Source organism: Chryseobacterium sp. YR221 (genome assembly GCF_900176315.1).
In the GTDB taxonomy this organism is placed as follows: domain Bacteria; phylum Bacteroidota; class Bacteroidia; order Flavobacteriales; family Weeksellaceae; genus Chryseobacterium; species Chryseobacterium rhizosphaerae.
In genome coordinates this window covers 283,762-514,447 of record NZ_FWXM01000002.1, presented here as the reverse complement: position 1 = coordinate 514,447, position 230,686 = coordinate 283,762, and the positions used below count along the sequence as shown (strand labels likewise).

Annotated in this window: 218 protein-coding genes, 2 tRNA genes and 1 other RNA gene (1 of these 221 cut by a window edge); 108 read left to right on the top strand and 113 right to left on the bottom strand. The window is 36.1% G+C overall.

What is annotated here, in order from left to right; all coding sequences use genetic code 11:
* The 8 genes from B8967_RS07335 to thrA form a co-directional block, all read right to left on the bottom strand.
* A protein-coding gene (locus B8967_RS07335) for a TonB-dependent receptor domain-containing protein (RefSeq protein ID WP_084085458.1) crosses the window boundary here: on the bottom strand, positions 1-255 show its beginning. It extends 1,902 nt beyond the left edge of the window; only the first 255 of its 2,157 coding nucleotides appear in the window; the start codon lies at positions 253-255; the stop codon falls past the left edge of the window.
* A gap of 901 nt (positions 256-1,156) precedes the next feature.
* A tRNA-Cys gene (locus tag B8967_RS07330) sits at positions 1,157-1,227 on the bottom strand.
* 58 nt (positions 1,228-1,285) lie between these two features.
* On the bottom strand, positions 1,286-1,795 hold the full coding sequence (locus B8967_RS07325; RefSeq protein WP_084085456.1) for an RDD family protein: 510 nt from the start codon (positions 1,793-1,795) through the stop codon (positions 1,286-1,288).
* Between the two features lie 27 nt (positions 1,796-1,822).
* Positions 1,823-3,187 carry a DUF4403 family protein gene (locus B8967_RS07320; RefSeq protein WP_081989056.1) on the bottom strand — a complete coding sequence of 455 codons (1,365 nt, stop codon included), beginning with the start codon at positions 3,185-3,187 and terminating at the stop codon, positions 1,823-1,825.
* 35 nt (positions 3,188-3,222) lie between these two features.
* Positions 3,223-3,591 (bottom strand): dihydroneopterin aldolase, encoded by a 369-nt coding sequence (folB, locus tag B8967_RS07315; protein WP_047490255.1) that lies wholly within the window; start codon positions 3,589-3,591, stop codon positions 3,223-3,225.
* Between the two features lie 4 nt (positions 3,592-3,595).
* Positions 3,596-4,900 (bottom strand): threonine synthase, encoded by a 1,305-nt coding sequence (gene thrC, locus B8967_RS07310; protein ID WP_084085454.1) that lies wholly within the window; start codon positions 4,898-4,900, stop codon positions 3,596-3,598.
* A 21-nt stretch (positions 4,901-4,921) separates the two neighbouring features.
* Positions 4,922-5,848, bottom strand: coding sequence for a homoserine kinase (locus B8967_RS07305; RefSeq protein WP_084085452.1), 927 nt, complete (start codon positions 5,846-5,848; stop codon positions 4,922-4,924).
* Positions 5,849-5,860: 12 nt separating this feature from the next.
* The gene (gene thrA, locus B8967_RS07300) at positions 5,861-8,311 is read right to left on the bottom strand and encodes a bifunctional aspartate kinase/homoserine dehydrogenase I (RefSeq protein WP_084085450.1); all 2,451 of its coding nucleotides are present in this window, start codon (positions 8,309-8,311) and stop codon (positions 5,861-5,863) included.
* Positions 8,312-8,654: 343 nt separating this feature from the next.
* Between thrA and B8967_RS22295 the strand changes: the two genes are divergently transcribed.
* Together B8967_RS22295 and B8967_RS22425 are read left to right on the top strand one after the other, a co-directional pair.
* Positions 8,655-8,849, top strand: coding sequence for a bacteriocin-like protein (locus tag B8967_RS22295; protein WP_123863365.1), 195 nt, complete (start codon positions 8,655-8,657; stop codon positions 8,847-8,849).
* 63 nt (positions 8,850-8,912) lie between these two features.
* Positions 8,913-9,083, top strand: a complete 171-nt coding sequence (locus B8967_RS22425) for a hypothetical protein (protein ID WP_157969924.1) — start codon at positions 8,913-8,915, stop codon at positions 9,081-9,083.
* A gap of 318 nt (positions 9,084-9,401) precedes the next feature.
* Here the strand turns inward: B8967_RS22425 and nadA are convergent, their stop codons facing one another.
* From nadA to B8967_RS07280, 3 genes are all read right to left on the bottom strand, one after another.
* Entirely contained in the window at positions 9,402-10,421 is a 1,020-nt protein-coding gene (nadA, locus tag B8967_RS07290) for a quinolinate synthase NadA (RefSeq protein ID WP_047490272.1), read from the bottom strand.
* Positions 10,422-10,532: 111 nt separating this feature from the next.
* Positions 10,533-11,099 (bottom strand): guanylate kinase, encoded by a 567-nt coding sequence (gene gmk / locus B8967_RS07285; protein ID WP_047490274.1) that lies wholly within the window; start codon positions 11,097-11,099, stop codon positions 10,533-10,535.
* Positions 11,100-11,172: 73 nt separating this feature from the next.
* Positions 11,173-12,030 (bottom strand): YicC family protein, encoded by an 858-nt coding sequence (locus B8967_RS07280; RefSeq protein WP_047490278.1) that lies wholly within the window; start codon positions 12,028-12,030, stop codon positions 11,173-11,175.
* A 94-nt stretch (positions 12,031-12,124) separates the two neighbouring features.
* Here B8967_RS07280 and miaA point away from each other — a divergent pair, with 94 nt between their 5' ends.
* Positions 12,125-13,042, top strand: a complete 918-nt coding sequence (miaA, locus tag B8967_RS07275; protein ID WP_084085446.1) for a tRNA (adenosine(37)-N6)-dimethylallyltransferase MiaA — start codon at positions 12,125-12,127, stop codon at positions 13,040-13,042.
* A gap of 198 nt (positions 13,043-13,240) precedes the next feature.
* On the opposite strand, the gene B8967_RS07270 is transcribed toward miaA, so the two are convergent.
* The 4 genes from B8967_RS07270 to B8967_RS07255 form a co-directional block, all read right to left on the bottom strand.
* Positions 13,241-14,653: an efflux transporter outer membrane subunit gene (locus B8967_RS07270; RefSeq protein WP_084085444.1), complete on the bottom strand. Its 1,413-nt coding sequence runs from the start codon at positions 14,651-14,653 to the stop codon at positions 13,241-13,243.
* Positions 14,654-14,851: 198 nt separating this feature from the next.
* Positions 14,852-18,034, bottom strand: a complete 3,183-nt coding sequence (locus tag B8967_RS07265; RefSeq protein ID WP_084085442.1) for an efflux RND transporter permease subunit — start codon at positions 18,032-18,034, stop codon at positions 14,852-14,854.
* Positions 18,035-18,073: 39 nt separating this feature from the next.
* A complete protein-coding gene (locus B8967_RS07260; protein WP_047490292.1) occupies positions 18,074-19,234 on the bottom strand; it encodes an efflux RND transporter periplasmic adaptor subunit in 1,161 nt (386 codons plus the stop codon).
* Positions 19,235-19,591: 357 nt separating this feature from the next.
* The gene (locus B8967_RS07255; protein ID WP_047490295.1) at positions 19,592-20,188 is read right to left on the bottom strand and encodes a TetR/AcrR family transcriptional regulator; all 597 of its coding nucleotides are present in this window, start codon (positions 20,186-20,188) and stop codon (positions 19,592-19,594) included.
* Between the two features lie 320 nt (positions 20,189-20,508).
* Between B8967_RS07255 and B8967_RS07250 the strand changes: the two genes are divergently transcribed.
* A complete protein-coding gene (locus B8967_RS07250; RefSeq protein WP_047490298.1) occupies positions 20,509-21,063 on the top strand; it encodes a thioredoxin family protein in 555 nt (184 codons plus the stop codon).
* A 322-nt stretch (positions 21,064-21,385) separates the two neighbouring features.
* Here B8967_RS07250 and B8967_RS07245 read toward each other — a convergent pair whose 3' ends face one another.
* Positions 21,386-22,291, bottom strand: coding sequence for an AraC family transcriptional regulator (locus B8967_RS07245; protein WP_084085440.1), 906 nt, complete (start codon positions 22,289-22,291; stop codon positions 21,386-21,388).
* 123 nt (positions 22,292-22,414) lie between these two features.
* On the opposite strand from B8967_RS07245, the gene B8967_RS07240 reads away from it, so the two are divergent.
* Genes B8967_RS07240 through B8967_RS07230 form a run of 3 tightly spaced genes read left to right on the top strand, consistent with a single transcriptional unit; the run spans position 22,415 to position 27,576 of the window.
* Complete coding sequence (locus B8967_RS07240) at positions 22,415-23,644, top strand: MFS transporter (protein ID WP_084085877.1); 1,230 nt, start codon at positions 22,415-22,417, stop codon at positions 23,642-23,644.
* A gap of 2 nt (positions 23,645-23,646) precedes the next feature.
* Entirely contained in the window at positions 23,647-25,128 is a 1,482-nt protein-coding gene (locus tag B8967_RS07235; RefSeq protein ID WP_084085439.1) for a trehalase family glycosidase, read from the top strand.
* 24 nt (positions 25,129-25,152) lie between these two features.
* Positions 25,153-27,576 (top strand): TonB-dependent receptor, encoded by a 2,424-nt coding sequence (locus B8967_RS07230; RefSeq protein ID WP_084085438.1) that lies wholly within the window; start codon positions 25,153-25,155, stop codon positions 27,574-27,576.
* Between the two features lie 114 nt (positions 27,577-27,690).
* Here B8967_RS07230 and B8967_RS07225 read toward each other — a convergent pair whose 3' ends face one another.
* Complete coding sequence (locus tag B8967_RS07225) at positions 27,691-28,329, bottom strand: MBL fold metallo-hydrolase (protein ID WP_084085437.1); 639 nt, start codon at positions 28,327-28,329, stop codon at positions 27,691-27,693.
* A gap of 70 nt (positions 28,330-28,399) precedes the next feature.
* Here B8967_RS07225 and B8967_RS07220 point away from each other — a divergent pair, with 70 nt between their 5' ends.
* The gene (locus B8967_RS07220; protein WP_047490309.1) at positions 28,400-29,626 is read left to right on the top strand and encodes a type IX secretion system plug protein; all 1,227 of its coding nucleotides are present in this window, start codon (positions 28,400-28,402) and stop codon (positions 29,624-29,626) included.
* 377 nt (positions 29,627-30,003) lie between these two features.
* A complete protein-coding gene (locus B8967_RS07215; RefSeq protein WP_084085436.1) occupies positions 30,004-31,962 on the top strand; it encodes a M4 family metallopeptidase in 1,959 nt (652 codons plus the stop codon).
* An 81-nt stretch (positions 31,963-32,043) separates the two neighbouring features.
* Here the strand turns inward: B8967_RS07215 and hemH are convergent, their stop codons facing one another.
* Genes hemH through B8967_RS07200 form a run of 3 tightly spaced genes read right to left on the bottom strand, consistent with a single transcriptional unit; the run spans position 32,044 to position 34,511 of the window.
* Complete coding sequence (hemH, locus tag B8967_RS07210; RefSeq protein WP_047490311.1) at positions 32,044-33,078, bottom strand: ferrochelatase; 1,035 nt, start codon at positions 33,076-33,078, stop codon at positions 32,044-32,046.
* Positions 33,079-33,093: 15 nt separating this feature from the next.
* Entirely contained in the window at positions 33,094-33,621 is a 528-nt protein-coding gene (locus tag B8967_RS07205; protein WP_084085435.1) for an NADPH-dependent FMN reductase, read from the bottom strand.
* A gap of 11 nt (positions 33,622-33,632) precedes the next feature.
* Entirely contained in the window at positions 33,633-34,511 is an 879-nt protein-coding gene (locus B8967_RS07200; RefSeq protein WP_084085434.1) for a NifU family protein, read from the bottom strand.
* Positions 34,512-34,677: 166 nt separating this feature from the next.
* Between B8967_RS07200 and B8967_RS07195 the strand changes: the two genes are divergently transcribed.
* Positions 34,678-35,214: a gamma carbonic anhydrase family protein gene (locus B8967_RS07195; RefSeq protein WP_047490320.1), complete on the top strand. Its 537-nt coding sequence runs from the start codon at positions 34,678-34,680 to the stop codon at positions 35,212-35,214.
* 185 nt (positions 35,215-35,399) lie between these two features.
* Here the strand turns inward: B8967_RS07195 and B8967_RS07190 are convergent, their stop codons facing one another.
* On the bottom strand, positions 35,400-35,852 hold the full coding sequence (locus B8967_RS07190) for a peptidylprolyl isomerase PrsA family protein (RefSeq protein WP_084085433.1): 453 nt from the start codon (positions 35,850-35,852) through the stop codon (positions 35,400-35,402).
* A gap of 82 nt (positions 35,853-35,934) precedes the next feature.
* Between B8967_RS07190 and B8967_RS07185 the strand changes: the two genes are divergently transcribed.
* Positions 35,935-38,061 (top strand): helix-turn-helix domain-containing protein, encoded by a 2,127-nt coding sequence (locus B8967_RS07185; protein WP_084085432.1) that lies wholly within the window; start codon positions 35,935-35,937, stop codon positions 38,059-38,061.
* Positions 38,062-38,102: 41 nt separating this feature from the next.
* On the opposite strand, the gene B8967_RS07180 is transcribed toward B8967_RS07185, so the two are convergent.
* The 3 genes from B8967_RS07180 to B8967_RS07175 form a co-directional block, all read right to left on the bottom strand.
* The gene (locus B8967_RS07180; protein WP_084085431.1) at positions 38,103-38,951 is read right to left on the bottom strand and encodes a M12 family metallopeptidase; all 849 of its coding nucleotides are present in this window, start codon (positions 38,949-38,951) and stop codon (positions 38,103-38,105) included.
* 238 nt (positions 38,952-39,189) lie between these two features.
* A complete protein-coding gene (locus B8967_RS22420; protein WP_179140038.1) occupies positions 39,190-39,396 on the bottom strand; it encodes a hypothetical protein in 207 nt (68 codons plus the stop codon).
* Complete coding sequence (locus B8967_RS07175) at positions 39,363-39,638, bottom strand: hypothetical protein (protein ID WP_179140037.1); 276 nt, start codon at positions 39,636-39,638, stop codon at positions 39,363-39,365. The genes B8967_RS22420 and B8967_RS07175 overlap by 34 nt, the downstream gene beginning before the upstream one ends.
* A gap of 182 nt (positions 39,639-39,820) precedes the next feature.
* On the opposite strand from B8967_RS07175, the gene B8967_RS07170 reads away from it, so the two are divergent.
* From B8967_RS07170 to B8967_RS07160, 3 genes are all read left to right on the top strand, one after another.
* On the top strand, positions 39,821-40,828 hold the full coding sequence (locus B8967_RS07170; protein WP_084085430.1) for an LLM class flavin-dependent oxidoreductase: 1,008 nt from the start codon (positions 39,821-39,823) through the stop codon (positions 40,826-40,828).
* 64 nt (positions 40,829-40,892) lie between these two features.
* A complete protein-coding gene (gene ribB / locus B8967_RS07165; RefSeq protein ID WP_047490331.1) occupies positions 40,893-42,014 on the top strand; it encodes a 3,4-dihydroxy-2-butanone-4-phosphate synthase in 1,122 nt (373 codons plus the stop codon).
* Positions 42,015-42,111: 97 nt separating this feature from the next.
* Complete coding sequence (locus B8967_RS07160) at positions 42,112-42,693, top strand: Crp/Fnr family transcriptional regulator (RefSeq protein WP_052188648.1); 582 nt, start codon at positions 42,112-42,114, stop codon at positions 42,691-42,693.
* 80 nt (positions 42,694-42,773) lie between these two features.
* On the opposite strand, the gene fmt is transcribed toward B8967_RS07160, so the two are convergent.
* The 6 genes from fmt to folK form a co-directional block, all read right to left on the bottom strand.
* Entirely contained in the window at positions 42,774-43,718 is a 945-nt protein-coding gene (gene fmt, locus B8967_RS07155) for a methionyl-tRNA formyltransferase (RefSeq protein ID WP_047490334.1), read from the bottom strand.
* Positions 43,719-43,824: 106 nt separating this feature from the next.
* Positions 43,825-45,732 (bottom strand): RecQ family ATP-dependent DNA helicase, encoded by a 1,908-nt coding sequence (locus B8967_RS07150; protein WP_084085429.1) that lies wholly within the window; start codon positions 45,730-45,732, stop codon positions 43,825-43,827.
* Between the two features lie 77 nt (positions 45,733-45,809).
* Positions 45,810-47,246, bottom strand: coding sequence for an OmpA family protein (locus tag B8967_RS07145; RefSeq protein ID WP_084085428.1), 1,437 nt, complete (start codon positions 47,244-47,246; stop codon positions 45,810-45,812).
* A 219-nt stretch (positions 47,247-47,465) separates the two neighbouring features.
* Positions 47,466-48,989: an OmpA family protein gene (locus B8967_RS07140; protein WP_084085427.1), complete on the bottom strand. Its 1,524-nt coding sequence runs from the start codon at positions 48,987-48,989 to the stop codon at positions 47,466-47,468.
* A gap of 41 nt (positions 48,990-49,030) precedes the next feature.
* Positions 49,031-50,143 carry a flagellar motor protein MotB gene (locus tag B8967_RS07135; RefSeq protein ID WP_084085425.1) on the bottom strand — a complete coding sequence of 371 codons (1,113 nt, stop codon included), beginning with the start codon at positions 50,141-50,143 and terminating at the stop codon, positions 49,031-49,033.
* 17 nt (positions 50,144-50,160) lie between these two features.
* Positions 50,161-50,577, bottom strand: a complete 417-nt coding sequence (gene folK, locus B8967_RS07130; protein ID WP_084085423.1) for a 2-amino-4-hydroxy-6-hydroxymethyldihydropteridine diphosphokinase — start codon at positions 50,575-50,577, stop codon at positions 50,161-50,163.
* Positions 50,578-50,598: 21 nt separating this feature from the next.
* Between folK and sppA the strand changes: the two genes are divergently transcribed.
* A complete protein-coding gene (sppA, locus tag B8967_RS07125; RefSeq protein ID WP_084085421.1) occupies positions 50,599-52,353 on the top strand; it encodes a signal peptide peptidase SppA in 1,755 nt (584 codons plus the stop codon).
* An 80-nt stretch (positions 52,354-52,433) separates the two neighbouring features.
* Here the strand turns inward: sppA and B8967_RS07120 are convergent, their stop codons facing one another.
* The 6 genes from B8967_RS07120 to rpmB all read right to left on the bottom strand — a co-directional run bounded on the left by B8967_RS07120 (position 52,434) and on the right by rpmB (position 54,897).
* Complete coding sequence (locus B8967_RS07120) at positions 52,434-52,694, bottom strand: GlsB/YeaQ/YmgE family stress response membrane protein (protein ID WP_047490357.1); 261 nt, start codon at positions 52,692-52,694, stop codon at positions 52,434-52,436.
* Positions 52,695-52,766: 72 nt separating this feature from the next.
* The gene (gene ftsY, locus B8967_RS07115; RefSeq protein ID WP_047490360.1) at positions 52,767-53,720 is read right to left on the bottom strand and encodes a signal recognition particle-docking protein FtsY; all 954 of its coding nucleotides are present in this window, start codon (positions 53,718-53,720) and stop codon (positions 52,767-52,769) included.
* A gap of 19 nt (positions 53,721-53,739) precedes the next feature.
* Entirely contained in the window at positions 53,740-54,141 is a 402-nt protein-coding gene (locus B8967_RS07110; protein WP_228406071.1) for a RidA family protein, read from the bottom strand.
* A gap of 152 nt (positions 54,142-54,293) precedes the next feature.
* On the bottom strand, positions 54,294-54,446 hold the full coding sequence (locus B8967_RS07105; protein ID WP_081989060.1) for a DUF4295 family protein: 153 nt from the start codon (positions 54,444-54,446) through the stop codon (positions 54,294-54,296).
* A gap of 19 nt (positions 54,447-54,465) precedes the next feature.
* On the bottom strand, positions 54,466-54,648 hold the full coding sequence (gene rpmG / locus B8967_RS07100) for a 50S ribosomal protein L33 (protein WP_027373683.1): 183 nt from the start codon (positions 54,646-54,648) through the stop codon (positions 54,466-54,468).
* A 6-nt stretch (positions 54,649-54,654) separates the two neighbouring features.
* Positions 54,655-54,897 (bottom strand): 50S ribosomal protein L28, encoded by a 243-nt coding sequence (gene rpmB / locus B8967_RS07095; RefSeq protein WP_002976757.1) that lies wholly within the window; start codon positions 54,895-54,897, stop codon positions 54,655-54,657.
* A 240-nt stretch (positions 54,898-55,137) separates the two neighbouring features.
* Here rpmB and B8967_RS07090 point away from each other — a divergent pair, with 240 nt between their 5' ends.
* Entirely contained in the window at positions 55,138-56,847 is a 1,710-nt protein-coding gene (locus tag B8967_RS07090) for a T9SS type A sorting domain-containing protein (RefSeq protein WP_228406069.1), read from the top strand.
* Between the two features lie 838 nt (positions 56,848-57,685).
* A complete protein-coding gene (locus B8967_RS22290; RefSeq protein WP_123863299.1) occupies positions 57,686-57,922 on the top strand; it encodes a hypothetical protein in 237 nt (78 codons plus the stop codon).
* A gap of 366 nt (positions 57,923-58,288) precedes the next feature.
* On the opposite strand, the gene lnt is transcribed toward B8967_RS22290, so the two are convergent.
* A complete protein-coding gene (gene lnt, locus B8967_RS07080; RefSeq protein WP_084085415.1) occupies positions 58,289-59,923 on the bottom strand; it encodes an apolipoprotein N-acyltransferase in 1,635 nt (544 codons plus the stop codon).
* Positions 59,924-59,978: 55 nt separating this feature from the next.
* Here lnt and B8967_RS07075 point away from each other — a divergent pair, with 55 nt between their 5' ends.
* Positions 59,979-60,392 (top strand): VanZ family protein, encoded by a 414-nt coding sequence (locus tag B8967_RS07075; RefSeq protein WP_084085413.1) that lies wholly within the window; start codon positions 59,979-59,981, stop codon positions 60,390-60,392.
* Here the strand turns inward: B8967_RS07075 and proC are convergent.
* From proC to B8967_RS07055, 4 genes are all read right to left on the bottom strand, one after another.
* Positions 60,382-61,185 carry a pyrroline-5-carboxylate reductase gene (gene proC, locus B8967_RS07070; protein ID WP_084085411.1) on the bottom strand — a complete coding sequence of 268 codons (804 nt, stop codon included), beginning with the start codon at positions 61,183-61,185 and terminating at the stop codon, positions 60,382-60,384. The two genes, B8967_RS07075 and proC, sit on opposite strands and share 11 nt — an antisense overlap.
* 160 nt (positions 61,186-61,345) lie before the next feature.
* Entirely contained in the window at positions 61,346-62,359 is a 1,014-nt protein-coding gene (murB, locus tag B8967_RS07065; RefSeq protein WP_084085409.1) for a UDP-N-acetylmuramate dehydrogenase, read from the bottom strand.
* Positions 62,360-62,362: 3 nt separating this feature from the next.
* Positions 62,363-62,848 (bottom strand): hypothetical protein, encoded by a 486-nt coding sequence (locus tag B8967_RS07060; protein ID WP_228406066.1) that lies wholly within the window; start codon positions 62,846-62,848, stop codon positions 62,363-62,365.
* Between the two features lie 13 nt (positions 62,849-62,861).
* The gene (locus B8967_RS07055) at positions 62,862-64,067 is read right to left on the bottom strand and encodes a pyridoxal phosphate-dependent aminotransferase (protein ID WP_084085405.1); all 1,206 of its coding nucleotides are present in this window, start codon (positions 64,065-64,067) and stop codon (positions 62,862-62,864) included.
* A gap of 225 nt (positions 64,068-64,292) precedes the next feature.
* Between B8967_RS07055 and B8967_RS07050 the strand changes: the two genes are divergently transcribed.
* Both B8967_RS07050 and B8967_RS07045 read left to right on the top strand, forming a co-directional pair.
* Positions 64,293-66,092, top strand: coding sequence for a T9SS type A sorting domain-containing protein (locus B8967_RS07050; protein ID WP_084085403.1), 1,800 nt, complete (start codon positions 64,293-64,295; stop codon positions 66,090-66,092).
* 108 nt (positions 66,093-66,200) lie between these two features.
* Complete coding sequence (locus B8967_RS07045) at positions 66,201-66,656, top strand: DUF1801 domain-containing protein (protein WP_084085401.1); 456 nt, start codon at positions 66,201-66,203, stop codon at positions 66,654-66,656.
* Between the two features lie 119 nt (positions 66,657-66,775).
* Here the strand turns inward: B8967_RS07045 and B8967_RS07040 are convergent, their stop codons facing one another.
* The 5 genes from B8967_RS07040 to B8967_RS07020 form a co-directional block, all read right to left on the bottom strand.
* Positions 66,776-68,044: a TolC family protein gene (locus B8967_RS07040; RefSeq protein WP_084085399.1), complete on the bottom strand. Its 1,269-nt coding sequence runs from the start codon at positions 68,042-68,044 to the stop codon at positions 66,776-66,778.
* Positions 68,034-71,129 (bottom strand): efflux RND transporter permease subunit, encoded by a 3,096-nt coding sequence (locus B8967_RS07035; protein WP_179140036.1) that lies wholly within the window; start codon positions 71,127-71,129, stop codon positions 68,034-68,036. Before B8967_RS07035 ends, B8967_RS07040 begins: the two co-directional genes overlap by 11 nt.
* Before the next feature lie 106 nt (positions 71,130-71,235).
* Positions 71,236-72,339, bottom strand: a complete 1,104-nt coding sequence (locus B8967_RS07030) for an efflux RND transporter periplasmic adaptor subunit (protein ID WP_084085398.1) — start codon at positions 72,337-72,339, stop codon at positions 71,236-71,238.
* A 95-nt stretch (positions 72,340-72,434) separates the two neighbouring features.
* Positions 72,435-75,107 (bottom strand): magnesium-translocating P-type ATPase, encoded by a 2,673-nt coding sequence (gene mgtA, locus B8967_RS07025; RefSeq protein ID WP_084085397.1) that lies wholly within the window; start codon positions 75,105-75,107, stop codon positions 72,435-72,437.
* A 23-nt stretch (positions 75,108-75,130) separates the two neighbouring features.
* Entirely contained in the window at positions 75,131-75,829 is a 699-nt protein-coding gene (locus tag B8967_RS07020) for an MgtC/SapB family protein (RefSeq protein WP_047490397.1), read from the bottom strand.
* 532 nt (positions 75,830-76,361) lie between these two features.
* Between B8967_RS07020 and B8967_RS07015 the strand changes: the two genes are divergently transcribed.
* Positions 76,362-77,207 (top strand): EamA family transporter, encoded by an 846-nt coding sequence (locus tag B8967_RS07015; RefSeq protein WP_047490400.1) that lies wholly within the window; start codon positions 76,362-76,364, stop codon positions 77,205-77,207.
* 19 nt (positions 77,208-77,226) lie between these two features.
* On the opposite strand, the gene B8967_RS07010 is transcribed toward B8967_RS07015, so the two are convergent.
* On the bottom strand, positions 77,227-78,594 hold the full coding sequence (locus B8967_RS07010) for a sensor histidine kinase (RefSeq protein ID WP_084085396.1): 1,368 nt from the start codon (positions 78,592-78,594) through the stop codon (positions 77,227-77,229).
* A 24-nt stretch (positions 78,595-78,618) separates the two neighbouring features.
* Entirely contained in the window at positions 78,619-79,323 is a 705-nt protein-coding gene (locus tag B8967_RS07005) for a response regulator transcription factor (RefSeq protein ID WP_084085395.1), read from the bottom strand.
* 135 nt (positions 79,324-79,458) lie between these two features.
* Here B8967_RS07005 and B8967_RS07000 point away from each other — a divergent pair, with 135 nt between their 5' ends.
* Together B8967_RS07000 and B8967_RS06995 are read left to right on the top strand one after the other, a co-directional pair.
* Entirely contained in the window at positions 79,459-80,085 is a 627-nt protein-coding gene (locus tag B8967_RS07000; protein ID WP_084085874.1) for a YiiX/YebB-like N1pC/P60 family cysteine hydrolase, read from the top strand.
* Between the two features lie 159 nt (positions 80,086-80,244).
* Entirely contained in the window at positions 80,245-80,556 is a 312-nt protein-coding gene (locus tag B8967_RS06995) for an NIL domain-containing protein (protein WP_047490408.1), read from the top strand.
* Positions 80,557-80,790: 234 nt separating this feature from the next.
* Here the strand turns inward: B8967_RS06995 and murA are convergent, their stop codons facing one another.
* Positions 80,791-82,098, bottom strand: coding sequence for a UDP-N-acetylglucosamine 1-carboxyvinyltransferase (gene murA, locus B8967_RS06990; RefSeq protein WP_047490414.1), 1,308 nt, complete (start codon positions 82,096-82,098; stop codon positions 80,791-80,793).
* The gene (locus tag B8967_RS06985) at positions 82,098-82,772 is read right to left on the bottom strand and encodes a DUF4290 domain-containing protein (RefSeq protein WP_084085394.1); all 675 of its coding nucleotides are present in this window, start codon (positions 82,770-82,772) and stop codon (positions 82,098-82,100) included. Before B8967_RS06985 ends, murA begins: the two co-directional genes overlap by 1 nt.
* A 187-nt stretch (positions 82,773-82,959) precedes the next feature.
* On the opposite strand from B8967_RS06985, the gene B8967_RS06980 reads away from it, so the two are divergent.
* The gene (locus tag B8967_RS06980; RefSeq protein ID WP_084085393.1) at positions 82,960-84,399 is read left to right on the top strand and encodes an alpha-amylase; all 1,440 of its coding nucleotides are present in this window, start codon (positions 82,960-82,962) and stop codon (positions 84,397-84,399) included.
* Between the two features lie 180 nt (positions 84,400-84,579).
* On the opposite strand, the gene B8967_RS06975 is transcribed toward B8967_RS06980, so the two are convergent.
* Together B8967_RS06975 and B8967_RS06970 are read right to left on the bottom strand one after the other, a co-directional pair.
* Complete coding sequence (locus tag B8967_RS06975) at positions 84,580-84,990, bottom strand: thiol-disulfide oxidoreductase DCC family protein (RefSeq protein ID WP_047490421.1); 411 nt, start codon at positions 84,988-84,990, stop codon at positions 84,580-84,582.
* A gap of 5 nt (positions 84,991-84,995) precedes the next feature.
* Complete coding sequence (locus tag B8967_RS06970) at positions 84,996-85,463, bottom strand: heme-binding domain-containing protein (RefSeq protein WP_047490423.1); 468 nt, start codon at positions 85,461-85,463, stop codon at positions 84,996-84,998.
* A gap of 478 nt (positions 85,464-85,941) precedes the next feature.
* Here B8967_RS06970 and katG point away from each other — a divergent pair, with 478 nt between their 5' ends.
* Positions 85,942-88,218 carry a catalase/peroxidase HPI gene (gene katG, locus B8967_RS06965; RefSeq protein WP_084085392.1) on the top strand — a complete coding sequence of 759 codons (2,277 nt, stop codon included), beginning with the start codon at positions 85,942-85,944 and terminating at the stop codon, positions 88,216-88,218.
* 626 nt (positions 88,219-88,844) lie between these two features.
* Here katG and B8967_RS06955 read toward each other — a convergent pair.
* Positions 88,845-88,915: transfer RNA gene (locus B8967_RS06955), tRNA-Gln, on the bottom strand.
* Between the two features lie 256 nt (positions 88,916-89,171).
* On the opposite strand from B8967_RS06955, the gene der reads away from it, so the two are divergent.
* Positions 89,172-90,482 (top strand): ribosome biogenesis GTPase Der, encoded by a 1,311-nt coding sequence (der, locus tag B8967_RS06950; RefSeq protein WP_047487968.1) that lies wholly within the window; start codon positions 89,172-89,174, stop codon positions 90,480-90,482.
* Positions 90,483-90,533: 51 nt separating this feature from the next.
* Here the strand turns inward: der and B8967_RS06945 are convergent, their stop codons facing one another.
* Positions 90,534-91,016 carry a GNAT family N-acetyltransferase gene (locus tag B8967_RS06945; protein ID WP_084085390.1) on the bottom strand — a complete coding sequence of 161 codons (483 nt, stop codon included), beginning with the start codon at positions 91,014-91,016 and terminating at the stop codon, positions 90,534-90,536.
* A gap of 80 nt (positions 91,017-91,096) precedes the next feature.
* Complete coding sequence (locus B8967_RS06940) at positions 91,097-95,017, bottom strand: Pls/PosA family non-ribosomal peptide synthetase (RefSeq protein ID WP_084085389.1); 3,921 nt, start codon at positions 95,015-95,017, stop codon at positions 91,097-91,099.
* Between the two features lie 144 nt (positions 95,018-95,161).
* Here B8967_RS06940 and upp point away from each other — a divergent pair, with 144 nt between their 5' ends.
* Positions 95,162-95,812 carry a uracil phosphoribosyltransferase gene (gene upp, locus B8967_RS06935; protein WP_084085388.1) on the top strand — a complete coding sequence of 217 codons (651 nt, stop codon included), beginning with the start codon at positions 95,162-95,164 and terminating at the stop codon, positions 95,810-95,812.
* Between the two features lies 1 nt (position 95,813).
* On the opposite strand, the gene B8967_RS06930 is transcribed toward upp, so the two are convergent.
* The 3 genes from B8967_RS06930 to B8967_RS06920 all read right to left on the bottom strand — a co-directional run bounded on the left by B8967_RS06930 (position 95,814) and on the right by B8967_RS06920 (position 98,834).
* Positions 95,814-96,500: an alpha/beta fold hydrolase gene (locus tag B8967_RS06930; protein ID WP_084085386.1), complete on the bottom strand. Its 687-nt coding sequence runs from the start codon at positions 96,498-96,500 to the stop codon at positions 95,814-95,816.
* A gap of 107 nt (positions 96,501-96,607) precedes the next feature.
* The gene (locus B8967_RS06925; protein ID WP_084085873.1) at positions 96,608-97,261 is read right to left on the bottom strand and encodes a ComF family protein; all 654 of its coding nucleotides are present in this window, start codon (positions 97,259-97,261) and stop codon (positions 96,608-96,610) included.
* 100 nt (positions 97,262-97,361) lie between these two features.
* A complete protein-coding gene (locus tag B8967_RS06920; protein WP_084085384.1) occupies positions 97,362-98,834 on the bottom strand; it encodes a helix-turn-helix domain-containing protein in 1,473 nt (490 codons plus the stop codon).
* 126 nt (positions 98,835-98,960) lie between these two features.
* Between B8967_RS06920 and aceB the strand changes: the two genes are divergently transcribed.
* The 11 genes from aceB to B8967_RS06865 all read left to right on the top strand — a co-directional run bounded on the left by aceB (position 98,961) and on the right by B8967_RS06865 (position 108,806).
* Positions 98,961-100,535 carry a malate synthase A gene (gene aceB / locus B8967_RS06915; RefSeq protein ID WP_084085382.1) on the top strand — a complete coding sequence of 525 codons (1,575 nt, stop codon included), beginning with the start codon at positions 98,961-98,963 and terminating at the stop codon, positions 100,533-100,535.
* Between the two features lie 139 nt (positions 100,536-100,674).
* Positions 100,675-101,955 carry an isocitrate lyase gene (gene aceA, locus B8967_RS06910; RefSeq protein WP_084085380.1) on the top strand — a complete coding sequence of 427 codons (1,281 nt, stop codon included), beginning with the start codon at positions 100,675-100,677 and terminating at the stop codon, positions 101,953-101,955.
* Between the two features lie 132 nt (positions 101,956-102,087).
* Positions 102,088-102,657, top strand: coding sequence for an OmpH/Skp family outer membrane protein (locus B8967_RS06905; protein WP_084085378.1), 570 nt, complete (start codon positions 102,088-102,090; stop codon positions 102,655-102,657).
* Positions 102,658-102,789: 132 nt separating this feature from the next.
* The gene (locus B8967_RS06900; RefSeq protein WP_084085376.1) at positions 102,790-103,173 is read left to right on the top strand and encodes an acyl-CoA thioesterase; all 384 of its coding nucleotides are present in this window, start codon (positions 102,790-102,792) and stop codon (positions 103,171-103,173) included.
* Positions 103,174-103,238: 65 nt separating this feature from the next.
* A complete protein-coding gene (locus B8967_RS06895) occupies positions 103,239-103,661 on the top strand; it encodes an SRPBCC domain-containing protein (protein ID WP_084085374.1) in 423 nt (140 codons plus the stop codon).
* A gap of 1 nt (position 103,662) precedes the next feature.
* A complete protein-coding gene (locus B8967_RS06890; RefSeq protein WP_084085372.1) occupies positions 103,663-104,046 on the top strand; it encodes a hypothetical protein in 384 nt (127 codons plus the stop codon).
* Between the two features lie 92 nt (positions 104,047-104,138).
* Positions 104,139-105,581 (top strand): serine hydrolase, encoded by a 1,443-nt coding sequence (locus tag B8967_RS06885; protein ID WP_084085370.1) that lies wholly within the window; start codon positions 104,139-104,141, stop codon positions 105,579-105,581.
* Positions 105,582-105,651: 70 nt separating this feature from the next.
* On the top strand, positions 105,652-106,095 hold the full coding sequence (locus tag B8967_RS06880; protein ID WP_047488007.1) for a 6-pyruvoyl trahydropterin synthase family protein: 444 nt from the start codon (positions 105,652-105,654) through the stop codon (positions 106,093-106,095).
* Positions 106,096-106,122: 27 nt separating this feature from the next.
* The gene (locus B8967_RS06875) at positions 106,123-106,893 is read left to right on the top strand and encodes a UDP-2,3-diacylglucosamine diphosphatase (protein ID WP_047488010.1); all 771 of its coding nucleotides are present in this window, start codon (positions 106,123-106,125) and stop codon (positions 106,891-106,893) included.
* 199 nt (positions 106,894-107,092) lie between these two features.
* Positions 107,093-108,079, top strand: coding sequence for a LuxE/PaaK family acyltransferase (locus tag B8967_RS06870; RefSeq protein WP_084085872.1), 987 nt, complete (start codon positions 107,093-107,095; stop codon positions 108,077-108,079).
* Between the two features lie 181 nt (positions 108,080-108,260).
* Positions 108,261-108,806: a hypothetical protein gene (locus B8967_RS06865; RefSeq protein WP_084085368.1), complete on the top strand. Its 546-nt coding sequence runs from the start codon at positions 108,261-108,263 to the stop codon at positions 108,804-108,806.
* A gap of 53 nt (positions 108,807-108,859) precedes the next feature.
* Here the strand turns inward: B8967_RS06865 and aqpZ are convergent, their stop codons facing one another.
* On the bottom strand, positions 108,860-109,576 hold the full coding sequence (gene aqpZ / locus B8967_RS06860) for an aquaporin Z (RefSeq protein ID WP_047488488.1): 717 nt from the start codon (positions 109,574-109,576) through the stop codon (positions 108,860-108,862).
* Positions 109,577-109,797: 221 nt separating this feature from the next.
* Between aqpZ and B8967_RS06855 the strand changes: the two genes are divergently transcribed.
* The 17 genes from B8967_RS06855 to B8967_RS06775 all read left to right on the top strand — a co-directional run bounded on the left by B8967_RS06855 (position 109,798) and on the right by B8967_RS06775 (position 129,103).
* Entirely contained in the window at positions 109,798-110,418 is a 621-nt protein-coding gene (locus B8967_RS06855; RefSeq protein WP_047488016.1) for a DUF5715 family protein, read from the top strand.
* Positions 110,419-110,483: 65 nt separating this feature from the next.
* Positions 110,484-111,254: a hypothetical protein gene (locus tag B8967_RS06850; protein ID WP_228406064.1), complete on the top strand. Its 771-nt coding sequence runs from the start codon at positions 110,484-110,486 to the stop codon at positions 111,252-111,254.
* A 13-nt stretch (positions 111,255-111,267) separates the two neighbouring features.
* The gene (locus B8967_RS06845) at positions 111,268-111,891 is read left to right on the top strand and encodes a hypothetical protein (RefSeq protein ID WP_047488021.1); all 624 of its coding nucleotides are present in this window, start codon (positions 111,268-111,270) and stop codon (positions 111,889-111,891) included.
* Between the two features lie 50 nt (positions 111,892-111,941).
* Positions 111,942-112,676, top strand: coding sequence for a sensor histidine kinase (locus B8967_RS06840; RefSeq protein WP_228406062.1), 735 nt, complete (start codon positions 111,942-111,944; stop codon positions 112,674-112,676).
* A complete protein-coding gene (locus B8967_RS06835; RefSeq protein WP_047488024.1) occupies positions 112,642-113,319 on the top strand; it encodes a response regulator transcription factor in 678 nt (225 codons plus the stop codon). The genes B8967_RS06840 and B8967_RS06835 overlap by 35 nt, the downstream gene beginning before the upstream one ends.
* 158 nt (positions 113,320-113,477) lie before the next feature.
* A complete protein-coding gene (locus tag B8967_RS06830; RefSeq protein WP_084085870.1) occupies positions 113,478-114,833 on the top strand; it encodes a phospholipase effector Tle1 domain-containing protein in 1,356 nt (451 codons plus the stop codon).
* A 256-nt stretch (positions 114,834-115,089) separates the two neighbouring features.
* Positions 115,090-115,827, top strand: coding sequence for a hypothetical protein (locus B8967_RS06825; RefSeq protein WP_047488026.1), 738 nt, complete (start codon positions 115,090-115,092; stop codon positions 115,825-115,827).
* Between the two features lie 45 nt (positions 115,828-115,872).
* Positions 115,873-116,514 carry a hypothetical protein gene (locus B8967_RS06820; protein ID WP_084085366.1) on the top strand — a complete coding sequence of 214 codons (642 nt, stop codon included), beginning with the start codon at positions 115,873-115,875 and terminating at the stop codon, positions 116,512-116,514.
* Between the two features lie 6 nt (positions 116,515-116,520).
* Entirely contained in the window at positions 116,521-117,546 is a 1,026-nt protein-coding gene (locus B8967_RS06815) for a hypothetical protein (protein ID WP_084085364.1), read from the top strand.
* A gap of 59 nt (positions 117,547-117,605) precedes the next feature.
* Entirely contained in the window at positions 117,606-117,854 is a 249-nt protein-coding gene (locus tag B8967_RS06810; RefSeq protein WP_047488035.1) for a hypothetical protein, read from the top strand.
* A gap of 213 nt (positions 117,855-118,067) precedes the next feature.
* Positions 118,068-119,993: an ABC-F family ATP-binding cassette domain-containing protein gene (locus B8967_RS06805; RefSeq protein WP_047488038.1), complete on the top strand. Its 1,926-nt coding sequence runs from the start codon at positions 118,068-118,070 to the stop codon at positions 119,991-119,993.
* Positions 119,994-120,140: 147 nt separating this feature from the next.
* Positions 120,141-120,497, top strand: coding sequence for a hypothetical protein (locus B8967_RS06800; protein WP_047488041.1), 357 nt, complete (start codon positions 120,141-120,143; stop codon positions 120,495-120,497).
* Positions 120,498-120,847: 350 nt separating this feature from the next.
* Complete coding sequence (locus B8967_RS06795; protein ID WP_228406060.1) at positions 120,848-123,169, top strand: TonB-dependent receptor; 2,322 nt, start codon at positions 120,848-120,850, stop codon at positions 123,167-123,169.
* 43 nt (positions 123,170-123,212) lie between these two features.
* The gene (locus B8967_RS06790) at positions 123,213-123,803 is read left to right on the top strand and encodes a hypothetical protein (RefSeq protein ID WP_084085360.1); all 591 of its coding nucleotides are present in this window, start codon (positions 123,213-123,215) and stop codon (positions 123,801-123,803) included.
* 162 nt (positions 123,804-123,965) lie between these two features.
* The gene (locus B8967_RS06785) at positions 123,966-125,300 is read left to right on the top strand and encodes a trigger factor (protein WP_047488050.1); all 1,335 of its coding nucleotides are present in this window, start codon (positions 123,966-123,968) and stop codon (positions 125,298-125,300) included.
* Positions 125,301-125,420: 120 nt separating this feature from the next.
* On the top strand, positions 125,421-126,107 hold the full coding sequence (locus B8967_RS06780) for a hypothetical protein (RefSeq protein ID WP_084085358.1): 687 nt from the start codon (positions 125,421-125,423) through the stop codon (positions 126,105-126,107).
* Between the two features lie 137 nt (positions 126,108-126,244).
* Positions 126,245-129,103, top strand: a complete 2,859-nt coding sequence (locus B8967_RS06775) for a M16 family metallopeptidase (protein WP_084085356.1) — start codon at positions 126,245-126,247, stop codon at positions 129,101-129,103.
* 77 nt (positions 129,104-129,180) lie between these two features.
* Here the strand turns inward: B8967_RS06775 and B8967_RS06770 are convergent, their stop codons facing one another.
* Positions 129,181-129,765 carry a DUF3109 family protein gene (locus B8967_RS06770; protein WP_047488059.1) on the bottom strand — a complete coding sequence of 195 codons (585 nt, stop codon included), beginning with the start codon at positions 129,763-129,765 and terminating at the stop codon, positions 129,181-129,183.
* A gap of 6 nt (positions 129,766-129,771) precedes the next feature.
* Complete coding sequence (locus tag B8967_RS06765) at positions 129,772-130,677, bottom strand: DUF6427 family protein (RefSeq protein ID WP_047488062.1); 906 nt, start codon at positions 130,675-130,677, stop codon at positions 129,772-129,774.
* Between the two features lie 42 nt (positions 130,678-130,719).
* On the opposite strand from B8967_RS06765, the gene B8967_RS06760 reads away from it, so the two are divergent.
* The gene (locus B8967_RS06760; protein ID WP_084085354.1) at positions 130,720-130,953 is read left to right on the top strand and encodes a DUF6341 family protein; all 234 of its coding nucleotides are present in this window, start codon (positions 130,720-130,722) and stop codon (positions 130,951-130,953) included.
* Between the two features lie 83 nt (positions 130,954-131,036).
* Here B8967_RS06760 and B8967_RS06755 read toward each other — a convergent pair whose 3' ends face one another.
* Genes B8967_RS06755 through B8967_RS06735 form a run of 5 tightly spaced genes read right to left on the bottom strand, consistent with a single transcriptional unit; the run spans position 131,037 to position 134,152 of the window.
* Positions 131,037-131,474: a universal stress protein gene (locus B8967_RS06755; protein ID WP_047488068.1), complete on the bottom strand. Its 438-nt coding sequence runs from the start codon at positions 131,472-131,474 to the stop codon at positions 131,037-131,039.
* A 60-nt stretch (positions 131,475-131,534) separates the two neighbouring features.
* Positions 131,535-132,140 carry a fumarylacetoacetate hydrolase family protein gene (locus tag B8967_RS06750; RefSeq protein ID WP_084085869.1) on the bottom strand — a complete coding sequence of 202 codons (606 nt, stop codon included), beginning with the start codon at positions 132,138-132,140 and terminating at the stop codon, positions 131,535-131,537.
* 48 nt (positions 132,141-132,188) lie between these two features.
* Positions 132,189-132,611: a putative signal transducing protein gene (locus B8967_RS06745; RefSeq protein ID WP_047488074.1), complete on the bottom strand. Its 423-nt coding sequence runs from the start codon at positions 132,609-132,611 to the stop codon at positions 132,189-132,191.
* Between the two features lie 3 nt (positions 132,612-132,614).
* Positions 132,615-133,379 carry a 3'-5' exonuclease gene (locus tag B8967_RS06740; protein WP_047488077.1) on the bottom strand — a complete coding sequence of 255 codons (765 nt, stop codon included), beginning with the start codon at positions 133,377-133,379 and terminating at the stop codon, positions 132,615-132,617.
* Between the two features lie 59 nt (positions 133,380-133,438).
* Positions 133,439-134,152: a CDP-alcohol phosphatidyltransferase family protein gene (locus B8967_RS06735; protein WP_047488079.1), complete on the bottom strand. Its 714-nt coding sequence runs from the start codon at positions 134,150-134,152 to the stop codon at positions 133,439-133,441.
* A gap of 89 nt (positions 134,153-134,241) precedes the next feature.
* Here B8967_RS06735 and B8967_RS06730 point away from each other — a divergent pair, with 89 nt between their 5' ends.
* From B8967_RS06730 to B8967_RS06665, 14 genes are all read left to right on the top strand, one after another.
* Positions 134,242-136,170 (top strand): LTA synthase family protein, encoded by a 1,929-nt coding sequence (locus B8967_RS06730; protein ID WP_084085352.1) that lies wholly within the window; start codon positions 134,242-134,244, stop codon positions 136,168-136,170.
* A 155-nt stretch (positions 136,171-136,325) separates the two neighbouring features.
* A complete protein-coding gene (locus B8967_RS06725) occupies positions 136,326-136,745 on the top strand; it encodes a DUF2147 domain-containing protein (RefSeq protein ID WP_047488084.1) in 420 nt (139 codons plus the stop codon).
* Positions 136,746-136,846: 101 nt separating this feature from the next.
* Positions 136,847-137,344 (top strand): RNA polymerase sigma factor, encoded by a 498-nt coding sequence (locus B8967_RS06720; RefSeq protein ID WP_084085350.1) that lies wholly within the window; start codon positions 136,847-136,849, stop codon positions 137,342-137,344.
* A gap of 1 nt (position 137,345) precedes the next feature.
* Positions 137,346-137,963, top strand: a complete 618-nt coding sequence (locus B8967_RS06715) for a hypothetical protein (RefSeq protein ID WP_084085348.1) — start codon at positions 137,346-137,348, stop codon at positions 137,961-137,963.
* A 100-nt stretch (positions 137,964-138,063) separates the two neighbouring features.
* On the top strand, positions 138,064-139,044 hold the full coding sequence (locus B8967_RS06710; protein WP_047488092.1) for a pyruvate dehydrogenase complex E1 component subunit beta: 981 nt from the start codon (positions 138,064-138,066) through the stop codon (positions 139,042-139,044).
* Positions 139,045-139,160: 116 nt separating this feature from the next.
* Positions 139,161-141,155, top strand: a complete 1,995-nt coding sequence (locus tag B8967_RS06705) for a KUP/HAK/KT family potassium transporter (protein WP_084085346.1) — start codon at positions 139,161-139,163, stop codon at positions 141,153-141,155.
* A 67-nt stretch (positions 141,156-141,222) separates the two neighbouring features.
* On the top strand, positions 141,223-141,696 hold the full coding sequence (locus B8967_RS06700) for a Fur family transcriptional regulator (RefSeq protein ID WP_047386665.1): 474 nt from the start codon (positions 141,223-141,225) through the stop codon (positions 141,694-141,696).
* 3 nt (positions 141,697-141,699) lie between these two features.
* Positions 141,700-143,442 carry an OstA-like protein gene (locus B8967_RS06695; protein ID WP_047488098.1) on the top strand — a complete coding sequence of 581 codons (1,743 nt, stop codon included), beginning with the start codon at positions 141,700-141,702 and terminating at the stop codon, positions 143,440-143,442.
* 346 nt (positions 143,443-143,788) lie between these two features.
* The gene (locus tag B8967_RS06690) at positions 143,789-144,694 is read left to right on the top strand and encodes a hypothetical protein (RefSeq protein ID WP_143330481.1); all 906 of its coding nucleotides are present in this window, start codon (positions 143,789-143,791) and stop codon (positions 144,692-144,694) included.
* A gap of 1 nt (position 144,695) precedes the next feature.
* A complete protein-coding gene (locus tag B8967_RS06685) occupies positions 144,696-145,523 on the top strand; it encodes a hypothetical protein (RefSeq protein WP_084085342.1) in 828 nt (275 codons plus the stop codon).
* A 1-nt stretch (position 145,524) separates the two neighbouring features.
* A complete protein-coding gene (locus tag B8967_RS06680; protein ID WP_084085340.1) occupies positions 145,525-146,301 on the top strand; it encodes a hypothetical protein in 777 nt (258 codons plus the stop codon).
* Positions 146,302-146,434: 133 nt separating this feature from the next.
* The gene (locus B8967_RS06675) at positions 146,435-147,610 is read left to right on the top strand and encodes an aspartate aminotransferase family protein (RefSeq protein ID WP_047488499.1); all 1,176 of its coding nucleotides are present in this window, start codon (positions 146,435-146,437) and stop codon (positions 147,608-147,610) included.
* A gap of 189 nt (positions 147,611-147,799) precedes the next feature.
* On the top strand, positions 147,800-148,186 hold the full coding sequence (locus B8967_RS06670; RefSeq protein WP_034696870.1) for an START-like domain-containing protein: 387 nt from the start codon (positions 147,800-147,802) through the stop codon (positions 148,184-148,186).
* Positions 148,187-148,264: 78 nt separating this feature from the next.
* Entirely contained in the window at positions 148,265-149,077 is an 813-nt protein-coding gene (locus tag B8967_RS06665; RefSeq protein ID WP_047488107.1) for an aminotransferase class IV, read from the top strand.
* Between the two features lie 79 nt (positions 149,078-149,156).
* On the opposite strand, the gene B8967_RS06660 is transcribed toward B8967_RS06665, so the two are convergent.
* Both B8967_RS06660 and B8967_RS06655 read right to left on the bottom strand, forming a co-directional pair.
* Positions 149,157-149,738: an N-acetylmuramoyl-L-alanine amidase family protein gene (locus B8967_RS06660; protein WP_084085338.1), complete on the bottom strand. Its 582-nt coding sequence runs from the start codon at positions 149,736-149,738 to the stop codon at positions 149,157-149,159.
* Positions 149,739-149,843: 105 nt separating this feature from the next.
* Positions 149,844-150,392, bottom strand: coding sequence for a YqgE/AlgH family protein (locus B8967_RS06655; protein WP_084085336.1), 549 nt, complete (start codon positions 150,390-150,392; stop codon positions 149,844-149,846).
* 24 nt (positions 150,393-150,416) lie between these two features.
* Here B8967_RS06655 and pdxH point away from each other — a divergent pair, with 24 nt between their 5' ends.
* Positions 150,417-151,058, top strand: coding sequence for a pyridoxamine 5'-phosphate oxidase (pdxH, locus tag B8967_RS06650; protein ID WP_047488116.1), 642 nt, complete (start codon positions 150,417-150,419; stop codon positions 151,056-151,058).
* Between the two features lie 236 nt (positions 151,059-151,294).
* Here pdxH and B8967_RS06645 read toward each other — a convergent pair whose 3' ends face one another.
* Positions 151,295-151,585: an HU family DNA-binding protein gene (locus B8967_RS06645; RefSeq protein ID WP_084085334.1), complete on the bottom strand. Its 291-nt coding sequence runs from the start codon at positions 151,583-151,585 to the stop codon at positions 151,295-151,297.
* Between the two features lie 399 nt (positions 151,586-151,984).
* Here B8967_RS06645 and panD point away from each other — a divergent pair, with 399 nt between their 5' ends.
* The 8 genes from panD to B8967_RS06605 all read left to right on the top strand — a co-directional run bounded on the left by panD (position 151,985) and on the right by B8967_RS06605 (position 159,473).
* Positions 151,985-152,335, top strand: a complete 351-nt coding sequence (panD, locus tag B8967_RS06640) for an aspartate 1-decarboxylase (RefSeq protein ID WP_029294648.1) — start codon at positions 151,985-151,987, stop codon at positions 152,333-152,335.
* A 3-nt stretch (positions 152,336-152,338) separates the two neighbouring features.
* Positions 152,339-153,361 carry a lysylphosphatidylglycerol synthase transmembrane domain-containing protein gene (locus tag B8967_RS06635; protein ID WP_084085332.1) on the top strand — a complete coding sequence of 341 codons (1,023 nt, stop codon included), beginning with the start codon at positions 152,339-152,341 and terminating at the stop codon, positions 153,359-153,361.
* Positions 153,362-153,532: 171 nt separating this feature from the next.
* A complete protein-coding gene (locus tag B8967_RS06630; RefSeq protein ID WP_047488127.1) occupies positions 153,533-154,108 on the top strand; it encodes a TerD family protein in 576 nt (191 codons plus the stop codon).
* A 26-nt stretch (positions 154,109-154,134) separates the two neighbouring features.
* Positions 154,135-154,809, top strand: a complete 675-nt coding sequence (locus B8967_RS06625) for a TerD family protein (protein ID WP_047488130.1) — start codon at positions 154,135-154,137, stop codon at positions 154,807-154,809.
* Between the two features lie 88 nt (positions 154,810-154,897).
* Positions 154,898-155,536: a vWA domain-containing protein gene (locus B8967_RS06620; RefSeq protein WP_047488132.1), complete on the top strand. Its 639-nt coding sequence runs from the start codon at positions 154,898-154,900 to the stop codon at positions 155,534-155,536.
* 18 nt (positions 155,537-155,554) lie between these two features.
* The gene (locus B8967_RS06615; RefSeq protein ID WP_084085330.1) at positions 155,555-156,598 is read left to right on the top strand and encodes a TerY-C metal binding domain-containing protein; all 1,044 of its coding nucleotides are present in this window, start codon (positions 155,555-155,557) and stop codon (positions 156,596-156,598) included.
* An 88-nt stretch (positions 156,599-156,686) separates the two neighbouring features.
* A complete protein-coding gene (locus B8967_RS06610; protein WP_084085328.1) occupies positions 156,687-157,955 on the top strand; it encodes a PP2C family serine/threonine-protein phosphatase in 1,269 nt (422 codons plus the stop codon).
* 6 nt (positions 157,956-157,961) lie between these two features.
* Positions 157,962-159,473 (top strand): helix-hairpin-helix domain-containing protein, encoded by a 1,512-nt coding sequence (locus tag B8967_RS06605; protein WP_084085326.1) that lies wholly within the window; start codon positions 157,962-157,964, stop codon positions 159,471-159,473.
* 12 nt (positions 159,474-159,485) lie between these two features.
* On the opposite strand, the gene B8967_RS06600 is transcribed toward B8967_RS06605, so the two are convergent.
* From B8967_RS06600 to B8967_RS06570, 7 genes are all read right to left on the bottom strand, one after another.
* Positions 159,486-159,935 (bottom strand): GNAT family N-acetyltransferase, encoded by a 450-nt coding sequence (locus B8967_RS06600; protein ID WP_084085324.1) that lies wholly within the window; start codon positions 159,933-159,935, stop codon positions 159,486-159,488.
* Positions 159,936-159,958: 23 nt separating this feature from the next.
* A complete protein-coding gene (locus B8967_RS06595) occupies positions 159,959-160,480 on the bottom strand; it encodes a 3'-5' exonuclease (RefSeq protein WP_047488142.1) in 522 nt (173 codons plus the stop codon).
* A gap of 202 nt (positions 160,481-160,682) precedes the next feature.
* Positions 160,683-161,885: a tyrosine--tRNA ligase gene (gene tyrS, locus B8967_RS06590; protein WP_084085322.1), complete on the bottom strand. Its 1,203-nt coding sequence runs from the start codon at positions 161,883-161,885 to the stop codon at positions 160,683-160,685.
* Between the two features lie 337 nt (positions 161,886-162,222).
* Positions 162,223-162,813, bottom strand: coding sequence for an NAD(P)H-dependent oxidoreductase (locus tag B8967_RS06585; protein WP_084085320.1), 591 nt, complete (start codon positions 162,811-162,813; stop codon positions 162,223-162,225).
* Between the two features lie 79 nt (positions 162,814-162,892).
* Positions 162,893-163,717, bottom strand: coding sequence for a helix-turn-helix domain-containing protein (locus tag B8967_RS06580; RefSeq protein ID WP_084085318.1), 825 nt, complete (start codon positions 163,715-163,717; stop codon positions 162,893-162,895).
* Between the two features lie 5 nt (positions 163,718-163,722).
* On the bottom strand, positions 163,723-164,052 hold the full coding sequence (locus tag B8967_RS06575) for a GNAT family N-acetyltransferase (protein ID WP_084085316.1): 330 nt from the start codon (positions 164,050-164,052) through the stop codon (positions 163,723-163,725).
* Entirely contained in the window at positions 164,049-164,681 is a 633-nt protein-coding gene (locus B8967_RS06570; RefSeq protein WP_084085314.1) for a TetR/AcrR family transcriptional regulator, read from the bottom strand. The genes B8967_RS06575 and B8967_RS06570 overlap by 4 nt, the downstream gene beginning before the upstream one ends.
* Positions 164,682-164,774: 93 nt before the next feature.
* Between B8967_RS06570 and B8967_RS22700 the strand changes: the two genes are divergently transcribed.
* The gene (locus B8967_RS22700) at positions 164,775-164,909 is read left to right on the top strand and encodes a hypothetical protein (protein ID WP_262484684.1); all 135 of its coding nucleotides are present in this window, start codon (positions 164,775-164,777) and stop codon (positions 164,907-164,909) included.
* Positions 164,909-165,295, top strand: coding sequence for a hypothetical protein (locus B8967_RS06565; protein WP_084085312.1), 387 nt, complete (start codon positions 164,909-164,911; stop codon positions 165,293-165,295). The genes B8967_RS22700 and B8967_RS06565 overlap by 1 nt, the downstream gene beginning before the upstream one ends.
* A 69-nt stretch (positions 165,296-165,364) precedes the next feature.
* Here the strand turns inward: B8967_RS06565 and B8967_RS06560 are convergent, their stop codons facing one another.
* Positions 165,365-167,740, bottom strand: coding sequence for a TonB-dependent receptor domain-containing protein (locus B8967_RS06560; RefSeq protein ID WP_084085310.1), 2,376 nt, complete (start codon positions 167,738-167,740; stop codon positions 165,365-165,367).
* 135 nt (positions 167,741-167,875) lie between these two features.
* Here B8967_RS06560 and B8967_RS06555 point away from each other — a divergent pair, with 135 nt between their 5' ends.
* Both B8967_RS06555 and B8967_RS06550 read left to right on the top strand, forming a co-directional pair.
* Positions 167,876-168,451, top strand: a complete 576-nt coding sequence (locus B8967_RS06555) for a Crp/Fnr family transcriptional regulator (protein ID WP_084085308.1) — start codon at positions 167,876-167,878, stop codon at positions 168,449-168,451.
* A gap of 59 nt (positions 168,452-168,510) precedes the next feature.
* A complete protein-coding gene (locus B8967_RS06550) occupies positions 168,511-169,530 on the top strand; it encodes an NAD-dependent epimerase/dehydratase family protein (protein WP_084085306.1) in 1,020 nt (339 codons plus the stop codon).
* A gap of 23 nt (positions 169,531-169,553) precedes the next feature.
* Here the strand turns inward: B8967_RS06550 and B8967_RS06545 are convergent, their stop codons facing one another.
* Positions 169,554-170,162 (bottom strand): hypothetical protein, encoded by a 609-nt coding sequence (locus B8967_RS06545; protein WP_084085304.1) that lies wholly within the window; start codon positions 170,160-170,162, stop codon positions 169,554-169,556.
* A 91-nt stretch (positions 170,163-170,253) separates the two neighbouring features.
* On the bottom strand, positions 170,254-170,712 hold the full coding sequence (locus B8967_RS06540; protein ID WP_228406058.1) for a VOC family protein: 459 nt from the start codon (positions 170,710-170,712) through the stop codon (positions 170,254-170,256).
* Between the two features lie 104 nt (positions 170,713-170,816).
* Here B8967_RS06540 and B8967_RS06535 point away from each other — a divergent pair, with 104 nt between their 5' ends.
* Positions 170,817-171,368: a TetR/AcrR family transcriptional regulator gene (locus tag B8967_RS06535; RefSeq protein WP_084085302.1), complete on the top strand. Its 552-nt coding sequence runs from the start codon at positions 170,817-170,819 to the stop codon at positions 171,366-171,368.
* Between the two features lie 38 nt (positions 171,369-171,406).
* Complete coding sequence (locus tag B8967_RS06530; protein ID WP_084085300.1) at positions 171,407-172,819, top strand: MFS transporter; 1,413 nt, start codon at positions 171,407-171,409, stop codon at positions 172,817-172,819.
* A 3-nt stretch (positions 172,820-172,822) separates the two neighbouring features.
* Here the strand turns inward: B8967_RS06530 and B8967_RS06525 are convergent, their stop codons facing one another.
* The 8 genes from B8967_RS06525 to B8967_RS06490 form a co-directional block, all read right to left on the bottom strand.
* A complete protein-coding gene (locus B8967_RS06525) occupies positions 172,823-173,851 on the bottom strand; it encodes a serine hydrolase domain-containing protein (RefSeq protein WP_143330480.1) in 1,029 nt (342 codons plus the stop codon).
* Between the two features lie 181 nt (positions 173,852-174,032).
* On the bottom strand, positions 174,033-174,764 hold the full coding sequence (locus B8967_RS06520) for a class I SAM-dependent methyltransferase (RefSeq protein ID WP_084085298.1): 732 nt from the start codon (positions 174,762-174,764) through the stop codon (positions 174,033-174,035).
* Positions 174,751-175,173 carry a hypothetical protein gene (locus tag B8967_RS06515; RefSeq protein WP_084085296.1) on the bottom strand — a complete coding sequence of 141 codons (423 nt, stop codon included), beginning with the start codon at positions 175,171-175,173 and terminating at the stop codon, positions 174,751-174,753. Before B8967_RS06515 ends, B8967_RS06520 begins: the two co-directional genes overlap by 14 nt.
* Positions 175,174-175,316: 143 nt before the next feature.
* Entirely contained in the window at positions 175,317-175,517 is a 201-nt protein-coding gene (locus B8967_RS06510; protein WP_084085294.1) for a YqaE/Pmp3 family membrane protein, read from the bottom strand.
* Positions 175,518-175,546: 29 nt separating this feature from the next.
* A complete protein-coding gene (locus B8967_RS06505) occupies positions 175,547-175,930 on the bottom strand; it encodes a tetratricopeptide repeat protein (RefSeq protein WP_047488184.1) in 384 nt (127 codons plus the stop codon).
* A 122-nt stretch (positions 175,931-176,052) separates the two neighbouring features.
* Positions 176,053-176,586 carry a hypothetical protein gene (locus B8967_RS06500; RefSeq protein WP_084085292.1) on the bottom strand — a complete coding sequence of 178 codons (534 nt, stop codon included), beginning with the start codon at positions 176,584-176,586 and terminating at the stop codon, positions 176,053-176,055.
* Positions 176,573-177,013 (bottom strand): hypothetical protein, encoded by a 441-nt coding sequence (locus B8967_RS06495; protein ID WP_084085290.1) that lies wholly within the window; start codon positions 177,011-177,013, stop codon positions 176,573-176,575. The genes B8967_RS06500 and B8967_RS06495 overlap by 14 nt, the downstream gene beginning before the upstream one ends.
* A 14-nt stretch (positions 177,014-177,027) precedes the next feature.
* Positions 177,028-179,046: a M3 family metallopeptidase gene (locus B8967_RS06490; RefSeq protein ID WP_084085866.1), complete on the bottom strand. Its 2,019-nt coding sequence runs from the start codon at positions 179,044-179,046 to the stop codon at positions 177,028-177,030.
* 210 nt (positions 179,047-179,256) lie between these two features.
* Here B8967_RS06490 and B8967_RS06485 point away from each other — a divergent pair, with 210 nt between their 5' ends.
* The 6 genes from B8967_RS06485 (at position 179,257) to rimM (ending at position 182,893) form a co-directional block, all read left to right on the top strand.
* The gene (locus tag B8967_RS06485) at positions 179,257-179,787 is read left to right on the top strand and encodes an SRPBCC family protein (RefSeq protein WP_047488191.1); all 531 of its coding nucleotides are present in this window, start codon (positions 179,257-179,259) and stop codon (positions 179,785-179,787) included.
* A 151-nt stretch (positions 179,788-179,938) separates the two neighbouring features.
* Complete coding sequence (locus tag B8967_RS06480; protein ID WP_047488195.1) at positions 179,939-180,388, top strand: hypothetical protein; 450 nt, start codon at positions 179,939-179,941, stop codon at positions 180,386-180,388.
* Positions 180,389-180,430: 42 nt separating this feature from the next.
* Entirely contained in the window at positions 180,431-181,066 is a 636-nt protein-coding gene (locus tag B8967_RS06475; RefSeq protein WP_084085288.1) for a DoxX family membrane protein, read from the top strand.
* Positions 181,067-181,112: 46 nt separating this feature from the next.
* Complete coding sequence (locus B8967_RS06470) at positions 181,113-181,625, top strand: nitroreductase family protein (RefSeq protein WP_084085286.1); 513 nt, start codon at positions 181,113-181,115, stop codon at positions 181,623-181,625.
* A gap of 143 nt (positions 181,626-181,768) precedes the next feature.
* Complete coding sequence (locus tag B8967_RS06465; protein WP_047488204.1) at positions 181,769-182,335, top strand: 30S ribosomal protein S16; 567 nt, start codon at positions 181,769-181,771, stop codon at positions 182,333-182,335.
* 15 nt (positions 182,336-182,350) lie between these two features.
* A complete protein-coding gene (gene rimM / locus B8967_RS06460; protein ID WP_047488208.1) occupies positions 182,351-182,893 on the top strand; it encodes a ribosome maturation factor RimM in 543 nt (180 codons plus the stop codon).
* A 205-nt stretch (positions 182,894-183,098) separates the two neighbouring features.
* On the opposite strand, the gene B8967_RS06455 is transcribed toward rimM, so the two are convergent.
* From B8967_RS06455 to B8967_RS06435, 5 genes are all read right to left on the bottom strand, one after another.
* Positions 183,099-184,013 (bottom strand): helix-turn-helix domain-containing protein, encoded by a 915-nt coding sequence (locus B8967_RS06455; protein ID WP_084085865.1) that lies wholly within the window; start codon positions 184,011-184,013, stop codon positions 183,099-183,101.
* A 131-nt stretch (positions 184,014-184,144) separates the two neighbouring features.
* Positions 184,145-184,984, bottom strand: a complete 840-nt coding sequence (locus B8967_RS06450) for an SDR family NAD(P)-dependent oxidoreductase (protein ID WP_084085284.1) — start codon at positions 184,982-184,984, stop codon at positions 184,145-184,147.
* Positions 184,985-185,252: 268 nt separating this feature from the next.
* Positions 185,253-186,896 (bottom strand): serine hydrolase domain-containing protein, encoded by a 1,644-nt coding sequence (locus B8967_RS06445; protein ID WP_084085282.1) that lies wholly within the window; start codon positions 186,894-186,896, stop codon positions 185,253-185,255.
* A 66-nt stretch (positions 186,897-186,962) separates the two neighbouring features.
* Entirely contained in the window at positions 186,963-187,766 is an 804-nt protein-coding gene (locus tag B8967_RS06440) for a helix-turn-helix domain-containing protein (RefSeq protein WP_047488219.1), read from the bottom strand.
* Position 187,767: 1 nt separating this feature from the next.
* Entirely contained in the window at positions 187,768-188,694 is a 927-nt protein-coding gene (locus B8967_RS06435; RefSeq protein WP_084085280.1) for a helix-turn-helix domain-containing protein, read from the bottom strand.
* Between the two features lie 106 nt (positions 188,695-188,800).
* On the opposite strand from B8967_RS06435, the gene B8967_RS06430 reads away from it, so the two are divergent.
* The 5 genes from B8967_RS06430 (at position 188,801) to rpoN (ending at position 194,682) form a co-directional block, all read left to right on the top strand.
* A complete protein-coding gene (locus B8967_RS06430; RefSeq protein WP_084085278.1) occupies positions 188,801-189,436 on the top strand; it encodes an LA_2272 family surface repeat-containing protein in 636 nt (211 codons plus the stop codon).
* A gap of 21 nt (positions 189,437-189,457) precedes the next feature.
* Positions 189,458-190,117, top strand: coding sequence for an LA_2272 family surface repeat-containing protein (locus tag B8967_RS06425; RefSeq protein ID WP_143330479.1), 660 nt, complete (start codon positions 189,458-189,460; stop codon positions 190,115-190,117).
* Between the two features lie 12 nt (positions 190,118-190,129).
* On the top strand, positions 190,130-190,729 hold the full coding sequence (locus B8967_RS06420) for a CDP-alcohol phosphatidyltransferase family protein (protein WP_084085274.1): 600 nt from the start codon (positions 190,130-190,132) through the stop codon (positions 190,727-190,729).
* An 881-nt stretch (positions 190,730-191,610) separates the two neighbouring features.
* A complete protein-coding gene (gene asnS, locus B8967_RS06415; protein WP_047488235.1) occupies positions 191,611-193,059 on the top strand; it encodes an asparagine--tRNA ligase in 1,449 nt (482 codons plus the stop codon).
* 159 nt (positions 193,060-193,218) lie between these two features.
* Complete coding sequence (gene rpoN / locus B8967_RS06410; RefSeq protein WP_047488238.1) at positions 193,219-194,682, top strand: RNA polymerase factor sigma-54; 1,464 nt, start codon at positions 193,219-193,221, stop codon at positions 194,680-194,682.
* A 67-nt stretch (positions 194,683-194,749) separates the two neighbouring features.
* Here rpoN and B8967_RS06405 read toward each other — a convergent pair whose 3' ends face one another.
* From B8967_RS06405 to B8967_RS06360, 10 genes are all read right to left on the bottom strand, one after another.
* Complete coding sequence (locus B8967_RS06405; protein ID WP_084085272.1) at positions 194,750-195,118, bottom strand: cysteine peptidase family C39 domain-containing protein; 369 nt, start codon at positions 195,116-195,118, stop codon at positions 194,750-194,752.
* Between the two features lie 16 nt (positions 195,119-195,134).
* Positions 195,135-196,370 (bottom strand): DUF6625 family protein, encoded by a 1,236-nt coding sequence (locus B8967_RS06400; RefSeq protein WP_084085270.1) that lies wholly within the window; start codon positions 196,368-196,370, stop codon positions 195,135-195,137.
* A gap of 1 nt (position 196,371) precedes the next feature.
* The gene (locus tag B8967_RS06395; protein WP_084085268.1) at positions 196,372-199,422 is read right to left on the bottom strand and encodes a lantibiotic dehydratase; all 3,051 of its coding nucleotides are present in this window, start codon (positions 199,420-199,422) and stop codon (positions 196,372-196,374) included.
* On the bottom strand, positions 199,419-200,576 hold the full coding sequence (locus tag B8967_RS06390) for a lanthionine synthetase LanC family protein (RefSeq protein ID WP_084085266.1): 1,158 nt from the start codon (positions 200,574-200,576) through the stop codon (positions 199,419-199,421). Before B8967_RS06390 ends, B8967_RS06395 begins: the two co-directional genes overlap by 4 nt.
* Positions 200,569-201,486 carry an LLM class flavin-dependent oxidoreductase gene (locus B8967_RS06385; RefSeq protein ID WP_084085264.1) on the bottom strand — a complete coding sequence of 306 codons (918 nt, stop codon included), beginning with the start codon at positions 201,484-201,486 and terminating at the stop codon, positions 200,569-200,571. The genes B8967_RS06390 and B8967_RS06385 overlap by 8 nt, the downstream gene beginning before the upstream one ends.
* Before the next feature lie 62 nt (positions 201,487-201,548).
* Positions 201,549-201,734, bottom strand: a complete 186-nt coding sequence (locus B8967_RS06380) for a class I lanthipeptide (protein WP_047488251.1) — start codon at positions 201,732-201,734, stop codon at positions 201,549-201,551.
* A gap of 200 nt (positions 201,735-201,934) precedes the next feature.
* Complete coding sequence (locus tag B8967_RS06375) at positions 201,935-202,825, bottom strand: carboxypeptidase-like regulatory domain-containing protein (protein ID WP_084085262.1); 891 nt, start codon at positions 202,823-202,825, stop codon at positions 201,935-201,937.
* Between the two features lie 385 nt (positions 202,826-203,210).
* Positions 203,211-204,836, bottom strand: a complete 1,626-nt coding sequence (locus B8967_RS06370; RefSeq protein WP_084085260.1) for an AMP-binding protein — start codon at positions 204,834-204,836, stop codon at positions 203,211-203,213.
* A gap of 59 nt (positions 204,837-204,895) precedes the next feature.
* Entirely contained in the window at positions 204,896-205,570 is a 675-nt protein-coding gene (locus B8967_RS06365) for an MFS transporter (RefSeq protein WP_047488257.1), read from the bottom strand.
* Positions 205,563-206,054, bottom strand: a complete 492-nt coding sequence (locus tag B8967_RS06360) for an RNA polymerase sigma factor (protein WP_027374652.1) — start codon at positions 206,052-206,054, stop codon at positions 205,563-205,565. The genes B8967_RS06365 and B8967_RS06360 overlap by 8 nt, the downstream gene beginning before the upstream one ends.
* A gap of 138 nt (positions 206,055-206,192) precedes the next feature.
* On the opposite strand from B8967_RS06360, the gene rnpB reads away from it, so the two are divergent.
* Positions 206,193-206,517: RNase P RNA component class A (rnpB, locus tag B8967_RS06355), an RNA gene on the top strand.
* Positions 206,518-206,583: 66 nt separating this feature from the next.
* Here the strand turns inward: rnpB and B8967_RS06350 are convergent.
* The 4 genes from B8967_RS06350 to B8967_RS06335 all read right to left on the bottom strand — a co-directional run bounded on the left by B8967_RS06350 (position 206,584) and on the right by B8967_RS06335 (position 209,181).
* Entirely contained in the window at positions 206,584-207,114 is a 531-nt protein-coding gene (locus tag B8967_RS06350) for a hypothetical protein (protein WP_047488260.1), read from the bottom strand.
* Between the two features lie 57 nt (positions 207,115-207,171).
* On the bottom strand, positions 207,172-207,549 hold the full coding sequence (locus tag B8967_RS06345; protein WP_084085258.1) for a hypothetical protein: 378 nt from the start codon (positions 207,547-207,549) through the stop codon (positions 207,172-207,174).
* Positions 207,550-207,685: 136 nt separating this feature from the next.
* Entirely contained in the window at positions 207,686-208,555 is an 870-nt protein-coding gene (locus B8967_RS06340) for a polyphosphate kinase 2 family protein (RefSeq protein ID WP_047488264.1), read from the bottom strand.
* 161 nt (positions 208,556-208,716) lie between these two features.
* Positions 208,717-209,181: a DUF1573 domain-containing protein gene (locus tag B8967_RS06335; RefSeq protein WP_047488266.1), complete on the bottom strand. Its 465-nt coding sequence runs from the start codon at positions 209,179-209,181 to the stop codon at positions 208,717-208,719.
* 128 nt (positions 209,182-209,309) lie between these two features.
* Here B8967_RS06335 and B8967_RS06330 point away from each other — a divergent pair, with 128 nt between their 5' ends.
* The 6 genes from B8967_RS06330 (at position 209,310) to B8967_RS06305 (ending at position 215,954) form a co-directional block, all read left to right on the top strand.
* Positions 209,310-211,925: a valine--tRNA ligase gene (locus B8967_RS06330; protein ID WP_084085256.1), complete on the top strand. Its 2,616-nt coding sequence runs from the start codon at positions 209,310-209,312 to the stop codon at positions 211,923-211,925.
* Positions 211,926-212,146: 221 nt separating this feature from the next.
* Positions 212,147-212,782 (top strand): DUF4241 domain-containing protein, encoded by a 636-nt coding sequence (locus tag B8967_RS06325; protein WP_084085254.1) that lies wholly within the window; start codon positions 212,147-212,149, stop codon positions 212,780-212,782.
* A gap of 67 nt (positions 212,783-212,849) precedes the next feature.
* Complete coding sequence (locus B8967_RS06320; RefSeq protein WP_047488274.1) at positions 212,850-213,740, top strand: ribokinase; 891 nt, start codon at positions 212,850-212,852, stop codon at positions 213,738-213,740.
* An 89-nt stretch (positions 213,741-213,829) separates the two neighbouring features.
* Positions 213,830-214,675 carry an alpha/beta hydrolase family protein gene (locus B8967_RS06315; RefSeq protein ID WP_047488533.1) on the top strand — a complete coding sequence of 282 codons (846 nt, stop codon included), beginning with the start codon at positions 213,830-213,832 and terminating at the stop codon, positions 214,673-214,675.
* Positions 214,672-215,316 (top strand): HD domain-containing protein, encoded by a 645-nt coding sequence (locus B8967_RS06310; protein ID WP_084085252.1) that lies wholly within the window; start codon positions 214,672-214,674, stop codon positions 215,314-215,316. The genes B8967_RS06315 and B8967_RS06310 overlap by 4 nt, the downstream gene beginning before the upstream one ends.
* A gap of 98 nt (positions 215,317-215,414) precedes the next feature.
* Complete coding sequence (locus B8967_RS06305; protein ID WP_228406056.1) at positions 215,415-215,954, top strand: hypothetical protein; 540 nt, start codon at positions 215,415-215,417, stop codon at positions 215,952-215,954.
* A 50-nt stretch (positions 215,955-216,004) separates the two neighbouring features.
* Here the strand turns inward: B8967_RS06305 and B8967_RS06300 are convergent, their stop codons facing one another.
* The 7 genes from B8967_RS06300 to B8967_RS06270 form a co-directional block, all read right to left on the bottom strand.
* Positions 216,005-216,235 (bottom strand): hypothetical protein, encoded by a 231-nt coding sequence (locus B8967_RS06300; RefSeq protein ID WP_047488290.1) that lies wholly within the window; start codon positions 216,233-216,235, stop codon positions 216,005-216,007.
* A gap of 178 nt (positions 216,236-216,413) precedes the next feature.
* On the bottom strand, positions 216,414-217,304 hold the full coding sequence (locus B8967_RS06295) for a DUF72 domain-containing protein (RefSeq protein ID WP_084085250.1): 891 nt from the start codon (positions 217,302-217,304) through the stop codon (positions 216,414-216,416).
* Positions 217,305-217,405: 101 nt separating this feature from the next.
* The gene (locus B8967_RS06290; RefSeq protein ID WP_084085248.1) at positions 217,406-219,565 is read right to left on the bottom strand and encodes a T9SS type A sorting domain-containing protein; all 2,160 of its coding nucleotides are present in this window, start codon (positions 219,563-219,565) and stop codon (positions 217,406-217,408) included.
* Between the two features lie 222 nt (positions 219,566-219,787).
* Positions 219,788-220,504, bottom strand: a complete 717-nt coding sequence (locus B8967_RS06285; RefSeq protein ID WP_084085246.1) for a hypothetical protein — start codon at positions 220,502-220,504, stop codon at positions 219,788-219,790.
* A 198-nt stretch (positions 220,505-220,702) separates the two neighbouring features.
* On the bottom strand, positions 220,703-222,370 hold the full coding sequence (locus B8967_RS06280; protein ID WP_262484686.1) for a ribonucleoside-diphosphate reductase subunit alpha: 1,668 nt from the start codon (positions 222,368-222,370) through the stop codon (positions 220,703-220,705).
* A gap of 47 nt (positions 222,371-222,417) precedes the next feature.
* Entirely contained in the window at positions 222,418-222,708 is a 291-nt protein-coding gene (locus tag B8967_RS06275) for a hypothetical protein (RefSeq protein WP_084085241.1), read from the bottom strand.
* Positions 222,709-222,811: 103 nt separating this feature from the next.
* Positions 222,812-223,786, bottom strand: a complete 975-nt coding sequence (locus B8967_RS06270) for a ribonucleotide-diphosphate reductase subunit beta (protein ID WP_047488312.1) — start codon at positions 223,784-223,786, stop codon at positions 222,812-222,814.
* A 423-nt stretch (positions 223,787-224,209) separates the two neighbouring features.
* Between B8967_RS06270 and B8967_RS06265 the strand changes: the two genes are divergently transcribed.
* The 5 genes from B8967_RS06265 to B8967_RS06245 all read left to right on the top strand — a co-directional run bounded on the left by B8967_RS06265 (position 224,210) and on the right by B8967_RS06245 (position 230,556).
* Positions 224,210-224,899, top strand: a complete 690-nt coding sequence (locus tag B8967_RS06265; RefSeq protein ID WP_047488314.1) for an ABC transporter ATP-binding protein — start codon at positions 224,210-224,212, stop codon at positions 224,897-224,899.
* A gap of 83 nt (positions 224,900-224,982) precedes the next feature.
* Positions 224,983-226,212, top strand: coding sequence for an ABC transporter permease (locus B8967_RS06260; protein ID WP_047488316.1), 1,230 nt, complete (start codon positions 224,983-224,985; stop codon positions 226,210-226,212).
* Positions 226,213-226,294: 82 nt separating this feature from the next.
* The gene (locus B8967_RS06255) at positions 226,295-227,566 is read left to right on the top strand and encodes an ABC transporter permease (RefSeq protein ID WP_084085238.1); all 1,272 of its coding nucleotides are present in this window, start codon (positions 226,295-226,297) and stop codon (positions 227,564-227,566) included.
* A gap of 124 nt (positions 227,567-227,690) precedes the next feature.
* Positions 227,691-228,896 carry an efflux RND transporter periplasmic adaptor subunit gene (locus B8967_RS06250; protein WP_047488322.1) on the top strand — a complete coding sequence of 402 codons (1,206 nt, stop codon included), beginning with the start codon at positions 227,691-227,693 and terminating at the stop codon, positions 228,894-228,896.
* A 136-nt stretch (positions 228,897-229,032) separates the two neighbouring features.
* Positions 229,033-230,556 carry a glycosyltransferase family 39 protein gene (locus tag B8967_RS06245; RefSeq protein ID WP_084085235.1) on the top strand — a complete coding sequence of 508 codons (1,524 nt, stop codon included), beginning with the start codon at positions 229,033-229,035 and terminating at the stop codon, positions 230,554-230,556.
* The last annotated feature ends 130 nt before the right edge of the window (positions 230,557-230,686 follow it).

The following is a 230,686-nucleotide window of genomic DNA, read 5'->3' as shown; positions in this document are numbered from 1 at the left end:
AATGGTATTTCCCTGAATCGCTACACCGGGCGTTTTCTTTAAAACTTCTACGGCATCAGAGCCGGAAGCTGTTATTGAATTTTCAACATTAAAAACGAGTCTGTCAACTTTTCTTTCTATCAGTTTCTTTTTCATGTTGATCTCAACTTCCTGTATTTGCTTTTCGACTATTTTGTTCACAGAGTCATTTTTCTTCTGTTGAGAAAACATAAAAACCGAAAATATAATACTAAGAGTGGAGATTATTTTTTTCATTGATATTAGTTATTTCTGCAGCTGATATGAGGTTAATAAAAAAATCTCACTGTATTCTTGCTTTAGACAAATATGCTGTAAGCTTGAATGATTATACAAGCGAATGCTTTATAGATTCATGAATTTATCCCTGCTTTTTGATAAATTCAATGATTTTAATTCTTTGTAAATGAATGTTTTATATGATTTTTATCATGTTTTTGAATTTCTGTTTTTGAAAAAAATATCAAGGCGGATTTATATGTTTTTTTTAAAATTTAGCGCCTGATTTACAAAAATTAAGCTCCAATATGGCTGTAAATTTTACATTAGAAGTACGAAAACAGGTGCCGGTTTCCTCCGGAAAGGATGAAAATATACTGATGTGTTTTTTATTGTTAAATGACAATACCTCTGTGAAATGGATTTTTGCTTCGTTATTTTTTTATGGATTTTTATGATGGAATTATTAAATACGTATCATTTTAATAATTCTGTTATTTCTGTTTTTCTATAGCTTTTTTTGAAAACTTGCAGAATAGTGTTGAATATATTTTAGAAAATTCATGTTTTATTTTCGGGTTGATATCTGCAGTGTATTTTCATCTATAAAAAAATAAGTACCACAAAAACTAACATTTCCTAGATAAGTGATGTATTTGGCATATGGCTTGAACTTAAAAAGATAACACCATATTGACCATATACATTATATTGGTTTTGACACCTTTTATTTCCCCGGATCTTCCGGGGATTTTTTATGATGGATTGTAAGAGAAGAATTTTATGGATGTGATAGAATAAGTTTTGCCTGATGCAATTTCTTTGAGATCGTAAAAGATGTGAGGTTTATATATTATCGGGAAAGTATTGAGGAAAATATATAAAAAAACCTCTAAATAAAATTTAGAGGTTTTTGAAGAGGTACCTAGCGGATTCGAACCGCTGTAGATGGTGTTGCAGACCACTGCCTAGCCGCTCGGCCAAAGTACCATTTTTACCATTTTTGAGGTGTGCAAATATAGTAAAATTTCTTTATGAACAAAAGTTTTCAGGCAATTTCTTTCTTTCCAAGATGGTCAATTTCGCTTTTTGCTTGAATTTCAGCCTGATAATTTTTGATGTTAATAACTCTTGTTTCGCTCCATTTATCATGCCAGCCATTTTCACCTAAAAAGGAAAGGGCATCAAAAGGAACAATTCTGGAAATATTCCGAATAAGATAATCATTGAAAGTAGGTTCGGTACCATCAATGCAAATAACTTTACTCCCTGTAATATATTTACCGATGGATCTTCCTTTGGTAAAGTATTCGATAAGGAAGGAGTACATAAAATAGATGACAGAGGTGATCAGAATATCGACAAATCTATTCACTTGTGACATCTTATAAATAATATTGACGAAAAAGTCAATGTTTGCAAGTTGATATAGTAAGGATGAAATAAATCCCAGAGCAAGAAATGCTATAGTGATTACAAGCCTGTCAATAATAAAATTAGCAAATCTTGTCCACTTTTGGGATCTGTTTCTATCTACAATTACTAAATATTTTCTCATGGTTGGTTATTAGTTTTATTTGAAGTTTTAAAATCCGTTGACAAGGAGTTTTAATGCTGCGTTTGTATCAATGACAGCGGTAATTCCGGTACTGTTCAGAAGGATTTTACTGGGTTTAAGATTAAAAACTTTTCCGTTCATTTTTAAACCTTTATAATACTCTTTGTTAAAAGCATCTTCAATACTTTTTCTGGATGCCTCTTCCAATTCCTGAGTGGGAATCCCATATTCTTCCTCAATCATTTTGACAATTTTCCCCTGAAATAATACCGAAGCGGTTTTTTGAAGGATATTGGTTGTTTTCAGTTTAAATTTAGAATCAGATAAAACAATTTTTCTTTTGATCTCATCATACACAGGAATTCCTGAAATGATAGCCGTTCCTTTGATATAACCGTCTGTTTGAGCTTCGAGGATAATCCTGTTGTCAACACCGTAAACTCTGATGTCAGTTACTTTTACTTTGGAATCCCTGATGTCAAACTCTTTATTTAAGAAAGTTTTTCTGGCCATACTGCTGGCTTCTGTAAAAGGGATATTAGCAGTAGTCTGTAAAAGAAATTTATCTGCAACAGTAGGAGAGAAGTTGAAATTCGTTACTGCGGTTACAGGCTGAGAGGCCATTGGCTTATTTCCTGTAAACGTTTCAGAATAAATATCAATTCCAAGAGTGGCATTGATTTGATTTCCATAGAATTTTAAAGGTGTGATATTAACTCCAACCGGGCTTATCTTCAGCCATGTATTATATTCTTCAGAAATATTGAAAGGCTGTAGAAAAGTATTCCAGGCCATTAACGCATACTGTTGAAAGTTCAGCTGAGTAGCCATTTGCTGATCAATGGTTTTACAGAACTTTTCCTGCTGCTCCCTGAGGCTTTTTTCAACAATAGGTGTGATAGGAATTTGTATCCTTCCATAATCCAGGACCGGCTTTGTAACCCATCTGAAGCCATTGGGCTGAGTATTGGTGGTAATGGTCCAGTTATTTTTTAAGCTTACCGTTGTATTAAAAGACATCACCGTTTCAAAGGTTGTATTTTGATACGTATAAACTCCCAATGTTCCAATGCCTTTTTCTGCCCAGACTTTTAATGGAACTTCGATTAATAAGTTTTGGCTGGTTCCTCCTACGAGACGAATCGGCCTGGTCTTCCACACCTTTACTTTAAACTGGTCATTATTATTGTCGGTATAAGAGTCATCCTGATACACAAGATCCTTTACCGAAGCATTGATCATATTACTAAGTTCCGAAAGAGGAATCGTTACCGGCATGGTAATACTGGATTTGATCTTTGGAAAATTGTAACTGGCTAATTGGTTATCAACGCTGGCCTGGCCAAAAGCATTGATACATACTACTAAAAATAATATTTTAATGAATCTCAACGGTTTATCTTTTTTATGAAACGAAAATAAGGATTTTAATTTCCAGATTTGAAGCTTTTTTTAAGCTCAACACTGGCGCCTTTCATCTCTCCCTGCATTGGAGGAGCTGTTTTGGTCACTTTAAGCTTGATGTAGGTAACCTGTGGGAAATTGTTGTGGATGCTGGAAATTATTCTTCCTGCAACATGTTCCAACAGTTTTGATTTGATTTTCATCTCGGCATGAATAATATCATTGATATCTGCATAACTTATGGTGTCATTCAGATCATCGGATTCCGCAGCTTTCCAAAGATCAGTGCGAAGCTCCAGGTTGAGAATATAATAAGTTCCGATAATATTCTCTTCCGGGAGTACACCGTGGTAGGCATATATTTTTACATCTTCAAGATATATTTTACTCATTGTTTCAAATTTTACTAAGCAAAAATCGCTTTAATTCTTCAAAATCTGAACTTATTTCTACAGTTTTTTTCTCCTTTGTCATAAGGTCAGCCAGTGCTTCAGGAATTTCAACTTTTATAGCAGTAGCTTTTTCTACAGCTTCAGGAAATTTTACAGGATGGGCAGTTCCCAGAATAAATCCTTTCTTATCAGGATTTTCTTCCAAAAACTTTTGCAGTGAAACGAACGCAACAGCGCTGTGAGGTTCAAGAAGATAATTGTGTTTTTTATAAACCTCCGCAATAGTCTCTAAGGTCTGCTGATCATCCACAGAATATCCGGAGATCTTATTTTTTAATTTGTCAAATTGATGATCGAAAAGCTCTAAAATCCTTACAAAATTACTGGGATCTCCCACATCCATCGCATTGGATAGAGTAGGCACCGCTTTTTTTTGGATAAAGTTTTGGGTTTTCAGATAATCAGGAACAGTATCATTCTCATTACATGCCGCAATGAAATGTTCAGCTGGAAGCCCCCGGAAATAAGCCAGAAGTCCGGCACAAATATTTCCGAAATTTCCACTGGGAACACAGATTACAGGTTTTTCAGTTTCATATTGGCTCCACTGTTTTAAGGCTAGCAGGTAATAAATCTGTTGAGGAAGCCACCTTGCTACATTGATAGAATTGGCGGATGTCAAAAATAAATGATCATTAATTTCCTGATCTGAAAATGCCTGTTTCACCAAGCCCTGACAATCATCAAAGCTTCCGTTGATTTCCAATGCAGAAATATTTTCCCCAAGGGCTGTGAGTTGCTTTTCCTGAACCGGACTCACCCTGTTTTTGGGATAAAGGATAACGACATTAATTTCCGGAAGTTTATAGAAACCATGGGCAACAGCACCTCCGGTATCTCCTGAAGTAGCAACAAGTACGGTTACTTTTTTTTCCTGGTCTTTTAAGAAATAGGAAAGACAACGGCTCATAAACCGGGCTCCAATATCTTTGAATGCTAAAGTAGGCCCATGAAATAGTTCTAAAATGGATATTTTATCATTGATTTTTTTCAAAGGGATATCAAAACTTACCGTTTCCGAAACAATTTCCCACAATATTTCTGATGGAATTTCATCGCCCACGAAATCTCTCATACATCTGTAGGCAATTTCTTCAGGGGTATATTGATGAAGGTTCTGAATAAAATTCTCCTCAAACTGAGGAATACTTTCCGGGAAAAATAATCCTTTTTCTTTTCCCTGACCTTTGATAGTCGCTGTTCTGAAATCAACTTTTTCCAGACTGTCTTTTAAATTATAATAATTCATCTGTATGATCTTCTCTATTAATTATGCTTCTTCAATTATTTCAATACCCGATGGGTTTATTTTGGATACATACACCAAACTTTCAATCTTCGTGTCATCATAGACAGACTTCATCATCCCGGCAATTTCCTCTGCAGTTTCTTTTTTCTCTACCAGCATAAAAATAGAAGGTCCGGATCCTGAAATTCCACCTCCCAAGGCACCTATTTCTATACTTTTCATTTTAATTTCATCAAACTTTGGAATTAAAATACTCCTGACAGGTTCTATAATGACATCATTAAGACTTCTGCCAATAAGAGAAAAATCATTCTTCTGAATCCCGGCTATTAACCCGGCGATGTTTCCCCATTGCTCAACAGCACTTTTTAAAGAGATATTTTTCTTTAAGATTTGTCGCGAGTCCGATGTTTTTACTTCAACCTGAGGATGTACAGCGGCTACAAAAAGCTCAGGAGTATTCAACGGGATGATGTCGAGAGGATGGGTGGATTTTACCAATGTGATCCCACCGTAAATGCAAGGGGCAATATTGTCTGCGTGACGTACTCCCGAAGCAAGTTCTTCTCCAAACATGGCAAAATGAATCATCTCATCCGCAGATAATATATTTCCTAGTAATGCATTGGCTCCAAAGGCGGCTCCGGCGGCACTTGCCGCACTGGAGCCGAGGCCGCTTCCCGGTTTTATATGTTTACGGATAATGACTTCAAAGCCATGAGAAAGGTTAAAATGTTCCTGAATTTTAAGCAATACAATACCTGCTACATTTTTTGAAGGTTCTTCAGGAAGTCCGAAAAGGTCTTCATGGTGTATCATAATTTCGGGAGAATCCCATATTCTCAGTTCCATTTCGTCATAGGGGGCATGGACGGCCATTCCTAAAATATCAAATCCACAAACCAGATTGGCTACTGTAGCGGGTATTCTTAATCGTATTTTTTTCATAATTTCTGTTTTTTAAATTGAGCGCATAATATCTGCAAAAACACCGCTTGCTGTTACTTCAGCTCCAGCCCCGGCTCCTTTTACCACCAATGGCTGTTCGGAATATCGTAATGTTTTAAAAATGACTATATTATCTTTTCCGTAAAGATGGAATAAATCGCTTTCCGGAGCAACATGCTGTAAACCTACATTTGCTTTTCCATTTTTAAACTCGGCAGTATATTTTAAAATTTTGCCGGCTTTGCGGGACTCATTAAACAAGTTTTTAAAATGGTCTTCATATTCAGTAAGTTTTTTATAAAAATCTTCTACACTTCCCTGCATGCATTCTTCAGGAAGAAAACCGGTGTTTTCAATTTCTTCAAATTGAAGCGGATATCCGGCTTCTCTGGCGAGGATTAAAATCTTGCGGGCTACATCAGTTCCTGAAAGATCCAATCGGGGATCAGGTTCTGTGTATCCTTCTTTCTGAGCCTGTGCAACCACTTCAGAGAAAGTTCTGCTTCCATCGTAATTATTAAATACAAAATTTAATGTTCCGCTGAGTACGGCTTGAATTGAGGTGATTTTGTCTCCACTCTTGATCAGGTCACTGATGGTTCCGATAACCGGAAGCCCGGCTCCCACATTCGTTTCAAAGTAGAAATTACAGCGGTGGTTTCTTGCTGTATTCTTTAATGTTTTATAAGTCTCAAAATCTGATGAAGCTGCTATTTTATTGCAGGCAACAATAGTAATGCTCCTTTTTAGCAGGCTTTCATAGACTTCCGGGATTTTAGAGCTCGCTGTAACATCTACGAAAACAGAATTCCGAAGATTACGGGATATAATTTCCTCTGCGAACTTTTGAGCCGAAGCTTCTTCACCCTGCTCTTTCCATTCCGAATATTCTTCCTGGCTGATTCCCTGATCTGAAAATATCATATGACGGCTATTGGACAGTCCGGCAATTCTTAAATTGATCAGGAAATGTTCTCTCAGATATTGATTTTGATTATAAATCTGCTGTATCAGTTTGGAACCTACATTACCTGTTCCACAGATATACAGGTGGATTTGTTTTATTTCGGATTCAAAGAATTCTTCATGAAGGATATTGACTGTTTTCTTTGCATCAGTTTCTGAGATGACAATACTGATGTTTCTTTCTGAAGATCCCTGTGCAATAGCTCTGATATTGATGCCATTATTTCCTAGGCATCCGAACATTTTAGCACTTACGCCACTTCTACTTTTCATATTTTCTCCTACCAGGGCAATAATAGAAAGCCCGGACTCTATCTTTACCGGAGTAACCCTTTTTAGATTAATATCATCTGCAAAAGAAGAATTAATGGCATTTTCTGCATAAAAAATATCCTTTTCATTAATGGCTATAGTGATAGAATGTTCCGAAGAACCCTGGGTAATAAGAATGATATTAATCTTTTCATGGCTCAAACATTGGAATAGCTTTGCGGAAATTCCCGGAATACCTACCATTCCGCTTCCTTCTAAAGTAAGCAAGGCAATAGCACTCATGTTCGATATTCCTACCGCAATGGGTTTTTCATCATTCTCCGAAGCTGCCAGATGATGGGAAACCAATGTTCCCCGGGCATCAGGGTCAAAAGTATTTTTGATTTTAAGATCGATATTTTTTGCCATGACAGGCTGTATGGAAGGTGGGTATAACACTTTAGCCCCGAAATGGGAGAGTTCCATGGCTTCATGATAGGAGATTTCAGCAATAGGCTTTGCATGGGATGCCAAACGGGGGTCAGCAGTCATCATTCCACTTACATCTGTCCATATCTGAAGTTCTTCTGCCTGAAGGGCTGCAGCTATAATAGATGCCGTGTAATCGGAACCACCGCGTCCCAATGTTGTCATATTATTTTTTTCATCACGGGCAATAAAGCCAGGACAGATAATGATTTGATTTTGATTTTCGTTGAAGTATTTTTTTAGATTGTTTTCTGTACTGTCGAAATATACTTTTGCATTTGTAAAACTGCTGTCTGTTCTGATCAGTTCTGCAGAATTCATCCACAGACAGTCTAATCCTTGAGTCTGAAATCTTGCAGCAATAATATTTGAAGATAAAAACTCTCCATATGAAGCTATTTTATCTTTGATTCTCAGGGTGAATTCACCTAATACAAAAATACTGTTATAGAGATCTTCCAGATCATTAAAATGTTTTTTAACAAAACTTAACCACGAACTTTGGTCTAAAACCGGGATGAGCTCTTTGACCAGGATTAAATGTTTCTCTTCAATGTTTTTGATAAGCTGTAGGTAATTTTCATTTTTTTGAGAGGCATATTCGGCTGCTTTAATCAGATGATCCGTTACACCGTGAAGAGCAGATACTACCACAACAGTTCTACCTTGTAAAGATTCTTTTTTTACAATATTTTCTACCAGCAAGATATTTTGGGAATTGGCGACGGATGTTCCGCCAAATTTTAAAATTTTCATCAATTAATTATTTAAGGTTGGATAAAACGAAATGTTTACTCTTTAAAAAAAGAGTACAGGTACCGGAAATAATATGTGAAAATTTACCCCGTTATGGGGTAGTTGTTGTAGTTGTAAATGTAGAAACAGAAGACATGCCTGAAATAGGTAATTTCAGAGCAGAAATATCAGATATGTTTCTTAATAAGTTCATTTACCAGACAAATGTACAAATTATTTTGAAATGGCAAATTATTTTAAATAATATCTTATTAATTCCTTTTATAGAGAAATATTTGTTAAAAAATTAGATTTAACTGATTAAAAATCTTACTTTTAGCGTATTAACCATAATAAAATAAACATGAGAAACTTAAAAAAAATCAACAGACAAAACTTAAAGTCTGTGAATGGTGGAGGTATAGGTCCTTGTAATGAATTCTGCCCAGATGGACCGTACGGACCTGACCAGCCAAAATCCTGTGGTGATTATCACGGTTTGCCTGAATGCTGCAAAAAGAGAGTTCTGGTAAGCTATGAATGCTTTGATCCCCGTTAAGGCAACATAAGAATAGTACTTTATTTTTATATATCTTTTTTACAATCATTAAATTAAAACAATATGAAAACAATTAAAAAATTATCCAGAGACGAGAAAAAAATGATTAATGGTGGCGCAACACAAATCCAGATTGAAGCATGTGGTGGTGAGCAGTTTGTATGTTTCATGGGAGGAGGTAGATGGGGATGCTGGCTAAAACCCGGAGGAAAATGTTATGCTCCTATGTTGTAAAAAAAAATATGGAAAGCTTAATCTATTAAACGAATATCATATGAAAAAGTTAACAAGGAATACCCTGAAGAATATTAAAGGTGCCGATTCATCTATTTGTGCTGGGTGTCCCACTCAAAATAAGTATGGTCCGGGACCTGAATACAATCAAACTTGTGATAATTATTTTGCCTTACCAGAATATTGCAAAGAGAGGAATTGTGTAAGAGTAAGCATTTATTGTTTTGGAGATTGGTAACTGAGAACTGATTTTAATTATGATCTCCAGATGGACACTAACGAATATAAAAAAAGCACTGTGAAAACAGTGCTTTTTGTTTATTTTATGCTTTTTGAAAGATCAAGCATAGCCTCAATAGGCTTCAGTGCTCTTAACCTTAATTCTTCGTCGATAAGAATTTCCGGAAGTTCATATTTCATACACAAATATAGTTTTTCCATTGTATTGCGCTTCATATAGAAACATTCTGAACAGTTACAGCTTTCATCGAAAACTAGTGCCGGAATTAATTCTTTGTGAGGTGCACGTTTTCTCATTTCATGCAGAATTCCTTCTTCTGTAGCAATAATGAACTTCTGACAGTCATCTTTTTCTACATAATTCAATAAGGCAGAAGTAGAACCAATAAAGTGAGCCAGTTTTAATACGGCTTCTTCACTTTCCGGGTGTGCTATTAATTTGGCATCAGGATTATCTGCTAATTGCTGGGCAATTCTCTCCATTGAGAATGCTTCGTGCACTACACAGCTTCCATCCCAAAGGATCATATCTCTGCCGGTTTTCTTAGATAAATATCTTCCTAAGTTTTTATCCGGAGCAAAAATAATAGGTCTGTCTGTAGGTAATGCTTCAATAACGGTTTCTGCATTTGAACTCGTTACAATGATATCACTTTCAGCTTTTGTCTCTGCATTACAGTTGATGTAAGTTGCAATTAAAGCATTGGGATGCTGCTCACGCATTTTTCTCAATCCTTCTCCGGAACATCCGTCTGCTAAAGAGCATCCCGCCATAGTGTCAGGAAGAACTACTTTTTTAGTTGGGTTCAGGATTTTAGCTGCTTCTGCCATGAAGTGTACTCCACAGAATACAATCATATCAGCATTTGTATCTTTTGCCTGTCTTGCCAGCTGTAAAGAATCTCCAAGGAAATCAGCAATATCCTGAATTTCTCCCGGTTGGTAGTAATGGGCAAGAATAACAGCATTCTTTTCTTCTTTGAGTTTAAGAATGGCTTTTACCAATTCTTCACCCTGAGGAATTGCTATATCTTTTATATCCAGAAATCCTCTTACAGGAATTGCAGATTTAGCTTTTTCTAATGTTTCGGTACTCATATCAACCTCAATTTTTTTCTTTATAGAAGGTAGAGGCTAGAAATTAGAGGTTAGATTTTTAGTCTGTTAAAAGATATTCACATGTTTAAACTAACTTCTAATGTCTAACTTCTAGTTACTTTCTATAAAACTTTTTATTAAACTTTCTATTTCTATTTTAGCTTGGTCAAGATCACTGTTGATGACGATTTTGTCAAAATCCTTTGCATAAGACATTTCTTCTTCTGCCTTTTCTACACGGGTTTTGATGGTTTCAGCATCATCTGTATTTCTTGAAATCAATCTTCGTTCCAATTCTTCAATGGAAGGGGGTTCTATAAAAATGGATAATGCTTTCTCGCCAAAATATTTTTTTAAAGAAATTCCTCCTTTTACATCTACATCAAAAATAACAACTTTTCCCTGATTCCAGATTTTTTCTACTTCAGATTTTAAAGTACCGTAATATTTATCAGTATATACTTCTTCATATTCTACAAAAGCTTCTTCTGCTATTTTCTGTCTGAACTGATCAGGAGTTAAAAAATGATAATCTACTGCATGAACTTCACTTCCTCTCGGTTGTCTTGTTGTACAGGAAATTGAAAACTTCAGCTCCGGAAATGTTTCCAAAGAATGCTTTACCAATGTAGTTTTTCCGCTCCCTGATGGTGCTGAAAATATAATTACTTTATCCATTTAGATTTTTAGAGATTTTTAGATGAGAGACACGAGACCAAAATCTCTTATCTCATGTCTATAGGTCTATCGTCTATAATACGTTTAACGTCTGTTCTTTAATTTTTTCCAAGTCATCTTTCATCATAACCACAAGCTTCTGAATTTGGGCATGATTGGCTTTTGAACCTAATGTATTGATCTCTCTTCCGATTTCCTGAGAAATAAAGCCCAGTTTTTTTCCATTGAAAGATTCGTTGTCCATTACTTCTTTATAATATTTCAAGTGTTGGGTAAGTCTTACTTTTTCTTCTGAAATATCAAGTTTCTCTGTGAAGTATGCCATTTCCTGATAGAAACGTGTTTCATCTACATTTTCAAATTCTTTCAAAGATTTCTGATAACGTTCTTTCACACTAACAATTCTTTCTTCTTCAAATGGAATCACTTCCCCAAGATATTTATCAATATTCTGGATATTTCTGTTTAATTCTTCATGTAAAATGCTTCCTTCAGTTTTTCTGAATTCTTCAAAACGGTCTATGGCTGCACTGACAATTTTCGCCAAAGCTTCCCATTCCCCTTCTGTAAGTTCATCAGGTCTTGAGGTGATGGCATCAGGAAGTCGTACTGCCATTTTAAGGTATTCATAGTCAGGTCCGTCTGATGCAATGGTCTTAAGCTCATTGATGTATGAATCAATTAAATTTTTATTGATTTTTACATCATTGGACTCTTCCAGATTCTCCAGATTAACGTAGCAGTCTACCTTTCCACGGATAATTCTATCGTTAAGAATTTTTCTGATTTCAAATTCTTTTTCTTTATAACGTAAAGGAATCTTGATATTTAAATCAAAGCTCTTGCTGTTCAATGATTTAATATCTATTGTTATTTTTTTTCCTTCAAAAACACCTTCGGCTCTACCGAAGCCAGTCATTGATAAAATCATAGTTTTTTATTGTTCTACAAAGATAAACATTTAAATTAGCACTGTGAAATCTGTAAAGATTACATCTGACCGATAAAATAATGAATGTGAACTGATGAAAAATTTGATTTCTGTAGTAGGACCCACCGGAATTGGTAAAACGAGATTGGCTATTGACCTGGCTCAATATTTCAATACAGAGATTATTTCCTGTGATTCCAGACAGTTTTTTAAAGAAATGAAAATAGGGACAGCTTCTCCTTCTGAAGAGGAACTGGCTGAAGCTCCTCATCATTTTATAGGGAATCTTTCCGTGGAAGAATACTATTCTATCGGGCAATATGAAGAAGACGCTTTGCAAAAACTCAATGAACTTTTTAAAGATCATGACACCGTAATTTTAGTTGGTGGTAGTATGATGTATGAAAAAGCCGTGATTGAAGGCTTGAACGATTTACCGGAAGCTGATAGTGAAAATCAGGAAAAACTTCAGGTCATAATGGATCAGGAAGGCATAGAAAAACTTCAGGCCATTTTAAAAGAGCTGGATCCGGAATATTTTGAGGTGGTAGATATTCACAATCACCGAAGGCTTCTTCGTGCTATTGATGTGATCTGGCAAACCGGGAAAAAATATTCTGAACATATAGCTGTTTCCCAGGACTCCAGAGATTTTAATGTGATTCGTATTGGAATAGAAGCTCCAAGAGAGGAATTATATGACAGAATCAACCGCAGGGTAGATATAATGATGGAGAAAGGTCTGCTGGATGAGGTGAAAGGCTTGGAAAAGTTCAAAGGTCTGACAGCTTTAAATACGGTAGGCTATGCCGAATTATTTAAATACTTTGACGGGGAATGGGATCTTGATTTTGCTGTTTCTGAGATTAAAAAGAACAGCCGAAGGTATGCTAAACGTCAATTAACCTGGTATAGAAAAGCGGATGATATCCATTATGTACAATTAGGCTATTCTCACCAGGACTTTGAAAATCTCCTTCAATGGATTAATGACAGTTTCAGAAATAAATAATTTTACTATAAGCTTTCAAAATTTTGATTTCTATGGAATAACATAGGGTATGTTTAAATTACGAATCCAGTGTGTCATTCCGAAGGAATCAAAATTAATATTTGAGTGTAATTAGTTTTAAATTTCACTTCTTACCACCCCGTAAGCAAAAAAAATGCGGCCCCATAAGAACCGCACTTAACAATATAATTTAATTTACTACTTCCAACCACCACCTAGCGCTCTGTATAAATCTACAATGCTGCTTAATCTCTGTCTTTTAATGGAAGCCAGATTCAGCTCTGCCTGAAGTGAGTTGCCCTGAGCAGTGATTACTTCAAGATAATTGGCTGAACCTCCTCTATAAAGAAGCTGTGCACTTTTAATTCCGTCTTTTAATGTCGTAGACTGTTCCGTTGCTTTTTGTTCCTGAATTTTTAAATTTTCATTAGAAACCAAAGCATCAGAAACTTCACCCACAGCATTCAATACCGATTGACGGAAAGCCAGAACATTTTTCTCTCTTTGAATTTTGGCTACTTCCAGATCTGTTTTCAGCTGTCTTTTCTGGAAAATGGGTTGTGTAATTCCTCCTAAAACAGATCCGAATAATGATGCCGGAATCTGAAACCAATTATCAAATTTGAATGAATTGACCCCTCCGTTTGCTGTAATCTTTAATGCAGGATACATATTGGCTTGTGCAATTCCTACAAAAGCATTGGACTCCAGTAGAACAAGTTCCTGCTGACGAACATCCGGTCTGCGGCTTACCATAGCGGCCGGAAGTCCTGTTGTAATATCCTGTGGTAAAGAGGTATCAACCATTTCAATCGTTCTGTTTACTTTATTAGGAATTTCTCCTACCAGAATACTTAATGCATTTTCCTGAATAGCAATATTCTGTTCCAATTGAGAAATAAGAAGTTCCGTTGCCTGCTTCTGAGCAGCAGACTGTTGTACTCCTAAAGAAGTTGTATCACCACTTTCCCACATTTTCTGTGTAATCAGTAATGTATTGCTGCTTAATTCCAGATTGGATTTTGCAATGGCCAGTTGTTTATCAAGCATTAAGAGATTATAATATCCCTGGGCAATAGCTGCTACAACCTGGGTCTGGATAGCTTTTGAACCTTCATAAGTTTGCAGATACTGCATTCTTGAAACTTCCTGCTGGTTTTTGATTTTCCCCCAAATATCAGCTTCCCAGGAAAGGTTGAATGCTGCATTGTAATCCTCAACATGGCTCTGTCCTAAAAATACATTTAAGCTTTGCCCGTTCATACTGTTTTCGGATGGTTTAGAAATCTGACCGGTCACTCCAAAACCTACATCAGGATATTGCATATATTTTGCCTGTTTCAATTTTTCCTGTGAAGCAGCAACCTGTTTTAATGCAATTTGAAGATCATAATTATTTTTAATTCCTTTTTCAATTAAGCCTTGTAAGATAGGATCACTGAAAAATTCTTTCCATTCCAGGTTGGCAATACTTGCCGTATCAGCTGTTGCTGTATACTGGAATTTTTCCGGAAGCGGAAGGTCCGGCTCCGTGTATGCCAGTTTTGACACACACGAAACAGAGCCTAAAGCCAGCGCAAATGTTAATATAATATTTTTTACTCTTTTCATTGTTTTTGTTTAATAGGCTTTTAATGGATACCAAATGGTAAGAGGTATAGGTCTATTTTCCACAGCTTACTCAGATGACTGTTTTTCATGTAGAAAATATTTGATTTCAAAACTTACATGTGTAAAGTTTATAATTTAAAATCACCAAGTGTAAAACCTTTTGTGACTTCTATACCCCTTAAGATTTGTAAATAATTTTTAATGAGCAGCTGTTAAAGCCTGCTCTTGCTGTAGCTTTTTCTGAAGCCTTTTCTTTTTTCTGCTTGGCATTTTTTCATGCAGATATTGGAAAATCACATACATTACCGGGATAATGAAAATTCCGAAAATAACTCCTGTAAGCATTCCTCCTACAGTACTGTAACCAATAGAGTGATTTCCTTTTGCAGAAGCACCCTGTGTCCACACTAATGGAAGCATACCCACGATAAAGGCAAAAGAGGTCATCAAGATGGGTCTTAAACGTAATCTTGAAGCCTGAAGAGCTGATTCAATCAGTGATTTTCCTGCATTTCTTCTCTGAACAGCAAATTCTACGATCAGGATGGCATTTTTAGCCAAAAGCCCTACAAGCATGATGAGTCCTACCTGTACATAAATATTATTATCAATTCCAGCTAATCCTGTGAAGGCAAATACTCCAAATACTCCCGTAGGAATGGTAAGGATAATGGCAAACGGAAGAATATAACTTTCATATTGTGCTGCCAACAGGAAGTATACAAAGAGAATACTTAAAAGGAAGATAAATACTGTTTGTCCGCCTGTTTTAATCTCTTCACGGGTAATTCCTGTCCATTCATAACCATAGCCTCTAGGAAGGGATTTCTGAGCAACCTCTTCTACCGCTTTAATGGCATCACCGGTACTGTATCCCGGTTTTGGTGTTCCGTTAATCGTTACCGCATTGAAAAGGTTATTTCTTGTTACCGTTTCAGGTCCAAAAGTTCTTTTTAAAGTAACCAATGTCTTAGCAGGAACCATTTCTCCGGATTTATTCTTTACATAAATTCCTTCTAAAGAATTAATGTCCGTACGATAAGGAATATCTGCCTGTGCCATTACTCTGTAGTATTTACCAAACCTGTTAAAGTCTGAAACAAAGCTACTTCCGTAATAAATCTGCATAGTCTGCATCAATTCGGTGATAGACACTCCAAGCTGATTGGCTTTATCTGCATCTACATCAATAGTATACTGTGGGTTTCCGGCAGCATATGTAGTAAATGCAAATGCAATTTCCGGGCGTTTCATCAATTCTCCAATGAATGCCTGTGTGGTGGTTCCCAACTGTTCAAAAGAACTGTTTGTCTTATCCTGAAGCATGAATTCAAAACCGGAAACGTTACCAAAACCTTGTACAGTAGGGAAGTTGAAGAAGAATGCATTGGCATCTTTTACCTGGCTCACCTTTCCTGTCAGTGCTGCAGCAATCTGATCTGGATCTTTCATATCACCACGTTTGTCATAATCCTTAAGTTTAATGAAACCTGCAGAATATGGAGAGGCATTGGCATTACTGATGAAGTTCATTCCGTCTGCTACCCAAAGGTGATTGGTTGCCTTTTCACCGTTAATGATTTTATCGATCTGGGTTGTAGCGTTGTGCGTTCTTTCCAGTGAACTTCCCGGAGGAGTATTTACTGCATATAATACGAATCCCTGGTCTTCTGTCGGAATAAATCCTGAAGGTGCTTTTTTAATCAGGAAAATACTTACCGCTGTAATAAGGACAAGGCCTCCTACTGCTACCCATTTATTTTTAATTAAAAATTTAAGGCTGTAAATATATTTTCTGGTCATATTGTTAAAGCTCACGTTGAATGCATTGAAGAATCTTGCTCCAAAGCCTTTTTTATGACCATGCTCACCATGTTCACCCTGAGGATCATTTAAGAACATGGCACATAAAGCGGGGCTTAATGTTAATGCATTTACTGCAGAAATCAGGATGGCAATTGCCAGAGTGAAGGCAAACTGTCTGTAAAACACCCCTGCCGGTCCCTGCATGAATCCTACGGGAATAAACACAGCACACATTACCAGTGTAATGGAAATAATAGCGCCGGAAATTTCACTCATGGAATTCATGGTAGCTTGCTCCACGGGCATTCCTGTCTGTTCCATTTTAGAATGGACGGCTTCCACTACTACAATGGCGTCATCCACTACAATACCGATGGCTAATACCAACGCAAATAATGTAAGCATATTGATACTGAAACCGAACAATTGCAGGAAGAAAAAGGTTCCGATAATCGCAACCGGTACTGCAATAGCTGGTATAAGTGTAGATCTGAAATCCTGAAGGAAAATATACACCACAATAAATACCAGAATGAAAGCGATCACTAACGTTTCAACAACCTGATGAATAGAAGCATCCAAAAAGTCCTTGGAATTATACATGATAATTGGTTTTACCCCTTTTGGCAGGGTAGTACTCAATACATCAACCTGTTTTTCAATTTCTGTCAGGATCTCATTGGCATTAGAACCTGCAGTTTGTAAAATAGCAAACCCAGCAACCGGTTTTCCGTCTACTCTGTTTGTTGCGGTATAGGTATAAGAACCAAATTCTACTCTTGCAACATCTTTTAATCTCAGGAATGATCCGTCATTATTCGCTTTAATGGCAATACCTTCGTAATCTTCATTTTTGTTCAGCTTTCCTTTATATTTAAGGATATACTCATACGTTTCCTTACTTCCCTGCCCAAGACGACCTGGAGCAGCTTCAAGGTTGTGATCTTTGATTGCTGCAAGAACTTCCTGTGGAGAAAGATTGTTGGCTGCCAGTCTATCTGGTTTCAGCCAGATTCTCATGGAATAATCTCTTGTTCCGAATACCTGGGCCTGTGCTACTCCCGGAATACGTTGTATTTGGGGAATGACGTTGATCTTCAGGTAATTTTGTAAGAAAAGTTCGTCGTATTGTTTCGGATCATCACTGGTAAGTCCCATAAACATTATCATACTGTTTTGAACTTTCTGTGTTGAAATTCCGGCCTGTACTACTTCCTGAGGAAGCTGACTCATTGCTTTTGATACACGGTTCTGTACGTTTACTGCTGCATTATCAGCATCAGCTCCCTGTTTGAAGAAAACGCTCAGTGTCATGGTTCCGTCGTTACTGGAATTGGAGGTCATATAAGTCATGTTCTCAACTCCGTTCACCGCTTCCTCAATTGGGGTTGCTACAGAACGGGCCACTACTTCAGCATTCGCTCCCGGATAAAAAGCCGTTACCTGTACACTTGGAGGTGCAATATCCGGAAAGAGGGCAATCGGTAAATTAAAGAGAGACAAGGCTCCCAATAATAGAAGTATTATGGAGATGACCGTTGAAAGTACCGGTCTTTCTATAAATTGTTTTAACATAAGAAGTTTATTTTTTTAAGTCTTCTGTATTCAGGATATTTATAAAGGTTTTGCTTTTAATAAACTGTCAGAAGAAATAGCTTTTGGTTTGATGGAGGCTCCATCTTTCAGGCTGCCGATTCCGGTGAAGACAATTTTTTCTCCGGGAGAAAGCCCTTCAGAAATAAAATAATACCCCTCTGTTTTTCCGGAGATTTTGATAGGTCTTCCGGTCACTTTCTGGTCTTTTCCCATCACATATACATAGGTTTTATCCTGAATTTCAAAAGTAGATTCCTGTGGAATGACTACGGCATTGGAGATAAATTGTGGCATACGTACTCTTCCGGTGTTTCCTGTTCTTAAAGCTCCGTTAGCATTAGGGAAAACGGCACGTACGCTGATCGCTCCGGTTGTTTTATCAAACTGTCCGTCTACAATACTTAATTTTCCTTTTTGAGGATAGATACTGTTATCCGCAATTACCAGTTCTACCAGAGGCATATTTTTCAGTTTCTCTTCTAAAGTGGCACCGGGATATTTATTTTGAAAAGCAATAAAATCCAGTTCGCTTAAAGAGAAGTAAGCATATATTTCGCTGATATCTGACAATAAAGTCAATGGATTAGGATCTGTTCTGGAGATCAGACTTCCTTTTTTATATGGAATCCTTCCGATATAACCGCTTACCGGTGCGGTAATGGTTGTAAATCCTACATTGATTCTTGCGCTTCCTACTGAAGCTTTAGCCTGTGATGCAGCGGCAACCGCCGCTTCGTAGTTGGCTTTTGCTGTTTTAAGCTGTACATCGGAAACTACTTTTGCAGCAACCAATGGCTGAAGTCTGTCGACTTCTACTTTTGCTTTCTGTATATTAGCATGAGCCACTTGGAGGTTGGCTTGTGCCATATTCATCTGTTCACCATAGCTTCTGGAGTCTATTTTAAATAAAGGCTGTCCGGCTCTTACATAAGATCCCTCTTCTACATAAATTCTATCAAGATATCCATCTACCTGAGATCTGATCTCTACGTTGTTTTTTCCTTCTAAAGCGGTAGGTAGTTCCTGATATGTGGTAGCAGGGGAGGTGATAACGGTATAAACCGGAAGTTCAGGTGCTGGCGGTGCGGCATTAGATCCTTCGGCAGCCTTGGTGCAACTCTGTAAAAGAATTATACTTGAGATAAGTACAATAAACTTTGTTTTTCCAGGTATTTTCATTTTGGGTTTAATTTTTTTAATGAAGTGTTAGATTTAAGTAATATTCCTTGTAATAAATGCTGTTTTTTTTCCTAACAGTGTTAATGATTTGTTCAAAAAAAATTACAGAATTTTTAATGTCCGATAAAGTCGAGTGTTCCCATAATTGAATGTTTTAATGTATATAAAGGTGTGAGGTGTAAGTATGTTAATTTTGCTAACAGTGTTAATGTTTAAAGAAAAAATCATTATTTTTACTCATCGAATGGTATCAAATTTTACATAATAATTTTAGTTTTTAATCAGGTTTAAATGAATTAATTAATTTAACTCAGTGTTAAATTTCCTAACGGTGTTAATTTTTGGTTCAAAAAAAATCTATAAAGATTTAATAAAAGACGAAACTGTTTCGTCTAAAGATGATTTATTCATAGTAGATGGAATATCTGCTGTACGCATCATCATAATGGAAATCATTCCGTGAACTGCTGAAAACAGAGCATGAGACATATGACATGCATTATCCGGATTGGATCCGTTTTTCTTGATAATTTCATAGGTACACTCATAGATCATCTCCTGGAAAGATGAAAATTCTTTTTTCATCTGGCCTTTTCCACAGCACTGCATTCCTAAACCAAACATAAGCTGGTAATATTCTTTATTTTTAAAAGCAAAATTCCAGTAAGCATCTACAATAGCCACAAGTTGGTCTTCCGGACTATCGTGTTTCTTCTGAGCTTTTAATAATTCTATATGTAAATTGTGGAAGCCATCTAAAGAAATTTCAAATAAGATAGCCTCTTTATTTTCAAAGTAATCATATACTACCGGTGCACTATATTCAATAGCGTCTGCTATTTTACGCATGGATAGTGAAGCCCAGCCTTCAGTTTTTGCCAATGTGAAAGCAGCCTGCAAAATATTTGCACGGATGGATTCTTTTTCTCTTTGGCGGCGTTCATGTAGGCCCATGATATTTATTTACTAACAGTGTTAGCAAAACTACAAACTTTTAGACATAACTTCCAAATCTTATTTTGATTTTAACATTTAAGGGATGTTGATAGAAGCAGCTCAAAGCTGTAAGAACGGGAGCTAGAGACCACTTTTTGAATGTAATTTAAAAATCTTATAAAAAAATGGATGAAGTGAAAATCAATACAATTGATGATCATGAGTTTTTAAGAGGTATATAACTTCCGTTCTCTATTAAATAAAAATAAAAATGTCTTATTCGGAACTCAGTTTATTAATAAAAGAAATTTTTATCTTTGTGAACAAAGAAATAAGGTATGAATACTCCCTCAAATATGTTGGCATTAGGAACCAAAGCTCCTTTTTTTGAGCTTCCAAACCCATCAAAAACGAATGAAATACAGTCTTTAGAAGATCTGAAAGGCGAAAAAGGTACATTGGTGATCTTCATGTGTAACCACTGTCCATTTGTTCTTCATGTGATCGATAAGATCAATGAGCTATATGAAGATTATAATGATAAAGGAATTGAATTCATTGCCATTAATGCGAATGATATCGAAAAATATCCGGCTGATTCTCCTGAAAAAATGATTGAATTCCAAATTGAAAGAAATTTTGACTTTCCTTATTTGTTTGATGAAAGCCAGGCAGTAGCGAAAGCTTATGAAGCGGCTTGTACACCGGATTTTTATTTCTTTGATGATAAATTGGACCTTATCTACAGAGGTCAGATGGATGATTCAAGACCTGGAAACAATAAAGATGTAACCGGAGAAGATTTAATTATTGCTTTTGAAAATCTTTTGGCTGGTGAAGCACAGGAAGAAATTCAGAGACCAAGCATGGGATGTAATATTAAATGGAAATAAATAAGTTACTGGTTTTTTAATTGCCGGTTCTTATGTATCATGATATAAAGGCTGTTCTTTTTAAGGACAGCTTTTTTATTTTCTCTCAGATTTCTCAGGGGGTATTGTGCTGCTATTATTTTATTCACAGATGTAGCAGGAGCACAATGATAGTAACTTAAATTGTATCACTCTATAACACAAGCATCTGCTAAATCAGCTCAATTTGCGAGAGTTTTTATGTTTGGATTCCTGCGGAATGACAAAGTACGTGGATAAACTAAGCGCAATATTTATCCTTATGGTTTTCCATAAACTGAAAATTACTTTAATAGCAATATTTTTAAAAACTGACTTTACTTTTAACCTGGTTCTCAACCTTCAAGTCCACATTCACATTATTATGAGAATAGTTTTTAATAAACTCTGAAGGCGTTTTTCCTGTATATTTTTTAAACATCCTGTTGAAATACGTCACATTATTAAATCCACAGCTATAGCTGCATTCCGAAATAGTTTTGTCCTGAGCCATCAAAAGACAGGCTTTATTGATCCTGTACCGGTTTACAAACTCTGTAAAAGTAATCTGAGTTGCTTTTTTAAAGAAATTACAGAAAGCCGGTAAGGTAAGGTTCGCGAGTCTGGCTACTTCTTCAATATTAATTTCTTTATCATAATGATGTTCTACATAGGTGAAAATATTTTCCAGTCGGGTTTTATTCTTAGAAATGATGGTGTAGGGCATAATTTCCTTATTTAAAAGCTCATAGTCTTTACATTTAGAAAGTTCAAAAAGAATATCAAGCAGGATTAAATATCTTTTGTAACCTTCAGATTCAAGCATGAGTTTAAGTTTTGGAAGCATTGCTTTTTTTACTTTATGATGAAAGTGAATGCCATATTTTGAAAGCTCCAGTAAGTTTTTAATAGATCTGGCTTCTACTTCCTGTTGGGGAAATTGGAGAATTTCCTCTTTGAACTGAAGTACAATTTCTTCATGAGGATCAATGGAATTTAAGCCAAATCCGGAATGAGGAATATTGGATCCGATAAGGACGAGATCTCCATGGGTATAATTACTTTTATGATAGCCTACATGGCGGGTTCCATTCCCGGAAATGACACAGACCAGTTCAATTTCGGGATGATAATGGTATTCCCATTTGAATTCCGAAATAGGGGAGTTATTGTGAATGGTCCGGAATGAGCTTTTCTCATTGGGAATAACTCTTTCAAAAGTAACTTTCATTTAATTAATCATATTTAATCATTAAAAATACTAATTATATTAATATTGTTCAAATATTGGTTTACTGTGTTAAATTATTGTTAACACAAATGCTTCTATCTTAGCCGACAAGAAATGATCTGGATGAAAAATTTCAATATAAAGGCGGTATTATTTTTAAATTATTTTGTTTTCGCAATTCTTTTGAATTCTGTGGGAACAGTTATTCTGCAGGTTCAGCAGAATTTTGGGATTTCAAAATCGTCTGCCAGTATTTTGGAAGGATTTAAAGATCTTCCGATTGCCATTTGTTCATTCATTCTGGCTTCATTTCTTCCGAAGATCGGGATCAAAAATTCAATGCTGGCTGCTTTATTTATGGTGAGCTGTATGTGTTTTGTCATGCCTTTTGCCAGTGGTTTTTGGATTTTTAAATTATTGTTTGCTATTGTAGGGGTTTCTTTTGCCCTCATCAAAATATCAGTTTTTACATCTATTGGGCTGGTTACAGAAACAGATAAGGAGCATTCCAGTTTTATGGGATTCCTGGAAGGTTTTTTTATGATTGGAGTACTGGCAGGGAATCTTCTGTTCAGTTTATATATCGATGATCATAATCCCCAATCTACCCATTGGCTCAATGTGTATTGGGTATTGGGAGGACTTTCTACGCTTTCCTTTTTGTTTTTATTCTTTTCAAAACTGAACGAAAAGGAGGTGAAAAGTGAGAAAACAGATCTGCTAGGTGATCTAAAAAACAGTGCAAGTTTATTCAGTTATAAAAAAGTACTGTTCTTTTTACTGTGTGCTTTCCTTTTTGTACTGGTGGAGCAGAGTTTTCAAACATGGACACCTACTTTTTATAAAGAGATCTTAAAGGTGCCTACTTCAATGAGCATTCAGGCGGGAGCTGTTTTGGCCGGGGCTTTTGCTTTGGGAAGGTTTTTATCAGGTTTCTTCTCAAAAAAGTTCAGCTGGATTTATGTTGTTTCATTTTGCGTGATAGGTTTTGCGGTAAGTTTACTTTTGGTATTGCCATTAACTCATCATATTCATATTGGTACGGATACCAATTGGTTGAATGCACCACTTGTTGTCTACCTGTTCCCTTTAATGGGTGGATTGCTGGCTCCTATTTATCCCAGTATTAATTCTGTGATTTTGGCTTCAATACCCAAATACTTACACAGTGCCATGTCCGGACTTATTGTTGTGTTTTCAGCAATTGGAGGAACTATAGGCTCAATTATTACCGGTTTTGTATTTCAGGAATTTAGTGGACAGCAGGCATTTTATCTTTCATTAATTCCACTTTCACTCCTGATCACTTCCGCTATTTTCATGAATAAATTAAAAATAAATCCTAAAAAATAAAAATGAGTAATCAACTTTATATCAACGAAATTCAGACTCTTTTTGATGATGTACAGAAATCTGAGATTTTTGAAGATCAAAAAATGATGACCGATGCGGTTCCATTATTTCCGATCACTGAAATCAATAAAAAGTACGAAGAGGCCAAAAAAACAGAAGGTTTTGTGCTGAAAGATTTTGTGCTGACCCATTTTGATTTTTTAGGGGCAAAAATCTTGGTTCAGAGAGACCATCACCTTCCTATTGAGGAGCATATTGAAAAATTATGGGACGAACTGACCCGTACGGCTTATGAAGAAAAAGGAACCCTTTTGAAATTACCGAAACCTTATATTGTTCCCGGAGGGCGTTTTAATGAGTTTTTCTATTGGGACAGCTATTTTATCATGCTTGGATTACAGGTTTCCGGAAGACTGGAAATGATGGAGAATATTGTGGAAAACTGTGCTTATCTGATCCAGCATGTCGGTTTTGTTCCGAATGCCAGCAGAACTCATTTTTTAAGCCGTTCACAGCCTCCGTATTTTTCGCTGATGCTGGATCTCCTTTTTGAAACTACCGGTAATAATGAAATTTATATACAATATCATACGACTTTAGAAAGGGAATATGCTTTCTGGATGAATGGTGAAGAAGGGCTTGAGAATGGTTCATGCATCAAAAGAGTGGTGAAAACCAAGGATGGTGATATTTTAAACCGTTATTATGATGCGGAAAATACACCACGTCCTGAAAGTTACCTGATAGATATTGAGGATCATGAAAATGCTCCTGAGGATGAATTTTACAGAAATATAAGAAGCGCCTGTGAATCCGGCTGGGATTTTTCCAGCAGATGGTTTGCCGACGGAGAACATATACAGACCATAGAAACGCTGAACCTTGCGCAAGTAGATCTGAATTGCCTGTTATGGCATTTGGAGACCACACTGGCAACATCTTCAGCACTTCAGAATCTAAAGGAAAAGGAAAATTATTTTACTGAAAGAGCAGCAAAGCGAAGACAGATGATCAATAAATACTTCTGGGATGAAAAAGCGAAGACGTATAAGGATTATCATACTAAAAAAAACACAAAAACACCGTCTGAGCATATTGCTGCTCTTTACCCTTTATTTCTGGGATTGGCAGATCAGGAACAGGCTGAAGGAGTAGCCGGAATTATTGCTGAAAAGTTCCTGTATCAGGGAGGATTGGTTACCACAACAAAAAAATCAGGGCAGCAATGGGATTTACCCAATGCATGGGCTCCTTATCAGTGGCTGGGTTTTAAATCTATGAAAAATTATGGGTTTAATGAGCTGGCAGAAAAAATAAAAAATAACTGGTGTTTGAATGTAGAAAGAGTCTACAACAATACCGGAAAACTTATGGAAAAATACAATGCATTAGATACAGAAACAATTGCAGGCGGAGGGGAATACCCCAATCAGGATGGATTCGGTTGGACCAATGGAGTGTATTTAAAATTACAACAAAACTGAAACTAACAACAAAAAAATAGGGCTATGAAAAATAAATCAATCTTTTTAATTGCCGCCACAGCTACATTGTATTTCAATAATGTGTATGCTCAGGAAACACCGCAAGATTCTGCGAAAGTTTCTTCTATCGATCAGATCGTTATTACCGGAAATTCTAATCCAAAGAAAAAAATAGAATCCAGTACTGCGATTTCTACTTTCAGTGCTAAGGAAATTCAAAAACAAAATCCTATCAGTGCTGCTGCTTTGTTGCAAAGAGTTCCCGGGTTTGCGGTAGAAACTTCCGGAGGGGAGGTTGGCAACAACCTTTTTGCTAGAGGAATTCCTTCTGCAGGAGCTTACGAATTTGTACAGGTACAGGAGGATGGTCTTCCGGTTTTTGAAGATGGAGCACTCCAATTTGCCAATGCTGATAATTTTTTTCGTGTAGATAATACAGTAGGCCGCCTGGAGGCTTTAAGAGGAGGATCGGGTTCTATTTATGCCAATAATTCTCCCGGTGGATTAATCAATTTTATTACTAAAGAAGGAACTAACGACTTTAAGGGAACGGCGAAAATTGAAACCAGTACTTATGGATTAATGCGTACCGATCTCAATGTAGGAGGAGCATTGGTAAAAGATCAGTTGTTCTTCAATATAGGAGGTTTCTACAGAACGGATGACGGAATCAGAAAAACGGGTTTCAAAGCCAATAATGGAGGTCAGATCAGAATGAACCTGAAATATGTCTTTGATAAAGGATATGTGAAAGTATATTATAAAAAACTGGACGACAGAAATACATTCTTCCTTCCAATTCCTTTACTTCAGAATGGAAATGATTTAAAAGGATTCCCTGGCTTTGATCCTAATTACGGCACATATAGCTATAGAGCGATCAGTCAGTTGAATATCCCTCAGGCCGGAGGAGGATTTTTTAATAGAAATCTGGAAGATGGTATTCACCCGAAAGTGGATGTAGTAGGGGCTGAATTCAAATATGATCTGGGAAATAATTTCAGTGTTTTAAATAAGACGAGATATACCAATATCAATATGAATTATACAGGGATTTTCCCTGCCGGAAGTCCAAAGACAACTTCTGAGTTTGCAAAGGAGATGGGGATGTCCAGTTATCAGTATTCTCTTGTGAGTAATGGAGCAGTTGTTGATCCTGCGTATGTTCAAAAGTTAGGATTCTGGGCCATTGACAAGCAGATGAATAATTTTGTAAATGACTTACAGCTTAATTATAAATTTGACAAAGGAAATCTAACAGCAGGTTTTTATAAATCTAACTGGAAGTCTCATCAATACTGGAACTGGAGCAATATTTTGGCTACAGCTACAGACCGCCCTCAGCTGCTGAATCTTGTAGACCCTTCACTCAATCCTTCAGATACAGGATATTCTAAAACCTATAATGGGGTTACAGATATGACTTTCCTGCAGAGAGATACCCAGACGCAAGGGAGCTTAAATGATCTGTATTTAAATGTGGATTATAATGTGACAGAAGCACTGAGCCTGAACGGAGGTATCCGTTACAGTCACGATTTTTATAAGGGTAGTTTTGCCAATACGACAACATCCAATTTAAATAACTCAGGATTAACAACAGATGGAACTCATAGCTTTGCAACGACTACGGCTGATGATAACATGAGTGTATTAGGAAATAAATTTACATATTGGAACTACAATATAGATAAGGTGTCTTTCACATTAGCGGCCAACTATAAGATCAACCGAGAAAATGCAGTCTATGCCCGTTTCTCTAACGGTTTCAGATCACCCAATGAGGAAGCTTATTATAATTACTTTTCCAATCCAGCCCCTGATAAACCTTTAAAATCAGTATTAACCAATCAGCTGGAGGTCGGATATAAATATTACTCCCGTACTTTTGATGTGGCGGTAATTCCGTTCTATTCTACATTGAAGAACCTTTCCTTTACAGATATCTTTTCTAGCGGGAAGTCTGAAAACACTTTTGCCAATACAGAAAACTATGGGGTTGAATTAGAAGGGTATGCCCGCTTATTTAATAATATTCTGGAAGTTACATTCAACGGAACTATTCAGAATCCTAAATATAAAAACCTGGAAGCAGGAAGCCTTTTGGAAGGGAATACCGTAAGAAGAATGCCTAAATTTTATTTTAATATTGCTCCTGCAGTCAATATTACAAAATCCTGGAGAGCCTATGTAAGCATGAATTACTATGGAAAAAGATTTCAGGATGAATTAAATGTTCAGACGTTACCTTCTTTCTCAGAATTTGGAGCAGGAATGTCTTACCAGCTAGGGAAAATTCGTTTTGCTGTAGATGGGACCAATGTTTTTAACACTATTGGAATTACAGAAGGAGATCCTAGAGCAGGCTCACCAACAGGTGACGGTATTATCATGGCCCGACCTATTATGGGTGCAGCAGCCAGAGCATCCGTTACTTTAGATTTTTAAACTCTATTTCTTTATAACAAGAAACCGTCAGGATTTTCCTGGCGGTTTCTATTTTTATAAGCTTTCACAGATCGGGCGGATGTTTGCACTCGCTGACCTGGTCTTGTATCCCGTTTATTTAAAAAATGGATTATACTGTTTTTCAAAACCGATTGAGGTAGGATTTCCATGGCCTGAAAATACCTGAGTGTCACTGTCCAGTACGAAAAGTTTCTTGGTGATACCTTCAATCAGCTGTTCATAATTTCCTTTATATAAATCTGTTCTTCCAATGCTTCCTTCAAAAAGTACATCACCTGAAATCATGAACTTCTGATTTTCATTGTGGTAGACTACACTTCCGGGAGAATGCCCAGGAACATGATAGATCTTAAACTTTTCTCCATCAAGATCCAGCTCGTCACCTTCTTTTACATAATTTACCTCTACTTTTACAGGATCTATAGTCATTCCGAATCTTAGTCCGCTGGCCTGAAGCATATCCAGTACCTCCTGGTCTTCCTGATGCATATGGACAGGTACTTTAAATTTGTCAAAAGCCCACTGAAGTCCCAAAACATGATCAATATGAGCATGTGTCAGAAGTATTTTCTGAATATGTAATCCATTTTCCGTGATGAAATTGTCAATAGCCTGAGTTTCCTGTGCACTCATATTACCCGGATCAATAAGCCATGCATTTTTATTTTCGTTGTAGATGATATATGTATTTTCGCTCGCAAAATTGAAAACGAAACCTTGAATCTGAAGCATATCTGAATATTTTTATTTCAAAAATACGATATTATTAAGAAAATGGCTATTTTTCGTTATCTTCGTCATAATGAAAACTTTGCGAATACTTTTACTCTCTTTGGGCGGATTGGTGTATGGACAAAATATCCAGAGTATCCAATTATTCAACCCACAAACGAATGACGAAACTCCTGTCATTAGGTTTAATTCAGATGAAAAACTGGTGCTCACCTTTGATGATCTCACTAATGCCAGTGAAATTTATCGATATACGATTAAACATTACGACAGAAACTGGAATGATGACAATCTGTTTTTTACAGAGTTTGCCACGGGAAGTATGAATGCACTTCTTGATCAGTTTCAATATTCTTTTAATACATTACAGGCTTATACTCATTATAAACTGACTTTTCCCAATGATAAAATTCAAGCGAAAATTTCAGGAAATTTTGAGTTGATTGTGTATAAAGATTCTGCGGATAAACCACTTTTCAAAAGAAGATTTTACCTGGTAGAAGATGCTGCTTCATTAGCTCTTAACATTACAAGAATAGCGGATGCCAAGAAACCTAATATCAATCAAAGGGTAGAGGTAAAAGCAGTGCCGAATGGGGGTGATCTTTCTTCCAATGTTAATTCTATGACCCTGAATGTGATGCAGAATAACAATCCGAATATGACCATTTCGGATTTGAAGGCAAGTAGTGTTTTAGGAAACCAGCTACTTTTTCAGCAGATGAACCTTAGTTTTCCGGGGGATAATGAATTTTATTATTTTGATAATAAAAATATGAATACCCCAGCGGATATGGTTCGTACCGTAGAAGTGAAAGATGGAGTGAACCAAACGTATTTGCACCCGGTTTGGGCTTTTCCTTTAAATTATCAGTATCAACCCGATGTCAACGGAGCATGGTACTACAGAAGAAATGATTTAGGAAGAGAAAGAGATGCCGAAAGAGAAGCAGATTATTCATGGGTATATTTTTATCTGGATTCGGATCCTGTAGATAAAGATATATATATTCTGGGAGGGTTTAACGGGTTCAAACCAAGCAAAGAAAATCAGATGCAGTATGATGCCGCCACTAAACAATATGTGGCTAAAATTTTCCTTAAGCAAGGGTTTTATAATTATGTTCTGGCAACTAAAGAAAGTGATGGATCATTAAATTTTGGTGAAGTCAACGGGAATTTCTGGCAGACAGAAAACTTATATCAGGCATTTTTATATTATGCTCCCTTCGGAAGAAATTATGATGGCCTGATGGGATACGGAGAATTTAGAACTCCAATTGGCAATAAACGCTAACGAATTCTTTACTTTTTAGAGGATAAAAAATATTATTTAGTATATGTAAAACAAAGGCTGTCTTATCTGAGACAGCCTTTGTTTTTTGTGAAGCCTTATGAATAGTGGTTTTTAAGAAAATGAGCGATTTATTTCAGGTGTAAAATATAATGCTCAGCATAATTAAAATTTTAATTCACAAAATTTTGATTTGTATTAATATTATCAATTAAAATCTTTTTTAATAATAAAATTATCTTTAATTAATCATTTTTTTTATAAAATCATAATTGTGTTTTGTTAATTGATTTATAATATCTATTGAATTTTATTCATTGAATTAATCATTTTATTGTGAAAAGTTTATAAATTCGTTTTTCACACTAACAAAAATTATTATGAAGACAAAGTTTATTTTAGTGGCAAGCGTTGCTGCCTGCTCTTTTGTTTTTGGACAAAACACACCATCAAAATTAATTCCGGGTAAAGACGGATTGCATGCAGAATTCATGAGATTCGATAAAAATGCACCCACTTTTCAAGGAAGCCCGGTTTTATTTGATGAAACTTCTCAGAGACTTTCTACCGGACAGGCTCGTAAATTAGGACTTGAAAAAGATGCACTAGGTTTTGAGACTCAAAGATTTCAACAGACCGTTAATGGTATTCCTGTAGAATACGGAATGATGGCTGTACAGACGAAAGGAGGCAAAATTGTAGGGCAGTCCGGAAAATGGATTCTTAAAGTTTCTGAAAAAATTGAGAAGAAAGCAAATATCTCAGAAAATATAGCATTACAGAGTGCGTTGTCATTTGTAGGAGCAGACGCTTATAAATGGCAGAATAAAGAAGAGGAAGATTTTCTTAAAAAAGAATCTAATGATGCCAACGCCAGCTTTGCTCCAAAAGGTGAACTGGTATATTATTCAGATCCTACTGATGAAAAGCTGAATGATTTAGTATTAGCGTATAAATTTGATATCTATTCAGAGAAACCATTGAGCAGACAATATGTTTTTGTAGATGCTAAGAATGGAAAAGTGTTAGGAGTAGATGCCATCATCCATGAAGTAAATGCTCCAGGAACAGCCACTACCGGTTACAGCGGAAATCGGAATATCGTAGCTGACTCTTACAATGGAAGCTACAGATTAAGAGAAACCGGAAGAAATGCAGGGACAGCTGTAGAAACCTATAATTTGAAAAAAGGGACCAACTATTCATCAGCTGTAGATTTTACAGATACTGATAATGTATGGAATAATGTGAATACCAATAAAGATCAGTATGCTACAGATGCCCATTGGGGAGCAGAGATGACTTTAGATTATCTGTATACAAAATTTGGAAGAAAAAGTATTGACAACAATAATTTTGCGATCAAATCCTATGTTCATTATTCAACCAATTATTTCAATGCTTTCTGGGATGGTTCCAGAATGACTTATGGGGATGGAAGTTCCACTACAAATGGAGGTAAGCCATTAACAGCGATTGATGTTTGTGGTCATGAAATCACTCATGGAATGACTTCTAAAACAGCTAATCTTGTGTATCAAAGAGAGCCGGGGGCATTAAATGAAGGGTTCTCCGATATTTTTGGAAATTCTATCGAACGTTGGGCAAGACCTACTCAGGCAAGCTGGACTTTAGGAGAAGATTTCAGCTATGTTATCAGAGATATGGCCAATCCTAATGCTTATAGTCAGCCGGATACTTATAAAGGGAAATACTGGAAAGATGCTACCACTACAGGCTGTGCCGTACCGGGACAAACAACAAACGATTATTGTGGAGTTCATACCAATTCAGGAGTCCTTAATTTCTGGTATTATTTATTAGTAACAGGGGGCACGGGAACTAATGATAATGGATTTGCTTATAATGTTTCAGGAGTAGGATTGGATAAGGCAGGAGCAATTGCCTACAGAACACTGACTACTTATCTTACTTCTGCTTCTACTTATGCCAATGCGAGAACCTATTCTCTTCAGGCAGCCACAGATTTGTATGGAGCAGGAAGCAATGAAGTAACACAGGTTACAAATGCCTGGAATGCTGTAGGTGTTGGAGGAGGTACTTCTGCTGCGGGACTTATTGCTTCTGCATCAAAAGTTTCTCCATATACCATCAGCCCGAATCCTGCTACAGACAGGTTTACGGTAGAATTTGAAGCGAAAGCCGGAAATGGAATCGTAGAATTGGTAAGTTTAACGGGTAAGAGAGAACTTTCTGAAAAAGTGAACCTTACTGACGGAGGAAACAGAATCAATATACAGCTTCCTTCTAATATCCTTCCTGGTGTATACGTTGTAACCGTGAATGGTCAGAATGCAGGAAATTTGATTAAAAAATAATCCTTTAGTTATAATATAGTCAATTAAAAAGGCCACAAGTAAAGTACTTGTGGCCTTTTGTATGTTTTTAGTGAAGTGAGATTACACCAAATAGAAATCATTCAGCTTTTCTTCGCAAAGCGTTTTTACTACTTCAATCCATCGGTCTTCATCATTCAGACATGGAATATAATGGAAGTTTTCGCCTCCGCCATGCAGGAATTGTTCTTTTCCTTCCACAGAAATTTCTTCTAAGGTTTCAAGACAATCCGAAACGAAAGCAGGACAAACTACAGCAAGGTTTTTTACTCCTTTTTTAGGAATAGTCTCCAAGGTTTCATCTGTATAAGGCTCAATCCATTTGTCTTTTCCCAGTCTTGACTGGAAAGAAACAATTGTTTTTTCTTTTGGAAGACCCATTTTAGCAATGACTGCTTCAGTGGTTTTATAACATTGATGTCTATAGCAATACGCGTTGTGCGTGTCTACCTGACTGTTGATACAGTTTGCATCATCAATTTTACAGGTTTTGGACGGATCTGTTTTATAAATATGCCTTTCTGGAACACCGTGATAAGAAAACTGCAGTGCATCAAAGTTTTCCGGAAGTTTTTCTTTAATACTCTCCGCAAGACAGTTAATATAAATATCCCTGTTATAGAAAGGTTGGATATAATTGATCTTTACTTTCGGGAATTTCTTCTTTCTTACCTCTTCTGCCATTTCAATCACTGTTTCCGTTGTACTCATCGCATATTGAGGGTACAGTGGGAAAAGCACGATCTCTGAAATGCCTTGATCCACCAACTTCTGAATACCAGTTTCAATACTTGGCTGGGCATACCGCATTCCGATTTCTACCGGAACATCTACAACTTTCTGAAGTTTCTTCTTAATTTTTTCAGTAATAACGATAAGTGGAGATCCTTCGTCTGTCCAAACTGTTTTATAAGCTTCGGCAGATTTTGCAGGTCTTGTATTTAAAATAATTCCACGGACAAGAAGTGCTCTAAAGATCCAGCGGTAATCAATTACCCTTTCATCCATCAAAAATTCATCAAGATATTCCTTTACGTCGTTTACCGCTGTAGACTTTGGCGATCCAAGATTTACCAGTAAAATTCCTTTTTTATCCAATATTTTTTATTTTAATTATGAAACAGACTTGTTGAAATCTGTTACTAATTCTGAGACTTTGGCAAATGTATTATTTTCAACTAAGCCATCGCTATTTAATTTCCCCTTTATTCCTTTTATCAGCAGCTGATGATCTGCTGCTATTGTTGCTCCGAGAGTTTTTAAAATCATTAATAGTTCTTCGTGACCTTTTTCTCCATTTGCCGAAGCAGTAATGACTGCTGCAGGTTTGTCAGAAAAAACAGTCGTAGAAACACACCATTCCAATAGATTTTTTAGTCTGCCCGGAATACTGAAAATATATTCCGGTGTGCAAAATAAAACGCCCTTTGAGTTTTTGATGTCTTCTCTTACGCTGAGTATTTCTTCCGGCGTATGATGATCTGTTAATGCAGTATCAAAATGAGGAAGAACAGAAAGATCTTCAATCATTTTGAAATCAACATATGGATGTTGCTCCAGCACCTGTTCTATCAGTTTCTGATTACTGGAGTTTTTTGAAGCACTTCCAATAACTACTATGATTTTATTTCCGGGAGGCATTTTTATTTCTGTTATCCGTTCACAGCCTCCACTCTTTCTACCAAATCAGGAACAAATTGTTTTAAAATGTTCTCAATTCCGTTTTTCAAAGTAGCGGTAGAGCTTGGACATCCTGAACAAGCACCCTGTAGAAGCATTTTTGCAGTTTTACTCGCTTCATCATATTCCATTAAAGAAATTTTTCCACCATCATTTTCTACTGCGGGAGCAACATATTCATTCAGGATATCAGAAATCTTCTGCTCATCATCTGTATACTCTCTGTTGATGATTTTTTCAACAGGATTTTCATGTTTCTGAGGTTCTGCTTTTGATATTTCCCCTCCGTTTTGAAGATATTCTGCAATCTGGGCACGAACAGTCATCATTACCTGATGCCATTCTACAGAATGATCTTTAGTAACAGCCACAAAATTGTCAGAAATAAAAACTTCAGTAGCAAAATCAAATTCTTTGAAGATAGCTTCTGCTAAAGGAACTTCAGCGGTTGCATCTCTTGATTTTACTTCCACGAAACCATCCATCAGTAATTTGCTTGACACAAATTTCATCACGTTGGGGTTAGGAGTCATCTCAGAATAAATCTGATACATCTCCTTTTTCTTCTGAAGATAAATTCTTGGGTTTGCCAATAGCTCATCCTCAATCACATTTTTCAGACTTTCAGCTACATGTTCCCATTCTATGGTATCCTGTTTTGCGACAGCTACAAAATTAGCTGTAATAAAAATTCTTTCTACAAAAGGATAATTGAAAAGCTCTTGTGCTAAAGGAATTTCTGAAATATCTGAGTTTCTGTCCAATTCTAAAGATCCCGGGATAAGATTGTAATCTGCTACAAACTTCATCACTTTTGGATTTTCAGTTGGTTCTATAAGTACGGTACGCATTTTTTCGTTAAATTTGAGATACAAAAATACGCATTAGAAGTTAGAAGCTGAAAGTTGAGAGTTAGATTTTTGCTATCGCTTTAATTTAGAAGTTAGATACACTGAATAGAAGTAGGTAAATTATAATTTTCAAGTAAGCTTAATTTTTAAATTTCAAATTAAAACTATGGCACTTATAAAAGAACTTTTAGGGAAAATACCACAGATCGGAGAGAATACTTTTTTAGCAGAAACAGCAACCATCATTGGAGATGTTACCATGGGAAGAGACTGCAGTGTTTGGTATAATGCAGTGATCAGAGGTGATGTACATTATATTAAAATGGGAGATAAAGTAAATGTTCAGGATAATGCAATGCTGCACTGTACTTATCAGAAACATCCTTTGAATATTGGGAACAATGTTTCCATTGGCCACAATGCTATTGTGCATGGATGTACAATCAAAGATAATGTACTGATCGGAATGGGAGCTATTGTAATGGATGACTGCCTGGTGGAAGAGAATTCTATCGTAGGGGCGGGATCTGTAGTGACTCAGGGAACTCATATTAAATCCGGAGAAGTTTGGGGAGGAGTTCCTGCCAAGAAAATTAAGGATATTAATGCCCAATTGCTGGAGGGAGAAGTGAATAGAATTGCTGATAATTATGTGAAATACTCTTCGTGGTATAAGGAAAATGTAAAAGACTACGAATTATAATCGGGGATATCTGTTGCGGGTTTCGGGATGGAAAGAATTTTCTCTTCTGAAACCAAAACTTCATTTATCGTTACATCAATATACAACAAAGCTCCATCAAAAGATGGAGCTTTGTATATCATCCTAGTATAAAAATTCCTTAAAAGAATTTGTAATGATTTGATTATAGAACCTTTGCTTTATTTTTAATTGGCATCCGGGGTGATGAGTCTTATCTTTCCGTTAACACATTTAAGAGAGGTAGGAGGAGTGATCACCACACAATCAGACACAATATTATATTTTTCATTAAAAATTCTGACCTTATCCGTATAGTCTTTGATTCTTGATACGATAGAGGCTTCTATTTTTTTTGGATAAGCAATATACTGCTGAGGTCCGCCACATGATTTTAATCCCATTGGAGCAAATGCCCATTCATTGGCGTCAGTACATTTTTCACCGGAAACTTCAGATTCAATAGATGCTTTTAATTTATCCAATAATGCCTGGTCGTATTTTTGACTGTCCTGATCAGCAGGTCTTTCAGAAATATCTTTCGGAAGATTGGTATTTGCATTCTTTGAGGTATTACATGAAATAAGACTGAATGTAGTACATAATACTAGCGCAGGAATAAGGATAAATTTTTTTTTCATTATAAACATTGTTCTTAGTAAGAATTTTCAAAACTTGTGCCAAGGTAAGAAAATCAAATTCATTTCCGTATTTTTGACAACGATGAACAATCATTTTTTTGACTTATTAGAGCACACGAACCGAAGTGTCTTTCTGACTGGAAAAGCGGGGACAGGAAAGACTACATTTCTTAATGACTTTGTAAAACGGACAAAGAAAAAACATGTTGTGGTGGCACCTACAGGTATTGCCGCAATCAATGCAGGTGGTGTTACCATCCATTCGATGTTTGGATTACCATTGAGAACTTTTCTGCCCACTACGGAAAGGATAGATACCAGTTTGGCTAATAATATAGCTGACCTGATGCCCCATTTTAAATACCGGAAGGATAAACTTAAGCTTTTAAGAGAAGTTGAAATCATTATTATAGATGAGGTTTCTATGTTGAGAGCAGATGTTTTGGATATGATGGATTTCTCTTTACGGTTTATCAGAAGGAATAACCAAAGGTTTGGAGGAGTACAAATGCTGTTTATCGGAGATCTTTATCAGCTTCCGCCGGTAGTGAGGGATGAACATATCCTAAAAATGTATTACAATTCACCATTCTTTTTTGATAGCCATGCTATTAAAGATATTCCTTTGGTTACCATTGAGCTGACGAAAGTGTACAGACAGTCTGATGAAGAATTTTTGGAAATCCTGAATGCTATCCGTGATGGTGATGTGGCGAATATAGATTTTGATTACCTGAATAAAAGATATGATCCTGATTTCAATATTGGGAAAGAATCTTACGTTTACCTTTGTTCTCACAACAAAATGGCTGATGAGATCAATCAGGAGAAATTAGCAGAAATAAAAGTAGATGCTCAAACCTATGAGGCTAAACTTGTAGGAGATTTTAAAGAAAATCAGTTCCCTAATGAACAATTTTTAGAATTGAAAATTGGAGCACAGATTATGTTCATCAGGAATGATATTTCCGGGGAAAAGAGATATTTCAACGGGAAATTGGGGGAAATTATCGGGTTGGATGAAAATGAAATCCGGGTTGTTCTGGATGAAAGTGAGCTTGAAATCACGGTGAAAAGAGAGACATGGGAACAGAAAAAATATTTCCTGGATACCGATAAAACCATTCAGGAAGAGGTATTAGGGAGTTTTGAGCAGTTTCCGATAAAATTGGCCTGGGCAGTTACCATCCACAAAAGCCAGGGACTAACCTTTGATAAGGTAATCATTGATGCAGGAAAAAGTTTTACTGCCGGTCAGGTATATGTAGCACTGTCCCGTTGCAGAACATTGGAAGGAATTGTTTTAAAATCAAAAATTACTCCTGAAGTTATTTTTAAAGACAACAGGATTCTTCATTTCCATACAGATACAGTGGCTAATGATCATATTGAATCTATCCTGAATCAGGAAAAATATGATTACAGTATCAGAAAAGTACTTCGTACAGTAGATTGTTTATGGTTTTTAAAAGAGGTGGAAGACTGGAATAAGCTGTCTGTAGTTACCAAAAATTTAGACCATGTTAAAACCAATCAGCTGTACCTTCAGCTGAAACATGAAAGCGTAAATCTTGGAAAGATCTTTGAGAAATTAGAAAGAGTTATTTTCCAGAAGGTTAATAATTTTATTGAGAAAAAAGAAGAATGGGCTGAAATTGAAAGCAAAACAAAAGGGGCGGTTAATTTTTTCTTTGTGGAAACCAGAGATAAAATTTTTAATCCTTTAAAAGAATTTTATGCTGAGATCAAAGGAGCCAAAGGCCTAAAACAGTATAATGATGAATTCAGAAACTGGTTGGAGGATATTGAGGAATATTTGAACAGCCTGAAAGATATTCACCTTCTTGAAACGAAGCTTTTAGATGAAAAGAATGATAAAGAAATCAATCTGAAAATCGCTAAAGTGCCTTCACAGGTTTTAACTTTCCAGTTATTCGAACAAGGAAAAACTATTGGAGAAATTGCTTTGGAAAGAGGCTTGGTAAAAGAAACCGTAATCGGTCACCTTGCTAAATTTGCAGAACAGGGATTGCTGGATATTTCAAGAGTAATTACTTCCGATAAAATCAAAGCTTTTGAAACAGAGTTTTATAAAAATCCTCAGGAAACTTTGACAGAATGGAAGAATGTATTGCCAAGTAATTTTGAATTTAATGAGATCAGGATTCTGATCAATCACTATAATTATAAAAAGGAAAAGAATTCATAAGAATTCTTTTCCTTTTTTAATTGATATCTTGGTTACAAAAACTAAGGATACATCGCATTGATTGTATTAATGTCTCCGGTTGTAAAACCTGTTCTGTTGTAGGTAAACGTAGTATTGTTGGCCCTCTTAATCGTAGGCTGTCCATTTTTAGAATAGGAATTAGGCCAATACATCATCACTGAATTAATATTGAAAGGGCCTATGTCTGTTCCGGAATTGTACATATTGAAATTATAAGCCTGCCCATCCTGAATATTGTTCCACTGGATACTCACATACTGATCCCTATCTTTACGGGCATGTTCATGATAAAGCCCTACAGTATGCCCCATTTCATGGATCACAGATCCCACAGAAATATATTGATCCAAAGATATAGTTTGTTTTCCTCCCTGATATCCAATATGAGCCCACCCATCTGATCCGGATGAACTTCCGAAAATAAATTCTACATAATTGGTCTGGTTGGTACGCGGAATCCATTGGGTATTGGTTTTGGAATTATATTCATTAACCGCTGTAGTTATTTTATTGGCATTGATAGAACCCATATTACCCGCAACAGTATAATAAATTTTAGCTCCCGGCCATCTTGAGAAACTGGCACCTCCTTTATGAAGAGCATTATCTCCTGCCAACTGTTGGTCGGAAAGTACAATGTCTCCCTGGAAAAAATTCATTCCATTCTTTCTTTCATACGTAATATCTTGCCCTCCCAGTCGTCCGTTTTTAACATTTTCGAGCTGTAAAGCATTGGTCTGGGTCTCTGTAGCCATTTCATCGTTATTTTTACTACAAGATGCTAAAGTAGCAGCGATAATGAAGCTCATAAAGACCGTTCTTTTTGTCAACAGCTTCCGATACAGTAAGTCATTCAATTTTTTGTTCATAAGAATATTTTTAAGTGGTGTTAAAATGTATTTATTTTCTTTTTAAAGTACTAATATAATAATTTATTTCTCTTATGAATGAATTATTTTTATTAAAATATTGATTATTATGATAATTAGTTATTTTTATTGTAGACATTAAAAAAGAGAAAATCTAAACGTTATATCAAAGAAAAAGGATTTGACCGCAGTCAAAACCTTTCTTTATACTTATTACTTGAAACAGCTTCTTTAAAATTCAAATATCTAAAATTAATTTTCTACGGTTGTTATCATAAAAAGTAGCATGATAACTGTTATCCCGGTATTCGGTTTTTGAGTTTTCTATTGTATCGAATCTTCTTTTATCCATGGTGATGAACTCAACGATCTCAAAGTGATTAACATCAATACTATTAAAATCTACTAATTTCAGATATTCATCAACCGAATTTTTATCCAGCATGATTTTTCCTCCACCGAACTGATGCCTATTTTGTCCATTTTTTTAACACCAGAAACCCAGTATTCTTCTCCGGTTTCTATGTCAAAATAATTAGCAACATATTCAGGTCTTTTGAGTTTCTTTAATGCCTTATCATTAAAATAAAGGGGTTGTCCGGATTTTGAAAATTCTACAAAACCAATCCAAGCCGGTCCATAGTGGCCAAAGGACTTGTTTTCGATATACATTATTTTTGTTTTCATGATTGTAAGTTTTCTTGAGCAATTTACTTAATTTATAGCTGTAAGCAAAAGGAATCAAACAGCGTTTCAATTTCAATAGTTTTTGCCTGAACTAGGCGATCAGACTTATCAATTACAAAAAGTAACTAATGCAATTTTTATGTTTTAAATTTGTTTGGTTTTTTAAGCCCCAATTTATAATTATGAAAAATTTTGAAATTTCTGTTTTAGACCTTGCTCCGGTAAAGCAGGGAAAAAGCATTCATGATACGTTTCAGGATAGCTTATCTTTAGCTCGTCATACTGAAAACTTAAACTATACAAGATTCTGGCTTGCCGAGCATCACAATATGGAAAGTATTGCGAGTTCTGCCACCTCAGTTTTAATTGGTTTTATTGCCAATGGAACAAAAAAAATAAGAGTAGGTTCAGGGGGTATTATGCTTCCTAATCACAGTTCTCTGATTATTGCAGAGCAATTCGGAACTTTGGAATCTCTTTTTCCCGGAAGGATTGATCTCGGTGTGGGAAGAGCTCCAGGGACAGATGGATTAACAGCTCAGGCATTGGGAAGAAATCCAGCGATTATTAATGAACAGTTTCCAAGACAGATTTTAGAGCTTCAGCGGTATTTTTCCAAAGAAAATGCTGATGCAATGGTACGGGCCATTCCGGGAGAAGGTCTTGATGTTCCTATTTATATACTAGGATCAAGCACAGACAGTGCATGGCTGGCAGCAGAGCTTGGACTGCCTTATGCATTTGCCGGACATTTTGCTCCTGAGCAAATGAAAATGGCCTTTAAAATATACAGGGAACATTTTCAACCTTCTCAATATTTAGATCAGCCTTATGTAATGGCTTGTGTGAATGGAGTAGCAGCAGAAACTACTGAAGAAGCTCATAAGCTTTCTACCACATTATTCCAGGCATTTATCAATATTGTAAGGAATGACAGAAAGCCTTTTGCGCCGCCGGTAGATGATATGGATGACATCTGGTCACCTATGGAGAAATCTATGGTTTTACAGAAGCTGAGATATACTTTTATAGGAGATCAAACTGAAATTCAGGAAAAAATTAAAGATTTCCAAAACAAATTCAACGTAGATGAGCTGATCATCAATTCTCATATTTATGATCATCAGAAAAGACTGAGATCTTACGAAATCATAAGAGAAGCGATCAAGTCTTTATCTCAAGCACAATAAACCATTGATATTAATTGGCAGATGCTTATTTTTATAAGTATCTTTGCAAAAATAAAAAGTAAAAATGTCCGATATTAAATTAAATACTATTCCAGAGGCTATTGAAGACCTTAAAAATGGTAAAATAATCATAGTAGTAGATGATGAAGATAGAGAAAATGAAGGTGACTTTCTTTGTGCTGCTGAACTGACAACTCCGGAAATTATCAACTTTATGGCCCTTCACGGTAGAGGATTGATCTGTATGCCTCTTCCTGAAAAAAGATGTGATGAGCTTGGATTAGAGGTTATGGTAAGCAGAAGCAGCGATCCTAAGGAAACTGCTTTTACTGTATCTGTTGACCTTTTGGGTAACGGAACTTCTACCGGTATTTCTGCTGGTGACAGAGCTAAAACAATTTTGGCTTTAATGGATGAAAAATCTAAGCCTACAGATTTTATGAGACCCGGACATATTTTCCCGCTTCGTGCAAGAAAAGGAGGGGTTTTAAAAAGAGCAGGACATACTGAAGCTGCTATTGACCTTACCCATCTTTCAGGTTTGAAAGAAGGTGGAGTAATCTGTGAGATTATGAATGAAGATGGTACGATGTCTCGTTTACCGGAACTTCACGCATTCGCCCAAAAGCACGATATGAAAATTGTTTCTATTGAAGATTTAATTCATTATCAGCTTAAAAAAGGAAATCTGGTTGAAAGACTTGAAGAGAAAAAAGTAAAAACGCATTATGGTGATTTCGATTTCTACGCATTCAGAGAGACTTCAAATGACCAGATCCACTTTGCTTTGACAAAAGGAGCATGGACTGTGGATGAGCCTGTTTTAGTAAGAGTACAGTCTTCAGATTCCTATTTTGATGTGCTGACAAGATTAAATAACGGAGAAAAACCTTTATTGGAAAAAGTAACCGGTATGGTAAACGAAGCAGGAAAAGGAGCAATTATTTTCATCAATAACGTTTCAAACTCTGAAAATACATTGAGAAAACTTCAGCAGTTCCTGAATTATCAGGACGGGCAGGAGCAGCATCCTACTTTAGCATATAACTACAGAGATTATGGTATTGGAACACAGATCTTAAAGAATTTAGGAATTAATAAGTTTAAAGTAATCACTCAAAACCCTAATATCAAACCTCAGGTTGGAGGATATGATGTAGAAGTTACTGAGCTGGTTCAGTTATAACAAATAAATGATCAATAGAGGATCGGCTTTGCTGCGAATATATTGATGAATGAAAAAAGGTTTAGGATTTTTCTAAACCTTTTTTTATTTTTAAACCATGACTAAGGCTTTAAAGACACACATCAAAGGTTACGTAGATATTCCAGATGAAAAACTGGAGCAATATTGCAATGCTTTTCATCTTCAGAAAATAAAGAAAAAAGATTTTCTTTTAAGAGAAGGAGATGTTTGTGGATTTGAAGGATTTGTCGTGAATGGGTGTTTTAAAGTTTCCCATACCGACCACAATGGTGCAGAGCAGATACTGTACTTTGGGATTGAGAACTGGTGGCTTTCAGATATAGACAGCTTCATTACCGGTATTCCATCAAAGCTTAATATTCAGGCTATTGAAGACAGTGAAATTCTTCTTATTTCAAAGCAAGATAAAGAAAGGTTTTATCTGGAAATTCCTGAGATTGAAAGATTGATGAGACTGAAGTTTCAACGGTCAATTATTGCATTACAACGTAGAATTATTGATAATCTAAGCAAATCGTCAGATGAACGTTATCTTGATTTTCTGAAGGAATATCCTGAAATAGCGCATCGTCTTACCAATATACAAATTGGAGCCTATTTGGGGGTAACTCCGGAGTTTATAAGCAGAATACGCAGGAAAATTGTAAGTAAGACTTAGTATTAATCACAAAAGGCTTCATCTTTTGTTTGAAATAAGATGAAGCCTTTTGTGATTGAAGTTTTAATATATAGCCAGGCTTATAATGTTATTTCGTCAAAATTTCTGAAGCCGTTCAGAAAGTCTTTTACAGTCATTCTTTTCTTTCCTTCCAACTGAAGTTCCTGTGGAAAATAAACCCCATCCTGGGTATAAATCTTAAATTCATTTTTTGAGATATCTAGAGTTCCGGAAGATTTTCCATGGTCTGAAATTTCAAATTTCCCACTGAATATTTTCAACCCTTTTTCATCTTCTCCAATTTTTAGAGTGGTGAAAGCTGCAGGATAAGGAGACATTCCAAGGATAAACTGATGAACGGTCTTAGAAGGAGCATCCCAATTGATTTTGGTATCTTCTTTAAAGATTTTATATGCGTTTTTTGGATGTTCCACTTGTGGCTGAGGTCTTTCTTTGATGGTGTTTTCAGCCAATCCATCCAGTGTTTTAACCACCAGTTTTGAACCCATTTCCATCAGCCTGTCATGAAGAGCTCCTGCATTCTCGTCAGGTAAAACGTTAAGTTCTTCCTGTAGGAGAATATTCCCTTCATCTATTTTTTCGTTGATAAAGAAAGTAGTGGCTCCTGTTTTTTCTTCTCCGTTAATTACGGCATAATTGATAGGAGCTGCTCCTCTGTAATCAGGTAATAAAGAGGCATGAAGATTAAATGTTCCCATGGCTGGCATTTCAAAAAGAACTTTAGGCATCATTCTAAAAGCGACTACCACAAAAACATCAGCTTCAAGATTTCTAAGCTCTTCTAAAAATTCAGGATTTCTCAGTTTCTCAGGTTGGAAAACAGGAATATTATTTTCCGAAGCATATATTTTTACAGGTGACTGGTGAATTTTCTGCCCACGTCCACTTGCTTTATCTGCAACGGTTACAACACCTACAACCTGATGATGAGATTGATGAATAGCCTCCAAAGAAGTCTTTGCGAATTCCGGAGTTCCTAAAAAAACAACTTTCAATGATTTCATAATACAAAGATAAGTTTTTCGCGGAAAGTTGCAGGTTTGAATGGGATAGAAGGTATGTAGCATATCAAAAAAAATACATCTTTATTCTCATCTCTAAACCTCCAGTCTATTCATGATTCAGTGCATATGTTCTGAAATTAAGCATTTTTACTTTTCCGGAATCCAGCAGATAAATCAGGTTTTCTAAAATGTTTTCTTTAGAATGGTAGCTTAGTTGTACCGAAAGCTCTTCAATAGTTGCTGATCTTTTAGCCAGTAAATTGATAATTTGCTGAGAAATATTTTTTCCGAAAATAGATTGCTTATTCTTTTCACATACAGAACACTGACCACAGTTTTTTGAGTTTTTTTCACCAAAATAGGAGAGGATCAGTTTCATTTTACAGTAGTCTTTATTTTCCACGTAAAACTTCATTTCTTCCCATTTCTGGATTTTGTTTCTCTGAATATGCTCAAAAAGTTTCCAATAGCTATGAGTAATGATTCTTTCGTCACGGGGTTTTAAAAACTTGATGCTGGCAAGCGCACCATCTATATATTCCAGATAGTTTTTCTGCTGAAGCTCTTTCAGGCGTTCTTTGATCAAAGGAATGCTTACTTCAATCTTATTGCTTACCTGCTGTTCACTGAACATTACTTTATGAGTGGTGAGACCCGATATGGTCCGGAAAAGAAGTTCAATGAAATAGGCGTCTTTCTGTGGCAGCTGATCTATTTCATCTGCTTTCATAAAAAGCTCCAGTGAAGAAAGACTTTTGTTGTCATTATAGTAAATGATTTCCTGATTGTGAAGGAAATTAAGAACATTATTAATTTTTGCCTTTGAGAGTCTTGTGAAATTCTGAATTCCGACAATATTCAACTGAAAGGTTTTTTCCGGCTGCTCAAATTCAGCAACCTGGAAAATAGAGTAGAGGTAACTGATAATTTTTAAAAACTCAGCTTTATTGGGAATCTGATTTTTTAAGATCTGATCGAAGTTCAGCAGCTCCTGCTTATTCCAAAGCATAAAAGCGAAACTGTCTTTTCCGTCTCTTCCGGATCTACCTATTTCCTGGTAATAGTTCTCCAGAGAAGCAGCAGGAGAGTAGTGAAGGACAAAACGTACGTTATCTTTGTCAATCCCCATTCCAAAGGCATTGGTAGAAATAAGAACGTGATTGTCGCTTCTGTTCCAGATATTTTGTTTTGTATTTTTCTCTTTTGTTGTTAAACCTGCGTGGAAATAATCTACATTTTTCAACTGGTTTTTCTTGAGAAATTCTGCTAATAATTCTGCTTCCTTTCTGGTCCTTACATAGATGATTCCGGAATCTGTATTGTATTTAAGGATATCAAAAACACGCTGAAATTTATCTCCAACTTCTTCAGTGAAAATTTTAATATTGTCCCTTTTGAAGCTTTTTTGAAATACAGAAGGCTTTCTAAGTTCAAGTTTATTTTTAATTTCTTCCAGCACCTTTGGAGTTGCCGTAGCTGTTAATGCAAGGCAAGGGATTTCAGGATTGTTTTTTCTGAAGTCCTTTATATTTTGATAGCTGGGACGAAAATCTTGTCCCCATTCTGAAATACAGTGGGCTTCATCCACAGCAATGAATGAGAGCTGAATATCCTGGATGTTTTGTAAAAACTGGGTATTGGTAAGTCTTTCCGGAGATACGTACAACAATTTTGTAAGCCCTTCCTTACAGCGGGCATAAATAGCTTCTGCATCATATTCATCCAATTCTGAAGATAGGTACTCTGCTTCAATATTTCGGAATTTAAGTTGATTTACCTGGTCTTTCATTAATGCCAACAGTGGGGAAATAACCAGGCAGGTTCCTTCCTTTAGCAAAGCCGGTAGCTGATAGCATAAAGATTTTCCCGCACCGGTAGGCAGTAAGACCAGTGTATCTTTTTCGTTAATAACAGAATTGATGATTTCTTCCTGAGAATCTCTGAAGTCATTGTAACCCCAGAAATACTTAAGAGTATCATATTTTAGCTTTTGAAAATCTTGCGGAGAAATCATAGGGTAAAAATAAGGAAAGTATTATAACAAAAAAAGCCACGCAATGCGTGACTTTTATATAATACTTAATAAGTTTATTATTTAGCTTCGAAGTATACTCTTCTGTTTGCTCTGTTTTTCCATTCAGGGCATTTTGTAGCTGGTTCACACTCAGGGTATTTAAGGTCTTTTTCACCTTTCCCTACTGCATTAAGTTTACCATTTTGAACTCCGTTTTTAATCAGATAGTTCTTCACATTATTAGCTCTTCTTTGAGATAATTTTTGGTTATAAGCGTCAGTACCTCTTGTATCAGTAGCACCAATTACACTGTAAGAACCATTTGAAGAATTGATATAATTAACAGCATTATTTAATATTGGAGTATTTGATGGTAAAATTCTGTCAGAATTTAAGTCAAACTCAATACCTTCTAATTTAGTTTCTGTTTCTATTACTGGTCCTGTATTAGTTGTAGGACAACCATTGTTTTCCACAGGTCCCGGAACGGTTACACACTTATCGTAAAGGTCAATAACGCCATCTAAATCCGTGTCAAGAGCAACACCTGCACCATCTACTCTCGCTCCTGCAGGAGTGTCAAGTTGTCTGTCCCAGTCGTCGCATACACCATCGTTATCAGCATCTCCTTTTTTACATACTTCAATATCCTGGTTTTTGTTAGCCAGAACGTCAAGTTTGTAATAGATTTCCTGAAGTGGGTCATGCCACATTAAGTGAGATTCATGTTTTCCTAACTTGATGGAAAGTCCTAAAGTAGCGTTGAAGAAATTATCTGAAATCTGCTCAGAACGCTTGTTGATAGCGCTGTATGCATCTCCGCCACCGTCAAATTCATCATCACCGGTAACAACATACATCAATCTACCTTCAAGGTCGATTCTTCTGTTTACTTTAAATTTAAGACCGGCACCAGCCTGCATAAACATAGAACCTAGTTTGAAAGGTTTTACTTCTGTCATTAATCTCTGTCCTTTGCTGTCTTTCTGGTATGCTCTGTAGGCAATAGTACCTACCCCTGCATATCCGTGAAGAGCCCATCTGTATGTAGAATGGTTATCTACTCTTCTTAAAAGGTTAGAGAAGTTAATATCTCCCAAGATAGAGATTGCATCATACTGAGTTCTTGCACCTACAGCCGTAGCATCAGGAGCAGCATCTTTAGTATTGAACCAACCCTGTCTCGTTTCTCCTCTGTCATACTGTAGATTGATACCAAAAGCATGAGTAATGGCTTTATCGATACTTACATAAGCTGAGTATCCGAAAAGGTTTTTACCATTTCCATTCTTAATAGATGTCAAATCTGCTGATTGAAGGAGAGGAACACCCGCACCCACGGAAATTGACCAATCATTGAATCTCTTCGATTGATTAGTAAATGGGGAAACATTGGCAGACCCTGAAGAAAATGTATTAGGATACGTTCCTGTTGAAACTGCCGTTGAGTCTTGTGCATAGTTGGCGCCTGGTATAGCTAGTGCCAATGCAACAATTGCTAAACTTAATTTCATAGTGTTATTTTTTTAAGTTAAGTTATTTTAAATGATTTTATTTATTGAAAACTAATTTTATATTAATTTTTTTCTATATTGCTTAAAAATTACCTAATTATTATTTGCAAATACCAGAGTTTTAGCCCTGAAAATGATATAAAGATAAGTAAAAAAAATCGTAATAGAAAAAAAAACCGAAAAGAAGAATTCTTTTCGGTTTTTACTTGTTATAAAAAATTATTTTTTCTTTTTCTTACCAGTAGCTTTTTTTACTGATTTTTTTACAGGAGCATCTTCATAATCTTTCTTTTGGATAGAATTCCATTCAGAAGCTTCTATGAATTTTACAGTAACTTTTCTGTCTGCTAATCTTTCAGCATCAGAAGCTGATGCAGGAATTGTAGCTTCGGCAGAACCTACTCCTTTCGATTTCAGTACATTTTGACTGATACCTCTGTTTTCAAGAGCACCAACTACTGCAGCAGCTCTTTCTTTGGATAATCTTAGATTATAAGCTGCATTTCCTTTGCTATCCGTGTGACCAGTCAGTAGATAATTACCTCCGTTTTCCTTGATAATTGAAGCGGCAAGATCTAATTTACTGTTAGATTCAGGTCTGATCGTAGCTTTATTGAAATTAAAGTAGATATCTTTAAGTGATTTCTCTACTTCTACTGCGGTTTGATTGTTATCTTTCTTGATAGGACAACCGTTGTTTTCCACAGGTCCCGGAACAGTTACACACTTATCGTAAAGGTCAATAACGCCATCTAAATCTGTGTCAAGAGCAACACCTGCACCATCTACTCTCGCTCCTGCAGGAGTGTCAAGTTGTCTGTCCCAGTCGTCGCATACACCATCGTTATCAGCATCTCCTTTTTTACATACTTCAATATCCTGCTTTTTATTCGCTAGTACATCAAGCTTGTAATAGATTTCCTGAAGTGGGTCATGCCACATTAAGTGAGAATCATGTTTTCCTAACTTGATGGAAAGTCCTAAAGTAGCGTTGAAGAAATTATCTGAAATCTGCTCAGAACGCTTGTTGATAGCGCTGTATGCATCTCCGCCACCGTCAAATTCATCATCACCGGTAACAACATACATCAATCTACCTTCAAGATCAATTCTTCTGTTTACTTTAAATTTAAGACCGGCACCAGCCTGCATAAACATAGAACCTAGTTTGAAAGGTTTAACTTCCGTCATTAATCTCTGTCCTTTGCTGTCTTTCTGATATGCTCTGTAGGCAATAGTACCTATCCCTGCATATCCATGAAGCGCCCATCTGTATGTAGAATGGTTATCTACTCTTCTTAAAAGGTTAGAGAAGTTAACATCTCCCAAGATAGAGATTGCATCATACTGAGTTCTTGCACCTACAGCCGTAGCATCAGGAGCAGCATCTTTAGTATTGAACCAACCTTGTCTTGTTTCTCCTCTGTCATACTGTAGATTAATACCAAAAGCATGAGTAATGGCTTTATCGATACTTACATAAGCTGAGTATCCAAAAAGGTTTTTACCATTTCCATTCTTAATAGACGTCAAATCTGCTGATTGAAGGAGAGGAACACCTGCACCTACTGAAATCGACCAGTCATTAAATCTCTTAGATTGGTTGGTAAATGGGGAAACATTAGCAGAGCCTGAAGAGAATGTATTAGGATACGTTCCATTAGAAACTGCAATGCTGTCTTGCGCATATATAGCAGTGGGGATTGCCAATGCTAATGCAGCAATTGCTAAATTAAATTTCATCGTGTATTATTATTTGATATTTTTTTGATAAATCGCTTACCTTATTTTGTTGGGCATCCGTTGTTTTCTACAGGTCCAGGAACCGTTACGCATTTATCATATAAATCTATAACTCCGTCAAGGTCCATGTCTAGAGCAACTCCAGCACCATCTACTCTTGCTCCTGCAGGAGTATCAAGTTGTCTGTCCCAATCGTCACATACTCCATCATTATCAGCATCTCCTTTTTCACATACCACAAGATCATTTGTAGCGTTTTCTAAAACATTAAGTCTGTAATAACCTTCCTGAAGTGGATCATGCCATGCTAAATGAGAAGCATGTTTTCCTAGTTTGAAAGACACTCCTAAACTAACTGTCCATGCATTATCAGATCTTTTCGGATTAATCATGTTGTATTTTGAATTTTTTGACGCTGGATCATAATCATTGGCATCAGCCCATCCGCCACCGTCAAATTCATCATCACCACTAATGAGGTACATGGTTCTTGCTTCAATATCAATAAGTTTTGAAACATTGTATTTTACCCCTACACCTCCTTGATAGAAGATAGAGTTGATGTCAATATCCTGTTTGATAAATAGAGGAACTCTTTTGGGGCTATTGCTCCATCTGAATTCATCATTGTCATGCAATGAGGTTCTAAATCCTTGAACTCCAAGTCCCAAATATCCATGGAATGCCCATCTGTAAGGAGAATGATTATCAGTTCTTCTTAATAAATTTGAGAAGTTGATATCCCCTAGTAAAGATATTTGATCAAATTGAGTTGTAGCGGTACCTACACCTGCTAACTGACCTGCTGCACCTGGAAGCTGGCCTGTTTGCTTAGTTTCTCCTCTCATATACATTACGCTTAAAGCGAAAGTATGAGAAATTTGCTTATCTACGCTTACGTAAGCATTGTAACCCCAGTTTGTTTTGTCCTTATTGATTGATTTAAGATCCGAGTGGACCATAAATGCAGCACCTCCACCCACAGAAATTGACCAGTCATTGAATCGTCTGGATTTGTTGTCGAATGGTTGTACGTTAGCGGAACCTGAAGAAAAAGTATTAGGGTACTCAGTTGAAGAATTAACTGTAGTACTGTTGTTTTGCGCATAAGCTGCAATTGGCAATGTAGCCAATAATAATAAACCTAATTTCATACAGTATGTTTTATGTTTTAAATAAAATCTTTTAATAATACTCTGGAAAATTCCCTTTCAAAAAGATGTTTTTTATGAGGGATTTCTAATCTTTCTGATATAAAATTTAATTCATTATATGTAATGATATCAATATCTATTATTCTATCAGCATAGCCTCCAGATACTTTTGAATCATTAATTCTTCCCATTTCAACTTCAATATCTTTAATAAAATCAAGCAGTTGAATTGGTGAAAGATGAGTGAATATTATTGCTGCAATATTACAAAAAATATTGGAACTGGCAAATTCTACGGGTTCAGACATTAAAAATTCGCTAATTTGTGAAATGTTATTTCCACCTTCGCTAATTTTCTGTAAGGCAAGCTCTAAATTTTTTTTTTGCTCTCCAAGGTTACTTCCTAGTAACAAAATCACCTTTTGCTGCGACATATTAAAAAAATTGATTGATTTATGAGAAGTTTCTTTAAAAATGTTTTGGCAAATATAGTTGCAATTGTGATACTTTGCGCTTTATTTTTCATCTTTTTCATTATGATGCTTGTGTTCAGTTCTATGGGGAATGATAAGTCTGTGACGGTAAAAAAGAACTCGGTTCTTACGATTAATTTAAAAACACATATCATAGACAGCCCTACTGAAGAGGAAGGTGGATTGTTCGGAATTAGCAACCAGAACAAGAGTGTTCTTCTATATGATGCGTTGGAAGCAATCAATAAAGCAAAAACGGATGATAATATTAAAGGGATCAGTATTGAAGTGGATGATTTAAATGCCGGGCTGACCCAGATTGATGATATCAGGAATGCTATTGAAGATTTTAAGAAAAGTGGAAAGTTTGTGTATGCTTATGGAAACGGGGTTTCACAATCTTCCTATTATCTGGGATCAGTAGCTGATCAGTATTATCTGAATCCTGCGGGTGGTATTGAGCTGAAAGGATTGTCTACAGAAGTTACTTTCTTTAAAGATTTTGCTGATAAGTATGGGATTGGTATTGAAGTAATACGTCATGGTAAATTTAAATCGGCAGTAGAGCCTTTTTTACGGAATGATATTTCTCCGGAGAACAAAGAGCAGCTAAGTACGCTTTTGAATGACCTTTGGAAAAATACATCCAATAAAATGGCTGTTTCAAGAAAAATTGACACTGCTCAGTTTAAAATGGTTGTAGACAGCTTATACGGAATGATTCCTGAATTGGGATTAAAATATAAGCTTGCGGATAAACTTGTTCAAAAGACGGAATATGAAGGTATGATCAAGTCGAAGCTAAGTCTGAAAGACAATGAAAAGCTAAATAAAGTTTCATTGGCTAATTATATAAGCTCTTATGCAGATGATGATAAGTCGGGAGAAAAAGTAGCGGTATTATATGCTTCCGGATCTATTAACAATGGTGATGGATATAATGATATCTATGCTGATAAATATGTAAAATACATTAAAAAACTTCAGGATGATGAGAAGGTGAAGGCGGTTGTTTTGAGAATCAATTCTCCTGGTGGAAGTGCTAATGCGTCGGATGAGATTTTATTTGAACTTCAGCAGCTGAAAAAGAAAAAGCCTTTGATTGTTTCTTTTGGAGACTATGCGGCTTCCGGAGGATATTATGTGGCAATGGCTGCGGATAAAATCTATTCAGAGCCTAATACACTTACCGGTTCAATTGGTGTTTTTGGAGTGATTCCTTATTTTAAAGATATTGCCAATAAAAATGGAATTCGTGCAGACGTTGTCGCTACCAATGCTAACTCTATGTATTATTCCGGGCTGAACGGAGTGACACCTTATGGAGTGAATATGATGACAAGAGGTGTAGAGGGTACCTATAAAAGGTTCGTACATTTTGTAACGCAAAATAGAAAACAGACTTTTGAGCAGATTGATAATGTCGGTGGTGGTAGAGTATGGAGTGGAGTACGTGCTAAGCAGATTGGCCTGGTAGATGATTTGGGAACCCTTAATGATGCCATAAAGTTTGCAGCACAGAAAGCAGGATTGAAATCTTACCATGTAGATTCATTTCCTAAAAGAATGTCTCCTTTCGAACAGATATTTAATGATCTGAATGAAGAAGATGTTTCTGCAAAATTGATTAAAAATAAGATAGGAAAAGCCAATTATGAAATCTTACAACAGATTACTGACAAAAAGCTTCAGGCTGATGTAAAGATGGCAATGCCTTATGAGATTAGAATCGACTAACTAAATTATATTGTAAACAAAATCCCGGATCTGATTTCAGACCCGGGATTTTATTTTTTATAATAAGTATTGGCTAAATATTAGCTTTTCTTTGTGGCCATTCCATAAATCCAGAGAATGATTAAAGCTCCTCCAATAGAAAGGATCCAGCTTCTTGGATTCCAAAATGAGGCAACATCTCCCCAATGTAAAATATAAACTCCTATAGCTCCTCCTAAAAAGGCTCCCAGAATTCCCAGGATAATAGTGATTAGCCATCCTCCACCTTGAGTACCTGGCATGATCATTTTAGCGATAGCTCCTGCAATAAGACCGAATAAAATCCATGTTATTATTCCCATAGTTGTAAATTTTTTATTGTTAATATTTTAAAAATAATTTGTGTACTAATATAAGGGAAAACATGATATAAATCATCTTTTCTTGAAGAATGAGTCTACAAATTCCGTACCATTAAAAAGCTGTAAATCCTGCATTTTTTCACCTACGCCTATATATTTTACAGGAATCTGGAATTGATCTGAGATACCGATAACAACTCCACCTTTAGCTGTTCCGTCTAATTTGGTGACCGCTAATGCATTGACTTCGGTGGCTGCTGTAAATTGTTTCGCCTGTTCAAATGCATTCTGTCCTGTAGAACCGTCAAGAACCAGCAGAATTTCATGAGGAGCATCAGGAATAACCTTTTGCATAACTCTTTTGATCTTGGAAAGCTCATTCATCAGATTTATTTTATTGTGAAGTCTTCCGGCAGTATCTATAATAGCAATATCTGCATTTTGCGCTACAGCGCTTTGTACTGTATCAAATGCTACAGAAGCAGGGTCGGAACCCATCCCTTGTTTTACGATAGGAACACCCACTCTTTCACTCCAGATAGTAAGCTGATCTACAGCTGCCGCTCTGAAGGTATCTGCAGCCCCTAAAACCACCTTTTTACCTTCTGATTTGAATTGGTGGGCAAGCTTTCCGATAGTCGTTGTTTTCCCTACGCCATTTACTCCTACCACCATAATAACATATGGTTTTTTGGAGGCGTCGATATTTCCGGTTCCGGCGTGAGGGTTTTCAAGAAGCAGTCCTGAAATTTCATCACGAAGAATTTTATCTAATTCGTTTACGCTAACATATTTGTCTCTGGCAACACGCTCTTCAATTCTTCCTATAATCTTAATGGTAGTAGAAGCACCTACATCAGATGCAATCAGTATTTCTTCCAGATTATCCAGTACTTCATCATCTACTTTACTTTTACCGACTACGGCTTTCGTCATTTTTTCAAAGAATCCCTGGCTGGATTTTTCCAATCCTTTATCTAAGGTTTCTTTTTCTTCCTTTTTGAAAATATTTTTAAACCAACTCATAGTTTTAGTTTATTCTTATTTATTTTTTAATAACTGCTGTGGCCTCTACTTCTATAAACACATCATTTCTGAACAGACCACTTACTTCTACAAGACTGCTTACCGGAGGATTTTGAAGATTGACATAGGTGTCCCTGATTTTTCTGAAATCCGGTGTTTTAGAAATATCTGTAATAAATATTCCTAGTTTTATAATGTCTTTCGTTGTTCCTCCATATTCTTTCAGAACGTAGTCTATATTTTTGAATATCTGCTGTGTTTGCTCCTCTACATTGTTCCCTATCAGGTTTCCATCCGTATCAAGGGGAACCTGCCCAGACAATAAAACCATTTTAGAAGTTCCACAATCAATACTTACCGCTTGTGACAATCCTTTTATGCTGAAAACTTTTGGAGAACTTTTATATTCTAAGGTATTCATAGTTTTCTGACTGAATGAAAATAGAAAAATTGCTGTGCAAAACAGAACAAGAATCTTTTTCATATTTTATTGATTAATAATCTGGTGAACAAAGATAACAAAAAAACTACCCAAAATCTGAGTAGTTTTTTATATTGTAAATAAAGTCTTGATTATTTTTTCAAATAACCATCAACTTCGTCTGCATTCATTACTTTTTCTTCGAAAACGTAAGCTCCTGATTTAGAAGACTTAGTCATTTTCACCACTTTAGTCATTTTTTTAGACTGACCGCTTTGTAGGGTTGCTACTACTTTCTTTGCCATTGTAAATTATATTTATAAATTACTTGATTTCTTTGTGAAGGGTAGATCTCTTAAGAACAGGATTGTATTTTTTCAATTCCAATCTTTCTGTAGTGTTCTTTTTATTTTTTGTAGAAATGTATCTAGACATTCCTGGCATACCGCTCTCTTTGTGCTCTGTACATTCAAGGATTACTTGAACTCTGTTTCCTTTTTTTGCCATGATGTATTAATTCTTTTTAATCAATCCGTTTCTAGTAGCTCTTTCAATAGCTTCTTCGATTCCAATCTTGTTAATCACTCTCAATCCATGAGCTGATACTTTCAGTGTTACGTGCTTATCTTGCTCCGGAAGGTAAAACTTCTTCTCCAATAAGTTAATTTCAAAACGACGCTTCGTTTTGTTATTAGCGTGAGAAACGTTGTTACCAACCATTGCACGCTTTCCTGTTATTTGGCAAATTCTTGACATATCTCGATGTTCTTATTTGTATAATATTTGAGAGTGCAAAATAACGAAGAATTTTTTAGATAGACAAATCTTTTGGAAAATATTTGTAAATAACTTACTGATTAATAATATTGATTTTAAAATAGCCGAATTGCCGGAATTGGGTGGTAGAGCAGGCCTGATATATTTCATGCAACGTTTCTTTAGAGAAAATAATTTAATAGCCTATCTTTGTTTTTAATTAATCTAAATAAAAATAACATGAAGAGAATTTATATTCTGTTGTCTATGGTGCCGATTTGTTTAGCTGCTCAGAATTTTACTGAAATACAGACGGGGATGAACAATTTTTATTATTCAGCAGCGGATATCGCTGATATTGATAATAACGGGACGATGGATATTGTATTCAATGGAGCTATAGATTCAGACGGAGATGGAACAGCAGATATGACTTATAATGAAGTTTATAAAAATAATGGCTCAGGATTGTCTTCTTATGCCGGGCTTGGCGTAGGGCCTACGCATTTGGGAGATATCAAGTTTATTGATTTTAACAATGACGGACTGCTGGATATTGTCTCTACAGGACTTAGCTATATGGATGTGGTTAATTATAAACAATACAGATTCAGGAATACGGGAACAGGTTTTGTAAAAGAAGAAAACCTCTCGGGAAAAATTTATGGATCTCTAGAAGTTTTTGATTTTAATCACGACGGAAGACAGGATTATGCACTTAATGGAACTCAATACTCCCATGGGGGAGGTTTTAGAAACAGCCTGGATTTTTACCGGAATACAGGAGCTGGTTTTGACATGACTGAAAACTGGGTAGATGGAACTCAGAACGGTAGCTTTAAAATGGTTGATCTTAATAATGATCAGCTTTTAGATCTTGTCATCATTGGATCTGATATTAATGGAGCCCCCATCTCCAGGGTATACATGAATCAGGCCGGAGTTTTGACCTTCGCCCAGGATTTTGAACCTCTGACAAGCGGAAAGATAGACTTTGCAGACTTTAATGCTGATGGTTTCCAGGATATTCTTGTGGCAGGAAAGGATGATAGTGATAACGGATATTTTGCTGTCTTAATGAATGATGGAACGGGTACTCTGACTACTCATCAGCTTAATCTGCCGGATATTTCCGATGCCTCTATAAGCATTGGAGACTTAAACAATGACGGTTATTATGATTTTATAATTGCCGGGAATGATAATGATGCAGCGGTAAAGACCTATCTGTATAATCCAAACACTCAAAACTTTACTGAGGGAGCCACTACGGGAATATATAACCTGGGAGGTCCTGGAGTTGTTCAGCTGTTTGATTTTAATAATGATCACCATCTGGATATTTTGTTGAGCGGATTCGACTGGTCAAATCCTGATATGCCTTCCCTGACGAAGATTTTTAAAAATACATCTACGGAAGCCAATGCAAGGCCTACACCTCCCACGAATCTGAATATGACAAGAAACGGAAATAGGTTTAATTTTGCGTGGAGTGGGGCTACAGATGATAAAACGCCTGTCAATGCTTTACGATATGAAATTAGTGTTGGATCAACGCCGGGAGCAACAGATATTGCCAAATATATAGTGACAACACCATCATGGTTTCTGGAGCTGAATCCTTCTGTTCAGAATGTGTACTGGAGCGTCAAGGCAATAGATGCATCAAAAACCTATTCTAATTCTTCTGCAGAAAACAGCACATTAGGAACGCGTGATACGATGACAAGACAGCAGCTTGTAGTATATCCGAACCCTGCTTCTGAGAAAGTATATATCAAAGGAGAAAAGGTTTCTGAAGCTGAAATGTTTTCAATGGATGGTAAAAAACTGAATATTACTTTGAACAGTGACCAGTCTATTAATGTCTCTCACTTACCAAAAGGAATTTATGTATTAAAACTGAAGATAAAAAACGAAATAACCACCAAGAAACTTACGATTAAGTAATTGAATCATTCTATCTTCTATCAATGAGAAAAGCCAGACGTCCAGCTGGCTTTTCTCTTTTTTTATGCTAAATTCTATATAACCTGTAACATTCATGAGGAAATATAACTCCTTAAAATCATTTATATAGCATTTTTTTTATTGTTAAAACAGTGTTTTGTTATTTAAATTAAGTTACCGTCGGAAAGAACTTCTATTATTTCCTTTCAATAGAACTGATTGTATTTTACAACTGAAGTATTGAAATACAAAAAGAAAGAATAAAGGGAAATAGAATAAAAAATATCTTGGTAAAGGGGCTATTGAATAAAACAGTAGGTAAAATATAAATAATATCCCAAGAAATGCTGCTTGAAATGTAAAGTTTGATTTTAGCTTTTGAAATAATATATAAATTAACAGCAGATTGAAAATTAATAAACTAATACTGTATAAATAGGGGACTGTATTACCTGAAAAGTTATAGTTCCCCGGATAGTAATTCAAAAAATTAATTCCAATTTTTTTTAAACTATTCTCAATAAACAGTTTAGGATGTGATGAAATAAAATTCTTGTTGAGTTGATTGAGGTAGTTATCTATTTGCTTTTCATTTTCATAATTAGCGCGAAGATACTCATCCGTTAATATTATTTTTTTTGACGGATCATAGGGGAAATTACCGCTTGAGAAAACATCATATTTTTCATGATTTCCTTTTGCAAAATTATAACTTAAAGAAGTTGAGTAATGAAAAGTTCCTATTTTTTCATAATTTCTTATACACCAGGGAAGGTATGTGATCAATATGAATGCGAACAGAATCAGGAGGCTGTAGTACTTTAATTTTTTATACAATATGAGTACGATTGTTGAGATAATCATTAAGAATAAAAATTCATACCGAATATATAATCCCAGTATTGATACAATTGAAACCAACACTATATTTTTGAGGGTGATTTTTTTTGATAATTTTAATATTAGAGCAAAGAAAACGCTGAATATAGAAACCGTTAGCGCAAAAGAACTAATTTTTGTACTGCCAAGAAGGATAGGGGGAAAGAAAATAATACATGCAAAAGCAATGAAATAATTATTCTTATTCTTGTCATTTTCTTCGAAATTTTGAACAAGTGATAAAACTGAAAAAAATAGAATAACAGACTGTAAAATACAGGATATCATTATCCATTGAGGGATTTTAAATATACTTTGTATCAAAAGTAAATAGTAAGGATATAGAGGAGGCATATAGCTGGAGGGCTTCCCTAGATAATAATAGTCATGATAAACCGCAAAATCCTGTATAATGACTTTCCACTCAAATATGAGCGTTGCATTTTTACTTAGATAAGATACCATTATACAATAAAATAGAAAAATGATAGAATATCTGTATCTGAATATTTTTTCCTTCATTTGGGCTTATGCTCTAATAGATTCAATCATCCTATAACAACTATCCTTTCTTTGCTCTGTTCTGGAACTTTTTAATCAGAAAATAAAATAGCAGGAAACCTAAGGCAAAGATTGAAAACCTTGAAAGAAGATCTCCGGCTCTTGTATAGAAAGTCATCGTATCATAAAGATTTACCTTAGCAAATAAAGTAGTCTGATCACCATAAAAAGTATCGGCTACAACCTCTCCTTTGGCATCAATATGTGCGGAAATTCCACTATTGGCTGCACGGGCAATTTCTCGTCTTGTTTCAATAGCTCTTAATCTGGCGTAAGATAAAAGTTGTTTGTGTCCTTCTGAAACTCCCCACCAGGAATCATTGGTCATGATCCCTAAGAAATTGGCTCCCTTTTTTACATAATCAGTAACAAATTCACCATAAATGCTTTCATAGCAAATGATAGGAGCTATTTTTCCCTTATTGTAAGGATTTGAAAAAGCAAGCCTTTCTTTATCTGTGCTTAAGGAAGCTACTGTGCCACCCAGATTGAGCATGGCATCTCCCAATAAAGGTTTAAGAACGCTCATATAAGGAAAGATTTCAACTCCCGGAACAAGTTTTCCCTTATGGTAAACCTGTGTTTTCTGATGGGGAGCTAGCTGAATGGCCGTATTGTAACTCGTCACCCAAACTCCGGAATTGATCTGGTAAGCTTCTTTTGGCGCTTGTAACGGATCAAAATAAAAGCGGTGTGAAGAAATTCCCGTAGCAAAAACAGATCCGGGATGTTTTACTAAAAAGTCTTTGATATTGTTTAGCAGTAAACTTTTTTCAAAACCGGTTTCTGAAATTGAACCTCTTCCCGGAATGGCTGTTTCCGGAGCAATGAAATAATCAATTTTTCCTTTTGAATTATTTTCAGCCAGCTTCAGCAGGTCATTTTCAATGGTAAGACTGTCTTTTGAGTATTTTTCCATGTACGGATCAAGATCGGGCTGCAGCATCAGTACATTCACCTGTCCGGATGGTTTTTCATTAAAGCTGTTGTACTTGATTAATGAAATAATCATTGGAACAGCAATTAATGCCGCTACAATTGAAGAGTTTTTAATCAGATCTTTTCTCTTTCTTCCTGCTTCCCAGGTTCTCAGGGTATAGAAAATTAAAACGTTGATCAGTAAGATCCAGAAACTTCCTCCTGTAGCTCCCAGGGTATCATACCATTGGATAAGCTTGGGATATTCAGAAAATACATTTCCTAAATTCAACCATGGCCACGTCAGTTCCCAACCCAGATGGAATTTTTCAAAACTCATCCAGATGGCGATCAAAAATCCTAAGCCCCAATACGTTCCCTGGGCATTTTTGTACCAATGATAACATTGAAAAACCAAAGAATACAAAAGTGAATTGACCAAAACAGGGAATACAACAGCCATCATAGAATGGCTTCCATCCGGATTTTTAGAGCCGTATAACCATCCTGTAGTGACGATATTCCAGATGATAAAACACAGATAGGAAAGTCCGAAAACCATCCAGCTTTTTCTTTTATAGCTGGAGAATTTTGAAATTCCATGTTCCATCATCAGGAGGGGAACAAGGGCGAAAAATATAAAAAAAGGAACTCCATAGGTAGGCCACGAAACCGACAGCAGCATTGCTGAAATAAGTGTAAGTAAAACGTATTTCATTAATTTATTTTAATATACAAATTTAATGTTTTTGAAATGAATATCTTAGCACCTGATGTTAAAGAAAGTATACAAAATTGCAATTATTCCCTATACCTTATTTTTGCTTTACCTGATGTTTTTGGGGATGGGCAGATATCAGTATGAAGATAACCTGATCACCGTAAAACCTATTTTTTCTACGATTAAATTTATTCAGACTGCAGATGGATGGAAAGATATTGTGATTATTGTCTTAGGAAATATTATTATGTTTATTCCTTTTGGTTTTCTGGGTTGGATTTTTCCAAGGTTTAAGGATTTGAAAACATTGTGTATTGCTTTCATTTCAGCTATTGTTATTGTAGAAGCGCTCCAATACTTTACCAGAATGGGAATATTTGAGGTAGATGATATCCTCCTGAATACTTTCGGGGTGTATTTGGGCTGGCAGATCAGAATATTTGTAGAGAAAAAGCTTAGTTGTTGAGCTCTTTAGCCCGCTTTTCAGCATTTAGAATTCCCTGTTTTAAAATGTCTTTAAAGCTGTTTTCTTCAAATGTCTTTAATGCAGCTTCTGTAGTTCCACCTTTGGATGCGACATCTTTTATCAGCTCTTCAAGGCTTTTTTCAGAATTGTTGATTAGGTGGTAAGCCCCCAGCATCGTTTGTTTGACAAAAAGCTTGGAAAGGTTTTCTTCAATGCCCATTTCAATTCCCGCTTTAATCATGGCGTCAATGATATAGTAGAAGTAAGCCGGTCCACTTCCTGATAATGCAGTAACACCATCCAAAAGATCCTCGTTTTCCAGATAGACAGAGCGACCGGTACTGTTGAGCAGTCTTTCAATATTGATTAGCTGGCTGAAAGAAATTCCGTCTGCAGCAGTATAGCCCGTAATTCCCATACCCAAAAGAGTAGGAGAGTTAGGCATAGCTCTTACCACAAGCGGATGATTAAGTGATTTTTGGATTTTATCGATATTGATCCCTGCCATAATGGATAAAACCATCTGGTTTTCCTTTAATGTAAACTGGATATTTTGAGCAACAAGTTGAAAATCCTGAGGTTTCACAGCGATAATAACCAGGTCTGCATCCAGTTCTTTAACCTCGCTGAAAGTTGAAATGATAGACTTGGGAAAGTTCTCAGCTATTTTAGCTACTTTAGATGGATTTCGGATGATCAGATGAAGGTGTTCAGGTTTGATCAGTTCGTACTTCAAAAAAGATTTTGAAAAAGATAGTCCCATATTTCCGGCTCCCAGAATCGCTATTTTCATATTGTGTCTTTATTTTTAGCTAAAATAATGATTTTATGGAAAATGGACGTGAACTACTTCAGGATAAGTTGCTGTTTTATACTCGTACATAAGATGATGCATTGAGAAAACGGTAAAAATTAAAGGCTGTTTCAATATTGAAGCAGCCCTTGTATTTTAATTAAATGATATTCACTTCCCGTTCAAGTTCTATCCCAAACTTCTCTTTCACGGAATTGATAATGTCCGTGGAGAAGTCAAAAATTTCTTTTCCGCTTGCCTTTCCGGTTGCGTTGATGATTACTAATGACTGGAGCTTGTGTGAGGCTACATTCCCAATCTGTTTCCCTTTCCATCCGCATTGTTCGATCAGCCATCCGGCAGGAACCTTTACCATGTCTCCATTAGGGTATCCCTGAATGTTTTCAAACTTTTGCTGTAAAGCTTCAAACTGGGCCAAAGGAATTGTAGGGTTTTTGAAAAAACTTCCGGCATTCCCGATTTCTTTAGGATCCGGCAGTTTGCTTTGTCTGATATTGATTACTGCTTGAGATACATCCTGGATAGTTGGGTTTTCAATGCCTAGATGTTTCAGTTCAGATGTAATCGCTCCGTATTCTGTTTTTACATGATGTTCTTTCCGGGTCAGTTTAAAAGTGACTTCCAGAATAACATATCTGCCTTTTCCTTCCTGCTTAAAAATAGAATCCCTGTATCCGAATCGGCATTGTTCCAGGTTGAATGTTTTAACTTCAAGGTCTTCCAGATCCAATACCTGACAGCTAACAAAAATATCTTTAATTTCCGTTCCATAAGCACCAATGTTCTGCATGGGAGAAGTTCCTACATTTCCTGGAATTAAAGAGAGGTTTTCTAGTCCACCATAATTTTTATGTAAGCAATACATCACGAATTTATGCCAGTTTTCACCAGCTTTGGCCGTGACAAACACTTCATTATCATTGAAGTTTTCTTCGGATATTCCTTTTAAATTAAGCTTAATAGCAAGGCCGTCAAAATCTTTGGTCAGTAAAATATTACTTCCGCCTCCCAAAAAAAGAAGTGGAAGAGACTGAGATGTTGAGTAGCTGAGCGCTGCTTTTAATTCTTCGGTATTGCTGACTTCAGTAAAATATTTAGCGTTGGCGTCAACTCCAAATGTATTGTAAGGCTGTAAGGAAAAATTTTCTTGCATGTTTTATTTGTATTCTTTTGGCAGAATGTGGTCTATATGTTCTTTAAGTTGTTGAAATTGTTTGTAATGTACAGTATCAACATAAGAATTAACATAAATATGTGACTTTTTCGGAGTTCGGATCTGGAAAGTTTCATCTATACCGTCTACAGATTGTTGGCTTGGAGAACTTTTTATATGATCAAGATCCACCATATGGATGGATGAGGTAAGCTGTTTCCAGGTGCTGGCATTGATAGCTGAATGCCATTTTTTGTGATTTTGAGTGGAGGTTGTTCCCTTTTCCACGGTGATAGAATCTTTGGTGACTTTTATAATTCTGTAATAGCCAAGGTTTCCTCCGATATTGGATATACTGATAGATGTAATCTCGTAAGGGTCTTTATGGGCTGTTGGTGCCGATTCCTTTTTGTCACAAGAAAAAAATGCCGACAGCAAAAAGATCGAAAACAGTATTTTCAGATGTATATTTTTTGTTGTCGGCATCATATTATAATATAATTTATAGGCTAAATTCTTCTCTGTACTTTTTTAGAGCTTCTTTAAGGATTTCAGCACTTCTTTTTAAATCTTCTTCTTTAAGAACATAAGCAATTCTTACCTGTTTCTTACCCAGTTCAGGGTTGCTGTAGAATCCACCGGCAGGAGCTACCATAATGGTTTCGTTATTCAATGAATATTTTTCCAGTAACCATTGAGCAAACTTTTCGGTATCATCTACCGGAAGCTCAGCTACACAGTAGAATGCTCCTCTCGGTTTAGGACAGATGACCCCCGGAATAGCATTTAACAGGTCAACCAATACATTTCTTCTGTGGGTGTATTCTTCTCTTACCGCTCTAATATAAGCACCATCGTTCTGATGTGCAGCAGTGGCAGCAATCTGTCCCAAAAGAACAGGACTTAGTCTTGCCTGAGCAAAAAGCATTGCTGCATTACGGATTTTTGAAGAACGGGTAAGCATACATCCGATTCTTACTCCACACATAGAATAACGTTTGGATTCCGAGTCTATTATGATGCAGTTCTCACTCAATTCTGGGAAATCAAGCATTGAAATCTGTTGCTTTCCGTCATATACATATTCTCTGTACACTTCGTCAGAGATGATTACGATATCATATTTTAAGGCAATTTCTGCAAGTTTTTGCAACTCTTCACGGGTATACAGGTATCCTGTTGGGTTACCAGGATTACAGATGACAATAGCTCTTGTTTTTTCTGTGATTTTTTTCTCAAATTCTTCTATCGGAGGCAGGGCAAAACCTGTATCAATAGTAGAAGGAACTGCTACTACATTGACATTAAATGTACTGGTGAAACCATTGTAGTTTGCATAATAAGGTTCAGGAATAATCACCTCATCACCATCGTCACATAATGTAGAAATAGCAAAATTAAGGGCTTCTGATCCACCATTGGTAACAATGAAGTTCTCAGGTGTCAAATCAGCAAAACCTAATGAATGATAATATTCAGTAAGGGCTTTTCTGTATTCTATATTACCTTCAGAAAGGGCATATTCCAATACTTTTAAATCAATATTTTTTAAAGCATTTAAAGCTGTTTCCGGAGTTTCAATATCAGGCTGCCCGATATTAAGATGGTATACTTTTATCCCTTTTTGTTTTGCTTGTAATGCGAAAGGAACTAGTTTTCTTACCGGCGATGGCGGCATGTGCAGTGCTCTGTTTGAAATATTCGGCATTGTTTAAAAAATTTGTATGGCAAAAATAAGATTTAATTTCTCAATAATAAAATTAAGCGGTAAGAAGAAGCATCTCATTATGTTACAATTCTCCATTTTAAAAGCGTATCATATTAATGCCTAAATATTAATATGAGTATTAAATTAATTTTTAATTAAATATTCAATAAAAATATTCTTTTTATATTGATATTTTTCTTAATTTACCGCTCAAATGTGAATAAAATGACAATAAATTTATTTTTGAGAGCACTTCCTGCTATTGCTCTATTTTCGGCATCATTCATGATGGCTCAAAATTTTCAACCTATGCCCGTTCAGTCCGGATATACAGCTGACGTTATCGCCAACGGGATAGGACCTTCTATGGCTTCTACCACAATGGATGTGGATGGAGTTTCCTATAATTTTATCTCCAGGGATTTTCAACTCACTGCGAGCAGCACACCACTTACCTATGGTCTTCCTGCCAATGGGATTATAAACTCAGTAGTGGCTTCAACGCCGGGTTTAAGTTATCAGCTTGGAGATTATTCAGGAAATAATTCTTTAAGAATTAACAGTAATACCGCAGGAGCAAATACCGGGACTCTCGTATTTACCAATCCTGTGGCTGCTTTCAAATTATACATGCTTTCGACCAGTGGAAGTGGCAACTCTACAGTAAATGTGACAGTTAATTTTACAGACAATACGACCCAGGTTTTTACCGGGCAAGGAATCACAGACTGGTATGGAGGAACGAATTTTGCAATTCAGGGGATTGGGAGAATTCTCAGAACTTCAGATGCGCTGGATGCCAATTCTACCAATCCGAGATTATATCAGGCTGTTTTAAATATTGATGCAGCCAACCAGGCCAAACCTATTCAGAGTATTACAATAACCAAAACCAGTAGTGCAGGTGTAGCCAATATTTTTGCTTTCTCGGCAGATGTTTATACTGATTGTGTAGCGCCTACACTATCTGCTACAGGAACGGTTACCTCAAGTTCTGCGGATATTTCATGGACAGTTCCTGCCGGCACACAAGCGGTAAGCCATGATATTTATTACAGTACAAGTCCCACAACTCCTACCAGCGCTACAGTTCCTGTTTATTCGGATGTGACAGGAACCTCTTATACATTGGGAAGTTTAGCTCCAAGTACAACCTATTATTATTGGGTAAGAACAAATTGCAGCACTGCAACGAGTGAAAGTGCGTGGTCATTCTCTAAGTCATTTACTACGCTCTGTGGTGCTTTGGTGCCTCCATATACTAATAATTTCAGCAGCGTTCCGGGGACATGCTGGGCCAATAATATCTCTGGCGGAAGCCCTTCCACAGGACCTACTGCAACTACAGTCTATTGGGATCAGCGTAATTTTTTAAATACATCAGCTAACGGTCCGTCCATCCATATGAATTTGTATTCTACCAATAGAACGGGCTGGCTTAAAACAGTGCCATTCGATCTTTCGGCAGGTGGGTACAGAGTGAAATTTAACTACGGAGTTACAACATATTCCGGAACTGCAACTTCTTTAATGGGAGGCGATGATATTGTACATTTTATGGTTTCCGAAGACAATGGAACAACGTGGACGATATTACAAACCTGGAATACGGCTAACGGTCCTTCCAACACATCGAATGAATACAGTTATAATTTAACGGCCAATACCAATGCCCATACGGTATTTGCATTTTATGGAACTTCCGGAACTGTAAATGAAGGTCTGGATTATAATTTCTATATAGATGACTTTACCGTTGAAAATGCCCAGCTGAGTACTTCGGAAGTGAATAAAGTAACCAAGAAAGCTGAAATTCATCCGAACCCTTTTAAAGATATTCTCTATATATCAGATACAAGAGAAGTGAAATCTGTCACAGTGGTAGATCTCTCAGGAAGAATTGTGAATACCATTGAGGGCCCTGTAAAAGAGCTTAATCTAAGTATGCTGAATACCGGGCTGTATTTTGTTACCCTTTATTTTAAAGATGGGACTCAATCTACTGTAAAGGCAGTGAAGAAATAAGTTTTTTTTATGTAAATAAATTGTATGGCAGTATAGTGATGTACTGCCATTTTTTTATCCTGAGATGAATTTTTTTTATTAATTTGATCCTTTAAAAACGAACTGAAAATGCAAATTTTATCTAAGTCCATTGAAGATTATATTTCAAAGATTCCTGAAGAGAGACAGGAGGCTTTCAAGAAGCTTTTTGATAGTATTCATACAAACTTACCGAAGGGTTTTGAGGATGCCACCAATTATGGAATGATAGGCTGGGTTGTCCCTTTGAAAACTTATCCTGCCGGCTATCATTGTGCAGCCAATACCCCTTTACCTTTCATTAATCTGGCTTCTCAGAAAAATTTTATAGCATTATACCATATGGGGCTGTATTCCAGACCGGAACTTTTGGAATGGTTTGTTTCAGAATATCCCAAATATTCCAAGAGAAAACTGGATATGGGAAAATCATGTGTCCGCTTCAAAAAAGTGGAAGATATTCCTTTTGAATTAATTGCTGAGCTGAGTAAAAAAATGACTCCTGAAGATTGGATCAGTACCTATGAATCTCAATACAAGAAATAAGTAAAAAAACTCCGGAATCATATAGATCTCAGAGCTTTTTTGATAAAGAAAAAAAAGGAATATGGAATTAATCTGTAGTCTCATAGTTTTTTGATGAAAAATGTTCTCAGTTTTATTTTCTAAAATTCAATATCCCAGATTCCGGCTTTCCGCTCAAGTTCAATTAAAGCAGTGGCATTATCTGCAAGAGCCTGGTAATAGTCTTTCCTGATACTGTTGTAGGTTCTCTGGGCATTCAGAACCTCCAGAATAGAACTTTCCCCTCTTTTGTAGCTGTACGTAATCCCTTCCAATATACTTTTGGCCTCTGTAAGCATTCCGTTATGAAATTGTTTTACCTGCTTCTGAGTGGCTGTATATTGCTGATAAGCCTGCATCACATCTGCCCGTATGCTTTGCTCAACTTGCTGGTACTCGACCTCAGCCTGAGAATGGGCCATTTCTGCTATTTTTAATCCTGCATTTCTTTTGTTTGAAAATTTCAAAGGAATGCTAAGTCCTATTTTTACTGCATTTACGGTTGGTGAAGGAGCTATTTCATTGATCGCTTCAGTATGTCGCTCTGCGCCGGCACTGATTCCAAGGTCTATGGCACGGTTGGCTTTTTCAAGGTTGATTTGACTTTGGGTTATCTGTGTATTTTGTCTGGCTGCTAATAAATCTGTTCTTTCATTCAGTGCTTGAAGGATCAGATCATCTACACTGAAATCTCTGTTGAAAGCATTAAAATCTCCGGTAACCTCTCTGCCTGTCATTTTGTGGTCACTGAGAAATACCGATAAATTGGTTAATGCTTGTAGCTCCGCACTTTCAGCCTGAAACACTTCGTTGAGTAAGGAGGCTGCCTCCAATTTACTCTGTTTTGCCGTAACCAGTGATATTGTTCCTAGGCGGTATCGGATGCTGTCGGACTTGGCCAGTTGCAGTATGTTTTTGTATGAGTCCTGTTGTACTCCCAGAAGGGCTTTGGATTTTAAAGCATCGATATACCCTAAACCGGCATCGGCACGGAGGTTTCTGAAAAAATCCTGCAGTTGTATTTTGCTCAGTTCAGATTGATTTCTGGCCAGATTTATTCTGGCTTTTCTTTTACCTCCCAGCTCCAGTGTCCATCCGATAGAAGCTCCGTAAACATACCCCATATTCTCTCTTACCCCATTGTTGGTGGTTTCCATTTCCAATTGGGGATCCGGAAACATACTTGCAGTCTGGATCGATGCTTCGGCCATACCTACGTTATATTTTTGGGCAGCATAGCTGAGATTTTTCTTTCCTACAAGATTCAGGTATTCTTCAAAACGTATAAGTTCTTTTTCCTGTGCCTTTACGATATCTGTCATGCTGAATAACACAGCAAATAATATGATAAAATGAGCTCTAATTTTCATCTGATTCTAAATTTTGTTTTTCGTTGCGGCGTTCAGCCATAAAATAAATAGCAGGCAGAACAAACAGTGTTAAAATAGTAGAGAACATCAATCCGTAAACGATCACTGTAGCCAGAGGCCGCTGTACATCTGAACCGATTCCTGTAGCTAATGATGCTGGAAATAATCCGATTACTGCAACGGTTGCCGTCATCAGTACTGGTCTGAAACGATCTTTTGCTCCCTTGGTGACTGCAAGCTTCAAATCATAGCCTTTTTTACGAAGGTCGTTGATGTGGGAAATCATAATGACCCCGTTCTGAATGGCTACCCCGAATAATGCAATAAATCCGACAGCAGAAGACACATTAAGAGACATTCCGCGTATATTGAGGGCCAGCATTCCACCGAATAATGCCAATGGAACGATAGACATGAGCACCAAAGCCTGTCTGAAATCACCAAATGCACTATACAATAACAGAAACATAATTGCTAATGCCAGCGGAACAATAAATGCCAATCTGGAATAAGCCCTGTTTTGGTTTTCAAACTGACCACCCCATTTGACCTGGTATTTTCCATGATCGTATTGAATGTCTTTTTCAATTTTATCCTGAGCTTTTTTCAGAAAAGAAGAAAGATCGGTACCTCTTAAATTCAGTTTTACGGTGAGATGACGTTTATTCATTTCTCGGGTAATGGTACTTTCACCGGTGCTTAATTTTACTTCTGCTACCTGTGACAGTGGGATTTTGGCCCCCGAAGCTGAGGTAAGCATCAGGTTTCCTATTTTGTCCGGAGTGTCGCGGCTGTCTTCGGTGTAACGACAGGAAATATCATATACTTTATTACCGATAAAAATTTGGGAAATAGCTTTTCCTCCCAATGCAACTTCAATAAGGTCTGCTACATCTGCCACATTGAGACCATACTGAGCAATCTTATCCCTGTCTGCAATAATTTGCAGTTGAGGTAAAGGAGGTTCCTGATCGATGGCAAGGTCAGCAGAACCTGGGATGGTATTCAAAGTAGACATTATATTTTCAGCAATCCTTCTGGTCTCCTTGAATTCTTCTCCGTATACCTTTACAACCAGTTCACTGTGGGCCCCGGAAATTTTATCCATAACCCCGTCAATCATAGGTTGTGAAAAACCTACCGTGAATCCCGGCATATTTTTATAATCTGCGGCCAGCTCTTTAATTAAATCTGCTTTAGTTTTTCCGGAAGGCCATTCGCTGTAAGGCTTTATACCAACAGATACTTCAAAATGAGAAGCGGTCCATGGGTCAGTACCATCATCATTACGGCCTGCCTGAATCATCATATAGGTGACTTCCTGGTGTTTCAGTGTTCGGGCACGCAGGGTATCACTCATTTCTTTTGATTTGGCTAAAGAAATACCGGGAGGCAGCTGTACCTGCAGCCATATAGAGCCTTCATCCAGCTCAGGAAGGAAATCTTTTCCTACGGCATAGGAAAGTATTCCTGCAGATAATAATACAATGCTGACCGGTATAATGACTTTTTTAGGAGTCTGCATGATCTTTTCTATTCTTTTTCCATAGGCAGTACTTATTTTTTCCAACCATTTGTTATGATATATTTTTTGTGGTTTACGGTAGATTACATAGGCTAATCCCGGAATCAGAAGTAATGCTACCGCGAGTGCTCCCAATAAGGCATAACCTACCGTGAACGCCATTGGGGTAAACAGTTTTTTCTCCACTCTTTCAAATGCGAATAACGGGAGATACGCAGTAATGATAATAATGGTGGAAAAGAATATAGGTTTGGCCACTTCAATCACTCTTTGGGTAATTGTTTTTTCTTCCAGGGTTTCTTCTGCATTATCTTCTCTTTTCTTAAGGATAGTTTCCAACATGACGATGGCACCATCTACAATAATCCCAAAATCGATGGCTCCGAGTGAAAGGAGATTGGCAGGGATATTAGTGAAATGCATTAAGATAAATGCAAATAATAAGGAAAGCGGAATGGTAATAGCAACCAATAATGCACCTCTCCAGCTTCCAAGGAATACAATAAGTACAATAATAACCAGCACAATTCCTTCTGTAAGGGTATGGGATACAGTGGTAAGTGTTGTTTTTACCAGGTCTGTTCTATCCAGGAAAGGATGGATTTTTACCCCCGGAGGAAGGGTCTCTTTATTCAATTCCTCAATGGCCTGATGAACACCTTCCAGTACCTGTGACGGATTTTGTCCTCTTAGTAAAAGTACAATTCCTTCTACACTTTCGGAGTAGTTGCGTTTTCTGTCTGTATAGCTTAGAATACCTTTTCTTTCGAGGTTTCCATATTTAAGTGTTCCTACATCATTCAGGAAAACAGGAACTCCATTCTGTGTTTTCACCACAATTTTTCCAAGGTCTGTTAAATCTTTTACCAAACCTATCCCCCGGATAACATAGGCCAGATTTCCCCGGGGTAGCATACTCCCGCCGGCGCTTACATTATTTCTGGAAATAGTTTCGGTAACTTCAGATAGTGAAAGACCATACTGCTCTAGTTTATGAGGATCCAGCTCGATCTGAAACTGGGTAGTAATGCCTCCGAAATTGGTTACATCAGCAATTCCTGAAACCTGTTTAATGCGTGGAATAATTACAAAATTTTGCAAATCCGTAAGTTCCCGCAGACTATGGGTATTACTTTCGATAATATAACGATAGACTTCGCCGATAGGAGAGGTAAGGGGATCCAACCCCGGCTGTGCACCATAGGGAAGCTCCACATCTGTCAGTCTTTCCTGAATTCGCTGTCTGGCCCAGTAATCATCTACACCGTCATCGAATACCATTGTGATAATAGAAAGTCCAAAAGTACTTTTGCTTCGCATGACATGCATTCCCGGAAGTCCGTTCAGAGCCCTTTCTAACGGAATGGTAATTTGCTGTTCTACTTCTTCAGCAGCCAGTCCCGGTACCTGTGTAACCACCTGTGAGCTGACATCGGCAATGTCAGGATAAGCTTCTATGGATAATCTGGTCCAGGAATAATAACCAAAAAAGCCTAGTAAGAGGAAGAGCGCGAGCATCAGCCACCTCTTCTGTATAGAGATTGTAAGTAATTGCTTCATAATTCTTAATTTTTGTACAGTATATAAAGTGTGGCGTATCATGTAATTATGCTGAACAGGATACGGTCTTTACAGGTTTTAGATTGTACATTTTATCACATTCATATTATTTTGCATCCAGCATATAAATTCCGCCCTCAGTCATGATGGTTTCTCCTGGTTTTAATCCTGAAATAATTCTTACTGATTTCTGGTCTGTTTCACCTGTGGCCACTGAACGTCTGGTAAATTGGTTCTTTCCCGTTTTTATCCATACATACTGAGTATTATCCTGCTGCATTAAAGCCGTAACGGGGATCATAACTGTTTTTTCGGGAGTCGTTGAGAAATTAACGGTGGCATACATACCCGGTTTTAACTTTCTGTCCGGATTGTCACATTCTATAAGGACTTTTATACTTCGGGTATTTTCGTCTACTATTTCATTAATGTGGTATACTTTTCCTGTAATATTTCGATCCGGATAAGCACTTATTTTTACAGAGACATGATCTCCGATATTGACAAAACGAATATCTTTTTCTTTAACATCCCCGGAAATCCATACTTTGGAAAGTTCTGCAATAATAACCACAGGATCTGCGTCACCTTTCAGATACTGACCGTTAACAATCTTGTTGGAAATAATTTCTCCACTGATAGGAGCTCTTACAATAAGGGGACTTCCTATACCTCCTCCTTTGCTGTTGTATACCTTCAGGGCAGAGGAGGCATTAGAAAGTGAGGTCTTTTTATTTTTAAAATCTGTTTCCGCTTCATCCAGCTCTTTTTGAATACCGACCCCATGTTTTACCAGATCCTGTTGGCGTCTGTAATTTTTCTCTGCAAGCTGCACATCATTTAAGGCATCTGTATAATCTTTCTGAACTGAAAAATAATCGGAAGAAAGGATTTCAAAAAGCGGGCTTCCCGCAGAAACATTTTGACCAAGCTGGATAAAGGATTTTGTAATTCTTCCGGAAAAAGGACTGGCAATTTCTGCATAATGATTGGGGATTGCCTGGATAGTTCCTGCGGATACTACACCATCACTGTGTTCCTCTTCGGTGACCACTTCTGTTTTAATTGTTTTTAAAACAGGATTGTTTTCAGGAATCATCACATGATCTCCTTTGATTTGAAGATCCTGGCTTTGTGGGGTTTCACTTTTGCGATCTTTACAAGAGGTAATAAAAGCCAAAAGTAGTATTGATAATACGGTATTTTTCATATAAAATGTTTATAACCAATTAATTATTTATTTCTGGTTGAGCTGATGCTATAATGCAATAGTTATATGCAGATTTTTATTTTGCCATACACTTATCATAGCCACTGTCCGAATTTTTTGATGAACCATTGCTTTACGAACTGAGTGAGGATGCAATATCCAGTAAGAATGACAACCAGATAAGGAAAATACCCCATAGGTAAAGGTTGCATTTTCAGATATACAGCTAAGGGAGTAAAAGGAATCAGTATTCCAATCAGCATGATTAAACTTGTTAAAGCGACTACAGGGGCGGTAGCCCAGCTTTGGATAAAGGGGATCTTTTTCGTTCTGATGATATGTACAATCAGGGTTTGTGAAAGCAATCCTTCTACAAACCATCCTGTCTGAAATAAACTCTGATGCTCCGGAGTATTGGCTTTGAAAATAAAGAACATAACAGCAAAAGTCAGATAATCAAAAATGGAACTCAAAGGACCTATATACAGCATAAACTTTTTGATACTGTCGGCTTCCCATTTTTTTGGTTTTTCCAGAAAATCTTTATCCATTGTATCCCAGGGGATGGAAGACTGTGATATATCATAGAGTAAATTCTGGGTTAGAATCTGTAGCGGAAGCATTGGCAAAAACGGAAGTAATGCACTGGCTCCGATCATGCTGAACATGTTTCCAAAGTTACTGCTGGCTGTCATTTTTATATACTTAATGATATTTCCGAACGTTCTTCTGCCGTAGATTACACCACTGCGTAAAACCATTAAATCTTTTTCCAACAGGATGATGTCTGCGCTTTCTTTTGCAATGTCTGCACCGGTATCAACGGAAATACCAACATCAGCTTCCTTAATGGCAGCCGCGTCGTTAATCCCATCTCCCATAAATCCTACGGTATGCCCTTTAGATCTCAGTATTTTTACAATACGCTGCTTTTGTAACGGACTTACTTTTGCAAAAACAGAATAAAGATCCATGTCTTTACTAAGCTCTTCATCGGTTCTGTTGTCTAATTCATCACCAAGCATAATCATGGTAACGGGAATCCCTACGTCATGACATATCTTTTTAGCGACAATATCATTATCCCCGGTTACTACTTTTACTTCCACACCCAGCTTATGTAAAGCTTTGATACTAGGTTCCGCCGATGGCTTTGCCGGATCAAGGAATCCTATAAAACCGGTAAGTGTAAGATGATTTTCGTCGGCAACAGAATAATTCAATGGATGGTTTCCGTCAAATTCTCTGATTGCAACCAGTAAAACCCGTAACCCTTCAGCATTGAGCTTTTCAGACATTCTGATGATTTTCTGCTTCATACATTCATCGAGAGGAACAATATTATCATTCTCAATATGCAAACTGTTGTCTTCTCCCGGATCTAAAGCATATTTGCATAAGGAAAGCATTTCCTCTACAGCACCTTTGCAAATCATCAGGTGTTTACCACTGGAAGTGTTGAGGATAACGGACATTCTTCTTCTTTCAAAATCAAAAGGGATTTCATCCACTTTCAGATACAGTTCATCTGCTTTCATCATGTTGTGAACTTCGGCATGATCCAAAACAGCCTGGTCCAACAGATTTTTGAGCCCGGTCTGATGATAGCTGTTGAGGTAAGCCCATTTCAATACTTCATCATCTTCAAGCCCCTGAACATTGAGATGAGTTTCCAGTACAATCTTGTCCAGGGTAAGTGTTCCTGTTTTATCAGTACAGAGAATATCCATGGCACCAATATTCTGAATGGCATTCAACCGCTTAACGATGACTTTCTTCTTGCTCATATTAACAGCTCCTTTCGCAAGGTTGGCGGTAACAATCATAGGGAGCATCTCCGGGGTAAGTCCCACAGCTACAGCAATGGCAAATAATAAAGCCTGCATCCAGTCTCCTTTTACCAATCCGTTGATAAGAAAAATAATGGGGGTCATCACCAGCATAAACCGGATGAGCAGAAAACTTACTTTATTGACACCTATATCAAAAGCGGTTTCGGATCTTTTGGAAACCAGGCTTCTGCTGATGCTTCCGAAATAGGTGAAAATACCAGTGTTAGCTACCACAACCGTGGCTGACCCACTTACCACGTTAGTTCCCATAAAACAGATATTTTGTAAGGATAATGGGTTTTGATTCTTTGCATCTTTGATGGGAAGAGCATTTTTCTCTACAGGTAATGCTTCCCCGGTAAGAATGGATTCACTGATAAAGAGATCTTTGCTTTTCATAATTCTGCAGTCGGCAGGAACCATATCACCGGCAGAAAGTATGATCATATCACCGGGAACAATTTCACTGATATCTATTTCCTCACTTTCTTTAAACTTTCTTTTGGTAAGGCAGCTGGTTTTTACCATTCTTTTTAAAGCTTCTGCTGCTTTATTGCTGCGGAACTCCTGAATGAATCTTAGGGTGGTGCTGAACAGAAGCATCACTGAAATAATAATGCTGGTGCTGAGGTCCTTTTCATCTGCAGGCACCAGGATAACATCAATGAATAATGAAATCACGGCAATACAGGCAAGGATATAATTGAAAGGATTAAAAAAAGAATGGGCAAACTGCTTCAGCCATGAAGGTGCTTTCTGAGTGGCAATTTCATTTTTACCATATATTTTTAAACGGTCTTTTACGGTGTTTTCGCTAAGCCCTTCTTCTGAAGTTTCCAGCATAGCATAAATCATTTTTTCGTTCTCTGATGCAGCTTCTTTCAATTTTACAAGAGCTGCGGAGTTGAGATTTTTGTTGGAATATTTTTTTAACATGGCTTCAGGGTTGGTGTTAAATGTTATAAATCAGTTTCAGTACCTATAATTTCCCAGCTTACCCTGATGACTTTATCTTCAATAGTAAGTCTGCTGGTTATTTTTTCCATGAAACTGTCCTGTGGAGTAGAAGCGTGAACTTCTGCTGTAATGATGGCATTTTCAGGAACGCCGTTATCATCGCTGGTGAGAGATTTCAGTAATATTTTATCATTCCCGCTTAAAGACTGCATCAGCTGTATCCGGATGTGGTTTTCCACCTCACTTTTACATTTGATACTGATTAAATATTCGGTATAATGATTTCTGCTGCTGATATTGTTGCCAAGCTTTACTCCTAAAGGGCGGAGAATGACATGTGTGAGAATAATAAATCCGCTGGTAATAGCTGCTTCAAAAGGAAGTCCTATAGCGCTGAGGGCTCCTACGGAAGCTGAACACCAGATAGTAGCTGCAGTGTTGAGTCCCCGTACGGTAAGACCGTCTTTCATAATAACACCTCCTCCCAGAAAACCTATACCACTCACAATATAGGAAGCTATTCTGCCTGTAGCATCACCGCCGATTCTGATGGAAAGCAGTACAAAGGCCGCAGAGCCCAGGCATACCAGTGTATTGGTACGGAGGCCTGCACTTTTTTGGCGCCACTGTCTTTCGAAACCAATGCCGGCACCCAGGAGGAATGCTGTGAAAAGACGAAGAGTAAATTCTAGTGTATTCATAATCTTTTTGTTGTATGGCAAACAGCCGATATACAGAAAGATATATTGCTGAATGCCTAGTTATAGTAATAATGGGAAGGATCGGTATCCATAGTGGTTTTTATTTGCTGCAAAGGTATTCCTCCTTTTGGGGAGAAGCCGTTAGAAAAGCTTTAGAATGTTATTAGAAAATGATTAGAGAAAACAGAAGGAAAATAACCTTTGAAAATGAATGTATACATCGGAAAGTGTCAAATGATATTGTGTATAGGATTTAAAAAAAAGACTATGTTCTTACCGTACATCATCATCTGAACCGGATAGGATAGCAGGAAACCTTGAAAGGATTTGGAGAACATAATTAGGAAATATTCATTAACTAAGTCTTAGTAATAAATGAAAACTGTACCCATATTGAACGCTAAAATTTCAATACATTTGCTGGCAAGCTATTTTGCATTCGGAATTTCCCGGTTTATAATGATAAAATAAGAGTTTGCCTAATCCCGGAAAATTCTTTCCAAAGTTGTTTTATAAGTTATAAATTTTAGAAATGAAAAAGTCTAATGTAGCGATACCTGCTACACTTTTAGCAATAATCTGCGTGCAGGGTGGGGCTTCCATTGCCAAGCAGCTTTTTCCTGCCATCGGCGCTATTGGTACCGTTAGTTTAAGGATTGTACTCTCAGCTGTTTTGCTCACCTTGATTAACCGTCCAAAATTTTTACAGTTCACGAAACAAAAATGGAAATATTGTGCTCTGTACGGTATCGGACTGGCGGCGATGAATCTTATTTTTTATATGGCTATTCAGCGAATTCCGCTAGGGCTGGCTGTTACGGTAGAATTTGCCGGACCTTTATTCCTGGCTCTGGCACTGTCGCGTAAGTTACTGGATGTTGTCTGGGCATTATTGGCCTGTGTAGGGATTTTACTTATCGTGCCCTGGCAGAGTAACAATATAGATTTATTGGGGCTTGGACTGGCCTTTCTGGCAGGGATGTTTTGGGCAGGTTATATTGTAATGGGCGGAAAAGTAGCTAAAATAATGGATGGAAAAGATGCTGTTACTACCGGGATGTTATTTGCAAGTCTTGTGATTATTCCTTTTACCATTTGGGATGGCGCGGTTTTCAATCTTACACCAACCCTTTTTATAAAGGGGCTTGGAGTTGCTATCTTATCCAGTGCGCTACCGTTTTCTCTGGAAATGATGGCACTTAAAAAACTTCCGGCCAAAACTTTTAGTATTCTGATGAGTCTGGAGCCTGCATTTGCTGCTTTTTCGGGATTATTATTCCTATCCGAGAGTTTAACCTTTTTACAGTGGATATCCATTGCCTGTGTGATCGCAGCCAGTATAGGAACTACTGTTTTCAGTAAAACTTCAGTGGAGTAGTGTGAAAATCGTTAAATGATTAGGATCCTGGTATTTCAAACTGTATTGTAAAAATGGTCTTATTATGCTCTGATGCTACAGAAATTGTTGCATGATGAAGATGAATGATTTTTTCTGTCAGAAATAGTCCGATACCATATCCTTTTTCCTTTTTTGAGGTTTCACTTCTGTAGAAGGGTTCAAAAATACGCTGTAAATCTTCCCTGGAAATAATGATGCCGGTATTGGTAAAACTGATTGAAAGTGTGTTTTTATGGGCTATCACATCTATTGAACATATATGCTCAGGGGAATATTTACAGGCATTGTCAATAAGATTATTGAAAGCTACCTGCAGCAGATATTCATTTCCCTGTGTGATCAGCTGATGTTCTTCCACCTCATTTTCTATATTCAAAGAAACTTTATACGCCGGATTTTCTCTTGTTATTTTGGTGTAAGATTCCAGAAGTATTTCATCAAGGCGTACTTCAGAAAAGCTGATTTCATTAGGATCATAGCTTGCTTTGGCAAGATCCATTAAACTGTTGGACAGTTTGGCCATATTCCGTGCATCTTCCAACGCATATCGGATGGTCTGCTGGTATTCTTCTTTGGTTTGTTCTTTTTCAGAAGCCAGTTCCAGCTCAGTGATAATCGCGGATAATGGAGTGCGGAGTTCGTGTGAAATATTGGATACAAAATGTTTTTGAGAGTCAAAAGAATTTTCCAGACGCTTCAGCATTCCGTTGAAATTCTGGGCAAGCTCGTTAAGTTCATCTTTTTCTCCGGTCGTTTTTAAGCGCAGCTGTAATTTTCCGGCAGTAATTTTTTTAATTTGATTCACCATTTCACTCAGGGGGCTCAGTGCTTTTTTAGAAAGGAATATGCCGGCCAGGTAAATCAGGATCAGGATGCTGATGAAAGCGATAATACTAATGGTAAGAAGATGAGTGAGATATTCATACCCATACTTATCATAGGAAGCAGCGGTTACAGCGTACGATTTTCCGGAATGATGATAGACCATCCCGATAACCTGTAAGTTGTTTAAAAAGAAGTTGATTTTTTTCTTTTGAAATATCTGCGAGAGCATCGCCGGAGTTTCCTTTACGTAATCAACTTTTGCATCGTCATGATAAATAAGCTGGTGATCAGAATCATAAATAGCGACTTGAACTTCGTTAAGTGTTCTGTTGTTATTTTTGTACAGCTTATGCATTTCCTGTTCCGGGAGTGAGCTTTGGAAAAACAAATCAGCTTTGGCAATAGCCTCGTTTTGCAATTCGCTATAGAAAGATTTTTCTCTGGCTTCTTTGGAAGAATAATAAATAGAAAAGCTGTAAACCCCTAAAAGCATTGCCGTGATTAGGGTAAAAAGGAGTGTAAGCCTGGTTCTTATTTTCATCCGTTTGTTTTTAGTTCACTTCGGTTAATGTATGATGCCCGTTTCGTAATCTTTTTTTAAGATAAATCCCATACCTGCTTTGGTATGAATAAGCTTAATTTCAAAATCTTTATCAATTTTTTTTCTTAGATAATTGATGTATACGTCAATGAAGTTGGTTCCTGTATCGAAATGGGTTTCCCATACTTTTTCCGCAATTTCACCGCGGGAAAGTACCCTTTCAGAGTTTTCCAGCATGAATTTCAAAAGATTAAATTCCTTTGGAGTCAATTTTATGGGAACCTGATCTCTGCTGACTGTTTTTTGTTCCAGATTCATTTCAATGCCTTCATATTTAAGAACAAAAACTTTTTGCTGCCTCTGTTGTGAAAAACGTTTTAGAAGAACTTTAATTCTGGCCACCAGCTCCCGCATTTCAAAAGGCTTGGTTAAGTAATCATCAGCTCCGGCATCAAACCCTTCCAGTTTATCGTCAGTCGTTCCGAGAGCGGTAAGCATTACCACCGGAAGATTGGGTTTTAAAATCTTTATTTCATTACAGAATTCAAGGCCGTTTTTTTTAGGAAGGACAATATCTGTGATGATCAGATCAAAATCTTTTTGTAATGCCAGTTTAAGCCCCGTTATTCCATCATAGGCTGCCGTTACTTCAAACTCAGCTTCCTGAAGTCCCTTGGTAATCAATTTTGAAAGTCTGTCATCGTCTTCAACGAGTAAAATATGTGGCATAAGAATATAGGGAATGTTTGGGTTGATATGAAGAATAGATCAATACTTCCTACAAATGTAATAAATTCTATTTTGTAATTTTGGTGGCGAAACAATATCAGAATGCTAAGATTTAATATATCTTTTTTTAAAAAAATGAACTTTGCAGGAAACCTGTTCTTTTTGATTGTACTGCTTGTTAATTGTAGTGCTTCTCCAATATCAAAGCTTAAAAACGGTGACCTACTTTTTGTAACGGCAAAAGAAACCGGACTTTCCGGAGCAATTAACAATGTGACACAAAAGCAGAAAGCTGCTTCTTTTGATCATATTGGTATTTTAGAAAAAAATGGAAACAGACTGTTTGTATTGCATGCAGCTCCAAAAGGAGGATCACAAAAGCAGGAATTAAAAGAATTTCTTCAGGATCAGAAAGAAGACGGCCAGAAAATCGTCGTATACCGTTTAAAGCCTGAATATCAGAAATCAATTCCATCAGCTGTTGATCAAGCAAATCAAATGCTGGGTAAACCTTATAATTTCAATTATATCCTGGACGAAAACTCCTATTATTGTTCAGATTTTATTGAAAGAGCATTTAGAGAAAACCATATTTTCAAATTGGAACCCATGACGTTCACAGATCCTAAGACAGGAAAAGTAAATGTTTTTTGGGAAGAATTTTATCAAAAGAAAAATCTTAAGGTTCCGGAAGGAGAACCTGGTTGTAACCCCAATGGATTGGCTGGTTCAGATAAGCTGGAAAGAATAAAAGAATTATAAAAAAGAGGTAAAAGAAGCTATAATGGCTTCTTTTTTTTGTTAAAGTTTTAAAAATATTAGTCTACTAATTTGGTAGACTAATATTTTTTTATATTTTTGTCACAGATTTAATGCAGAGTGCAATACAATCTGAAAGTGTTTAACCAAAAATGTTTAGTGATGATTACACCTAATCCTGGCCTGCAGGTTTTGCAAAACAAAATTACCCTGCCTAAAAAAGAATTGATCCTGGAAATAGAGTTAAATGGGAAAATGAAATTCGAACATTTAATGAATACCATTTATAATCAATTGGGCATTTGTCATAGAGTGTTGTCTGCTAATGTGGAATATGTGAACGGATACAGTTTTGGTACAGTACAGTTATATATTAATGTCAATTCAGAAGATTATCAGAACCTAGAGTTCTATCTGAATAAAAATAAACTTTTGAGTACAACGGTAGAGTATCTCTGCCGGAAATATTCTTAAGGGAGATTCATATAGTTTTAATTACTCAAAGTGTCCGGTTTTAATCGGGCACTTTTTTATGTAAAAGCTAAGATTTCCCTTATAATTCCAGGAGATCACAAACCGAAGATCTGATGGGGGAACAGCTGGCAACAATTACTTTTGCCGCAAAATTTTCATCCAGACCCTGAATCCTGTAAACAAAGAAAAGAGCGCTCAGATCACTCTGAACGCTCTATAGTAATAAAAATAATTTTATATTCTTTCGATATCAGCCCCAATAGCTTTTAGTCTTCCATCGATATTTTCATATCCTCTGTCGATTTGCTCGATATTGTGGATAATTGATTTTCCTTCTGCAGAAAGTGCTGCAATTAAAAGTGCATTTCCAGCTCTGATATCCGGAGAAACCATTGTGGTTCCTCTTAACGGAGCTTCCTGGTTCAATCCGATTACGGTGGCTCTGTGTGGATCACATAAAATGATCTGAGCACCCATATCGATTAATTTATCAACAAAGAATAATCTCGATTCAAACATCTTCTGGTGTACCAAAATACTTCCTTTAGCCTGAGTAGCTACTACCAGGATAATAGACAATAAATCCGGAGTAAACCCTGGCCACGGTGCATCTGAAATGGTAAGAATAGAACCGTCGATGAATTTCTGGATCTTATAATGTTCCTGAGCAGGAATATAAATGTCATCACCACTTTGCTCAAGCTGAATTCCCAGTTTTCTGAATGTATTCGGGATAACCCCTAATTGGTTCCAGTTTACATTTTTAATGGTGATTTCAGATTTTGTCATTGCAGCAAGACCTATCCATGATCCGATTTCTACCATATCCGGAAGCATCGTATGCTCAGTTCCTCTCAGATAATCAACTCCTTCAATGGTAAGAAGGTTAGAGCCAATTCCTGAAATATTTGCACCCATTCTGTTCAGCATTTTACACAATTGCTGAAGATAAGGTTCACAAGCAGCATTATAGATTCTTGTTTTTCCTTTTGCCAGTACGGCAGCCATTACGATATTAGCCGTTCCGGTTACGGAAGCTTCTTCCAACAGGATGAATTTTCCTCTAAGTTCAGTAGCTTTTAAAGAATAAAAATATTCTTCTTCATCATAATTAAATTCTGCACCAAGCTCTACTAATCCCTGGAAGTGGGTATCCAATCTTCTTCTCCCGATCTTATCTCCCCCAGGAGTAGGCATATACGCTTCTCCATAACGAGCCAGCATCGGCCCCATAAGCATGATAGAACCACGCAGTTTAGCACCATCTTTTTTGAACTCGTTGGATTTTATATAATCAAAATTTACTTTGTCGGCCTTGAACGTATAATCTCCATGTCCGTTTTTAGTGATTTTTACCCCAAAGTCGCCCAGGATTTCAATTAATCTGTTGACATCATGGATATCCGGGATATTTTTAATAGTAACCTCCTCATCAGTTAACAGAACTGCACATAAAATTTGAAGAGCTTCATTTTTAGCCCCTTGTGGAGTTATTTCACCCTGCAATCTTTTTCCTCCTCGTATTTGAAATGTTCCACTCATTATTTTCTGTTTTTATGATTATTGTTATGTCTTCTTTTGTTAGGTTGGTTCTTATTATTGCTGTTGTTGTTATTACTCCTATTATTGTTACTGTTGCTGTTGTTATTTCGGTTGTTGTTACTGGTGTAATAGATTTTACTTTTTTCAAGAGAATCAATTCCTGTAAGATCCAACCTGTTTTCAGACAGTTCCTTCAAGTGGCGGAAAATAACATCATCCGTCACATGTTCCTTATTATAGACATTATAAGATTTCTTCATATTGTTGGCAATCACTTCGATAAGGGCTTCTTTTTCATCGCCCGCCTCCAGCTCAATTGCTTTTTCGATCAATTGAAGAATACTTTTTCCGTAAAACTTAAAGTCACCTTGAAGTTTTGGATATTCCATCCTTTTAGGTTTTTCTGCCAATTCTTCCATTGTAGGAAACGGATAAGGAGAATCTACATCCAAATCGTAATTTGCCAGAATAAAAAGATGATCCCAAAGTTTATGTTTATAATTTTCTTCGTCACGAAGTTGTGGGTTTCTCTGACCCATAAAATCGATGATTGCCATAGCCATTTCACTTCTTTCCTCTTTGGAAGCAAGTTCTTTGCAGCGCTCAACCAACTGTTGTATAATTCTGCCGTATTCGGGCATATGAAGCTGAGTTTTTTGGGTATTGTATTCCATAGTATGCAAATATATGGATTAAAAGAAAAATTGTTTCGAGAATATTTAAAATTTATGATTTTTTAATGAAAAGTGGAGTTGACCTTTCTTATAATTTATTATTTAAAATTAAAATATTTCACCTGAATAAGAATTTGTATGCAAGGAATTTGTAACTTGGTTAGTAGATTGATAATTAAATATTGCAATGAAAAAAACATATTTTCTTCTTTCTGTATGGGGTTTAGCACTTGTCAGTTCTTGTGAGAACAATGATGATATTGGCAATAAATCTTCACAAGAGCAGGAAGTACACGACAAAATTGTAAATGTCACACATCATGACGGGAGGCCTTTCAGTACGGGAGGAGCATCCGGCTCTTTACAGGGCAAATTTGTAGCAGGTCCCGGTGGGGGAGTTTTGATGCAGGGATTTTATTGGGATGTTCCTGAAGGCGGTAACTGGTGGAATACTGTTAAAGATAAAGTGACAGCATGGTCCAATGCCGGAATTGGAGCAGTATGGCTTCCTCCGGCTTCCAAAGCTCAAAATGGCCCCCTTTCAATGGGATATGATCCTACAGATTATTATGATTTTGGAAATTTTAATCAAAACGGGACTACCGAGACCCGATTTGGATCGAGAACTGAGCTGGAAGCACTAATTACTAAAGCGCACAGCGAAAATATGCAGGTGTTTGCTGATATTGTCATCAATCACAACAGTGGCGGGCAGTCTGAAGCCAATCCTTATACCGGAACGAATACCTGGACCAACTTCTCAGGAGTAGCTTCCGGAAAATTTCAAAGAAGCTATGAAGACTTTTATAAAAATGCATATGGAAATAATGATGAAGGTTCTTTCGGTGGATTTCCAGACCTGTGCCACGCCAATCCTCATGTACAGGACTGGTTATGGGGAAGGGATGATTCTGTAGCAAAATACTATAAGAATGTGATGAAATTTGATGGCTGGAGATTTGATTATGTAAAAGGGTTCGGACCCTGGGTAGTGAATACCTGGAACGCTAAGGTGGGCGGATTTTCGGTTGGTGAACTATGGGATTCTAATGTCAATACACTGGAGTGGTGGGCAAATAATGCAAACAGTTCCGTATTTGATTTTGCTGCTTACTATAAAATGGATGAAGCTTTTGACAATGGGAATCTGAATGTTTTAAATGATGATATGATGTGGAAGAGGAATCCCTATAAAGCAGTCACTTTTGTTGCCAATCATGACACGGATATTATTAACAATAAAATGCCGGCGTACGCTTATATTTTAACTCATGAAGGCTATCCAACCATTTTTTACAGAGATTATGAAGAATGGCTGAACAAAGAAAGGCTGAATAACTTAATTTGGATTCATAATAATAAAGCTACCGGAACAACTTCGATATTATATACTGATAATGATGAATATATTGCAAGACGTAATGGGTATAATGGAAATCCAGGGCTTGTCGTTTATATCAATACTTCGTCAAGCTGGCAGGAAAGATGGATTGAGACCAATTGGGCCAGTCAGCAGATCAAAGATTTTACAGGAAGCTCAAGCTGGTATCCTACAACTCAGGGAGATAAATGGGTGAAGATCCAATGTGCCCCGAATAGTTATTCAATTTGGTCACTGAATCAATAAGTACCAAAAGTGATTAATTTAAAATTAATCTATATATCATACTAGTCATTCTTTAGGAACCTGAATAATGTATTTTACTATTAAATCGATTAGGTTTTTATGGAATGACTTTTTGCTGTTTTGGTAGGAAAAAATGCTTTTCTTGAAGAGAGAAAAATGTATTATTGAGACTCTGCCTGATTAGACCTGAATAAATTTTTTCTTCTGATGCTGATCCGGCAAATAACATTTTTGGTTAGCCAGTTTCATTCTGTTTCTGGAAATCATATTGTAAACCTTATCGCTTAGAAATGCAGGCATTAGTTTTCCAACGGCTGAAAGTTTGTAGATTCCGCCCAGCAGGTCAGCAATTTTAAGTACTGCTCTCGATTTAATCAAATAGTATTGTTCCGGCTTCCAAAGATACATGGTATTGAAATCCTTTGTTTCCAATCCTCTTTCAGATAAAAACTGCTGTCCGAAATCAGATTGCAGTGAAGCAAACATAAATCGGTCTTTCTTATCTCTCTCCAAAATCCATTGTACCCAGAAATTACAGACACCACAGTCTCCGTCAAAAAATACAATATATTTGTTTTTCCAGTCTTTCATGATTTCTATTTATTAAACATGATACTTCTTTCGGTATCCTCTTTTACTTTTTTAAAATATTGAGAAAGTGCTGTACGCTGCTCATCAGTTAGTTTTGCGTTCTGATGTCCCAAATAATAAGACTCCAGAGGCATTTCTTTTTTTTCTATCATTTCTAAACATTCTTCAAGCTTATGAAGCTGTCTTTTAGATTCGTACACTGCAAAGGTAGAAAAATTAAGATGTTTTCTGCCTTCATTGACATGATTTTTTACAACCCATGATGCCGGTGAAATATTGGCATACCATGGATATTTGGTTTCATTGGAATGACAGTCATAACAAGACGTACGTATAATTTTGGCTATATGATCCGGAGTGTTTTTAATTTTAAGAAAATCCATGCCCGGTGTGGGAGCAGGATTGGTCTTGTCAATAGGAAAAAACTGGATCATAATAAATGCCACAAGAATGACAACTAATACTTTTTTCATAGATGTTCATATTTCTTATTAGGATAAAGGTAGTTAAATTATTTTTTAGGCTAAGTAGAGATTGAAATATTTTGCGGAAAGCCGGAGGAAGGAAATGGCAGCACAAACTTTAGATAAGTCATAGACTTTTACTAATTGATACAAAGATCATTGATTCCCCTTTGATAGGGATAAAACTTCTTGCTTTTAACTTTCCTCTGTATTTATTTTTCAGAAAATATTACGTTGATTTATTCTAAATTGAGTAGGGTATTGATGTTTTTTGTCCACATTAATATGAATTTTCACTAACTTAATACCACAATTATGTCTTTAGTTTGGATGCTGTCGGAAATGCTTCTTTATAGTTTTTAACTATCATTGAAATAATTATTAATAGATTGTATTTATTGGGTGAACGTTGTAAGTTTGTCATGTTCTTAACAACAGAACTTTACTTAAACTATAGTAATCAATATAAAAAAATAAATAAACGACAATGGAAAAAGATTCGAATGACATCAGTAAATGCCCGTTTCATAATGGGACTATGAAAAAGAATGTAGCGGGTGGCGGAACCCAAAACCTGGAATGGTGGCCTGATCAGCTTAGAGTTGATATGCTGCGCCAGCATTCATCACTGTCTAATCCTATGGATAAAGACTTTGATTATGCTGAAGCATTTAAAAACCTTGACCTTGAAGCCGTAAAAAGAGATCTTCATGCATTGATGACAGATTCTCAGGACTGGTGGCCGGCTGATTTCGGACACTATGGTCCTTTGTTTATCCGTATGGCATGGCACAGTGCCGGAACCTATCGTGTGGGGGACGGAAGAGGTGGAGCAGGAGCGGGACAACAACGTTTTGCCCCACTGAACAGCTGGCCTGATAATGTTAGTTTAGATAAAGCAAGAAGATTGTTATGGCCGATCAAACAAAAATATGGGAGAAATATTTCCTGGGCAGACCTTTTAATCCTTACCGGTAATATCGCGCTGGAGTCTATGGGATTCAAAACGTTTGGATTTGCTGGTGGCCGTGAAGATGTTTGGGAACCGGATATGGATGTATACTGGGGTTCGGAAAAAACATGGCTGGGTGGAGATGTACGCTATGCTCACGGTTCAGATGGCGTAGTAGAAGGACATGCAGCAGTTCTTCCTACTGATGATAATGCAGACGGTGATATTCATTCCAGAAATCTTGAAAAACCTCTGGCAGCCGTGCAAATGGGATTGATCTATGTAAATCCTGAAGGTCCGGACGGAAACCCTGATCCTATTGCTGCCGCTAAAGATATCCGTGATACTTTTGGACGTATGGCGATGAATGATGAGGAAACTGTAGCCTTGATTGCCGGAGGACATACCTTTGGAAAAACCCACGGAGCCGGTCCTGCAGATCATGTAGGTAAAGAACCTGAAGGCGCAGGAATAGAATTACAGGGATTAGGATGGGAAAGCAGCTACAAATCGGGAAGCGGAAAAGACGCGATCTCCAGTGGTCTTGAAGTAACCTGGACAGAAACTCCGACTGAATGGAGTAATTATTTCTTTAAAAACCTGTTTGAAAATGAATGGGAACTGACGAAAAGTCCTGCCGGAGCTCACCAATGGGTAGCAAAGGATGGTGCTGAAATTATCCCTGATGCATTTGATTCCACTAAAAAGCATAGACCAACAATGCTTACTACAGACCTTTCATTGAGACTGGATCCTGTTTACGAAAAAATTTCAAGACATTTTTATGAAAACCCTGATGCCTTCGCTGATGCCTTTTCAAGAGCATGGTTTAAACTTACCCACAGGGATATGGGACCTCGTGCCCGTTATTTGGGACCGGATGTTCCTCAGGAAGAACTGATCTGGCAGGATCCTATTCCGGCCGTGAATCATGAGCTGGTCAATGCTACAGATATTGAAAATCTTAAAACTAAAATTTTAGATTCCGGATTGAGTGTTTCCGAGCTGGTATCTACAGCCTGGGCTTCCGCATCTACTTTCAGAGGAAGTGATAAACGTGGTGGTGCCAACGGAGCGAGAATAAGACTGGAGCCTCAGAAACATTGGGAAGTAAATAACCCGTCGCAACTACAGAAAGTATTAGGGATTTTGGAAAGAATTCAAAACGAATTCAATGCCCAAAACGGAGGCAAGAAAATTTCACTGGCGGATATCATTGTATTGGCCGGAACAGCAGCTGTAGAAAAAGCTGCGAGAAATGCGGGACATGATGTTAAAGTAACATTTGCTCCCGGTAGAATGGATGCTTCTCAGGAACAAACGGATGTAGAATCTATGGGATACCTGGAACCTATTGCTGACGGATTCCGTAATTACCTGAAAAGAAAATTCTCAGTTTCTACAGAATCTTTATTCATAGATAAAGCACAGTTATTAACGCTTACTGCTCCTGAACTTACTGTTTTGGTAGGAGGAATGCGTGCTTTAGATACGAATTTTGACGGTTCAAAACATGGGGTATTTACTACTCGTCCCGGAGTGCTTACCAATGATTTCTTTGTTAATCTTTTAGATATGGGAACACAATGGAAAGCCATGTCAGAAGATAAAGAACTCTATATAGGAACAGACCGTTCAACAGGTCAGCCAAAATGGACAGCTACCCGTGCTGATCTTGTATTCGGATCTAATTCTGAATTGAGAGCTGTGGCTGAGGTGTATGCAAGTGCTGATGCACAAGGTAAATTTATCAATGATTTTGTAACCGCATGGACAAAAGTGATGAATCTGGATCGATTTGATTTGGATTAAGAGATCATCTCTATCATATAAAAAGACAGCAGTGATGCTGTCTTTTTGTTTTTTAATATACTTGGAGCCTGTTATTTAGGGTCAATACCTTAGTGGGTTAATATTAATTACGCAACATTTTGCAGAAATAGAAGGGACCCATATTAACAAAAGCTGATAAAAGAAAATTATGATGGGAATTACTTTAATAAAAAAGATGTTTTTTACATTTTTATAGCTATTTCTAAAGCGGTCATTATTTTTTAGTACAGCATTATTTTCTATGCTAATAAAATTTTTCATGATATTTAATATTACCACTGATAATGAAAACATGAGTAATATGTAAAATAATTTATTTGAAATACTGGTATAAATCGTATTCAGATAAAATAATAATATCAGATTTAGGAGTAAAATGATGAGCAGCTTGGGTTTTATAGAAAATGCATTGTTATACTTCATGAAGAGGATGAAAGATATCGCTGCAAAAAATAAAGAGTATAATAATTTGATGATGAAATCCATTGAATAGATGATTGCTTTTAATACTGTTAAAAATGTATGAAGTTTGTATAAAATAGTTTCAATGCAATTGATTAAGAATGTATAAAAAACAAAAACCATCCTTAAAAAAGGATGGTTTGTAGACCCACAGGGATTCGAACCCCGACTGACGGTACCAAAAACCGGAGTGCTACCGTTACACTATAGGTCTGTTTCGATGCTGCGAAATTATAGAATTTATTTTAAATATAAAAATGAAATAAGGAGATAATACAAGACTTTCACCTGTCTTATGGGTTTACTGGCTGATATCCAAATAATTATTTTTGCGAAAAATTTTCGAAACAAGGGATGTTTTTAATACTAAATAATAAAATCTTATCTTTGCAAAAAATTGGGCTCTAAAAGTTGGAGTAACCCATTAATAACTTGTCCCGAGCATAGCAAGGGATTATTAAACATTTTTTATGTCGAATATTGTCGCAATCGTTGGGCGTCCCAACGTAGGAAAATCCACGCTTTTTAACCGTTTACTAGAGAGAAGAGAAGCTATTGTAGATTCTACAGCCGGTGTAACCAGAGACCGTCATTACGGAAAATCTGACTGGAATGGAGTAGACTTCACTGTAATTGATACCGGAGGATATGATGTAGGTACAGATGATATCTTTGAAGAGGAGATCCGTAAGCAGGTACAGCTGGCAGTAGATGAAGCGACTTCCATTATCTTTATGATGAACGTGGAAGAAGGGCTTACTGACACAGACTATGAAATTTTCCGTTTACTGAGAAGATCCAATAAACCTATTTATATTGTCATTAATAAAGTAGATTCATCTAAGGAAGAACTTCCTGCAACAGAATTCTATCAGTTAGGAATTGATAAATATTATACTCTTTCTTCTGCTACAGGTTCAGGAACAGGAGAATTGTTAGATGATATCGTTAAAGATTTCCCTACAACAGAATATAAAGATCCGTTTGAAGGATTGCCTAAAATCACTATTGCAGGTCGTCCTAACGTAGGAAAGTCTACAATGACCAACGCTTTACTGGATGTAGAAAGAAATATTGTAACCGATATTGCCGGAACTACAAGAGATAGTATCCAGACCTTATATAATAAATTCGGACATGAGTTTGTATTGGTAGATACTGCCGGTATGAGAAGAAAATCTAAGGTAAACGAAGATTTGGAATTCTATTCCGTAATGAGATCTATCCGTTCTATAGAATTTTCTGATGTTGTAATCATCATGGTAGATGCTACTCAGGGATGGGAATCCCAGGATATGAATATTTTCGGACTGGCTCAGAAAAACAGAAAGGGGATTGTTATTTTGGTAAACAAATGGGACTTGGTGGAAGACAAGCAAACCAATACAATGCGTGATTTCGAAAAAGCTATTAAAGATAGAATAGGACAGTTCCAGGATATTCCAATTCTATTTGTTTCTGCTTTAACGAAGCAAAGAATCTTAAAAGCGGTAGAAGTAGCAATGGAGGTGTATAATGACCGTAAGAAAAAGATTAAAACTTCAAAACTGAATGAGGTGATGCTTCCTATTTTTGAGCAAACTCCTCCTCCAGCCAATAAAGGAAAATATATTAAAATTAAATACTGTGTTCAGCTTCCTACGCCATCACCACAGTTTGTATTCTTCTGTAATCTTCCACAGTATGTGAAAGAACCATATAAAAGATTTGCTGAGAACCAATTGAGAAAAGAATTCGGGTTTACCGGAGTTCCTATTGAAGTGTATTTCAGACAAAAATAAAATGACTAATATTCATAAAAGGCTGGTAAGAAAACTTATCAGCCTTTTTATTTATAACCATTTCTCATATACCAACCTTACAGGTCGGTAGCCTTGTGAAGCTAGCCAATGTTGCATAGTCTCATTATTGCACAGTGTGAAGCGGTATATTTTTCTGATCTTATAGTTTGCATATGCATCTTCAAATGCCTTATTAAGTGCAGAATAAATACCCTGTTTCCTGTATTCTTTTTTGACATACCCCTCAGAGACATACAAATCATCTTCGTCTCCAAGTTCAAAATTGCTGTCGTCCTTTTCATCAATATAGCCAAATAGGAATCCTATGGCTTTTCCATCGGATTCTGCAATAAGAAAGGTACCATCATTTTCTTCTTCACATTCTGACATAAAACGAAGGTAGTTATCTCTGATTTGGCTCCAGTCAGCAGTTTTATCATTCATCTCTTTTTCAGAAATATGAAGTTCACCCACCAGCTCATCTACGATAGGCAGGTTTTCAGTAATTTTTATTTTTTTGATAGAATATTTCATAATAACATTTTTTTTCTAATAGAGGTTTCAATTAACCGAGGATTATAGACTCAATGGATAGCCTTCAATTCCCAGCTTAATTACTTTCCTCTCAACGGGCTTCCATACCATGAGGTATTATCGGAGAGAATTTCACCTTTCATAACAAGGGAAAGAGCATCAATATTCACATTATTTCCTATTTCACTATCATATAAGATAATGGTTCTTGAATTGATGGTGGTTTGACTTCCTATTTTTACGCTTCCAACTTTCATAATTCTGTCTTCAAAAAGATGAGTTTGAGGACCACAGTCTTCATTCAACATAGCCTCGTCTCCAATCGTTACCATATCAAATTCAGTAATATCAGTAGTATTGAGCCATACCTTTTTTCCGATTTTTACTCCCAGAAAACGCATGAAAAATGGTAACCACCATGTACCACGTAAAAAGTCTAAAAAAAATAGAACAGGAAGTGCCTCATAAATAGTGGTAATTCCCTCGCTTAACCATACTTTTAAACTGTACATTGGCATTTCAGTTTTTTTGTATTTTCCTATTAAAAGCCACTTGAGTAGTACTGTTAAGAAAAATGAAGGCAACGCAACAATTCCCAAATAGTAAAGTGGGGCTAACAAAAGAAGATAGTGGATTTTTCCTTCCAGATAAGGGCTGGTATAGGCAATGAATAAAACACTACAGATAATAACTATTGTTTGAGGAAGAATAATCCTTATACCTTCTACAACAGCTCTGGCTAGCTTTAAACGAAAAGTGGGATTGTAGGTAAGATTATCCTGAAATACATCAGATTTTTGTCTGGAAGGCATTCCTATAGGAGGAGATCCAAACCAGTCTTTTTCAGATGAATTTTCCATCTGCTCCTCAGATGGGGCTTTACTCAATACACCGATTAGCATATTGTCACCAAGCTCATATCCTTGGGGGATAAGCCCACTATTTCCAACAAAGCTGTTGTTTCCTATTATTGTTTTGGACAAAATTAATTTTTCATTTCTTACATCATGTTCTCCAAGAATAACAGCATCTGCAATGAATGAACCTTCACCAATTTCTAAAAGATGATGGGAAACATCGCTGGCTGTTGAAATTTCTGAATTTTTTCCCACTTTTGCACCCATCATTCTATAAAACTTACTAATATATATCGATGCAAAAAGAGGGTGTACTATAATTAATGAAAGATTGAAAATTTGATCCTTTATCCATTTTTTATAATACGTAAGACTGTAGACAGAATAAACACCAGGTTTCATATTGTATTGCAAAAACCTAGTTAATAAACTTACTACGCCAATAAATAATAAGATATAGATCGTGGAAAGTATAGGGGCCTGCCATAAATAATAAAAATTATAATCAGCAGCACGGTCATCCAGGTAGTAAAGCGTATAAAGAGTGGGAGCTAAAGGTAAAACAATAAGGAGAGGAAAGAAGAACAAGGAACAGATGTATATTATGGCAAATGTATTTCTTTTTTTTGCTGAAGCCAGTAGGGGGACATTAGTTTCCTTATCCGTTTTTAATCTTACTTTCTCAGCGGGACTGCCATTCCAAACCTCCCCAAATCCTATTTTTTTTCCTTCATTAAGGCAGCTAAGATCCTGTAATTCTCCAAATTCTTCAATGATTGTATCTCCACATACGATTACAGAGGAACCTAAATAAGCATGGGCTTTAATATGTACTTTTCTAATTCTTAAAATACCGTTTTCTACAGAAGCGTTGTCAATGCTGCAGCCGGAGCTAGTATTGACGTTGGCATCAATGGTTACAAGATCTTCCGCTGCAATAGGAAGAAGACTGAGTTGTGCACTTGGATGAGCTTTCACACCAAGCAGTTTGAGATATTTTGGATATAAAGGAGTTTCTACAATAAATTCAGAGGGCATAAGTCGTTTAATTGTTTTCCATAGCCACCATCTGAAATAATACCAGCCCCAAAGAGGATAATCCCCCTCTTTTATTTTTCCTATAATAAGCCATTTTGCCAGCACTATTATGGCTGAATACACTGGAGGGATTAAAGTGTACAGTAAAATAGCGCTTAATAAAGCATAATGCAACCCATAGCCGTTAAGCTGAAAATAATAATAACTTAAATAAGGAAAAAATATCTGAATACTGAATAAAGAAAAAACGAGAAGTAGACTTATGGTCTGGGCAATATTACAAGCAATATACTGTAATGTTGAAACTCTGTGAAAAGGCTCCTGCTGAGTTGTTTTCTGGAATTGTTTGTTTTTCAGAAATTCAGAATAAGCTGATAGAGGGCGATTTTCATAAATCTCCTTTAATGAAGCAGTAGGAAATCCTGCTTTTTGACGGAGGTGCGAAATGAATGTTGCAGCAAGCAAAGAATGCCCACCCAGATCTATAAAAAAATCCTGGCCTAAATTAATGTCTTTTCCAGGGAATACCCATTTCAGTGTTTGAAGAAGTCTATCCTCTACAGAGGCGTTCGAATCAATTTCAATATTTTCATTTTTTTTGTGAATAGTAAAATTTTCGGGAGTAGGAAGTCGTTTTCTATCAATCTTTCCACTAGGCATTCGTGGCATTTCTTTCATTTTGACAATCGAAATCGGGACCATATAAGGGGCCAGGAATTTAGCAAGTTCCTTTCTCATTCCATTTTCATCAAATGAAAGATCATGGCTCATTACAGCATACCCTACAAGCTGTCCCTGTCCATTGGAGTCCTCTTTTACGGCAACAGCTGCAGAAGAAACGTCCTGAAGCCGGTTCAAATGGGTTTCTATTTCACCAAGTTCGATTCTGTAACCTCGTAATTTGATCTGATCATCTATCCTTCCCTGGAAATCTATAAAACCATCTTCCCGTATAATAACGGCGTCTCCAGTTTTGTAAATTCTGTCTCCCGGAAGTTCCGGAAAAGGATTAAATAAAAATTTTTGTTCAGTAAGCTCCGGAAGATTAAAATAACCGTTACTTACTCCCGGGCCTGAAATAATCATTTCTCCGCGTTCTCCCCTTGGTAGAATGTTCATGTTTTCATCAACAACAGCTATATGATAGTTGGGCAAAGGAGGTCCAATTGTAAGATCCTCCTCGCTGTTTAATTTAACCATGTTGGAAGATACGGTTGTTTCTGTAGGACCATAGCTGTTGATAAATGTTCTATAGGAGGTTGCCCATTTTTCCTGTACCTGTTTAGTACAGGCCTCACCACCGGTATTGATGAGTCTGATAGTTGGTACTTCATCAATAATAGCGAGAATACTTGGAACAGCATGGAGAACGGTGATTTTATTTTCTGTTAAAGTATTGCTTAGCTCATCTATTGCCTTTACTGTAGTTGCATCCGCAATCCATATAGTGGCTCCTGCAAAAAGACTGATCCATACTTCTTCACACCACATATCAAAAGAAACTGAAAAACCTTGATAAACTATATCAGTGTCTTTTATTTCTATAAAATCCTGCTCAGATCTTATTAAATGGCATATATTGCTATGGGAAATAGGAATTCCCTTAGGGTTTCCCGTGCTTCCCGAAGTAAATAATACATAAGCCCAGTCATTTGGGGTATTCTGAATAGAGATTGAAGGAACTGCAGATTCAGGCTGAGATATGATACTTAAAGGTTGAGACCGGATGTACACATCCGCGTCAGAAAAATAAGACTTAACATTAATCTCTGTAAATACTTTCTTTACCCTGTCTTCAGGCATTTCTCGGTCTAAAGGAATATAAGAGGCCCCTGCCTTTAAAATTCCAAGTATAGCAACGGGAAGCTCGAGACTTCTTGGGTACCAAACTCCCACCCGGTCACCCGGCTGTACACCTTGTTTTTGTAGTTGTTCTGCAACGGCGTTGCTCCAGCTGTCTAATTCAGCGAAGGATAATTTTTGATCTTTAAATATAAATGCAGTTTTATCTTTATATTTTTCAAAAGTGGGAGTTAATAGCTCAGGCAGAGTTTCATGTTTTACAAACTCTGGATTATTTTTTCCTAAAATAAGGCTTTTCATCATTAAAAAAATTATAGTAATAAAGGTTTTGAGGAAACTATATAAATATACTTTATTTCTCCTCATCTTCAATTTATCAATTCGTTTTTTAGTTGTAATTTTGCAGGAATTAGTATCACTAACTGTAATTTAAAACTTAAGGTATTCATGCTTAGTATTTTATCACAAAACTTTTCTCTTGTAAATGAATGGATTAATGAACTTCGAAACGTGGAAGTTCAGCATGATCGGATGAGATTCCGAAGAAATATGGAAAGAATCGGAGAGATTGCAGCTTTCGAAATCAGCAAAGGGCTGGAGTACCGAGAAGTTGTAATCCAAACTCCTTTAGATACGATAAAAAGCAGAGAAATCGCGGTACAGCCGGTTATTACTACAATTTTACGAGCCGGAGTTCCATTGTTTGAAGGAATTCTGAGCTATTTAGACAGAGCAGATTGTGGTTTTGTAGCAGCGTACAGAAAGCACGATGCCAACGATTATTTCTCAATTAAGCAGGATTACCTGACTTGCCCAAGTATCGAAGGAAGACCCTTGATCGTAGCAGACCCAATGTTGGCAACAGGTGCTTCTTTAATTGAAGCTATTAAAGATCTACTGACTAACGGAAATCCCACCCAACTTCATATTGTAGCAGCAATTGCATCAAGACAAGGAGTAGAGACTGTGCAGAATGCCTATCCTGAAGCTCAGATTTGGGTGGGAGCCATTGACGAAAACTTAACTTCAAAAGGGTATATTACTCCGGGACTTGGAGATGCGGGTGATTTAAGCTACGGAGAAAAACTTCAAAGATAACTTAAGAAAGATTCCAAAAATCTTTTATAATATCCAATAACAAGGTTGGTCGTACTTTATCCATCGGGTGTTTTGTATCCGGAAGTACGGCCAATTTTGCATGGGGAAGGCTTCGGTAAACATGGATGCTCTCTTCGATGGTCACCATATTGTCTTTGTCTCCTACCATAATCTGGACTGGGAGGTTAATCCCGGCAAGATTGTCTTTTAATGGTGTCTTTTTCCCTAAATCAACCATTAAATCAGCAACCGCTGGAAGTAGTTTTTTCCATTTCTGACCATGTTGAGCTTCTAAGAGTTGTGCATATTTCGGAACTTTATGAAGAATAACTTCAGGATTCAGCATTTTACTTTCTTTTACAGCCTGCTCTTCAGTCCAGTCAAATTTCGTCCCCAAAGTGATGATTGAATTGACATTCTCGGGTGTTTTCATAGCATAACAAAGGGCAACATAACCTCCCATGCTGTGTCCGAAAAGATATACATCTGCCAGATTGTTACTGTTGCAATATTCTTCTAATTCCTGAGTATATTTTTCAATACTGATACCTTCGGCAGGAAGTATTGTACTTCCGTGTCCTGAAAATAAAGGAGTATGAATGGTAAAATACTGAGATAACTGCTCCACATAAGGATGGAAAAGATCACTGTGACCTAGCGCGCCGTGCAGTAAAATAAGATGAGGCATGATGATATAGTTTTCCGGAAAATTAAGAAAAAGAATTTGAGGACGAAAGAAGTTTGAAAAATTTCAGGAGGAGAGCCTGGAAACTTGTCATCAGTAAACTTCAATTATTAAATATCTACGGCCATGATCAGCACACTTATTTTATTATCACCGGCTTTTAAAATTTCCCATGCAATAGATGAAACGGTGTTTCCTGTTGTAAAAACATCATCAATAAGTAAAATGTGTTTTCCTGTTACCGCTGTATTGAGTGAAAATGTATTGACAGATTCAAGACGGTGCTTCTTGTCCTTCAGGGCCTGGGCTTTTGAATAATGATTTCTTTTAATCAGGGTATGCTCAAATGGTATTTTATAAAAGCCGGATAGGGTTTCTGTGAAGAGATGCAGCTGATTGTAACCTCTTTCCCGCAGTTTTTTTGGATGTAAAGGAACGCTTACCATCAGGTCAGGTTTTGCATCTTTAAAATCCAGGCGCTCTATAGTCCATTCTGCCAGAATTTTTCCTGTTTTTTCCCTGCTTCTGTATTTGAGCTCATGGATGATTTTTCTGCTTACCCCTTCTTCTTCAAATTGTATCAAAGCATAAGTATGCTCAACGGGGAAGAGTAGCCTGCATTTTTCTTTGATAAGATTATTTCCAAAATAATCATAATGGGTGAAATGAATCTGGTTAAAACATAAGTCGCAGACCAAAAGATCAGGTTCAATAATCCTGTTGCAGTGGATGCATCGGTTAGGGAATAATAAATCAAGCATCATCGGGGTGTTTTTAGCTAAGTTAGGAAATTGTTTTTTCACTAAATAACCATTTTTAAACTATTCACTCTCCTAAACTTCCATATCCTCCAGGTCTCAGTCTCTAAAACTCTTTCCTGATCTTTTCAATAGCATTTTTCATACTGAGATTAAAGTGTTCCTTTTCCAGGCGCACAGGAGGCGCTTGTCTTACTTCACAATCCGGAATACTGCAGGATTCACAGGTTACTCCCACGTTGATGGTTTTTAAAGATGGAGATTTTATAAAGCTTATTTTTTTTATAGTCTGAGGGTTCAATAAGATACCGAGGCAGTAGCTTCTGTTGCTTCCGTCAGAAAAAGGATTTTTTTGAGAAGTTGAGATAACCAGATAGCTTATCCCCTGATCTTTATAATGGGAGATTTGAGCATCTGTCAACGTTTCATTTTCCTTTAAATGATGCAGGTTTTTCACTGCAATCCATCTTTTGCAGTAATGTTCATGCATAGCATTGGCATGGGGAGCCTGTTGGTGGTTGAGGTGCAGCTCTTTTAAAATCTGTATTTTATCAGAATCTTTCTTCTTTACCAGACATAAGTAAAACAAGTCCTTGATCCCCATTTCAGCGGAAAGAATATTGGTTAACCTGTAATAGAAGGTTTCCGGGGAGTTGGTAAAGCTGTTGATAAGATTCTCAAAATTTGTAGGTTCCCATTTATTTTGCTTAAAAAAATCTGACGTTTTTTCAATGACAGGGTCTTTAGATATTAATAAAGCTCCGGCGAAATAAGACGCATAAAAATTATTAAGAATTTCTTCAAAACTTCCGAAATCAAGCCATGAATAAGTATTTGGACGAACCCTTAAGTCCAGTACATTGAAGGCTATTTCTTTAGCAAGAATGAATGTTTTCTGATCTTTTTCAAGTTTTTTGTTGAGGAGCAATAATTTTTTTTCAGGCACAAATAAAGACCGGAGATTATCCAGGGTTCCATACTGTTCGAAATCTTCAGATTGAATTTGATAACTGAATTTTTCCACGAGAATATTTTCCAGGGCTTCAGCCTTTAGATTTTTATCAATATACAATTGATTTTCTTGAGTAAATAAATTGACTTTTTCTTCTATGTCCGGGAAATAATTATCATACAACTCTTGAAAAGACCTCAATACGGCAAAATAAAACCTTTCTTTTCCTAAATTATAGTTTTGGGAAATTTCAATCAGGGCATTGATAAAAGCAGTTACTTTTTTAGGAGCATCACTGATAATACTGATAAGATTATTTTTATTGATCCCAAACAATTCCAGGGGAACCTCTTTGAAAAAATCAGATTGCAGTATTTCATTGAATGGTGCTAAGCTTTTATCCAGTTTTGTGGATACCAGATCATCAAAAGTACAGTTCAAGGCATCAGAAAGCTGGATGATTTTATCGTGTTTAGGATATTTTTTTCCGTTTTCAATTTCGTTGAGGTAAGATTTTGATAATCCGGTTTTTACTGCAAGATCCTGCAGAGACCAATTTTTCTTTTGTCTCTGTTGCTTCAGCTTTAGCCCGAAAACTGTTTTGATAAAGTCACTTTCTGGATTCATTACTCAAATATAAATAATTGAATGCGATTATTCGCATAATAATTTTTAAAATAAATTAGCGAACGTTCGCTGATTGTGAAAATTTTTATTTATGTTTGTAACATCAAATCACAAAATCAACAAGTTATGGAAACGCAGGCTCAATTAAAAATAAAGACTCAGAAGCAGTTTGAAGAAATTTTAACTCCGGATTTGTTGGACTTTCTGACAGCACTTCATCAAAATTTTAATGATAAAAGACTGGAACTTTTAAAAGAAAGGAAAAAAACTCAGCAGGAATTCGACAAAAGTGTTCTTCCAAAATTTTTATATGAGACAGAAGAGATCAGAAATGGAAACTGGACTTGCGCATCATTACCGGAGGATTTGCTGGACCGAAGAGTAGAAATTACAGGACCGGTTGATCGGAAAATGATTATCAATGCATTGAATTCCGGAGCTCATACATTTATGGCTGATTTTGAAGACAGCAGCTCGCCAACATGGGAAAACTGCATCGAAGGCCAAATTAATCTTTCCGATGCGGTGAGCAGAAAAATTGATTTTACCAATGAAAATGGAAAGGCGTATAAGCTGAATGAGAAAACTGCTGTTTTATTGGTTCGCCCCCGTGGCTTGCACCTGCCAGAAAAGCATATTGAGATCAATGGAGAAGAAGCATCAGGCTCACTGACTGATTTTGGTATTTATTTTTTCAGAAATGTAAAGAATCTTTTGGAAAAAGGAAGTGGTCCTTACTTTTATCTTCCAAAGCTGGAGCATTATAAAGAAGCCCGTTGGTGGAATGATGTTTTTGTATTCGCCCAGAATTATCTGGAAATTCCTCAGGGAACGATTAAAGCAACTGTTCTGATTGAAACAATCACAGCTTCCTTCCAGATTGATGAAATTCTATATGAGCTAAAAGAGCACAGCGCAGGTCTGAACTGTGGAAGATGGGATTATATTTTTTCCTATATCAAGAAACTAAGAAACCTTCCTGAGTTTATTGTTCCGGATAGAGATCAGGTAACAATGACGTCTCCTTTTATGAGTGCCTACTCAAAAAGGGTTATTGAAATATGTCATAAAAGAAATGTTCATGCCATTGGAGGAATGGCTGCTCAGATTCCGGTAAAAGATGATGATGAAGCCAATAGAATTGCTTTTGAAAAAGTAAGAAGCGATAAAGAACGTGAAGTAAAGAACGGACACGATGGAACCTGGGTAGCACACCCTGCATTGGTTACGGTGGCAAAAGAGATTTTTGATCAGTATATGCCTGAAAAGAATCAGATTGATAAAAAATTTGAATACCATATCAAAGAAACAGACCTGCTGGAAATTCCTAAAGGAGAAATAACAGAAAAAGGGGTCAGAAAAAATATCAATGTAGGAATTCTTTACCTTGAAAGCTGGCTAATGGGAACCGGTGCAGCAGCCATATACAATCTGATGGAAGACGCGGCTACCGCGGAAATTTCCAGAACCCAGATTTGGCAATGGTTGAAAAATGAAGCTGTTTTAAGCGGTGACAGAACATTGACCCGAAGTATGGTCCTGCAATGGGAAACCGAAGAAATGGAGAATATTGAAAACTATGTGGGAGAAAACCGTTTCAAAACCGGAAAATTTAATCTGGCCAAAGAACTTTTCAATGAATTGATTTTCTCAGAAAACTTTGAAGAATTTTTAACCTTAAAAGCATATCCTTTTATTTAGTTTGAGGGCAAGAGCGTGAGAGCGTTGTAGTGATACACTTAAATGAGTGTAACTTATCAACTATCAAGCATATTCAAGACTCTCGCTCCTATTACCCGAGTACTCATCCCTAACCCAAAATTAACAAAATCCAAATATTATGAAATCTAAACAAGAACAAATCCAGGCTATAGAGCAAGATTGGCTAACAAACCCACGTTGGAACGGAGTAAAAAGACCTTATACTGCTGAAGAAGTTTTAAAACTCAGAGGCTCTTATAAGATTGATTATACCATTGCGACAGAAATGTCTAAAAAATTCTGGGATAAATTAAATAACCAGGATTATATTGCCGGTCTAGGGGCCCTTACAGGTAACCAGGCGGTTCAGGAAGTGGATGCCGGGCTGGAAGCGATTTATCTTTCTGGCTGGCAGGTAGCAGCAGATGCTAACTTATCAGGAGAAATGTATCCGGACCAGTCTTTATACCCTGCTAATTCAGTACCTTCTGTGGTGAAGAAAATAAATAATGCTTTATTAAGAGCAGATCAGGTACAGTCTGTAAGCGGAAACGGAGATAAAGAATATCTTGTTCCTATCATTGCGGATGCAGAAGCCGGTTTTGGAGGAAATCTAAATGCCTTTGAATTGATGAAGCAAATGATCGAAGCAGGAGCTGCAGGAGTTCATTTTGAAGATCAGCTTTCTTCAGCTAAAAAATGCGGACACTTGGGAGGAAAAGTACTGGTTCCTACACAGGAAGCTATTAACAAGTTGATTGCTGCACGTCTTGCTGCAGATGTTTTAGGGGTGCCAAGCCTTATCATTGCGAGAACAGATGCTGATGCAGCTGACTTATTAACATCAGATATTGATGACAGAGATAAAAAATTCGTCACAGGAGAAAGAACCTCTGAAGGGTTTTATGTGGTAAGAAATGGTGTAGAACAGGGTATAGACAGAGGACTGTCCTATGCACCTTATGCGGATTTAATCTGGATGGAAACTTCAAATCCGGATTTGGAACAGGCAAGAAAATTTGCTGAAGGAATTCATGCAAAATTCCCTGGAAAGATGTTGGCTTACAACTGTTCACCTTCATTCAACTGGGCAGCAAAGCTAAACGTTGAGGAGATGTCTAGTTTCCGTGAAGAACTGGCAAAATTGGGATATAAATTCCAGTTTATCACACTGGCAGGATTCCATGCCCTGAATACAGCAATGTTTGAATTGGCCTTAGCTTACAAAGAAAGAGGAATGGCCGGATATTCAGAACTTCAGGAGCGTGAGTTTGCACTGCAACAAAAAGGATTCAGAGCGGTGAAGCACCAGTCTTTTGTAGGAACAGGCTATTTTGATGAAGTACAGAATGTTGTGACAAACGGTTCTTCAGCTACCGTAGCTATGAAAGATTCTACAGAAACGGCTCAGTTTCATTAGTCATTTTTTCCATATTTTTTGATACTAAACCTTCTCATTTCCGGGAAGGTTTTTTATTCTTAGAAGTCTGAAGATAACTAATAAAAATTTGGATTATATTTGAAGTCGAAAAAAAACAATTTTTTAAACAAAATGAATTTAATTAAAGCCCTTTTTATTACAGCAGGATTAGCGCTTAGCGCAAATACTGTACATGCTCAGCAAAAAATAGGTAGCGTAAATACTGATGAAGTTTTCTCAAGCTTACCTGAGGTAAAAACGATAAGTGCAACGATTGATAACCTTACTAAAACCAAGCAAGCTGAAGTTGAAAAGTTAATCGGTGACTATCAAGCTAAACTGAAAGTAGCACAAGATAAAGAAAAAACATTGACGGAAGCGAATAAAGAATCAGTGACTAAGGAACTGATGGCAGCGCAGACTGAATTAGATGTTTTAGGAAAAAAAGTAGAAACAGCAAGAACGCAAGCCGGTAAGGAGATTTCAGCAAAACAAAATGAACTGTTGGTTCCATTACAGCAAAAAGTACGTGGAGCTATTTTAGCAGTAGCAAAAGAAAAAAGTCTGAACTTTGTATTTGATACAGCTTCACAGGGTAACAACAATCTTATCTACACAGATGGGAGTGAGGATATTACTGATAGTGTAAAAGCTAAATTAGGCGGGACAGCAACAACTTCTAAGCCTGCAGCAAAAAAATAATCATTTTAACAGATTAAATATTCTAAAAACGGAATTGGATTACCATCTGATTCCGTTTTTTTATCAGTTTATAGCAGAAGGAGCAACTCTGTTTTATTTTTAATATTATAATTTTGAGTAAATTTCAGAGAGATGAGCTTAGTATATCAAAAAGAAATAAAAGTAACGGAAGAACATATTGATCAGAATCAGCATGTCAATAACGTCCAGTATGTACATTGGGTGGAAGAAATAGCTGCCGAACACTGGGATTTTTTGAAACATAAAACAGAATATGAAAATGATGCCTGGATGCTTTTGGATCACCATATTCAATATAAAAAACAGGCCTATCTGAATGATCATATTATCATAAAAACCTATCCTCTGCCTCCTGAAGGAGCTAAACAACCGAGAAAAGTTGAATTTTACTGTAATGACAAGCTTTTGGTGGACTCAAGTACACTTTGGGTTTTATTTGATCCTGAAACAAAAAAGATTAAACGGTTGGAGACTAACTGGCTGGAGAAATTTTAAATAATAACATACAGTAGCAGATAAAGCTAAAAACAATATATAATCATTCTGAAAAACCGATGCATATGGCAACAAATATTTCAACAATAGTGATCAATGCGTCCAAGCAAAAAGTTTGGGATACTTTGACAATACCTGAGTTGGTAAAACAATGGCAATACGGAAGCAATCTACTCACAGATTGGATCGTAGGAAGTGCTATTGAGTTTATAGCAGAGTGGGAAGGGAATGTATTTAAACAATGGGGAACCGTTTTGACCTTTATTCCAACGGACAGTTTAAGTTATAACCTGTTTGCCCCCAGACCGGACCTTGAGGATAAACCTGAGAATTATTTTGTGATGAAATATATTCTGACCGATCTTGGCGGAAAAACGAAACTTGAAATCATACAGGAAGATAACAGATCTAACGCAATACAGGAAGAGCCACAAGGTGGAGAGAATCCGGTTCTTCAGGGATTGAAAAATATTGCGGAAACAACTTGAGATGAAACGTAAATTAAGAAAAATACTTATCCACAATATGGAGTATCTATATTCTGTCACAAATAAATATCATGCAGGTACGGAAACCAATACTTTAACGGTGAAAATATTTTTAAGCGGACAGAAGCAGACGCCCTTACTCATTGAATTTCTTACTTCTGATGATTATTTCATGGGACAGCCCTTAAATTCTGGAATCAATTTGATGAATACAGTAAGAGATTCCATAGAAAACATCAATATACATGAGCCTAAATATATTCAACAACTTATTGTAAAGGGAAGGGAAAAGGGTTGGAGTGGAAAGAATAAGATGGAAAAACAAAATGGGTTGGATTATTTATCCGAGCTGGGATATGAAATTGATTCATTGAAACCTAAATAAAATATGCTTGAACACTTATTACAATAAAAGTTAAAAATCTTTGTAACATAATAAAGCCTGTGGTTGTCTTATCAACGATAGATCAACAAATAATGAAGAAATCCGTTTTAGCAGCTATATTTTTTAATGTATCCATTTTAGGATTCAGTCAGACCGCAGAACAGTCAAAAGCAATTGACAGCTATATAAAAAATGTTATTCAAATCAATGAAATTCCCGGAATGGCCGTAGGAATTGTAAAAAATGATAAAGTAACATTCCAGCAGTACTATGGGCGTGAGAACCTGGAAACTGATAAAAAAGTGAGTTCTAAGTCCATGTTCAGGGTGTATTCCAATACAAAATTAATTACCAATGTTGGTCTTTTTAAACTTATTGAAGAAGGAAAGGTATCGCTGGATGATAAGATTTCAAAGTATATAGACAACCTGCCGAAAAACTGGCAAAACATACAGGTGAAAAATCTTCTTTCTCATTCTTCAGGACTTCCGGATATGTTAGATGCGAAAGATCTTCCCGAAAAAGCGACCTTTAATGAAGTTATTAAACGCTTGTCAAATGAAAAAATAGAATTTGAAGCTGGAGATCATTATCGGTATAATCAGACAAATTATATGTTGATTAGTATGATTATTGAAAAACTGACAGGAAAAACTTTCGAAGAGTATAGCCTGGAAAATCAATTTCCGGAATCCAGAAATCAGGTCGTTTTTTCTTCTAATTCTGTTGAAGAAATCCCTAATAGAGTGGGGAAATATAATTATAATCCTGAGAAGAAACTGTATGAAAAGCTAACTGAGGTTGGTGGCTTGAGAGCCCATTCTGCCAATGGACTGGCGGTTACCCTTCCTGCTTTTTTACAGTGGAGCATCCATTTCAGCAAAAATGATTTCCTGAAACCCGAAACTAAAAAGATGATGTGGAAACCGTTTAATTATAAAAATAATGACTGGGAATTCGGCCATGGTTGGGAAATTACAGATAACAATAATACAAAGTCATATGGATTCTCAGGCGGAAACGTAAGTGCTTATAGTATTTTTCCAGATAACAATATGGCTGTTGTCGTCATGTATAACGCGAATAAAGGATTTCCTGTAATGTATCAAATGATTAATCATATTGCCGGAATTATGGATAAACGTCTAATGAATCCGTATGCATTAGTAGAAGAAATGACCATAGCTGAACCTTTTGTACATCCTGACCTTAAGAAAGAAATATATGGATACAGAACAGAAAATGACAAAGTGATTTTTTCTTATCAATATCCTGAAAATCTAAGTACTGAGTTTATCAAGACTGTTTCAGTAGCAGGTTCATTTAATGACTGGAACAGTGAAAATAAATCTTATCAGCTGACTCTTAAAAAGAACAATACTTTTGAACTGGCAGTACCAAAATCACAGTTTGAAAAAGGAAAAACATATGGTTTTAAATTCGTGATGAACAAAAGTGGCTGGCTGACTATTCCTTACAACGCAATCAATACAGACGGATCCAGAGACAATAATTTAACCTTAAGAATTGATTAAAAGATTAGTTTAATACCTGTAATAGAAACAGTCTCTTCTGTGTTTAGCTGTTTTGTCATATCTTTGCACTATGATACGTATAACAAAAATTTTTACATTCGAAACAGCTCACGTACTGTACAACTACGATGGGAAGTGTAAAAATATGCACGGACATTCCTATAAACTGTTTGTAACGGTAAAAGGAAGACCTATTAATGATATTGAAAACCCTAAGAATGGGATGGTGGTGGATTTTGGAGATATCAAAAGTATCGTAAAATCTGAAATTGTAGATGTATGGGATCATTCCGTTTTGGTGAATGCCTTGTCTCCTCACAAAGAATTGGGAGATGACCTTGAGCAGAAGGGACACAAAGTAATCTACTGCAGTTTCCAACCGACCTGTGAAAATATGCTGTATGCTATTGCTGCAAAAGTAAAATCAAAACTTCCTGAAGGAATTTCTCTGGCTTATCTTAAACTTCATGAGACCGAAAACTCTTATGGAGAGTGGTTTGCAGAAGATAATTAATAATTCATTTCCAATAAAGTTCAGACAGTGTTAAAAACAACAATTAATTTAGAACCTGGAAAAAAGGTGTATTTCGCTTCAGATCAGCATTTTGGGGCTCCTACTCCTAAAGAGAGCCGGATCCGTGAAGAGAAATTTATACGTTGGATGAATGAGATCAAAGAAGATGCTCAGGTTTTATTTTTAATGGGAGATCTTTTTGATTTCTGGCATGAATGGAAACATGTTGTTCCCAAAGGATATGTACGTGTTCTGGGTAAAATTGCTGAACTGAAAGACCGGGGAATCCACATTTATTTTTTTGTGGGAAACCATGATCTTTGGATGAAAGATTATCTGGAAGAGGAAATAGGATGTACTGTTTTTTATCAGAAACAATATTTTGAAATGGGCGGGAAGCAGTTTTTGCTGGCTCATGGAGATGGACTGGGACCGGGAGATAAAGGATATAAAAGAATGAAGAAGCTGTTCACAAATCCGGTGGCACAATGGTTTTTCAAATGGCTGCATCCCGATATTGCTATGAAAGTGGCTTTGTATCTTTCCCAAAAGAACAAAATGATTTCCGGAGAAGAGGATAAAGCATTTTTAGGTGAAGACAAAGAATTTTTGATCATCTATTCCAAAGAAAAGCTGAAGACCGAAAAGATAGACTATTTCATTTATGGGCATCGTCATCTTCCTATGGTGCTGGATCTGGAGCAGAATTCAAAATATATCAACCTTGGTGATTGGATTTCCTACTTTACTTACGGAGTTTTCGAAAAAGATTTTGAACTCAAGGTTTTTGAGAAATAAAAACAAAAAAAATTGCCCCTAAAAGAGACAATTTTCGAATGAACCTAAGCGCATTCTTGTTTTTAATCCATATTCCGAAAAAGTAATTGCAAGAATTTTACCAAAGTTTAATTTTGCAGTAAAAAATATTAAATAAAAAATATTCTTTCTTGAAATTCACTGTATTGAAGGGATGGGAGGTGTAAAAAAGATTTATCAATTGAAAAATATATTCAACATACAAACAGAACAGGATTTTGTAGATGCATCATTGGAAACATTTCGTTATCAGTATGAAAATGTTGAGATATATAGAAAGTTTGTCAACTTTTTAAAAGTGAATCCTGATGAGGTAGACAGCGTATTGAAGATCCCTTTTCTGCCTATAGAAATGTTCAAAAACCATCAGATTCTGGATAAGAATGTCTCTGCAGATTTATATTTTCAGAGCTCAGGAACCACCCAGATGAATCTGTCTAAACATTTCATTGCCGATCAGAATTTATATGAAGAAAGTATTTATAAAAGTTTCGAACAGTTTATAGGTAAGCCGGAAGATTTTATTTTTCTGGGGTTACTACCAAGCTATTTGGAAAAACAAAATTCATCATTAATTTATATGGTGGATTATTTGATGAAAAAATCGGGAAAACCGGAAAACGGATATTTCCTTTACAATCACGCAGACCTTTTTGACCTTTTAAACCAATTGAAAGATCAAAAAGTCATTCTCTTTGGAGTTTCTTTTGCCTTGTTGGATTTTTTAGATTATTGTCAATCGAATCCCAATAATAAATCTCTAAGTTTTCTTGAAAATTTAGTGGTTATAGAAACCGGAGGAATGAAGGGCCGAAAAGAAGAGATGACAAAAGATGAGCTTTTGCTCATTTTACAGGAAGGTTTTAATACCCATAAAATATATTCTGAATATTCGATGACGGAACTGCTTTCACAAGCGTACTCTCTTGGAAATAATGAATATCAATGTCCGAACTGGATGAGGATTATGGTCAGAAATGCAGAAGACCCGCTGTCTTACGAAAAAGAAGGAAGAACAGGGGCTATTAATATTATAGACCTTGCCAATACCCATTCCTGTTCTTTTATTGCTGCTCAGGATCTGGGGAAAATAAATGGCGATAAATTTCAGGTGCTGGGAAGAATAGACCACTCTGATATCAGAGGCTGCAGCTTGCTGGTAAGTTGAAAGTTGAAAACTATGCAGGTGTGCGATTTGTGGTCCCTGAGATTTGAAGCATTAAATTAAACATTGGACCTTAAGATTATACACTTCTCAACAGCTTGAAGTCTCCTGTCTCTAATCTCTAAGTCTCTGTCTTCTGACCCAATACATTGTACTTTGTACCTTTTACATTATTATAAATACCATGATCAAAATAGAAGAACTTGTACATGCCTATATTCACTCTCACTGTGATTTTGAAAAAGAGCTCGTTCTGACTAATTATTTTCAGGCAGATTGGGAAGCAGATATTCTGATTATAGATGCGGAAGGATGTAGCCATGAAATTGAAATCAAACTTTCTAAAAGTGACTTTAAAAATGATTTCAAAAAATCATATATCAATAAAGAAACCGGTGAAAAATTTCTGAAGCACGATAAAATTTCTTGTGGCGACTATATCTGTAATACTTTCAGTTTTCTGTTGCCTATGGGAATGGTAGACGCTAACCTTATTCCCGAACACTGCGGAATTATTGAGTTTTATCATAATGTGGATACCTGGGAAACCGAATTTTATCCAATCCGCTCTGCTAAAAAACTGCATGAAGATTCCTACTGGAGCCTGAATGATAAAGATCTTTTTATCAGGAAAATGGCTCTCAATCTTCTTCAGCGTAAAATGGAGATTAAAGGAAAGCACGAAGAACTTATTTTTAAAAATCCTTTTGATATTAAAAAGACGAAATAAAAAATCCTGCCAGCCGGCAGGATTTTTTATTTCGTTATAAATTGAGATTCTTATTAATCTGTTATTTCTGCAGTATCTCTCTGAAGTAAGAACTTGTAGATCAATCCACCTACAATTCCTCCCAGGATAGGAGCTACCCAGAACAGCCAAAGCTGTGACATGGCAAGTCCGCCCGCAAAAACTGCCTGCGAAAGGGATCTTGCAGGGTTTACTGACGTATTGGTGATTGGAATAGAGATTAAATGGATTAAAGTAAGGGCAAGACCAATAGCAAGACCTGCAAATTTACCATTTGCCCATTTATCCGTTGCTCCCATGATAACAATAAGGAAAAAGGCTGTTAATAAAAATTCAGCAAGGAATGCTGCTCCCATACTGAATGCCTTTCCGTTGTAAACGGCTTCACCATAGAAGTTTGTGGCAAAATCACCCGGTTTTGAAAAATCTACCGCTCCGGCACCGTTAAGGATAGTGTATAAACATCCGGCTGCTACAAGTGCTCCTAAACACTGTGCTACAATATAAGGGATCAGGTCTTTGGCAGAAAATCTTCCTCCAGCTAGAAGCCCGAAAGAAACTGCCGGGTTGAAATGCCCTCCGGAAATATGACCTACAGCGTAAGCCATTGTAAGGACAGTAAGACCAAAGGCTAAAGCAACTCCTAAAAGTCCTATACCAATATCGGGAACTCCGGCGGCAAAAACTGCGCTTCCACAACCTCCGAAAACAAGCCAAAATGTGCCGAAAAATTCAGCAAAAAGTTTTTTTATCATGTTGTTTATTTTTAAAATGTATCTCAAATGTAAAATTTATATCTTAAAGTAAAAAGTTAAAACTGAAAAAATATTTCAAAAATAGGAGAACAAAAATTGTAAATTCAATAATTTGGTTTAAAGTTTGTTTGGGATTTATTTATATAGTACTATCATCGGAATGAAAGATATAACATAAACATTTTATCTTTCATTCAGTAAATCTAAAAGTGGAGTTAATGAAAAAGTTTCTTTGTGTGGTCTTTGTACCTTTTATTTATAATCTACAGTATGCGCAGGTGGCCAAAAATACAATGCGTGACTTTAAAGGGATCAAGTTTATAAATATTGAACCGACTGCTCTTTATAAGCCTCATATTGATGCTTCAAAAAGTTTTGGAGTACAGCTGCTGAAAGATTCTAAAACAGTACAGAAATACATTAATAACGGAAAGTTCCATAAAATAAAAAAATCAGGGAAAGGGTATCATGTTCAGAAGCTTGATCACAGCAGACCCTGGATGGTATCTAAAGCAAAGGCAACATTAGAAAAAATGGGTACAAAGTTTAGCAAAGATACAAAGGGTGGAACATTTACCGTTTCCTCCATTACCCGAACACTTGAAGATCAAAACAGGTTAAGAAGAGTCAATTCTAATGCTTCGCTGGGGATCAGCTCCCACAATTATGGAAATTCTTTCGATATCTCCTACATACGATTCAATAATGTCCTGAAATATAACCCAAAAATGGAGGTGGCATTAGAGAAAGTTTTAAAGTATTATACTAATGCTGGTAGAATTTATTACATCAAAGAGAAGCAACAGCGTTGTTATCATATTACAGTGAGAAATTATTAATTAAAATTCTTACTTGCATAGCATGTGTAGTTTGTATATTTTTATACAACTTAAAAACTATGATTATGACAACATTAAACAGCGAAGATTTCATGCTCTCTAAAGAGGAATGCAAAACAGCTATGGATCAGTGGAGTTTACTTCTTTCCAATTTTCCAGAGGTTAAAAAATTAATTCCTGCCAATTATATTTTTGAAATAAACAAAGGGCATCTGGATTGGATGAGAGGTAACAGCGAATATCCGGAATTCTGTGCTGGTGTAGGGGTTTACAAAGAAAACCTGATCATTATTTTATATCCCATGGATGAAAACGGATTAAGAAGAAATATGGAAGAATATCCGTGCAGTCTTCTTTGCCCGCTTGCCTATGATTTGAAACTGCAGGAAATACAGCAGTATACAGTTGTTAAAAATGCTCTTCTCTCTAAAGACCTTCAAAATATTGATAAGAATGCAGATATGTCTTTCCCTATCTCCAGCAAACCGGTCCTTGAACAGGATAAAGCAATAGAAGCTATTGAAAGATGGAGAAATGAAGGGATGGATTGGTTTTATCAGGAATGTACAGTATACAAAGGAACGAGAATCTTTACTAAGTTCTATGTTCCTACAGAAGATTTATGTCTTTCAAACAAAAACTTAACCAGAATAGTGTGTTCATTCGGATTAAGATACAGTGATATCTATGGTAGAATGCTGGTTACGCTGATTTTTATTTCTTTCCTTGAAAACCTGGAAAGCAATAATACAGGAAGCAGTGCAATAACTGAAGCCAATACATACGATTGGGCAAAACCTTGTCCTCCTATTTGCCGTATACCGGACGCAATATAATTATAACTAAGGAATGGCTGATTTTTATAAGGCAATTTTATTCCTGAACTATGGTCTTCTTCTATCAGTGATATTGTTAGGAGCAGGAAAATACCGCATATTAAATAATAAAGAGAAGCAATATTTTCACTGTATTGCTTTTCTTTTTTTTATTGAGCTGCTGAATCTTATCCTGCCTTATATTTTCAATCTCAATGATACATCATTTCTCTATCCTCTTTATATTGCCGGGGAGTTCTTTTTGCTGTCAGTTTTATTTATCAGAAAATTAGATTGGCCCAAATATTTTCTGGGGCTCGTTGCATTAGTGGCTGCCGGATTTATGATTTCAAAATATGGGTTTAATTACCCTTTCAATGCAGATATAGCTAAAGTAGTTTCTAATATTATAATCATCTGTCTTTCCGGATTTACATTGATCCGGGAAATAAAAGATACTTCTGCACAAAACCGTTTTCTTTTGACAGATGCCAGTATTTTTTTCTATTACTCTGTTTCGGTATTTATTTTTATTGTTCAGCATCAGATAGCTAACCTGTCAGAGGACGATTATTATATTATTTTTAGTGCAAACAATATCCTGTCCGGGATTTTGTACTGTTCATTTTTATATACCTTCATCAAATTAAAGAAGTAAGTTTAAATATTAACCTGTTAATCCTTATAATTGTTACCATAACAGTTATAGTGGCTTTTATTTTGCTTGCCTACAGGTCTTTTATCAGCAGAATTATAAAAGAGAAAAATGTACAGCATGAAGTAGAAGTCCTTCACCAGAAAAAGCTGGCACTGGAAAACATCAAAGCTCAGGAAGAAGAAAGAAAAAGAATAGCGGTAACTATTCATGATGATATCGGAAACAGGCTCAATATCCTTTCTTTATGGCTGAACAATCTCGATACTAAGGGAGATGAAATTATTAAAAAAAATATCTACAGTCAAATGTCTGCCCTGATTGATGCAGCCAGAAGTATTTCCCATTCATTATACCCTGTTAACCTGGAATCTGTAGGGCTGGTGCTGTATGTGGAAGAACTGATTGCTAATCTTTCCCATAAAATCAATATTTCAATGCAGGTAATGCCCGGGTACAAAAAGAAAGATCTTTTTGTGGAAGTACAGCTGTACAGGATTATTCAGGAATTTACCACCAATGTAATCAAACATTCTGATGCTACGGATATTTGGATCTATATTAAAGACTATCCTTATAATATGGCAGTTGTGATCTCAGATAATGGTCAGGGTTTCGATTACGATAAGGTGAAAAAAGGAATGGGTATTAAGAATATCGAATCCAGAATCCAGTCAATGAATGCCGCCTATAAATGGAAAAATACTTTTTTAAATAAAGGAAGTCGTATAATTATTAAAATTCCCAAACATAATGAGTTCCCAAATCAAGATAGCCCTGATAGATGATGAACAGCTGATCCTGGAAGGAGTAAAAATGCTGCTGTCCAATGAAAAAAATATATCGGTATGCGTTACGGCAGATAATGGTCCCGATTTTATTGAGCAACTGGAAAAAATTTCGGAAAATGATTTTCCTGATATTGCCCTGGTAGATGTTCAGATGAAACCCATGAATGGTTTTGAACTGGTAGAGATTCTTAAAGAAAAATATCCCGACCTGAAAATTATCATTCTTTCTTCCCATTACAAAACCTCTATTCTGGGGTATATGGTGAAGTTGGGAGTTTCTGCATTTCTTCCCAAAAACTCCAATAAAAAAATATTTATTGAAGCCATTACAATGGTCAATAAAAATGGAGTTTTCTTTACTGCGGAAGACCATCAGATGTTATTCACTTATATGAATAGCTCGGCAAAGAAAAATTCTCTTTTTGAAACAGAAGATGAGCTGTCTGAAAGAGAAAAAGATGTGGTAAAACTGATTTGTCAGGAATTTACCAATAATGAAATCGGCGAAAAACTCTTCATCAGTCCAAGAACAGTGGAAAGCCACAGACAACGGATTCTGGAGAAAATTGGAGCCAAAAACACAGTAGGCATAGTCATTTACGCCATAATAAACAATATTTATTCACTTGAAAAATTATAACCCCATTCCGTAGAAATACGGAATTTTTTATTTGGTACTTTTCACGCTAGTTTAGCATTCCTTTCTTCTGTTACTTTGAAAATATCCAGGTCAGAGACCTTTTGGATGAAATTTGAATGTAAAATGCAGATCAATCTGTAACATAAATGATTAAAAGAATGGAGGACAGCAACATAATTTCTGTTGGGATCTTCTTTGATGGTACTGGAAACAATGGAGTAAACGCTTTTTCGCCGGATAAACCACTAAAGAATAATGAAAGCTACTATGGTGCTTTTACCAATATTTACAAACTATACAACCTATTTCATGGGAATCAAAAAATATACATTGAAGGAATAGGAACAGTAATAGGAGGTGAAGACAATAATTTTGCCATGGCCACATGTGCAAACCCACCTTACGGTAACGGATATTCTTCCGACGATAAAATTCAGAAGGCAGATGCTTTTGTACAGGAAATAATCAGGGATGAAAATAAAGAATATCATTTCTATATCTATGGATTCGGGAGAGGAGGAATGCTTGCCCGGACTTTCTGTAACCGGCTTTTGGCTCATTATTCATCAATGCACATTAAAATTAAGTTTTTAGGAGCTTTTGATACTGTAGAGTCCAAACCTTTTAATACATACGATTTAAGTCTTTCCGGCATGGTAGAGCATGCACTTCACCTCTGTGCCATCAATGAATGCAGATTCTTTTTTCCACTCACAGGCTTTTTCGAAGATTCTAAAAGAATGCAGGATAAAAAATCTGAAGATTGGAATTCCGTATGGAAGGAAATATTTGTCCCCGGAGCTCATGCTGATGTGGGTGGTGGATATCTGGAAGGACCTCAGTCTGTCTATATCTCTACAGATTTTATAAATGATAATGATCTTGAGAATTATATCTCAGATATAAGAAACTCAAAAACCGATGCCGCAGGAAACCGGATTTGGGAGCATTTGTTTTCCAGTTATCAGATAGAGAATGAAGACCATTTTTCTCAGGCTTTTGTATCCCGGGATAAAGTATATAACCATCTTTCAAAAATATATGGAAAGCTTATGCTGGAAGAAACCAATAAGAATGCGGTAGTATTCGATGCTGATCTTGCAGAATTATATTTTGAAATAGATTCCGGAAAACATCCTTACCTCAATACGTTCTATACACAGCTTACAGAATATGTGAAATTGATCTCTATAGGTATAAAGCCGGCTTATAAGTATAATGAACTGGCAGATTATATCCATATTTCGGCTAATTTTGGATTATACAGCGATGCTTTACTGAAAAGGTCAGAATCCGAAATTAATGCAGAACTGATCAACAATGGTTTGAATGTCTCCAGCAGTACCTTAGTAGATAAGGAAAGTAAGAAAAGACTTTCTGTGGAACTTCATCTTCCCGAAGATAGTTTTGTAGCCGACTTTCTGTATGGAACCAATGTTCCGAATAATGATATCTGGACTCGCTCAATCGTAAAAACTCCGATAGCAATCAGAGTCAATGAAATTAACAATTAATCTCAATACTTTTCAGTTTTAAATTTAGGTTAGGGAGCATTCTTTTGGATGTTCCCTTTTATTTGTAAGGTATTTATTATCAATTGGGTATAATTACTGAAGGTGTAATTTGGTATTTTATACTGTAGTTTTTGGCTTCTAATTCTCGTTACTTTGAATTGTTCATTTAACGAAGCTTCAAAAATAAAATATGAGCAAAGGCGTATTCTGAAAAGCCCAATAACAAAAAGAGTAAGAACATCAAAAATTAAAACCAATGGAAAAGACACTCATTCAAACAGCAGCAACTACTGTATTCTCAATTGATTTCGATTTTACATCCAATGATCAAAAAACAATTTTACAGTATCTACAACAAAATAATTACAAACTAATGGGGTACAAAGGTGCTTCAGGACCTAATCAGGTTTCTACAGGAGTACCGGCATGGTTTGCTATAAGCTACCAGGAAATGTTTGGCGAAGTAGAAATTGACTATGAGCCAAAATACAAGGTATATATTTTCAATAAGTCAAATATTGGCACCAATACAACCATCCAGATGCAGGCATTATCCAGTGAAGTTCCTTTGGGGACCGCTGTAACTTTCCACCAGGACGGTTCTTTTTCTACTACTTCAGGAGCTCCGGCAGGAGTAATTACGGTGAAAAATGACAGAGGAGCAGGGACATCAAATATTACGGTAGGGCTTGCTGCAAAAGTGAATGGAGAATTTCAGCCTTTCTGTGCATTTATATGTACGCCACAAGGGTCTGTAAGTATGGAGCCCAATGAAAAAGTAGTTTTATTTGCAGCGCAGACTAATATGACTTCAGGATCTGTTACCGGGAACGCTACAGCACCTGGATGTAATTTTATATTCAGTGCTCAGAATATACAATATGATTTGCAGATGATCGCAGGAACTTATGGTATTGAAAGTGTACCTGGAGGAGCGCCTGTCAATCCTGTATCTTCAGGAGAATCATTGACGCAGCTTTTAAATATTTTCTAAAAAGATAAATCTTCCCGAAGGATCTAATTCCTTCGGGATTTTATTATGGATACTACATTAAACATATATTTTGATAAAAACGGAATAAACTATTTGACCCATACCAATCAGCTGGTAGGTATCATAAGATCTTATCCCGGAACAGCTGATTTGAAGTATATATGTCTGGCTTTTGAGCCTTTTATTAATAACAATCCATGTACTTTTTCAGACTCCTGGAAAGCATTGGCAAGTAGAATCCAGCCACAAAATATGGAGGTTTATAAAGATAGTGTATCAACAGATGCAGAATATGGGAACAGGTATTCAGTTTCAAATATCGGTTTTTATGGCACCCCCGGCAATTGCCCTTCGGAAGTCTTGGGGATAGACAATACGTCTACCTCTATTCTATATCCGGCCATTTCTCAGAAAATAAACGGGACTTTTGGCGTTTGCAATGCAGATTCTGCTTCTGTCAATACGATTATTTATTTTGATTACAGTGATGAGTTATGGCTTTTCACTGCAAGTGGAATCTCTTCCAATATGGCCATTTCTTCTTCTCTTTTGGTTCCCTCAGGAATGCAGGCCAGAAATGTGACTATCAATAAATACCTCACTATTGATTTTCAGGATGATACAGATGTGTATTTTGATTCAGCTACTAATGTATTCAAAATGGGAAAACTCCCTCAAAAAAAATAAGGAATCATGGAAAAAATAAATAGTACCACAGAAGATTATCTCTATGCATTAGGACAAAATAATTTAGTGTATAATGATGACTTCCGCTATTTCAGCAATCAGATATCCAGAAATGGGGCCATCATTTATGGTATTCCTGATGGATGGCTATATAACGATAGCGGAGCCAACGGAAAAATTTCTTTTGATTCAAATGCTAATCAGCTGGTTATTCTAAAAAGTCAGACTTCTGATGAAATGACTTTCAGACAGGCCCTTCATGAATTTCCAAGATGGAAACAGATGTTGCCCGGGGAAACAGTTTCTGCTCAGGTTGTTTTAAATTTAAAAGTGAGCGGAGATGTAACGGTACAATTATCCGATGGTATAGATTCCAGTTCGGTTACCGTATCTCAAACAGGCGACCATGAATTAAATCTGTTGCATATCATCAATCCCTTAGCAACGAAGCTCATGCTCACTGTTTTATCAAAAATTCCAAATGCCGAAATAAGAATTTCACGTTGCTGTACAAACTTAGGCTTAATTAGTCTTAAAAACCTTCCCTGTATTATTCAGGGAGTGATAGGGGAACGCAGACAATATATCGCTACGGAATTTGCCCCTGAAGGAGAATTTTCATTATGTAATCCTCCTGTTGAACTGGATGCCAATTATACAAGATTAAATTCAATACTTAATTATCGGTTCGGAAAGGGACCCAACGGATTTTCTATGTTATTGGATATGCGCGGATATTTCAGCCGGGCATGGAATAATCAAGCTACGGTAGACATGAATGCTACCGAAAGAAAAGCTCCTGGAACAGGAACCATTACAGGAGATCATGTCAGTACTTTTGAAAATGATATTTTTAAAAAGCATGATCATGGACTAAAGTTTTCCACGACAGCAATGATTCCCCCTGGGAATGGGCCGACTCCTATGAGTATTATTGATACAAAAAGTACCTCAAAAACAGATATTGAAGCAGATGGCCTGGAAACAAGACCTAAAAATATAGCGGAACTATATACCATCAAATGGGCTTAGCTCTATCCAACCTTCAATATACTTACTCCAATATTTTTTAACTCCAAAAACAATATATTATGACAGTTTCAGCATGGCTTAAAAAAGCCAATAAACTTTTAGACACTTGCAACTACGAGATCAGTATTAAAAATGGCAGCAAACCGATTACAATGTCTGAAGCTACCACTTTGAATGAATTGCAAAATGAAATAGGTTCTCACCATGGGATCAAACAGGTAAAATATAAAGAGGCTGCGGAAAGCCTTGAAGAAATGATTGTCATGGTGAAAGCGGGGCAAAAAACACCACCGCTCACTCCGGGATAGACATTTTTAAACTTTCTAAGATTTAGAAGTTTCAGAGGTAAACACAGAAATCTATGTTTTTAAACTATTTATTAAGACGATAAATTAAGTTTTGAATCTGGATTAAAAACTGTCCGAAAGGGGCAGTTTTTTTATTTCTGAACTATTTCATTTCTTTTTCCGTATTTTTGCCCTCGAAAATTCATTATTCATTATTAATTATTACTTAAAAAAATGCTTTCGGTTCAAGGTTTAGGATTACATCACTCGGGAAATTATTTATTTCAAAATGTAAATTTCACGATTAAAAAAGACGATAAAATTGGTTTAGTCGGTAAAAATGGAGCGGGGAAATCCACTTTATTGAAAATGCTTTCAGGAGAAATTAACTTCTTCGAAGGTGATGTTGTTGCTGAAGGAAGCGCAACAATCGGTTTCTTGAAACAGGATCTTGATTTTGTAAAAGGAAGAACCGTTTGGAACGAAACCATGCAGGCTTTTGAACAAATCAATGCCTGGAAAAATGAGCTTGAAGAGGTAAACCATCAGATGGCGACGAGAACCGACTACGAAAGCGATTCTTACACGGATCTGATTAATAAAATGACTGAGCTGAATGACCTTTTAATGAACCATGATGCCTACAATCTTGAAGGGGATATGGAAAAGGTACTGTTTGGTTTAGGTTTTAAAGCGGATGATTTCCAAAAGATCACCGATGAATTTTCAGGAGGATGGAGAATGAGAATCGAACTGGCAAAGCTTCTTCTTCAAAAGAATGACATTATGCTTCTCGATGAGCCTACTAATCACCTGGATATGGAATCCATCATCTGGCTGGAAAACTTTCTGAAAGACTATCCGGGAGCAATCGTTCTGGTAAGTCACGATAAGCAGTTTATGACGGCAGTTTGTAACCGAACTTTTGATATCAACAATAGAAAAGTAGATGATTACAAAGCCAATTATACAAAATATCTGATCATGCGTGAAGACCGCCGTGAGAAACTGATTCAGGCTAAAAAGAATCAGGATGCGGAAATCAAGCAGATGGAAGACAATATTAATAAGTTCAGAGCCAGTGCTACCAAAGCATCTTTTGCTCAGTCCCTTATTAAAAAATTAGATAAAATTGAACGTATCGAGGTTGATAATGAAGACGTTTCAAAATTCAATATCCGTTTCGTACAGTCTATGGTTCCCGGAAAAGTTATTTTTGAAGCTGATCATTTAGGGAAGGCTTACGGGAAAAAACAAATTTTTGATGATGTAGATTTCATCGTTCAGAGAGGAGATAGGATTGCACTTTTAGGACAGAACGGACAAGGAAAGACTACTTTAGCTAAAATTCTGGCCGGGGATATTAAAGATTATTCAGGTTCCTGGAATCTTGGACACAACGTAAACATCGGTTATTTTGCCCAAAATCAGGAAGAAGTTTTAACACCTAATAAAACAGTTTTGGAAGAAGCAGAAGATGCTGCTACGGAAGAAACAAGACCTAGAGTAAGAGATTTATTAGGATCTTTCTTATTTCAGGGAGAGGCTGTTTCTAAAAAAACAAAAGTACTTTCCGGAGGTGAGAGAAACCGTCTGGCACTTTGTAAACTATTACTTCGTCCTTTCAATACGTTGATTATGGATGAGCCTACCAACCACCTGGATATCCAGTCTAAAGAGATTATTAAGCTGGCTTTGCAGAATTTTGAAGGAACATTGATTGTCATTTCTCACGATAGAGAATTCCTTCAGGGGCTTTGTGATAAAATCTACGAATTCCGTGATGGAAAAATGAAAGAATTCCTTGGTGATATCAATGAATATCTGGAATACAGACAAAAAGAAACGATCAGAGAGATTTCTGCAGAAAAAGCTAAACTTCACAATGAAGAGCCAAAAGCAGAGGTGAAAAAAGCGGAAGCAAAACCTGTAGCTGCCAATCAGTCAACGATTGTAAGTAAAGAACAGAAAAATATACAGAATAAAATTAAAAAAGTAGAAGAGAAAATTTCCGAACTTGAAATTAAAGTGGAAGAAATGGAAGCTTCTTTTGCCAAAGAAAACCCTTCTGATGAAACGTTGGAGAAATACAATAAAACTAAAGAAGAATTAGATTCTGCATTGCAGGAATGGGAATACCTGGGAACTCAGGTTAACTAAACTAAAATATAAAAGCTTCATAAATTAAAATTATGAAGCTTTTTTTTGTAACATAACCCCATTCATTTCTACATATTACCAGTAAGCATAAAAGTAATTTAATAAAAGGGTAGCTCCAGAATTAAATTATTTTCATAATTTTGAAGAATGATTTTAAAAGAAAGCAGAAATCTGAAGAGTTTTATCTCCAAGCTATTGTTTGGAGTATATTTCCTCGCCCTGCTTTCTCAAAGCTTTCACCATCATGATTCTATGGACTACTTTAAAGGATTTAATCTTAAAAAGACCGAGAATACGATTACAAAAGCTATTACTAAAGAGAAAGCTGGCGACTGTCTGGCCTGCCACTTTTTGGTTACCGGACATACCTTAGCTCCTGAAGAATTCAGTTTTACTTTTGAGCACTATACGCATCAGGTAAAACAGATCATCGCCATTCAGGAGAAAATCTGGTCACAGACCAAATTTACCTTTCAGCTTCGGGGGCCTCCCACAATTTCATAATCAATACATTCATATTGGGTTTAAAGTTTCGTGCTTTAAAGTTCAATGGTTAATGCCCAAAAGTTTGAGGGGGGGGATACAGCAGTAGCTCATCTGATAGTTGTATTATTTTCATAATATCAGTCTCCGGCTTCTCATGACTAACATCCAACTTCTTTCATCATTAATACATTGCACTTTTACTTTTTACACTGTACATTATACATTGTACAAATTAAGATAAACCCATTCAACAAATTTTAACGAAAAATGTACCTGTTAAAAGGGTACGCAATCAATCTATTATAATGAAATTGATATATTGCCTGTTGCTGATCTTTTGTGGATCAGTATTTACAAGTGCACAGAAAATGTACACTGTACAAGGAACCGTTCAGGATTTTCATGATAAAACAATGCTGGAAAATGCAGTGGTGAAAATCGGAGGTTCTACAGTAAAAACAGATAAGAAAGGGAAATTTTCTTTTGATAAAATTCCTGCCGGAGAATATTCTCTTACGGCACAGCATCCTGATTGTCATGATTATACTGAAAATATAAAAGTTGATCAGGATATTCACGTGGTGATCACCCTGGAACATCATATTAAAGATATTGAAACCGTTACCATACACGGTAATCATAAATCCAACGGATCTTTAATTGTGAAGACTATTGATAAAAAAGAAATAGAAAGAAATGCCACAGATAACCTGGGAAATTTACTTTCTAAAATATCGGGAGTGGCCACATTAAAGACCGGAAATAATATTGCAAAACCTATTATCCATGGTTTATACGGAAGTCGTATTTCCATTCTCAATAATGGAGTAAAGCTTGCTGAGCAGGAATGGGGCGTGGAGCATGCTCCCAATGTAGACATTAATAATTTTCAGCATATTGATGTGATCAAAGGAGCGTCTGCTTTAAAGTACGGGAGTGATGCCATAGGTGGCGTTGTCATCATGGAACCGGAGATTTTTCCTAAAAAAGACACTATAAAAGGATCAGTCAACCTTTCGGGAATTTCCAACGGAAGAGGATTGGGGCTGGATGTAGATGTTGCCAAAATATGGAAAAACGGTTGGGCGGTAAAATCAGGAGGAAGTATTAAAAAGCTGGGTGATCAGCATACACCTGATTACAATCTGATGAATACAGGAATGGATTTCTCATCCTTTAATTTTACCGTGCAGAAAAATGAATATGACAAAGGAATTTCTTTTGATTATTATCTTACCAATCAGAATATTGGAATTTACAGAGGATCTCATGTAGGAAACAATAATGATTTCTATAATGCGATGACCTTAAAAATTCCGGTGTATACAGGAGACTTTAGCTATGATATTGATAATCCACGACAGGTTATCGAGCATCATATTGCGAAAGTTTCAGCTTTCAAAAGATTTGAAAATATTGGGAAAGTTTCTGCAACGTACAGTTTTCAGTATAACCATAGACAGGAATATGATGTAAGAAGAGGTGATCTTAAAGATACTCCTTCTTTGGATCTTGCCTTGATGACTCACCAATTTAATCTTAATGATTTATTGGAAAGAGAAAAATGGTCTCTTGAAACGGGGATTGATGCAAGTTTTCAAAATAATTATTCAGATCCGGCTACCAAAGCGAGACGTCTGATTCCTAATTATGACAAATATGCGGCGGGAATATATTCTGTATTTAAATATAAAATTTCACCGGAATTGAATGCTGAAGCTGGAGTAAGATATGACTTCACCCGTTATGATGTAACGAAATGGTATGACAAAAGTGATTGGAGCAACCGATATGCTGACTCATACCGTGAATTCTATATTAAAACGGATAAAAACAGAGTGTTGACACGTCCAAAAATTAATTATCAGAATGTTTCATTTAATGCAGGTCTGGAATACCATCCGAATGCAAATTTTAATTTGAAATTTAACTATGCAAAAGTGGGAAGAACACCCAATATTGCAGAGTTGTTTTCTGATGGATTACACCACTCTGCAGCGGTAATAGAAATAGGGGATATGGGACTGAAAAATGAAGACGGACATCAGTTTAACCTTACTGCGGATGCAAAATTCAATGTCCTTAAAGGATTGAATGTTTCTGTAAACCCTTACTTTTTCATAACTAAAAACTTTATTAATGAAATTCCAACGGGAGTACAGAATACAATAAGGGGAGTGTTTCCGGTGTGGTCATACCAGCAGATTGATGCAAAAATGTATGGTATAGACCTGGATATTAACTGGAAGCTTACAGATAACCTTTCTTATACAGGTAAAGGAAGTTATCTGTATGGGCAGGATGATACCCATAATGAACCGTTGATTCTGATGATGCCTCCTAATTTCTCCAATGCATTACAGTTTAAAAAAGAAAACTGGAATAATTTTTATTTCAATCTTGAAAATCAGACTTTTTTAAAACAAAGCAGATTTCCTGTCCATAATGCTTCAGTTACCATTTATGAAAATGGGGTGGAAGTTAATAAAACGGTGGATCTAAGTACACCACCAGCAGGGTTTTCCCTTTGGAATATCGGAACAGGAATTAATCTTAGCAAAAATCTTTCTGCAGGGCTTATTGTAAACAACATTTTTAATGTTTCGTACAGAAATTACCTTAACCGTATGCGTTTTTTCGCAGACGAAGCAGGAAGAAACTTTATTCTGAATTTTAGATACCGTTTCTAATATTCACTCTTAAAAACAAAATTTTTAATCTTAAATCAAAAAAATGAACAATTTATTCAATACTAAAAATATCACCAGATTATTAGCCGTTTTATTCATTACTTTCTCTGTAATGTCTTGTCAGAGAGATAATGCATCAGAAGAGGACGACCTTCCGCAAGAAGATCTTACCAATATTATTTTACTGGTTAAGGATGTGGCTGCACAAACAACAACAACTTATAATTATAGTGTTGGAGCAGGTGGAGCGCAGCCAATAAGCCTGGTAGATGGGAAAACATATGAAGTAGAAGTACAGTTTAAAAATGGAGATGAAGATTCTACCCAGGAGATCAAAGATGCAAAAGATGAACACTTTTTAGTATTCAACTTTCCTAATTCTGATCTTACTCTTACCCGTACAGATGATGCGAGCTCCACAAGAGCAGACCATAATCATGTTGGTTTGAAAACAAAATGGGTGGTGACTAAAGCCATTAAGAACGCATCAACACAAAGCCAGTTGATTTTAACGCTTTATCATGAACCTCAAACAGTCTCTGAAGCTTCTGCAGTAAGTGGAAACGGAGTAGTATACGGACAGCAAACCGGAGGTGAAACAGATGCCCAGGCTACTTATGGGATTATCAACTAAGCAGACCTTGAAAAAAGACAAATTTTAAATATCATATTTCGTAAAACCACTGATCATTCAGTGGTTTTCTAATTTATAAATATTTGAAGGCTAAGAATTTATTTGAAATGAGTTATTCTCATAAAAAATTCATATTTTTGCAACCTAAAATTTTAATCAATAATGAAGGTTACCGCACAAAACCATGATGACGTAAGTTCATTGCTTACTGTAACATTGGAGAAATCTGACTACAAAGAAAAAGTAGAAAAGCAATTGATTAATTATGCTAAAAATGCGCAAGTTCCTGGATTCAGAAAAGGGAAAGTGCCTTTAAGTATGGTTAAAAAACAATATGAAGCAGGGATTGCATTTGAAGAAATCAACAAGCAAGTTTCTGATGCTTTGAACAACTATGTTAATGAAAACAAATTAAGATTAGTTGGTCAGCCAGTTCCTCAGCCAGTGAATGAATTAGACTATAATGCTGATAAGATTGAGGTTGCTTTTGAAGTAGGGTATGAGCCTGAATTCACTATAGATTTAGCTAAATATGAGGCTCCTCACTATAAAGTAGAAGCTGCTGAAAAAGAAATCAACAAGAGTATTGAAAACATGCAGAAGCGTTTTGCTGAGCAAGTTCCTCAAGATAAAATCACTAAAGATTCTTATATCGCTTTAGAGGTTTCTCAGGTTGTGGAAGAGGATGCTGAAGGAGAGCACCACCACCACCCAAAGAACGTTACAGTTACTGCTGAAAACAAAGAAGCTTTCAAATTAGTAAAAGCTTTGAAAATGGATGAGTCTGTAAAAGTTTCTAAAGAAACTCTTGCTGGTGATGAAGAATTAGCTAAAGAATTAGGATTCAGCAAAGAAGAAGTAGAGCACTTACACCACAATGAGGTAGAAGTAAAAGTAAAAGACTTCTATTCATTAAACTTAGCTGAGCTTAACGAAGACTTATTCAACAAAGTATACGGAGAAGGAACAATCAAGTCTGAGGAGGAGCTTAAAGAAAAAGTAAAAACTGAATTAGACGAGTATTTCCAACAGAATGCTGATGTTCACTTTGTGAATAAAGTATTAGAGCAGGTAACAGAAAAAGAAGAAGTAAAACTTCCTGAAACGTTCCTTGTAAAATGGTTATTATTCTCTAACCAAAACATTCAGTCTGAGCAGCAGGCTAAAGAAATCTTAGAAGCAGAGAAAAACCAATTAAGATATCAGATCATCGAAGGTAAATTGATGACTGAGAACGAAATTCAGTTAGATTATGCTGATGTATTGGCACAAGCTGAGCAGTTAGTTAAAAACCAATTGGCTATCTATGGAATCCACCACTTAGGAGATGAGGAAATCCAGAAATATGCTGTTGAGATGCTAAAAGATCAGGAGCAAGTAAGACAAATCTCTTCTGAAGTAGCTATGGCTAAATTGAAAGATGTTATTCTTGAAAAAGCAACAAAAAAGGAAACTAAAATTTCTCACGACGAATTTTTAGAAGAACTTAAAAAATAATTATACACTGCTATAATATTTTAAAACCGTCAGTTTCTGGCGGTTTTTTTATTTGGATGTGCCCTTCATGTATGTCGGCCAATATTCATATATTTACCCTCTAAACTTATTATTACATATATGAAAAAGATTATCATTCCTTTTTTCTGTGCTGTGCTTTTCTCAGTTCCGGCAGCAGCTCAGAAGAAAGAAGCGGCTTCTGTTAAGACAGAGGCTACAACATCTAAACTGACTGCTAAAGAAGTAATAGATAATTATTTTAAGGCATTGGGAGGTAAAGATAAATTGGAGGCTGTAAAATCTACCATTACAGATAATACACTGAGTGTACAGGGGATGGAAATTACAATGTCTACTAAGAAATTAGGGAATAAATTTAAATCTGTTCAGTCTTTAATGGGACAGCAGATGGTTCAGCTTTTCGATGGTGAGAAAGGGTATTTTGATCAGATGGGAAAGAAAACAGATATTCCCGCAGATAAGATTGCTGATTTGAAAAAAGGAAGACCTGTAGATGCATTAGCTTTTGATGCAGCTAATTTCAAGACGGTAACTGTGGAGAATGTGGATGGTAAAAATTATAATGTACTGTCTTCAGAAAAAGGTAAATTTTACTTTGATGCAACTACTGCACTTTTGTATAAAACTGTTTCAGGAGAAGGAAATGTAACCATAAAGAGCTATATGACTGTTGATGGACTTCAATTCCCTTCCGAAGTAGATGCTGAAGGTGGAGGTCAGAAAGTGAATATCAAGACAACAAAATTGGTAATCAATTCCGGAGTAACGGACGCTGATTTTAAATAAGAACTTTTATCGATAAGAAAGCCGGATATTGTCCGGCTTTTTTTATGAACTATAATTAAAGTTTAACTATAGTTTAGAGCTATGTCTTTCTTTAGTCTACAAATAATATATACTTTTGTACCGAAAAAAGATGACATATGAAGAAAAGATTATTTTCAGTGGTAGTTTGTGGCTTGATCTCTTCAGGTATTTTTGGACAAAATATTCCTTTAGATCCTTCCGTAAAAATGGGTGTCCTTTCGAACGGAATGAAGTATTATATCAGGAAAAATGCACTTCCCGAAAAAAAAGTGGATTTTCGTTTGGCGATCAATGTGGGATCTATTCTTGAAGATGAGAATCAAAGGGGGCTGGCTCATTTTATGGAGCATATGAATTTCAATGGAACTAAAAATTTTCCGGATAATAAATTAGTAGATTTTCTGCAGTCAATTGGAGTGAAGTTTGGTCAGCACCTTAATGCGTATACCGGTTTTGATGAAACCGTTTATATGCTTCCCGTTCCGCTGGATAAGCCGGGAAATCTGGATGCCGGACTGAAAGTGATGGAGGACTGGGCATTTAATGCCACCCTCTCTGATGAACAGATTAATAAAGAAAGAGGTGTCGTATTGGAAGAGCTTAGATTAGGTCTTGGTGCTGATAAAAGAATGCAGGATAAATACCTTCCAAAGCAGCTTTATAAATCTCAATATGCAGAGAGACTTCCGATGGGTAAAAAAGAAGTCCTGGAAAATTTTAAGCCTGACCTGATCCGGAAATTTCATCAGGATTGGTACAGACCAGATCTGATGGCAATTATAGTGGTAGGAGATATTGATGTAGAAGAGATGGAAAAGAAGATAAAGGATAACTTTGGTAAGTATAAAAAAGCTATAAACCCGAAAGAAAGAAAAAGTTTTGATCTTCCCAATCACAAAGAAACCCTTGTAGCTATTGAGACCGATCCTGATGCTACAAGCTCAGGAGTACAATTTATCATTAAAGATTCTGAAGCCTACAAACCGGAGGTTACTGTGGAACAGTACAATCAACGGATTGTAGAAGGTCTTGTGAATATGATGTTGAACAATAGGTTGGGAGAGCTTATTAATTCAACAAATCCTCCGTTTACATATGGTGCTGTTTATCATGGTGGAACTTATGCGAGAACAAAAGAAGCTTTCCAGGGATCAGCTGTTACAAAAGATGGCGATCAGCTGAATGCTTTGAAAGTTCTGTTGAAAGAAGTGGAAAGAGCAAAAAGATTCGGTTTTACCTCGTCTGAACTGGACAGAGCAAAAACACAGATCCTTTCTTCTTATGAATGGGCTTATAATAATCGGGATAAGAATGAAAACGATGAATTGATTGGTGGATACGTCAATCATTTTCTGAGGCAGGAACCCATGCCGGGAATTACCTGGGAATATGATCAGATTAAAAAGTTTTTACCTGAAGTAACTCTGGTACAAACAAATGCAATCATCGGGAAACAGGTAAAAGATGACAGCAGGGTGGTCGTAATTACCGGTCCTAAGAAGGATGATATCACAATGCCGACAGAATCCATGGTTCTGGATATGTTTGAAAAGTTGAAATTAGCAGATCTTACCCCTTATCAGGAAAAAATGAAAGCTGAGAGTTTAATAAAACCTTTTAAGTCTGAGGGGAAAATTACAAAGACGGAAACGGATACAAAACTTGGAACAACAACATGGATTTTAAATAACGGAGCAAAAGTTACTTTTAAGAAAACAGATTTCAAAGATGATGAGATTGTATTTGCCGGTTTAAGTTTAGGAGGAAGTTCAATTATTCCTGATACTGATTACAACAAAACTGAATTTGCTTTCGATGCTTTATTGGAAGCCGGATTAGGGGGGCTTTCCAAAACAGATCTTACCCATTATCTGGCAGGCAAACAAGTGAGTGTAAGTTCTTATATCAGTGGAATGACAGAAGGCGTTTCAGGAACAAGCTCTAAAAGAGACCTGAAGACGGCTATGGAGCTCATATATGCCTGCTTTACGGACTTAAATTACAACCCGGACTCCTTCAATGCCTATAAAATGAAGAAGTCCTCAATGCTTACTAATGTAGAATCAGATCCGGAATATTATTTTTCTAATGAATACGCCAAGTTTATCAATCAGAAAAATCCAAGATTTATCGGACTTGCTCCAACGGAGAAAGATTGGGCCAATACAGACTATAAAAAAGCATACGATATCTACAGGCAAAAATTTGCCAATGCAGGTAATTTCCACTTTTATTTTGTAGGAAACATAGAGGAGACCCAGCTTAAAAGTGAAGTGCTGCATTATATTGCCAGCCTTCCTGCTACAGGAAAATCTTCTACTTTTAAAGATACAGGTTATCGACCTTTGGAAGGTGAGTTTACAAAAGTTTATAAAAAAGGAAAAGAACCTAAAAGCCTTGTGACGATTTCTTATAGTGGAGAAACGCCATACAATGAAAAAGAAGCATTTGCATTGTCGGCACTTGGGGAGGTAGCTACGATTAAAGTCCTTGAAAAGCTCAGAGAAGATGAAAGTGGTATTTATGGAGGGGGCGCAAGCGGAGGTTTAAGTAAAGTTCCCTACAGTAGCTATAGCTTTAGTATTAATTTCCCTTGCGGACCTGAAAATGTAGATAAACTTACGAAAAGTGCTCTTGCCGAGCTTCAAAAGCTGATCGATAAAGGTCCTGAGCAAAAAGACCTGGATAAATACAAAGAAGGGGAATATAATGAATATAAAACAAGCCTTAAAGATAATGGATTCTGGTTGCAGGGAATTGCTCAAAATCAGGTAGACGGAAGCGATCCATATGCTATCCTGAATTACCAGGATAAAGTAAAGCTGCTGACTGTAAAAGATCTTCAGGATGTCGCTAAGAAATACCTGTCTAAAGGCAGGAATATAGCGGTTCTGATGCCGGAAGACGGGTGGGTGAATGCAAAAAAAGCTGATTCCAACACTGGAATGACCGATAGAGCAGGTGTACAACAATAATTTATATCAGCTTATGTACAAAAAGCCGCAGAAATAATTTTCTGCGGCTTTTTTATTTCAATTCAAATCCTTACGGGTTAAGAACCGTATTCTTTTTTCCATTCGTCAGCTACTTCGCTGAGAACGTTATAAAAATCTTCACCGTACTTTCTGGTCAATGGTGTTTTCAGGAATTTATAAACAGGAACCTGAAGTTCTTTTCCAAGACTGCAGGCATCACTGCAAACATTCCATTCATGATAGTTTAAAGCAGAGAAAGTAGAGTATTCTGTAATCCTGATAGGATAGAGGTGACAGGAGATAGGTTTCTGCCAGTCTACAGCACCATCTTCATAGGCTTTTTCAATCCCACATTTGGTAATTCCTTTATCATCAAAAGTTACATAAGCACATTCACGGTCCTCCACCATTGGAGTAACATACATTCCGTCGTGTGGATCAGTAGTCCATGTTCCCTGTTCTTCAAGGGCTTTCACTCCTTCCTGAGTAAGATAAGGCTTTATTTTATCAAAAATACTGTCTAAAATCTCAAGCTCATCTTTATCCAACGGAGCTCCTACATCTCCTTCCACACAACATGCACCCTTACACTTGCTAAGGTTGCAAACAAATTCTTCGGAAAAAATATCCTCGGAAATCAATTTATCGTCTATCTGAATCATAATTTTTTAAAATAAATCAAAAACTGTACCTGCTTTAAAGCCAAGTAAACTGATAATAATAAGCCATAAGCCGGCCTCCTGCATCCAATATTTTGGTAAAAACCTCACCATCCTGCTCAGAATAATACTTGAAGGAAATGCTAAAAGCAACAAATATTCATAGTTTGTATTCATATACAGAATGATCGTTACAAGCTGAGCAAGGGAAAAGACCAGTAAGAAAGTATATTTATATCTGCTTATCGGGCTTTTCTTATTATAATTTTTAAAATGATCATATACTGCATAGATGAGCATAAGAACAATAGGGGTCAATGGTAATAGCTCTGTATAGTCTGTTACGGGTTTCATTTTTCCAAATGGAAAATAATCTATATTCCATGAAGTAAACTGAACAAAATACATCACTGAGAAATAACTGAACACAATTAACACCATTCCCAACAGAAACCTGAAGAGGTTTAATCCTATTTTTGCAGATGTAGCCACCACGTGGATGATAACAAAAACAGCCATAGGCCAGGTAGTGGGAAGGAATATAAAATTCAATGCCACAATAGCACCCACCAATACATATGACTTCTTTCTGATGTCTTCATCCGCACTGGTCAGAAGAAGGATAAGAAAAGAATTGGTAAGCAGGGAAACTGCAATTCCAATATCTAAATTTCCCGGATAGAGCCCAAAAATAAAAACCGTATACAGAAATAAAGGCAAATGGGTCTGATAATTAAGAGCAATACTGTGAAAACAAAAATATCCCAAAGCAATTCCCAGAAAAGTAATACCCGCGACAATTGCCTCATATGTATTGAGATTCAGTATGTTAAATATTATTACTACTAAAAGAAGAAAACCAATATAAACAGGAATTGAAAAAATATTGCTTTCTTTTGAAAGTAATTTAAACATTTTTTATAAATTTGTACAAAGTTAATTTAAAAAAGGAAAATAATGACGTCTTTCTTTCTATTCTTAAGCAAAGTTTTCAAATGGTCTTTTGGGTTCTTTGATACCTTTGGTAATGTTTTAAACTGGATTTTATTTATCGTTTGTTGTGTAATGTTTACTTATTGGTGTTATGTGCTGGTAGCTACATTGGGCGGTGATAAAGATAAAGACTATTATTCTCCTACGGAAGGTAAGAATCCTTACTACGATCCAAAAATCTATAAAAAAGAAGGTTAATTAATTGGTTATATAGTAAAAAACCGATCAAATAATTTAATTTGATCGGTTTTTTTATTACTAACGATTAAAATTTAATTTTCTTAGTCATGAATAGGAAGTACTAAAACAGGAACAGGCGAACTTTTCGTAAGCCCTTTTGTAAGGCTCCCTACAAATACATCATAAATCCCACTTCTTCCATGTGATCCCATGACGATATAATCAGCATTTTTTTCCTTTGCGTGTTCAATGATTATATCTTTAGCAAGTCCTTGTTTCAGAAGATGTTCACAATCAATATCGTGGGCAATAATTCTCTGCTCAATTTTATTAAGCTGAACAAGTTCTTCTCTGATCTCATTCGCTTCCACTTCCGGAAAATATTGAAATCCCATATCCCCGATCGCAAATCCGATATCAGATGGAGCTACATGAATCAGATAAATTCTACCATTAAGCTGTTTGGCAAATTTGATGGCACCTTCTACCAGCTGTTCTGTTTTATCCCCAAAATCTACGGGTAATACAATATTTATCATAAGCCTTTCATTTTGTTACCTAAAGATAAGAAAAATTTGCCAGAGTTGATGTTAAATAACTTATAATATTCGGATATCAAGGATTTTTTCATCCTCAAGATAGGCCTCCAGAATATCATTTTCATCTACCTTTCCTACACCTTTTGGAGTCCCGGTAAAAATAAGATCACCTACTCTTAAAGTAAAATATTGTGAAGCAAATGCTATGATGTCATCAAAACTGAAAATCATATCTCTGGTGTTTCCATCCTGTACTTTTTCTTTATTCTTAAGTAAAGAAAACGGCAAGCTGTCGAGATTATAATTCTCTTTCTTAAAGAAATTCCCTACGACAGCGGAACCATCAAATCCTTTGGCAAGTTCCCATGGAAGACCTTTTGATTTCAGTTCGCTTTGAAGGTCTCTGGCGGTAAAATCTATTCCTAAGCCGATCTCTTCATAATGTTTGTGGGCGCTCTCCTTCTGAATGTATTTTCCTCCTTTTGAAATTTTTAGGACAACTTCAAGCTCATAGTGTACATCATTTGAAAATTCGGGAATATAAAAATCATTTCCTTTTAAAACCGCTGTATCAGGTTTCATAAAAATAACAGGGTTCTCGGGGATTTCGTTCCCTAATTCTTTTGCATGTTCGCTATAGTTTCTTCCTATACAGATTATTTTCATAACTTTTATTTTTTTGCTTGTCATGAGAACAAAGCAGTCTTTTATTTTTTAATGGGTAAATTCATTACCACAATAATAACAGTGGTATTGGTTTTTAGAAATTTTTATTGGGAATCCCAGAATCAACCAGCTGATTCCAAAAACACCACCAGGTTTTTCATCCTGATAAATATGATTGGACCCACATTTCGGGCAGACAAAATTGAATTCAGGATTTTCAATAGTATGCTCTACCTCCAGCGAATATTCTTCATTGTCTTTATAATCCTGAAGAATCTGTTTTGCCCTTTCTAAATCATTTTCAAAAACCTGAAGCTGAATACCTCCTACGGCCTGAGAAAGCAGCCAGTCCGATTGGATAAGCTGTTCATTGGCAATGAAACTGTTAATGCCGTTTTCAGCCAATATCTGTTTGTCCCTATTGGCTTCAAGGGCATTATCATGAAATTTTAAGCGAATCAGGTTGGCCATTTTTTAAAATTTTCCTGAGAGTTGAATCTTTGTAAAAACTTTCTTGGTGTACAATGGGAAATCAGCATTCTGAAGCCATCCGTAGTAACCAAGATCCTTTTGGAATACCGCTTTTACTCCCTGTCCTTTATATTTTCCAAAATTGAAAACCTCTTCCTTTTTTTCATTATATCCTATAAAACCTGCAAGATCTGCATTTTTATTATGGAAAGTAAACTCACTTAAGGGAGCTATCTCATTCGGAATATCATCATATTTCCCTATTTGTGCATCCAGTACCTCAAAAGTTGCCAATACATCAGCTTCTGCAGAGTGGGCATTTTCCAATGTTTTTCCACAGTAAAACTGGTAAGCAGCGCCTAAGTTTCTAGGTTCTTTTTTATGGAAAATAGTCTGGGCATCCACCAGCCTGAATTTGCTGAGATCAAAATCAATTTCTACTCTCAGGAGTTCTTCAGCCAATAAAGGAACGTCGAATCTGTTGGAATTAAAACCTCCCAGATCACTTCCGGTAAGCATTTCCATAATTTTTGGAGCAATTTCTCTAAAAGAAGGAGCCTCTTTTACGTCTTCGTCATAAATTCCGTGGATCTCACTGGATTCTTTAGGAATAGGCATTCCCGGATTTACACGCCATGTTTTGCTTTCTCTGGAAGCGTCAGGGTTTACTTTCAGAATACAGATTTCAACAATTTTGTCTTTTCCGATATTCGTTCCTGTTGTTTCAAGATCAAAAATACAAAGCGGTTTATGGAGTTTTAAATTCATGTTGATAGTGATAATTTGAATAAGTGATAATATGTATTGATGCTGTGGGACCTTATTTTTTATTTCAGTTGTCTCTGGAAAACAAGGGATACCAAAATATAATAAATGACAAGCATTGGGATTCCTACAATACGGAATATGGCCAGAATAGCAATACCTCCCACTAATAATACGATTTTTGGATAGTTATCTTGTAATTGTGTGGATTTAAATTTCATAGCCATCATCTTAATCGGGCTGATCAGAAGCCATGATGTAATAATGGTTAATAGAAGCAATAAGAGTTCATTTTCAAATAAAATACTGAAAGAACCGGTTTCTTTAAACGCATAATATAAACCAAATAACAGCACTGTGTTGGTGGGCGTGTTCAATCCTTTAAAATAATACCTCTGTTCTTCATCAAGGTTAAAGATCGCTAATCGTAAGCAAGAGAAAAGCGTAACCAGCAATCCCATGTATTTGATTTCAAATGGCAAATGAAGGCCAAGGAGCTCGGTTCCAAAAGGTTCCAGTGCTTTGTACATCGTAAGCCCGGGAATCAACCCAAAACTTACCATATCGGCAAGGGAATCAAGCTGAAGACCAAGATTGGAGTTTGATTTTAAAGCTCTGGCTACAAAACCGTCAAAAAAATCGAAGATCGAAGAAAGGATAAGGCAAATTGCCGTTGTCTGATAATCTCCTAAAATAAGATGTATTGCACCTATGCAGCCTGCAAATAAATTAGCCAGGGTCAAGGCATTGGCCAGATTATTTTTTATAAAATTCATAGCTACAAAAATAATGTTTTTAAAAATTCTATCTTAAAATATTATGCACTAAAAAACACAATAAAGTGATTTTGATGTAAATTTGCCGCATGAAATTTTTAAAAGGATTGAGAAAACAGGAAGTTCTGGTATTAGTTTACAGGATTTTTTTAGCGTATGTCTTTTATCAGATTGCGAGACTTTTATTCTGGTATTTCAATAAAGGACTGATCAAAATCGACTCAGTTTCGGATTATCTAAAGCTGGCCTATCATGGGACAGCCTTTGATACTACGGCGATTCTATATGTCAATTCGTTGTTTATACTCCTTAGTCTGATTCCTTTGGTGATCAATACCAAAAGAGTCTTTCAGAAAATTCTCTTCTGGATCTATTTTATAACCAATGGAATTGCCTATTCGATGAATTTCGGTGATTTTATTTACTATAAATTTTCACAGTCAAGGCTTACGTCAGCAGCATTGCAGGTAGCGGAGCACGAGTCTAATCTTTCGAAAACATTCATGATCTCTGTTGGTGAGCATCCTTTTGTACTGATATGGTTTGTTGTTTTGATGGGATTATGGGTATTTCTATACAAAAAAGTGAAAATTGAGGAGCAGAAACCAGCAAAATTATTACCTTATTTCCTTTCCTCGGTTGTTATTTTATGTATCACAGCCGTTTTGGTAGTGGGAGGAATTCGTGGTGACTTTAAACATAGTACAAGACCGATCAATATGGTGGACGCCAATCGTTTTGTAACCAATCCGCTTCAGGGAAATGTAGTGTTGAACAGTACTTTCTCCTTTTTCAGGACATTGGGTACCAATAGTTTTAAAGAAGTTCATTTTGTAGATGAGAAATATATTGATGAAAATGTACAGTCTCACAAAGTATACGACAGGAAAGTGGAAAACCGCCCCAATATTGTTATTTTTATTGTAGAATCTTTCGGACGTGAGTATTCCGGGGCTTTTAATAAAGATAAAAATATCAAAGACTATGTTTCCTACACACCGTTTATGGATAGCCTCGCAACACAGAGTCTTATTTTTCCAAATACGTTTGCGAACGGAAGGCAGTCTATTCATGGGATGAGCAGCGTGTTGGCAGGTATTCCGAGTCTTACGGATGCTTTTACCGGATCACCCTATTCTAATCAGAAAATTCAGTCTATTGTTTCGGTATGTAATGACTTAGGTTATGATACTTCTTTTTATCACGGTGCACCCAATGGTTCGATGGGATTCCTCGGATTTGGGAACATCTTAGGTTTCAAACACTACTTTGGGAAAACAGAATATAACCATGATGAAGATTTTGACGGCATGTGGGCTATATGGGACGAACCCTTCCTTCAGTATTTTGCTAAAAATGTAGGAAAAACACAGCCTTTTATGACTACTGTATTTACGGCTTCATCTCACCACCCGTTTAAAATTCCGGAAAAATATCAGGGAAAATTTAAAAAAGGGAAAATAGAAATGCATGAGCCTATTCAATATACAGATTATGCCATTAAAAAATATTTTGAAACAGCTAAAAAACAGCCTTGGTTCAATAATACAATTTTTGTTTTTACAGGAGATCATACCAATCAGGTGTACTATCCGGAATATGAAAAAGCAATGAACCGTTTTGCTGTTCCACTGATTTTTTACTCTCCAAATCCCGAATACCAGCTTAAGGGAGAGAATCCTGAGACAGCTCAGCAGATAGATATTTATCCTACTTTAGCAGACCTTATCGGTTACAATAAGCCTTTAAGAAGCTGGGGGAGAAGCTTAGTGAGCGATAAAAAATATCCTTCTATTGTCGTTAATTCCGACGGAACTTCGGAGCAGTTTATTATTGGGAACTATATGTACCGTTTTGATGGTAAAGAAATTATAGGGGTATACGGTAAAAGTGATTTAGGACTTGAAAATAATTTGATCAATAAACTTAAAACTCCTGAAGTAGAAAAAGGAAAACAAACGGCAAAAGCCTGGTATCAGGATTATATGAATAGAGTGATCAACAGAAAACTGAATTAGCCCAAAGACGATAGGTAGGCTGCGGATAAAAAATAAAGAATGTTTCTTACCTTTTATGCTTTGTATAACAAAAGTTTTTGTTTGTTGAAAATTAATTTATATTTTTATCAATACGTAGGAAAGACTACTGTATCAGAATTAAAACTATAAGAAATATGAAAAAACTGTTATTAACATTCGCGCTTTCACTATTCAGTGTGCTTTCATTTGCACAGATAGAAGGCAAATGGAAAACGATAGATGATGAAACTAAGCAAGCTAAATCTATTGTCGAGATATTTAAAAAATCAGATGGAAAATATTATGGGAAGGTTTCTCAGTTGCTTATAAAACCAGCTGATCCGAACTGTACAGCTTGTAAGGATGACAGAAAAGGTAAACCGATTCAGGGATTAGAGATCATCAGAGGATTGAAAAAAGATGGTGATGAATTTACAGGAGGAAGTATTACCGACCCTAAAACAGGAAAAACTTACAAATGTACCATTACAAAAAGTGGAGATAAATTAAATGTAAGAGGTTACTTAGGATTATCTTTATTAGGAAGAACCCAGGTTTGGGAGAAAGCTAATTAATTTAAGTTTAAATAGAATTTTAAGACGGCATTTCAGAAATGGAATGTCGTTTTTTTTGTGAAAAAACTGTAACGAAAATAAAATTCCTCCACTTATAGCATATGAGCACAGAACAGGAAAGATTATTTGTGGGATTTTTTAAACCTAATCAAAAACTTATCCACAAAATATGTAAAATATATACAGATAATGCTGAAGATCATGAAGACCTTTTTCAGGAAATCACCATACAGCTTTGGAAATCATTTCCTGGATTCAAAGGGGAGGCTAAATTTTCTACCTGGATGTATCGTGTAGCGCTTAATACGGCCATTACTTTATTTAGGAAGCCTCAGAAAAAACAAGGCCAGCCCGTGGAACTGGATATTGGATCGCTGAAAATAGAGCATGAGGAATATGTAGATGATGAGCATCAGTTAAAAAGAATGTATAAAGCCATCTATGAACTGTCTGATGTAGAAAAAGCACTCATCATGATGTATCTTGAAGATAAGCCCTATAAAGAAATTGGGGAAATCCTGGGGATTACTGAAGGCAATGCAAGGGTAAAGATGAACAGAGCGAAAAATAATTTGAAAGCGAAAATAAGCACAACATAATATGGAAGAACTGGAATTGTTAAAAAAAGACTGGAATAAAGAATCTGAAGAATTTAAAGAATATTCCGAAAACGAAATTGATGGAATGATCAAACATAAATCTGTTTCCATGACCAAAAATTTATTAATTATAGGACTTATTGAAATTGTATTATGGACTTTTTACGGTTATATGAGTGGTCAGTTTCCCTACATCAGGATGGTTTTGTTTTTTGCCTTTATGACGGGGATTATATTTCTGTTTCGTAAGATGACAGCAGGGCAGAATAGCATTGCATTAATGAAAGCTATTTTAAATTTACGAAAACTTGTATTAAGCTATGCCTGTATTTCATTGCTTTTGGCAATCGTAGACAGTGTCATTCATTTTGAACGCAATACAAAGGAGGTTATGGCTGGATTTAAAGATGGTTGGGGCAGAAGCTCATCTGTTGAAAACATTTCTACTGATCCCGGAATAATGGTACCCGGATGGGGAAATTACCTTGTCTTTGGAATTTGCCTGCTGATTGTTTTCTATCTTTTGTATGCAATATATAACAGAACCTATGGGAAAATTCTGAAAAACCTTAGAAAAAACTATAAAGAACTGAGCTTGCAGGAGGAAAAAGCAATTTAAATAAAATTAATATTAAGGGATCTCATTGAATGAGATGCCTTTTTTATTATGTGTATAATAAAAAAACACTATTTTTGTAGTCTAAATTTTTCAAGAAAATATGGCAGAATATACTTTTCGTGAGGTAATTGCACAGGCAATGAGCGAGGAAATGCGTAAAGACGAATCCATTTACCTGATGGGGGAGGAAGTGGCAGAATATAATGGTGCATATAAAGCTTCAAAAGGAATGCTGGATGAATTTGGTCCTAAAAGAGTAATTGATACTCCGATTGCAGAGCTTGGGTTTACAGGGATTTCTGTAGGAGCTGCAATGAATGGAAACAGACCAATCGTAGAATTTATGACATTCAATTTCTCATTAGTAGGAATTGATCAGATTATCAATAATGCAGCAAAAATACGTCAGATGAGTGGTGGACAGTGGAACTGTCCTATCGTTTTCCGTGGTCCTACAGCTTCAGCAGGACAGCTAGGAGCTACTCACTCTCAAGCATTCGAAGGTTGGTTTGCCAACTGTCCGGGGCTTAAAGTAGTGGTGCCTTCTAACCCTTATGATGCAAAAGGATTATTAAAAACAGCTATTCAGGATAACGATCCGGTTATCTTCATGGAATCTGAGCAGATGTATGGTGATAAAATGGAAATTCCGGAAGAAGAGTACTATTTACCAATAGGAAAGGCAGATATCAAAAGAGAAGGTACAGATGTTACGTTGGTTTCTTTCGGTAAAATCATGAAGCTGGCTATTCAGGCTGCTGAAGATATGGCTAAAGAAGGAATTTCTGTAGAAGTTATTGACCTTAGAACAGTTCGTCCTCTGGATTTTGATACGGTTTTAGAATCTGTAAAGAAAACAAATAGATTAGTTATTTTAGAAGAGGCTTGGCCATTTGGTTCAATATCTTCAGAAATTACATACATGGTACAGCAAAAAGCATTCGATTATTTAGATGCTCCAATCAAGAGAATTACTACTCCTGATGCACCTGCGCCTTATTCTGCAGCACTATTTGCAGAGTGGTTCCCTAAGCTTGAAAAAGTGAAAGAGGAAATTAAAAAAGCGATGTACGTTAAATAGATAATAGAAAAAAACTTCCGAAAGGAAGTTTTTTCATTTATTATATTCATGGATAAAAATTCGTTGAGTCATAAAATTAATATAAATTTGCGCGTTTAAAAAATAAATAAGCTGACATGGCAGACGTTACAGAAGATGGTTATCATTTTGATATAAAAAAACTTTCTTTTATTGGAGTTTTAGTCTCTTTAGGAATTGTTTTCGGAGATATCGGTACATCACCGCTTTATGTGATGAAAGCAATTGTTAATGCACAGGCAGGAGGTAGTAATATGCCTTTCAACGAATACATAGAAGGTGCTTTGTCCTGTATTATCTGGACACTTACTCTTCAGACTACCATCAAATATGTAATCATTGCTTTAAGAGCAGATAACAAAGGGGAAGGAGGTATTTTGGCTTTGTTCTCATTAGTTAGGAACCTTAAAAAAGGATGGCTGTATCTTATTGCAATTATAGGGGCTGCAGCACTTATTGCAGATGGTGTGATTACACCGTCGCTTACAGTAATGTCAGCTATTGAAGGTCTTGAAATATACAATCCTCACACTCCCGTAGTTCCTATTACAATTGGAATTTTGATTGTTATTTTTGTGGTGCAACAATTTGGGACTAGCTTTATTGGAAAGTTTTTTGGCCCTGTGATGGTTGTCTGGTTTCTAGTGCTAGGAGGATTAGGAGTAATGCACTTGAGTGAGAATTTTGAAATTTTAAGATCTTTCAACCCTTATTATGCCTATAAACTTATCGTAAATTCACCTAGTGCAATTATTATTCTTGGTGCTGTTTTTCTTTGTACCACCGGGGCGGAAGCTCTTTACTCGGATTTGGGGCATTGTGGTGCTAAAAATATAAGAGTAAGCTGGGCATTTGTTAAGATTATGCTTATTTTAAACTATCTTGGACAAGGAGCATGGCTTTTAACCAATTATAATAAACCTGGCTTTTCTGTAGTAAACCCATTCTTTGGAATTATGGAAGAATGGATGATCATACCGGGAGTAATTTTAGCCACTGCTGCTGCGATTATTGCAAGCCAGGCTTTAATTACAGGTTCCTTTACCATCTTCTCTGAAGCAATGTCTCTTAATTTATGGCCTAATCAAAAAATTGATTATCCTTCTGGAGTTAAAGGACAAATGTATATCCCAAGAATCAATTGGGGACTTCTCATTCTATGTATCATTGTAGTTCTCCATTTTAGAGAATCTGGAAAAATGGAAGCTGCCTATGGTCTTTCTATTACGGTAACGATGCTGATGACAACAGTTCTTTTAGTTTTCTGGTTGTTGAAACGCAGAGTAAGCAAAGTACTGATACTTCTTTTTGCTTTGGTATATATGGCTATTGAGCTAGGTTTCTTCAGTGCCAATATTATTAAATTCATGGAAGGCGGTTGGATTACAGTGGTACTAGCTGGTTCTATTGGGATATCTATGTACGCATGGTATAATGGAAGATTAATAAAAACAAGATTTATCCAGTTTGTGAAAATAGATAAATACGTATCTATCATTAAAGATATGAAACTGGATGAAACCATTCCAAAATATGCAACGAATCTTGCTTATCTGAGCAGAGCGAAAAGAAATGATGAGGTAGAATCAAAAATTATCTATTCTATCATTAAAAAACAGCCAAAAAGAGCTGATCACTATTTTATTCTAAGTATTGTCAATCAGGAAGATCCATATACTTTCAAGTATACGGTGGATGAAATTCTTCCGGGAACGGTTTATAAAGTTAATTTCCTTTTAGGATTTAAAGTGGACCGAAGAATTAATGATTATTTCAATATGGTACTGAAAGACTTAATGGCAGATGGTACCATTCCTTCAAGAAGCAGTCATCCGTCTTTAAGAGCTCATGATATACCGCCGGATTTGAAGTATGTAATTATAGATAATACATATATCAACGATATCCTTTTAACTGTTAAACAGAAGATTACCCTTAATATTTACAACTTTGTGAAGTATATAGGAAGTGATGACTTTAAGGCTTGGGGAGTGTCTTCTCATAACGTTGAAGTGGAATCTGCCCCGATTACAGAACTTACTGTTTATGACAATAAAATTGAACAGTCCGGGTACTTCCGACACACTTCTTAAATGTCAGGTCATGTAATCATACTATCTATTTAAATAAAAATCGATAAATTTGTAGATAATTTTTTTAATGGATACAGTACAAAAAGAAAAGAATATAGCTTTGATCAAGGATGTTTTGAGAAACTACTTATTAGAAAAAGGGTTTAGAAACACACCTGAGAGATATACGATATTGGAAGAGATTTATAATATGGATCATCACTTTAACGTTGATGATCTGTATCTTCTGATGATGCAGAAAAAGTATCATGTTTCCAAAGCGACCATTTACAATACTATTGAAATTTTCCTTGATGCAGGTCTTATTCGTAAGCATCAGTTTGGAGAAAAAACGTTAACCTCTTCGTCTTATGAGAAGTCTTATTTTGACAAGCAACATGATCACCTTGTGATCTATAAAAAAGACTCTGATAAAGAGATTGAAGAGATTATCGAATTCTGTGACCCACGAATTCAAGGAATCAAAGAAGCCATTGAAGAAGCATTTGGCGTAAGAATTGATTCTCATTCGCTGTATTTCTATGGCACTAAGAATGACTAATTAATGAGAATAATCTTTTTTCTGTTACTCTGTATTTCTACGCTTGGCTTTGCGCAGGACAAAATTCCTGTGAAAAGAGATCCGTATCTACAGAATCCTTCAACGGCAAAACCACAACCGCAGAGACCTGAAGATAAAATAAAAATTATCCATGCGGATAAAATTATAAAAGATCCTGCAAAATACGAGGGTAATCAATACTTTACCGGGAATGTTCAGATTGAACATCAGGGATCCATACTTACAGCAGACGAAGTGGTGCTGTATAATGAAGAGAATTTTGTAAAAGCAATAGGCAATACAAGGCTTCAAAATACTGACGGATCAGTAATTACGGCGGGGGAAATGGAATATGATGGTAATACCCAGAAAGGTGTTGCCCGCAAAAATGTTGTCCTTACAGACCCCAAGCAGACCATAAAAACAGATATTCTTTATTATGACAGGCTTTCCAACCAGGCTTATTTTAATACCGGAGGGACCATTAATGACAGCCAGGGTAATGTCATGTATACAAAGTCTGCGACCTATTTTCTAAACACCAAAATGATAGATTTTGTGGGTAATGTTAAAATAGACAATGCACAATATATTATCGAAGGTGTCAACATCAAGCAGAATCAGAACACGAAAGTGGCTGAGTTTTTTGGTCCTACTACGATTACAAACAGAGCTAATCCTAAAAACAGGATATATACGGAAAGAGGTACCTATAGGATGGAAACTAAAGAAGCTTTCCTGAATAAAAATTCCAAGATCTTCTACAATGACAAAATCCTTACCGGAGACGATATGTATTTCAATCAGATCACCGGTTTTGGTAAGGCAACAGGAAATGTAATGCTTGATGATCCTAAAGAAAAAAGGTACATCAAAGGTGGTTATGGTGAAATTTTTGAGAAAAAAGATTCTGCTATGATGACCAAAAGCCCTTACGCTGTAAAAGTAATGGAAAAAGATTCAATTTATTTTGCTGCCGAAAAAATCCTTTCTTACCAAAGACCGGATTCTTTAGATATCAAAGTAAAGAAAAGTTTTTTACGAGCCTATAAAAAGGCCCGTATTTACAAATCAAATGCCCAGGGTAGAGCAGACTCTATTGCTTTCAATGAAACAGACGGAGTAATGCATATGTACACAAAACCTATTCTTTGGAGTGGAGAAAAACAGGTGACGGGTGATAAGGTAGAAGCATATTTTAACACCAAAAATGAAAACATAGATTCATTGAAAGTCATTGGAAATGCTCTTGCTATCAGTAAGGTAGATTCATTAAATCTAAAAGATGAATTCAACCAGGTGAAAGGAAAGTTCATGACCGTTTATTATGAAAATAATGACATTAAAGAAGCAAGAGTGGTAGGAAATGCACAGTCTATTGCTTATGTAGATGATACGGACCAGGAGACTAAAAAACCGGAAAGAATAGGAATCACACTTTCTGCCTGTGGTATTATTGGGGCTTTGTTTGAAGAAAAAGGACTGCAAATTATTTCCTGCAGTATTGGAGCTACATCAGATACTTATCCTATGAGTAAAATAGAACCGGCAAAAAAGAAGTTCCCTGACTTTAACTGGAATACTAAAGATAGGATCAGGAAATGGCAGGATATTCTTGTAGATACTCCTAATAATGAAGAAATAAAATATACCGGAGATAATGAACTCTATGAGGAAGCTCAAAATGCTATAGAAAAAGAAAAGGCTAAAGAAGAGGCTAAGAAACCGAAAAGAGTCAGAAAATAAAATATCAATATCCGTTTCACAATTTGTGAGACGGATATTTTTTTCCACTCCATATTGAAATGGAAATTTCAGTCATTGAAATTCACTAATCAGTGATGTATTTTAGTTTTTTTTGGACCGTTTTCCTGATTTAAAGGGAAAATTTTATGGTGAATTATTAAATTGTAAACCATTGTTATATAAGGATTAACCTTGCATTTTGTTCTTGAAAATTCACATTTCGACTCTTGTTTTTTTGGTAGAATGACCTTATTTCTTTGAAATTGTTTTTTTTTAATACAATTGTAATATTTGGTATCATAATATTTATTAAATTTATTATGTCAAATTGAAAAAAAATAATGATATGAAATTAAAATCTATTATCATGTTCTCTCTTATCTCCATTGGGGTGAGTGCACAGGTTGGGATTTCAAAAAGTCTCACTTTTGATCCCGATACCAGAACGCAACTGCATGTGAAGCAGGATAATTTTGCGGCCAGAATGCCAAGAGCCAATACCGCAGGAGTTCTTCCTACTTCATTAACAGGTACTATCGGAGATGGAACTCAGGGTTCTGTAATTTTCAATAGAGAAACAGGAAGTATTGTTCAGAACGACGGTACAAGCTGGAAGATCTCAGATCCGATTGTTACTGTGATGAAAAATAATAAAATGGCCCGCTTTATAAGAAGTGGGACCACTACCACTACCTGTCAGCCTTGTACTCTTTTGCCACCTAATATCTGTTTAATAGGATCTGATAGGCAATGTGCTGCGACAGATGTAGCTTTTACGTCAAGCAGTCCTGCTTTGAATGAAATTTCAAATGATATCGCATTGGTAAGTACTACAAGTAATATGATCACTTTTAAGACAAGAGGTTTATTTAAACTTTCATTTAAAAGTGGAGCATTGGATGTAGGAGAGGCGCTCTGTGTAGGAGCAACTACTAACCTGTATTCCAGATTGAATCTGGAAGTTAGTTCTGATAACGGAGCAACATGGAGACCTATTAACAATACTGTAAGCAATACTACAGGAGGATTACTTTCACTAGGTTCAATACCTATTGGGTCTGTAGATGTAGGGCAATCATTGGCATTTACTTATGTAGGGGTTTTTAATGTAAACGATAGAGTAAGATTGAGATTTTTTGGAAACCAAACCATGTCGATCGGAGGCTGTTTGGGAGCTAATATGTACTTCGCTATGAATACCACAGGAAATTCCATATCAGAAATTATTGTTGAAAAAATAAATATGCAATAAGATGAAAAAAATAATATTAATTGTAGCACTTTTTTCTCAATACTTTCTACAGGCGCAAGTGGGTATTGGAGGAAATATTTACAGCAGTAAAAATATCGTTAAGGTTCAGGATGGGACCAAAGGGATCATATTACCTTATTCCAATACCTTTACTACTTTTCCAAAGTATAATGCTGCTGTAACGGATCTATATAATGATTATCCTAACCTTATTGGTGGTCTTATCTACAATAAGAATGATGATCAGTATTACAAATATGATGGCTATGCCTGGAATCCGGCAAGACAGATACAAGGGATATATCAGCCCAAAGGCTCGAGACTGGGAATCTCTTCAGGAATTTCAATTCCTTGTATTGCATTCGGTTTAGGATTATGTCTTTCAACAGGTTCTGCAGTGTATTTGGCTCCGGATGATAAAAGTGAAGTACTTGTCGATAACCTTGGATTGAAAAATGCGAGTAGTGTGACCATAAAACAAGCTGGGATTTATGATGTGGCGGCGGCTTTAGGATTTACCGGTGGTTCTCTTGGTGCCCAGATAGGGGTTACGGAATTTAAACTGACATTACAGGTTAGATATACCTCAAATGGTGCTTGGGAAACAATTGTTACCAAGTCCAATTATTCCCTCATATTTATTGTAGATACACAAGGAAATAAAACCTGCAGTTTTGCTCAGACTATTTCTTTACCAGTTAATGCTGAACTCAGAGTTATACCTACCATCAGAACGATTGGTGGATCAGGAGGATCACTGGCAGCCTATGGTACAGACTCCAATTCGATCAGTTCTTATATTGCAGCACGTTTAATTAAAGCTTTTTAAGATGAAAAAATATATATTCGGACTGTCTTTATTCATCATGAATATCTACAGCGCACAGGTGAATTTTACAAATATTCCTAGCCCTGATTCAAATGCCAATGGAAACGATCAGGTAATGATGTATATTACCAATACGAATGAAGCAGCAGGAGTAAAAGGTTTTGGACTTCCTGCAGTAAATGCAGAGGTAGATCTTCCTTATACAGGAGTAAATGCTCCGGGGTCAAGAATAGAGGTGTTGCGGGGACTGCTTTTGTTTGTCAAAAGTACAGGCGAGGTAATGGTTTTTGACGGGCTGGTGTGGAGTAAAGCTTTTGAAATAGAATCTGATAATATCTCAAGGTTTCAGCTGAATGCTGTTTCAACAACTACAGGTACTGCTTTGTTGCCTATAAACTCCCTTATTGATAAACCTAATTTCCTTGCAGATCCATTAAAGCTTAAAACAAATGTACCTACAACAGGTGCTAATCTTAACAGATTGTATGTTCGGCAGACAGGATTATACAGGATTAATGTAAACCTGAATTTTACAGGTGCAGCAGGTTCTTTTAGCAACAGATTAGGAGCCAGTTTATATGTGAATGATGTGAAGAGGTTCCAATTGTTGGAAGAAACAGTCAATTTTGATGGTACTAACCGTAAAATCAATTTAGATTTTTCCGTATATGCTGTTCAGGGACAGTATATTACTTTGGAATCCATCTCAGAGGTAAGTGGAACTACCACGTATAATGTGACTAATAACAGCTATGTAACGGTAGAAAAAGTATTGTAGATCAAACAAATCTTAATATTTCAATTAAAGATCACCCTTAATTTACTAAGGGTGATCTTTTTATTCCCAATCAATAATTTCGGCATTTGACGAATCTTTTATAGCTTTGCTGAAATTTTTTGAGACGATGGAAATGCACAAAGACTTTTTTATATATCAGGCACAGACAACGAAATTTGCTGCAGGTTTTGAGGTTGAAAAAGCTGTTGGAAACTATATTTATGGAACTGACGGTAAAAAGTATCTGGATTTTGTAGCCGGAGTTTCTGCCAATACATTGGGACACTCACATCCTAAAATTGTCAATGCTATCAAAGAGCAGGCAGATAAATACCTTCATGTAATGGTTTATGGTGAATATGCCCAGGAGAAACCTGTCGCTTTATGCCAATTGCTTGCAAAAGCTACACCGGAGCCATTAGAAGTTACTTATTTGGTAAATAGTGGTGCAGAAGCTATTGACGGAAGTTTAAAATTAGCAAAAAGATATACAGGAAGAGAAGAAATCATTTCTTTCAAAAATTCTTATCATGGTAATACACATGGAGCATTAAGTGTTTCAGGAAATGAAAACCATAAAAGAGAATTTCGTCCCTTGTTGCCTATGATCTCTTTTATTGAGTTCAATAATGAAGAAGATCTTGAAAAAATTACAGACAAAACAGCCTGTGTTATTTTAGAAACCATTCAGGGGGCAGCGGGGTTTTTAGTTCCCAATGATGATTATCTGATCAAACTGAAAAAAAGATGTGAAGATGTGGGAGCACTGTTGATTCTTGATGAAATCCAACCTGGCTTTGGAAGAACGGGAAAACTATTTTCTTTTGAGCATTTTGGAATTGTCCCTGACATCCTGGTGATGGGAAAAGGAATGGGTGGAGGAGTTCCTGTAGGAGCTTTTATGAGTTCCAGAGAAATTATGGAAACATTATCCCATTCTCCAAAGCTGGGGCATATTACTACCTTTGGAGGAAATCCACTGATTGCAGCAGCAAGCTATGCTACTTTAAAAGAAGTGCTGGAAAGTGGCCTGATGAATGAGGTGGCAGAAAAGGAAAAATTATTCAGAGAACTGCTGGTACATCCAAAAATTAAAAATATCAATGGTAAAGGCCTGATGCTGGCTGTAAACCTTGGTACCCCGGAATATACACTGGAGGTTGCCAAAAAATGCATGGAAAAAGGACTTATTGTTTTCTGGCAGCTGTACAGAAATGAATATCTCAGAATTTCTCCACCATTAACTCTCTCTATGGATGAAATTAGGGTAGGTTGTCAGATTATACTTGATATATTGAATGAAAATTAAAGATTAAATCTCTCCAAATCGGAGAGATTTTTTTATGCTTTACATGGTAACTTTAATTGCTGATATTTAACATAATGTAGATTTAATCCCTCTGATAAATATCATACAGATTCTTTAAAAAAGTAATTGCTTTTTTGTGTAATAAAAAAATTAATTTATATATTGCGGAACGATAAAAACAAAGATTATATGGCGAAACATAAAGTCCATTACGAATTTCCAATGCACTGTTTATCAGAGATTTTATATGAATATCTGGCGACTGCGGAGGGGTTGTCTGAATGGTTTGCGGATGAGGTGACAGAGAAAGGCGATGATTTCTTTTTTAGCTGGGGAGGAGGACCTGCAGAAAAAGCTACTTTAATCAGATATAAGCCTGAAGGTTTCGTACGTTTCAGATGGGAAGAGGATGAAGGAACTAAAAATTTCTTTGAAATGACTATCACAATAGATGATATTACAGAGGATTTAGCCCTTAATATTACAGATTTCTGTGAAGAAGGAGATGAAGAAGAAAACGCAATGTATTGGGAAAACCTTATTGAAAATCTTAGGATAAAGTTAGGTGCGGCATAATGTCGGACGATATGAAATGATAAAACTGATGAACGATTTATCGTTCATTATTTTTTTATAAATAAATCACAGCAAAAATTGGAAAATCAATATTTTACTTCAGATGCATTAAATGTAAAGAATAGAGCCTTTCTTTGGGGCGATACTGTGAAAGTTTCTTTCTTCGTAAAGAATGGAGGGTTGATCATGGATGAAGAGTGCTACTTCTTTCTGATGGCTTCCATGCGAAAGATGAGAATGAATATTCCTCTTACGTATACGTTGGAATTTTTTCAGAATATTTTTCAACAAGATATTATTGATGGAAAAGGAATTCAGAACGGGATTATCAATTTTCAGGTTTTCAGAAACACTGATGGGGTAACGCTGGCAAAATCTTCAGTTTCCTATTTTTATGAAGTTGTGGAAATGGATGATGTTTTGGCTGTTCATGGAAGGCCTTTAGAGATGGATCTGATTAAGGAAATTAACGTTAATAACAACCTGTTAAGCAATATCAGGGTTCATTGCCCGGAAAATATTTACGGTGGGATTTATGCACAGGAAAATGACCTGGATGATGTGATTCTTTTGAATCCCAATAAAAGAATTGCACGTGCTACTTCAGGAAACCTTTTATTTTTGGAAGGCAATGTTATTAAAGTTCCAAAACAGTCGGAAGGGGCTTACATCTCTCCATTAATGGAAAATTTTGTGACGCATCTGCATAAAAATAATCTTGCCGATATTCAGGAACATGAAATCATAGCATTTGAATCCCAGAAAGCTGAAGAGATTTTAATGATTTCGGATGAAAAAGGTATATTCTCTGTAGGTAAAATAAGAAATAAAACTTTTGAAAACACCCGTTTTACGGAGCTGGTGGAAAGCTGGAAAAACAGTTTTCAATAAAAATTGACAAACCCGGTAAACAACAACAAAGTCCTTTACCGGGTTTTATTCTGAGTAAATCAGAAATTGTTTCTTATTCTTAATATTCGTCGAAAACGTCAACGAATTTTTGTGCGATTTCTTTTTGCCCCTTTTCACTGGTTATATATTCCCGGTCTTTAGAATTATTGATAAATCCAAGTTCTACCAATACAGTGGGAGCTTTGGTTTCTCTCAGCATATGAAGGTTACGCCCTTCAATTTTGCGTGCATCAAATTTTTTAGAAATTTTTTCAGCCAGCTTTTTAGAATTTTCTGTGTCTTGAACATAGATTTCAGTTCCCTGCTGTACCGTTTCTTCTTGAGGAGATCTGTTAACATGAAGGGAGATGACCATTTCAGGATTTAAACTGTTAATCTGGGTTGTTCTTTCAGAAAGACTGGGATAGCTGTCATCGTTTCGTGTTAAAACGATTTCATATTTGTTTTGACCTTCATTAATCTTTTGAATTTCTTTAGCAATATTCAATGAAATATCTTTCTCAGAAAAATGCCCATATACTGAACCAAGATCATTTCCACCATGACCGGCGTCTATGATTATGTATTTTTTGTTAATAGGGGTAAATGATAAAAATGCTATACAAAAGATGGATAAAGCAAGTAATCTTATACCTTTCATTTTTATTGATTTTGGTTTTTCAAATAACGGAAAAACTTTTTTAAAAATTAGTTAACATAATCTTAAAATTTGTTAATTATATTCAAGCTATAGGTGGATCAGTTATTAATTCAATGAAATGTCTTCAGGGGAATTAGCCCAAAGTAAAAATTCTCCACCAAGATTCTGCATAATAGATTTCCAGAGTGTCTGATCATTAGGAAGAGTATAGTCCAGATTATATACATCCACTACGGTCCACACTTTTCTTTGAACCTCTGTGTCCAACTGATTGGGAGACCATCCGGAATATCCGGAAAAGATCTTGATGTCCTGAATGTCAAGCTCATTGTTCAACACAGCATTGATAATCCGCTCAATGTCTTCCGTAAGATAGAATTCATCTGTGATATCAGTGAAAATTTCTGTTACTTTCTTCCCTTTTACAATAAAAAAAACTTTATCATTTTCTACAGGTCCGCCGTCATAAACTTCAATTTTGAAATCAAAGAAATCTTTGAATTTAGTACTCATCTGGCTGTTCTTTTTATTTAATATCAAACCAAATGCTCCACTTTCATTATGTTCAATAACCAGCACTACCGATCTTGAAAAAATATCGCCGGAAATGTCAGGGGTCGAGATTAATATTTTACCTTTGTATGAGTGATTCATACTCAAATTTAATAAAAAATATTTATGGAAAACCTGCATGACAAAAGAAAAGTGTATGATAAATCCCAACTTATTGAAAGTGAGATAAAACAAAATCCTGTTGAGCAGTTCAGAGATTGGTTTTTGGAGGCCAATGAGAGCGAAATGATCTCTGAAGCCAATGCTATGGCGGTTTCTACACTAGAAGAAGATGGGTGTCCAAGAACCAGAATGGTATTGCTTAAAGCTTATACCCATGAAGGATTCATTTTTTATACAAACTACGACAGCAGGAAAGGAAAAGCAATAGCACATACTCATAAAGCCTGTCTTCATTTCTTTTGGCCGAATCTGGAAAGACAGATTATTATTAAAGCTAATCTGGAAAAAATAGCTGAGAATCTCAGTGATGGTTATTTTCACTCAAGACCGAAAGGCAGCCAGCTGGGAGCAGCTGTTTCTCCTCAAAGCCAGGTTATTCCTAACCGGGAATTTTTGGAAGAAAAGCTGAAAGATCTGGAAAAAGAATATGAAAATACTGAAGTTCCAAGACCTGATAATTGGGGAGGGTATATAGCAAAACCATACGAAATCGAATTCTGGCAGGGAAGACCAAACCGCCTTCACGATAGAATCATTTATCAACTTGAAGACCTGGATTGGAAGATTTCCAGATTGGCACCATAGTTTTTTAGACAGAAATTTAAAATACAGGCGTTGAAAATTATTCAACGCTTATTTTATTATTCTCAGCCTTTTACATAACACTGCTTTAAGTCTATTTCTGATTAGTTAAGGTAATCATGGATTATAGATATTCAAAGTTTATTCTGCCGGAATAGGAGATAGGAAATGTGGGGATTTAGACCATAAAAAAAAGGCTGTTTCTAATAAACAGCCCTTGAATTTTTTAATCTGAATGATTATTTTTTCTTAACACCAGAAACTGCATTTGATAAATCAGCTCCAGCTTTAAATTTAGCAACTTTTTTAGCAGCAATTTTAATTGGTTTTTTAGTTGCAGGGTTAATACCTTGTCTAGCAGCTCTCTCAGCTACTGAGAAAGTACCAAATCCTACTAAAGAAACTTTTCCATCTTTTTTCTTTAAAGTAGTAGTTACATTAGAAATGAAAGATTCTAAAGCAGCTTTAGCTGCAACTTTAGTGATCCCTGCATCTTTTGCGATTGCGTCGATTAATTCAGACTTGTTCATAATTTTTAATATTAAAGTTAGTTCGTAATTATAGCAAATATAATACTATTTTCTAATTGTGCAATTTTTTTATTAAAACTTGCGCAATTTTTTTACTTTTACGTGAAAATGGTTAAAATATGATAATTCGGGTTTCCACGAAAAATCTACGTTACGGGCTACTAAAATCATGCCAAATGCTTATGTGTATTGACTTTAGCAAAAAATTAATATTATTTCCTGTATTTATTAAATCCTAAATTGTGTGTAAACTTTTAATGTTTTTGAGCATATGTTTATTAATTCTGTAATTAAAATTCAAAATTTTTATATTTTGTAAAAATAAATAGCTGTGTTTGTGGGAGTTTTAAAATGATAAGACACACCTGTTTTATTAATTTTTATTAATAAATTTGCAACATGTTAATAGAAGTTTTTAAGTCCAAGATTCATAGGGTGAGAGTTACGGCCTCAGACCTTAATTATATAGGAAGTATCACAATAGATGAAGATCTTATTGAAGCTGCCGGTTTGGTGGTGGGAGAAAGGGTCTATATTGTTAATGTGAATAACGGGGAGCGTTTCGATACTTACGTTATCAAAGGAAAAAGAAAGTCTGGAGAAGTATGCCTTAATGGCCCGGCAGCCAGAAAAGTACAGAGGGATGATATTATCATTATCATTGCTTATGCACAAATGACTCCTGAAGAAGCAAAAGATTTTCAGCCGAAAATAGTTTTCCCGGATGAAAAAACAAATCTTCTTACCTAATTCATGGAGAAAACATCAAAAAATCCTTTAAAATCAATACTTACAATAGTAATATCGCTTGCTTTTGCAGGCTTTTTTTTATGGCTCGCCTTAAAAGGGCTTGATTTTAAAGTGATTCAAAAATCGTTAGCTAAGGCAAATTACCTTTGGGTATTATTTGCTTCTGTTTTTGGGCTTCTTGCTTACTGGTTCAGAGCAATTCGATGGAATCTGATGCTGGAACCGATGGGGCACAGGATTTCCAATTCTAATGCACTTTGGTCTATATCATTTGGATATCTTATGAATCTTACGATTCCCAGAAGTGGTGAACTGGCAAGAGCAACAGCTTTATATGGTGTGGAAAAAGTACCGGTAGATAAATCTTTTGGGACCATCATTCTGGAAAGGGTCGTAGACCTTATATGTATGCTTGGTTTTCTTGGACTGACTTTGCTCTTTAAATATGATGCCATTCTTTCTTTCTACGAAAATTCGGGAGTGAATATCAATCCTAATAAAATTTTACTTGTTCTTCTGATATTGGCAGGAGGAACAGTTCTGTTTTTTGCATTTAAAAAGAAACTTGCAGGCGTTCCTTTTTTAGGGAAAATAGTCAATTTTATAGACGGAATTTTTCAGGGCCTGACCACCATTTTTAAATTAAAAGAGAAAGGGAAGTTTATCCTGTATACTTTAGGAATCTGGATTTCCTATTATTTTGCGGCATATCTGGTATGTTTTGCACTTCCTGAAACTTCAGGATTTACAATGGCAGATGGTTTTTTTATTATTGTTGTAGGAACATTAGGAATGATCATTCCCGCAAGCGGAGGAATCGGGGCATATAATCTGGCGATGAAATACGGATTTATGGCACTCTTTATTTCCATAGGGAAAAGCGCTGATCTGGGAGGTGAAATGGGACTTACCTATTCATTTATTTCCCTGCCGCTTCAGATTGTCATTATGCTGGTAATGGGGCTGATTTCTATTCCGATGTTGGCAAAAGCAAGAAATGCTGCGGTTTCGGATAAAAATTTTTAAGAATAAATTTTACATAATATACCTTATAAAGTTCAATTGAAAAATTGGACTTTTTTTGTGGAATTCTACTACACAAAGGTGTAGTGTCCAGATTATTTTTTATAAATAAATTTGGTCAGTTCATAAATCAAATTTAACTTAAGGCAAAAATAATTTATAACATAGTACATTATGGCAATTAATTTACAGAAAGGACAAAAGATTGAACTGGGGCTGACCAAAATGACAATAGGATTAGGCTGGGACCCGAATGAAGGAACAGGCTATGACTTCGACCTGGATGCTTCTGCCATCATGATTGATTCCGACAGAAAATTAGTAAGCGAAGAATATTTTGTTTTTTATAATAATCTACAGTCTCCGGATGGTGCATTAACGCATACCGGTGATGATCCAAACGGTAAAAACAGCGACGGAGATGATGATGAAGCCATTGTTATAGATCTTGAAAAGGTAGATGCAAGAGTGGAAGAAATCCTTTTTGTAGTAACGATAGAGGATTTTGAAAGAAGAAGACAGAATTTCGGACAGGTAAGAAATTCATATATCAGAGTAGTGGATAATAATAACAGCCAGGAAATTGCAAAATATGAACTGGATGAAGATTTTTCTATTGAAACGGGAGTTGAGTTTGGAAGATTGTATAAAAGAAATGGAAGCTGGAAGTTTGAAGCTTCCGGAATAGGCTACAGAGCAGATTTAGGATTCTTCCTGGAAAAATATTATAAAGGACAAATCATTAAATAAATTATCAAACACACAAAACGATAACTATGGCAATTAATTTACAGAAAGGTCAGACGATTGATTTAAGAAAAAATGACCGTGGAGAAAGTATTTATGACCTTTCGAAAGTTACGATCGGTTTAGGATGGGATGTAAGAAAACAAGGAGGTTTCTTTGGAAAATTATTTAATAAAGAAGCTGAATATGATCTTGATGCAGTAGCGTTCCTTTTAGACGGAAACGGAAAAGTAGCCAATCTTGGAAGAACGGTCCAAACCAATGACGGAAGACAGATGGGGCTTTATCAGGGTGATGTGGTCTTCTTTAATTCTATGCAGCATCCAAGTGGAAATGTATGGCTAACCGGAGACAACAGAACAGGCGCCGGAGATGGAGATGATGAGCAGATCATTGTTAAACTGGATCAACTGGATCAAAGTTATCAGAAAATTGTTTTTGTAGTTACCATTTATCAGGGAAGAAGCAATAATCAGCATTTCGGAATGATTGACAATGCATTTATCCGTGCAGTAGATGCTTCAGGAAAGGAGATTACAAAATATAGTTTATCCGGAGATTCAAGCATGAACGGAATGTGTGCAATGGTTTTTGCCGAAGCATACCGCCATAATGGCGACTGGAAATTCCGGGCAGTGGGAGAGCCGCATCAGACAGATAACTTTATTGATATTCTGAGACAGCAGTACGCTTACCCAAACTAAACTTTATTTCTATTAACCATAAAAATGAATGCCGGCTTGGAAGTCTTCGACTTCCTCCGCCGGCTTCCCAATTAATACTTGTCTTATAATGACCAGAAGATTATTAGCCTATTTTTTATTGGATACCTCAGGTTCTATGAACGGAGAGCCAATTCAGGCCCTGAACAATGGATTCAATGGACTTATCAGTATGCTTCGTGCAGATCCGCAGGCGATGGAGAGCCTTCATCTCAGTGTCATTACTTTTGACAGAGAAGTTAAAAATAATGTTCCCCTGGTGGATCTTGCGAGTTTCTATCCTATGGAAATTACCTGCCCGGATAGTGGACCCACCCATACAGGAGCTGCTTTGGAAATGGTTTCGGAGCTCGTTCAGAAAGATCTGGTAAAAGCAACTTCTGAAGTGAAAGGAGACTGGCAGCCTTTACTCTTCCTATTTACAGATGGAAAACCCTCAGATATTCAGAAATACAGGCAGATGATCCCGGTGATCAAAGGGCTTGAATTTGGGGCTATTGTAGGCTGTGCAGCGGGTCCAAAAGCGGACGAGCAGTATCTTAAAGAACTTACTGATCATGTGGTAAAGCTGGATGCTACAGATGCCATTACACTTTCCTCTTTTTTCAAATGGGTAAGTTCTTCCATTACACAGGGTGGGCACTCCCAAAGTACAGGAGAAAACATAACACTTCCGCCGCCGCCATCTGAACTTAATATTATTATTTAAAAAACTGTCTTTACAACCATGAGAAGACTACCTATTTATTTTTTAGTAGACATCTCCGAATCTATGGTAGGAGAGCCTATTGAGCAGGTACAGGAAGGTATCGCCAATATTGTAAGAGAATTGAAAAAAGATCCCTACTCGCTGGAAACCGTTTATATTTCTGTGGTAGGTTTTGCCGGTGAGGCGGAGGTTATTGTCCCTCTCCAGGATATCATCAGCTTTTACCCTCCAAAAATTCCTATTGGAAGCGGGACATCCTTATCCCAGGGTCTTATTAAAATCATGGATTGTATAGACCGTGATATTGTGAAAACAACTTATGACAGGAAAGGAGACTGGAAGCCTATTGTTTTTTTATTTACCGATGGAGTGCCCACTGATGATGCTACTAAAGCCATTGATAGGTGGAATACTAAATATGGAGGAAAAGCTAATACCATTGCTGTTTCTATAGGTGAGAATACAAACTATAAACTACTGGGCTCCCTGGCAGATAATGTCTTATTGTTTAACAATACAGATGAAAATTCCTATAAAGAGTTTTTCAAATGGGTGACAGATTCCATAAAAACCACCAGCCAGAGTGTTACTGAGGCTAAAAAAGAAGGAATTAATCTTTCTAAGATAGATTCTGTTATTTTAGAAAAAGTAGACCCGGAAATGGAACAGAGGTTTCCGGATAATAATTTTGTAGTTTTAAACGGTAAATGTTCAGAAACAGAAAAGCTGTATTTGATGAAGTTTAAAAAAACATTTGCTGCATCAGGCATACCCGGAATGTCTACGAGATATTACAAATTGGATGGTGCCTATAAAATTGATGAAAAAGCGTATTTCAGGCTTTCTTCTTCCCAGAAAAATATACTGAAAATTTCCATAGAAGAATTACAGGGCGGAACTTCATGTCCTCATTGTGCTAATCCTATTGCGCTGGCAACCTGTTCCTGTGGAGGTATCCACTGTCTGCAGGGAGAAGGGTATAACAAATGCCCATGGTGTGGAACATCGGATTATTATGGGTTTTCCAGTGAAGGTTTTGATATTAACAGGACGTTGGGCTAGCAGTAGGACTGAGCTGAAAAAATGATTCATTATCCGGCTTAGAAAAAATGGGATAGAATTATAGTAATAATTGCTGATTATACCACGTATGAAAATACCTAAAATTTATTTTGGAACCCAGAAAAAGACTATGGAAAAAACTGTTATTGATCGAGAAAAAGAGGAATTTAAAGAGGCCCATTGGGTTCTGAAAAATGCCAATTCAAAACAGTTTTATGAATTCATTTTTGACCTGGCAATGTTTCCGAATATAAAGATTAAAAGTATAGGAAATCTTGAAGAAACGGGGCTTGTTTTCGAAAACAATACCCTGTCAGGAACTCCGGTAACGAGTAATGTGTATCACTTAGATATCCAGTTCTTTCATACCCATGATGAAGGCAGCATGGAGATAAAACCCATACAGTTGTTTGTCAATGCTAACCCCAAAGATTTGTGGAAAAATATTCCAAGTGCTCAGGATGCTGAGTTTCCTAAACAGGATGAGACTTCCTATAAAGGTAATTTTTTAGACAAAAAAATTGTTGTGGTTTCTAAACGGGGCCGTTCTCATGCCCACGAAGGAAAATTCAGGGATGATGATTTTGCAGTCAATGAGCTTTCTTCCTCCTGGAGTATAGTTTCTGTTTCAGATGGAGCAGGCTCGGCAAAGGCCGCCAGGGAGGGGGCCAGATTAGCGGTTAATTCGGTGAATATGTTTTTCAGTGCAACAAATATACTCCGTGAAATTGAAAAAAATGTCAGGATAATCTATGATACTGAATATCCCCGGGATAGAAAAGATGAAGCCGGGCAGAATATTGTAAAATATTTATATGAAAGTGTCACGGAGGTTTATTATACCTTAGAAAAAGCAGCGGCTGAGCATAGTCTATCTATCAATGATCTGCATACTACCTTGATCTTTACGCTGGCTAGAAAATTTGAATTTGGGTATGTAATTCTCAGTTTTGGAGTAGGAGACTGCCCGATTAACCTTATCAGTAAAGATTTTTCAGAAGTACAGCTTCTGAATTCAATGGATGTAGGAGAGTTCAGTGGTGGTACCCGATTTATTACGATGAAAGAAATTTTTAATGATCAGATGGCATCACGTTTTAGAATCACCTGTGTGGAAGATTTTTCTTTCCTTAGCCTGATGACAGACGGGATCTATGATCCTAAATTTGTTACAGAAAATAAGCTGGAAGATATTGACAGCTGGAAATTATTCTTTAATGATCTGAGTGGGAATAATGATGACAGGGCAAAGGTAGATTTTTTCAGTTATGCAGAGATTGATAAGCAGCTTTTGACCTGGGTGGATTTCTGGAGCAGAGGAAACCATGATGACCGAACTTTGGCCATAATCTATTAATAAAGTATGAAAAAAACAATTAAGGTCGTTTCTGTTTTAGATGCAGCCAAAACTTATGAATATGTTGATGAAAGCCCGATCCGGGGTGGCGTGAAAGATGTTTACTTCTCGCCTGATAAGGACTATGTGGTAGCTTTTTACCGAAGTCCGCTGGATGAAGGACAGAAAGAAAGGATCATGAGAATTGTTTCTACATATTTGGGAAATATACAGAACGGGAATGCTTCGGAATACTTTCTGAACGAAATATTCAGATGGCCGTATGATATTGTTGAAAAAAATAAACTGACGGGGATCATTGTCCCGATTTATAATAAAAAATTCTTCTTTGCTAAAGGATATGTGGGTTCAGATAATATCCTGGGTCAGGATAAAGTAGGGAAATGGTTTACAGCACCAATGTTCCGGAATCATCAATATCCGCTAAGGCTTGATCAGTCTGAACTTGGAGATTGGCTGAGCTATTTTCAGATCGCTATCAATATCAGCCGGGGCGTTAAAAAGCTGCATCAGATGGGGTTGGCTCATTCCGATCTCTCTTACAATAATATTTTGGTGGATCCGGTTACAAAATCAGCCTGTATTATTGATATTGATGGCCTTGTAGTTCCTAAGTTATTTCCCCCTGAAGTTATTGGGACAGCAGATTTTATTGCCCCTGAAGTTTTAAAAACGCAGCATTTGAACCTTACCGATCCGGATAGGTATTTACCCAATCAGAAAACGGATCTTCATGCTCTTGCCGCTCTGATTTATATGTACCTTTTAAGAAGGCATCCGCTGCGTGGAGGGAAAATATGGGATCTGGATTCTGAAAAAGACGAAATACTATCCATGGGAGAGAAAGCAATGTTTGTGGAACATCCTGAAGACCCTACCAATCATGTGAAAACCGATCAGCTGAGAAAATGGGATGCTTTCTGGGGAGATCCTAAAAATATACCTTATACCATTGTTGGACCTTATCTTTCCGATCTGTTTAAAAAAGCATTTGTAGATGGATTACACGATCCTATCAGGCGTCCTACAGCTAATGAATGGGAAACGGCTTTACTGAAAACAGTAGATTTAATACAGCCTTGTCATCATTCTGCCTGTACAGAAAAATGGTATGTCTTTGATAATACAAGTACACCCAGATGTCCTTTTTGCGGAACACCTCATCAGGGAAGTCTGCCCGTTTTAGATTTATATTTTAAGTTTGATGATGAGGTATGGAAGCCTGAAAATCACAGGCTGATGGTGTATCATAACCAATATTTATTCAAATGGCATGTGTCCAGAAAGGTCATCCGAAATGAAAACCTTACCATGCAGGATAAAATGCCTGTAGGATATTTTACTTTTCATCAGGGGAAATGGGTATTGGTGAATCAAAGTTTACCCGGTATGAAAGATATTACAGAACAGAAAGAAATTCCGCCTGGTTCTATGGTGGAACTTACGGATGGTAAAAAAATACTGTTGTCTGCTGATGAAGGGGGACGGTTGATTTATGTAACGATGGCTAATCAGTAGTGTTTCTTTGTTTTAATTGCCCTGTTCATTTTTCACTTCCATAAAGTAAGAATGCTCATCTTCTCCTACAATTTGAAAGCCTAAACTGGAATAAAGCTGCTGTGCTTTATTGGTTTTTAAAACACTTAATGAGACTGTTTTTCCTGTTTCCAAAGCTTCATCAAGAATATTTTTTAAAATACTTCTTCCCACTCCACGGCCTTGCAATTCGGGATCGATCTGAAGCTGGAGAACTTCTGTTTTCTCAGCAGTTCTGTTTATTTTTAAGAGCCCGATGGGATCCTGATTCAGGAAAATAATATGAGCTTTATCAAACTCATAAAGAATCCTTTTAAGAGTCGTTTCTTTGTCGGTCGGAAGATGAGATTCAGCATAATGAGGATTCATGGTTTTCATTCTCAGATCGAGAAGGAAATCAATATCATTTTCATTGGCTTTTTCGTAATGCAGGTCAAGATCCATGTTGAAGATAAAAATTAGTGATGCTATTTCAATGCAATTTTCAGTCCCATTTCTTTTTTCAAATATAACAAAACCTCAGCATTTCCGCGGGCATCGTCTACCGGATGATGGGTGTGTTCAGTTTTACGTAGGTGTTTCCATTGGGCAAAAGTATCCCTTTCCAATCCACAATACAGATCAGACAATCTCCTTGAAGAGTAGCCGAAAGGATTTCGTCCAAGAAAATGATGAAAATACCAGCAGATGAACATCCAGTCGAAACCATTATTATCACTGATGAAAATAGGTCTTCCTTTAGAATGAGTTTTGATCCATTCTTCAAAAGTAGACATCACTTTTTCAGGATCTTCAAAATCCATGGTTTCTTCTCTTGTGAAGCCTGAAACCGCTAAAGCATCGGGATTGTATTTTCCAGAAATAGGCTTTAGCTTTCCATAGAAAGTCTTGTCCAGTTCCTCATCTACAAGCACGGCACCAAAACATACCATAGAAAAATCCCCGGGAATCGGACCGTCCGATTCTATATCGACCATGATATAGCTCATTGAATACTGATTTTAGAATAACGAAGATATTGATTTAACCTGAGCTCCAAACACTAAATTTCACTATGTGAGAACAGAAGCTGAAAGAAAAGGCCGGAAGTATCGTTTGAACCTGTGTTTGGCAACAGGATATCCCTCAGCATAGCCATACTACTGAATGAAAACTATTTTTTTCTTCTTCCAGCCTTCGGTTTCTCTCTTTTTACTCTAATTCAAAAAAGCTTCTCTTTCCTATTTTTATCTTAAGCCCCTTTGAAAGTTCAATTTCCTGATCCGGTTCTATGATTTTGACAGAATTGAGCTGAACACCTCCGCTTTGGATGAGCCTCCGCACAGCAGATTTACTCAGGCTGTTTTTTAAATGATGACATAGTTCAAGGATAGTCGTCTTATTTTGGAGATGATTCAACACAATAGCAATCGAAACAGGCTCAAAACTTTTCTCCTCAAAATTTTTATTCTGAAACTGTTGATTAAAGAAGAGTTCTGCATTTTCGGCAGAGACTTTATCATGGTATTGACTGATGATGTTTCTGGCAATCAGCTTTTTTATATTCATTGGATTTTCTCCATTTTCTATCCTTGATGTTAATACAGCTTTTTCTTCCGGTGAGAAATCTGTGGTGAGTTCAATAAATTCATCAATTAAAGAATCCGGAATAGACATGGTTTTCCCAAACATTTCATTGGGCTCATCGGTAAGACCAATCGTATTATTCAGAGATTTACTCATTTTTTCTTTTCCATCAAGTCCTTTTAGAAGGGGCATACACATGACAATTTGTGCAGGTAACTGATGAACTTCCTGGAGCTGCCTCCCCATAGTACAGTTGAAAAGCTGATCAGTTCCTCCCATTTCAATATCACATTCAATTTTCACTGAATCAAAACCCTGAAGGATAGGATATACCAGTTCATGCATGGCAATAGGGGTATTTTCTGCAAACCTTCTATTGAAATCGTTTCTGTGCATGAGCTGGGCTACCGTCACTTTTGACATCAGCTGAATAACCTCCGAAAAATCAAGAACGTCTAACCAATCAGAATTGAAGGTGATTTTTGTTTTTTCTACATCAATAACTTTAGATAGCTGATTGATATAGGTTTTGGCATTATGTTCTACTTCCTCGGAGCTTAAAGGTTTTCTTGCCTTATTTTTCCCTGTGGGGTCACCAATTCTCGCTGTGAAACTTCCTACAACAATCACAATCTGATGTCCCAGATCCTGAAACTGTTTCAGTTTCTTTAGCACCACCGCATGCCCTAAATGTAAGTCAGGGGCTGTTGGATCAAAGCCCAATTTTACAGTTAATTTTCTGTTTTCCTCTTTGGCGAGTTTCAGCTTTTCCTCCAGCCCGTTTTCAGGAAGGGTAATGGCCACATTTTCTTGTAATGTACTGATCATATTGAATAATTTTAAAATGAAAAAGCCCGGACAGATACTGTCCGGGCTCTATATATATGTAGATAATTTTACTGAATAATAGCTATAGAAAGTCTTCCCGAACGATAGGTCGGGGAGTAATACTCACTGAAAAATGGAAGACGCAATATGCTGTTTAAGTGTTTCATGAGATACAAATATAGAAACTTTTTAATCGAAAGCCAATATTTAAACCATCAAGATATATAGTGATGTTAAAAATTAACTAATTACTAATCTTAATGGTTTAAAATAATGGTTCAAAACAATTTTACTTATCAATCTTTAAGCGAATACCATGCCATTATAAAATTTTATTTTAGTGATTAAGAACAGGCTGGAGATAAGCTGCTGTGATCTGTTTTTTCCATAATTCAAGATCTTCCGCAGAGGCTCTATCGGCTTTGTCAAAAAAGAGATGTTGGATGATCTCAAAGCCGCAATAGGTAAAAATACCCTGATCAGAAGTAAGAGAAAGTGCCGTATCCATTCCTGTTTGTTTATATTCTTCATGAGACTTTCCATGGGTATTGATGATAACGGCTTTTCTCCCTTTTAAAAGTCCTTTTTGTATTCCCTGGTCATAACGATAGGCAAAACCGTAACTGAAAACACGGTCTATATATCCCTTCATGATAGCAGGGAGTCCCGTCCACCAGATAGGATAGATAAAGGTGACTTGATCTGCCCATGAAATAAAGTCCTGTTCCTGCTGTATATCATCAGCTACTTCTCCACCACGCTGCCCCTGCATATCTGCTAACGATAAAACAGGATCGAAATTCATCTGGTAAAGATCCCTGATTCTGATCTCGTGATGTTCAGATTGAAGCGTTTCTATAACATGGTTTAAAATGTTGTGATTTAAACTGCCTTCGTTAGGGTGTGCATAAATAATTAAATGTTTCATTGCGCTGCTTTTTTAAATTTATAAGACAAAGGTAAAGCAGTGGGAATGTTAAAAATTGTAAGAAAACGAAATCTGAAGATCAGGATTTAGGATTGCAGATATCCTGTTGGAACTTCAGGTATTGGGCAGGAGAAATATTTAAAAAATGTTTGAAATCATGAATAAGCTGGCTTTGATCATAATAACCGCATTCATCGATGATGTGAAACCACTGAACTTTTTCCTGCTTTGCGGTCTCTTTTTCTATGATTTTTATGGCTTTTAAAAAGCGGTTGTAACGGTTAATCTCCTTAATAGAATATCCAAATTGTTCCTTCTGTTTGCGCTGAATATTTCTTTCGGTCTGGTTCGTCTGTTCAGAAACGATTTTTATCGGATTCAAATGATCATTTTCAATACCACTTAAAAGTTTGCTTATAGTATCCTGATCCTGTAAATATGGAATACAGAATTCTAAAATACGATTCACCTGTTCCGTAGCAGACTGGAGGTGGGAAAGCTCATACCATAAATTAGTAAAGCAATTTTCATCCAGAAGTTGATCAGGGTGTTTAGCTGTTGTATGGACAAAAGAAAGTTTTCCAAAAAACCTAAAGAATGCATCATCTTTAAAATTAGCTACAAGTATAGAAGAACCTGCCGGAAGCATATAATCAAAAGCTTGTCTTACAGGACCGAAAACGATACACTTATCAACACTGATAATCGTTTTTTCACGGGTAGACATGGCTGCCTGCTCCCCAAAGCAGAATAATAACAGGGTTTGGTAAGTAGGAAGTAAAGTTTTGACGATAGTCTCAGCAGAAGTATTTTCAGCAAAATAGAAATGAGTGAATACATTTTCAAACTCCTGGGGAACAGGAATTCTAAATTCATGATATTCGGGCAGTTGTGCAGGTATCATCTTTTTTATGTAATCAGATTTTTACTCATCTTGTAGTTAATGAGGTCAACTCCTTTGAGGTGTACAGTCTGTTCAGCATTCACCTTAAACCCCATTTTTTCAAAAAAAGGTTTTGCTGTTTTGCTGACATCGGCATTTAGTATGGATGCCTCCTGTTGTAGGGCTTCCTGTTCTATCTGAGTATACAATGCCTTTGCAATTCCCTGATGCTGATAATCCTTATGTACAAAGAGCAAATCAATATTGTAGTCTTCCTTGCAGACATCTGTAATAGTTTCCGCAAAAAGAAGCTTCATATCCGCAAGATCAGCTGTGTTTCCTTTCCTGATGATCATGGTGTAGGGGTGATATACTGTTTTTTATATAATTTCTGCTGTTCTTTATTCAGAAAAGGATAGAAAAGATTCATCTGCAGCAAGGTATAATGCGATATCGCTGCCTCCTGATCCAGTTTTAAAATTAACCTGTTGTGGGTAAGCCAGTTATCGGCAATAATGAAAATCTGCTGGATAAGGCTGTCCATCATAAATTCAGGTACATCTTTTTTAAAAATATTATTCTTTTGTAATCCGGAAAAGATCATCTGAAATTCTTCTTTTCTACTGGTATGGATTTCTTCATACTGTGATCTTATTTCTGGAATTTCTTTTAAGATATCTACAAAATTAACGAATATAAACCGGAAAGAATAAAATATTTTACACGTTGAAAAAGTAAACTGATAAAGGTTTTCCAGCGCATTATTTTCCATTTCTTTCATTGTATTCAGCAGTTCGTCCATTTTCAGCACGAGTTCCTGGAAGAGTATTTTAATGATATCTTCTGAATGTTTGAAGTGATAATGCAAGTTTCCCGGACTGATATTGAGCTCCGCAGCGATATGTCTGGTAGTGATTGTAGTATAACCTTTCTCATTAAAGAGTTCGAGGGCCTTCAGTAAAATTTTTTCTTTGGTTTTCATCATTTAACAAATATAATATTTTATTGATACTATTTTCAAAATTAGAACAATTGTTCTAATTTTGAAGTATATTTGTGATAAAAAAATATAATCAATATGGAAGGGAAAAAAATATTTGATTATGAAGAAGCCGGAAAAAAAGACAAGAAAAACGAAAGTAATATTCAGGATATTCTGGCAAAAGTTCTGCAGGTACTCATCGGTGTAATAATGGCATTGTTGCATATGTGATGAGAAAAAGAATTTCTTATTGGTTTTTTGTGGGATTGATAGCCTGGATATTCATCATTGTATTAAGAAAAAAAGGATTGTATATTCCAGTGATCAATGATCATTTTACGGATTGTATTACCGTCCCTATGTATTGTTACCTGATAGAATATATAATGAACAGCTTATTAGGCTATCATTGGAAACCTAACTTAAAATTTGTTCTGACCTCAGTACTGTATTTATCTTTTTTATTTGAAGTGCTTTGTCCGGGAGTATCACATCGGTTTACAGGAGATATTTTGGATGTACTGGCGTATTTTGCCGGTGGAATGGTTTATTATTTTTTTAGATTTAAAACATTCAGCTTGGTACAATTTTATGATAAAAAGGCCAACAGATCCTGACAAAAGCAGGATTCTGTTGACCCGAGTTATAGTTTTTATCCGTTTTTAGATTATTGAGGAGATACGGTTTTAATTACCATTACCACCTGCTCTGTTGGACTCTTCAAATTTTACCTGCTTGGTAGCTCCTTTCACACTATTGTTCCCGAATTTATAGGTAAGAGAAAGGTGAACATTTCGGGTAATACCCTTGTACTGATAATCTATAGTATAAGTGGGGTAATATTCTATACCTTTTTCACGGTTGGTATTCAGAATATCATTTAAATATAAATTAACGAGAAGTTTTTTATCCATCAGGCTTAATTTTAATCCTGTATACAAAGAGGCATTGGTATAGTAATAGGTATTTCCATTTCTGTTCGGAAGACTGCCCCAAAGCCCGAGCATTAAGGTGACTGTCTTCTCTTTATTAAGAAAGAAATTATTGTCCAGATTAATATTAGCACTGTAACCAGCCGGTGCCGGAAGAATGGCAGGATCATAGGATTTTGATTTCGTATAATACCCATTCACAAAAAGAGTAGATTCCAGCCATTTCAGTTTATTGTAATTGTAGCTGACATTGATTCCTGCCTGGTCTTCATTATAGAAATTCTTCACGATAGAATATCTTGTTTGATCATCAACCATTTGGATTCTGTCCCAGTTATCTTTATTATAATTGTAGTATAAAGTAATATTCAGGTTATTATTCAGTACATATCCGAATTCAAAATTGTCTGAAAATGAAGGCAGCAGATACGGGTTACCGGTGCTGTATTCATATTCTGAAGTATAAAATTTGAATGGGTTCAGATTTCCGAAGTAAGGACGCGAAATCCTCCGCGAATAGTTGAGTGAAAAAGCATGATTTTCATTGGGCTTATAGCTTATATAAGCTGTAGGGAAGAATTTACCATATTTTATCTTTGCTGAAGTATTATCATTCATTGAAACTCCTTCCAGCGTAGTGTACTCATAACGGAGCCCGGCCTTAGCATCCCATTTATCATTGATTTTAAAATTGGTCGATACATAAGCGGCATAGTTTTCTTCATTGTAAAAGAAAGTATTGGTACGACCTGGGTTTAGCACATACTGATCATTTTCAATATTGAAAAAATTAAACTCTGAGTCATTTTTAATGCGGGTATATTTCAGTCCCGATTCGGTCTTTATCTTGGCAAAAGTTTTTTCCATATCGGCCTGCCCGGAATAAATTCTGTATTTACTGATAGGGTTTGCCAGGGTAGCAATAGTTTCCGAAGTAATAGTATTAGAGAAATTTCTGGCATTGGAATTATTGATCATCATATTCGCTGTCAAATTCAGCTTTCCTCCTGCACTGTCTAATTTGGCTTCATAGAATGCTGTGGCATTGTGAACATCCCTGCTGTTCCTGTTTCTAAAATTGGAAAGAATATTCAGCAGACCTTCCTCATTGAATCTGGCCGAAGTACTTTCTCCCTTTTCCAAAGGATTACTGTGCGAGTAGTTATAATTGATCCCTGCCAGGTTCTTATCATTGATTTTGTATTCCGCTTTTATATTTCCGCTTTTGTATTTGTAATTATTGAGATTGTCACTGTCTCTGTTCCAGTAATTAGTATTGGTGATACCTTTCAGATAATTGTAGGTATCATATTGCCAGTAATTATCCCCTGCGGAAAGATTGGTGCTTAGTGAGAGTTTCTCTCCCTGATAATTGAATGTAGCACCGCTTCTTGTAGAAACTGTAGGTTTTCCCCAAAAATAGTTTCCGGAGGTTTGGATAGAGCCATTCCATCCGAGATTTGCATTTTTCTTGAGAATAATATTAATCAGTCCGCTTTTTCCTTCTGCATCATATTTTGCAGGTGGAGTGGTAATGACTTCTATTTTTAGGATATCATCAGAGCGCAGTGTTTTTAGATAGTTAATAAGTTCCTGTCCGTTTAAATTCAGAAGTCTGTCGTTGATCATAACGGCAACATTGCTTTTACCTGCAATACTTATCGCATCGTCACTGGTTTTTACCATGGGGGTTTTGGATAGTGCTTCAATAGCATCAATACCTTGGGAAGCCACAGAGTTCTCAACATTAAATACCAGACGATCTACTTTTCTTTCAAATAATTTCTTTTTGGCTGTAATGGTTACCCCTTCTACTTTCTGTACTGTAGGAGGAGCTTCACCAAACTGAACATCTTTTTTGACAGCCCCTTTTACTGCTATTTTTTCACTGTTTGTTTTTATCCCGTCTTTTATAATTTCAAATACATAATTTCCATTTTCTTTTAAAGGAATTTTAAACATTCCCTTTTCATCTGTGATCGCAGAAAATTTAAGATTATCTTTTGTGATCAGTACCTCAGTTTCCGCCGCCGGTTTATTTTCCTGGTCCGTAATAGTTCCTTCAATGCTTTGTGCAAAAATGAGTGAACTTGATACAAGACTTAAAAGAATAATTATCTTCCGATTCATACTTAGTTTTTATACAAGACAATTTTTAGGAGAAAGATATTACATTGGTCTGTGAAAAATCTTTTTTTAGCCGGAAGAGGGTCCGAAGTTTTCTTTTGGCTATTTTTGTGACAGATTCATCAATATTCATCCTCAATGCATGATAAACTTTTGCAATATATACGCTCAGGACAGGAGATTACCCCCGAAGAAATTGAAACGGTAAAAACCTGTTTTGAACCGGTAAAATTCTCCAGAAACACGGTGATAGAAGAAGCAGGTAAAGTACCCAACTATCTTTATTATATTGTTTCAGGATACCTCAGGTTGTTTTATATGGATCAGAATGGAAACCAGGTCACTACCCATATCAACTGTCCGCCCGGTTTTTTTTCGTCTTATACTCATTTTATCAACAAAACAAGATCTGATGATTTTGTGGAATGCATTACAGATTGTGAGCTTTTGCGGATTTCCAAAGCGAATCTTGATCATCTGGTTGCCCATAGCCGGATGATGAAAGATTTCAGTATTTCGGTTTTTCAACAGTCTATTGCTTACAATGAAAACCGCTCCAGAGAATTATCTGCTTTGAGTGCTGAGCAACGCTACCTTAAATTATTGAAAGAATTTCCTGATATCATTCAGCATGTTCCCATTCAATACATCGCTTCATTTTTAGGGATGAAACCGGAAAGTCTCAGCAGAATCAGGAGAAAAATAATTAACTAACAAAAGTCAAGTGGTTCCGCAAACAGGAAAGTGAACTTTGCAGCATTAAAATGAATGCAATGACAAAGAATACTTTAAGCCTGGTTTCAGGAGCAAACGGACATTTGGGAAATAATTTAGTGCGATATTTATTGCAGCAGGAAATTCCCGTACGGGCAACGGTAAGGAATATAAGGAATAAAAAGCCTTTTGAAGGGCTGGATTGTGAAGTAGTTCATGCGGATATCACCGATAAAGCCTCTTTTGTAAAAGCATTACAGGGAGTAGAAACATTTTATGCTGTAGGTGCTTCTTTTACATTATGGGCTCAGGATCCCCAGAAAGAAATCTATGATGTTAATATCAACGGAACACGTAATACTATTGAAGCTGCTGCAGAAGCCGGCGTGAAAAAAATAATCTATGTAAGTTCTATTGCTGCACTGAATTATACAAAACTTCCCACCAAAGAAAGTAATGGTTACAATCCGGACAGAAGGGATATGTATTATAATTCCAAAAATGACGGTGAAAAACTTGCTTTTGAGCTGGCTGCCAAACTCGGAATAGAGCTTGTTTCTGTAATGCCTGCTGCTATGATAGGGAGTGAAGCGTTTTCACCCTTGAACGTTTCTTATGGAGTTCTGAAACTTATTCTGAATAAAAAAATCCCTGTAGATACTAAAATTACCCTAAACTGGGTAGATGTAAAAGACGTTGCAGAAGGGTGTTATCTTGCTGCCCAAAAAGGAAAATCCGGAGAACGTTATATTCTTGCCAATGAGAAATGCATGAGCATTACAGACACCACCATTTTAGCAAACAGACTTTATCCTGAACTGAAACTTAAAATACCAAGCTCAGTTCCAAAAGGAGTTTTGTTGGGTATTGCTGCCATCATGGAATTTACAGCCAGACTAAGTGGAAAAGCTCCGGTACTGACCAGAAAAGATATTGCCATGTTTTCAGGATTGCAGCAGGATTTTGATGTTTCCAAAGCAAGAAATGAATTAGGATTTAATCCGAAAAAACCTGAGCAGGCTGTGGCAGAGGCCTTAAGCTACCTGATAAAAAATCCTGAAATCTTAAGAGAGGCCTGAAAGCCTCTTTTATGACCGTCACTTTAAAGCTGGATAATAGAGCCTTTATAAAATTTTGTCATATCATACAGATCATTGAAATAAAGTTGAAGATTAGTACTGTTTTGGATATCAGATTCTTTTAAATACAACTGGTTTTCAGCCAGAACATATAAATCCTGATGGTCAGCTTTTAAATAATCACAAAGAATATTTTCCTGGTCTCTATGGAGTAATGCTGTGATAAATATTCCGTAAATCAGGAACTGGTTAAAATTCTGAGAATTGACAATATAACCCATGGGCTGCTGCGAGTACTTTTCATAATCTGAAAGAATCTGCTGGAAACTTTGTACCTTATCATTGGATGGTATTTCGTAAAAGAGATCAATACCATGGATGAAAAGCTGTGTTTTGGTTTCTTCAGGATCTGAAGGGTACATATGGCTGAACCATAAAAAGATATTCATCAATTCTTCCTTGGTAAGCTCATCTACGGACTCTTTTACTTTCTCCTTAATGGTTTCAAGCTGGGCCGTGTTGTTAGTTTGGAGAAAATTTAAAATGTTCTCTTCTTCCCGACAGAGCTTATTGTATAAATTAATTTTAGCAATATTAGGGTTTGTTTTGATAAAATGAAGTTCTTCTGTCATAAATTTTCACCCAATATTTTTATGAATATGGTAATTAAAGATACAAAATATGCAGATATTTCAATGAAAAAATAATATGTGCTAAATTGTATTAATGGATCGTCTCATGTAATGCAATTCTGTTTCCTTCGGAATCTTCAAATTCAGCAACCGCAAAGCCGTGTTTTGGATCTATTTTCTTTGAATAGAGCAGCTTTCCTCCATTTTGAATAACTTTTTGTAAGGTTTCATCTATATTTTCGGTTTTGAAATAAATAATGACGCCGTCTTTAGAAGGTTTGTATACATCTCCTTTAGCCAGTGCTCCTGTAATTCCACTGTTTTTTTCTTCAAATGGAAACAGCGCCATTTCATAATGGTCGATCAGCTCTTTTTCAAAACTAAAATTAAAAACGGCAGTATAAAATTTTTCTGCACGGTCCAGATTACTGACAGGAATTTCAAAATAAACAACAGGGTTGGAAGTACTCATAGGATTGGGGTTGGGAGCCTGATTACAAGATAGGACCATCCAGAAAGAAAAAATAATAATTGATGCAGCCCTTCTCATAAATTTCTTGACCAGTTTATATAGACTAAGATAAAAATATTATTTATCATTTAAAAATAGATAGACTTATCTATTTTTTATTTAGCTTTGTAAAAATTTTCAGGATGAAAAAAGAAAAAGTGAAAGATAGAATCATCAGGGTAGCTTCTGATCTGTTTTACAAACAGGGTTATAATTCTACCGGGATCAATCAAATTATTGCTGATGCCGATATTGCAATCGGGTCCCTGTATAATCATTTTTCATCCAAGAATGAACTTTTACATGCATATCTTATTAAAGAAGAACTGGCATGGTTTGAAGGTGTTGAAAAAAGTATTGAAGGCTGCTCGGATCCTAAAGAAAAAATAGAAGCTTTAATGGATTACAGGAAACAGCTGCAAAAATCCTCTACTTTTGCCGGATGTCATTTTATTAAAATTATCTCAGAAATAGGGGACACTAATCCTGTGGTGTCTGACTTTGTAAAGAAACATAAAGAAAAACAGAAAGATCTCATCAGAACATTAGTGGAACAAAGTCAATTACCGGAGATTGATCTTGCGACAGAAACTATTTTTCTGCTTATTGAAGGTGCTGTGGTAACCTCAACAATCCAAAAAAAAACAGATTCTTTCGATCACGCTAAAAAAATTGTTCAGGGACTGTTGTCCTAATTTTTTTACTGTCAAAAAATAGATATATCTATATAATTATGAACTCTAAATATTTGAAATTGTTGATTGTACTTTCGGGGCAATTGCTTACCATCATGGATATTTTTATTATTAATGTATCTATTCCATCTATCCAGAAGGATATTCATGCCTCCAATGGAGAAATGCAGCTGATGATCTCTTCCTATCTTATTGGATTTGCTTCTTTTCTGATTACAGGAGGAAGGATGGGGGATGTATATGGCAGGAAAAAGATTTTCATTGTTGGATTGATATTTTTTATGCTGAGCTCTGTAGGCTGCGGAATTTCAACGGGTGCCGGACCATTGATTATCGCCCGTTTTATTCAGGGAATGAGTGCTGCTTTGATGGCCCCACAAGTTTTGTCTATGATACAGATCCTGTTTCCGGTTCATGAAGAAAGAACAAAAGCAATGGGGTGGTATGGAATAACAATTGGGATTGGAACCATTGCAGGACAGTTTTTTGGAGGGTATTTTTCATCGCTATCCTTTATGCAGGAACCGTGGAGACTGATTTTTCTGATAAATGTGCCTATCTGTTTTTTATCTGTATTTTTCAGCATAAAATTTTTGAATGAATCTAAAACTCCGGTAAAAAATGCCTTTGATATTTGGGGGGTAGCAGCTTTGTCTGCTGGTCTTTTTTGTTCAACATATGCTTTGACGATGTCTGAACATCAGGGCTTTAATCTCAAAAACACTGCCCTTCTTCTGATCTCAGCTTGTATTCTGATCTATTTTATAAAAAATCAGAAAGGAAAAATAAAAAAGAACCGCCCTTATCTGATTGATTTTGAATTGTTCAGGTATAAGAATTTCAACCTGGGAATCTGGGCGGTGGTTTTCTTTTTTATTATGCTGGATTCCTACTTTTATATTGTATCGCTTTTTTTTCAGGATGGATTAGGAATCAGTCCACTGCATGCCGGTGAGATTATTGTTTTTCAGGGGCTTGGGTTTATTTTGGCTTCCCTTTTTTCTGCAAAACTGGTTTTAAAATATGGAAAGAATACACTAATTGGAGGGATAGGGCTGATCGCTGGTGTTCTTATTATACAGATTTTTACTTTCAATTCACAGACACCTTTTTACCTTTTTTACCTCCTGTTTTTTTTGCATGGAGCAGGAGTAGGTTCTGTTATCCCTTCTCTTGCCAATATGGCATTGTCCGGGATTCCTACAACCCTTGTAGGAAATGCATCGGGAGTTTACAATACCTTTCAGCAGGTGGCAGCGATCATCGGAATTATTGCGGTGGGTGGTGTTTTTTATTATTTTCTGGGAAAACAGCCGTCAGCGCAAGATTACCACTATGCTTTTTTAATGGCTATTGTCATCAATATTGTATGTCTTGTTTTTGTGGCAGCTTCTATTTTTATGCTTCCTGAGCATATCCTTCCGAAAAGTAAGATGGCAAAGAATCCGTAAGTGCTATTTCGAATGATTCAACACGATTTTCGCAATATTTCGGGTAATTTCAGTTGGTGAATGGCAGTCACAGTTGCTTAAACCGATCACATAAATATCTTTGCCCGGGATATAAACTCCCATACTTTTGAATCCAAAAATACTTCCGCCGTGCTCCCAGTCCGGAATGCCGTTAGTATCCTTCAGATGCCATCCGTATCCATAGGTAAATTCTTCACCCGAATTCAGTTTGTATTTTTGAAATGCTTTTTGGGTTTCTTTAGCATTTAATAGAATATTCTGGTTTAAAGCCTGCTGCCATTTCAGCATGTCATCCACAGTGGACATTAATGAGCCTGACGAAAAGGGAATGCTAAAGCTGATCATTGTTTTGTTGACAAATCCAGATTCTTTTTTATGATATCCATAAGCTCTTTTAGGAATAAGTTTTCTGTCGGAAGCGTAGTAGGAATTCGACATTCCTGTCTTATCAAAAATATTTTTCTTGATGAAGTTTTCATAAGTATCTTCTGAAATAAGTTCTATAATATATCCTAAAACCACATAGCCGGAATTATTGTATTCAAATTTTTCTCCCGGAGCAAAATCAGCCGGTTCATTTTTGAAAAAATTTACCATTTCTATGGGTTTCATTTCTTTCTGGGTAATACCGGAAAGAGATTTCATCTTTGTAAAATCCTTAATTCCCGAAGTATGGGTCAGAAGATGATGAATACTTATTTTGTCCCCCGAAGGATAGTCTTTGATGTATTTTGAAACAGGATCGTTTACAGAAAGTTTCCCCTGTTGTTCCAGCATCAGAATGGCAACGGCTGTAAATTGCTTGGTCATAGATCCGATTTGAAAAACTTGGTCCGGAGTCATATTGACATCAAGTTCCAGATTAGCTTTTCCAAAAGCTTTCCGATAGAGGCTTTTGCCATGTTGACTCATCGTAAATACACCGCCCGGCTCATTTTCATTTCCAAATTCGGTTTGGATCAGGCTGTCAATTTTCTTTTCAACGCTTTTTTCAAGGGCTTGGGCACTCATCTGACTGCTAGATAACACAAGTAGTATAAGAGTGGTTATAAGTTTTGTGATAATCATATCGATTTGTATTGTGTTATACAAAGATATAAATTATTTTTATTACCATGTTATACAAAATAGCTATTGATATTTTCTTGATTCAAAAATAGGATGTTGATTTTCAAGGGTATTGAAAGGACGATTATTTTTCTACAGAGATTAACAGCATCATTGGCCTGCGAAGTTCATCTTTCATTTCCGGAATTTCCTTCAGCATATTGTGACTGGGCTCCGGTTCAATGATTTCTTTAATTTTAAAACCGTGTTTCAATAAAGTATTGAGATAAGAGGTTAAAGTCCTGTGGTATTTGATGACATTTTCACCTAAAAAGGTGGTGTTTCTTTTCCCTTCGATAAAATACCGGTCAACCGGCCAGCAAACTTTTTCCCCATTTTTATCATATACCCAATCCTGACCTCCTTCTGCGGTAAACACAGGATGCTCCACTGAAAATACAAAATGACCTCCTGAGACCAGCCAGTGGTAAATGTTTTGAGCAAGAGCATCAAATGATTCCACATAATGAAGGGTTAGTGAACTCAAAACAAGGTCAAATTTTTCAGCAGGGTATTCTACATCTTCCAGTGCTTTTCTTTCATAGTGGATGCCTTCCAGATTGTTGATCTCTTTAGCTTTAGCAAGCATTTTCTCCGAAAGGTCAATTCCAATAACAGATTTCGCTCCGTTTTCCATAGCATAGCGGCAGTGCCATCCGAATCCACAACCCAGATCAAGGATTTTTTTTCCTTTGATATCGGGTAACATATTTTTCAGAGCATGCCATTCTCCTGCTCCTTCTAAGCCTAATTGTGACCGAAGCATTTGTTCATACTGGTCAAAAAAAGCCGGGTTGTCATATTTATTTTCTTTCATAGGATAAAAGTGGATCTTGGTCTCTTAATTTTGACCGAACTTCATTAAAGAACGTCTCGAACTTTGGAAGATCATCCGGGCTGATCCGTGATCTTACCACCTTCAGGGTCTTACGGGAAGTAGTGAACGTGTAGTCATTGAGATTGTAATCTGCCGAAGTTATTTCATCAATATTGATCTGCTTTTTAGGGAATATATTAACCTGAATCTGCTTATCGCTAATGATGAGATATTTATAGAAATATTCATAGGAAGCCATGATGATATAAGCTATTCCCAATGCTATAATGACATAAGGCTTCCATAGTTTTTTTTCTGATTCAAAAAAATAACTGATTCCTATCCCGATCCAAACAAGACCGAGTGCTATACTGGTAATAATTCTTTTATTCTTAAACGCAATTTCCATGATAGGGTAATCCGGTTAAATGGGGTCAACCGAGTCTATTGTAAAAATACGACAATTATTTAGTAATTTCTGACGAAGAAGGTATAATTAAGTCTTAAAAATTCCCTTGCGTGAATAAAGAGATTCTGACGGTAAACGCCAATTTATTTTTGATTATTGCGCATGGCCTTAATCAGTTTCTCCGTTCTCTTATCTGCTCTTGCGTTATTTAAAGATAAAACCGCCCATATGGCAGCAGGAAGCCAGCCGATTAAGGTGATCTGTAAAATCAGGCAGATCACTCCGGTGATAATTTTTCCACGAACCATAAAGGATAAGAAGGGAAGTAAAATGGCTAGTAACATGGTTTAAAATTTTAATTAATATTAGATTTTTAATGAGACTGAGGATCAAAATACGCTTTAAAAGTAAGCGGATCTTCAATTTTATCTTCCACTTCCTCAAGGTATTCCAAATATTCTTCCTGGTGTTTTTCCATATAAATAAGCACAACCGCAAGATTTACATATAAATTTTTGTCACTCGACCCAAGATCTAAGGCCTTCTTTAAATAGGATAATGCCTTTTCATTTTCTCCCATATCAGAATAAATAGCCCCGATATTGATTAAAGCGGAGGTGTTTTCAGGCTCAATAAGTAAAATTTCATCTAATTCCTGGACTAATAAATCATTTAAAGTATCCCAATGATCTTCATTTTCCCATCTTTTTGCCTGAAGTTTTTTTACGTTTTCTAATCTGGATGTTATATTGCTCATTATTTAAAATTACAGAATGAATGCTTATGTTGTACAGTACAAATTTAGCTTTCTTAAAATAAATCTTGCTGAAAGAATGTGATCTATTTGCTTTACCTCTCAATATATTGCACAGGTCTAGCTTATGCAACTCTTACAAAGTCACTTTCCGTTGCGGTAATACAAAGCTTGAATCCACAGTCTGGAAACTTCTGAGCCACATTATAAAAGGCAATGCTTGTTCTAAACATTAAAAGAATACAAACGGCAGAACTTATTTTGTTGGTGAAAAAAGCTGATTCTGCGGTTTTTTTGTAGATTTCTGAGAAACCTCTTGTTTTTCCAAGTTCAATCCAGCTTCTGCTTTCAGAAATCCAGGAACTGTTCTCCTTGGTATAACCTTTACAGATATACATGGTACTATCCCAGCCATTGTCTACACTATAATACAAACAAAGGGCTTTGGCATTTTCTTCTCTTGCCTTTTCCAGGCAATCCTTCATTTTTCCTTCAATTTTTTTCTCAAAACCCTTTAAAGAAACAGTCATTATTTTTTCCACTAATTCTTTAGAAAGTCCAAGTTTTGAAGTCGTTTCAAGAACAAAATGGGTTGCTTCTTCAATCTTTCCGCTTTCTATCAAATCAATACAGGTTTCCCAATATTTATAATTTCTCATCGTTGAGGGGGTAGGAGTTGATTAATTCTCTTATTGTTTGGTCTGTTTTCATAAGCTCACCGTGGGGAATCTGATGAGTGAGATAAGTGAAAAATAAATCGTTCACCCATTTATGATCAATATTATGAATGTAATAGGCGCAAATAAGACCTACATCATCAGAAATATAGGCCGACATATCAGATGAACCAGTGATTCTGAAAACAAACACAAAAATATCCTTTCGGATATCATTGATTTTTTCTTCTGTTTCCAAGTTTATTACTTTTCCGTCCACAGCCTGATAGGCTTCCATCCATCCATCTGAAAATTCCGGAAGGTCTCTTTTATCGAGGAGAGCATCAATGTATTCGGGATCTACATTAATGAAAGCTGTTTTTAGAGAATCCCTAAAAACAGCTTCAAATTTATTAAGTTCCTGTATCATGTTCAGTGGTACGATTATCCGAAAGCTCTTTTCAATAGGCTTTCAACTTTGGGCTCACTTCCTCTGAAATCTTTATACAGTTCCATGGGGTCTTTCGTTCCCCCAGAGGAAAGAAGTACTTTATACTGAGCTGCAATTTCCGGATTGAAGATTCCGTTTTCTTTAAAATATTGGAAAGCATCAGCATCCAATACTTCTGCCCATTTATAAGAATAGTATCCCGCAGAATATCCTCCCTGGAAGATGTGGGAGAAACTTGGGCTCATTGCTGTTTCCGGATTTGTAGGGTACAGCGCAGTTGCTTTGGTGTATTTATCTTCAAATTCCTTTACAGTCTCATGTTCTAATTCTCCAGCTTTAGTATGGTAATTCATGTCCAGAAGTCCAAAACCAATCTGTCTCAGAGTTTGATATCCTTCCATAAAGTTTTTAGACTGTTCAATCTTTTCAATTTTTTCATCAGGAAGAACTTCTCCTGTTTTGTAATGTTTCGCAAAAGTTTTTAAGAACTCAGGTTCATAGCAGAAGTTTTCCAGGAATTGGGATGGAAGTTCCACGAAGTCCCATTTTACAGAAGTTCCCGAAAGAGAAGGGTATTGGGTATTGGCCATCATTCCGTGAAGGGCATGTCCAAATTCATGGAATAAGGTGGTCACTTCCTGGAACGTTAATAAACTAGGAGTGTCTTTTGTCGGTTTACTGAAATTGCAGACAATAGAAATATGCGGACGTGAATTTTCTCCGTTCTGCTGATACTGATTTTTGTAGCTTGTCATCCATGCACCCGCTCTTTTCCCCTTTCTTGGGAAATAGTCAACGTAAAGCAGAGATTTATAAATACCATTTTCTTTTACTTCATATACCTTTACTTCTTCATGGTATTTCGGAATGTCATTTCTTTCTTCAAATGTTAATCCGAAAAGTTTTCCAGCCAATCCAAAAACAGCATCCTGTACCTGGTTTAAAGGGAAATAAGGTTTCAGTTCCTCATCATTGAGGTCGAATTTCTGTTTACGAAGTTTTTCAGCGTAAAAAGCATGGTCATAACCTTGCATATCCTCAATGCCATCTGCTTTAGCCAATAATTTTAATTCTTCGATTTCTTTATCAGCATAAGGTTTGGCTTTGGTTAGAAGTTCATTTAAAAAATCAAAAACTTTTACCGGGGATTTGGCCATTCTTTCCTCAAGGACAAAATCAGCATAATCCTGATAACCTAAAAGCTCGGCTTTTTGCTGCTTTAAAGACAGAAGTTCTTTGATCATATTTTGGTTATCGAACTCACCACCATCAAAAGATTTTTTGCCATTGGCCAGGGCCAGTTCTTTTCTCAGTTCACGGTTTTCCGCGTAAGTCATGAATGGGATATAGCTTGGGTACTGCAAGGTAACAACCCAGCCTTCAAGGTTTCTTTCTTTAGCTTCCTCAGCATATTGGTCAATAATAGCTTCGGGGATACCTGCCAAATCTTCTTTCTGGGTAATATGTTTGAAATAAGCATTGGTAGAGGCCAGTACATTTTGTCCGAACTGCAGGGATTTCAGAGAAAGGTCCATGCTGATCTTTTTTAATTTTTCTTTGTCTTCCTCATTCAGCAAAGCTCCACTTCTTACAAAACCTTTGTAGGTTTCATTCAGAAGCATTTTTTGTTCCCCGTTGAGGTTATATTTTTCCTTTTCATCATATACCTTTTTGATTTTGCTGAAAAGAGCTTCGTTTTGAGAAATTTTTGAAGAATATTCTGTTAAAATAGGAGAAACTTCCTGAGCAATCTGCTGGATTTCATCACTTGTTTCTGCAGAATTTAAATTGAAAAATATATTGGAGACAACATCCAGCTGCTCACCAGAATACGCTAAAGCTTCAATTACATTTTCAAAAGTAGGCGCTTCAGGATTATTAACAATCGCATTGATTTCCTCTTCAGATTTTTGAATTAATTCTTTAAAAGCAGGAAGATAATCTTCATTTTTAATAGAAGTAAATGGTGCGGAATGATATGGAGTGTTAAATTTTTCAGTTAAAATATTCATTTTTTGATTTTTAATTAAAGTTAAATGTAGTGATTCATCAGGAATCACAGCCGAAAAGTTCAAAAATAATGCCTGAATAACAAGTTATGACAAAAATACTTATCTTTAAATAATCTTGTCATATGGAAAGTGGGGGTGATGTTGAAATATTTAATTTTGAGAACAGATTTAAACGTTGTCATTACAATAAATAACCTAAATATATAAACTATGAAAACACTCTTAAAAATTATCGGAATTATCATTCTGTTGATTGCTGTATATGCGATTATTGCAATGCTGGCTTTCAGTAAAGATTATCATTTTGAAAAATCTGTTGTTATTAAAGCTCCAAAAGAAAAAGTATGGTCACATGTAGGTTCTTTAAAAGAATATAATGTGTGGGATCCTTTCTCTAAAGCAGATAAAAATATAGTGATTACCTATTCAGGTGATGGTGACAAAATAGGAGATTCCTATCACTGGAAAGGAGATAAAAATGTAGGTGAGGGAGAACAGGCAATTGCCGAAATAGTACCTAATGAAAAAATGGTTACCAAACTTCATTTTATACAGCCTTTTGAAGGAAATGCTAAAAGTACCTTTGTACTGACTCCCGAGGGAAATGGAACAAAAGTAACCTGGATGATCGATAATGAGCTGAATACGATGATGAAGATTATGAAACCTATGATGGATAATAATATGGATAAAATGTTTGGCCAGGGCCTTGACGGACTGAAACAAATATCAGAAAAATAAAACAGAAGCCTTGTAAATTTTACAAGGCTTTTCTATTGTTTTAAGGATTATTACCTTTGCTGGTAGGGTTTGAATCATTCATTTTTTGATGAAGAAATGAAAATATAAATTATTATGAGAAAAATATTATCTTTATATAAAGATTCGATTTATGGAGAAGATTGTATTTGAAAAAAGTGATATCAGAGACTTCGTAAAAACTACCATTACAGAGAAAATTGAAAAACTTAAAAGATTTATTGAGTTTACTCTGGAAGCAAGCCGTGACATCAAAAAAACTCCGAAATATGACAGTATGAGAGAAGAAATGCAGGAGGAGATTTACCAGATGCAACGACAATTGGGAGCTTTGAATGATCTTAAAAGAAATATGGCAAAAGTTCTTAACACAAGTACAGACAGAGCACAGCTAGGCTCATTGGTGATTACCAATAAAGCCCGTTTTTATATTTCAGTTTCATTAGGTGAATTCTTTTTTGAAGGAGACCGTTTCTATGCGATCTCCCCAGAGAGTCCAATGGCTAAAAAGATAATGGGAATGAAGGCTGGAGATGAGTTTGTGTTGAACAAAATTCATCAAAAAATAGTGGAAGTATTGTAAGAAGATACTCTGATGATGAAGCTATAACTATCCACAATACCCATGAAATTCGCTAATTTAAGAACAAACAGAATCAATCAATGGATTATTATCCATTTGCGTTATCTGGTGGGCTTTGCTTTTTTTCCATCAGGATTAACCAAATTAATAGGAAATAGGTTTACCCGTATTTCCACAGAAAATCCAATAGGTTACTTTTTTGAAGCATTGTACCAATCTGGTTTCTACTGGAACTTTTTAGGATGGGCACAGGTAACGGCAGGCATTTTACTGCTGACACAGCGTTATGCAACGCTGGGAGCCTTAGTGTTTTTTGCAATATTGACTAATATTTGGGTGATTACACTTAGTCTTTCATTCTCCGGAACCTGGATGATCACTTCGTTAATGATGCTTGCTGTTTCTATATTACTGATATGGGACGGACATAAATTGCTTCCAATTTTTAATTATAACAAATCGAATATCGTTAAGGAATATCCTGATCCCGGCCGTATCTGGATTATTGCAGGAATGATATATGCTTTCAGCTTTATCGTATTGTATATGCTGGATCCCGTACATGGAGCGGTATATGAAAAGTGGCTAACGAAGGCATTTGCAGCAATAATTCTGCTGACCTTTGCTACAAGCAATTATAAAGCCTATAAAAACCGTAAAATAGTAGTAAATACCTGATGTTTTAAATGTTGGAGATTGGATCTCATATTGTAAATTTGCAGTTATGAATAAAGCAGAAATAGTAAAACAAATCATAGAACAAAGGAGAAGTATTTTTCCAAAAGACTATACAGACGCAGCAATTTCCCAGGAGGTTATTGATGAAATTCTAAGCTCGGCAACATTTGCACCCAATCATAAGCGTACAAAGCCTTGGCGCTTCAAGGTATTCAAAGGAGAGGAAAAGGCAAATCTGGCTTCAGAAATGCAGGCTATCTATAAAGCTACACAGCCTGAACAGCTTTTTTTAGAGAAAAAATTTAATGATATCGGTTTTAAAATCAATAAAGCTGATGTGGTCGTTTCCATAGTGGTTAATTTCAGCGGGATGGTTCCGGAATGGGAAGAGATTGCTGCCACTTCAATGGCTGTTCAGAATATGTATCTTACCTGTACGGCCCATAATATAGGATGTTACTGGAGTTCTCCCTCTATTGTTGACCTTTTGAAGGAATCTTTAACCATCGAGGAAAACCAAAAGTGTTTAGGGCTTTTCTATATGGGGGCAGTGGATTAATGAATCATTTTGAAGAGATGATAATGGATAAGTGAAAAAAAATATCAAATTATCCCATTTTCAAATTACCAAATTGAAAAATTTGTTTATCTTTGCACTCTTAAATATTTAACTGGGACGAGTTCCCGTAAAATTCAAACATTATGTCAGTAAAAATCAGATTACAAAGACACGGTAAAAAAGGTAAACCTTTTTTCCACATCGTGGTTGCAGATTCTAGAGCAAGAAGAGATGGTAGATTCATCGAAAAACTAGGAACTTACAACCCAATTACTAACCCTGCAACTATTGAATTAAACGTTGATTCTGCTGTACAGTGGTTAAACAATGGTGCTCAGCCTACTGATACTGCTAGAGCTATCCTTTCTTACAAAGGTGCCCTTTACAAAAAACACTTACAAGGTGGTGTAGCTAAAGGTGCTTTTGACGAAGCAGAAGCTGAAAAAAGATTTGCTGCTTGGGTAGACGCTAAAGATGCTAAAGTACAAGGTAAAGTAGAAGGTTTATCTAAAGCTCAGGCTGACGCTAAGAAAGCTGCTTTAGAAGCTGAAGTTAAAGTAAACGAAGCTAGAATTGCTGCTGCTGCACAAGCTGATGCTGATGCTAAAGCTGCTGAGGAAGCTGCTAACGCACCTGCTGAAGAAGTTGTTGCTGAAGCTACAGAAGGAGAAGCTCCTGCTGCTGAAACTGAAGAAAACACTGAAGCTTAATAAACAAATCCTGTTATGCGTAAAGAAGATTGCTATTTTTTAGGTAAAATCACACGCAGACATGGACTTGCGGGTAACGTTATCCTTAAATTGGATACCGATCAGCCCAAGCTTTACAATAAACTGGAATCAATATTCGTTGAAATCAACGGATTATTGGTTCCATTTTTTATTGAAAAATCCTCATGGAGCAAATTGGATGCTTTAAACCTTGCTTTTAAAGGCTCCTCAGAATCTATGGTAGATCAGGTTTTAGGTAAAAGTGTTTACCTGCCGCTTGCTACCCTTCCCCAACTTTCAGGAAAACAGTTCTATTATCACGAAATAATAGGGTATAATATCCTTGACGAAAATGATAACGACTGTGGGGTAATACGATCTGTAAACGATCAGACGGCCCAAAATTATTTCATTCTTGGATTTGAAGGCCGTGAAATTGTGATCCCTCTTATTAAAGATTGGATCCTGGAAGTGAACAGAGAAGAAAGATTTATTAAAATGCAGTTGCCGGAAGGCCTGATGGACGTTTTCCTTGTTCCGTCAAAAAAAGATGAGTAATCCCTTTTTCAGAAAATACACCTGAAATTTATTCTCTTTCGCATTATTTACTAAAAAATATTTCCCATAACTTTTGTATAGGATCAGAAACCATCGGTTTTGTATGGTCTTCTTTGATCAATTTTTATGTATTTGATCAATGTTATGCTCCAATGTGGAACCATGACTTTAAAAGGTTAAGGTATCTACTGATTCCCTATAGAATCTAGTTAAATAACTTTCTGAATTCTCCCGGAGACTGATTCGTCTTCTGTTTGAAGAGTTTGCTGAAAGACTGTGGATGTTCAAACCCCAGTTCGTAAGCAATTTCACTCACAGACAAACTTGTAGTACTCAAACGTTCTTTGGCAGAATCAATTAATTTATTCTGAATATGCTGCTGTGTGTTTTGCTGAGTATGAAGACGAAGTAAGGTCCCAAGATAATTAGGAGAAATATTCATCTGTTCGGCAATACATTTCACAGAGGGAATACCATTTTCGAGGAGATTTTCGCTTTTAAAATATTGGGAAAGAATGTCTTCAAACTTAAATAACAATTCGTGGCTTGACTTTTTTCTGGTGAAAAATTGACGTTCATAAAAACGTTCAGAATAAATCAGTAATAATTCAATCTGAGCAATGATAAGCTCCTGTGTGAACCTATCGATATTTGACTGGTATTCCCTTTCAATATTTTTAAGAATATTAACAAGGATTTTCTCTTCTTTATCAGAAAGGAAAAGAGCCTCTTTCACCTGATAGCTGAAGAAGTCATAAGATTTTATTTTCCTTGTTAATGAAGTGTTCCACAGAAAATCAGGATGAATAAGCAATAAAAATCCGGTAGGCTCTACCTCAACATCGGGATTGATTTCAAGACTTAAAAACTGCTGGGGTGAAACAAAGCACAAGACTCCGGAATCAAAATCATATTGCTGTTGTCCATAATTGAATTTTCGACTGACATTCTTTTTCAAACCAATTGAATAAAAATTCTGAATCCATTTCAGTTCTTCATTGTCTACAGTATAATGGACTTTGCTGTAATCTATTAAACTGATCAGCGGATGTTCAGGATTGGGCAGACCACAGAAAGCATGAAAATCTGAAATAGAGTTAAAGCGGACAGGCTGTTTCATAATAGCGAAGTTAATTGTTTTTGTAAAAAGTATAATGAACTGTTTTAGAAAACCTTCAGCTCCATTCTGACCGACTTTTGTAAGTATCAGGAAGGTCATCCCGAACGGAGCTGAAGATTATTATTACAAAGTTAAATCGCTGTTGAAACTGTCAGACTTTCCCATTTTTCAGCATCCTTTTTTAAAATATCAATCTTATTATTCAGAAATTCCATCGTTCCTACACCCAATAACAGATGTACCGGAGGATTTTTCTCTTTACTGATCTGAATCAGGACATCAGCTGCTTTTTCGGGATCATTAGGCTGGTTTCCATTGATTTCATTAAGATGAGCCTGTTCTGAATTTCTTGCAGCTTCATAGGCTTGGATAGGATTAGAAGGCGTTTTCACAGAATCTTTAGTTAAAAAATCTGTACGGAAATATCCGGGATAAACAACAGTAGCATGAACTCCGAAGTCTTTCACTTCTTCGGCCAATGCCTCTGTAAATCCAGCAACAGCAAATTTTGTAGAACAATAGATTCCCCAACCTGGAAAATTAGCGGAATATCCGCCAACAGAAGATATATTGAAGATATTTCCTGATCTTTGTTCACGAAGATAAGGCATGGCATTTCTGATTACATTCAATGTTCCGAAAACATTCACAGCATAATTTTCTCTTGACTCTTCATCAGTCAGCTCTTCAAGGGTTCCGATTTGTCCATAGCCTGCATTGTTGACAACCACGTCAATTCGTCCAAAATGATCAACTGTTTTTTTAATGGCAGATTTTATGTCGTTGTTGTCTGTGATGTTGACGCTCAGCGGAAGAAAATTCTCTGAAGTTTCTCCAATAGTTGAGAAAAGAGATTCAACAGTTCGGCTGGTTGCAGCAACCTGAAATCCTTCGGATAATAATTTTTTTACCAACTCAAATCCTAACCCTTTTGAAGCTCCTGTTACGAACCATACTTTTTTTGTTTCCATTTTTAAATATTTTTTTGTTTAAATGATGATACAAAGATGGAAACTTGCGAAAAGGGAAATGTATCCAAATCGGGGAATGATGTATCTAAATCGTGGATGATGATTCTATCTCCTTTGGTATAAACCTGTTTTTTGGGTGATTTTTAAAGGATTTCAGGGTGTAATCACTCAGATTGAGTTGGAAATAATCCCTGCTGAGATGAATAGGGTGGATCTTCAATGTTGTGCTCCGATGCGGAACCATGACTTCAAAAGCTTAAGGTATCTGCTAATTCCCAATTGCCGGGAGTAAATATTCCTGTACAATTTTATCAGCCTGGGAATGGGCATAAGATGTATTATAGGCTTTTGCTGTGATCACCATCACTACAGGAATTTCAGTAAATATAATAATTTTGTTGCCCCCATTTCCACTACACTGATACGCTTCAAAGCTTTGGTTTCCCACCCGGTATACTTTTCTCCAGAATAAATATCCATATCCCTCAAAGTCTTTGTCATTGGTAAAGTAGTTGGTAAAAGACTTTTTTATCCAACTTTTATCAATAATGTTATGACCATTCCATATTCCCTTATTTTTATAAAGCTGTCCAAATTTTGCGAAGTCTAATGCTCTCATGCGCAATCCACCGGCCAGAGAAGGTTTTTGCTGTGGGGTATACTGCCATTTATAGTTTTTGATACCCAGTGGACGGAATAATTTCTGTTCTGCATAATTTTCCAGTCCTTTGGGAACAGACTGATTGAGGATATCTCCTGTCACTACAACACCTGCTGTGAAATACTGCCAGTTTTTGCCGATTTTATTTTCTGTTGCAGGTAAATCTAACGTAAATCTTACCCAGTGATCAGTAGGATACATGTTTTCTTCATTTCCAGGTGATTCCTCATCTGCATCATTGCCGTCAAAACCTGAGCTCATGGTCAATAAACTTTTTATAGTAACGCTGTCTTTATGAGATGAGTAATTTTTGAATTGCTTAAGATCATAGAAGTCTTTCAGCATTTGGTTTTCACTTTTAAGATAGCCTTCTTTAATCGCAATTCCTGTTAAGGCTGAGGCAAACGACTTACCAACCGAACGTGTATCCTGCAGTGAATCTCTGGCGGAATTACTGAAGTATTCTTCCACCAGAAGTTTTTCATTTTTGATGACCACAATTCCTGTGATATTCCTGAATCTGTTTTCTGCAATTTTTTTATTTAAAAGCCTTATTTTTTCTTTGTCCAATTTTTCATCAGAGACTTTCCATCCGCTGTTTGGGTTTATAGTTTGAATAGCAATCTGCTGTTCTGAAATATTTTTTTTGGGAATGGTTAAGTGAATTTCACCTGAAGCAATCGTATTTCCTACCTTTAAAGTAGTAGCCTTCAAATAGGGTTTTATTTCAACTTTTAAAAGGTGATTTCCTTCATTGAGCTGATCAATTCCCCCATTGACAAGATAAAATCTCATCCATAAATACCTTCCCCAGGAATCTTCATTTTTTGAACTGATGAGAGGAATTCTAAAAGTGGTTTTCTTCTTTTTATCTTCGGCCGTCCCTGCTCCGGGATTCAGATTTTCTGTATAGATTAATGTTCCGTCAATGTAAAAATTAAATTGATAATTTCCTTTTTTCAGCAGTTCATCTACAGCTAAAGAAGGTTCAAGCTGATGCAGGTAATTCACTAAAGAATTGTTTAAAAAAATACGGAGATTTAAATCTTTATCTTCCTGAAATACTTCTTGGGTAAGAAAATCAGCTTCTTTCAGGCTGTCCAGAGAAATTGCTTTTGATAGAAAAATAATGTTGCCGGTATACTTTTTATGGATAGTATTTATGGCTGGTTCAGGATCAATAATGTTGTTAATTTGTCCGAAATAAAGGCCAGACATAAAAAATAAGGTATATACAAGGATAGATTTCATTTCAGTATTTTATTTAAACAAAAATAGGGTGTAATGTTATGAAAAAATAGAATGAAATTAACATTGCTATTTCTTTAAGAGATTTCTGTAATGTAAAGGGGTAATTCCTGTATTTTCTTTGAATGACCTGATAAAATGGCTCTGATCTGCAAAACCACATTCCAGTGCTGTTTCGGATAAAGATTGAGAAGTGTGAAGAAGCGTTATGGATTTATTGACCTTCAGTTTTCTAATGTATTCCCCTAAGCTGCAGTTAAAATGTTTCTGAAAATCTCTGCTCAAATGAACCGGATGAATATCCAAAATCTTCGAGAGTTCTGTGAGGCTCTGCTTCTCAATGAAATTTTCACGAAGCATCTCTTCAATCTTATGTACCCAACCGGGCTTTTTATCTGTATTTTCATTTTTTCCGGATAGCTGACTGAAAATAGCAAGCAGATGTTGATGAACCGAGAGTTCAAAAGAAAGATCATTCATTTTCGTTTCCTTGAAAATCTGATGAATTGAGAGCTGTAAAGAGGGGTTTTTGATGTTAAGGCTACCCTCAATTCTATTGTGTGAAATCTGAAATTTTTCAAACCAGCTTTCTGAAATTTCGATATGAAAACCTCTTGTAAAAATATCCGGTTTTATATTGTAATGAGCATCTTCCCAATGATGATACAGTAAAGTTCCGGCAGAGCAGTCGTAGATTTCTTTTTTGTTTCCTTCTTTCATATTTCCCTGAATAAGAAACGTGAAATAAGCATTTTCATGATAATGCCAATCTACATAAGGATGTGTATATTCTGTATCTGTAATTGTGAGTCCGTCAAAATTCAGGGTTTCATTGGTCTGCCCAAAGAATTCTCCATTATAAAGGGTATTCATTTTATAATTTTTGTTTTAAACTTTCAATCTGTTCATACATTGTATTGAAAAATAAGGCCCGGTCACGGTTTCCCGAAGCATTCAGTGATTTTGAATTTTTAATCTGATGTTCAAAATAACTCAGAGAATCCTGGCATGTCATTTCATCCGTAGTCATCATATACCCGAACATACTGAACGGGATAAAAAAAGAAGACTGCTGTTCATTTTTAAATAAAATGCTATTGTTTAAAATAACCAAATCGTTTACAAATATTTGAAAATTAGGTTTTTCAAGTGTTTTATGTTCTAGATTTTTTATTAAACTTTTTAGATCATCCAATATAAGATCCGTGTCATTCTTTTTTAATAATCCGATTTCAAAATAGAAGGAAATCTGCCGTAAAGCACTTAAAATAGTTGTGTCATTCCATATTTCAGTGACATTTTGTTTTTCATAAAGATCAATGAGCAGTTCATTTTTTACAGAATGATATTCTAAATTAAACGTATCGAAAGGACTTAAAAATTTGTCCTGATTCAATAAATTCATCCAGACATAAAACTTAAAGCGCGACAGTATCGAATCTGAAATGGTATAGAAAAACGGAATATCTTTCGCGGAGTAAAATACCTGGGAGTTTGTAATATCCTGAAATACATGCAAGATCTTCAGAGAGCTTTCAAAATAGTTTAAAAGATCTTCAGTTGTTTTTACGGGCTGGGTGCGTCTTACAACCAGTTGGTTTTCTGTTCCCAGAAACTGATCCAGGGAAATCTGATAGTATTTAGCAAGTTCCAGGGCTTCCTCAAAGCTGAATTTGGCCTTCATAGAAGTTCGCCGGTGTGCTGCATCGTAGCTGATGTTTAGAATATTGGCAATTTCATCGTTTAATGATTTGCCACCAATCTTTCTTCGGATTTCCTTTAATAAAGCTTCCTGATGCATGGTTTTGTGATTTTCACAAATGTAACCTTTTTTTTAATTCTTTTTCACATTCAGGAGATGGTGTTCTGATGATAATTTTGAAATGTAATTTTTAAAATAATGAGTTATGAAAACACGAATCTTATTAATAACAGTTTTTTTTGTGAATAGTCTGGTGTATGCATCAGATACCATAAAAGCAGATTCTTTGAAGCCTAAAATTATTGCCGCTTCACCTTCGAAGAATACCAGCAATGTGAACGGAATTTTATTTAAATATTTTGACGAAGAAGAGGGGTTTACGCCTAAAAAAGTAAATGGCTTAGGAATGGGATTTAATCTTGTAGGTATTTTTATTCCGCCACTTTTACTATTTAACCTACCAGGGGCCGATCACTGGAGCTTTAACAGTTATGAGATCATGCCCAGGGAGCGGATGAACAAAATTAACGGTGTACAGCTTTCACTCATCAATATGGAACCTACTGTAACCAATGGACTGGAGGTAAATATCTCAAGCAATATTGGAGTGTATACCGTGACGAACGGAGTTTCTGTTTCACCACTTTTCAATATGCATGATGAGATAAAAGGGGTTTCTGTAGCACCCTTAGCCAATGTGGGACAGAAATGCAGAGGAGTCCAGATTGGTCTGTATAATAAATGTAATGATTTCAGAGGTATCCAGATCGGGGCATGGAATGAGAACGGGAAGAGAAAACTTCCTTTGATCAATTGGAACTTTAAAGGCTCTAAGCAATAATCACCATAAAAATAACAGATCATGAAAAAATTATTTTTAATAACAGGCATTTTTTTATTGTCAGGAATACTATACAGCCAGGATGCTCCTGAAATAAAAACAAGATGGATATCATTGACTCCACTGAGTGAACATGTACAAGAAGTTGATGGGCTGGCAGTGGGAGTGGGAGGCAGTCTTGCTGATCGTAATACACAACGTACCCAGACCATTAACGGGCTTAATCTGGATGTTAATCCCGTGGGGCTTCTCATCTGGATGTTTTTTGATCCCGCTAAAGAAAAAAATGAACATACTTTTCTTACGGTAAACGGAATTACACTTTCCGGTGCCGGATATGGAAGAAATGTGGATCAAAATGGACTTTCCGTTTCTGTTTATAATTATGGAAGAAAAGTGAATGGCTTTTTGGTTTCCGGGCTCTCCACTTCTATTGATAAAGGAAATGGTATCGTCATCTCCGGGTTGATGAATGGTGTGGATGATATGAGAGGCGTAAGCATTTCCGTATTTAATGGATCTGAAAAGATGAAGGGCTTACAGCTTGGGCTCATCAATAAGGCCGAAGAAATGAGGGGTGTACAGGTGGGTGTGGTCAATTCATCTAAGAAAATGAAAGGACTTCAGATTGGAATATGGAATAAGAATGCTAAAAGAAGCTTACCAATCATTAATTTTTAAATAATAAGACTTATGAAAAATATACCTTATATACTCATTGCTTCCCGTTTTGCAGCAGCTCTGATTATTCTGTATTTGGGTTACTGCATTGGAGAGGGGGCCCGCGGATATATTGTAGGATTAATGTATTTCGGGATATTCACTGATGTTTTTGATGGGATTATTGCCCGTAAAACAGGAGTTTCTTCTGAAAAACTAAGGCGCTTAGACAGCCAGGTGGATCTTATTTTCTGGCTTTCACTGGGATGGATTTCCTATCGGCTTAATCCTGAGCTGATAAAAGGAGAATGGAAAAGTATCCTGTTCATTTTTATAATGGAAGCCTCATGCTATATCATCAGTATCTGGAAATTTGGAAAAGAAACCTGTACTCATGCTTTTTTGGCAAAAATCTGGGGACTGAGCCTCTTACTGGCTTTTACCTATCTCATCGGATTTCAGGAAACGGGCTGGCCTTTTTATCTCTCTGTTACTTTAGGATTGATTTCCCATATAGATGTTATCCTGATTATTCTTATTCTTCCCCAATGGAGGTATGATGTCCCCAGCTGTTACCATGCCTGGATGATCAGAAAGGGAAAAAAGAGAAGAAAAACAATTTTCTTTAATTGAGTATTGAAATAATTAAAAAAAATCATTCTATGATAAGAGGTTATTAATGCTGGGGAATTTTGAACATAAAATATCCCACATAATAGAATATTATGAAAAAATGAAGCGAAGAAAATCGATAAATGATGCGTTGATCTGTTAAAAAAAGAATAGAAATGCTATTTTTCATGAAGTGAAAATAAAATGACATAATCCATATGAAATAATATTAATGTATTGGTTTTTAATTGTTTGGTGTTTTTTAATTCATGAATTTAGATATATAAATTTATGAATCTATAGAGTATTCACTTGTATTATCACATCGCTTTACTGCATCTTTGCTTCAAGGTAAAAACACAGCATTTATATTTTTGTATGTGTACAGTACAAGAATGTAAATATTAAAATCCTACGTGAGTTAATGAATTAATTAAAAAGTTAGAGTAGTGATCACCAAAAGTAATTTATTATGTTGTAAGTAAACAAAATTTGTTTGAAACCATTAGCGATGTCAGGGAATGAATTCTAACTGAATAAGACAGAGCTAATGATGAACTTGAGAAATCAGAATTATCATTTAAAAACTAAAAACTAATAACTATTTTCCATACATAAGAAGCCTGTTCTTATGAAAAAACCAAGAATAAGTCAACTTATTCCTCTTAAAAGTGATATGATGTGAGTGTACCAGGTTCAAGTCAGGACAAATTTTATGAAGTTCAGAATCTTAAAATTATACTTTAGAAACGAATGCAGAAGAGTGAAAAAAGATAATTTTACTGAACAGAAAGTTTAATTACCTGATAAATGATTTTTAAAGACAGCGTAACCATTAAGTTGCGCTGTTTTTTTGTAACTTTGCAAACATTAATTTTTATACAAAAATTTATCATCAACAAATGAAAAAGCAGACGATCAAAGAAATCCTGAAGGATTACAAGAAAGTATTACATCATGACATTACAGTTTACGGATGGGTAAGAACATTCCGTGCTAATCGCTTTATTGCACTTAATGATGGATCTACTATTAATAATTTGCAGATAGTTGTTGATTTCGAAAATTTTGATGAAGAGGTTATCAAGAATATCAGTACTGCTTCTTCCCTTAAAGTGGTAGGAGAAGTGGTAGAAAGCCAGGGTGCTGGTCAAAGCGTTGAGATTATTGCTAAAAAGATCATCGTTTTAGGAGATAACTTTACTGAAGAGCTTCAAAGTACGATTCTTCAACCTAAAAAACATAGTTTGGAAAAACTTCGTGAGCAGGCCCACCTAAGATTCAGAACCAATTTATTTGGAGCTGTTTTCAGAGTACGTCATGCCGTGAGTTTTGCGGTTCACTCGTTTTTTAACCAGAATCAGTTCTTCTATATCAACACACCAGTAATTACCGGTGCAGATGCAGAAGGAGCCGGAGAAATGTTTGGAGTTACCAACTTTGATCTTGAAAATATGCCAAGAACAGAAGAAGGTGAAATTGATTTCTCACAGGATTTCTTTGGTAAAAAAACAAATCTTACAGTTTCAGGACAGCTTGAAGGGGAAACTGCAGCTATGGGATTAGGAAGAATTTATACATTTGGACCTACTTTCCGTGCTGAAAATTCAAACACAACAAGACACCTTGCTGAATTCTGGATGATTGAGCCGGAAGTTGCTTTTAATAACCTGGAAGACAATATTGACCTTGCTGAAGATTTCTTAAAGTATGTGATCCAGTATGTATTGGATAACTGTAAAGACGATCTTGAATTCCTGGATAAGCGTTTTGAAGAAGATCAGAAAACAAAACCTGAGAAGGAAAGAGCAAAAGAAGGTCTTATTGAAAAACTTCAGAATGTGATTGCTAAACGTTTCAAGCGTGTAAGCTATACAGAAGCTATTGAAATTTTACTAAACTCTAAAGAAAATAAGAAAGGTAAATTTGCTTACCCTGTTGAGAAATGGGGAACAGATCTTCAGTCTGAGCATGAAAGATATCTTGTTGAAAAACATTTTGAGAGCCCGGTTGTATTATTTGATTATCCGAAAGAGATCAAAGCTTTCTATATGAAACTGAATGATGACAACAAAACTGTGGCAGCAATGGATGTTCTTTTCCCTGGAATCGGTGAAATCATCGGTGGTTCCGAAAGAGAAGCAAGATTAGATGTACTAAAACAGAAAATGACTGATATGCATGTAGATGAGCACGAACTTTGGTGGTATCTGGATACCCGTAAATTTGGTTCTGTTCCTCATGCAGGATTTGGTTTAGGATTAGAAAGATTAGTTCTTTTTGTGACAGGGATGACGAATATCAGAGATGTAATTCCTTTCCCAAGGACGCCGAAAAGTGCTGAATTCTAGAATAATAAAAAAAAGCCTTAATGAAATTTAAGGCTTTTTTTATTTTTTAGTAGTTTATTATGATAAGAACTATACTGCAAAAATCATGCTAAATGTGTTTATTATCAAATAAATTTATTAAATTCGTAGAATATGTTATGTTAAAACGCCAATATTACTATGCTTAAACAACACTTACAACTCAAATTAGGACAGAAGCTGGCTCCCCAGCAGATCCAGTTGATGAAGCTTATTCAGCTTCATACTCTTGAATTTGAAGAGGAGTTGGAGAGAGAGCTAGAAGAAAACCCTGCATTAGAAATTGCAAAGGAAGAATCTAAGGAAGATGATTATGCTTCTTTGGAAGAAACCTATCAGGATGAGGGTACCGATAGCATTGAAACAGATTTTGACGTCAATGAATATATTTATGACGACGAACCCAACTATAAAACGGCATCCAGCAACTATTCTCCTGACGATGAAGAATTTGATAATGAAAGTCTTTTAACAGAAGGGCAGTCATTGTATGATTACCTGATGGAACAAATTCATTTGGTAAATATCAATAATGAAGATTTAAGAGTCGCGGAATACCTTATTGGAAATCTGGATACGGATGGATATTTAAGAAGGGAAATCAAGTCTATCGTTGATGATCTGGCTTTCTCACAGGGAATCTATACTACAAAAGAAAAAGTGGAAGATATCCTGGAGAATTATGTTCAGAAACTGGATCCATCAGGAGTAGGGGCAAGAGGACTTCAGGAATGTTTATTACTTCAGATTGAAAAGAAAGTAAGCTCGGATAAAGCGGTTTCTTTGGCTGCAAGCATTCTGAGACATCAGTTTGATGCGCTGACGAATAAGCACTATAATAAGATTATTCAGAAATATGATATTGAGGAAGAAGATCTGAAAGATGCTTTGGAAGAAATCTCAAAATTATCACCTAAAGTGGGAGGGAACTTTGATACCCAGACTATTACAATCAACCAGGAAATTATCCCTGACTTTGTGATCCAGGTGAAGGATGGATTGGTAATTCCTATGCTTAACAGCAAAAATGCACCTACTTTAAGAGTTTCGGAAGAATATAAAGATATTCTTACCACCTACTCTCATGATAAAAATTCATCTGAGCATAAACAGGCTGCCTTATTTATCAAACAAAAGCTTGATGCTGCCAAATGGTATATTGATGCCATCAATCAGCGCCAGAATACCCTTTTACAGACCATTACGGCCATTGTAAAGTTCCAGAAGGATTACTTTATCACAGGGGATGAAAAGTCGCTGAAACCGATGATTCTAAAAGATATAGCAGATATTACAGGATTTGATATTTCTACCATTTCAAGGGTGGTAAAAAGTAAATATGCTGATACCCCTAATGGTATTGTATATCTTAAAGATCTGTTCTCGGACAGTTTAACTAATGATGATGGGGAAGAAGTTTCTACAAAAGAGATTAAAACCCACCTTCAGGAAGTGATCAGTAAGGAGAATAAGAGAAAACCGCTTACCGATGATGCTTTGGTAGTGATCTTAAAAGAACAGGGTTACAATATTGCCAGAAGAACGATTGCAAAATACCGTGAGCAGCTGAATATTCCTGTAGCAAGATTAAGAAAAGAGTTATAGTTGTCAATACTGTACTTTCAATATATAAAAAGGTGAACGCTAACGTTCACCTTTTTTATTGTATATATTAAGAGATCAGAAATACAGTATCACTTATTCTTTTAAAAAGACTGAGGGTATTGATCTGTTTTCCAAATTCTTTATTTTCCCAATACACTTTCCCTTCTTTATAATCATTAATTAATGCAAAAGTACCGCTATTGATCTTCAAAAATGCAATGGCAGGGAAGGGAAGGTCTTCAAGATCTTCAAGCTCCAGTCTTACCACCATCGTTTCAATATCAAAATCATCTTTTAAGATCGTGTGGAAACTCAAAAAATTATAATCTTCCACAGGGATGTCGTAATTTTTTATTTTACCGGCCTTTATATTTTGTTGTATAAATTTTTTCAGTAAAAAATTAAAGGAGGTCACATGTCCATTTTTTTCAGTCATAGATGCAGAAATATATTTAATAGATATAATATGCGTTTTCGTTGATCCGTTTCTGGATATTATTTATACTTATTTTATAAGGAATATCTTCTTCATTTTTATAATGAAAATCGATTGTACTGATTGCCTTTTTACTGATTCCTATCCATTTATTGTCCTTAATTTTATAAAGGGAAAACTGATTGTAGTGCAGTGTATAGTCTGCTTCATTGATAATGACCAGCTTGTTTTTATCCTGCGGATAAAAGGTAATATGTGTTTTTCCGATTTTGTATGATTGCTCTTCCAGAAAATTTACATGTTCTTTTTGGGTATAAGAAAGCAATTTTGATTTTAGCAGCAGAAACCTGTAATTGGTTTGTCTGATATTTTCATTGATCCTGCTTTTTATTTTTTTTAAGGTATGAGAATACTGGCTGAATTTGTAGTGGATGCCCTTTGGCGAAATCGAAAATTTAGCTTTGTTTTCAAATGGATCTATAAAGAAAAATTGATTGTCCTTTACATTGATAAGATGAATCAGTAGGTACTGTTTTTCAGTAATACTATTGAAAATATTACCCTCTACCCAATGGTGAACGACATCTGTATAGGTAAATTCCTGTACAATGGGTTTATGATAATACTTAATTTCCTTTTGAAGTTCCAGTCTTCTTAACACCAAGGTGAAGCTTTCAATCTCTGTATTGATCTGGGTAATATCTGTAGTATGAACCCTGTTGAATTCAAAATTACATTCATCAAAGCAGAAATGGCGGCTATTCTCTAAAATACGGGCATAATCTTTACTCTGTTTGAAGAGATTGATGCATTGCTCATTATTTTTCAATAAGGTGAAAAAGCCTGCAGGATAATTCTTATGAGGAGAAATGACATCGTATTTCTGCAATATTTTTTCAGTCATAAAATACCTGATATTACCGAAAACAATATCGATATCACAATATCCCCAGAAATCATAATTTTTCAGATATTCCTGAAAGATCAGCCCATAGGTAGGTTTAAAATCACATAATTTGTAACCATCCAGAATGTTGATATTCAGATTGAGCTTTTCACTGGCTAATGCACTGAATTCAGTAAGGTCCTTAATGTGCACAAAGTGTACATTGGGGATATGAAAAGGAGCTTCTAAATTAGTAAACAATATAAAATCAACATCCGGATTATATTTGCAACTGAACAAAAAATGGCTGAAATAAGATGGCCAGCTTTTTCCGAAATAACAATTTATTAATGCGATTTTGGTCATCCTACGTCAGTTTTTTAATATTGAGTAATGAGTCATAACTTTTGTGTAAGAAATAATAAAGAATGGACTCATAGAGATTCGGTTTCGAGGCAAACATTCGGTTAATAAACATATGAATATAACTTATCACTAATGATTTAACCATTTGCTTAGATTGGAGCTCTTTAACTTCAGCTATATATTTTTTTGTTTTTTTGGTTCTGCCATTCAATATCGTAGAAAAATCATCACCACCTGTTAAGAGACCCAATATTTCACTTCTGTGGTTTCTATATTTATCTTTTAAAGCTGCCTTAGAGTTTTCATCCAGCCTCATACCATACCCATTGGCCAGGTGATTCATAATATCTCTTCTTTCGGTTTGCTCATAGCCAAAATCATCCAAAATCCTGTTTACTCCAACAATAGCTGCTTTCCAAATTGCAGTTTCCGTCAATTCAGCCTCTTTCAATAGCTGGCAAACGCATTCACTGTCAAAATGAAATATACTTTCCATGTAGTCTATGGTAGATTCTCCATATCGCTCAATCTCTCTATTATAGGTATCCAGAACAATTTTATGGATAATCATCTCCTGTGTCAAATACTTATCGAGCAATTGATAGATCTGATTGGATATATTATGATCAGATGATGTTGTCAGAAACCTTATTCTGATATGATGATCCGGATCGCTGTAACGGATGAAAAACCATTTTTTGATAATCCCTTTTTTAATGAGTCCACTGGCAAATTTATAAATAGAATCTTTGATGATCTGATCCGAAACTTTGGTACTGCTATAGATTTTATAGAAGAGCCATTCGCTTCCCGGAATAAAATTTCTGGTAATGGTATTTTTAACAGGAAAGACGGAAAGTTCTTTGTTTTTTGTACTGCTTAGGTTATGCCATGGAATAACAATCTCATTGCTATGGATATTTCCTTCCGTATCTTTGGCTATACTTTCATATTGATTCGCAAGGTTTTCAAACACTCTTATTGTCTTTTCCTTCACAAGATGATCCAGTAAGATTTCCAGAGAAAGGTCATTGTTCATAAATACAGGGAGTTCCATATCCCTCTCCGAGAAAGTAAAGATTTCAGGAATATTCTTTTCTCTTAGATAATCCCTGAGAATAGCTACTGAAGCCTGCTTTCCATTGAATATTTTCTCGGATGACAGTCGCCATGATGTTCTTGACAGGATGACGTTGTTGACCATTATCCTTGGTAAATAATCATAATTGGTAAACATTCCCCAGTTCCAGTTATAAGACGGGGTGATATTCTGATACTGAAGATCACATAAGAAATGATACATCGGTACTTTATGCAGATTATAATTATGGGCAGATGAAAGACTAGGAATAACCTCTTTATTGTATTTTTTGGAACGAAGGACAACCCTGTTGTTCTTGATAGAAATCATAAGGTCATTCAGGTAGATCGGTTCACTGTCTGAATGATGGGGGCTAAGAATGGGAATTTCATATTTTCTCAGATGCGGTCTGAGAAGGATATTACCTACCCTTGGTTGCGGATTATGCACAATCTCAGCAATGATCTGATTTTCAAAGAAATTTTCTTCCTCTAATAAAGCTTGTTTTACTGATTCTTCCAGTTCGTTGTCCAAATGACAAAAACGTCCCAGATAAGTAGAGGACGAAGGTCCGTCACTGAATTTATGAAAAATGACAGGTTGTCCCTCCTCGTCCTTATATACCTGTACCAGAGAAGACATTGAAAAAGGTATATTTTTATTTTCGTCTGAAAACGGAGCGACCTCATCTTGAGTGATTATAATTTTATCTTCATTGTTCTTAATGGCACTAATTAATTTTTCACCCAAAAATTGATTCCATTTTACAGATCCCTGAATAATATTAGAATTATTTTCAGACTTGAACTGGATTCCTCCAATCAGATCCGAAGCATCATTATCCGAATGTACGGGATAATTGATTCCTGATAGGGGATCAAGCGCTAACAATAAAGGTATTTCCTGTTGATCATATCTTTCAAGAAATACATTTTTAAAACTCTCCAGTGCATCAATTTTATCTGATGTACCGATATTAAAGACTGTTGAAAGCACCTTTTTGAAATCTTTAAAAATAGTATTGTTCAGTGTGTTGGATACTTTACCTTTGAGCAGGTCTGTCTGGATAATATTTTTTTTATAGCTTTTAATCCCTGCTTCAGTTAAGATTTGAGTAATTTTCTCAACAGCATCATCAATGTCATTGGTTATATTTATTTTTTGAACAATTTCAAATATGCTGATAATGTGGCGAATGAAAGCTGCATCATCATTATTTTCTTGGGTAGCAGGAATTTTCAGTCCTTTTAAAAACTGATAGATAAAATCCTGGAAGTTTTTGTCAGTAACCTTTGGAGAAAGTTCACTGACAAGTATTTTTGAGTCAATAAGCTCATTGACATAGTCAAAGCTGTCTTCATAAGAAATATCCTGCTTAACCAATACCTCTATTATGGATGATAGCTCCAGCCCGTTGGTACAGGCTTTTATAATAGAATTCAGATATTTGTTTTTTTCTGTAGAAATAATTTCATATTTCAACCCTCCGTTATTTGCAGAAGACTCAATATAACGGTATTTATTTTTGGTACTGTATATGGTATTGTTGGTATAGAACTTACAGATTTGTCTGACAAACATTTTTTGCTCCAGTTCTGTAATGATATCATGTACCAGTTGCATATCCAGTCGTGCATAAATCTTATCCTGCCCTTTATCCAGTGTGATCAGGGTATTACTGTCCCATTGTCCCATGCTTACTCCTGCATTGGTTCCAAAGGGGATGGTTCTGAAATGTATTCTAAGCCAGTATTTAAGCAAAGACTTTTTTATTTTATCTGCTTTTTCTTTCGAAAGTTTTTTTTCATCCCAATTGATAAGCTGCTCATAGAGATCCGGTGAAGATAAATAAATTGCCTTACGAAAGTTTTCACTATTGATGTCTTCTTCCCATGTATCAATACTTTTTTGTGGAAAAAGAGGAGTCCTCAACAGGTAAAAGTTCAGCTTTTCTATGTCGTTGTATTTCATTCTATGTTCATTAAATAAATTTTATCCCAATCTTTAGCTTTCTCAGGATACTGATAATCCAGTAATACCATTCCCACTCCTGAAATTCCTTCCAGTAGCCCAGTATGTTCTACCCATTCATCATTTTTCAGATCATAAGGAAACTTGGTTCCTTTATCCAGTTGCTGAAGGGTAATAGCCATCCAATAATCATGTGCTTCTTTGAGCTCTTCCCGCTTAAATACTCTGTAAAATTTATTGAAAATATGTGAAATTCCGGATGATCCATGACAGATCCCAGTGTCTATACAATCATTTTTGTTACTGTAAAAAACCCCGGCGTTATCCAATCTGATTTTTGATGAATTCAAAATGATAGAAAGACTCATTGTTTTCAGGTCTTCATCCTGCAAAACAGTATAGGCTTTCCATATCCCTATTGCAATACCTAAGTCACCATAGCACCATGCCAACCTGTTTGCGGGTTGCTTTTTGCGGGTAACGACATTGATTTTTGAAGGAAATATATACTGAGAATTTTTATTTTCCTCATACAGTTCAGAAAGAAAATGTACCGCTCCTTGGATCAGTTTTTTACAGGTTTCTTTTTCACAGCCTTTATGATAACATTCTGCTAAAAAGGATATGATTGAAGGAAGACCATGGGCAAGACCCAGATCACAGATGTTTTCTTCTTTTGTTATATTATGATCAACCCAGAAAATGGATTTGTTTTGTTCATATTTTAAGTGGTCAATATATGACACTATTTTTGCGACTGTATCAAGTTTCTGGATTTCCAGAAAGTAAAGACCCAATCCAATCAAACCTGTAAACAGGTCATATTCTTTTTTGTCTGCATAAATAGAGATCAACTCTAAAAAGAATTCTATAGAATCTTCTTCTATTGCATCAATATCCTCATCTGTAATAATATTGGAAGTATGAAGAAGCCTCATGAAATAAATCACGGCTAAACTTCCGCTGGCAAAAGAATAATAAGTGTCTTCAGAAGCCAGGTCTATCAGACTTTCAATTTTTTCAATCTCGATATCATTATTGTAGAATAATGAGTAATAATTACTCCCCAAGCTGAATGTGATATTGTCACCTTTATCTGCAATACATTTTTTTGAAATCTCGCTTAAAAAAAAATCAATTTTATCTTTATACATATTGGCTTAATATTTCAATGGCTGTTAGAGAGTCTTTGTGTGTTCTGGAAACATTATTAAACATAAACTCATTGTATCCGTAGAGTTCTTTAAATTCCAGTAATTTTTCCTGGAAAAAACTTCCGTCTCCAATAAGACTTATATTGTCTATAGAACCATTAGTACTGCTTTTTGCTACTTTTAGTGCTTTTTGTTTGGTTTTATGACAGCATCCGGAAAATGTCAATACCATAGACGGATCTTTTCCGTGCTTTGCTTTGTATTCTGTTCTGAAGTTTTGTAGCTCTTCCTTGAGATAATCTTTGTTGGACTCTCCATGAAATATAGATCTCGCGAAATTGAGATCGTGCTGCAAAGCTACTTTCAACCCTGAATGTGAAGATCCCATATACCATACGTCAGGAATGTTTCCTTTGTAAGGCGGGATAATTAAATTTTCTTTCAACAGTTCGTTTTCTTCCCTCAGAAAGCGTAGGGTAGATTCAAGCTTCGGAAGAAATGATGAAAAATAGCTGTCTTTATCAACATCTACGTTAAAGTATTGAAGATCATATTCTCCCACTAGCCCTTTTACAAAACCAAGATCTAACCTTTTAGGATATAAGCTGGATAATAGTTTATAATTGTGAGCTACTCTGAATGGACTTTGTAATGGCATAATAACCCCAGCAATTCCTATCTTTATTTTATCTGTTAATCCCAATAGTATGGGTAGAAGCATTTCAGGAGTAGACCAGGCCATGTCATGTGCTTTTGAAAAATAATTTTCAGTAACCCAAAACCTCGAAAAACCAAGCTCGTCTGCTCGGGTTGCATAGTCAATGATATCGTACAACGATTTTTTAGAATTGTTAAGAGAATTTTCTCTTATACCAAATTCCAAAAGCCCTATTTTTAATTTATTTGCCATAACTAGTTATTAAAAAGTAGCTACTCCCGCAAAGGAGTAGCTTTAATACTTTTTGTGAAATATTATACTTCAGTACAAACACACAGTTCAGAAGATCTGCTGCTTCCAGCTGTACATGTCCAGTGTGTACAATCAAAAATAGATAAAAATGCCTCTTTTCCAGCTTTTACTGATTTCATTTCGTCAGAGTTTAATTGAGATAACTTCTCTTTTTTAAGAGTTAACTTTTTTGTAAGCTTTTTGCTCATGGTTAAAAAAATTTAAATAATTTACCTACTCGTTAGCTTTTCGGTTTCCGCTTTTTTATATGTATTTATTATATAATACCTTGTTTATCAGTATTTAAATGGAAAACCAGTCCTTTGGTTTTAAAATATAACGGTATACTGCTCTATAAAGAACATAATGTGTTGCGTAACGCAATTATCGTTATAAAATTAGAAGTGGTTTATTCTATACTTTTAGAAGCAGCTTCATCCTGATTCTTCATTGTACTTACCTTTCCGGGTTTATCTTTATTATAATTAATATCTATATTTGAGATAAAACTTCCTTTCCTGGCCTCCCATTTTCCCTGGCTCTGATAACGATAGAGCAAGTCATTGGATAAGGTCTTTTTAGCAGAGATTCCAAAGACAAAATCAATAGCATCTTCCTGTATATAATCTACAAGTTGCAGGGTAATAGCCAGCTTGCTTGAGCCTGTAAAGATCAGTTTGTATTGTTGCAGATCGATATTCTGCCAGCCCGTTGTACTGGTCTTATATATTATATTTTCAGTAAGGAGAGTTTGTTCTGGTAAACCATCCTTAACAGTATATATATTTAATTTTAAGGTAATTTCTTTGAACTTGGAGCTTGGAATAATATAAAAATTATAAGCGTTTAGCTTTGTCCAGTTATAGATATCAAATATCTGCCCCTGTTCAACGGTGGGAATGTTTTTATCAAACATTTTAGAGAAGGTAAACATAGGTCTTTTTTCTGCACCTATGATTTCTCTTTTGGTTTTTCTTCCGTTTATATTAATTTCCTGAATAGCATATACTCTTTTGTTTAAAATAATGTTTGGGTTTTCAGTTATTTCGTTGACGCTCAGTTTTTTAGTTTCATAGCCGTTGGATTCAAAAATGATCTCGTCACTTTTATCGGCATTTTGAGGAATTTCCAGAGAATAGTTACCATTGATATCGGTAATAGTACTTATGTTTTCATTCCCAAAACTTATTGAGCAGTAAGAAATAACTTCTTTGTTTTCATTTTTGACAGTTCCTGAAATTTTTTGTGCATACATATGTATAGTAAGTAGTAGAGCACAAATTGCCAGTCCGATCTTCATTATTAGTTTTTTTGTCTGGTCTAAATATAGGATTTTATTCTACATTACTCACTTGTAAAGGAGAAAAAAACAAATTTTATTTGTCATATGTATGTATTTTCCTTAAAATAGATAACTTATTCACATTAAATATTAAAAATAAGCATTGAATATTCAATGGCTTTATGTTGGCTCTAATCCTTTATTCAAGAGCTTTTCACTCAGTCGTGCTTTACATAATTCTAATTTTTTTGTATTTTAATTCGAGAAGCATAAATTTTTTTGAAAAAAATAAAGTTCACCGATTAAATGGTGAACTCATTCCGCTTTTTTATAAAATTTTTCATAAAAAAAAGGAAAGCATTTTTTTCCTTTTTTTCCTTTACAGTGGGCGATTCCGGATTTTTTATAAATTTCTTGAATTTTCCATACCTAATTCCTTTATAGAAATCTCTCTCATTTCCACTTTTCTTACCTTTCCGGAAATGGTCATTGGAAATTCATCTACAAATTTCCAGTACTTTGGGACTTTATAATGAGCAATTTTTCCTTTACAATAGTCCAATAGTTCTTCTTCTGTGATGGTGAAGCCTTTTCTCACCTTTACCCAGGCCATTACTTCTTCTCCAAATTTTTCACTGGGTACGCCAATGATTTGAACATCAAGAATATGGGTGTATGTATATAGGAAATCCTCAATTTCCTTTGGGGAAATATTTTCTCCACCTCTGATAATAAGATCTTTAATTCTTCCTGAAATTGTAATATATCCGTCCTTATCCATGACCGCCATATCACCGGTGTGCATCCATCGGGCAGTATCCAGCACTTTTTGGGTATTTTCAGAATCATTCCAGTATTTCAACATGACCGAATACCCTCTGGTACATAGTTCGCCATGCTCTCCCCGTTTTAGTATTCTTCCATTCTCGTCAATGATCTTTATTTCCAAATGATCCTGCACGGTTCCTACCGTGCTGACCTGCTTTTCCAAAGAAGTTCCTATCAGCGTCTGAGTAGAAACAGGGGATGTTTCCGTCATTCCGTAGCAGATGCTCATTTCTTTGATATTCATAAGGTTTTCCACTTTTTTCATGATTTCCGGCGGACAGACCGATCCTGCCATAACACCGGTTCTTAAACTTGAAAAATCATAAGTATCGAAATCTTTGACAGCCAGTTCTGCAATAAACATAGTAGGAACACCATATAATGAGGTACATTTTTCATCAGAAACTGTCTTTAATGTCATATCAGGATCAAAACTGTCGTTGGGAATAACCATACAGGCTCCGTGGGTCGTACAGCATATGTTTCCGATAACCATCCCAAAACAGTGATAGAAAGGAACAGGAATACAGACTCTGTCTTTTTCTGTGTATTTCAGCCTTATTCCAATAAAGTAGCCATTATTTAAAATATTATGATGGGATAATGTCACGCCTTTCGGAAATCCCGTAGTACCTGAGGTATATTGAATATTAACCGGATCATCAAACTGTACATGTTCCTCAAAACTATGAAGGACCTCATCTGAAATATCCTGTCCGTTATTCACAAAATCATCCCAGTTTTCGTCAAAGAAAATTTCATGTTCAAGGCTGGGGCATACTTCTTTTGCATACTCTACCATTTCCTTATAATTACTGGACTTAAAACTTAATGAAGAAAAAATAAAGCGTACCTCAGACTGGTTGAGAACATAGGTGAGCTCATGAGTTCTGTAGGCCGGATTAATGTTGACTAGAATAGTTCCTATCCTGGCGGTAGCATACTGTAAAAGGACCCATTCATACCGGTTAGCAGACCATATTCCGATCCGGTCTCCGGATTTTGCTCCTAAAAATAATAAGGCTTTTGCAATAGCGGTTGTCTGATTATAAAACTCCTGATACGTGGCTCTGTAATTCTGATGAACACAGACTAATGCTTCCTGGTTGGGGTGTTTTTCAACTGTATTTTTAAGATTTCCTCCGATAGTTTGTCCTAATAACGGAATTTCAGAAGCTCCGTAGACATAAGATAGTGGCATAGTATAAGATTTGGTTAAATAAATTTAACAAATATATCTTTAACTATGGGCTGTCTATATTAATTTTCCTCGGAATCTATCCTTTTCAGCTGGTCCAGATTTTTGTCAAGCTTTTTAATGATACTTCCATATACTAATTTGTAATAAAACCATATCATCGATACAGCAAGAAGGGTGCTGACTACAATTCCGACAATAATGATTGTGAGATTAGAATTGGAAGGCTGGATATTCTGGGAATTTAAAGTATAAAATATGAACGCAATTAACACAAAGGTGAAGGCTACCAAAAGAACAATACTAATGAGAATAAAGGCATTCACTGTTTTCTTGAACTTGATAATTCTTGTAATAAGCCCTTTAAGATTCTCTTCAATCTTTATTTTACGGTAGTTTTGATAGAATTTCAATACAAAGTATGCCGTAATGAGCAGGCTTAAAACTTTTATTGCTAAATAAGCATGACCGAAATTATCTTCTACTTCAGGAGCTCCCTGGGCACCCAATCTCTCCAGTACTTTGCGGAAACTGTCTGATTCCTCCTCCTGGAAAAAATAAAACAACCCTAAAACAGAAAAGAAAAGGAATTCTACAACACTGATCCAGAAAATATACTTTACATAATTGCGTGATTTTCTATTCAGCATCTGAAGGATCTCAGTGTTGTCATATTTTGGCTGTACAGGCTGTTCCTGCCATGTCTTCTTAAAGCTATCTAAATCAAATTCAGGCATATTTTTCCATCTGTTCTTTAAGGGTTTTCTTTAATCTGTTCATTTTCACACGTGCGTTGACTTCGGTAATCCCGAGGTTTTCTGCAATATCCTTGTAAGGCAGATCGTCAAGATACATCATGACAATGGCTCTTTCTATATTAGGAAGAGTCTTGATTACAGTATACAAAAGCGAAATCTGTTGTTGTTTTTCATCGTCATCTTCCACAAAATCTTTGTGGTTGATGTCCAGTTCATTGGTAGGAAGGCTTTTGCTTTTTTTTCGGAAAAGAGTAATGGCTGTATTAAGCGCTACACGATACATCCATGTCGAAATTTTGGAATTTCCTTTAAAAGAATCATAACTTCTCCAAAGCTGTAAGACGATTTCCTGGAAAAGATCTTCTTCATCTTCAAGAGAATTGGTGTATAAGCGAGATACTTTAATAATCAGACCCTGATTATCTTTAATAAGCTGCGCAAATTCTTTTTCCCTGGAATTCATAGATGTATAATGGCACGAAGATAATAATAATGTGGTAATTGATGAAGAATTATATTGGACAAATGCTAAAATAGCAAATCGACTTATTTATCTGCTTGGTTTTTCAGCCTTCCTTAAATTTATGTATCTTTGCATCCGCGAGAAAATCGGCTTGTTGATTTCCCATCTTATGGGAGGTAGGAAAGTCCGGACACCATAGAGCAGCAAAGCGGATAACATCCGTCACCCGTGAGGGTAGGACAAGTGCAACAGAAAGCAGGTACAGTTCGGCTGTAGTGAAACCAGGTAAACTCTTTGCGGTGCAATGGTAAGTATATCGGTTCTTTTCAGCAATGGAAATAGGGGCGGCTCGTCCTGAAAGCCGAGGGGTAATCAGCTCAAGTCTTGCAGCAATGTAAGACGTAGATAAATAACAGGCACTTCTTCGGAAGTACAAAATCCGGCTTATAGATTTTCTCGTATTTTTCTTGTATTGAAGATACTCAAATAGTATAAAAAATAAGCGGAGACTTTTCTCCGCTTATTTTTTTTAGTTTTCATATACATGTAAGCTTACATAGTCGGCAAACTGAATCCATTCCGCATGAACGTTAGGCATCTGTAGTCCATATTGGATTGTATTAACAGGTGCCGGGTAGATATTGGGATCTCCCATTTGGAAGCCATCCCAAACTACTCCCGAGCTATCGACTGTTCTGAAGTCATAAAATGCCCATCTTGTATTAGGCATTATGCTTGTAATATAGGGATCATTATAATTATAGATGGCTGTATTACCGAGAGATGTAGTAACTGCCCATTGATAAACGGGGATTATGGCTGTACCAGATGTATCAAAAGAATCAAACTTCATTTCAGTATGTGGAGGCACAGTAAACAGTCCGGAAGGATTGGTAGATATAGGTTTAACAACAGGGTAAAAATTAACAGGATTACAGGTGATTAATCTGCCTTCAATGGTGAGTGAAGTATGGTTGGAGATCACAAGTACATTATCCTGTGTTTGTGAAAAGCTGAGTATTCCTAAAAGGAACAACGTGAATGACATTATTTTTTTCATGATAATAATTTTAAATGGAATAGAAATAATACGTAAATGATTAAAAAATGTTTGAGCTTAATGGTCAGATTTCATTTTTCTATATATTTCATCTTTCTTTTTAAAATTAATATCTAGAGCCCAGGCTATAATTTTTGCTTTATCGCCTCCGGTTTTTTTGTTTATTTCCGTTTCTGAAACCCCTGTGGAGATAATTAATGCTTTGGAAGCCGGAATAAGAATTTCTTTTCTACGGTCACTAAGTTCTACAGAGTTATTCCTTCTTTCTTCTTGTGTAGGCTGATTTTGCGGTTCCCCTAAGCGTATAAAAGCTTTATCAAAAGCTTCCATTTCGGAAGTTTTCATATTCTCCATAGTGTTGAGAGCAGTTTGTTCATTACTGCAGGAAGCTAAGCCTAAGAGAATAAAGGCTGATAGCAAGAGCTGTTTTTTCATAGTTAAAGTTTTAATGATATAGGTGAAAAATTGAGGTGATGAATATATAAAAAAATAATGTGAATAGAAAATTATTCACATTATTTAGTATTTATGTTGAAAATATTTACATTAAATAGTTAATTCTATTAAATCATTATTCATTTTCAAGGATATTTTTAGAGTCTATAAGACCCTGTTTGTCTTTTTCAGAAAGCTCCGGGTATTTTAAATTCATTTTTTCAAGAGTATCAATAATGATCTGTATAGCGGCCACCCTGGCAAACCATTTATTATCGGCAGGAAGTACATACCATGGTGCGTGATCCTTCGATGTTTCATTGATAGCAGTCTCATAAGCTTCCATATACTGATCAAATAATGCTCTTTCCGGAAGATCTCCGGCAGAAAATTTCCAGTTTTTTTCCTGTTCATTAATTCTGTCCAATAACCTTTTCTTCTGTTCATCTTTAGACACATTCAAAAAGATCTTAATAATGGTTGTTCCATTTTGCGAAAGATGCTTTTCAAAATTTCTAATGCTTTCATACCGGTTTTCCCAGAATTTATTATCAAAATCTTCTACCGAAGACCAGGTTTTCTCACTTAGATTATATTCAGGGTGTACTTTACATACCAGGACACTTTCATAATGCGAACGGTTGAAAATTCCGATCATTCCTTTCTGAGGTAGTGCCAGATAATGTCTCCATAAGAAATCATGCGAATATTCCCGGGAACTTGGCGTTTTAAAACTGGTTACGTTACAGCCTTGTGGATTTACTCCTCCGAAGACATGTTCTATCATACTGTCTTTCCCGGCAGCATCCATTGCCTGCAATATAACAAGCAGAGACTGGCTACCGTCTGCATATAATTTTTCCTGTAATTCGCGGAGCTTTTCCTTTTCTTTAATTAACAATTGTGCTCCTTCTTCTTTGGTAAGTTTTCCCTTATAAGCTGTTGGCGTTTTTTTTATCGAGAATTTGCCGTTTACCTGAAAATCATCTGAGAAATTGGTGTCCATATATGTATAAAGATTAAAAGATTAAAAGATTAAAAGATTAAAAGATTAAAAGATTAAAAGATTAAAAGATTAAAAGGACTTCGCTAAACATCTACCCTTATATAAATGTAATAAAAAAACCGCCTCAAAGGAGACGGTTTCTTTATTTTTTTAAGTAGAATTTACTTCACTGCAGCTTTCTTAGCTAGTTTTGCAGCTTTTTTCTCAGCTTTTGCAGCTTCTTTCTGCTCAGCAGGAGTCAATACTTTTGCTTCAGGAGCGTTAGCATCTACATTACCTTTGATGTAAATTACGCTTCTGCTGTTGGCAGGGTCATTAGAGAAAACTTCAATCATTTTGTTGAATCCTCCATTAAGAGCTGTATTGTATCCAACTTTGATCTTAGCAGATTTTCCTGGCATAATAGGATCCTGGCTGAATTCCGGAGTTGTACATCCGCAAGATGGTTTTACGTTTGAAATGATCAAAGGTTTGTCACCAGTGTTTGTTACTGTAAAAAACCTTGTTCCATCGGCATTAGGCTTAATAGTACCGTAGTCGAAAGTAGTTTTGTCAAATGTAATAGTTTGTGCAGATGCCAGAGCAAATGTTCCGAATAAAGCAATTCCTGCAATTAATTTCTTCATATTCTTGAATGTTAATATGTTTGTTAGATAAATTTTGTGAAACAAAGTTAAAAATTATTTTAATTCATGCTTAAAAATTTTTTTCTTTAGACTATTTTTGCAAATTGCAAGCCAAAGAAATAGAATTTATGCAGATTTCAGAAAAGTACAATCCACAGGAAACAGAACAAAAATGGTACAATTACTGGTTGGAAAATAAGTATTTCCACTCAGAACCTAATGAGAAACCTCCATATACTGTGGTAATACCTCCGCCAAACGTTACGGGGATATTACACATGGGACATATGCTGAACAATACCATTCAAGATGTTCTGGTCCGTCGTGCAAGAATGCGTGGATTTAATGCTTGTTGGATTCCGGGAACAGACCATGCTTCCATTGCTACCGAAGCTAAAGTTGTTGCTAAACTGAAGTCTGAAGGAATCAGTAAGTCAGATATTACCCGCGAACAATTCCTGGAGCATGCCTGGGAATGGACGGATAAATACGGAGGAACAATCCTTGAGCAGCTAAAGAAATTAGGATGTTCATGCGATTGGGACAGAACCCGTTTTACCCTGGAAGACAAACTTTCACAACAGGTAATTAAAAGCTTTGTTGATCTTTATAACAAAGGATTAATTTACAGAGGTTACAGAATGGTAAACTGGGATCCGGAAGCGAAAACCAATATCTCAGATGAAGAGGTAATATTTAAAGAACAGAACGGGAAGCTTTATTTCCTTAAATATAAAATTGAAGGCTCTGAAGAATTTCTTTCAGTGGCTACAACCCGTCCTGAAACTATTTTTGGGGATACCGCTGTATGTATTAACCCTAATGATGAGAGATATGCTCATCTGAAAGGTAAAAATGTAATTGTTCCGATTGTAGACCGCGTCATTCCGATTATTGAAGATGAATATGTAGATATTGAATTCGGAACCGGAGCATTGAAAATCACTCCTGCACACGATACCAATGACTATGAGATCGGTCAGAAGCACCATCTGAAAATGATTGATGCTTTGGATGATGATGGAAATCTTAATGAGCACGGTCTTCATTATGCAGGGAAAAACAGATTTGAAGTAAGAAAACAGATCGCTAAAGAATTAGAAGAAAAAGATCTTTTGTTAAAAGCAGAAGACTATGTGAATAAAGTAGGAACATCGGAAAGAACAGGGGCTGTTATTGAGCCTAAAGTTTCAGTACAGTGGTTCCTTAAAATGTCTGACATTGCTAAACCTGCTTTGGATGTAGTAATGGATGATGAGGTGAAATTCTATCCTGAAAAGTTTAAAAATACCTATAAGCACTGGATGGAAAACATCCGTGACTGGAATATTTCCCGTCAGCTTTGGTGGGGACAGCAGATCCCTGCGTATTATTATGGTACAGGAGATGAAGATTTTGTAGTAGCTGAAACTAAAGAAGAAGCTTTAGAACTGGCAAAACAAAAAACAGGAAATCAGCAATTAACAGCAGAAAGCCTTAGACAGGATGATGATGCATTAGATACCTGGTTCTCATCATGGTTGTGGCCCATGTCTGTATTCGATGGATTGATTGATCCTGATAATAAAGATATTAATTATTATTATCCGACATCTGATCTGGTTACCGGTCCGGATATTATTTTCTTCTGGGTAGCAAGAATGATTATGGCCGGGTTGGAGTACCGAAAAGAAGTTCCTTTTAAAAATGTTTATTTCACAGGAATTGTAAGAGATAAGCAGAGAAGAAAGATGTCAAAATCTTTAGGAAACTCTCCGGATCCACTTGAGCTGATGGATAAATATGGTGCTGATGGTGTCCGTGTAGGAATCCTATTGAGTTCCGCAGCTGGAAATGACCTTCTTTTCGATGAAGATCTGATGCTTCAGGGAAGAAATTTCATGACAAAAATATGGAGTGCTTTCCGTTTGATTCAAGGATGGAAGCATGAAGACAAGCCTGCAATAGCTACAGACCATCAGGCTATTGAATGGTTTGAAAACAAATTAAATAAAACGATTGTTGAAATCAATGATCAGTTTGATAAATTCAGGATCTCTGATGCCCTGCATTTGATCTATAAATTAATTTGGGATGATTTTTGCGGATGGTACCTTGAAGCTATTAAGCCTAACTATGGAGAGGGTATTTCCAAAGAAGTATATGACAGAACAATTGTTTTCTTTGAAGAATTAATGAAGCTACTTCATCCGTTCATGCCTTTCCAGTCAGAAGAAATCTGGCAGTTGATTTCAGAAAGAAGTATGGAAGAAGCTCTTGTTATTGCTCAGCAGAAAAATGCAGATAGCTTTAATGAAGAAATTATCAGAAACTTTGAAATCACAAAAGAATTGATTTCGGGAGTTAGAAATTATCGTCAGACCAAAGGGATTTCTCCAAGAGAAGAAGTTGAAATATTTACGAATGCTTCTGAATTTGCCAATGATAATGTGGTAAGAAAATTAGCTAATATTTCGGAGATCCACTTTGGATTGAAAACAGATAAGCCAAGTTTCACCTTCCTGGTAGGAGCGACAGAAGTGTCTATTCCTCTAAGTGAAAACCTAGACCTGGGAGAAGAAAAAGCTAAAACTGAAGAAGAAGTAAAGTATTTAAAAGGGTTTTTAATTTCAGTTGAAAAGAAACTTTCCAATGAAAAGTTTGTTGCCAATGCCAAACCTGAAGTGGTAGAAGTTGAGCGTAAGAAACAAAAAGACGCTCAGGATAAAATTGCCATTTTGGAAGAGAAACTGAAAAGCTTGTAATTAATCAAGGAAATTCCCTGAAAGCTATACCTATAAAAGAAGACCAGTTAATCTCGTCTTCTTTTATGTATTAATGATAGAAATCAGGCCCCTGCGCCTGAAAAATAAGTGTACGGCTGGAGTAGAATGAAAAATAAACCATTGCCAACGATCACTGGATCAGTTGAAGGTTTTATTTTCGACGATATCCAGCTGGCCATTGAAAAAAAGTAATAAATAACATGACACATATAGAAAACATACGGAAACTATTCTCAAAAGACTTTGTAGAAAGCCCTTTGTTGGAGAGTTTTGAAGTTGGGAAAATTTACCTTTCCAGTGGAAAACTGATCGCTTGTGATCCCTTAATCACCAATGATATGCTTCCTTTTACCACAGAATTTCCAAAAGGAAATTTCTCAGTGATGTTACACAAAGAAAGAGAAAGCAATTGTGTAGCGTATGCAGAAATAATATTCAGTAATTCTGCGATCACAGATTGGAAACTGGCTACTACAGCGGGACAGAATATCAAAGATCTTGCAGAAGGAGAAGTTTTCGGATATCCTGTAGAAAGTGGAATGGGTTGTCTGATGGATGTGGATACCCAAACCAGTCTTAATGATTTGGAGCAAAAACTGTATCAAAAGAAAGGAGGAGACTTTATGGGAATCTATGAAGAATTTTTCCACGACTATTTCTTTGATGAGAATGGCGCTATAGATCAATATGCTTTCCTGAAACCGGCAGATGAACACCCTGGAACTATATTTGCTTTTGAGACCGGATATGGTGAAGGTTTTTATGCCAGTTATATAGCTTATGATAAGGATCAGCAGCCTGTAAAGATAATTACTGAATTTATTGAAATAAGTTAATTAAAATAGTTACTTTTGGATCACTGATTTTCACCAGATATAAATGTTAAAACTAATATAAAGCACAATGAAATTCTCCTCAGAACAACCCAGAATTATTGTTGTAGGCAGCTCATCAATAGATTTGGTTTTAGAAACCGAAAAGCTTCCTTTACCTAATGAAACCGTTTTAGCCGTTAATTCAGACAGCTATTTTGGAGGGAAAGGAGCCAACCAGGCGGTAGGAACGGCGAGGCTTGGGGCAAGTGTTTATTTTATAGGGTGTGTGGGGATGGATCCACTGGGCCAGCAGATCATGAGGAATCTTGTGAGTGAAAATGTGAATGTAGGTTTTGTTCATGAAACAGACAAAGAGTCCACAGGAACAGCTTATGTAACAACCTGTAACGGAAATGCGGCTATTGTAGTGGTTCCGGCGGCAAATAAATATCTTAATAAAGCCCATATAGATGAAGCAGACCGGTATTTTCATAGCGCAGATCTTGTTCTTGTGCAGCTTGAAGTTTCTATCGAGGTTGTAGAATATACAGTAAAAAAAGCAAAAAAATATGGCAAGAAAGTGGGGCTTTATGCTTCTCCTGCTATGCCTGTAAATGAAGCAATTATTGAAAATGTCGACTTTATTGTAGCAAAAAGCAATGAACTCTATATTATTTTTGGCGAAGAGAAAAGGGAAGAAGTCCTTAAAAAATACTTCAATAAAGTATTTGTAAGAGATGATACAAATTCTACGATTTATTTCGACGGTACTGAGATGAAATATTTCAGGAATGACAAAGATAAGACTGTTTATAAGATGGGAATGGGAGATGCATTCACTTCAGGATTTGCTATAGCGCTGTGCCATGGAAATACGATAGAAGATTGCGTGAAATTTGGAAATGAAGTTTCGGCAAGAGTCTCGGGAGGTAAAGGTTCACAGACTGGATTACCTAAGATGTCAGAATTCTTTTCTTAAAATTATTTAAGGCATATCAAAACTTTAAAACTTAACATAAAAATATAATGAAAATGTCCACTTTTATAGTGGATTTTTTCTTTTATACTATGGAAAAACTAATACTTACCACAGAAGATCATGTTTCTTTAACAGCACACCTTTTCAGGCCTGAAAAAAGCAATGGAAAATTACTGCTTATTAATTCCGCAACAGGGGTTAAACAACAGGTGTACTTTTCATTTGCCCAATATTTTTCGGAACAGGGATTCACAGTTATCACTTATGATTACAGGGGAATAGGGCTTTCCAAACCTGAGAATATGAGAGGATTTCATGGCTCTATGAGGCTTTGGGGCTCAAAAGACTATAAAGAGCTCACCCGCTATATCAAGGTGAAATTCTCGGACTACAGGAAGTATTGTTTGGGACATTCCGTAGGAGCATTGATTCTGGGAATGAATAAAGATTCTGAGATGTTTGAAGAACTTATTTTTGTGGGAACTCAGAATGCTTTTGTGGGAAACCTTAAAAAGAGAACAAAAATAGAAGCCTATCTTGGCTTTGGAATTGTGCAGCCCTTAACGACCTCGCTGTTAGGGTATTTTCCGGCGCATTGGTTTGGGCTTGGAGAAAGTCTTCCAAAAAATTGTGCATATGACTGGAGAACCTTAATTTTAAACAAGAAATCAACCAACAAGCTGTTGGAGAAAATTGATGACTATTCTAAAAATTTAAAACAAAAAGTATTCGTGGTCAGGGCGGAAGATGATATATGGCTAACCGAGAAAGGAGTATTAAGTTTATTAAACAATACCTATCCTAATCTTACACCCACGTACAGACTGGTAAAAACTTCCGAATCTGAAAAAAAAGAAATAGGACACGTTAATTTTTTTAGAAATTATAATAAAAAACTTTGGGATATTATTTTAAATGAACTGATAGATAAATGAAAAGTACAATTGACAACACCGTAGAATTTGTAAAAGAAAAATTAATGGGGGCAGAAGCCGGACACGACTGGTTTCATATTGAAAGAGTTTGGAAGCTGTCCAGAAAGATTGCGGAAACCGAAACCTGCGATCAGGAAGTGGTAGAGCTTTCGGCGCTTCTTCATGATATTGCAGATCCTAAATTCCATAATGGAGATGAAACGATAGCTCCTAAAATATCCAGAGAGTTTCTTACAGAGCAAAATGTTTCTGAAGAGACTATAGAAAAGGTTCTTTTTGTTATTGAAAATATATCATTTAAAAACAGAGGCAATGCTCCTGTAGATCCTTCTATAGAACTTAAAATAGTACAGGATGCAGACCGTATTGATGCTATTGGTGCCATTGGGGTTGCCAGAACATTTAATTTTGGAGGATTCAAAAATAATCCGATGTACGACCCTGAAATTAAACCCAGCCTACATATGTCTAAAGAAGAGTATAAAAAATCAAATGGGACAACCATTAATCATTTTTATGAAAAATTATTGCTTCTGAAAGATTTAATGAACACGGAGACGGGGAAAAAACTGGCTGAAGAAAGGCACAATTATATGCTAAACTTCCTTGACCAGTTCTATAAAGAATGGAATGTAGACTAAGGCTCTCATGAAAATTCTGAAATCAGTATCTTTGCAATATGGAATTTATCATTTTTGTTATCTTTTGGGCTTGTGTGTTTTCTTTGGTTTTTTATAAAGTGAAATCAGGAAAGGTGGCAAAATGGGCAAAGCTGTTTCGTATTCTCACGGTTGTTTTTTCAATTTCTTTTTTTGCGTATTGGTTTATCAAAAAAAGTGCTGTCGCATTTGTTGACAATTCAGTGGGGCTTCAGGTTGTGAATAAACTTCCACAGACGCTGGATTTTTATCTGATCAATGTGAATAAGGTGCAGTCAAACATAATACTGGAGCCTAAGCATATAGGGAAAATACGTCCGGAATACTATAGGATAGAGTATCTTAAAATGGATACATCTGATGAGTATTGGATTGTGGGGTATTTGGGGAAAAAGAACCTCGTTTATTTTTCTCAACATTCTGTTCCCAATAAGAATATTGATCAGATCGTAGAGGTACAAAATTATATCAATCAAAGTGTAAAGCTTTCTGAAGCTGCAAAAAAACAGGTTGATGCCTACAATTATGAAAATACAAAACTGGGAATCTGGATCTCATTGGATTTTCTGCTTTTATTCCTTAATCTGGTATTGCTTCTGAGAAAAAATAAATCACACTAAATGAAAAAAGAGTAATAAACCATGGTTTATTACTCTTTTTTTATTTTATATTAAGGATAATCCAGAATATGCATGACTTGCTCTTTAAGTTCTTCCGGGCAGCTTTTAACCAATTTATCTTTGTTCAGTTTACTTATTTGTCCGGGTTCCAACCATTCAGTAACATTGGAGCTCATACTATGGTTATCATATATTCTTTTTATGGTACCATTTTCATAAAAAATATACTCATCGCCCAACCAGTTGTTGGCGATGCTAATTCTACAGATTTCCTTTTCCATTATCTCGTTTTTTTAAGTTTACACTATTGTGTGAAATATATTAGTTCACTAAAGTATAAAAATTTATGATAAGAAAATATTTTTATCACTGAGAAATGAATTTTAGCAATAAACTGGAATCATTCTATATAAGTTTTTGTGAATGAGTATATTATTATTTGACAGTAATCTGTTTGGATTAAAATAATGTTCCTGTACTTTCACTGGCCATCTGCGGAACATGAATATCAGTTTTCCATTCTTCATTGACTTTTTTAATGAAGTAAGCAGACAGCAGAGGAGAAGCTTTTTCTATATTTTGATGAACAAAGAAATAAAGATTTTGTAAACCTTCTTTTTTCCATTTTGTCAGATGCTTTAGCCAGTCATCCAATCTTTCATAGTCACTCTCTGCGTTAGCTCCTACATAACGGATAAATGCATTAGGAGTAGTAAGACGCATATGGAGCATATCTCTTCTTCCCGCAGTATCTACGATGATGTTGGTGATGTTATGGGCTTCAAACAGCTCGCAGGTTGTATTGAGTATCTCTTCGTCGGTAAACCATTCCGTATTTCTAAGCTCTATAGCCAGAGGAACTTCTTTGGGCCATTCTTTCACAAACTTTTCCAGCCTGTCGTAATCCTTCGGTTTAAAATTATCATGAAGCTGAAGAAAAACCATTCCTAATTTTTCATCAAAATTCATGACGGCAGAAGCAAAATGAGTTACAGGATCCGTAACGTCAATAAGTCTTCTGAAATGCGAGACTGTATTGGTGATCTTAGGAAAGAATTTAAAATTTTCAGGTGTTTTTTCCTTCCATGTTTTCACCTGATCCGGAGTAGGCATTCCGTAAAATGTAGCATTCAGTTCAATAGAATTAAATTGAGTGGCATAATAGGTCAGCTCATCCTTTGTTCCTTTAGGATAAAATCCTTTAAGGTCGGTTTTGTTCCATTTGGCGCATCCTATAGATAGGTTTTCAAACCCTTTTTTATTAAGATTTAAAATTTCTTTGGTTTTAGAATGATCTTTGGGAAGGGTAAAATCTATTTTTGAAGGGTCTTCTACTTGTCCGAATTTCATATATCTCGTTTTATGGTATTAAACAATATACACAAATATAAACCAAAAAAATCATAGAACGTTCTATGATTTTTGGTAAAAAAGATGTGTTTTGAAGAAGATTATCTTTTTATAATCTTCTCCGTTACTTGCCCTTTATCAGTTGTTATTTTCATGATGTAAACTGAATTAGGATAGCTTGAAAGATCAATTTTTATAAGCTCCTGATTAAAATCCTGGTTGAAGATAATCCTTGACTGAGTATCAATTATTTTTATATTTTTTATAACAGAGTCAGAATTAACCTGCAGGATATCTTTTACAGGATTTGGGAAAACTTTGAAAGATTTTATATTAGCTTTTACATTTCTGTTTTGAAGAAAGCTCCCACAGTTTGCTGTAAATGTAATATCAGGATACATTGATTGTAGATCGCTTAATTGGGCATCGTCGACACACATCTGGAGATTGATGTTATAGCCATTGTAATCATGAAATTCCTCTATAGATCCATTTCTTATATTAACATAAGTGAGGTTTGGCATATTCCAAAGTGAAAGTCCTTCGAAATTTGTTGCAGTAGAGAAATTCAGTTGTGTTATTTGAGGACTGTTGCTAATAAATGCAGTTTTTAGCTTTATATTATTTAAAGTATTCACTTGTGAAATTAGAGGTAGTGACTGTAACGTAATGGATTCCAAGTTAAAATTGTTAGAAATGTCAATAGAAGATAGTACGTTGTCATCTTTAAGCTCTAATGTTTTTAAAGCGGAACATTGTGAAGTATTTAAGGTATTTATTTCTGTATTGTGAATGGTAATTTCTTTAATACCAGTACATTGTAATAAATTAATTGAATTTAATTCAGGAAAAACACCATCTCTTTCTATTACGTAATAACCGATCGCTATTTTTTGTATAGCAGTACAGTTCTGTATATCTAATTCTTTTAAATGACTGTTGCCATTAAAAATGAAATTTGCTAATGAGGTACAATTTTTAGCAGTAATTTTTTGTAGATCATCGTTACCTTGAGTATTTAAGGCCTCGATTCTGCCGGTTTTTAAAGTGGTAAGACTCGCAAGATTACTAACATTTACTGTATTCATATAACCACATGAGTTGGTGATATCAATATTTTCCAAAGCTTGTGCAGCACTGAAGTTGATACTATTGGATATTTTCTGATTAAAAGCCTTTAATATTTTAAGTTTTGGAAGACCCGCAAGGTTCAATGCACTTACATTCCCAAAATAAATACCGGATGTAGTATTGTATCCGTATCTGTTGTAGAAAGAGCAATCTAATTCTTCCAGATTAACAAGCCCTGCTGTACTAAAATCAATAGTAGGAGCATTCAGTCCTTTTATTTTCTTTAATGAAGTACTGCCGTTCAGGTTCACTGCAGAGAAATAGGCTCCGGTTGAAGAATAGTGATCGGTGTCTGCTATGATTTCCTGCAAATTAGTACAGTTGTTGGCAATCAGTTCGATATCCTGACTGTTGCTGGAGGAAAATGTTCCGTTATCACCCAATACGGATATCTTTGTTAAAGTGCTTAGATTAGGAACCGAAATTTTTGATAAAAACTTACACGAATTAAAAGTTAAACTGGTAATACTTGAGTTCTGAATATGAAGTTCCTTAAGTTCAGCTGAATCAATAATCGCATTGCTGTTGATCTGTTGACAGTTTTTTATACTTAAACTGTTTTCAGGAGAATACCACGGATTACCTGTAGCCTGATAGGCGATGATATCTGTAATATTTTGGATTCCCGAGCAGTTGTCAAATGAAAGATTAATAGGAGCTGCTGTATATTGTCCGGATTGGGAGAGGTCATAGTAGAAAGGTCTTCCCTGTACTTTTTTGATTTTACCATTATTGATAAAGCTAATATTGGCAGTTCTGGTATTCCAAAAGTAAAGTTCTTCAAGATTGGAGAAAAGCAAGGCGTCTGAAATACCATCAGGAAGATGGCTGTTGTAATAGGTAGAATTTATATTGTTAGGATCATATCGGTCTCCGGCAGGATTAATATACATCTGGTCAGCATCCACCTTTATATTCAGAATTTTTACGTGTAGAGCCTCCGGAAGCTGAATTTCTCCATCCCCATTTTGGTCAATAACAATAGCGTTTCCATTAAGGTCTTTTGCAATCTGATTGGTGGGATTGGCGCTTAGCAGAAGTGCTTTGAATTTTACATCAGAAAAGTTGAGGGTCTGAGTATAAGCCATAGAAAAACAGCTTACTGATAAAGTAAATAGTATTTTTTTCATAATTGAGTTTTTAATGGTACTAGATTTTTTGACTATCCATTCATGTGAATGCTAAATTAGTCCTTTTTTAATGAGTTGATTATTAGTGGTTTTAAATGTATTTCTATTTTTTATATGCTAAATGCGGTTGTTTTGATGTGTGATGATTAAAATTTTTAATGAATTTAAAAAATAAATATGGTATTATTCTTTTGTATAGAAAAATATCTAGGCCTGTGAGGTCTATTTAAAATTCATCCAGTTTCCGGAATGAAGATTCCCTAAGAGTTTTTTCTCATATGTTGAATTGCAGATAAAAAGGGTAGATTCTGTGATCCTGTTCTTTTCTATTTCTTGAATTTCTTTTTTATCTGCTTCACTGAGGATGTTGTGAGGATTGGAAAAATCTAAACGGGCATTGGTTGATAATTTAATGATCCGGTCTTTATCTTTCCATGTTATAATCTGGTTATTGGTATATCCGGATGAAGCCTCTGTTACTTCGGGATTGGAATATTCTTTTTTCAGGGCAGTGATGAATTTGAGAATATCGTCTTTGGAAGCCTTCGTAACGGCATTGATGAGCATGAGATTTCCTTTATCATCCACAAGTGATTCTACTCTTGAAAAATGGATATTGCCAAATTGGGCAACAACATCTGCAGGAGAATATCCTACGACACGATATTGTATTGCAAAAATTTTATTCCGGTCACCATTCCAGTCATGGTCATATTCGGTAATGGTATCTTTTTCAACATATTGTTTTCCGCTTAATAGTTTAACATTCTCCCTCTTCGTCGAGTTTTTATAAAAACGGTCAGCATTTAATCCGAGGTCAAGTTCTTTTAAGTTTAGAATATCCTTGTCATATTCCTGACCTTGACAGGAAATACAGCATATATACAGAAAAAATAAAATGTAATGTTTTATCCCATTGTGATTTGCATTGTTTTTCATGGTTCTTTTTTGCGGCAATATCCAATAATTTTTTAGAATCTTTACTCTTTTTTCAGCTGAAATTCATGATCATGCTTTATTCGGTTTAAAAACGGCTGGTAAATAATATATAATTATCCTGATTTCTGTAGTTCCCGAAAATAATAAAAGCACGCCGGAGGCGTGCTTTCGTTGATATGACGTGTTTATTATTTGGGTCTACGCTTCACAAGCAGAGCATGTTACGAAATTAACCATCATTTCTTTTGAAACAGAAGAACTTCTTTGGTAGTAAAGTGTTTTCACTCCTTTCTTCCAAGCTTCTATATACAGGTAGTTAACGTCTTTTACAGGCATTGTGGAAGGAATCTGAAGATTCAATGACTGTGCCTGATCGATATATTGTTGTCTCTGTGCAGCCTGAGAAATAATTTCCATAGGAGAAATTTCTTTAAATGTTTTGAATACTGCTTTTTCTTCGTCAGTTAATTCAGACAAATGCTGTACAGAACCATGGTTCAGCATGATTGTTCTCCAGGTTTCTTCGTTGTCCAATCCTTTTTCTTCCAGTAATTTAGCAAGGTATTTGTTCTTACGCATAAAGTTTCCTTTAGCCAGACCTGCTTTATAATAGTTAGATGCAAAAGGTTCAATTCCCGGAGATGTTTGTCCTAAGATAGCAGAACTTGAAGTGGTAGGAGCAATGGCCATTGTAGTGGTGTTTCTCAGTCCATATCCTTTCAATAATTCCGGTTCACCATAAATATTGGCTAGTTCTCTTGAGGCTTGTTCAGCCTGTTCTTTGATATGTCTGAAAGCTCTTGCATTGAATTGAGTAGCTTCAAAACTTTCAAACGGGATCATATTTTTCTGTAAATAAGAATGATATCCTAATACTCCTAATCCAAGTGCTCTGTGACGCAGTGCGAAGTTTCTTGCTCCCTGCAGGTAATAATTTCCTTCAGTTTTTTCAATGAATTCTGATAAAACAGCATCAAGGAAATAAACAGCCAGCTTTACAGCATCAGTATCTTTCCATTCATCATATAGCTCCAGGTTCATTGATGATAAACAGCAGATGAACGATTCTTCTCTTGTAGATGGAAGCATGATTTCCGAGCAAAGATTACTTGCGTTAACAGTCATTCCCTGATCTTTGTAAACCTGAGGTTTGTTTCTGTTTACATTATCTGTAAAGAAAATATAAGGAAGGCCTTTTTGCTGGCGGCTTTCTAATACTCTTGCCCAAACTTTACGTTTTTCCATATCACCATCAATCATGTCCTGCATCCAGTAATCAGGTACACAAACTCCAGTAAATAAATTCTGAATAGGGCTTCCGATATCTTTGATCGATAAAAATTCTTCAATATCTCCATGGTCGATGTCCAGATAAGCTGCAAAAGCACCTCTTCTTACTCCTCCCTGAGAAACAACATCCATTGCGGTGTCAAACAATTTCATGAAAGAAACAGCTCCCGAAGATTTTCCATTATCTGTTACTGCAGTACCTCTGTTACGAAGTTCTCCAAAATATCCGGAAGTTCCTCCTCCAATTTTTGTCTGCATAATTACTTCACCCATTTTGTGGGTAATCCCTTCGATACTATCCGGGATATGAACATTGAAACATGAGATAGGAAGACCTCTCTGTGTTCCCATATTAGCCCATACCGGTGAAGAGAAACTGATCCATCCTTTGGTGATCATTTCCTTAAATGCAGGCTGTAATTCCGGCTTATATAATTTTTTTGCAGCAGCAGTGGTGATTCTGTCGATGGCTCCATCTACTGTTTCTCCTTTCAACAGATATCCTCTGTTCAGCATCTGCTCAGACTCTTCGTTGAGCCACCATATATTTGAATTTTGTTCTTCCATAGATGTTATATTTTCGAATTCCGGAGTGTGGTAATCACCCCGGAATTTTGTTGTATTTATATTATTGATTGTAAAATTTCTACTTTGTGGGAACCATTCAAGCCACTTTCATCTCTTAATTTCTGAAACTCTTTAAAAGAAGGAGTATTCAAAACTTCATGTTGCACTTCTTCATTAATGTAGTTTGAATAATGTAAAAAAGTAACACCATCCTCTTTTAAAAAAACTTTATACTCAAAGGTAGATTGATCCAGATTTTTAAAATCACTCAAAAACGTTTGAATATTAGCTTGAGTTGTAGGAACAAACTCAGGTTTTACAGTGTAACTTACGATTACGTTAATCATCTTTTATATTTGTGCTTGTTGAATTAATTGGCTGTGATTGGAATCAATAATTTATTAAAAAGTGATCTGTTTTGGCACTCGCTTCGCTCGCGCCCAGTATCATTTAAAATAAATCGTTTGCTGTAATACTCTTATCGTGTTTTGTATAATCTACAGGTCTCTTGGCAAAGAAATCATCCATAGAGTTGGCGAAAACCTCTTCTTCAAACCATTTCATTGGGCGGTATTGCTCCGGAGAAATGTTATAGCGGGTTTCCATATTGATTTTCTTTAAACTGTCATCAACACGGTATTTCATAAAGTTCAGAAGGTCTTCTCTTGAGAAAACAGTCAGCTCTCCTAATTCAAAGATCCAGTCCAGGATTTCACCCTCCAATTCTATAGATTGATCTACCAGGGTGTAGATATCTTCAATGTCAGAATCAGTCAAGAGGTTAGGTTGCTCTTCACGGATCTTATTGATCAGATAAATTCCTGCATTAGCGTGAATCTGCTCATCTACTGAAGTCCAGGCAATGATATTAGATACATTTTTCATGTATCCTTTGAATCTTGTGAAAGAAAGAATGATTGCAAACTGAGAAAACAGAGATACGTTTTCAATTAAAATACTGAATAATAAAAGAGAAGAAACGTATTCTTTTGGTGTTGTAGAATTGGCGTGCTTAAGAACATTTGATAAGAAATCAATTCTCTTTTTCACGGCAGGAATTTCTACTACTGTTGAAAATTCTTCATTATATCCTAACACCTCCAATAAACGGGAATAAGCTTCAGAATGACGAAATTCGCATTCTGCAAAAGTAGCTCCCAAACCATTCAGTTCCGGTTTTGGCATGTGGTTGTATAGGTTTCCCCAGAATGTCTTTACAGACACCTCGATCTGTGCAATGGCTAAAAGCGCATTTTTCACAGCATGCTTTTCATTGGGCTCCAACTGCGAATGAAAATCCTGAACATCTGCAGTAAAGTCCACTTCCGAATGTACCCAGAACGATTTGTTGATAGCTTCTACAAATTGAAGAACCTCAGGGTATTCAAATGGCTTATAACTTACTCTTTTATCAAAAATTCCCATATTAAATATCTTTATAATTAAATAATTCAGATGTATGTGGATAACGTTCAGAAAACATTTAACTTTTTGTTTTTGTGCTGTTTGTGAATTAAACTTATTCACAAACTATGTTTGTATTTCTGATCAGAATCTAACTACAAAGTTCGAAAAAAAGAACTGATTTTGAAAGGGGTAAATACTAATTGACTGACTTTTAGCTGTAAAAGTTTTCCACATTTACATGAAACCAGCACGGATAATAGGCTAAGCAGCAATATTGAGGATAAATGGATGTAAAACTAAAGTTACAGTTAAACAATTTGTTGTAAAGTGCTTTTGATAAAGGGTTATTTTGTTAAACAAAAAAATATTTGAATAAATTTTTATTCTTGTAACAATTTGAAATTATCACCTACTTATTGGATATAAAACATACATCACTTAATGTTAGTAATTCAGGATTTACATAAGTCATACGATACAGGAAAAAGCAAGCTTCATGTCCTTAAAGGGATCAATCTGAGTATTTCAGAAGGTGAGTTTGTATCTATTATGGGAAGTTCCGGTTCCGGAAAATCTACACTTCTTAATATTATTGGTATTCTGGATGAAAAAGATTCAGGAGTATATGATCTTGATGGAGTTCCCATTGAACATTTATCTGAAATAAAAGCTGCCGAATACAGAAGTAAATTCTTGGGTTTTGTCTTTCAATCCTTCAATTTGATCAGCTATAAAACGGCTTTAGAGAATGTAGCTCTTCCTTTGTATTATCAGAATGTACCCAGAAAAGAGCGTAATCAGAAAGCTATGGAATATTTGGAGAAAGTAGGGTTGGCACAATGGGCTAATCACCTTCCCAATGAGCTTTCAGGAGGACAAAAGCAGAGAGTTGCTATTGCCAGAGCCCTTATTACAAATCCCAAAGTGGTACTGGCGGATGAGCCTACCGGAGCACTGGATTCAAAGACGACTCATGATATTATGAAGCTTCTTCAGGATATTAACAATGAAGGAAAGACAATCATTGTGGTGACCCATGAACCTGATGTGGCTGCCCAAACGAAACGAAACGTAATACTGAAAGACGGTATTATTGAAAGTGATGAATTTATTAAGCAGCTTGTACTGTAGATAAGTTAATTTGAGAATTTGAAAATGAGATAATTTGAAAATTTAACAATCATAAATTTTCAATCTTTTAATACTAATAAAAAATGTTTGATCTAGATCGTTGGCAGGAAATATTCAGTTCTATCCGTAGTAACGTACTTCGGACGGTACTTTCCGGATTTACTGTGGCCTTGGGGTTATTTATTTTCATTGTATTGTTTGGAATCGGGAAAGGGCTTCAAAATGCTTTCTCTGAAGGGTTTGCGGGAGACGCCAAAAATTTGATTATTTTTTCCACAGGAAAGACCACCTTAGCTTATAAAGGCTTGCAGTCTGATCGAAATGTGACAATGAATAACTCAGACTATGACTTTTTAATTAATGCAGACAAGGAAAAAGCAGGGCCTTCCAGTCCCAGGTACAGTGCCAGTTTAATGGTGAAATATGGAAAAGAGAGTGGTCTTTATCAGATCAACGGGGCTGATCCCGGGGAGCAGGTTATTGAAAACAGAAAAGTTATTGATGGTCGCTACTTGACAGCTATGGACATGGAAAGAAAATTAAATGTTGCAGTCATTGGAAGAATGGTTCAGCGGGATTTAATCAAAAATGGAAGCCCTGTTGGGAAAGAGCTTAATATTAACGGAACAATGTACAAGGTCATTGGAGTTTTTTCAGATGATGGAGGAGATAGAGATGAAAGGCATATTACAGTTCCGATTACGACTTTACAGCAGATGAAAAAAGGCTCTGATACAGTGAATATAGCCTACATTACATATAATGAAAAACTGACTCCGGATCAGGCCATCAAATATGGTGATGAGTTAAAAGATAAATTAAAAGCAAGAAAGAATGTTGCTCCTGACGATGAAAATGGAGTTCGTATCTGGAATAATGCCAAGAATATGAATGATACATTTACATTTATGGCAGTTCTTACAGCTATTGTAGGGTTTATCGGAATGGGTACCTTACTGGCGGGAATTATCGGGATCAGTAATATCATGGTGTACATTGTAAAAGAGAGAACCAAGGAAATAGGTGTTCGAAAAGCAATTGGTGCCAAACCTGGAGGTATTGTCGGGTTGATTGTACAGGAGAGTGTTGTCATTACCGTGGTTTCAGGTTTTGTAGGAGTAGCCGTAGGAGTCCTGACTTTAAACCTGCTTGGCGACAGCCTTGAAGAATTCTTTATTAAAAGTCCAAGTGTAGGATGGGGAACGATAGTAATGGCATTTGTAGCTTTGGTCTTTTCCGGATTGATTGCCGGATTTGTTCCCGCATACAGAGCTTCAAGGATTAAACCAATAGAAGCATTAAGAACAGAATAGCAGCAATTTGAAAATAGGGTACTGATAGATGGTTTTGCCTTTTACCCTTTTACAAATAGTAATAACTTATAACTAAGAAGAAGTGAATATCATATTTAAAAAAGACACTTGGCAGGAGATTTATTATTCATTGAGGAATAATAAGCTTCGGACATTTCTTACCATGATTGGAGTAGGATGGGGGATGTTTTTGTATGTAAGTCTTCTTGGAGCAGCCAAAGGAATGGAGAATGGTTTTGATAAATTATTTTCCGGGTTTGCTACCAACTCTATTTTCCTGTGGGCGCAGAAAACATCTATTCCTTATGAGGGATTTCCTAAAGGAAGAGAGGTGCATCTCAATTTATCCGATATGGATATGCTGAAAAGAAAATTGACAGAGATCGATTATATATCACCTCAGAATTCCCGAGGGAGCTTTACCGGAACACCTGGCGAATCTATGTCTAGAAATGGTAAAAGCAGTACGTACTCTCTTACCGGAGATTATTCTGTAGGGAATAAAATTTCAGAAAAGAAACTTATTTTCGGAAGATATATCAATGATGCAGATGTTTCAGGAAATAAAAATGTAGTCGTTATCGGAGAAGAGATCTATAAAAATTTTTTTGAGGCTAAGAAGAAAGAAAACCCGATTGGAAAATCTATTAATATAAAAGGAATATTCTTTAATGTAATAGGTGTTTTCAGAGTAAAAAAAGGAGGTGGCTTTGAAAATGACCAAACGGCTTTTATTCCACTTTCAACGTATACCAAAATGTATAATGCCGGAGAGCAGATTGACATGTTTGCTATTGTAAGTAAGCCCAATGCCAATGTAAATGACGTGGAGGAAAATGCAAAGCAGATTTTAAAATCTAAGAATAAAGTTTCTCCTGAAGATACCAATGCTTTTGGTAGTTTCAACCTGGGAAAAGAATTTAAAAAGCTGACAGGCTTTCTTACAGGAATGCAGCTTTTAACAATTATCGTCGGAACATTGACGATTCTTGCCGGAGTAATTGCCATTTCAAATATCCTGCTGATCACCGTAAAGGAAAGAACAAAAGAGATAGGGATCAGGAGAGCATTAGGAGCAAAGCCGGCTGAAGTAAGGAATCAGATTTTGTTGGAAAGTGTTGTGATTACCCTCTCCTCCGGACTACTGGGCTTTATGTTTGGGATTTTTGTGCTGATGATTTTAAATGCGGTTACACAGGGCCAGGATTCCTTTCCTTTCTATAACCCGACGGTAAATTACGGAAATGTATTTGCCGCCATGGCAGTAATGGTAATTTTAGGATTGATTATCGGAATGATACCCGCACAGAGAGCGGTAAAGATCAGACCTATTGAAGCATTACGATCAGAATAATAAAATAATTTGAAAATAACATAATTTGAAGATTTGAAATTACAGTAATCTGACCATAAACATACAGGATTAGTCTTTTAATTTCTAAATCATTCAATTTTAAAGTAAAAAATAAACTATACATATGAAAAAGAAATTCACTTGGAAAAAAGCCATTTATATTGTGTTAGGGCTTTTATTTGCAGTGGCATTGTTCTCCGGGATTGGCTATCTTGTAAAATCAAACTCTAAAGAGAGTGAGGCCTTCCTGACCCGTAAACCTTCTGTCCAGAATATGGATGATAAAGTGATGGCTACCGGAAAAATTACTCCCAAAGAAGAAATTGAAATTAAACCCAATATTGCGGGGATTATCGATAAAATTTTAGTGAAAGAAGGAGATAAAGTAGAAGCAGGGCAGTTAATTGCTACAGTGAGAATTGTTCCTAGTATTTCTGAAGTGAATGCAGCACAACAAGAAGTTCAGAATGCACAGCTTCAAATCGGTAACTCTCAGCTGAATGTAAGTAATATGCAGAAGCAATTTGATATGCAGGAGAAACTGTATAAACAAGGAGTTGCTTCCAAGCAGGAATATCTTAATTCTCAGCAGCAATTGTTTTCTCAGCAGCAATCTCTTAAAAATGCTCAACAGCAGCTTAATACGGCTCAAAAAAGGTTACAGATTGCCAAAACAGGTGCTACCCCTGAATTGCAGGGACAAGGATTGGCTACGACACAGATTCGTTCCAAAACTTCAGGAACTGTTCTTGAGGTTCCTGTAAAAGTAGGAAGCCAGGTAATTGAAGCCAATAACTTTAATGCAGGAACAACTATCTGTTCAGTAGCAGATTTGAACTCTCTGATTTTTAAAGGAGAAATTGACGAAGCTCAGGCAGGAAAATTAAAAGAAGGAATGGATATGAATATCGTAATCGGAGCATTACAGAATAAAACATTTCCAGGAAAACTAACGATGATTGCTCCTAAAGGAAAAGATAATGCGGGAACTATTAAATTTCCGGTAGAAGGAGATGTAACAAATCCTAATAATGAATACATCAGAGCCGGTTTCTCTGCTAACGGAGAAATTGTATTGAGCTCTCAGAAAAACGCTTTGCTATTGGACGAATCTTTAGTTCAGTATGAAAAGAAACAAGGGAAAGATGTTCCTTTTGTAGAAGTAAAGCAAAAAGACGGGAAATTTAAAAAGACCTACTTAAAACTTGGAGCAAGTGATGGAATTAACGTTCAGGTTCTTCCTGGATCAAATATCACAAAAGATTCAGAAGTGAAAGTTTGGAATCCATCAGACAAGGATAAAGAAGAATTAAAGTCAAAACAAAAATAATAAACTGACACTATACATTTAGCTGTTAAATCCCGGAGAATTCTTCGGGATTTTTTTATTCCCTCATGTGTATAAGCCGCTGATGTAATAAAAGCAATATGTAAAATGTCTTACCTTTAATTCTAAACAATCAACCATGAAAAAAAGTTATTGGGTACTCTTCCTTTTTATCATTGCAAAATTTATTCTTCAATACGTTCTGGTAAGCCCGGAATATGACTTGCAGCGTGATGAATATTTACATCTTGATCAGGGGAATCATCTTGCCTGGGGCTATCTCTCTGTTCCTCCTGTCAGTTCATGGTTTGCATGGCTTATCAAAATATTGGGTGGATCCCTATTTTGGGTCAGATTTTTTCCGACTTTATTTGGAGCATTAACAATCGTCGTGGTCTGGAAAATTATAGAAGAATTAAAAGGAAGTATGTTTGCTCAGATATTAGCAGGTCTGGGAATTTTACTGTCAGTACTTCTTCGTTTAAATATGCTTTTTCAGCCCAATTCTTTAGAAGTACTGCTATGGACTTTGTTTTTTTATATTCTGATAAAATATGTCAATACAGAAAAGGTGCAATGGCTTTATTGGGGTGGGTTGGTATTTGGAATAGGAGTTTTGAATAAATACAATATAGCATTCTTAGCCTTAGGATTTATTCCGGCGCTTTTGATTACAGACCAAAGAAAAATTTTCAGAAACCCACATGTATATGGGGCCGGAATTTTAACTTTAATTCTTATTCTTCCTAATCTACTTTGGCAATATCATAATAACTTTCCGGTAATTCATCATATGAAAGCACTTTCTGAAAATCAATTGGTCAATGTAAACAGGTTTGATTTTTTAAGGGCTCAGGCGCTGTTTTTCATAGGAGTTACTTTTGTGATTATAGCCGGTTTCTATGCGCTGCTATTTGAGCAATCTTTTAAAAAGATTAGATTTTTCTTCTGGGGATATGCGATCACCATTGCATTATTTATGTTTTTCAGAGCAAAAGATTATTATGCAATAGGGCTTTACCCGGTTTACATTGCTTTTGGGGCCGTTTATCTGGGAATGATCCTCGAAAAAGGATGGAAGAAATTTTTAAAACCTATTTGCATTCTTCATCCTATCCTGCTTTTTGTGCCGGTATATTATCTTGCATTTCCAAACAAAAGTCCGGAAGCGATCGTTAAAAATCCAGAATGGTATAAGAAATTCGGACTGCTTCGATGGGAGGACGGAAAAGATCATTCTTTGCCTCAGGATTTCGCCGATATGCAAGGCTGGAGAGAGCTGGCTCAAAAAACGGATCGTGAATATACCAAGCTGTCAAAAACAGGAAACACATTGGTTTTATGTGATAACTACGGTCAGGCAGGAGCTATTAATTATTATTCAAAAGCCGGGGTAAAAGCAGTTTCGTTCAATGCGGATTATATCAACTGGTTCGATTTCAGCAAAAAATATGACAATCTCATTAGAGTTAAAGATTATTCGGAGGGAATGGAAGAGCTGAAAGATACCAGTCCTTATTTTGTGCATTCCAAAATTTTAGATTCTATTACTAACCCTTATGCACGGGAGGAAGGGGCCAGGATATTCAGTTTTAAGAATGCTAAAATTAATATTAACAATAGACTTAAGAAAGAGATTGAAGAAGTGAAGAAAGAGGATTAATATATGATTTGAATTAATGTAAAAAAAACTTTAATGCAATGATGTTGCATTAAAGTTTTTTGTTTTAACTTTGCATAAGCAATAAGCAATAAGCAATAAGCAATAAGCAATAAGCAATAAGCAATAAGCA

What these genes read in the sequence shown, in the direction of transcription:
- B8967_RS07325 (WP_084085456.1), bottom strand. Translation starts at nt 1,795, where the DNA reads ATGAGAAAATATTTAGTAATTGTAGATAGAAACAGATCCCAAAAGTGG.
- folB (WP_047490255.1), bottom strand. Translation starts at nt 3,591, where the DNA reads ATGAGTAAAATATATCTTGAAGATGTAAAAATATATGCCTACCACGGT.
- thrC (WP_084085454.1), bottom strand. Translation starts at nt 4,900, where the DNA reads ATGAATTATTATAATTTAAAAGACAGTCTGGAAAAAGTTGATTTCAGA.
- B8967_RS07305 (WP_084085452.1), bottom strand. Translation starts at nt 5,848, where the DNA reads ATGAAAAAAATACGATTAAGAATACCCGCTACAGTAGCCAATCTGGTT.
- thrA (WP_084085450.1), bottom strand. Translation starts at nt 8,311, where the DNA reads ATGAAAATTTTAAAATTTGGCGGAACATCCGTCGCCAATTCCCAAAAT.
- B8967_RS22295 (WP_123863365.1), top strand. Translation starts at nt 8,655, where the DNA reads ATGAGAAACTTAAAAAAAATCAACAGACAAAACTTAAAGTCTGTGAAT.
- B8967_RS22425 (WP_157969924.1), top strand. Translation starts at nt 8,913, where the DNA reads ATGAAAACAATTAAAAAATTATCCAGAGACGAGAAAAAAATGATTAAT.
- nadA (WP_047490272.1), bottom strand. Translation starts at nt 10,421, where the DNA reads ATGAGTACCGAAACATTAGAAAAAGCTAAATCTGCAATTCCTGTAAGA.
- gmk (WP_047490274.1), bottom strand. Translation starts at nt 11,099, where the DNA reads ATGGATAAAGTAATTATATTTTCAGCACCATCAGGGAGCGGAAAAACT.
- B8967_RS07280 (WP_047490278.1), bottom strand. Translation starts at nt 12,030, where the DNA reads ATGATTTTATCAATGACTGGCTTCGGTAGAGCCGAAGGTGTTTTTGAA.
- miaA (WP_084085446.1), top strand. Translation starts at nt 12,125, where the DNA reads ATGAAAAATTTGATTTCTGTAGTAGGACCCACCGGAATTGGTAAAACG.
- B8967_RS07270 (WP_084085444.1), bottom strand. Translation starts at nt 14,653, where the DNA reads ATGAAAAGAGTAAAAAATATTATATTAACATTTGCGCTGGCTTTAGGC.
- B8967_RS07265 (WP_084085442.1), bottom strand. Translation starts at nt 18,034, where the DNA reads ATGTTAAAACAATTTATAGAAAGACCGGTACTTTCAACGGTCATCTCC.
- B8967_RS07260 (WP_047490292.1), bottom strand. Translation starts at nt 19,234, where the DNA reads ATGAAAATACCTGGAAAAACAAAGTTTATTGTACTTATCTCAAGTATA.
- B8967_RS07255 (WP_047490295.1), bottom strand. Translation starts at nt 20,188, where the DNA reads ATGGGCCTACATGAACGCCGCCAAAGAGAAAAAGAATCCATCCGTGCA.
- B8967_RS07250 (WP_047490298.1), top strand. Translation starts at nt 20,509, where the DNA reads ATGAATACTCCCTCAAATATGTTGGCATTAGGAACCAAAGCTCCTTTT.
- B8967_RS07245 (WP_084085440.1), bottom strand. Translation starts at nt 22,291, where the DNA reads ATGAAAGTTACTTTTGAAAGAGTTATTCCCAATGAGAAAAGCTCATTC.
- B8967_RS07240 (WP_084085877.1), top strand. Translation starts at nt 22,415, where the DNA reads ATGAAAAATTTCAATATAAAGGCGGTATTATTTTTAAATTATTTTGTT.
- B8967_RS07235 (WP_084085439.1), top strand. Translation starts at nt 23,647, where the DNA reads ATGAGTAATCAACTTTATATCAACGAAATTCAGACTCTTTTTGATGAT.
- B8967_RS07230 (WP_084085438.1), top strand. Translation starts at nt 25,153, where the DNA reads ATGAAAAATAAATCAATCTTTTTAATTGCCGCCACAGCTACATTGTAT.
- B8967_RS07225 (WP_084085437.1), bottom strand. Translation starts at nt 28,329, where the DNA reads ATGCTTCAGATTCAAGGTTTCGTTTTCAATTTTGCGAGCGAAAATACA.
- B8967_RS07220 (WP_047490309.1), top strand. Translation starts at nt 28,400, where the DNA reads ATGAAAACTTTGCGAATACTTTTACTCTCTTTGGGCGGATTGGTGTAT.
- B8967_RS07215 (WP_084085436.1), top strand. Translation starts at nt 30,004, where the DNA reads ATGAAGACAAAGTTTATTTTAGTGGCAAGCGTTGCTGCCTGCTCTTTT.
- B8967_RS07205 (WP_084085435.1), bottom strand. Translation starts at nt 33,621, where the DNA reads ATGCCTCCCGGAAATAAAATCATAGTAGTTATTGGAAGTGCTTCAAAA.
- B8967_RS07200 (WP_084085434.1), bottom strand. Translation starts at nt 34,511, where the DNA reads ATGCGTACCGTACTTATAGAACCAACTGAAAATCCAAAAGTGATGAAG.
- B8967_RS07195 (WP_047490320.1), top strand. Translation starts at nt 34,678, where the DNA reads ATGGCACTTATAAAAGAACTTTTAGGGAAAATACCACAGATCGGAGAG.
- B8967_RS07190 (WP_084085433.1), bottom strand. Translation starts at nt 35,852, where the DNA reads ATGAAAAAAAAATTTATCCTTATTCCTGCGCTAGTATTATGTACTACA.
- B8967_RS07185 (WP_084085432.1), top strand. Translation starts at nt 35,935, where the DNA reads ATGAACAATCATTTTTTTGACTTATTAGAGCACACGAACCGAAGTGTC.
- B8967_RS07180 (WP_084085431.1), bottom strand. Translation starts at nt 38,951, where the DNA reads ATGAACAAAAAATTGAATGACTTACTGTATCGGAAGCTGTTGACAAAA.
- B8967_RS22420 (WP_179140038.1), bottom strand. Translation starts at nt 39,396, where the DNA reads ATGCTGGATAAAAATTCGGTTGATGAATATCTGAAATTAGTAGATTTT.
- B8967_RS07175 (WP_179140037.1), bottom strand. Translation starts at nt 39,638, where the DNA reads ATGAAAACAAAAATAATGTATATCGAAAACAAGTCCTTTGGCCACTAT.
- B8967_RS07170 (WP_084085430.1), top strand. Translation starts at nt 39,821, where the DNA reads ATGAAAAATTTTGAAATTTCTGTTTTAGACCTTGCTCCGGTAAAGCAG.
- ribB (WP_047490331.1), top strand. Translation starts at nt 40,893, where the DNA reads ATGTCCGATATTAAATTAAATACTATTCCAGAGGCTATTGAAGACCTT.
- B8967_RS07160 (WP_052188648.1), top strand. Translation starts at nt 42,112, where the DNA reads ATGACTAAGGCTTTAAAGACACACATCAAAGGTTACGTAGATATTCCA.
- fmt (WP_047490334.1), bottom strand. Translation starts at nt 43,718, where the DNA reads ATGAAATCATTGAAAGTTGTTTTTTTAGGAACTCCGGAATTCGCAAAG.
- B8967_RS07150 (WP_084085429.1), bottom strand. Translation starts at nt 45,732, where the DNA reads ATGATTTCTCCGCAAGATTTTCAAAAGCTAAAATATGATACTCTTAAG.
- B8967_RS07145 (WP_084085428.1), bottom strand. Translation starts at nt 47,246, where the DNA reads ATGAAATTAAGTTTAGCAATTGTTGCATTGGCACTAGCTATACCAGGC.
- B8967_RS07140 (WP_084085427.1), bottom strand. Translation starts at nt 48,989, where the DNA reads ATGAAATTTAATTTAGCAATTGCTGCATTAGCATTGGCAATCCCCACT.
- B8967_RS07135 (WP_084085425.1), bottom strand. Translation starts at nt 50,143, where the DNA reads ATGAAATTAGGTTTATTATTATTGGCTACATTGCCAATTGCAGCTTAT.
- folK (WP_084085423.1), bottom strand. Translation starts at nt 50,577, where the DNA reads ATGTCGCAGCAAAAGGTGATTTTGTTACTAGGAAGTAACCTTGGAGAG.
- sppA (WP_084085421.1), top strand. Translation starts at nt 50,599, where the DNA reads ATGAGAAGTTTCTTTAAAAATGTTTTGGCAAATATAGTTGCAATTGTG.
- B8967_RS07120 (WP_047490357.1), bottom strand. Translation starts at nt 52,694, where the DNA reads ATGGGAATAATAACATGGATTTTATTCGGTCTTATTGCAGGAGCTATC.
- ftsY (WP_047490360.1), bottom strand. Translation starts at nt 53,720, where the DNA reads ATGAGTTGGTTTAAAAATATTTTCAAAAAGGAAGAAAAAGAAACCTTA.
- B8967_RS07110 (WP_228406071.1), bottom strand. Translation starts at nt 54,141, where the DNA reads ATGAATACCTTAGAATATAAAAGTTCTCCAAAAGTTTTCAGCATAAAA.
- B8967_RS07105 (WP_081989060.1), bottom strand. Translation starts at nt 54,446, where the DNA reads ATGGCAAAGAAAGTAGTAGCAACCCTACAAAGCGGTCAGTCTAAAAAA.
- rpmG (WP_027373683.1), bottom strand. Translation starts at nt 54,648, where the DNA reads ATGGCAAAAAAAGGAAACAGAGTTCAAGTAATCCTTGAATGTACAGAG.
- rpmB (WP_002976757.1), bottom strand. Translation starts at nt 54,897, where the DNA reads ATGTCAAGAATTTGCCAAATAACAGGAAAGCGTGCAATGGTTGGTAAC.
- B8967_RS07090 (WP_228406069.1), top strand. Translation starts at nt 55,138, where the DNA reads ATGAAGAGAATTTATATTCTGTTGTCTATGGTGCCGATTTGTTTAGCT.
- B8967_RS22290 (WP_123863299.1), top strand. Translation starts at nt 57,686, where the DNA reads ATGAGTACGATTGTTGAGATAATCATTAAGAATAAAAATTCATACCGA.
- lnt (WP_084085415.1), bottom strand. Translation starts at nt 59,923, where the DNA reads ATGAAATACGTTTTACTTACACTTATTTCAGCAATGCTGCTGTCGGTT.
- B8967_RS07075 (WP_084085413.1), top strand. Translation starts at nt 59,979, where the DNA reads ATGTTAAAGAAAGTATACAAAATTGCAATTATTCCCTATACCTTATTT.
- proC (WP_084085411.1), bottom strand. Translation starts at nt 61,185, where the DNA reads ATGAAAATAGCGATTCTGGGAGCCGGAAATATGGGACTATCTTTTTCA.
- murB (WP_084085409.1), bottom strand. Translation starts at nt 62,359, where the DNA reads ATGCAAGAAAATTTTTCCTTACAGCCTTACAATACATTTGGAGTTGAC.
- B8967_RS07060 (WP_228406066.1), bottom strand. Translation starts at nt 62,848, where the DNA reads ATGATGCCGACAACAAAAAATATACATCTGAAAATACTGTTTTCGATC.
- B8967_RS07055 (WP_084085405.1), bottom strand. Translation starts at nt 64,067, where the DNA reads ATGCCGAATATTTCAAACAGAGCACTGCACATGCCGCCATCGCCGGTA.
- B8967_RS07050 (WP_084085403.1), top strand. Translation starts at nt 64,293, where the DNA reads ATGACAATAAATTTATTTTTGAGAGCACTTCCTGCTATTGCTCTATTT.
- B8967_RS07045 (WP_084085401.1), top strand. Translation starts at nt 66,201, where the DNA reads ATGCAAATTTTATCTAAGTCCATTGAAGATTATATTTCAAAGATTCCT.
- B8967_RS07040 (WP_084085399.1), bottom strand. Translation starts at nt 68,044, where the DNA reads ATGAAAATTAGAGCTCATTTTATCATATTATTTGCTGTGTTATTCAGC.
- B8967_RS07035 (WP_179140036.1), bottom strand. Translation starts at nt 71,129, where the DNA reads ATGAAGCAATTACTTACAATCTCTATACAGAAGAGGTGGCTGATGCTC.
- B8967_RS07030 (WP_084085398.1), bottom strand. Translation starts at nt 72,339, where the DNA reads ATGAAAAATACCGTATTATCAATACTACTTTTGGCTTTTATTACCTCT.
- mgtA (WP_084085397.1), bottom strand. Translation starts at nt 75,107, where the DNA reads ATGTTAAAAAAATATTCCAACAAAAATCTCAACTCCGCAGCTCTTGTA.
- B8967_RS07020 (WP_047490397.1), bottom strand. Translation starts at nt 75,829, where the DNA reads ATGAATACACTAGAATTTACTCTTCGTCTTTTCACAGCATTCCTCCTG.
- B8967_RS07015 (WP_047490400.1), top strand. Translation starts at nt 76,362, where the DNA reads ATGAAAAAGTCTAATGTAGCGATACCTGCTACACTTTTAGCAATAATC.
- B8967_RS07010 (WP_084085396.1), bottom strand. Translation starts at nt 78,594, where the DNA reads ATGAAAATAAGAACCAGGCTTACACTCCTTTTTACCCTAATCACGGCA.
- B8967_RS07005 (WP_084085395.1), bottom strand. Translation starts at nt 79,323, where the DNA reads ATGCCACATATTTTACTCGTTGAAGACGATGACAGACTTTCAAAATTG.
- B8967_RS07000 (WP_084085874.1), top strand. Translation starts at nt 79,459, where the DNA reads ATGAACTTTGCAGGAAACCTGTTCTTTTTGATTGTACTGCTTGTTAAT.
- B8967_RS06995 (WP_047490408.1), top strand. Translation starts at nt 80,245, where the DNA reads ATGATTACACCTAATCCTGGCCTGCAGGTTTTGCAAAACAAAATTACC.
- murA (WP_047490414.1), bottom strand. Translation starts at nt 82,098, where the DNA reads ATGAGTGGAACATTTCAAATACGAGGAGGAAAAAGATTGCAGGGTGAA.
- B8967_RS06985 (WP_084085394.1), bottom strand. Translation starts at nt 82,772, where the DNA reads ATGGAATACAATACCCAAAAAACTCAGCTTCATATGCCCGAATACGGC.
- B8967_RS06980 (WP_084085393.1), top strand. Translation starts at nt 82,960, where the DNA reads ATGAAAAAAACATATTTTCTTCTTTCTGTATGGGGTTTAGCACTTGTC.
- B8967_RS06975 (WP_047490421.1), bottom strand. Translation starts at nt 84,990, where the DNA reads ATGAAAGACTGGAAAAACAAATATATTGTATTTTTTGACGGAGACTGT.
- B8967_RS06970 (WP_047490423.1), bottom strand. Translation starts at nt 85,463, where the DNA reads ATGAAAAAAGTATTAGTTGTCATTCTTGTGGCATTTATTATGATCCAG.
- katG (WP_084085392.1), top strand. Translation starts at nt 85,942, where the DNA reads ATGGAAAAAGATTCGAATGACATCAGTAAATGCCCGTTTCATAATGGG.
- der (WP_047487968.1), top strand. Translation starts at nt 89,172, where the DNA reads ATGTCGAATATTGTCGCAATCGTTGGGCGTCCCAACGTAGGAAAATCC.
- B8967_RS06945 (WP_084085390.1), bottom strand. Translation starts at nt 91,016, where the DNA reads ATGAAATATTCTATCAAAAAAATAAAAATTACTGAAAACCTGCCTATC.
- B8967_RS06940 (WP_084085389.1), bottom strand. Translation starts at nt 95,017, where the DNA reads ATGATGAAAAGCCTTATTTTAGGAAAAAATAATCCAGAGTTTGTAAAA.
- upp (WP_084085388.1), top strand. Translation starts at nt 95,162, where the DNA reads ATGCTTAGTATTTTATCACAAAACTTTTCTCTTGTAAATGAATGGATT.
- B8967_RS06930 (WP_084085386.1), bottom strand. Translation starts at nt 96,500, where the DNA reads ATGCCTCATCTTATTTTACTGCACGGCGCGCTAGGTCACAGTGATCTT.
- B8967_RS06925 (WP_084085873.1), bottom strand. Translation starts at nt 97,261, where the DNA reads ATGATGCTTGATTTATTATTCCCTAACCGATGCATCCACTGCAACAGG.
- B8967_RS06920 (WP_084085384.1), bottom strand. Translation starts at nt 98,834, where the DNA reads ATGAATCCAGAAAGTGACTTTATCAAAACAGTTTTCGGGCTAAAGCTG.
- aceB (WP_084085382.1), top strand. Translation starts at nt 98,961, where the DNA reads ATGGAAACGCAGGCTCAATTAAAAATAAAGACTCAGAAGCAGTTTGAA.
- aceA (WP_084085380.1), top strand. Translation starts at nt 100,675, where the DNA reads ATGAAATCTAAACAAGAACAAATCCAGGCTATAGAGCAAGATTGGCTA.
- B8967_RS06905 (WP_084085378.1), top strand. Translation starts at nt 102,088, where the DNA reads ATGAATTTAATTAAAGCCCTTTTTATTACAGCAGGATTAGCGCTTAGC.
- B8967_RS06900 (WP_084085376.1), top strand. Translation starts at nt 102,790, where the DNA reads ATGAGCTTAGTATATCAAAAAGAAATAAAAGTAACGGAAGAACATATT.
- B8967_RS06895 (WP_084085374.1), top strand. Translation starts at nt 103,239, where the DNA reads ATGGCAACAAATATTTCAACAATAGTGATCAATGCGTCCAAGCAAAAA.
- B8967_RS06890 (WP_084085372.1), top strand. Translation starts at nt 103,663, where the DNA reads ATGAAACGTAAATTAAGAAAAATACTTATCCACAATATGGAGTATCTA.
- B8967_RS06885 (WP_084085370.1), top strand. Translation starts at nt 104,139, where the DNA reads ATGAAGAAATCCGTTTTAGCAGCTATATTTTTTAATGTATCCATTTTA.
- B8967_RS06880 (WP_047488007.1), top strand. Translation starts at nt 105,652, where the DNA reads ATGATACGTATAACAAAAATTTTTACATTCGAAACAGCTCACGTACTG.
- B8967_RS06865 (WP_084085368.1), top strand. Translation starts at nt 108,261, where the DNA reads ATGATCAAAATAGAAGAACTTGTACATGCCTATATTCACTCTCACTGT.
- B8967_RS06855 (WP_047488016.1), top strand. Translation starts at nt 109,798, where the DNA reads ATGAAAAAGTTTCTTTGTGTGGTCTTTGTACCTTTTATTTATAATCTA.
- B8967_RS06850 (WP_228406064.1), top strand. Translation starts at nt 110,484, where the DNA reads ATGACAACATTAAACAGCGAAGATTTCATGCTCTCTAAAGAGGAATGC.
- B8967_RS06845 (WP_047488021.1), top strand. Translation starts at nt 111,268, where the DNA reads ATGGCTGATTTTTATAAGGCAATTTTATTCCTGAACTATGGTCTTCTT.
- B8967_RS06835 (WP_047488024.1), top strand. Translation starts at nt 112,642, where the DNA reads ATGAGTTCCCAAATCAAGATAGCCCTGATAGATGATGAACAGCTGATC.
- B8967_RS06830 (WP_084085870.1), top strand. Translation starts at nt 113,478, where the DNA reads ATGGAGGACAGCAACATAATTTCTGTTGGGATCTTCTTTGATGGTACT.
- B8967_RS06825 (WP_047488026.1), top strand. Translation starts at nt 115,090, where the DNA reads ATGGAAAAGACACTCATTCAAACAGCAGCAACTACTGTATTCTCAATT.
- B8967_RS06820 (WP_084085366.1), top strand. Translation starts at nt 115,873, where the DNA reads ATGGATACTACATTAAACATATATTTTGATAAAAACGGAATAAACTAT.
- B8967_RS06815 (WP_084085364.1), top strand. Translation starts at nt 116,521, where the DNA reads ATGGAAAAAATAAATAGTACCACAGAAGATTATCTCTATGCATTAGGA.
- B8967_RS06810 (WP_047488035.1), top strand. Translation starts at nt 117,606, where the DNA reads ATGACAGTTTCAGCATGGCTTAAAAAAGCCAATAAACTTTTAGACACT.
- B8967_RS06805 (WP_047488038.1), top strand. Translation starts at nt 118,068, where the DNA reads ATGCTTTCGGTTCAAGGTTTAGGATTACATCACTCGGGAAATTATTTA.
- B8967_RS06800 (WP_047488041.1), top strand. Translation starts at nt 120,141, where the DNA reads ATGATTTTAAAAGAAAGCAGAAATCTGAAGAGTTTTATCTCCAAGCTA.
- B8967_RS06795 (WP_228406060.1), top strand. Translation starts at nt 120,848, where the DNA reads ATGTACACTGTACAAGGAACCGTTCAGGATTTTCATGATAAAACAATG.
- B8967_RS06790 (WP_084085360.1), top strand. Translation starts at nt 123,213, where the DNA reads ATGAACAATTTATTCAATACTAAAAATATCACCAGATTATTAGCCGTT.
- B8967_RS06785 (WP_047488050.1), top strand. Translation starts at nt 123,966, where the DNA reads ATGAAGGTTACCGCACAAAACCATGATGACGTAAGTTCATTGCTTACT.
- B8967_RS06780 (WP_084085358.1), top strand. Translation starts at nt 125,421, where the DNA reads ATGAAAAAGATTATCATTCCTTTTTTCTGTGCTGTGCTTTTCTCAGTT.
- B8967_RS06775 (WP_084085356.1), top strand. Translation starts at nt 126,245, where the DNA reads ATGAAGAAAAGATTATTTTCAGTGGTAGTTTGTGGCTTGATCTCTTCA.
- B8967_RS06770 (WP_047488059.1), bottom strand. Translation starts at nt 129,765, where the DNA reads ATGATTCAGATAGACGATAAATTGATTTCCGAGGATATTTTTTCCGAA.
- B8967_RS06765 (WP_047488062.1), bottom strand. Translation starts at nt 130,677, where the DNA reads ATGTTTAAATTACTTTCAAAAGAAAGCAATATTTTTTCAATTCCTGTT.
- B8967_RS06760 (WP_084085354.1), top strand. Translation starts at nt 130,720, where the DNA reads ATGACGTCTTTCTTTCTATTCTTAAGCAAAGTTTTCAAATGGTCTTTT.
- B8967_RS06755 (WP_047488068.1), bottom strand. Translation starts at nt 131,474, where the DNA reads ATGATAAATATTGTATTACCCGTAGATTTTGGGGATAAAACAGAACAG.
- B8967_RS06750 (WP_084085869.1), bottom strand. Translation starts at nt 132,140, where the DNA reads ATGAAAATAATCTGTATAGGAAGAAACTATAGCGAACATGCAAAAGAA.
- B8967_RS06745 (WP_047488074.1), bottom strand. Translation starts at nt 132,611, where the DNA reads ATGGCCAACCTGATTCGCTTAAAATTTCATGATAATGCCCTTGAAGCC.
- B8967_RS06740 (WP_047488077.1), bottom strand. Translation starts at nt 133,379, where the DNA reads ATGAATTTAAAACTCCATAAACCGCTTTGTATTTTTGATCTTGAAACA.
- B8967_RS06735 (WP_047488079.1), bottom strand. Translation starts at nt 134,152, where the DNA reads ATGAATTTTATAAAAAATAATCTGGCCAATGCCTTGACCCTGGCTAAT.
- B8967_RS06730 (WP_084085352.1), top strand. Translation starts at nt 134,242, where the DNA reads ATGAAATTTTTAAAAGGATTGAGAAAACAGGAAGTTCTGGTATTAGTT.
- B8967_RS06725 (WP_047488084.1), top strand. Translation starts at nt 136,326, where the DNA reads ATGAAAAAACTGTTATTAACATTCGCGCTTTCACTATTCAGTGTGCTT.
- B8967_RS06720 (WP_084085350.1), top strand. Translation starts at nt 136,847, where the DNA reads ATGAGCACAGAACAGGAAAGATTATTTGTGGGATTTTTTAAACCTAAT.
- B8967_RS06715 (WP_084085348.1), top strand. Translation starts at nt 137,346, where the DNA reads ATGGAAGAACTGGAATTGTTAAAAAAAGACTGGAATAAAGAATCTGAA.
- B8967_RS06710 (WP_047488092.1), top strand. Translation starts at nt 138,064, where the DNA reads ATGGCAGAATATACTTTTCGTGAGGTAATTGCACAGGCAATGAGCGAG.
- B8967_RS06705 (WP_084085346.1), top strand. Translation starts at nt 139,161, where the DNA reads ATGGCAGACGTTACAGAAGATGGTTATCATTTTGATATAAAAAAACTT.
- B8967_RS06700 (WP_047386665.1), top strand. Translation starts at nt 141,223, where the DNA reads ATGGATACAGTACAAAAAGAAAAGAATATAGCTTTGATCAAGGATGTT.
- B8967_RS06695 (WP_047488098.1), top strand. Translation starts at nt 141,700, where the DNA reads ATGAGAATAATCTTTTTTCTGTTACTCTGTATTTCTACGCTTGGCTTT.
- B8967_RS06690 (WP_143330481.1), top strand. Translation starts at nt 143,789, where the DNA reads ATGAAATTAAAATCTATTATCATGTTCTCTCTTATCTCCATTGGGGTG.
- B8967_RS06685 (WP_084085342.1), top strand. Translation starts at nt 144,696, where the DNA reads ATGAAAAAAATAATATTAATTGTAGCACTTTTTTCTCAATACTTTCTA.
- B8967_RS06680 (WP_084085340.1), top strand. Translation starts at nt 145,525, where the DNA reads ATGAAAAAATATATATTCGGACTGTCTTTATTCATCATGAATATCTAC.
- B8967_RS06675 (WP_047488499.1), top strand. Translation starts at nt 146,435, where the DNA reads ATGCACAAAGACTTTTTTATATATCAGGCACAGACAACGAAATTTGCT.
- B8967_RS06670 (WP_034696870.1), top strand. Translation starts at nt 147,800, where the DNA reads ATGGCGAAACATAAAGTCCATTACGAATTTCCAATGCACTGTTTATCA.
- B8967_RS06660 (WP_084085338.1), bottom strand. Translation starts at nt 149,738, where the DNA reads ATGAAAGGTATAAGATTACTTGCTTTATCCATCTTTTGTATAGCATTT.
- B8967_RS06655 (WP_084085336.1), bottom strand. Translation starts at nt 150,392, where the DNA reads ATGAATCACTCATACAAAGGTAAAATATTAATCTCGACCCCTGACATT.
- pdxH (WP_047488116.1), top strand. Translation starts at nt 150,417, where the DNA reads ATGGAAAACCTGCATGACAAAAGAAAAGTGTATGATAAATCCCAACTT.
- B8967_RS06645 (WP_084085334.1), bottom strand. Translation starts at nt 151,585, where the DNA reads ATGAACAAGTCTGAATTAATCGACGCAATCGCAAAAGATGCAGGGATC.
- panD (WP_029294648.1), top strand. Translation starts at nt 151,985, where the DNA reads ATGTTAATAGAAGTTTTTAAGTCCAAGATTCATAGGGTGAGAGTTACG.
- B8967_RS06635 (WP_084085332.1), top strand. Translation starts at nt 152,339, where the DNA reads ATGGAGAAAACATCAAAAAATCCTTTAAAATCAATACTTACAATAGTA.
- B8967_RS06630 (WP_047488127.1), top strand. Translation starts at nt 153,533, where the DNA reads ATGGCAATTAATTTACAGAAAGGACAAAAGATTGAACTGGGGCTGACC.
- B8967_RS06625 (WP_047488130.1), top strand. Translation starts at nt 154,135, where the DNA reads ATGGCAATTAATTTACAGAAAGGTCAGACGATTGATTTAAGAAAAAAT.
- B8967_RS06620 (WP_047488132.1), top strand. Translation starts at nt 154,898, where the DNA reads ATGACCAGAAGATTATTAGCCTATTTTTTATTGGATACCTCAGGTTCT.
- B8967_RS06615 (WP_084085330.1), top strand. Translation starts at nt 155,555, where the DNA reads ATGAGAAGACTACCTATTTATTTTTTAGTAGACATCTCCGAATCTATG.
- B8967_RS06610 (WP_084085328.1), top strand. Translation starts at nt 156,687, where the DNA reads ATGAAAATACCTAAAATTTATTTTGGAACCCAGAAAAAGACTATGGAA.
- B8967_RS06605 (WP_084085326.1), top strand. Translation starts at nt 157,962, where the DNA reads ATGAAAAAAACAATTAAGGTCGTTTCTGTTTTAGATGCAGCCAAAACT.
- B8967_RS06600 (WP_084085324.1), bottom strand. Translation starts at nt 159,935, where the DNA reads ATGGATCTTGACCTGCATTACGAAAAAGCCAATGAAAATGATATTGAT.
- B8967_RS06595 (WP_047488142.1), bottom strand. Translation starts at nt 160,480, where the DNA reads ATGAGCTATATCATGGTCGATATAGAATCGGACGGTCCGATTCCCGGG.
- tyrS (WP_084085322.1), bottom strand. Translation starts at nt 161,885, where the DNA reads ATGATCAGTACATTACAAGAAAATGTGGCCATTACCCTTCCTGAAAAC.
- B8967_RS06585 (WP_084085320.1), bottom strand. Translation starts at nt 162,813, where the DNA reads ATGAAACATTTAATTATTTATGCACACCCTAACGAAGGCAGTTTAAAT.
- B8967_RS06580 (WP_084085318.1), bottom strand. Translation starts at nt 163,717, where the DNA reads ATGATACCTGCACAACTGCCCGAATATCATGAATTTAGAATTCCTGTT.
- B8967_RS06575 (WP_084085316.1), bottom strand. Translation starts at nt 164,052, where the DNA reads ATGATCATCAGGAAAGGAAACACAGCTGATCTTGCGGATATGAAGCTT.
- B8967_RS06570 (WP_084085314.1), bottom strand. Translation starts at nt 164,681, where the DNA reads ATGATGAAAACCAAAGAAAAAATTTTACTGAAGGCCCTCGAACTCTTT.
- B8967_RS22700 (WP_262484684.1), top strand. Translation starts at nt 164,775, where the DNA reads ATGGAAGGGAAAAAAATATTTGATTATGAAGAAGCCGGAAAAAAAGAC.
- B8967_RS06565 (WP_084085312.1), top strand. Translation starts at nt 164,909, where the DNA reads ATGAGAAAAAGAATTTCTTATTGGTTTTTTGTGGGATTGATAGCCTGG.
- B8967_RS06560 (WP_084085310.1), bottom strand. Translation starts at nt 167,740, where the DNA reads ATGAATCGGAAGATAATTATTCTTTTAAGTCTTGTATCAAGTTCACTC.
- B8967_RS06555 (WP_084085308.1), top strand. Translation starts at nt 167,876, where the DNA reads ATGCATGATAAACTTTTGCAATATATACGCTCAGGACAGGAGATTACC.
- B8967_RS06550 (WP_084085306.1), top strand. Translation starts at nt 168,511, where the DNA reads ATGACAAAGAATACTTTAAGCCTGGTTTCAGGAGCAAACGGACATTTG.
- B8967_RS06545 (WP_084085304.1), bottom strand. Translation starts at nt 170,162, where the DNA reads ATGACAGAAGAACTTCATTTTATCAAAACAAACCCTAATATTGCTAAA.
- B8967_RS06540 (WP_228406058.1), bottom strand. Translation starts at nt 170,712, where the DNA reads ATGAGAAGGGCTGCATCAATTATTATTTTTTCTTTCTGGATGGTCCTA.
- B8967_RS06535 (WP_084085302.1), top strand. Translation starts at nt 170,817, where the DNA reads ATGAAAAAAGAAAAAGTGAAAGATAGAATCATCAGGGTAGCTTCTGAT.
- B8967_RS06530 (WP_084085300.1), top strand. Translation starts at nt 171,407, where the DNA reads ATGAACTCTAAATATTTGAAATTGTTGATTGTACTTTCGGGGCAATTG.
- B8967_RS06525 (WP_143330480.1), bottom strand. Translation starts at nt 173,851, where the DNA reads ATGAGTGCCCAAGCCCTTGAAAAAAGCGTTGAAAAGAAAATTGACAGC.
- B8967_RS06520 (WP_084085298.1), bottom strand. Translation starts at nt 174,764, where the DNA reads ATGAAAGAAAATAAATATGACAACCCGGCTTTTTTTGACCAGTATGAA.
- B8967_RS06515 (WP_084085296.1), bottom strand. Translation starts at nt 175,173, where the DNA reads ATGGAAATTGCGTTTAAGAATAAAAGAATTATTACCAGTATAGCACTC.
- B8967_RS06510 (WP_084085294.1), bottom strand. Translation starts at nt 175,517, where the DNA reads ATGTTACTAGCCATTTTACTTCCCTTCTTATCCTTTATGGTTCGTGGA.
- B8967_RS06505 (WP_047488184.1), bottom strand. Translation starts at nt 175,930, where the DNA reads ATGAGCAATATAACATCCAGATTAGAAAACGTAAAAAAACTTCAGGCA.
- B8967_RS06500 (WP_084085292.1), bottom strand. Translation starts at nt 176,586, where the DNA reads ATGAGAAATTATAAATATTGGGAAACCTGTATTGATTTGATAGAAAGC.
- B8967_RS06495 (WP_084085290.1), bottom strand. Translation starts at nt 177,013, where the DNA reads ATGATACAGGAACTTAATAAATTTGAAGCTGTTTTTAGGGATTCTCTA.
- B8967_RS06490 (WP_084085866.1), bottom strand. Translation starts at nt 179,046, where the DNA reads ATGAATATTTTAACTGAAAAATTTAACACTCCATATCATTCCGCACCA.
- B8967_RS06485 (WP_047488191.1), top strand. Translation starts at nt 179,257, where the DNA reads ATGAAAACACTCTTAAAAATTATCGGAATTATCATTCTGTTGATTGCT.
- B8967_RS06480 (WP_047488195.1), top strand. Translation starts at nt 179,939, where the DNA reads ATGGAGAAGATTGTATTTGAAAAAAGTGATATCAGAGACTTCGTAAAA.
- B8967_RS06475 (WP_084085288.1), top strand. Translation starts at nt 180,431, where the DNA reads ATGAAATTCGCTAATTTAAGAACAAACAGAATCAATCAATGGATTATT.
- B8967_RS06470 (WP_084085286.1), top strand. Translation starts at nt 181,113, where the DNA reads ATGAATAAAGCAGAAATAGTAAAACAAATCATAGAACAAAGGAGAAGT.
- B8967_RS06465 (WP_047488204.1), top strand. Translation starts at nt 181,769, where the DNA reads ATGTCAGTAAAAATCAGATTACAAAGACACGGTAAAAAAGGTAAACCT.
- rimM (WP_047488208.1), top strand. Translation starts at nt 182,351, where the DNA reads ATGCGTAAAGAAGATTGCTATTTTTTAGGTAAAATCACACGCAGACAT.
- B8967_RS06455 (WP_084085865.1), bottom strand. Translation starts at nt 184,013, where the DNA reads ATGAAACAGCCTGTCCGCTTTAACTCTATTTCAGATTTTCATGCTTTC.
- B8967_RS06450 (WP_084085284.1), bottom strand. Translation starts at nt 184,984, where the DNA reads ATGGAAACAAAAAAAGTATGGTTCGTAACAGGAGCTTCAAAAGGGTTA.
- B8967_RS06445 (WP_084085282.1), bottom strand. Translation starts at nt 186,896, where the DNA reads ATGAAATCTATCCTTGTATATACCTTATTTTTTATGTCTGGCCTTTAT.
- B8967_RS06440 (WP_047488219.1), bottom strand. Translation starts at nt 187,766, where the DNA reads ATGAATACCCTTTATAATGGAGAATTCTTTGGGCAGACCAATGAAACC.
- B8967_RS06435 (WP_084085280.1), bottom strand. Translation starts at nt 188,694, where the DNA reads ATGCATCAGGAAGCTTTATTAAAGGAAATCCGAAGAAAGATTGGTGGC.
- B8967_RS06430 (WP_084085278.1), top strand. Translation starts at nt 188,801, where the DNA reads ATGAAAACACGAATCTTATTAATAACAGTTTTTTTTGTGAATAGTCTG.
- B8967_RS06425 (WP_143330479.1), top strand. Translation starts at nt 189,458, where the DNA reads ATGAAAAAATTATTTTTAATAACAGGCATTTTTTTATTGTCAGGAATA.
- B8967_RS06420 (WP_084085274.1), top strand. Translation starts at nt 190,130, where the DNA reads ATGAAAAATATACCTTATATACTCATTGCTTCCCGTTTTGCAGCAGCT.
- asnS (WP_047488235.1), top strand. Translation starts at nt 191,611, where the DNA reads ATGAAAAAGCAGACGATCAAAGAAATCCTGAAGGATTACAAGAAAGTA.
- rpoN (WP_047488238.1), top strand. Translation starts at nt 193,219, where the DNA reads ATGCTTAAACAACACTTACAACTCAAATTAGGACAGAAGCTGGCTCCC.
- B8967_RS06405 (WP_084085272.1), bottom strand. Translation starts at nt 195,118, where the DNA reads ATGACTGAAAAAAATGGACATGTGACCTCCTTTAATTTTTTACTGAAA.
- B8967_RS06400 (WP_084085270.1), bottom strand. Translation starts at nt 196,370, where the DNA reads ATGACCAAAATCGCATTAATAAATTGTTATTTCGGAAAAAGCTGGCCA.
- B8967_RS06395 (WP_084085268.1), bottom strand. Translation starts at nt 199,422, where the DNA reads ATGAAATACAACGACATAGAAAAGCTGAACTTTTACCTGTTGAGGACT.
- B8967_RS06390 (WP_084085266.1), bottom strand. Translation starts at nt 200,576, where the DNA reads ATGTATAAAGATAAAATTGATTTTTTTTTAAGCGAGATTTCAAAAAAA.
- B8967_RS06385 (WP_084085264.1), bottom strand. Translation starts at nt 201,486, where the DNA reads ATGGCAAATAAATTAAAAATAGGGCTTTTGGAATTTGGTATAAGAGAA.
- B8967_RS06380 (WP_047488251.1), bottom strand. Translation starts at nt 201,734, where the DNA reads ATGAGCAAAAAGCTTACAAAAAAGTTAACTCTTAAAAAAGAGAAGTTA.
- B8967_RS06375 (WP_084085262.1), bottom strand. Translation starts at nt 202,825, where the DNA reads ATGAAGATCGGACTGGCAATTTGTGCTCTACTACTTACTATACATATG.
- B8967_RS06370 (WP_084085260.1), bottom strand. Translation starts at nt 204,836, where the DNA reads ATGCCACTATCTTATGTCTACGGAGCTTCTGAAATTCCGTTATTAGGA.
- B8967_RS06365 (WP_047488257.1), bottom strand. Translation starts at nt 205,570, where the DNA reads ATGCCTGAATTTGATTTAGATAGCTTTAAGAAGACATGGCAGGAACAG.
- B8967_RS06360 (WP_027374652.1), bottom strand. Translation starts at nt 206,054, where the DNA reads ATGAATTCCAGGGAAAAAGAATTTGCGCAGCTTATTAAAGATAATCAG.
- B8967_RS06350 (WP_047488260.1), bottom strand. Translation starts at nt 207,114, where the DNA reads ATGAAAAAAATAATGTCATTCACGTTGTTCCTTTTAGGAATACTCAGC.
- B8967_RS06345 (WP_084085258.1), bottom strand. Translation starts at nt 207,549, where the DNA reads ATGAAAAAACAGCTCTTGCTATCAGCCTTTATTCTCTTAGGCTTAGCT.
- B8967_RS06340 (WP_047488264.1), bottom strand. Translation starts at nt 208,555, where the DNA reads ATGGACACCAATTTCTCAGATGATTTTCAGGTAAACGGCAAATTCTCG.
- B8967_RS06335 (WP_047488266.1), bottom strand. Translation starts at nt 209,181, where the DNA reads ATGAAGAAATTAATTGCAGGAATTGCTTTATTCGGAACATTTGCTCTG.
- B8967_RS06330 (WP_084085256.1), top strand. Translation starts at nt 209,310, where the DNA reads ATGCAGATTTCAGAAAAGTACAATCCACAGGAAACAGAACAAAAATGG.
- B8967_RS06325 (WP_084085254.1), top strand. Translation starts at nt 212,147, where the DNA reads ATGACACATATAGAAAACATACGGAAACTATTCTCAAAAGACTTTGTA.
- B8967_RS06320 (WP_047488274.1), top strand. Translation starts at nt 212,850, where the DNA reads ATGAAATTCTCCTCAGAACAACCCAGAATTATTGTTGTAGGCAGCTCA.
- B8967_RS06315 (WP_047488533.1), top strand. Translation starts at nt 213,830, where the DNA reads ATGGAAAAACTAATACTTACCACAGAAGATCATGTTTCTTTAACAGCA.
- B8967_RS06310 (WP_084085252.1), top strand. Translation starts at nt 214,672, where the DNA reads ATGAAAAGTACAATTGACAACACCGTAGAATTTGTAAAAGAAAAATTA.
- B8967_RS06300 (WP_047488290.1), bottom strand. Translation starts at nt 216,235, where the DNA reads ATGGAAAAGGAAATCTGTAGAATTAGCATCGCCAACAACTGGTTGGGC.
- B8967_RS06295 (WP_084085250.1), bottom strand. Translation starts at nt 217,304, where the DNA reads ATGAAATTCGGACAAGTAGAAGACCCTTCAAAAATAGATTTTACCCTT.
- B8967_RS06290 (WP_084085248.1), bottom strand. Translation starts at nt 219,565, where the DNA reads ATGAAAAAAATACTATTTACTTTATCAGTAAGCTGTTTTTCTATGGCT.
- B8967_RS06285 (WP_084085246.1), bottom strand. Translation starts at nt 220,504, where the DNA reads ATGAAAAACAATGCAAATCACAATGGGATAAAACATTACATTTTATTT.
- B8967_RS06275 (WP_084085241.1), bottom strand. Translation starts at nt 222,708, where the DNA reads ATGATTAACGTAATCGTAAGTTACACTGTAAAACCTGAGTTTGTTCCT.
- B8967_RS06270 (WP_047488312.1), bottom strand. Translation starts at nt 223,786, where the DNA reads ATGGGAATTTTTGATAAAAGAGTAAGTTATAAGCCATTTGAATACCCT.
- B8967_RS06265 (WP_047488314.1), top strand. Translation starts at nt 224,210, where the DNA reads ATGTTAGTAATTCAGGATTTACATAAGTCATACGATACAGGAAAAAGC.
- B8967_RS06260 (WP_047488316.1), top strand. Translation starts at nt 224,983, where the DNA reads ATGTTTGATCTAGATCGTTGGCAGGAAATATTCAGTTCTATCCGTAGT.
- B8967_RS06250 (WP_047488322.1), top strand. Translation starts at nt 227,691, where the DNA reads ATGAAAAAGAAATTCACTTGGAAAAAAGCCATTTATATTGTGTTAGGG.
- B8967_RS06245 (WP_084085235.1), top strand. Translation starts at nt 229,033, where the DNA reads ATGAAAAAAAGTTATTGGGTACTCTTCCTTTTTATCATTGCAAAATTT.